General features: G+C 71.5%; 187 protein-coding genes (2 of these 187 cut by a window edge). 69 read left to right on the top strand and 118 right to left on the bottom strand.

All coding sequences use genetic code 11. The features are described from left to right. Positions 1–988: the 3' portion of an amino acid permease gene (locus BUE43_RS08460; RefSeq protein WP_073480798.1), read on the top strand. The gene continues 518 nt to the left of window position 1, outside the view; only the last 988 of its 1,506 coding nucleotides appear in the window; its start codon lies beyond the left edge, outside the window; its stop codon occupies positions 986–988. A 148-nt stretch (positions 989–1,136) separates the two neighbouring features. Here BUE43_RS08460 and BUE43_RS08455 read toward each other — a convergent pair whose 3' ends face one another. Both BUE43_RS08455 and pruA read right to left on the bottom strand, forming a co-directional pair. Further along, positions 1,137–2,057 (bottom strand): proline dehydrogenase family protein, encoded by a 921-nt coding sequence (locus BUE43_RS08455; RefSeq protein ID WP_073480797.1) that lies wholly within the window; start codon positions 2,055–2,057, stop codon positions 1,137–1,139. 10 nt (positions 2,058–2,067) lie between these two features. After that, positions 2,068–3,702, bottom strand: coding sequence for an L-glutamate gamma-semialdehyde dehydrogenase (gene pruA / locus BUE43_RS08450; RefSeq protein WP_073480796.1), 1,635 nt, complete (start codon positions 3,700–3,702; stop codon positions 2,068–2,070). Positions 3,703–3,876: 174 nt separating this feature from the next. On the opposite strand from pruA, the gene BUE43_RS08445 reads away from it, so the two are divergent. The 3 genes from BUE43_RS08445 (at position 3,877) to BUE43_RS08435 (ending at position 6,950) form a co-directional block, all read left to right on the top strand. Then, positions 3,877–4,224: a hypothetical protein gene (locus BUE43_RS08445; protein ID WP_073480795.1), complete on the top strand. Its 348-nt coding sequence runs from the start codon at positions 3,877–3,879 to the stop codon at positions 4,222–4,224. 487 nt (positions 4,225–4,711) lie between these two features. Then, complete coding sequence (locus BUE43_RS08440; protein WP_073480794.1) at positions 4,712–5,434, top strand: CHAP domain-containing protein; 723 nt, start codon at positions 4,712–4,714, stop codon at positions 5,432–5,434. Between the two features lie 613 nt (positions 5,435–6,047). Further along, a complete protein-coding gene (locus BUE43_RS08435; RefSeq protein ID WP_073480793.1) occupies positions 6,048–6,950 on the top strand; it encodes an NAD(P)-dependent oxidoreductase in 903 nt (300 codons plus the stop codon). 315 nt (positions 6,951–7,265) lie between these two features. Here the strand turns inward: BUE43_RS08435 and BUE43_RS08430 are convergent, their stop codons facing one another. Next, positions 7,266–10,532: an AfsR/SARP family transcriptional regulator gene (locus BUE43_RS08430; RefSeq protein ID WP_073480792.1), complete on the bottom strand. Its 3,267-nt coding sequence runs from the start codon at positions 10,530–10,532 to the stop codon at positions 7,266–7,268. Between the two features lie 292 nt (positions 10,533–10,824). On the opposite strand from BUE43_RS08430, the gene BUE43_RS08425 reads away from it, so the two are divergent. Beyond that, positions 10,825–11,562: a phosphotransferase gene (locus BUE43_RS08425; RefSeq protein ID WP_073480791.1), complete on the top strand. Its 738-nt coding sequence runs from the start codon at positions 10,825–10,827 to the stop codon at positions 11,560–11,562. A gap of 367 nt (positions 11,563–11,929) precedes the next feature. Then, on the top strand, positions 11,930–14,959 hold the full coding sequence (locus BUE43_RS08420; protein WP_143174027.1) for an AfsR/SARP family transcriptional regulator: 3,030 nt from the start codon (positions 11,930–11,932) through the stop codon (positions 14,957–14,959). A gap of 75 nt (positions 14,960–15,034) precedes the next feature. Here BUE43_RS08420 and BUE43_RS08415 read toward each other — a convergent pair whose 3' ends face one another. Continuing rightward, positions 15,035–15,526: an Lrp/AsnC family transcriptional regulator gene (locus BUE43_RS08415; RefSeq protein WP_073480789.1), complete on the bottom strand. Its 492-nt coding sequence runs from the start codon at positions 15,524–15,526 to the stop codon at positions 15,035–15,037. 257 nt (positions 15,527–15,783) lie between these two features. Between BUE43_RS08415 and BUE43_RS08410 the strand changes: the two genes are divergently transcribed. Further along, positions 15,784–16,401, top strand: a complete 618-nt coding sequence (locus BUE43_RS08410) for an AfsR/SARP family transcriptional regulator (RefSeq protein WP_159447712.1) — start codon at positions 15,784–15,786, stop codon at positions 16,399–16,401. Between the two features lie 121 nt (positions 16,402–16,522). Next, on the top strand, positions 16,523–17,170 hold the full coding sequence (locus BUE43_RS35925; RefSeq protein ID WP_407697104.1) for a transposase: 648 nt from the start codon (positions 16,523–16,525) through the stop codon (positions 17,168–17,170). Positions 17,171–17,655: 485 nt separating this feature from the next. Here the strand turns inward: BUE43_RS35925 and BUE43_RS08400 are convergent, their stop codons facing one another. From BUE43_RS08400 to BUE43_RS08295, 22 genes are all read right to left on the bottom strand, one after another. Then, on the bottom strand, positions 17,656–18,507 hold the full coding sequence (locus tag BUE43_RS08400; RefSeq protein ID WP_073480786.1) for an ESX secretion-associated protein EspG: 852 nt from the start codon (positions 18,505–18,507) through the stop codon (positions 17,656–17,658). After that, complete coding sequence (locus BUE43_RS08395; RefSeq protein WP_073480785.1) at positions 18,504–18,857, bottom strand: hypothetical protein; 354 nt, start codon at positions 18,855–18,857, stop codon at positions 18,504–18,506. Before BUE43_RS08395 ends, BUE43_RS08400 begins: the two co-directional genes overlap by 4 nt. Positions 18,858–18,870: 13 nt before the next feature. Further along, positions 18,871–20,064: a WXG100 family type VII secretion target gene (locus BUE43_RS08390; RefSeq protein ID WP_073480784.1), complete on the bottom strand. Its 1,194-nt coding sequence runs from the start codon at positions 20,062–20,064 to the stop codon at positions 18,871–18,873. A gap of 259 nt (positions 20,065–20,323) precedes the next feature. Then, entirely contained in the window at positions 20,324–21,583 is a 1,260-nt protein-coding gene (locus BUE43_RS08385) for a glycosyltransferase family 4 protein (protein WP_073480783.1), read from the bottom strand. A 127-nt stretch (positions 21,584–21,710) separates the two neighbouring features. Further along, positions 21,711–22,136, bottom strand: coding sequence for a hypothetical protein (locus BUE43_RS08380; RefSeq protein WP_073480782.1), 426 nt, complete (start codon positions 22,134–22,136; stop codon positions 21,711–21,713). Positions 22,137–22,156: 20 nt separating this feature from the next. Further along, on the bottom strand, positions 22,157–23,407 hold the full coding sequence (locus BUE43_RS08375; protein WP_073480781.1) for a DegT/DnrJ/EryC1/StrS family aminotransferase: 1,251 nt from the start codon (positions 23,405–23,407) through the stop codon (positions 22,157–22,159). Then, positions 23,404–24,183 carry a PIG-L deacetylase family protein gene (locus BUE43_RS08370; RefSeq protein WP_073480780.1) on the bottom strand — a complete coding sequence of 260 codons (780 nt, stop codon included), beginning with the start codon at positions 24,181–24,183 and terminating at the stop codon, positions 23,404–23,406. Before BUE43_RS08370 ends, BUE43_RS08375 begins: the two co-directional genes overlap by 4 nt. Next, positions 24,174–25,418, bottom strand: coding sequence for a glycosyltransferase family 4 protein (locus BUE43_RS08365; protein ID WP_073480779.1), 1,245 nt, complete (start codon positions 25,416–25,418; stop codon positions 24,174–24,176). Before BUE43_RS08365 ends, BUE43_RS08370 begins: the two co-directional genes overlap by 10 nt. Positions 25,419–25,458: 40 nt before the next feature. Next, positions 25,459–26,544 carry a Gfo/Idh/MocA family protein gene (locus BUE43_RS08360; protein WP_073480778.1) on the bottom strand — a complete coding sequence of 362 codons (1,086 nt, stop codon included), beginning with the start codon at positions 26,542–26,544 and terminating at the stop codon, positions 25,459–25,461. Next, the gene (locus tag BUE43_RS08355; protein WP_073480777.1) at positions 26,541–27,701 is read right to left on the bottom strand and encodes a 2-deoxy-scyllo-inosose synthase; all 1,161 of its coding nucleotides are present in this window, start codon (positions 27,699–27,701) and stop codon (positions 26,541–26,543) included. Before BUE43_RS08355 ends, BUE43_RS08360 begins: the two co-directional genes overlap by 4 nt. Positions 27,702–27,730: 29 nt before the next feature. Continuing rightward, positions 27,731–29,005, bottom strand: a complete 1,275-nt coding sequence (locus BUE43_RS08350) for a DegT/DnrJ/EryC1/StrS aminotransferase family protein (RefSeq protein WP_073480776.1) — start codon at positions 29,003–29,005, stop codon at positions 27,731–27,733. A gap of 110 nt (positions 29,006–29,115) precedes the next feature. Further along, complete coding sequence (locus BUE43_RS08345; RefSeq protein WP_073480775.1) at positions 29,116–30,828, bottom strand: carbamoyltransferase family protein; 1,713 nt, start codon at positions 30,826–30,828, stop codon at positions 29,116–29,118. 50 nt (positions 30,829–30,878) lie between these two features. After that, complete coding sequence (locus BUE43_RS08340) at positions 30,879–32,405, bottom strand: GMC oxidoreductase (protein ID WP_073480774.1); 1,527 nt, start codon at positions 32,403–32,405, stop codon at positions 30,879–30,881. 52 nt (positions 32,406–32,457) lie between these two features. Then, positions 32,458–33,645 (bottom strand): aminotransferase class III-fold pyridoxal phosphate-dependent enzyme, encoded by a 1,188-nt coding sequence (locus tag BUE43_RS08335; protein ID WP_073480773.1) that lies wholly within the window; start codon positions 33,643–33,645, stop codon positions 32,458–32,460. A 176-nt stretch (positions 33,646–33,821) separates the two neighbouring features. Beyond that, positions 33,822–35,120 (bottom strand): MFS transporter, encoded by a 1,299-nt coding sequence (locus tag BUE43_RS08330; protein WP_159447711.1) that lies wholly within the window; start codon positions 35,118–35,120, stop codon positions 33,822–33,824. 109 nt (positions 35,121–35,229) lie between these two features. Beyond that, a complete protein-coding gene (locus tag BUE43_RS08325; RefSeq protein ID WP_073480772.1) occupies positions 35,230–36,249 on the bottom strand; it encodes a zinc-dependent alcohol dehydrogenase in 1,020 nt (339 codons plus the stop codon). Positions 36,250–37,166: 917 nt separating this feature from the next. Beyond that, entirely contained in the window at positions 37,167–38,828 is a 1,662-nt protein-coding gene (locus BUE43_RS08320) for an outer membrane protein assembly factor BamB family protein (protein ID WP_234995602.1), read from the bottom strand. A 291-nt stretch (positions 38,829–39,119) separates the two neighbouring features. Further along, positions 39,120–40,322 (bottom strand): M20 metallopeptidase family protein, encoded by a 1,203-nt coding sequence (locus BUE43_RS08315; RefSeq protein WP_073480771.1) that lies wholly within the window; start codon positions 40,320–40,322, stop codon positions 39,120–39,122. 30 nt (positions 40,323–40,352) lie between these two features. Beyond that, positions 40,353–41,492, bottom strand: a complete 1,140-nt coding sequence (locus tag BUE43_RS08310) for an amidohydrolase family protein (RefSeq protein WP_073480770.1) — start codon at positions 41,490–41,492, stop codon at positions 40,353–40,355. Then, the gene (locus tag BUE43_RS08305; protein ID WP_073480769.1) at positions 41,479–42,819 is read right to left on the bottom strand and encodes an aspartate aminotransferase family protein; all 1,341 of its coding nucleotides are present in this window, start codon (positions 42,817–42,819) and stop codon (positions 41,479–41,481) included. The genes BUE43_RS08310 and BUE43_RS08305 overlap by 14 nt, the downstream gene beginning before the upstream one ends. Before the next feature lie 152 nt (positions 42,820–42,971). Beyond that, positions 42,972–44,312, bottom strand: a complete 1,341-nt coding sequence (locus BUE43_RS08300; RefSeq protein WP_073480768.1) for a type I glutamate--ammonia ligase — start codon at positions 44,310–44,312, stop codon at positions 42,972–42,974. A gap of 144 nt (positions 44,313–44,456) precedes the next feature. After that, positions 44,457–44,639 carry a hypothetical protein gene (locus BUE43_RS08295; RefSeq protein ID WP_073480767.1) on the bottom strand — a complete coding sequence of 61 codons (183 nt, stop codon included), beginning with the start codon at positions 44,637–44,639 and terminating at the stop codon, positions 44,457–44,459. A gap of 101 nt (positions 44,640–44,740) precedes the next feature. Here BUE43_RS08295 and BUE43_RS08290 point away from each other — a divergent pair, with 101 nt between their 5' ends. Continuing rightward, on the top strand, positions 44,741–45,493 hold the full coding sequence (locus tag BUE43_RS08290) for a MerR family transcriptional regulator (RefSeq protein ID WP_073480766.1): 753 nt from the start codon (positions 44,741–44,743) through the stop codon (positions 45,491–45,493). Positions 45,494–45,816: 323 nt separating this feature from the next. On the opposite strand, the gene BUE43_RS08285 is transcribed toward BUE43_RS08290, so the two are convergent. Continuing rightward, positions 45,817–46,716 (bottom strand): universal stress protein, encoded by a 900-nt coding sequence (locus BUE43_RS08285; RefSeq protein ID WP_159447710.1) that lies wholly within the window; start codon positions 46,714–46,716, stop codon positions 45,817–45,819. Positions 46,717–46,994: 278 nt separating this feature from the next. Between BUE43_RS08285 and BUE43_RS08280 the strand changes: the two genes are divergently transcribed. Further along, positions 46,995–48,056: a hypothetical protein gene (locus BUE43_RS08280; protein ID WP_073480765.1), complete on the top strand. Its 1,062-nt coding sequence runs from the start codon at positions 46,995–46,997 to the stop codon at positions 48,054–48,056. Between the two features lie 939 nt (positions 48,057–48,995). Here the strand turns inward: BUE43_RS08280 and BUE43_RS08275 are convergent. Both BUE43_RS08275 and BUE43_RS08270 read right to left on the bottom strand, forming a co-directional pair. After that, a complete protein-coding gene (locus tag BUE43_RS08275; RefSeq protein ID WP_073480764.1) occupies positions 48,996–49,613 on the bottom strand; it encodes a CBS domain-containing protein in 618 nt (205 codons plus the stop codon). Between the two features lie 143 nt (positions 49,614–49,756). Next, positions 49,757–50,758 carry an Acg family FMN-binding oxidoreductase gene (locus BUE43_RS08270; RefSeq protein ID WP_073480763.1) on the bottom strand — a complete coding sequence of 334 codons (1,002 nt, stop codon included), beginning with the start codon at positions 50,756–50,758 and terminating at the stop codon, positions 49,757–49,759. Between the two features lie 707 nt (positions 50,759–51,465). On the opposite strand from BUE43_RS08270, the gene BUE43_RS33325 reads away from it, so the two are divergent. The 9 genes from BUE43_RS33325 (at position 51,466) to BUE43_RS08225 (ending at position 64,062) form a co-directional block, all read left to right on the top strand. Continuing rightward, entirely contained in the window at positions 51,466–52,014 is a 549-nt protein-coding gene (locus tag BUE43_RS33325) for a hypothetical protein (RefSeq protein ID WP_073480762.1), read from the top strand. A gap of 824 nt (positions 52,015–52,838) precedes the next feature. Continuing rightward, entirely contained in the window at positions 52,839–53,291 is a 453-nt protein-coding gene (locus BUE43_RS08260) for a pyridoxamine 5'-phosphate oxidase family protein (RefSeq protein WP_073480761.1), read from the top strand. 54 nt (positions 53,292–53,345) lie between these two features. After that, positions 53,346–56,417, top strand: a complete 3,072-nt coding sequence (locus BUE43_RS08255; RefSeq protein WP_073480760.1) for an amino acid adenylation domain-containing protein — start codon at positions 53,346–53,348, stop codon at positions 56,415–56,417. A gap of 28 nt (positions 56,418–56,445) precedes the next feature. Continuing rightward, the gene (locus tag BUE43_RS08250; protein ID WP_073480759.1) at positions 56,446–57,366 is read left to right on the top strand and encodes a class I SAM-dependent methyltransferase; all 921 of its coding nucleotides are present in this window, start codon (positions 56,446–56,448) and stop codon (positions 57,364–57,366) included. Continuing rightward, positions 57,363–58,598 carry a cytochrome P450 gene (locus BUE43_RS08245; RefSeq protein ID WP_200797412.1) on the top strand — a complete coding sequence of 412 codons (1,236 nt, stop codon included), beginning with the start codon at positions 57,363–57,365 and terminating at the stop codon, positions 58,596–58,598. Before BUE43_RS08250 ends, BUE43_RS08245 begins: the two co-directional genes overlap by 4 nt. Before the next feature lie 5 nt (positions 58,599–58,603). Continuing rightward, on the top strand, positions 58,604–59,806 hold the full coding sequence (locus BUE43_RS08240) for a cytochrome P450 (protein ID WP_073480758.1): 1,203 nt from the start codon (positions 58,604–58,606) through the stop codon (positions 59,804–59,806). A 50-nt stretch (positions 59,807–59,856) separates the two neighbouring features. Then, on the top strand, positions 59,857–60,894 hold the full coding sequence (locus tag BUE43_RS08235) for a methyltransferase (RefSeq protein ID WP_073480757.1): 1,038 nt from the start codon (positions 59,857–59,859) through the stop codon (positions 60,892–60,894). 337 nt (positions 60,895–61,231) lie between these two features. Next, on the top strand, positions 61,232–63,520 hold the full coding sequence (locus BUE43_RS08230; RefSeq protein WP_073480756.1) for a glycoside hydrolase family 18 chitinase: 2,289 nt from the start codon (positions 61,232–61,234) through the stop codon (positions 63,518–63,520). 8 nt (positions 63,521–63,528) lie between these two features. Further along, entirely contained in the window at positions 63,529–64,062 is a 534-nt protein-coding gene (locus BUE43_RS08225) for an alpha/beta hydrolase family protein (RefSeq protein WP_268844417.1), read from the top strand. 84 nt (positions 64,063–64,146) lie between these two features. Here the strand turns inward: BUE43_RS08225 and BUE43_RS08220 are convergent, their stop codons facing one another. The 5 genes from BUE43_RS08220 to BUE43_RS08200 all read right to left on the bottom strand — a co-directional run bounded on the left by BUE43_RS08220 (position 64,147) and on the right by BUE43_RS08200 (position 72,368). Continuing rightward, positions 64,147–67,821, bottom strand: coding sequence for a DUF4132 domain-containing protein (locus BUE43_RS08220; RefSeq protein ID WP_073480754.1), 3,675 nt, complete (start codon positions 67,819–67,821; stop codon positions 64,147–64,149). A 138-nt stretch (positions 67,822–67,959) separates the two neighbouring features. Beyond that, the gene (locus BUE43_RS08215) at positions 67,960–68,373 is read right to left on the bottom strand and encodes a DoxX family protein (RefSeq protein ID WP_073480753.1); all 414 of its coding nucleotides are present in this window, start codon (positions 68,371–68,373) and stop codon (positions 67,960–67,962) included. Between the two features lie 71 nt (positions 68,374–68,444). After that, positions 68,445–69,509, bottom strand: coding sequence for a glycosyltransferase family 4 protein (locus BUE43_RS08210; RefSeq protein WP_327083429.1), 1,065 nt, complete (start codon positions 69,507–69,509; stop codon positions 68,445–68,447). A 59-nt stretch (positions 69,510–69,568) separates the two neighbouring features. Continuing rightward, positions 69,569–71,731 (bottom strand): amylo-alpha-1,6-glucosidase, encoded by a 2,163-nt coding sequence (locus BUE43_RS08205; RefSeq protein WP_073480751.1) that lies wholly within the window; start codon positions 71,729–71,731, stop codon positions 69,569–69,571. Between the two features lie 214 nt (positions 71,732–71,945). Further along, entirely contained in the window at positions 71,946–72,368 is a 423-nt protein-coding gene (locus BUE43_RS08200; RefSeq protein WP_073480750.1) for a low affinity iron permease family protein, read from the bottom strand. A gap of 327 nt (positions 72,369–72,695) precedes the next feature. On the opposite strand from BUE43_RS08200, the gene ctaD reads away from it, so the two are divergent. Both ctaD and BUE43_RS08190 read left to right on the top strand, forming a co-directional pair. Further along, positions 72,696–74,465: an aa3-type cytochrome oxidase subunit I gene (gene ctaD, locus BUE43_RS08195; protein ID WP_083959451.1), complete on the top strand. Its 1,770-nt coding sequence runs from the start codon at positions 72,696–72,698 to the stop codon at positions 74,463–74,465. A gap of 10 nt (positions 74,466–74,475) precedes the next feature. Beyond that, positions 74,476–75,084 (top strand): DUF4383 domain-containing protein, encoded by a 609-nt coding sequence (locus tag BUE43_RS08190; RefSeq protein ID WP_143174025.1) that lies wholly within the window; start codon positions 74,476–74,478, stop codon positions 75,082–75,084. Positions 75,085–75,651: 567 nt separating this feature from the next. Here the strand turns inward: BUE43_RS08190 and BUE43_RS33320 are convergent. Then, positions 75,652–76,122: a hypothetical protein gene (locus BUE43_RS33320; protein WP_143174024.1), complete on the bottom strand. Its 471-nt coding sequence runs from the start codon at positions 76,120–76,122 to the stop codon at positions 75,652–75,654. Between the two features lie 71 nt (positions 76,123–76,193). Further along, a complete protein-coding gene (locus BUE43_RS08185; RefSeq protein ID WP_159447709.1) occupies positions 76,194–79,688 on the bottom strand; it encodes an ALF repeat-containing protein in 3,495 nt (1,164 codons plus the stop codon). A 507-nt stretch (positions 79,689–80,195) separates the two neighbouring features. Between BUE43_RS08185 and BUE43_RS08180 the strand changes: the two genes are divergently transcribed. The 4 genes from BUE43_RS08180 to BUE43_RS08165 all read left to right on the top strand — a co-directional run bounded on the left by BUE43_RS08180 (position 80,196) and on the right by BUE43_RS08165 (position 86,576). Beyond that, a complete protein-coding gene (locus BUE43_RS08180; RefSeq protein ID WP_073480748.1) occupies positions 80,196–80,690 on the top strand; it encodes a hypothetical protein in 495 nt (164 codons plus the stop codon). A gap of 576 nt (positions 80,691–81,266) precedes the next feature. Continuing rightward, positions 81,267–82,778: a tachylectin-related carbohydrate-binding protein gene (locus tag BUE43_RS08175; RefSeq protein ID WP_234995601.1), complete on the top strand. Its 1,512-nt coding sequence runs from the start codon at positions 81,267–81,269 to the stop codon at positions 82,776–82,778. A gap of 967 nt (positions 82,779–83,745) precedes the next feature. Then, positions 83,746–85,215, top strand: coding sequence for a tachylectin-related carbohydrate-binding protein (locus BUE43_RS08170; RefSeq protein ID WP_234995600.1), 1,470 nt, complete (start codon positions 83,746–83,748; stop codon positions 85,213–85,215). Between the two features lie 287 nt (positions 85,216–85,502). Further along, the gene (locus BUE43_RS08165; protein WP_143174023.1) at positions 85,503–86,576 is read left to right on the top strand and encodes a glycoside hydrolase family protein; all 1,074 of its coding nucleotides are present in this window, start codon (positions 85,503–85,505) and stop codon (positions 86,574–86,576) included. Positions 86,577–86,905: 329 nt separating this feature from the next. Here the strand turns inward: BUE43_RS08165 and BUE43_RS08160 are convergent, their stop codons facing one another. The 3 genes from BUE43_RS08160 to BUE43_RS08150 form a co-directional block, all read right to left on the bottom strand. Further along, a complete protein-coding gene (locus BUE43_RS08160; RefSeq protein ID WP_073480746.1) occupies positions 86,906–87,229 on the bottom strand; it encodes a hypothetical protein in 324 nt (107 codons plus the stop codon). Positions 87,230–87,353: 124 nt separating this feature from the next. Further along, positions 87,354–87,851, bottom strand: a complete 498-nt coding sequence (locus BUE43_RS08155) for a hypothetical protein (RefSeq protein WP_073480745.1) — start codon at positions 87,849–87,851, stop codon at positions 87,354–87,356. A 200-nt stretch (positions 87,852–88,051) separates the two neighbouring features. Continuing rightward, the gene (locus BUE43_RS08150) at positions 88,052–88,588 is read right to left on the bottom strand and encodes a hypothetical protein (RefSeq protein WP_143174022.1); all 537 of its coding nucleotides are present in this window, start codon (positions 88,586–88,588) and stop codon (positions 88,052–88,054) included. A gap of 482 nt (positions 88,589–89,070) precedes the next feature. Here BUE43_RS08150 and BUE43_RS08140 point away from each other — a divergent pair, with 482 nt between their 5' ends. Continuing rightward, on the top strand, positions 89,071–89,580 hold the full coding sequence (locus tag BUE43_RS08140) for an ATP-binding protein (RefSeq protein ID WP_073480742.1): 510 nt from the start codon (positions 89,071–89,073) through the stop codon (positions 89,578–89,580). A 32-nt stretch (positions 89,581–89,612) separates the two neighbouring features. On the opposite strand, the gene BUE43_RS08135 is transcribed toward BUE43_RS08140, so the two are convergent. Together BUE43_RS08135 and BUE43_RS08130 are read right to left on the bottom strand one after the other, a co-directional pair. Beyond that, positions 89,613–92,099 carry an ATP-dependent Clp protease ATP-binding subunit gene (locus tag BUE43_RS08135; RefSeq protein WP_073480741.1) on the bottom strand — a complete coding sequence of 829 codons (2,487 nt, stop codon included), beginning with the start codon at positions 92,097–92,099 and terminating at the stop codon, positions 89,613–89,615. 41 nt (positions 92,100–92,140) lie between these two features. After that, entirely contained in the window at positions 92,141–92,359 is a 219-nt protein-coding gene (locus BUE43_RS08130; protein ID WP_073480740.1) for a hypothetical protein, read from the bottom strand. Between the two features lie 336 nt (positions 92,360–92,695). Between BUE43_RS08130 and BUE43_RS08125 the strand changes: the two genes are divergently transcribed. The 7 genes from BUE43_RS08125 to BUE43_RS08095 all read left to right on the top strand — a co-directional run bounded on the left by BUE43_RS08125 (position 92,696) and on the right by BUE43_RS08095 (position 99,334). After that, positions 92,696–93,571, top strand: coding sequence for an SDR family oxidoreductase (locus BUE43_RS08125; RefSeq protein WP_073480739.1), 876 nt, complete (start codon positions 92,696–92,698; stop codon positions 93,569–93,571). Positions 93,572–93,651: 80 nt separating this feature from the next. After that, positions 93,652–94,140: a MarR family winged helix-turn-helix transcriptional regulator gene (locus tag BUE43_RS08120; protein ID WP_073480738.1), complete on the top strand. Its 489-nt coding sequence runs from the start codon at positions 93,652–93,654 to the stop codon at positions 94,138–94,140. 122 nt (positions 94,141–94,262) lie between these two features. Next, positions 94,263–94,880 (top strand): DsbA family protein, encoded by a 618-nt coding sequence (locus BUE43_RS08115; protein WP_073480737.1) that lies wholly within the window; start codon positions 94,263–94,265, stop codon positions 94,878–94,880. A gap of 50 nt (positions 94,881–94,930) precedes the next feature. Next, the gene (locus tag BUE43_RS08110) at positions 94,931–95,362 is read left to right on the top strand and encodes a nuclear transport factor 2 family protein (protein ID WP_073480736.1); all 432 of its coding nucleotides are present in this window, start codon (positions 94,931–94,933) and stop codon (positions 95,360–95,362) included. Positions 95,363–95,494: 132 nt separating this feature from the next. Next, on the top strand, positions 95,495–98,374 hold the full coding sequence (locus tag BUE43_RS08105; RefSeq protein ID WP_073481005.1) for an FAD-binding and (Fe-S)-binding domain-containing protein: 2,880 nt from the start codon (positions 95,495–95,497) through the stop codon (positions 98,372–98,374). Between the two features lie 64 nt (positions 98,375–98,438). Continuing rightward, positions 98,439–98,723, top strand: a complete 285-nt coding sequence (locus BUE43_RS08100) for an acylphosphatase (protein ID WP_200797411.1) — start codon at positions 98,439–98,441, stop codon at positions 98,721–98,723. Positions 98,724–98,824: 101 nt separating this feature from the next. Then, positions 98,825–99,334 carry a hypothetical protein gene (locus BUE43_RS08095; protein ID WP_143174021.1) on the top strand — a complete coding sequence of 170 codons (510 nt, stop codon included), beginning with the start codon at positions 98,825–98,827 and terminating at the stop codon, positions 99,332–99,334. 95 nt (positions 99,335–99,429) lie between these two features. On the opposite strand, the gene BUE43_RS08090 is transcribed toward BUE43_RS08095, so the two are convergent. Next, positions 99,430–100,452 (bottom strand): hypothetical protein, encoded by a 1,023-nt coding sequence (locus BUE43_RS08090; protein ID WP_073480734.1) that lies wholly within the window; start codon positions 100,450–100,452, stop codon positions 99,430–99,432. Between the two features lie 456 nt (positions 100,453–100,908). Here BUE43_RS08090 and BUE43_RS08085 point away from each other — a divergent pair, with 456 nt between their 5' ends. After that, entirely contained in the window at positions 100,909–101,445 is a 537-nt protein-coding gene (locus BUE43_RS08085) for a hypothetical protein (RefSeq protein WP_143174020.1), read from the top strand. Between the two features lie 590 nt (positions 101,446–102,035). Here the strand turns inward: BUE43_RS08085 and BUE43_RS08080 are convergent. Beyond that, entirely contained in the window at positions 102,036–102,980 is a 945-nt protein-coding gene (locus BUE43_RS08080; protein WP_073481003.1) for a helix-turn-helix transcriptional regulator, read from the bottom strand. A 61-nt stretch (positions 102,981–103,041) separates the two neighbouring features. Here BUE43_RS08080 and BUE43_RS08075 point away from each other — a divergent pair, with 61 nt between their 5' ends. After that, on the top strand, positions 103,042–104,190 hold the full coding sequence (locus BUE43_RS08075; protein WP_200797410.1) for an epoxide hydrolase family protein: 1,149 nt from the start codon (positions 103,042–103,044) through the stop codon (positions 104,188–104,190). 742 nt (positions 104,191–104,932) lie between these two features. Here the strand turns inward: BUE43_RS08075 and BUE43_RS08070 are convergent. From BUE43_RS08070 to BUE43_RS07970, 21 genes are all read right to left on the bottom strand, one after another. After that, a complete protein-coding gene (locus BUE43_RS08070; RefSeq protein WP_073480732.1) occupies positions 104,933–106,354 on the bottom strand; it encodes a DUF6519 domain-containing protein in 1,422 nt (473 codons plus the stop codon). Between the two features lie 9 nt (positions 106,355–106,363). Then, positions 106,364–108,697, bottom strand: a complete 2,334-nt coding sequence (locus BUE43_RS08065) for a hypothetical protein (protein WP_073480731.1) — start codon at positions 108,695–108,697, stop codon at positions 106,364–106,366. Continuing rightward, entirely contained in the window at positions 108,694–112,497 is a 3,804-nt protein-coding gene (locus tag BUE43_RS08060; protein WP_073480730.1) for a putative baseplate assembly protein, read from the bottom strand. The genes BUE43_RS08065 and BUE43_RS08060 overlap by 4 nt, the downstream gene beginning before the upstream one ends. After that, positions 112,494–115,919: a putative baseplate assembly protein gene (locus BUE43_RS08055; protein WP_083959448.1), complete on the bottom strand. Its 3,426-nt coding sequence runs from the start codon at positions 115,917–115,919 to the stop codon at positions 112,494–112,496. The genes BUE43_RS08060 and BUE43_RS08055 overlap by 4 nt, the downstream gene beginning before the upstream one ends. After that, positions 115,919–116,305: a GPW/gp25 family protein gene (locus BUE43_RS08050; RefSeq protein ID WP_073481000.1), complete on the bottom strand. Its 387-nt coding sequence runs from the start codon at positions 116,303–116,305 to the stop codon at positions 115,919–115,921. The genes BUE43_RS08055 and BUE43_RS08050 overlap by 1 nt, the downstream gene beginning before the upstream one ends. Before the next feature lie 32 nt (positions 116,306–116,337). Beyond that, entirely contained in the window at positions 116,338–116,670 is a 333-nt protein-coding gene (locus BUE43_RS08045; protein WP_073480729.1) for a hypothetical protein, read from the bottom strand. 11 nt (positions 116,671–116,681) lie between these two features. Further along, a complete protein-coding gene (locus tag BUE43_RS08040; protein ID WP_073480728.1) occupies positions 116,682–117,197 on the bottom strand; it encodes a phage baseplate assembly protein V in 516 nt (171 codons plus the stop codon). Between the two features lie 19 nt (positions 117,198–117,216). Next, positions 117,217–118,347, bottom strand: a complete 1,131-nt coding sequence (locus tag BUE43_RS08035; protein WP_073480727.1) for a hypothetical protein — start codon at positions 118,345–118,347, stop codon at positions 117,217–117,219. Positions 118,348–118,350: 3 nt separating this feature from the next. Next, complete coding sequence (locus BUE43_RS08030) at positions 118,351–118,701, bottom strand: S24/S26 family peptidase (RefSeq protein WP_073480726.1); 351 nt, start codon at positions 118,699–118,701, stop codon at positions 118,351–118,353. Positions 118,702–118,727: 26 nt separating this feature from the next. Next, on the bottom strand, positions 118,728–119,366 hold the full coding sequence (locus BUE43_RS08025) for a CIS tube protein (RefSeq protein WP_073480725.1): 639 nt from the start codon (positions 119,364–119,366) through the stop codon (positions 118,728–118,730). Positions 119,367–119,412: 46 nt separating this feature from the next. After that, positions 119,413–119,955, bottom strand: coding sequence for a hypothetical protein (locus BUE43_RS08020; protein ID WP_073480724.1), 543 nt, complete (start codon positions 119,953–119,955; stop codon positions 119,413–119,415). A 54-nt stretch (positions 119,956–120,009) separates the two neighbouring features. Then, positions 120,010–126,318 (bottom strand): eCIS core domain-containing protein, encoded by a 6,309-nt coding sequence (locus BUE43_RS08015; RefSeq protein ID WP_083959447.1) that lies wholly within the window; start codon positions 126,316–126,318, stop codon positions 120,010–120,012. Continuing rightward, positions 126,315–126,614, bottom strand: a complete 300-nt coding sequence (locus tag BUE43_RS08010) for a hypothetical protein (RefSeq protein WP_073480722.1) — start codon at positions 126,612–126,614, stop codon at positions 126,315–126,317. The genes BUE43_RS08015 and BUE43_RS08010 overlap by 4 nt, the downstream gene beginning before the upstream one ends. Continuing rightward, positions 126,605–128,527 (bottom strand): ATP-binding protein, encoded by a 1,923-nt coding sequence (locus BUE43_RS08005; RefSeq protein WP_073480721.1) that lies wholly within the window; start codon positions 128,525–128,527, stop codon positions 126,605–126,607. Before BUE43_RS08005 ends, BUE43_RS08010 begins: the two co-directional genes overlap by 10 nt. 17 nt (positions 128,528–128,544) lie before the next feature. After that, a complete protein-coding gene (locus BUE43_RS08000; RefSeq protein WP_073480720.1) occupies positions 128,545–129,771 on the bottom strand; it encodes a Pvc16 family protein in 1,227 nt (408 codons plus the stop codon). Continuing rightward, on the bottom strand, positions 129,768–130,463 hold the full coding sequence (locus BUE43_RS34100) for a hypothetical protein (protein WP_073480719.1): 696 nt from the start codon (positions 130,461–130,463) through the stop codon (positions 129,768–129,770). Before BUE43_RS34100 ends, BUE43_RS08000 begins: the two co-directional genes overlap by 4 nt. Continuing rightward, positions 130,456–131,181, bottom strand: a complete 726-nt coding sequence (locus BUE43_RS07990; protein WP_073480718.1) for a T4 family baseplate hub assembly chaperone — start codon at positions 131,179–131,181, stop codon at positions 130,456–130,458. Before BUE43_RS07990 ends, BUE43_RS34100 begins: the two co-directional genes overlap by 8 nt. A gap of 2 nt (positions 131,182–131,183) precedes the next feature. Then, positions 131,184–131,720 carry a phage tail protein gene (locus BUE43_RS07985; RefSeq protein ID WP_234995598.1) on the bottom strand — a complete coding sequence of 179 codons (537 nt, stop codon included), beginning with the start codon at positions 131,718–131,720 and terminating at the stop codon, positions 131,184–131,186. Then, positions 131,717–133,600: a phage tail sheath C-terminal domain-containing protein gene (locus BUE43_RS07980; RefSeq protein ID WP_073480716.1), complete on the bottom strand. Its 1,884-nt coding sequence runs from the start codon at positions 133,598–133,600 to the stop codon at positions 131,717–131,719. Before BUE43_RS07980 ends, BUE43_RS07985 begins: the two co-directional genes overlap by 4 nt. 561 nt (positions 133,601–134,161) lie before the next feature. Further along, positions 134,162–134,974 carry an alpha/beta fold hydrolase gene (locus BUE43_RS07975; protein WP_234995597.1) on the bottom strand — a complete coding sequence of 271 codons (813 nt, stop codon included), beginning with the start codon at positions 134,972–134,974 and terminating at the stop codon, positions 134,162–134,164. A 115-nt stretch (positions 134,975–135,089) separates the two neighbouring features. Continuing rightward, a complete protein-coding gene (locus BUE43_RS07970; protein ID WP_073480714.1) occupies positions 135,090–136,001 on the bottom strand; it encodes a glutaminase in 912 nt (303 codons plus the stop codon). 100 nt (positions 136,002–136,101) lie between these two features. Here BUE43_RS07970 and BUE43_RS07965 point away from each other — a divergent pair, with 100 nt between their 5' ends. Further along, positions 136,102–136,743 carry a YigZ family protein gene (locus tag BUE43_RS07965; protein ID WP_073480713.1) on the top strand — a complete coding sequence of 214 codons (642 nt, stop codon included), beginning with the start codon at positions 136,102–136,104 and terminating at the stop codon, positions 136,741–136,743. 41 nt (positions 136,744–136,784) lie between these two features. Here BUE43_RS07965 and BUE43_RS07960 read toward each other — a convergent pair whose 3' ends face one another. Continuing rightward, on the bottom strand, positions 136,785–137,771 hold the full coding sequence (locus BUE43_RS07960; protein ID WP_073480712.1) for an aldo/keto reductase: 987 nt from the start codon (positions 137,769–137,771) through the stop codon (positions 136,785–136,787). Positions 137,772–137,845: 74 nt separating this feature from the next. Continuing rightward, positions 137,846–138,664, bottom strand: a complete 819-nt coding sequence (locus BUE43_RS07955) for an SAM-dependent methyltransferase (RefSeq protein WP_073480711.1) — start codon at positions 138,662–138,664, stop codon at positions 137,846–137,848. Positions 138,665–138,843: 179 nt separating this feature from the next. Between BUE43_RS07955 and BUE43_RS07950 the strand changes: the two genes are divergently transcribed. Beyond that, positions 138,844–139,539, top strand: a complete 696-nt coding sequence (locus BUE43_RS07950) for a biliverdin-producing heme oxygenase (protein ID WP_073480710.1) — start codon at positions 138,844–138,846, stop codon at positions 139,537–139,539. A 243-nt stretch (positions 139,540–139,782) separates the two neighbouring features. Here BUE43_RS07950 and BUE43_RS07945 read toward each other — a convergent pair whose 3' ends face one another. The 4 genes from BUE43_RS07945 to BUE43_RS07930 form a co-directional block, all read right to left on the bottom strand. Further along, positions 139,783–140,835: an aldo/keto reductase gene (locus tag BUE43_RS07945; RefSeq protein WP_073480709.1), complete on the bottom strand. Its 1,053-nt coding sequence runs from the start codon at positions 140,833–140,835 to the stop codon at positions 139,783–139,785. A 127-nt stretch (positions 140,836–140,962) separates the two neighbouring features. Continuing rightward, positions 140,963–142,255, bottom strand: a complete 1,293-nt coding sequence (locus BUE43_RS07940; protein ID WP_073480999.1) for a cytochrome P450 — start codon at positions 142,253–142,255, stop codon at positions 140,963–140,965. Positions 142,256–142,515: 260 nt separating this feature from the next. After that, the gene (locus BUE43_RS07935) at positions 142,516–143,484 is read right to left on the bottom strand and encodes an alpha/beta fold hydrolase (protein WP_200797408.1); all 969 of its coding nucleotides are present in this window, start codon (positions 143,482–143,484) and stop codon (positions 142,516–142,518) included. A gap of 81 nt (positions 143,485–143,565) precedes the next feature. Continuing rightward, entirely contained in the window at positions 143,566–144,144 is a 579-nt protein-coding gene (locus BUE43_RS07930; RefSeq protein WP_073480708.1) for a TetR/AcrR family transcriptional regulator, read from the bottom strand. 315 nt (positions 144,145–144,459) lie between these two features. Between BUE43_RS07930 and BUE43_RS07925 the strand changes: the two genes are divergently transcribed. Further along, the gene (locus BUE43_RS07925) at positions 144,460–144,660 is read left to right on the top strand and encodes a cold-shock protein (protein ID WP_073480707.1); all 201 of its coding nucleotides are present in this window, start codon (positions 144,460–144,462) and stop codon (positions 144,658–144,660) included. 260 nt (positions 144,661–144,920) lie between these two features. Continuing rightward, complete coding sequence (locus BUE43_RS07920) at positions 144,921–145,442, top strand: adenylyltransferase/cytidyltransferase family protein (protein WP_083959444.1); 522 nt, start codon at positions 144,921–144,923, stop codon at positions 145,440–145,442. Between the two features lie 64 nt (positions 145,443–145,506). Here the strand turns inward: BUE43_RS07920 and BUE43_RS07915 are convergent, their stop codons facing one another. After that, on the bottom strand, positions 145,507–146,382 hold the full coding sequence (locus BUE43_RS07915) for an alpha/beta fold hydrolase (RefSeq protein ID WP_073480706.1): 876 nt from the start codon (positions 146,380–146,382) through the stop codon (positions 145,507–145,509). Between the two features lie 154 nt (positions 146,383–146,536). Continuing rightward, positions 146,537–147,418 carry an alpha/beta fold hydrolase gene (locus tag BUE43_RS07910; protein ID WP_143174019.1) on the bottom strand — a complete coding sequence of 294 codons (882 nt, stop codon included), beginning with the start codon at positions 147,416–147,418 and terminating at the stop codon, positions 146,537–146,539. A 148-nt stretch (positions 147,419–147,566) separates the two neighbouring features. Between BUE43_RS07910 and BUE43_RS07905 the strand changes: the two genes are divergently transcribed. Continuing rightward, complete coding sequence (locus tag BUE43_RS07905; protein ID WP_073480704.1) at positions 147,567–148,055, top strand: DUF3995 domain-containing protein; 489 nt, start codon at positions 147,567–147,569, stop codon at positions 148,053–148,055. 37 nt (positions 148,056–148,092) lie between these two features. Here the strand turns inward: BUE43_RS07905 and BUE43_RS07900 are convergent, their stop codons facing one another. Continuing rightward, positions 148,093–148,662, bottom strand: coding sequence for a suppressor of fused domain protein (locus BUE43_RS07900; protein ID WP_073480703.1), 570 nt, complete (start codon positions 148,660–148,662; stop codon positions 148,093–148,095). Between the two features lie 282 nt (positions 148,663–148,944). On the opposite strand from BUE43_RS07900, the gene BUE43_RS07895 reads away from it, so the two are divergent. Further along, on the top strand, positions 148,945–149,610 hold the full coding sequence (locus BUE43_RS07895) for a LysE family translocator (protein WP_073480996.1): 666 nt from the start codon (positions 148,945–148,947) through the stop codon (positions 149,608–149,610). A 161-nt stretch (positions 149,611–149,771) separates the two neighbouring features. Further along, positions 149,772–150,236: a putative immunity protein gene (locus BUE43_RS07890; RefSeq protein WP_073480702.1), complete on the top strand. Its 465-nt coding sequence runs from the start codon at positions 149,772–149,774 to the stop codon at positions 150,234–150,236. Here BUE43_RS07890 and BUE43_RS07885 read toward each other — a convergent pair. The 7 genes from BUE43_RS07885 to BUE43_RS07855 form a co-directional block, all read right to left on the bottom strand. Further along, positions 150,209–150,673, bottom strand: a complete 465-nt coding sequence (locus BUE43_RS07885; RefSeq protein WP_073480701.1) for a GNAT family N-acetyltransferase — start codon at positions 150,671–150,673, stop codon at positions 150,209–150,211. The genes BUE43_RS07890 and BUE43_RS07885 overlap by 28 nt on opposite strands. A gap of 117 nt (positions 150,674–150,790) precedes the next feature. Further along, on the bottom strand, positions 150,791–153,310 hold the full coding sequence (locus tag BUE43_RS07880; RefSeq protein WP_407697103.1) for a Tex family protein: 2,520 nt from the start codon (positions 153,308–153,310) through the stop codon (positions 150,791–150,793). 383 nt (positions 153,311–153,693) lie between these two features. Continuing rightward, entirely contained in the window at positions 153,694–154,131 is a 438-nt protein-coding gene (locus BUE43_RS07875) for an NUDIX hydrolase (protein WP_073480700.1), read from the bottom strand. 289 nt (positions 154,132–154,420) lie between these two features. Then, positions 154,421–154,606: a DUF397 domain-containing protein gene (locus tag BUE43_RS07870; protein ID WP_083959510.1), complete on the bottom strand. Its 186-nt coding sequence runs from the start codon at positions 154,604–154,606 to the stop codon at positions 154,421–154,423. Between the two features lie 63 nt (positions 154,607–154,669). Further along, on the bottom strand, positions 154,670–154,864 hold the full coding sequence (locus BUE43_RS35920; protein WP_159447708.1) for a DUF397 domain-containing protein: 195 nt from the start codon (positions 154,862–154,864) through the stop codon (positions 154,670–154,672). Positions 154,865–154,895: 31 nt separating this feature from the next. Beyond that, complete coding sequence (locus tag BUE43_RS07860; protein ID WP_073480697.1) at positions 154,896–155,111, bottom strand: DUF397 domain-containing protein; 216 nt, start codon at positions 155,109–155,111, stop codon at positions 154,896–154,898. Beyond that, on the bottom strand, positions 155,108–155,953 hold the full coding sequence (locus tag BUE43_RS07855; RefSeq protein ID WP_073480696.1) for a helix-turn-helix domain-containing protein: 846 nt from the start codon (positions 155,951–155,953) through the stop codon (positions 155,108–155,110). The genes BUE43_RS07860 and BUE43_RS07855 overlap by 4 nt, the downstream gene beginning before the upstream one ends. Positions 155,954–156,266: 313 nt before the next feature. Between BUE43_RS07855 and BUE43_RS07850 the strand changes: the two genes are divergently transcribed. Beyond that, a complete protein-coding gene (locus BUE43_RS07850) occupies positions 156,267–156,557 on the top strand; it encodes a hypothetical protein (protein ID WP_073480695.1) in 291 nt (96 codons plus the stop codon). 76 nt (positions 156,558–156,633) lie between these two features. Here BUE43_RS07850 and mca read toward each other — a convergent pair whose 3' ends face one another. After that, the gene (mca, locus tag BUE43_RS07845) at positions 156,634–157,479 is read right to left on the bottom strand and encodes a mycothiol conjugate amidase Mca (RefSeq protein ID WP_073480994.1); all 846 of its coding nucleotides are present in this window, start codon (positions 157,477–157,479) and stop codon (positions 156,634–156,636) included. Positions 157,480–157,828: 349 nt separating this feature from the next. On the opposite strand from mca, the gene BUE43_RS07840 reads away from it, so the two are divergent. Then, complete coding sequence (locus BUE43_RS07840; protein ID WP_200797407.1) at positions 157,829–159,010, top strand: FAD-dependent monooxygenase; 1,182 nt, start codon at positions 157,829–157,831, stop codon at positions 159,008–159,010. Here the strand turns inward: BUE43_RS07840 and BUE43_RS07835 are convergent. The 3 genes from BUE43_RS07835 to BUE43_RS07825 form a co-directional block, all read right to left on the bottom strand. Then, positions 158,985–162,218 carry an ATP-binding protein gene (locus BUE43_RS07835; protein WP_073480694.1) on the bottom strand — a complete coding sequence of 1,078 codons (3,234 nt, stop codon included), beginning with the start codon at positions 162,216–162,218 and terminating at the stop codon, positions 158,985–158,987. The genes BUE43_RS07840 and BUE43_RS07835 overlap by 26 nt on opposite strands. Positions 162,219–162,326: 108 nt before the next feature. Continuing rightward, positions 162,327–162,758, bottom strand: coding sequence for an RICIN domain-containing protein (locus BUE43_RS07830; protein ID WP_159447707.1), 432 nt, complete (start codon positions 162,756–162,758; stop codon positions 162,327–162,329). A 249-nt stretch (positions 162,759–163,007) separates the two neighbouring features. After that, positions 163,008–163,571: a GNAT family N-acetyltransferase gene (locus BUE43_RS07825; protein WP_073480692.1), complete on the bottom strand. Its 564-nt coding sequence runs from the start codon at positions 163,569–163,571 to the stop codon at positions 163,008–163,010. A 728-nt stretch (positions 163,572–164,299) separates the two neighbouring features. Between BUE43_RS07825 and BUE43_RS35915 the strand changes: the two genes are divergently transcribed. Continuing rightward, entirely contained in the window at positions 164,300–164,482 is a 183-nt protein-coding gene (locus BUE43_RS35915) for a DddA-like double-stranded DNA deaminase toxin (protein ID WP_073480690.1), read from the top strand. Positions 164,483–164,537: 55 nt separating this feature from the next. Further along, positions 164,538–164,951, top strand: a complete 414-nt coding sequence (locus BUE43_RS07810) for an Imm1 family immunity protein (RefSeq protein ID WP_073480689.1) — start codon at positions 164,538–164,540, stop codon at positions 164,949–164,951. 83 nt (positions 164,952–165,034) lie between these two features. Here the strand turns inward: BUE43_RS07810 and BUE43_RS07805 are convergent, their stop codons facing one another. After that, positions 165,035–165,640, bottom strand: coding sequence for a TetR/AcrR family transcriptional regulator C-terminal domain-containing protein (locus BUE43_RS07805; RefSeq protein ID WP_073480688.1), 606 nt, complete (start codon positions 165,638–165,640; stop codon positions 165,035–165,037). A 54-nt stretch (positions 165,641–165,694) separates the two neighbouring features. Between BUE43_RS07805 and tet the strand changes: the two genes are divergently transcribed. Both tet and BUE43_RS34625 read left to right on the top strand, forming a co-directional pair. Continuing rightward, the gene (tet, locus tag BUE43_RS07800) at positions 165,695–166,936 is read left to right on the top strand and encodes a Tet(A)/Tet(B)/Tet(C) family tetracycline efflux MFS transporter (RefSeq protein WP_327083427.1); all 1,242 of its coding nucleotides are present in this window, start codon (positions 165,695–165,697) and stop codon (positions 166,934–166,936) included. 211 nt (positions 166,937–167,147) lie between these two features. Further along, a complete protein-coding gene (locus BUE43_RS34625; RefSeq protein WP_073480686.1) occupies positions 167,148–168,011 on the top strand; it encodes a pyridoxamine 5'-phosphate oxidase family protein in 864 nt (287 codons plus the stop codon). A gap of 102 nt (positions 168,012–168,113) precedes the next feature. On the opposite strand, the gene BUE43_RS07790 is transcribed toward BUE43_RS34625, so the two are convergent. Next, positions 168,114–168,602: an RICIN domain-containing protein gene (locus BUE43_RS07790; protein ID WP_073480685.1), complete on the bottom strand. Its 489-nt coding sequence runs from the start codon at positions 168,600–168,602 to the stop codon at positions 168,114–168,116. Between the two features lie 214 nt (positions 168,603–168,816). Between BUE43_RS07790 and BUE43_RS07785 the strand changes: the two genes are divergently transcribed. Next, the gene (locus BUE43_RS07785) at positions 168,817–169,245 is read left to right on the top strand and encodes a DUF3052 domain-containing protein (protein ID WP_268844416.1); all 429 of its coding nucleotides are present in this window, start codon (positions 168,817–168,819) and stop codon (positions 169,243–169,245) included. A gap of 69 nt (positions 169,246–169,314) precedes the next feature. On the opposite strand, the gene BUE43_RS07780 is transcribed toward BUE43_RS07785, so the two are convergent. Both BUE43_RS07780 and BUE43_RS07775 read right to left on the bottom strand, forming a co-directional pair. Beyond that, positions 169,315–171,189 (bottom strand): ABC transporter ATP-binding protein, encoded by a 1,875-nt coding sequence (locus tag BUE43_RS07780; RefSeq protein WP_073480991.1) that lies wholly within the window; start codon positions 171,187–171,189, stop codon positions 169,315–169,317. A gap of 352 nt (positions 171,190–171,541) precedes the next feature. Further along, the gene (locus BUE43_RS07775; RefSeq protein WP_073480684.1) at positions 171,542–172,726 is read right to left on the bottom strand and encodes a hypothetical protein; all 1,185 of its coding nucleotides are present in this window, start codon (positions 172,724–172,726) and stop codon (positions 171,542–171,544) included. 79 nt (positions 172,727–172,805) lie between these two features. On the opposite strand from BUE43_RS07775, the gene BUE43_RS07770 reads away from it, so the two are divergent. Beyond that, positions 172,806–173,078: a hypothetical protein gene (locus tag BUE43_RS07770; RefSeq protein ID WP_143174018.1), complete on the top strand. Its 273-nt coding sequence runs from the start codon at positions 172,806–172,808 to the stop codon at positions 173,076–173,078. Positions 173,079–173,596: 518 nt separating this feature from the next. Here BUE43_RS07770 and BUE43_RS07765 read toward each other — a convergent pair. The 11 genes from BUE43_RS07765 to BUE43_RS07715 form a co-directional block, all read right to left on the bottom strand. Continuing rightward, on the bottom strand, positions 173,597–174,574 hold the full coding sequence (locus BUE43_RS07765; protein WP_083959437.1) for an SDR family NAD(P)-dependent oxidoreductase: 978 nt from the start codon (positions 174,572–174,574) through the stop codon (positions 173,597–173,599). Further along, on the bottom strand, positions 174,562–175,665 hold the full coding sequence (locus BUE43_RS07760; RefSeq protein WP_073480682.1) for an NAD-dependent epimerase/dehydratase family protein: 1,104 nt from the start codon (positions 175,663–175,665) through the stop codon (positions 174,562–174,564). The genes BUE43_RS07765 and BUE43_RS07760 overlap by 13 nt, the downstream gene beginning before the upstream one ends. A 33-nt stretch (positions 175,666–175,698) precedes the next feature. Next, a complete protein-coding gene (locus tag BUE43_RS07755) occupies positions 175,699–176,724 on the bottom strand; it encodes a 3-oxoacyl-ACP synthase III family protein (protein WP_073480681.1) in 1,026 nt (341 codons plus the stop codon). Further along, positions 176,721–177,014, bottom strand: a complete 294-nt coding sequence (locus BUE43_RS07750; RefSeq protein ID WP_073480680.1) for an acyl carrier protein — start codon at positions 177,012–177,014, stop codon at positions 176,721–176,723. The genes BUE43_RS07755 and BUE43_RS07750 overlap by 4 nt, the downstream gene beginning before the upstream one ends. Positions 177,015–177,140: 126 nt before the next feature. Continuing rightward, on the bottom strand, positions 177,141–178,760 hold the full coding sequence (locus BUE43_RS07745) for a PfaD family polyunsaturated fatty acid/polyketide biosynthesis protein (protein ID WP_073480679.1): 1,620 nt from the start codon (positions 178,758–178,760) through the stop codon (positions 177,141–177,143). Further along, positions 178,751–184,087 carry a hypothetical protein gene (locus BUE43_RS32595; RefSeq protein ID WP_083959436.1) on the bottom strand — a complete coding sequence of 1,779 codons (5,337 nt, stop codon included), beginning with the start codon at positions 184,085–184,087 and terminating at the stop codon, positions 178,751–178,753. Before BUE43_RS32595 ends, BUE43_RS07745 begins: the two co-directional genes overlap by 10 nt. Positions 184,088–184,097: 10 nt before the next feature. Further along, a complete protein-coding gene (locus BUE43_RS07735; RefSeq protein ID WP_268844420.1) occupies positions 184,098–189,782 on the bottom strand; it encodes a type I polyketide synthase in 5,685 nt (1,894 codons plus the stop codon). Positions 189,783–190,482: 700 nt separating this feature from the next. Then, positions 190,483–193,041, bottom strand: coding sequence for an ABC transporter permease (locus tag BUE43_RS07730; RefSeq protein WP_073480677.1), 2,559 nt, complete (start codon positions 193,039–193,041; stop codon positions 190,483–190,485). Continuing rightward, the gene (locus BUE43_RS07725) at positions 193,038–193,718 is read right to left on the bottom strand and encodes an ABC transporter ATP-binding protein (protein WP_234995596.1); all 681 of its coding nucleotides are present in this window, start codon (positions 193,716–193,718) and stop codon (positions 193,038–193,040) included. Before BUE43_RS07725 ends, BUE43_RS07730 begins: the two co-directional genes overlap by 4 nt. A gap of 366 nt (positions 193,719–194,084) precedes the next feature. Continuing rightward, positions 194,085–194,384: a hypothetical protein gene (locus tag BUE43_RS07720; protein WP_073480676.1), complete on the bottom strand. Its 300-nt coding sequence runs from the start codon at positions 194,382–194,384 to the stop codon at positions 194,085–194,087. 1,115 nt (positions 194,385–195,499) lie between these two features. Continuing rightward, entirely contained in the window at positions 195,500–196,138 is a 639-nt protein-coding gene (locus tag BUE43_RS07715) for a DJ-1/PfpI family protein (protein WP_073480675.1), read from the bottom strand. A 259-nt stretch (positions 196,139–196,397) separates the two neighbouring features. On the opposite strand from BUE43_RS07715, the gene BUE43_RS07710 reads away from it, so the two are divergent. Then, complete coding sequence (locus BUE43_RS07710) at positions 196,398–196,970, top strand: DinB family protein (RefSeq protein WP_234995595.1); 573 nt, start codon at positions 196,398–196,400, stop codon at positions 196,968–196,970. Between the two features lie 122 nt (positions 196,971–197,092). Next, positions 197,093–197,956, top strand: a complete 864-nt coding sequence (locus BUE43_RS07705; RefSeq protein ID WP_073480986.1) for an RNA polymerase sigma-70 factor — start codon at positions 197,093–197,095, stop codon at positions 197,954–197,956. A gap of 54 nt (positions 197,957–198,010) precedes the next feature. On the opposite strand, the gene BUE43_RS07700 is transcribed toward BUE43_RS07705, so the two are convergent. From BUE43_RS07700 to BUE43_RS07690, 3 genes are all read right to left on the bottom strand, one after another. After that, positions 198,011–198,457: a hypothetical protein gene (locus BUE43_RS07700; protein ID WP_234995594.1), complete on the bottom strand. Its 447-nt coding sequence runs from the start codon at positions 198,455–198,457 to the stop codon at positions 198,011–198,013. Beyond that, positions 198,373–199,674 (bottom strand): helix-turn-helix domain-containing protein, encoded by a 1,302-nt coding sequence (locus BUE43_RS07695; RefSeq protein WP_073480674.1) that lies wholly within the window; start codon positions 199,672–199,674, stop codon positions 198,373–198,375. The genes BUE43_RS07700 and BUE43_RS07695 overlap by 85 nt, the downstream gene beginning before the upstream one ends. Positions 199,675–200,080: 406 nt before the next feature. Beyond that, positions 200,081–200,665, bottom strand: coding sequence for a helix-turn-helix domain-containing protein (locus BUE43_RS07690; protein WP_073480673.1), 585 nt, complete (start codon positions 200,663–200,665; stop codon positions 200,081–200,083). 91 nt (positions 200,666–200,756) lie between these two features. Here BUE43_RS07690 and BUE43_RS34095 point away from each other — a divergent pair, with 91 nt between their 5' ends. The 3 genes from BUE43_RS34095 to BUE43_RS07675 all read left to right on the top strand — a co-directional run bounded on the left by BUE43_RS34095 (position 200,757) and on the right by BUE43_RS07675 (position 202,898). Further along, the gene (locus tag BUE43_RS34095) at positions 200,757–200,930 is read left to right on the top strand and encodes a hypothetical protein (RefSeq protein WP_159447704.1); all 174 of its coding nucleotides are present in this window, start codon (positions 200,757–200,759) and stop codon (positions 200,928–200,930) included. 30 nt (positions 200,931–200,960) lie between these two features. Then, positions 200,961–201,617 carry a class I SAM-dependent methyltransferase gene (locus BUE43_RS07680; protein ID WP_073480671.1) on the top strand — a complete coding sequence of 219 codons (657 nt, stop codon included), beginning with the start codon at positions 200,961–200,963 and terminating at the stop codon, positions 201,615–201,617. A 123-nt stretch (positions 201,618–201,740) separates the two neighbouring features. Next, positions 201,741–202,898: an NAD(P)/FAD-dependent oxidoreductase gene (locus tag BUE43_RS07675; protein WP_073480670.1), complete on the top strand. Its 1,158-nt coding sequence runs from the start codon at positions 201,741–201,743 to the stop codon at positions 202,896–202,898. 77 nt (positions 202,899–202,975) lie between these two features. Here BUE43_RS07675 and BUE43_RS07670 read toward each other — a convergent pair whose 3' ends face one another. Beyond that, positions 202,976–204,535 (bottom strand): MFS transporter, encoded by a 1,560-nt coding sequence (locus tag BUE43_RS07670; RefSeq protein WP_073480669.1) that lies wholly within the window; start codon positions 204,533–204,535, stop codon positions 202,976–202,978. Positions 204,536–204,708: 173 nt separating this feature from the next. Between BUE43_RS07670 and BUE43_RS07665 the strand changes: the two genes are divergently transcribed. The 5 genes from BUE43_RS07665 to BUE43_RS07645 all read left to right on the top strand — a co-directional run bounded on the left by BUE43_RS07665 (position 204,709) and on the right by BUE43_RS07645 (position 210,041). Further along, on the top strand, positions 204,709–205,269 hold the full coding sequence (locus BUE43_RS07665; RefSeq protein ID WP_073480984.1) for a TetR/AcrR family transcriptional regulator: 561 nt from the start codon (positions 204,709–204,711) through the stop codon (positions 205,267–205,269). Between the two features lie 166 nt (positions 205,270–205,435). Beyond that, the gene (locus tag BUE43_RS07660; RefSeq protein ID WP_073480668.1) at positions 205,436–206,203 is read left to right on the top strand and encodes a 3-hydroxybutyrate dehydrogenase; all 768 of its coding nucleotides are present in this window, start codon (positions 205,436–205,438) and stop codon (positions 206,201–206,203) included. 70 nt (positions 206,204–206,273) lie between these two features. Beyond that, a complete protein-coding gene (locus BUE43_RS07655; protein WP_073480667.1) occupies positions 206,274–207,617 on the top strand; it encodes an MFS transporter in 1,344 nt (447 codons plus the stop codon). 14 nt (positions 207,618–207,631) lie between these two features. Next, complete coding sequence (locus BUE43_RS07650) at positions 207,632–209,512, top strand: helix-turn-helix domain-containing protein (RefSeq protein ID WP_200797436.1); 1,881 nt, start codon at positions 207,632–207,634, stop codon at positions 209,510–209,512. Between the two features lie 157 nt (positions 209,513–209,669). Beyond that, positions 209,670–210,041 (top strand): hypothetical protein, encoded by a 372-nt coding sequence (locus BUE43_RS07645; RefSeq protein WP_143174016.1) that lies wholly within the window; start codon positions 209,670–209,672, stop codon positions 210,039–210,041. Positions 210,042–210,183: 142 nt separating this feature from the next. Here the strand turns inward: BUE43_RS07645 and BUE43_RS07640 are convergent, their stop codons facing one another. From BUE43_RS07640 to BUE43_RS07630, 3 genes are all read right to left on the bottom strand, one after another. After that, positions 210,184–210,687, bottom strand: a complete 504-nt coding sequence (locus BUE43_RS07640) for an RICIN domain-containing protein (RefSeq protein ID WP_073480665.1) — start codon at positions 210,685–210,687, stop codon at positions 210,184–210,186. 549 nt (positions 210,688–211,236) lie between these two features. Then, entirely contained in the window at positions 211,237–211,743 is a 507-nt protein-coding gene (locus BUE43_RS07635) for an RICIN domain-containing protein (protein ID WP_073480664.1), read from the bottom strand. Between the two features lie 531 nt (positions 211,744–212,274). Beyond that, positions 212,275–212,610, bottom strand: coding sequence for an ArsR/SmtB family transcription factor (locus BUE43_RS07630; RefSeq protein ID WP_073480663.1), 336 nt, complete (start codon positions 212,608–212,610; stop codon positions 212,275–212,277). A gap of 215 nt (positions 212,611–212,825) precedes the next feature. Here BUE43_RS07630 and BUE43_RS07625 point away from each other — a divergent pair, with 215 nt between their 5' ends. Beyond that, positions 212,826–214,310: an MFS transporter gene (locus BUE43_RS07625; protein ID WP_073480662.1), complete on the top strand. Its 1,485-nt coding sequence runs from the start codon at positions 212,826–212,828 to the stop codon at positions 214,308–214,310. Between the two features lie 52 nt (positions 214,311–214,362). On the opposite strand, the gene BUE43_RS07620 is transcribed toward BUE43_RS07625, so the two are convergent. Further along, positions 214,363–214,887, bottom strand: coding sequence for a DUF421 domain-containing protein (locus BUE43_RS07620; RefSeq protein WP_073480661.1), 525 nt, complete (start codon positions 214,885–214,887; stop codon positions 214,363–214,365). Between the two features lie 145 nt (positions 214,888–215,032). Here BUE43_RS07620 and BUE43_RS07615 point away from each other — a divergent pair, with 145 nt between their 5' ends. Continuing rightward, positions 215,033–215,608 carry a GNAT family N-acetyltransferase gene (locus BUE43_RS07615; RefSeq protein ID WP_073480660.1) on the top strand — a complete coding sequence of 192 codons (576 nt, stop codon included), beginning with the start codon at positions 215,033–215,035 and terminating at the stop codon, positions 215,606–215,608. A gap of 221 nt (positions 215,609–215,829) precedes the next feature. Here BUE43_RS07615 and BUE43_RS07610 read toward each other — a convergent pair whose 3' ends face one another. From BUE43_RS07610 to BUE43_RS07595, 4 genes are all read right to left on the bottom strand, one after another. Further along, positions 215,830–218,334, bottom strand: a complete 2,505-nt coding sequence (locus tag BUE43_RS07610; protein WP_073480659.1) for a beta-glucosidase family protein — start codon at positions 218,332–218,334, stop codon at positions 215,830–215,832. A 50-nt stretch (positions 218,335–218,384) separates the two neighbouring features. Beyond that, entirely contained in the window at positions 218,385–218,732 is a 348-nt protein-coding gene (locus BUE43_RS07605; protein WP_073480658.1) for a VOC family protein, read from the bottom strand. 69 nt (positions 218,733–218,801) lie between these two features. Beyond that, a complete protein-coding gene (locus BUE43_RS07600) occupies positions 218,802–219,098 on the bottom strand; it encodes an HC3 family zinc finger protein (RefSeq protein ID WP_073480657.1) in 297 nt (98 codons plus the stop codon). Positions 219,099–219,266: 168 nt separating this feature from the next. Then, on the bottom strand, positions 219,267–219,626 hold the full coding sequence (locus BUE43_RS07595) for a hypothetical protein (protein ID WP_073480656.1): 360 nt from the start codon (positions 219,624–219,626) through the stop codon (positions 219,267–219,269). Between the two features lie 505 nt (positions 219,627–220,131). Here BUE43_RS07595 and BUE43_RS07590 point away from each other — a divergent pair. The 5 genes from BUE43_RS07590 to BUE43_RS07570 all read left to right on the top strand — a co-directional run bounded on the left by BUE43_RS07590 (position 220,132) and on the right by BUE43_RS07570 (position 222,757). Further along, positions 220,132–220,992, top strand: coding sequence for a helix-turn-helix domain-containing protein (locus BUE43_RS07590; RefSeq protein ID WP_073480655.1), 861 nt, complete (start codon positions 220,132–220,134; stop codon positions 220,990–220,992). Next, positions 220,989–221,186, top strand: a complete 198-nt coding sequence (locus tag BUE43_RS07585) for a DUF397 domain-containing protein (RefSeq protein ID WP_200797405.1) — start codon at positions 220,989–220,991, stop codon at positions 221,184–221,186. Before BUE43_RS07590 ends, BUE43_RS07585 begins: the two co-directional genes overlap by 4 nt. Positions 221,187–221,239: 53 nt before the next feature. After that, positions 221,240–221,473, top strand: coding sequence for a DUF397 domain-containing protein (locus BUE43_RS07580; protein WP_143174013.1), 234 nt, complete (start codon positions 221,240–221,242; stop codon positions 221,471–221,473). A gap of 343 nt (positions 221,474–221,816) precedes the next feature. After that, positions 221,817–222,149 (top strand): PadR family transcriptional regulator, encoded by a 333-nt coding sequence (locus BUE43_RS07575; protein ID WP_234995593.1) that lies wholly within the window; start codon positions 221,817–221,819, stop codon positions 222,147–222,149. After that, on the top strand, positions 222,146–222,757 hold the full coding sequence (locus tag BUE43_RS07570; RefSeq protein WP_143174012.1) for an HAAS signaling domain-containing protein: 612 nt from the start codon (positions 222,146–222,148) through the stop codon (positions 222,755–222,757). Before BUE43_RS07575 ends, BUE43_RS07570 begins: the two co-directional genes overlap by 4 nt. A 167-nt stretch (positions 222,758–222,924) precedes the next feature. On the opposite strand, the gene BUE43_RS07565 is transcribed toward BUE43_RS07570, so the two are convergent. Further along, positions 222,925–223,455: a DinB family protein gene (locus tag BUE43_RS07565; protein WP_073480980.1), complete on the bottom strand. Its 531-nt coding sequence runs from the start codon at positions 223,453–223,455 to the stop codon at positions 222,925–222,927. Positions 223,456–223,594: 139 nt separating this feature from the next. On the opposite strand from BUE43_RS07565, the gene BUE43_RS07560 reads away from it, so the two are divergent. Next, the gene (locus BUE43_RS07560) at positions 223,595–224,143 is read left to right on the top strand and encodes a DUF2165 domain-containing protein (protein ID WP_073480652.1); all 549 of its coding nucleotides are present in this window, start codon (positions 223,595–223,597) and stop codon (positions 224,141–224,143) included. On the opposite strand, the gene BUE43_RS07555 is transcribed toward BUE43_RS07560, so the two are convergent. After that, positions 224,129–224,392 carry a hypothetical protein gene (locus BUE43_RS07555; protein ID WP_143174011.1) on the bottom strand — a complete coding sequence of 88 codons (264 nt, stop codon included), beginning with the start codon at positions 224,390–224,392 and terminating at the stop codon, positions 224,129–224,131. The genes BUE43_RS07560 and BUE43_RS07555 overlap by 15 nt on opposite strands. A 193-nt stretch (positions 224,393–224,585) precedes the next feature. Between BUE43_RS07555 and BUE43_RS07550 the strand changes: the two genes are divergently transcribed. After that, the gene (locus BUE43_RS07550; RefSeq protein ID WP_073480650.1) at positions 224,586–225,464 is read left to right on the top strand and encodes a phenylalanine 4-monooxygenase; all 879 of its coding nucleotides are present in this window, start codon (positions 224,586–224,588) and stop codon (positions 225,462–225,464) included. A 93-nt stretch (positions 225,465–225,557) separates the two neighbouring features. Here BUE43_RS07550 and BUE43_RS07545 read toward each other — a convergent pair whose 3' ends face one another. The 5 genes in view from BUE43_RS07545 to BUE43_RS34980 are tightly spaced (at most 42 nt apart) and all read right to left on the bottom strand, a layout consistent with a single transcriptional unit that may run on beyond the window. Beyond that, positions 225,558–226,163 carry a GNAT family N-acetyltransferase gene (locus tag BUE43_RS07545; protein ID WP_234995592.1) on the bottom strand — a complete coding sequence of 202 codons (606 nt, stop codon included), beginning with the start codon at positions 226,161–226,163 and terminating at the stop codon, positions 225,558–225,560. A 42-nt stretch (positions 226,164–226,205) separates the two neighbouring features. After that, positions 226,206–227,816, bottom strand: coding sequence for an ABC transporter ATP-binding protein (locus tag BUE43_RS07540; RefSeq protein WP_073480649.1), 1,611 nt, complete (start codon positions 227,814–227,816; stop codon positions 226,206–226,208). Further along, positions 227,813–228,625, bottom strand: coding sequence for an ABC transporter permease (locus BUE43_RS07535; protein ID WP_073480648.1), 813 nt, complete (start codon positions 228,623–228,625; stop codon positions 227,813–227,815). Before BUE43_RS07535 ends, BUE43_RS07540 begins: the two co-directional genes overlap by 4 nt. Continuing rightward, entirely contained in the window at positions 228,622–229,581 is a 960-nt protein-coding gene (locus tag BUE43_RS34985) for an ABC transporter permease (protein ID WP_234995591.1), read from the bottom strand. The genes BUE43_RS07535 and BUE43_RS34985 overlap by 4 nt, the downstream gene beginning before the upstream one ends. Continuing rightward, on the bottom strand, positions 229,569–230,686 hold the 3' portion of the coding sequence (locus BUE43_RS34980) for an ABC transporter substrate-binding protein (protein ID WP_073480646.1). Its footprint extends 466 nt past the window's final position; only the last 1,118 of its 1,584 coding nucleotides appear in the window; its start codon lies off the right edge, out of view — the gene reads right to left on this strand; its stop codon occupies positions 229,569–229,571. Before BUE43_RS34980 ends, BUE43_RS34985 begins: the two co-directional genes overlap by 13 nt.

Here is a 230,686-nt window from a genome sequence, read left to right as displayed (position 1 = left end):
GTGCCTGCTGATCGCGTTCGTGCTCAACCAGGGCATGAAGAACGCCGCGCGGTTCGAGACGATCCTGGTCTGGGTCAAGGTCGGCCTGGTCGTGCTCGTGATCATCGTCGGCGCGGCCCACATCAACGCGGACAACTACACGCCGTTCCTCCCGTTCGGCTTCGGCGGAGCGGTCACCGGCGCGGCCACCGTGTTCTTCGCCGTCTTCGGCTACGACGCGATGAGCACCGCCGCCGAGGAGTCCAAGGACGCCCAGAAGCACATGCCCAAGGCGATCGTGCTGTCCCTGGCCGTCTCGATGGTCCTCTACGTGCTGGCCTGCCTGGTCCTCACCGGCATGGTCAACTACAAGGACGTGGACAGCGAGAGCGCCTTCGCCAGCGCGTTCGCCTCGGTCGGCCTGCCGGCCCTGGGCACCGTGATCGCCGTCGGCGCGATCGTCGGCATCCTGACGGTGATGTTCACGTTCATGCTCGGCGTGACCCGCGTGTGGTTCTCCATGAGCCGCGACGGCCTGCTGCCCAAGTGGTTCGCCAAGACCCACCCCGTGCGCAAGGTCCCGAGCCGGATCAACTGGATCGCCGGCGCCGCCTCCGCCCTGATCGCCGGCTTCCTGCCGATCGGCGAGGCCGCCGAGCTGACCAACATCGGCATCCTGCTGGCGTTCGTCGTCGTCTGCGTTGCGGTCATCGTGCTGCGCTACCGGCGGCCGGACCTGCCCCGCACCTTCCGCTGCCCCGGCATGCCGGTCGTCCCGCTGCTCGGCATCGGCTTCTCGCTGTGGCTGATCACCTTCCTCACGCCGACGACCTGGATCCGGTTCGCGATGTGGTTCGGCATCGGCCTGGTCGTCTACCTGGCCTACGGCTACCGCAAGTCCAACCTCAACCGGCCGGACGCCCCCGCCGAGGTGGCGGTGTCCGAGTCGAACAAGCCCGAGTCGAACAAGCCCGAGTCGGGCAAGGCCGAGCCCGAAGCGGCCAAGTAACCGCGGGGCCGTCGGCCGACGGAGTCCTCCGCCCCGGATGGGAGGGGTGCGGACGGCTTCGGTGTCGGCCCTCGCGGCAGCAACGCGGCAGCAACGCAGGAGGGGCGGGTCGCGTCGGCGACCCGCCCCTCCCCCGTTCAGCCGGTGATCACGACCGGGACAGCATCGCCCGGCCCAGCAACACCAGGTTGGCCGGCCGCTCGGCCAGCCGCCGGCAGGTGTAGCGGTACCAGTCGGGGCCGTAGGGCAGGTAGACCCGCACCCGGTGCCCCGCCTGGGCCAGCCGCCGCTGCTCGTCGGCGCGCACCCCGAACAGCATCTGGTACTCCCAGGCGTCGCGGCCCATGCCGTGCTTCCTGGCCAACGCGGCGGCGCCGGCGACCAGCCGGGGGTCGTGCGTGGCCACCATCGGATAGGCGCCACCCTCCATCAGCAGACCGAGGCAACGCAGGTAGGCGGCGTTGATGTCGGCGGCGGCGGTCACGGCCACCGCGGCCGGCTCGTGGTACGCGCCCTTGCAGAGCCGGATGCGGCTGCCGGGCTCGCCAAGGTCGCGGCAGTCGTCCGCGGTCCGGCGCAGCATCGCCTGGAGCACACCCCCGGTGCGCGGGTGGTCGCGCCGCAGGGCGCGCAGGACCCGCAAGGTGTCCTCGGTCGTCGAGCTGTCCTCCATGTCGACGGTGACCGTGGTGCCGGCCTCGTCGGCGGCGGCGCAGATCAGCCGGGTCTGCTCCTCGGCCAGCGCCCAGTCCAGCTCCGAGCCCAGCGCGGACAGCTTCACCGACACCTCGACGCGGTCGGCCAGACCCGCGTCCGCCACCCGGTGCAGCAGCGCGACGTACTCCCGGGCGGTCCGCTCGGCCGCGCGCGCGTCGCGGCACGCCTCACCGAGCTGGTCGATCGTGGCGTACAGGCCGTCGTCGGCCAGCCGCCGCGCCGAGCGGATCACGTCCTCGGCGGACGCGCCGGCGACGAACCGGTCCACGGCGGGGCGCAGCAGGCGGTTGCGCCCGACCATCCGCTCCAGGCGGTCGCTGCGCGCGGCCGCCTGCAACATCGTCCTCAGCATCCGGTCGTCCTCACTCGCCCGCGGCCATGTGCGGGTAGCGGTGGTCGTGCGGCGGGACGAACGTCTCCTTGATGCTGCGCGGCGAGACCCAGCGCTGGAGGTTCAGGACGCTGCCGGCCTTGTCGTTGGTGCCGCTGGCCCGGCCGCCGCCGAAGGGCTGCTGGCCGACGACCGCGCCGGTCGGCTTGTCGTTGACGTAGAAGTTGCCGGCCGCGAACCGCAGGGCGCGCATCGCCTCGACCACGGCGTGCCGGTCGCGGGAGAAGATCGCGCCGGTGAGGCCGTAGGGCGAGGTGTTGGCCGCCAGGTCGAGCACGCCGGAGTAGTCGGCGTCGTCGTAGACGTACACCGAGAGGAACGGCCCGAAGTACTCGGTGGCGAACACGTCGTGCCGGGGGTCGGCGCACTCGACGATCGTCGGCCGGACGAACCAGCCCTGGCTGTCGTCGGTCCGCCCGCCGGCGATCACGTTCACGGCGTCGTCGGCGTGGCTGCGGGAGATCACCGCGTCGAGCCGGCGGAAGGCCCGCTCGTCGATCACCGCGCCGCCGAAGGTCGTGAAGTCGGCGACGTCGCCGAAGCTCAGGCCCTCGGTCTCGGCGGCGAGCTCGTCGCGCAGCGCGGTCCACAGCGAGCGGGGCAGGTAGGCCCGCGAGGCGGCGGAGCACTTCTGGCCCTGGAACTCGAAGGCGCCGCGGACCAGCGCCGTGCGCAGCGCGGCCGGGTCGGCCGAGGGGTGCGCGACGACGAAGTCCTTGCCGCCGGTCTCGCCGATCAGGCGCGGGTAGGCGCGGTAGGTCTCCAGGTTGGCGGCGACGCCCTGCCACAGGCCGCGGAACACCGTGGTGGAACCGGTGAAGTGGATGCCGGCCAGCTCCGGCCGGGACAGCACGACGTCGGTCACCTCGACCGCGTCGCCGACCACGAGGTTGATCACGCCGTCCGGCAGGCCGGCCTCGCGCAGCAGCTCCATCGTCCAGTGCGCGGCCAGCAGCTGGGTGGCGGCCGGCTTCCAGACCACGGTGTTGCCCATCAGCGCGGGGGCCGTGGGCAGGTTGCCCGCGATCGCGGTGAAGTTGAACGGGGTGACCGCGTAGACGAAGCCCTCCAGCGGTCGGTGGTCGGTGCGGTTCCACACGCCGGGCGAGGACTCGGGCTGCTCGGTGAGGAGCTGGCGGGCGAAGGAGACGTTGTACCGCCAGAAGTCGATCAGCTCGCAGGCCGAGTCGATCTCCGCCTGCTGCACGGACTTGCTCTGGCCGAGCATGGTGGCGGCGTTGAGCCGGGCGCGCCACGGGCCGGCCAGCAGCTCGGCGGCCCTGAGGAAGATCGCCGCGCGCTCGTCGAACGGCAGCTCGCGCCACACCGGGGCGGCGGCGACCGCCGCGTCCACGGCCTCGTTCACCTGCTGGGCGCTGACCCCGTGGGCGACGCCGAGCAGCGCCGACCGGTCGTGCGGGGCCCGGACCTCGATCCGCCGGCCGCCGCCGTGCAGGGCCCGGCCGTTGACGAACGACGGGATCTCCACGGTCTGGCCGAGCTGGTGGGTCAGCTCGGCGCGCAGCGCCCGCGCGTCGGCACCGCCGGGGCGGTACTCCCGGACCGGCTCGTTGTAGGCCTCGGGGAGCGCCGTCACCCCGTCCACCGGATACGTCACCGTGCATGTCCCTTCGCTCAGCGGGCGCGGCCGGCCCGTACCTGAGGTGTTGTATATAACGCCTCTGCCAGCGTCAAGGGCCGGGGCTCGCCCTCCGGCATCGCCCGCACGCGCCGTGGCAGCGCGGTTGCGTTCCGCCAGCCCCACGGGGACCCTGTCCGGGTGGCTGACAAGCAGGAGGACGGGATCAAGCTCCACCTCGACGAGTCGGGTCTGGCCCTCGGCCTTCCCCATCCGGCGCACCCGCAGGACCAGGTCCACGAGGTCCCCTACCGGCCGGTGGTGTTCAGGGACGACGACCTGCCCACCGCCCTGGAGCGGAGCGCCGCCTGGCTCCGCGAGGCGCAGGGGTGGCTCGGCGAGCCCCTCGACGTCCTGGCGGTCCACCTCGACTACGACGACCGCGAGGGCGCTCCGTACTACGAGGTGAAGCTGCTCTGCAACGAGGAGGATCTCGCCGGCGCCCCGATCGCGGCGCGGTCACGCGCGAACGACGTCGCGCGGAGTTAGTCGCCGGTCCGGGGATCCTCCCCTGGCAATCCGTCAGAATCCGCTCCGGTGGACTGGGTGGCAGGCTCCAGCCAGCCCACCGGAGCTCGTGACGTCCCCGTGTCCGGCGCCGCCACGAGAGCCCCTCGGCCCGGCGCCGTTCTGGGACGACCCGGTGATCTGAGTCCACAATGGACACATCGGCAGATCTCCGACAGATTCCGGGAAAGAGTCACTGTCTACAGTGGACATTCCGGGTTCCGGTGGCCGCCGCGCGTTCGGCGCCGCCGAGGGCGAGGCCGGAGAGCGGCATCGCTCCCCCCTCGCACCGCCAAGCCATCACCAGGCCATCACCAGGCCATCACCCAACCTCGGAACCTCCGGCCTGACCTGCCCCTTTCCCGTTCCTTTGCCGAACCTTAGGCGGCCCCGGCCACCGTCGGCCCCAGCGGAGAACGCGACCGGCCCCGGACAGGAGCCGGTGGACGACAGCGGCTGAGGGGACGAGATGGACAAGAAGGACCTGGGCGTGGCCCGCCGCCTGGCCCGCGGCCTCACGATGCTCGGCGTCGGCGCGAGCCTGGTGCTCGGCTCGGTCGTCGCCACCGCGCCGGTGGCCGCCGCCGGGACCGACGCCGACCCGGACGCGGTCGCGCCGGCCGTGCTGGAGGTCGAGCACCTCGACGGCCAGCAGCTCACCGGCGCGGAGCTGGCGAAGTTCCTGGAGGAGGACAGGGCCCGGCTGGAGGCGGAGCCGGACGCGGCGCCGGACGACACCGCGACCGACGAGACCGTGGCCGCGAGCCGGCGGGACAAGATCGTGTCGATCGCGCGGAAGGAGATCGGCACCAAGGAGAAGCCGCCGGGCAGCAACTGCCAGAAGTACTCGAAGCGGTGCGTGTCCTGGTGCTCCCTGTTCTCGACCTGGGTCTGGCGCAAGGCCGGCGTGGACATCCCGCAGTACGCCTTCACCGGCGACGTCTACAAGTGGGGCCAGCGGCACAAGAAGGCCTACGGCAAGTCGAAGCTGCGCAAGCTGGCCAAGGGCGACTCGCTGCTGCTGGGCACCGGCCCGTCGAAGCCCAGCACCAGCAAGCACATCGGCATCGTGGAGAAGTTCGACCTCAAGAAGGGCAAGGTGACCCTGATCGAGGGCAACGCCTCGAACCAGGTCAAGCGGGTCACCCGCGCCCTGAGCAGCAAGACCTTCTACGGCGGCGTCCGGCCCTGACGCCGCGCCCCGGCTGGCGGCGCGACCGGGTGGGGACCCACGTCCCCGCCCGGTCGCACATCGTCGTCAGCAGCTATCTGTTGGACGAAGAAGGTGCTCGCAGGTCTTCGTGCGGTTCGACGATCTCACTGCCGCCGGCCCATCTCATTCCGCACACGGGACACCTGACTTACCAGTCGTCTCCATGTTCCTGAAACTGAAGGCGCCCATTTCGCCCTGTTCCAAGGCATTCACTCACGTGATCACGGTTGCGTGCCTTTCTTCTCGCCAGCTTCGCCGGCTCCGAGCCTGCCAACCGGGGGGTCGCCGAGCCGGTCGGCGTTCCTCCCCCGCCCGCGCCTGTGCGGAGGCTTCTCCGACCCCGCCTGTTCACCGACTGGGCAAGCAGCAGAGCGCGGGCCAGCAGACGGCTCCGCCTGGTCCACGGTGACGGAGCGCAATCCGTTCACCTGGCCTTTCGACGCGCTCACGACCCGGCGGGGGCGACCGAACGCCGGCCGAAAGCCGACCGAAAGAGAACCCGAAGGCCCTTCGGACACGCTGGAGGCGATCCCGAGTTCAGCGAGTTGCCCGCCGGGTCCGGGGGGATCCGGCCCAGAGAGGAACACCAACCATGGACGAGACCGCACGCGGCGACCTCGCGCCGGTGACCGTCGCCGGCCTGGGCCCGATGGGCGCCGCGCTGGCCGAGGCCTTCCTCGCCGCCGGCAACCCCACCACGGTGTGGAACCGGACGGCCGCCAAGGCCGAGCCGCTGGTCGCCAGGGGCGCCCGGCACGCCACGACGCTGACCGAGGCCGGCGAGGCGAGCCCGCTGCTGGTCATCTGCGTCACGGACTACCCATCGGCGAAGGCGATCATCGAGGGCGCCGGCTCCGCGCTGGCCGGCCGCACCGTGGTCAACCTGTCCTCCAGCACGCCGGACGAGGCGCGCGAGGCGGTCGGGCTGGCCGCCGGCTTCGGCGCCGCCTACCTGGACGGCACGATCATGGTGCCGACCAACCTGATCGGCACCGAGCACGCGGTGTTCTTCTACAGCGGCTCGCGGCCGGTCTACGACGCCCAGCTCGCGGCGCTGAAGTCGCTGGGCGGCGACCACAAGTTCCTCGGCGCGGACCCGGGGCTGGCGGTGCTGTACAACACCGCCCTGCTCGGCCTGATGTGGGCGATGGCGAACGGCTACCTGCACGCCGCCGCGCTGGTCGGCACCGCGAAGGCCACCGCGGCCGAGTTCGCGCCCGTCGCGCTGGACTGGCTCGTCCCGTCGGTGGTGACGCCGATCCTGCACTCGATGACCAAGGACCTGGACACCGGCGTGTACCCGGGCGACGCGGGCACCGTGCAGATGAACCTCAACGCGGCGGACCACCTCGTGGAGACCAGCCGCAGCCAGGGCATCAGCACCCTCGTGCCGAGCTTCCTGCGGCAGATGCTGGCCGCCACGGTCGAGGCCGGCCACGGCGAGGGCAACTACTCGGCCATGATCGAGGTGCTGCGTAAGCCCTCGGACAGCTGACGTCCGCGCGGCGGCCCGGCCGCCGCCGACGAGGTTCTCGACACCGCCGGAGCCCCCCAGTCCTGCGGCGGTGTTCGAGATCCGGGGTCGGTCGACCCAACCGGAACGTCGTTCTCCCCACCGGAAGCGGTCCTCCCGCACCCTGGCGACAGGGTGTGAGCCACCGGGAGGTCCGTGCGGGATCGGTCCATGGTCGCGATCCGAGGGGAGACGGCGGGAGGGCAGCCACCCGACCGACACCGATGCGGGGGCGCCACCCATCCCCACGGGTGGCGCCCCCGCGCCTTACCCGCGCACCGCGCCGACCGCGATCAGTCAGTCGTCAAGCTCGTCGAGCAGGGCCCGCACGGCGTCCACCACGTCGTCGACCGCCAGCTCCGCGCCCCGCGCGAACGCGGCCGAGAACGCGTCGGCCCCCAGGGCGTCGCGAATCCTCGCCGCGACGCGGTCGACGTCGTCGCGTTCGGCCGCCGGCAGCGGCGCTCCCACCGACACCCGGGCCGCGTCCGCCGCGCCGAGCAGCCGCGCGGCGCGGTCGTGCTCCCCCGCCGCCGACAGCGCCCCGGCCAGTCCCTCCACCGCCAACGCCACCGCCCGCGGGTCGCCCGTCGCCTTGGCGGCGCGCAGCCCCTCCAGGTGCAGCCGACGCGCCCGCTCCGCATCACCGCGTTGCTCGGCGACGAACCCCAGCTCGGCCAGGATCAACGCGACTCCCGCGTCCCCGTCGAGCCGGCGGTTCCAGTCCAGCCAGGCCAGCAGGTGCTCCTCGGCGGCGTCGAGGTCGCCCTGCCTGCGCGCGCCCAGCGCCAGCCCCACCTCGGCGAACTGCTCCATGAGCTGGTCGGACTGCTCCACGGCCAACCGCCGGCTCCGGCCGTGGAACTCCGCCGCCGCCGCGAAGTCCCGCTCCAGCAGGGCGATCCGACCGAAGATCGAGAGCCGGTGCGCGACCTCGGACCACAGCCCGAGCTCCTCGGCGGCGCGCAGCCCGTCGTGGTTGAGCTGGTGCGCGAGCCGGTAGTCGCCGCTGATCTCGGCGTGCGCGCAGAGCATCTCGGTGGCCCGCACCTGGCCCCACCGGTCGCCGAGCTCGCGGAACAGGGCGAGGCTCGCCTCGCCGTCCCGGCGCAGCGCGCGCAGGTCGCCCCGGCCCAGGGCGAGCCTGGCCCTGGCGGTCAGCGCCGCCGCCTCGCCCCACCGGTCGCCCAGCTCGCGGGAGCGGGCCAGGCTCGACTCGATCCACCGCTCCCCGATCGACAGCTCGCCGATGCCCCAGTGCGCGAACGCGAGGAACCACTCGGCGCGGGCGCGACCCCGCGGGTCGTCGACCCCGTCGTAGCCGCGGAACGCCGCTTCGGCCGCCGCCGCCAGCCGGGGTCCGTCGTCGAGCCCGGCGCGCATCGCGAACCCCGCCCGCCACGCGACCACGGCGGCGCGCACGGCGGGCAGCTCACCGCCCGGCACGGCCAGTGCCACGTCGAAGGCGCGCACCGCCTCACCGCGTCGGCCGCGCAGGAACCAGTACCAGGCCATCGCGTTGACCAGGCGCAACGCGTCGTCGGCCGCGCCGGAGCACACGGCGTCGTCCAGCGCGCGCCGCAGGTTCGGCACCTCGGCGTCGATCCGCTCCAGCCACTGCCGCTGGCCGTGGCCGCGCAGCCAGGTGTCGGCGTGCTCGGCGAAGCCGAGGTAGTACGCGCGGTGCCGGGCGCGCGCCGCGTCGGTCTCCCCGGCCTCGGCCAGCCGGTCCGCGCCGTACTCGGCGACCGACTCCAGCATCCGGTAGCGCGGCCCGTCGGCCCGCTCGACCAGCACCACGAGCGACCGGTCGACCAGGCGGGCGAGCAGGTCGAGCACGTCCTCACGGGCCACGCCGTCGCCGGAGCACACCGCCTCGACCGCCGGCAGGGCGCCGCCGTCGGCGTGCACGGACAGGCGCCGCAGCACCGCCCGCTCGGGCTCGGTGAGCAGGTCCCAGCTCCAGTCGATCACCCCGCGCAGGGTCTGCTGCCGGGGCGGCACCCCGCGCAAACCGTTGGCCAGCACGCGGAACCGGTCGTGCAGCCGGGACACCAGGCCCCGCAACCCCAGGGTGCGCACGCGGGTGGCGGCCAGCTCCAGCGCCAGCGGGATGCCGTCCAGCCGGGCGCACAGCGTGGCGACGTCGGCGGCGTTGTCGCTGGTCAGCTCGAAGGTCGGCACGGCGGCGCAGGCCCGGGCGACGAACAGGCGCACGGCGCTGGAGCGGGCCAGCTCGGTGGGGTCGTCGGCGTGCTCGGGGGCGGGCAGCTCCAGCGGCGGCACCGGCCAGACGACCTCGCCGGACAGGCCCAACGCCGACCGGCTGGTCGCGAGCACGCGCAGCTCGGGCGCGGCGCGCAGCAGCCGGCCGACCAGCTCGGCGACCGGCTCCACGACGTGCTCGCAGTTGTCCAGCACCAGCAGCATCCGCTTGCCGCGCAACGCCGTCACGAGCCGGTCGGCCAGCGGGGCGGGGACTCCCCGGTCGCCGGCGACGTCGTCCCGGATGTCGAGGGCGGCGGTGACCACCTCGGCCACGTCGCCGACCGTGCCGAGCGCCGGGGAGGTCGCCTGCCCCGCCAGCTCCACCAGCCAGGCGCTGTCCGGGAACGAGCCGGCCAGCCGGGCCGCGCTCTCCAGCGCGAGCCGGGTCTTGCCCACCCCGCCGGGGCCGACCAGGGTGACCAGTCGGGCCGCGCCGAGCGCCTTGGTCACCTCGACCACGGACTCGGCGCGGCCCACCAGCTCGGTGAGCGGCGTCGGCAGGTTCGAGCCCGGCCGGGCCGCGGATGTCACCGGGGTCCTCGGCGGCGCCTCGGTCGCCTGGTCCCGCAGGATGGCCTGGTGCAGGGCGGCCAGCTCGGGCCCGGGGTCCAGGCCCAGCTCGTCGGCCAGCCGGGCGCGCAGCTCGGCGTAGCTGGCCAGCGCCTCCGCGCGCCGGCCGGCCCGGTAGAGCGCGCGCATCTGCGCGGCGCGCAGCCGTTCCCGCAGGGGGTGCCGGGCGACCAGGTCGCCGAGTTCGCCCACCAGCAGGCTGTGCTCGCCGAGCAGCAACCGGGCCTCGGCCAGCTCCTCGACCGCGACGAGCCGTTCCTCCTCCAACCGGGCCGCGGCGGCGACCGCGAACGGGTGGTCGGCGAAGTCGGCGAAGGCGGACCCGCGCCACAGCGCGAGCGCGTCGGAGATCACGGTCGCGCGGCGGCGCGGGTCGCCGTCGTCCAACGCGCGCGTGGTGAGCGCCCGGAACTGGTGGGCGTCGAGGGCGTCGGCGTCGACGCGCAGCTGGTAGCCGGGCGGGCGCGACTGGACGAGGTCGCGACCGCCCTCCCCCGCCGAGGACAGCACGCGGCGGAGCTGGGACACCTTCGTCTGGAGCGCGGCCACCGGGTTCGCCGGCTGCTCGTCCCCCCAGAGGTCGTCGACCAGCCGGTCCACCGCGACGGGACGACCGGCGTTGACCAGCAGGTCGGCCAGCAGGGCGCGAACCTTCAGCTCGGGGATCTTGACCGGGGTCCCGTCCTCGGTCCACAGGGCCAGTGGACCCAGTACCCCGAAGCGCATACCCCCACGTTAACGCAATCGGGTGATCTCGCTGGACACGCGGCGACGCGGCGCGGTCGTGGTCCACGTTCTCGACCTGACCTCGACCGGGCGTCGGCGGCGAGGGCATCGGCCCCGGTGAGCGCCCCCAGCGCCACCGGCCACAGTGGAGCGACCGGTGACGGTGGCCGGTGACGGCGACCGGTGACGGTGGCCGTCAGCCGGAGCACGACTTCGCGGCAGGAAACAGAATTCGGCCACAAACCACGGAAATCCGCCGGAAGATTTCGATGCCGAACACGAAACTGGAGGGATGTCCGAACAACCCCTGCCCGGCGGCTTCGTCAACCACCCGGTCCGCGTCGGGGACACCGTGCGGCGTCGGGGAGGGCGGCGGCGCGAGTTCGTCCACCAGGTGCTCACCCACTTCGAGCGGCACGGCTGGTCCGGCGCCCCTCGGCTGCTGGGCGTCGACGAGCAGGGGCGCGAGATTTTGGCCTTCGTGGCCGGTCACGTCCCGTGGCGGTCCCCCACCGGCGACGGGGTGGACTCGGATGCGAGCCTGGCGGCGGTCGCCCGACTCGTCCGGCGGTTCCACGACCTCACGGAGGGAACACCGCTCGCCGGCGACCAGGAGGTGGTCTGCCACAACGACCTGTCGCCGAGGAACACCGTGTACCGGGACGACGGCGCGGGTCCGTGCCCGGTCGCGTTCCTCGACTGGGACCTCGCGGCGCCCGGCGCCCGACTGCACGACGTGGCGCACATGTGCTGGCAGTACCTGGACCTCGGCCCGACCGTGGTCGACCTGCCCGAGGCCGCGCGACGGCTCCGCCTGCTGTGCGACTCCTACGGTCTGGCCGACCGGACGCGTGTCCTGGACACGGTGCTGTGGTGGCAGGACCGGTGTTGGCGCGGGATCGAGGCCGGTGCGGACACCGGGGACGCGGCGATGGTCCGGCTGCGCGACGCCGGCGCCGTGAGCTCGGTGCGCGCGGCCCACGACTGGGTCGCCGCGCACCGCACCGAGCTGTCGGCCGCCCTGCTCTGACACAGTTGTCGCCGCTGATCGCGACGGCCACTGCTCCAGGCGGCGGCGCCTGAACAGCGGTGCGCGGCCCCGGGAAACAGGGGTTCGACGTGGGCGTCGGGAAGGTCTGGACCGCCGGCCCTGTCCGGACTGCTTGTCCAGTCAACTCGTTTCCTTGAAGCGGACCGCCACACCCGACTTCCGGGGGTTAGTCTGCGCGCCCGGGGATGCGTGTGGGATCAAGAGTCGTCGCCGTCACCGAGGACCGGCGCCTCTCCCGGGACGGGGGCGGCGCACGCGATGACCTCCTGTTTCCCTGCCGCGTCGCCGTCGGGCAGGCGTTCCTGACACTCGGAGGCAGGCTGTGGACTTCGGAATCCTGGGCCCCGTGGAAGTCCGACGGTCGGGCGCCCGACCCGACCCGCCACCGCCGCCCCGGGCGCGCCAGGTCCTGGCGGTGCTGCTGCTCGCCGCCGGCGACGTCGTGCCGACCGACCGCCTGATCGAGGCCGTGTGGTCCGACCAGCCGCCGCCCAACGCGCGCAAGTGCCTCCAGGTGCACGTGTCCCAGCTGCGCCGGTTCCTGCCGGACGGCACGCTGCGGCACTCCGCGCCCGGCTACCTGCTCGACGTTCCCGCCGAGCGGGTTGACCTGCACGTCTTCCGGGCGCGGGTGGCCGAGGCCCGCCGCGCCGAGTCGCCGGCGGCGGCCGCGGAGCTGCTGCGCGCCGCGCTGGGCCTGTGGCGGGGGCAGCCGCTGGCCGACGTGGCCTCGGACTGGCTGCGGCAGCGGGTGGTGCCGGGGTTGTTGGAGGAGCGGCTGACCGCCCTGGAGGAGCGGGTCGACGCCGACCTCGCGCTCGGCCGGCACCCCGCGCTGGTCGGGGAGCTGCGCCGGCTCGTCGGGGAGAACCCGCTGCGGGAGCGGCTTCGCGGCCAGTTGATGACGGCGCTGCGCCGGTGCGGCCGACGCGCCGAGGCGCTCCAGGCGTTCCAGGAGGCACGCGCGGTCACGGTGGAGCAGCTCGGGGTGGAGCCCGGCCCCGAGCTGCGCCGGCTGCACGAGGAGATCCTGCGGGACGAGGAGCCGGCGCGCCCCGCCGTGCCCGCCCCGCCCGTCCGGCGCGACGACCTGCCCCGGGACGTCCCCGACTTCACCGGACGCGAGCGGGAGCTGGCCCGGCTGGCGGCCGACGTCGAAGCGGCCGACGACGCGTTGCGGGTCTGGTGCGTCGACGGGCGGCCCGGCGTCGGCAAGACCGCGCTGGCCGTGCGCGCCGCCCGCCGACTGGCGGCCCGGTACCCGGACGGGCAGCTCTTCGTCGAGCTGCACGGCAGTTCGAGCGACCAGCGGCCCCTGCGGCCGGAGACCGCGCTCGACACGTTGTTGCGCGCGGTCGGCGTCGCCGCCGAGCGCGTCCCGGAGGCGCTGGCCGACCGCGCGGCGCTGTGGCGGGCCGAGTTGGCCGGCCGGCGGGCGCTGGTGGTGCTCGACGACGCGGCCGACGCCGCCCAGGTCCGCCCGCTGCTGCCGGGCGGCGGCGGCTGCCTGGTGCTGGTCACCAGCCGGCGGCCGCTGTCCGGGCTGGAGGGGGCCCGCCGGCTGCGGCTGGACGTCCTGCCCGCCGACGACGCGCTCGCCCTGTTCGCCCGGCTGCTCGACGACGGGCGGGCGGCCACCGAGCGGGGCGCGGCCGTCGAGGTGGTCCGGCTCTGCGAGCACCTGCCGCTGGCCATCCGGATCACCGGCGCCCGGCTGGCGGCCCGGCCGCACTGGCCGGTCGCCAAGCTGCTCGCCCGGCTGCGCTGCGAGCAGCGGCGGCTGGACGAGCTCGCCGTGGGCGACCTGGCCGTCCGCACCGGGCTGGGCCTGACCTACCTCGGACTGGACGAGCCGAGCCGCCGGGCGTACCGGCTGCTGGGCGCGCTCGGGCACGCCACCGTCGCCGGGTGGCTGGCCGGCCCGCTGCTCGACCTGCCGGACCCGGCCGCCGAGGAGATCCTCGAACGACTGCTCGACGCCCAGCTCGTGGAGGTCATCAGCACCCCCGTCGAGCCGGCCCGGTACCGCGTGCACGACCTGGTCCGCCTGCACGCCGGGGAGCGCGCCGAGCGCGAGGAGGCCGAGCCGGACCGGAGGGCCGCCGTCGGCCGGGTCGTCGGAGCGTGGCTCGACCGGGTGGAGCGGCTGGTCGAGCACCTGCCGCCGGCGCTGCCCCGGCTGTGCCAGGTCGAGCTGAACTCGGTGCCCGCGCAGGCCCGGCGGCGAAGACCGGAGGTCGACGCGTGGTTCGCGCAGGAGGAGGCGTCGCTGGTCGCGGCGGTGGAGCGCGCGGCGGAGCTCGACATGGCGGAGCCGGCGGCCCGGCTGGCCGAGGCCCTGGTCTTCGCCTGGTTCGGGGTGCGGAACCGGTACGACGCCTGGGAGCGCACCCACCGGGCGGCGCTGGCCGCGGTGCGGCGCGCCGGGGACCTGGACAGCGAGGCCGGTCTGTCCTGCGGGCTCGGCCAGTTGTCCTACAAGCGGGACCAGCTCCACCTGGCGCGCGACCACTTCCAGACCGCGCTGGACCTGTTCCGCCGCACGGGAAACCGCCGGGGCGAGGCGGTGGCGCTGAACGGGTTGGGAATGGTCGGCAGGGAGTTGGCCGACCACGCCGGCGCGCTGCCCGCGCTCACCAGGGCGCACCGGCTGTTGCGGGACCTGGGAGATATGGAGGGAACCGCGCACGCCCTCTACGGAATCGGGTACGTGCGCCGGGAACTGGGCGAGGACATGCCGGCGCTCCGCGCGCTGAACGCGGCGGTGACGGCCTACGAGCAGGCGGGCAACCAGCGAGGAAAAGCGTTGTCGCTGCGGGGAATCGGGCTGGTGTACCGGGCCAACGACCAGTGGGACCAGGCCGAGTACTACTTCCGGCGCGCCCACGAGATCGTCCGCGACCTCGGGGACGCGCTGCTCGGCTGCTACACCGCGCAGTCGCTGGCGAAGACCATGATTCGCCAGGGCCGGGGCGCCGAGGCCGTGGGCACCCTCCTGGGCTGCGTCGAGATCTGCCGCGACCTCAACGACCGGTTCGGGCTGGCGCTGGTCCGCCGCACCCTGGGCGAGCACCACCTGGCCGCCGGGGAGCACGATCCCGCCCGGGGGCAGCTCGGCATCGCCCTGGCGAGCTGGCACGCGCTGGAGCTCCCCCTGTGGCGGGCCCGCACGCTGCGCGACCTCGGCGCCAGCCACGCGCTGGAGGGCGACCACCGCACCGCCCACGCGCTGTGGGACGAGGCGGCCGAGGTGTTCGCCCGGCTGGGCACCAGGGAGGACGCCGAGGTCGCGACCTGGCACACCCGCTGGAACTGCCCCTGCCGGAGGGACGAGCCGGCGCGGACCCGACGACGCCCGGAGGCGGCGTCGGCCTGAGGACAGTCCACAATGGACATGTTGTTGGGGCAGTGGGCGGGCCGGCGGACGGAACGGGCCGACTCCGCCGCCGAGTCAGCACTCCTTCGCGTGCCGGGTCGGCAACACCGAGCCCGTCCGCACCGGGTCGAGCACGAACATCGTCGAGTAGCGCAGGACGTTCGGCGAGTCCTTGAGCAACCGGTCGGCCACCTCGCGGTGGTGCGCCATCCCGGTGGTCGCCAGAACCACGACGTAGTCGGTGTCGCCCGCCACGTTGTAGAGCTGCTGCACCTCGGGCGCCGCCAGCAGCCGGCTCCGGAACTCCTCGTGCGCGTGGCTGGACTCGCGCTCCAACGTCACCAGGCAGACCGCCAACAGGACGTCCAGCCCGTGCCTCGGCTCCAGCACCGCGACACATCGCGCGAGGATGCCGCTGGCCCGGTAGCGCTCCACGCGCCGCTGAACCGCACTCGCCGACAGGCCGACCGCCTCGCCGAGATCGCCCAGCGTCCGCCCCGAGTCCTCCTGGAGCAGGGCGAGCAGCCGGTGGTCGAGCTCGTCGAGGACCTTCCCGTCGCGCGGCACGCAACCATGTTGCGCGAACGCGGGAAAATTTTCAATCGCCACCACTGGCGATGCGGTTAGCGTGTCGGACAGAAAAAGAGATTCCCGACGGGCGGCCGCGTTTCCGATTCCGGAGTCGTTAAGGCCGAAGCCGTCCATGCCGTCGACACCAGTCCCCACCGGAAAGGAATGCCGTGCCCACACGCGCCCCGGAGCGAACAACCACGCCGACTGGATCGAGCCGACCAGCGCTGCAAATGCTCGGTTCGGTCGGCGTCGTGTTCGGACCGCGACGACACCTCGTCATCTCCTACCGCCAGCGGGCCGCGCTCGCCCATCTCGTGGTCGAGGCCGACAAGGTGGTTCCGACGGATTCCCTCATCCACTCCATCTGGGGAGAAACACCGCCGCCGACCGCCCGCGGCCAGGTCCGTGCCTGTGTGTCCGAATTGCGTCGTTCCCTCAACGACCTGGGCGTGCGAACAGAACTCATTGCCACGGAGCGGGACGGCTATCGCCTCCGGGCCGACCAGTGCTCGATCGACGCCCGGATGTTCGAGCGCGAGGTCGCGGAGGCGATGCGGTTCGCCCACCAGGAAGCCCTCGACCAGGCGCTGCACCGGATCGCGTCCGCACTGGAGCACTGGAAGGTGCCCGCCTACCCGGGAGTGGAGAGCGCGATCGTCCGAGCACACGCGGCGAAACTGGAGCGGACGCTGCTCAACGCCCTGGAGGCCCGGACCGAGTGGGAGATGAAGCTGGGCCTGCACCAGGAGCTGGTCGACGAACTGACCGAACAGGCGGAACAGCAGCCCTGGCACGACAACCCGCGACTACGCCTCCTGGCGACCCTCCGACGGGCCGGAACCCGACCGGAGACACCGCGCCGCACCTGACCACCACCCCACACCCAACTCCCGACCTCCCCCTTTCCCCGCGCCACAACGAACACAAAACGACAGCTCCGTCCATTCTGGACAGACCGGCCAGAAGCCGCGCCTTACCGACACACCCCCGATCGCCGCGACCGCCGCCCTCCCAAGGAACCCGCGAGCTGGCACGGCCGACCTGTCGTGGTTTTCGGGAGCGACACGCGGGCACGAGTCGAGCGATGAGCAGTGGCAGGCGATCGAGCCGCTGTTGCGTCCGCTCCGGGGCGCCAAGGGGCGCCCGTGGGCGGGCGCCCGTCGCGTGATCAACGGGACGCTGTCCAAGGCCAAGACCGGTGTGGCACGGCATGACCCGCCGGAACGTCACGGGCCGTGGAAGAGGTGTTTCCCACCGGTTCTGGCGGTGGTCACGCACCACACTCGCCCCACAACCCTGACCAAGCTGGTGACACGGGTACGGGTGATCGCGGGCAAGGCCTACTCCTGCCGCTCTGTTCGTACTCAGCCTCGTCGGCGTGGCATCCGGGCCACCGTCCGGCGAACCGGCGAACACCAGGACGAGCAAGCCAACCGTTCCCACGGCGGCCGGATCGGTGACCGCCCACCCACCTTCGATCCCGCGATCCACCACAGCCGCAACGTCGTCGAGCGCCGCTTCAACCGGCTCAGCAGTTCCGCGCCATCACCACCCCTACGACAGACTGCCACCTCCTGTCGAGGGGTGAACGGTCTGGTCACCCTGCTCATCTGGCCTTGCGGGGGGACAAAGAGGTAGGTGACTGTGGGCTCCGCAATCGTGCGTGCCATCAGCAGGCGGCCGGAGCTCGCCGGATCACCGGTGTCTACGCAGGAGGCCAGCGGCTCACGCAGCGGGCACGGCGAACCAGGTGTTCATGCTGCCGGGTGCCTTCTGGGGCGGGGTGATCATCGGGATCTACCTGGCCCGCGGTGGTCGGGGCAGCCGTTGTCGGTGGTGCTGGCCCGGGCAACGTCAACGACGGCAGCATGTTCGCGTGGGTCCTGGCCGTTGTGCGCATCCCCCGGGATCAGCCCAGGAGGCCCATGTAGTCGGGCGCGCAGAGCGGTCGATGCGGGAGTTGCCGTGGCGGCGGGAGCGGCCGGGCCGAGCCTTGCTCCTTCCTCACGCCTCAGCGAACACGAAGCGACGCGATCAGTCCATTGAGGACAAATTGGACAGAAGCCGCGTCGAGCGAACGCCGCCGACCGACGCGACCTCCGTCCTCTTAAGGGAACCTCTCGTCAGCGTCGGCGGAGCAGACCCACCAGATCTCGGACGCGCCGGCGCATGTCCTCTCCGGACAGTGGGTTGACGCTCGCCCAGCCGGCGCCGTCCTGACCGGGCTCCTCGCTGACGCGGTGGCGGCCGCGCGGGGTGTCGACCCAGCTCAGCTCCTGGCCGATCCGCACGTCGTCGACGTCGTCGACGTCGACCCCGTCCTGGTCGCCCGGCGCGCTGGCTCCGATCTGCCCCGTGCACTGCACCGGTTGCAGGGTGGCCACGACGCGGCGCAGGACGCGGTCGTCCACCCCGTTGTCCCGCAACAACGCGGACAACCGCTCGTCGTCGAGCGGTTGTCCGCCGGACTCCACCTGATCCTCGATCGCCTTCTCGGCGATCCGGAGGGCGCGCAGCGGCACCGTGAACGGGATGACGCTGGCCGCGTCCCTGGCCGGGACCAGGCGAAGCACGGCGTCCACCACGTGGTCGGTGGGCAGGCGGCGCAGCCGGACCAGTTCCTCGGGGTCGTCGGACCGCTGGACCGCGAGGAGCGCGTCGTCGCCCCGCGTCAGGGCGGCCACGCGCACAGCGAGGTTCTCCTGGTACAGCACCATGTCCAGCGCGCCGGTCCGGTCCCGCAGGAGGCCGACCAGGTCGGCCGCGAGTCCGGTCGGCCCGGTGTCGTCGGCCAGGTCCCGGGCCTCCAGCGTTCGACGCACCTCCCGGAACACCACCGCGCGCTCGGCGTCCGAGGTCCCGCTGGCGGGGATCTCCAGCGGGAACGGGGCTTCGACCTCGGCGTACGCGCACAGCAGGTCGACCTCGTACGGGTGCAGGTGGGCGCGGTCGCTGCCCAGTGCCGTGGTGCTCATGTCGTCCGCAGGGAGTCGGCGGCGGTGGTGTCCTCGTGGGTGTAGCGGGCGGCGCTGCTCTCGGCGCTCTCGATGAACTCGTTCATCCGGCCCAGTGCCACCGCGAGCTGTTCGAGCAGACCCTCGGTTCCGCCCAGCCGGTCGGTGAACTTGTCGGTCAGGGCGAGCCCGACCGGGCTGGTGCCCATCCTGGGTTGGTTGGCCGGGTTCATCAGTTCCTCGGCGTCGGCCCGCAGCGCCTCGAAGTCCGCCCGCACCTGCGCGACGGCCTGGGCGAACGCCCTGACCCGCTCGGGTTCCACCTGCCAGCCACCGGACAGCGGCATCGAGTTGGAGTTCTCCACGTCCATGTCCCAATCCCCCTCAGCCGCCGATGACCGGCGGGGCGGTCTTCTCGTCGACCTCGAACAGGTCGTCCTCGAACGGGAACCGCCGCCGGTGTTCCTTGTCCTCCTCGTCCCGGCGCTGCGCGCCGGTCGTCGCCCACGGCATCCCAGCGGCGCCGGCCCCGGGGCGCGCGGTGCGCAGGGCGTCGCGGCCGGCCGGGCCGAACCCGCCGAGGGGCAGGCCGCCGATCGGCAACGCTCCGGTGCCCAGGCCCGCGCCCGGCCGCGCACCGCCGCCACCACTACCCCCGAGGCCGAACTTCTGACCGTCGAGACCGAATCCGGAGCCGGAGCCGTAGCCGCTCGTCAGGGCGCTCCACCGACCGTCCGGACTGGACGCGAAGGAGGGGATCGTCGACACGGAGCCCGAATCGCCACGGGAACCGGTGCGGCTCGGCGTCGTTCCGCCGGGCGACCCGGGAACCCGGGGCAGCACCGGGATGGTCGGCAGCCGTCCCACGCCGTCGCCCGGCTGGCGCGGTCCCAGTCCGCCGCCGTCGCCGCCGGTCCCCTTCCCGGGTCCTCGGAAGGCCGGGGTGGAGTTGTCCACGCCGACGGCCGCGCTCTCGAACCGCTGCATGGTCTGCACGGCCCAGCGCTTGAGCTTGCGCTTCTTGCTCCGCCCGCCGAACACGCTGCCGATGCCGCCGAGGACCGCGCCGATCCCGGCCCCGATCGGTCCGCCGAAGGCCATGCCGGCGGCGGCACCGCCCGCCAGGGACGCCCAGTTGAAACCACCGGGTGGCGCGGGCATCTGCTGCTGGGCCGCCCGCAACGCGCCGGCGGCGTCGTCGATCGGCCTGGCCATCTGGGTGGTCGTCGCCCCGAGCTCGGACAGCCAGGACGCGTTGCGCAGCACCGTGTTCGTCGCCTCGTCCGCCGCACTACCCGACCAGTACCGCATCAGACCGGCCAGGGACTGCCGCAGCTCCTCGGCACGCCGCTCGATGTCGACGCCCTGCCGCCGCCAGGTGTCCGCGACGGACTCGACCTGCCCGGGTTCGGCGTTCTGCCACACCATCTTGAACAGGGCCTTGTGGCTGTAACCGTCCCAGTGCGTACCAGCGGTCACGTACTGGTCGTCGGCGCGTGCGTGTTTGCGCGCCTCGGCCACGTTGGCCGCGAACGCTTTGGCCGCGTCGGTGACGATCCTGAAGAGACCTCCGAACAATCCACCCAATGCTCCGCCAGTGCCCGTCTCCACGGCACTCCCCATCTACTCTCGTCCGCCCCGGGGCAGCCGGAGGGCGTCCGCTGAGTGCAAGTTAGGTGCTGCCGTTGCGTCCCACTACGCCCTTGTGTCGATTGGCGTCCGAATTGCGTCCGTTCGCCACAGTCCTGCTCCGTCCGGCGTAGCAACGGACCTCGATCCGGTACGCCGCTCGGACATGGCGAATGCCACGGCCCGGCCGTGCCCGCTGAGCTGATGACTATCCCTGACCACGGCTGGAGCGGAGTGTGGCCGTGCCGGCGAGAACGCGTTCGTAGTGCGCGATCACCCGGCGCGCGACAGCACCGCCGTCGAACTGGTCGGTCAGCCACGACCGGCCTGCCGCGACCTGCGCGCGGTAGATGTGCGGATCGTCGAGCACAGCCCGAACCGCCGTGGCGAGCGCCGACACGTCCGAGGGCGGCACGAGCAGTGACGGCGTCACGTGGCCGACGGTGTCCCGCAGCCCGCCCACGGCGTAGGCGACCACCGGGGTGCCGGCGAGCATCGCCTCCAGCGCACTCCCGCCGAGTTCCTCGTGGCGTGACGGCATGACCAGGGCGTCCAACCCGGCCATCACCGTCGGAATGTCGTGGTGGGGCAGGAAACCGGTGAACCGGAAGCGTTCCACCAGACCGGCGGCGGCGACCTCCTCGCGCATTCGTCCGCTCTGCGGCCCGTCCCCCACCACGAGGAAGGTCACGGGTCGGGCGGCCAGCTCCCTGGCCAGGCGCACGAAGTCCGGCCAGCCCTTCTCGTGCGCGACGCGGCCGACGTAGCCGACGACCCGGTGCCCGGCGGGCACACCGAGTCGTGCGAGGAGATCGCGCGCGGCCGAGCCGTCCACAGTGGATTCTGTGTCCACCGCGTCGGGAACCACCTCGATGTCGGCCCGGTCCACCGCGAGCGCGGAGGCGACCACGGCGGCCGTGCGGTCGGTGAGGGTCGACACACCGGACGCGCGGCGCAGCGCCCACTTCTCCGCGGCGACGACCAGTCGGTGCTGGAGCTGGTCGACCCGGGACATCGGCTGGTACACCGACAGACGCGAGCAGTGCAGGGTCACGCAGTAGGGCGCGCCGAGGACGCGGGACGCGGCCGGCCCAGCCAGCAACGCCCAGAGCTGCCCGTCGGCGTGCACGTGGATCAGGTCCGGCCGCCAGGTCGCGCGGAGCCGGACGCACTCGGCCAGCGCGGCGACCAGCCACGCCTGGTTGAGGCCGACCAGGCCGGTCAGCTCGGACCGCAACCGGGGCAGCGGCGCCCTGGTGATCCGCACGACCAGGTTCGGCGCGTCGACCCGAACCCGGGGCAGGCCGGGAAAACCGAGCGTGAGCACCTGCTGCCGCACGCCCCTTCCGGCCAGCTCGCGGGAGAGTCGCAGGATCTGCGACTGCATCCCGCCGACCGCGTCGAACTCGGCCGGCCACGAGGTGACGCAGTCGTGGTGGAAGAAGGGAGTGAGTCGGAGAACGCGCATCGGTCCACGTCCCATCTGGCGCCGGGCGTGTCGGCGCCGGTCCAGGAAGGAGTGGGCGGCGGGGTGCGGGCGTGGGCGACGCCCGCACCCCGGGGGCACGGCGGCCGGTCGTGCGGCGGACCGCGCGTCAGGCGCCGGGCGGAGCCGCCTGTCGTCGCCGACGTTCCTCGTCCGCCGCCTCGCGGAGGGCGAAGGTGGTCGCGACGACCGCGGCCCTGGCGCTGTCGACGGCCCGCTGGATCTCGTCGGTCCGTCGGCTCCGGGAACCGGTGGCCCCGGGCGCTGTGCCGTTCCCGCGGCCCGCCCCGGTGTGGACGGCCACCACCTGCGCGGCGGCCTCGACCGCCACCACGCTCGCCGCCCCCAGCGGGTCCCACTGGTCGGCGTGGGCGCGCACCAGGGCCAGCGCCCTGTGCAACAGGTCCACGGCGTCGTGGAGGTCGCCGCCAGCGGGACGGGCGCCGTGGTGATCGCCGTCGTGGTGATCGCCGTCGTGGTGATCGCCGTCGTGGTGCGCGGGTTCGGTCCGGAGATCCTGTCTGGTCGGGTTCACAGCGCCTCCGTGCGGTCGGATCAGCGCAGGGCGTCGACGTTGCGGCGGACCTTCGCCACGGCCTCCAGGATCTGGTCGACGTCCGAGGCCGGGCCGGTGAGCAGGGAGTGGTGCACCCACACCGACTCGTCGAAGGCGGCCCGTTCCGAGACCGGGAGGTGGAAGTCCTCCGGTCCGAGGTGGTCGCCGTAGCGGTCCCGGATCATCGGCCAGTCCTGGGCGCTGACGGTGAACAGCGAATCGCGGTGCAGCGGCGGGTAGAAGGTGATTCCCTCGAACTCGACGCCCTCGGCGAGCAGGGCCTCCAGCACCCGGTCGCGGTGCACGCCGCCCCACTGCTCGGCGTCGAACCGGTAGAGCACCTCGTAGTACTGGCGGCGGGTCACCCGCGGGTCGTCGTCGCCGACCGGCGTGAAGCCGCCGATCTCGGTCAGCCCCTTGGTCAGCAGCTCCACATTGGACTTGCGCCGGGCGTGCAGCTCGTCGTGCTGCTCGACCTGCCCGACGAGGAAGGCCGCCTGCAGGTCGGTGCCCCGGTTGTTCCAACCGAGCATGCGGCCCTCGAACGAGTCGTACCCCTCCTCCTTGCGCCCGCAGTTGACCAGCGACATGGCCCGGTGGTGGGTGGTTTCCTCCCGGCTGACCAGGAACCCGCCCTCCCCGGAGGTCATGATCTTGCTGCTCTCGAAGCTGAAGCTGCCCGCGTCGCCGTGGGTTCCGACGCACTGGCCGCGCCACTCGGCGAAGTGCGCGTGGGCGCAGTCCTCCAGCACGACCAGGTCGTGCTTCCTGGCGATGGCCAGCAACGCGTCGAGGTCGGCGATCTGGTTGCCCAGGTGTACCGGCACGATGGCCCTGGTGCGCGGGGTGATCGCGGCCTCCACCGCCGCCGGGTCGACGCACCAGGTGTTCGGGTCGATGTCCACGAGCACCGGCACGGCGTTGATGTGCACGATGGCGGCCGCCGTGCCCATCCAGGTGTAGCCGGTGGTGATCACCTCGTCACCGGCGTGCACGCCCAGGGCGCGCAGGGCCACGGACAGGCTCACCGTGCCGTTGGCGAGGAACACGCCGTGCCGGGCGCCGAGCCGGCCGCAGAACAGCTCGGCGAACTCCCGGTGGGCGCGGTTGGGGAAGGGGATGCCGCCGAGGTTGCCGGACTCCACCACCTCCCGGATGCGCTCCAGGTCCCGCTCGCGGAAGCGCGGGCCCTCCGGGAAGGGCTCCGTGCGCACCGGTGTGCCGCCGAACAACGCGAGTTCCGAGGTCACTTGTCCTCCAGGTCGACCGGGGTGGGATGGGAGGGGGCCGGTTCGCCCAGCCCGAGATCGTGGGCGAGGTGCGGGGCGAGGTCGGGCGACGACCACAGGCGTTCGGTCGCCGTGCCTCCGCCGTCGGGGCGGTAGCCGAGGATGTCCTCGATGTCGCCGTCGCTCATCTGCGAGCGGTAGCAGGTGAGGCCGGCGCGTTTGGCCGGGAGGTGGGGTGTGATGTCCACCAGCGACGGACACAGTGGACGATCGTCAGCGGGTGACCGTGGTGTCGGCACGGTTGTTTCGAGCGCGTACGGCAGATCCTCGTACCACAGGCAGGGAGTCGCGCCGAGCGCGTTGTCCACCGCGTGGCGCACCAACCGGTGGTCGACGTGCCCGCCGACGGCCAGTGGCGCCACGACCACGGTGCTGCCGGTGACCGCTTCGGCCACCCATCTGTCCACAGTGGATCGTCGTGGGTCGGTGTCCGTGGGGGCCACCAGTTCTCGTTCGTCGTCCATGCCCAGGCATGAGCAGTCGCGGAGCCCGAGCGCGGAGTACCGCAACTCCTGGTACCGGGCGAAGCGCAGGTCCTCGGCCAGCCGGAGCCGGCTCACCGCGTCCTCGCCCCGCACGTCCGCCTCCGCGAGGGGCGCGTAGACGCTGCGGGTGAACACGGTGACCAGGTCCAGCCACCAACCGGCGGCGCGCAGCCGCGGCCCGACCTGGTTCAGCCATCCCCCGACGGACAGCGCGATGTCGTCGGGGTGCGGGGCGATGAGGGTCAGACGCATACGCCCAACTCCCCGTAGATCTCGGTGAGCTGGTCCGCCGCCGTGGAAAGCGAGTACATCGCCGAGGGCAGTGGCGCGGCGGTCTCGGCGATGCGGTGGCGCATCGCCGGGTCGTCGAGCAGCAGTTCGATGGCGTCGGCCATCTTGGGGGTGTCGAACGGCGGGACCAGCAGCCCGGTGCTGCCGTGCTCGATGAGCTTGTGCACCCCGTTGACGTCGTGCGCGACGATCGGCCGGCGCATGCTCATGCACTCCAGGATCACGACGCCGAGCTCCTCGTACCGCGAGGGCAGGACCACCAGTTCGGACAGCGCCATCACCGACGGGATCAGCTCGTGCGGCAGGAAACCGGTGACCGTGAAGCGATCGGCGATGCCCCGGTCGGCCGCCAGTTTCTCGATGTCCTGACGGGTCGGGCCGTCCCCGGCGACCAGGAACTGGCAGTCCCGGCCCCGGCGGCGCAGCTCGGCGGCGGCCTCGACGAAGAACTCCACGCCCTTCTCGGACGAGATCCGCCCCACGTAGAGCACGACGGGCCGGTCGAGGTCCAGGCCGAACCGCCGCACGATCTCGGCCCGGCGTTCCTCGGTGTCGTCCTCGGCGAACCGGTCGGTGGCGAGGTAGGCGAGGCGGTGGACGCGCCGGGGGTCGATCACGGCGGCCTCGCGCATCTCGGCGCGGGCCTTCTCGGTCAGCATCAGCACCGCGGCCGACCGCTGGACGGCGAACCGCTCCGCCCACTTGGCGAACGGGTCGGTGAGCCGCTCGTACAGCGTGGTCGGGTGCTGGCTGAGGAACCGGCTGGAGTGGATCTGCGCCACCAGCGGGACGCCGAGCGCCCGCGCGGCCAGCCACCCGTAGAACGGCGCGGAGCCGGAGCCGTCGCAGTGCGCGTGCAGGACGGCGATCTCCCGCCGCAGCCGCTCGCGGTGCCGCAGCACCCACAGCAGGCTTCCCTTGGCCCACGCGCCGACCAGCCCGAAGTAACCCTCCAACTGGGACGGGATGGGCAGCACGGGTAATCGTCGCGCGTGGACGGTGACGTTCCGGGCGATGGTCAGGTCGCGGGGAACGCCGGGCGGCGCCATGGTGAGCACGCGGTGCGGCAGGCCCCGCCCCGCCATCTCCTCCACGAGAGCCCGCACCAGCAGGTGCATTCCGCCCATGGAGTCGTAGCGCGGCTCCCAGCACTCCTGGAACTCGGAGTAGAGGAAGAACGGGGTGAGCGTGAGCACGCCTCTGGGTCGCTGGCCCGTCCCGGCTCTCGGACCGTCCTCAGTGGACACGGTCGCCTCCCGGCACGGCGTCGGGTAACGGCAGCCCGTTCGGCGTCGAGGTCAGCTCGACCGTGCGACCGGTGGCCGCGCTCTCCTCGGCCGCCGCCAGAATCCGCGACGAGACCCACGCCTCGGCCGGGGAGTGGGGCAGCGGCACGCTGTCGAGGACCGCCTCGACGACGGCGTGGTCCTGGTGCACGTAGCCGCTGGCGCGCACCCACTCCCACTCGGGCCGGACCCACCCCTTGTTCGGCTCCCACACACTGGCGAAACCCCGCTCGGAGAAGGCGTCCACGCCCATCCCCGTCCACAGGTCGGCCCCGGCCCTGCCGGTGGTGCCGAGCACCTCGGTCGTGATCTCCTCACCACCGGGGCAGGCCCAGGAGATGTCGCACTGGCCCAGCGCGCCGTCGGCGAACTCCAGCAACAGCACGGCCTGGTCCTCGACGGGGCCGTCAGGACGCCGCACGCGTTGGCTCCGGGCCGTGACGGCGCGAACCTCGGCGCCACCCAGCAGCCAGCGGCAGATCTCCACGGCGTGGCAACCGAGATCGAGCAGCACTCCCCCACCGGCGAGCGCCGGGTCCAGGCACCACCCGGAGTCCGGTCCCGCGTTGCGCACGACGACCCGGGCCAGGTGGGGCGTGCCGAACGCCTCCGCGTCGGCGACCAGTTCCCGAACCCGGCGGAACTTGGGGCTCTGCACGAAGTTGCTGCCGTGCGCCAGCACCAGGCCGCGCTCGGTGGCCAGCCGCAGCAGCCCGTGGATCTCGTCCGGGGTGAGGGCGAGGGGTTTCTCGACCAACACGTGTCGGCCGGCCCGCAACGCCCGGGCCGCCTGGTCGGCGTGCAGCGCGTTCGGGGTCGTCACCACCACCAGGCCGACCCGGTCGTCGGCCAGGACGCGGTCGAGGTCGTCGGTGACCGTCGGAACGGCGAACCGCCCGGCCAACTCCTGGGCGGCCCGTTGGTCGAGGTCGCAGACCGCGACGAGCTGGGCACGCGGGTGCGCGGCGAGCACTTCGGCGTGGACACCGCCCATGAACCCGGCGCCCACCACGGCGACTCCCAGCGGCGCGCTCACGACGCACCCCCCGCGGTGGCGACGGACGCGCCGACGCGCGACGGGACACCGGCCAGTTCCCGCACGACCTCGTCGACCAGGGCTCTGGGCACCGGTGTCAGTGGCAGGCCGTCGCGGCGCAGCGGTTGGCCAGCGCCCTCCAGCAGGACCATCGCGTACTGGTCGGCGGCGAGGGACTGGTACCCCCGCTTGTTGTCGAAGCCGAGCCGGTAGGTGATCTCCTGGTGCGGAACGCTGGTCGGCACGGTCGTCGCGACGCCGACCTTGCTCACCAACTCCCGGTGCAGCTCCGCGAAACCGGCGTCGACGTGCCCGAGGCGGTGCGAAACCCGGGCGGCGGCGACCATTCCCAGCCCGACGCCGGCGCCGTGCGACACCGCGCCGTGCGAGGCGTGTTCCAGGGCGTGGCCGACGGTGTGGCCGTACTCCAGGACCAGGCCCTCCCGCCGCTCGTACTTGTCGTGCTCGGTGACCTGGGCCTTCGCCGCGATGCTCTCGTCGATCATCCAGCGCAGGACGTCGTCGGCGTAGCGGCCGTCGGGTCGCAGCTCGGCGGCCAGGAAGGAGATCATGCTGGGCCGGATCGCCAACGCGTTCTTCACGACCTCGCACAGCCCCGACCGGATCTCCCTGACCGGCAGGGTGTTCAGCACCGCGGTGTCGGCGAGCACCTCGACCGGCGGGTAGAAGGTGCCGACGAGGTTCTTGCCCACCTGGGCGTTGACGGCCTGTTTCAACGACAGCACCGAGTCGAGCATCGCCACGACCGTGGTCGGCACGTGCACCAGGCGAATCCCGCGGAACAGCAGGGCGGCGAGCAGACCGGCGATGTTCCCGGTGACACCGCCGCCCAGCGCGACGACCAGTCCCCGCCGGTCGACTCCGGCGTGGAGAGCGGCGTCGGCGAGGGTGTTCAGCGTGCCGAGCCCCTTGTGCTCCTCCCCCGCCGGGTGCACCAGGACGGTGGCCGGCCCGGCCGCGCGGTTCAGGCGTGCGACGAGGTCATTCCCGTACAGCTCGGCGACGGTCGCGTCGCACAGCACGAGGTAGTGGCTGGCGCCCAGCTCGCCCAGCCGGTCGACGACCGCGTCGACGCAGCCGGTGCCGAGCCGGTACGGGTAGTGGACGTCTCCCATGGTGATGGTGGTGGTCTGCATCTGCACTCCCCAAGGTCCGGTGCGGGCGCTCAAGCCCGCAGCTCCCCGCGGTGCCGCAGCACCTTGGCGACGGCGGTGGCGATGTCGCGCACGTCGGACTCGTCGCCGAGCAACGCGGCGTGGTGGAAGGTGATCAGGCGGCGGGTGAGCCGCTCGCACACCGGCAGGTGGAACCGGCCGGGGTCGATCCGCTTCTCGTGCTCGTCGCCGAGCGCGAACCGGCGGCGGGAGGCCGGCGCGTAGAGCCGGTTGGTGTGCAGTGGCGCGTAGGCCGGTGAGATCGGGAAGCCCAGCTCGGCGGTGAGCGCCCCGGTCACGGCGGCGATCGGGACGTCGGTCAGCGCGTCGTCGGGCAGGGCGGCGGCGTAGACGTAGTACGTGCGGCTGGTGGTGCCTGGCGAGCTGTCCTGCGGCCGCAGCCCCTGCTCTGCGAGAAGCTCGTTGAGCAGCAGGGCGTTGCGACGGCGCAGGGCGTTCTGCTCGTCGAGTTCCCTGAGCTGCTCGACGAGCACGGCGGCCTGGAACTCCGACAGGCACCGGTTGCTGCCCATCAGCTCCCCGGTCTCGACCAGTTCCATGTGTCCGGGCGCGGGCGCGGCGGCGGGATAGCAGCGGCCGTCGGCGCGCAGGTGTTCCATCCTGCGGGCCAGCGCGGCGGAGTCGGTGATCGCGGCTCCGCCCTCCCCGCTGGTGAGCACCTTGCTGTGCTGCATGCTGAACGTCCCGATGTCGCCGACCGAGCCGACCTTACGGCCGCGGTGTTCGGCGCCGTGGGCCTGGGCGCAGTCCTCGATCAGCGGCAGGCCGTGCCGGTCGGCGACCGCGCGCAGCGCGTCCAGGTCGGCCACCGCGGAGTACAGGTGCACGACGACGATCGCCCTGGTGGCAGGCGTGATCGCCGCCTCGACCGCGGCCGGGTCCAGGCACAGGGTCGCGGGGTCGATGTCGACGAGGACCGGGACGGCGTTGACGCCGACGATGGTGGAGGCCGAGGCCACCCAGGACAGTCCGGGGGCGATGACCTCGTCGCCGACGCCAACGCCGCAGGCTTCCAGCGCGAGCATGAGGCTGGCGGTGCCGCTGGCCGCGGGGACGCAGTGCGCGACCCCGTTGTAGGCGGCGAAGGTCCTGGCGAAGCGGCGCTCGGCCGACTCGGCGCCCCGGTAGGGGCCGCTGATCGCCCAGCGTCCGGAGTGGAGCACGCGTTCCAGCGCGCCGAGCGCGCCCCGGGCCGGCTGGGGCCAGACCGGCCAGGGCCGGGTGCGCACCGGGGTTCCGTTGTTGATCGCGAGGTGGACGGGCATGGTCGACGATCCCTTCCTCTGCGGGCGTGCGGGGGCGGCCGCGGTGGTCGACCGGAGGGGCACTTCGGTGACCGGCGTCGGGATGTCCACTGTGGACGGACGGGCCCTGGCTAGTGGCGGAGGTCCCTGGTCACCAGGTACGGGCCGACGGCCAGGGCGTCGATCGGCAGGCGGGCGAAGGTGAGCAGGGCGTCGGCCGGCGACGAGACGATGGGTTCGCCCCGGTCGTTGAAGGAGGTGTTGAGGCAGACCGGGTCGCCGACCAGGTCGCCGAGCTCGGTGAGCATCCGGTGGTAGCGCGGGTTCCCGGCCTCGGTCACGGTCTGCGGGCGGGTCGACCAGTCCTCGTGCACCACCGACGGCAGGCGCTCGGCGTAGGCCGCGCGCACCTTCGTCGTCATGATCATGTAGGGGAAGTCGGCGTCGACCTCCAGCACCTGGTCGCTGACCGAGCGCAGCATGCTGGGGGCGAACGGACGCCACCACTCCCGGTCCTTGACCCGCAGGTTGATGTGGTCGCGCATGGTCGGGGAGTGCGCGGAGCCCAGCAGGCTGCGCTGGCCCAACGCCCTCGGGCCGACCTCGGCCCTGCCCTGCGCCCAGCCCACCACCTTGCCGTCGGCGACGAGCGTGGCGACCTCCCGCTCCAGGTTGGCCGGCTCCCGGTAGGACAGGCCGGTGCGGTCGAGCGCGGCCCGCACGTGGTCCGGGGAGAACTCCGGTCCCCAGGCGGCGGTGTCGCCCATGGGCGCGATGCGGTCGCCGAGCTCGACGGCGACCACCGCCGCCGCGCCGAGGCTCACGCCGATGTCGCTGGCCACCGGGGGAACGAACACGTGGTCCACAGTGGACCGCGTCAGCAGCTTGCCGTTCAGGGTCGCGTTGAGACCGACACCGCCTGCGACGAACAGACTGCGCTCTCCCGTGCGGGAGAGCACCGAGTCGGCCAGCCCGAACACCGCGCGCTCCAACGCCGCCTGGGCGGTGGCCGCCAGATCCCGGTACTCGTAGGGGTCCCGTCGCGTGTCCCGCACGACCCGCCCCTTGGCGGGGTCGTAGCGGTGGACGAACTCGTTGGGGGGCAAGCGATACGTCCGCTCCAGGTGCGCGAACCACGCCCGCTGCGTCAGGTAGTACTCGTCCCAGTCCTCCGGGTCCCGCGCGTCCGGGTCGAGCAGGCCGAGCCGGTAACCGTCCGGCTCGAAGGCGAAGGTGGACATCGTCTCGTCCGCCGCGGTCCCGTGCGCGGCCAGTCCCATGAGCTTGCCGGGGTTCTCGCCGCCCAGGCCGGTGTACTCGCTGACCGACTCGTAGAAGAAGCCCAGGGACCACGCACCGGGGACGGTGTCCAGCACGGTGATCTTCCCGCCCTCGGCCCGGGCCAGGGTGACGCACTCCTCCTCGCCCTCGCCGTCCACGATCAGCACCGCGCCGTGGTCGACGCCGGAGAAGTGGTAGGCGCTGGCCGCGTGCGCCACGTGGTGCTGGACGAAGTGCAGCGGCGGGTCGGTGCGCCGGGGGAAGAGGTGCCGGGGCAACAGGATGTCCAGCGCCTCGCTGTCCGAGTGCGGCCAGCCGCCCAGCCGCTCGCGGTACATCCTGGGCAGGTCCCAGCCGAAGGCCACGGCGTCCAGGTCGTCCACGGTCAGGCCCGCCTGGGCCAGGCAGAACGCCGCCGCCTGCGCGGGAGCCGTGTCGTACCCGTGCTTCTTCCTGGTGAACCGCTCCTCCTCGGCGAACGCCGTGATCCGGCCGTCGACGAGCAGGGCCGCCGACGCGTCGTGGAAGTCGCGGGGCCAGCCGTTCAGTCCGAGGACACGCATGTCTCCACCTCCGGTGGCACAGGGGGATCTTGGGTGCGGCCCTCGCCCGGTCAGTCGATCGCGAGCGCGATCCGGTGGGCGTTGGCCTGGATGGTGAGGGTGGGATTGGGGTTGCCGGCGAACGGGAACGTGGCGCCGTCGACCGACCAGACGTTGTCGTGGTCGTGCAGGCGGCCGAACGGGTCGGTCACCGACGTGCGGGGGTCTCGGCCGGCGCGCAGGGTTCCGTGCAGGTGCGCGCTGCCCAACTCGTAGGCGGTGTCCACCTCGCGCACGTCGACGGCGCCGGCCTTGGTGAGGATGTCGTGGGCGCGCTCGGACAACACGGCCAAGCGCCGGAGGTCGGCGGGGTGCGGCCGGTAGTCCATGACGATGCGGGGAAGGCCGTCCCGGTCCCGGGTCCGGGACAGCCGAACCCGGTTCTCGGCCTGGGGCCGGTCGCCCACCAGGCACTCGACCTGCAACAGGGTGCCGCGGGCCGCCTCCCGCTCGGCGGCGGGCTCCCACGGGTTGGCCTCGTGGATCAGTCCGCCGATTCCGTCGGGAAACGCTTCTCCGGTGAGGAAGTCCAACACGCAGACGCTGGAGTACCGGTGTCGCAACGGGGTGTACCCGGGCAGTCTGCGCGGGATGGTCCCGCGCACGTACACGCTGTTCTTCATCGCGAGGTGCCGCCCGACGAGCCCGTGCCGGTTGCCGATCCCGTCCGGCTCGGTGCGGGTTGTCGACCGGAGCAGCAGCGCGGCGGACTGGATCGCGTTGGCGGCCAACAGGAATCGACGGGCGCGCAGGGTCAGGCGCGTGCCGTTCTCGCGGTCGAGCACCTCGACCGCGTCAACCCGGTGCGGACTCGACGCCACGAGCCGGACGACTCTGGTGTGGACGACCACCGAGACGTCTCCCTCGGCGGGAGCGAGAACCCGGCTGACGACGTCGGCCTTGGCCTTCGTGGGACAGGAGAACGAGGTGCACGGGGTGGTCTGGGCGCAGCCGGGGCCGAACCGGTCCCGCACCCCGCTGATCGCCACCGGGGTGGGCAGGGGCGTGAGGTGGAGCGAGCGAGCGCCCTCGGCCAGCGCCGCGCCGGGCGGCGTGAGCGGCAGGCTCGGCCGGTGGTAGACGGGGAAGACGTAGTCGCCCACCTGTTTCCTGGAGGGGCCGGCGATCGCGAGCTGGTACTCGATCCACTCGTAGTGCGGTTCGAGGTCGGCGAGGCCGACCTGCCAGTGGTCGTAGTCGGCGGCGCCGAGGAACGACGAGGGCGGGGCCAGGTCGGTCTGCTGGTAGCGGTAGGACATCCCGGCGTAGAACAGGGTTCCCCCGCCGAGCGCCATGGCCGTCCACGGGTAGCCGTCCCGGGTCCAGCGCCCGTCGCGGCGCGCGAACGCCCACCCGTCGGGGTCCTCGTGGTCCTCCCCGTCGGCGCCCGGCGGGATCGGGCCGCCCTGTTCCACCACGAGCACCGACAGACCGCGCTCGGCGAGCACGGCCGCGGCCACGGAGCCGGAGGCGCCGCTGCCGATGACACAGGCGTCGTAGGTCCGACGCGCGGCCTCGTCCGGTGAGATCAGCAGCATGCGCGCTCCCTTCTGGCCCGGGTTCTGGTCCGGGCGCCGTCCCGGTGGCGGCTCAGACCGACCTGATCGCCGCGGTCACCCGCCCGGTCAGCTCGTCGAGGTGGTCGGCGGTGCGGTACATGACGTTGAAGTCGTCGCCGATGTCGCAGAAGACGCCGTGGCGGAGGAAGGCGAGTTGCAGGCGGTCGGCCAGTCCCTCCTCGGCAGCGGAGAAGTCGAGGTCGAACATCGGGCCCCAGCCGCGCACCTCCACCGGGAGGCCCCGTTCGGCGAACGCGCTCCGGAACGCCTGCTCCACCACGCGTCCCGTGCGTCCGACGACCGCGGCCACGTCCTGGCTCTCCAGGAAGTCCACAGTGGCCAGTGCGGCGGCGAAGCCCACCTGCTCGTTCTGGTACGTGGACCACACGTGGGCCTCGTCGAGGCCGTCGGTGATCCGGCGGCTGCCCACCACGGCGGAGATGCTGTGCCCGTTGGCCAGTCCCTTGGAGACGGTCACCGCGTCCGGTTCCAGCCCGGCGAGGGCGCTGAGCCCGCCCTTCCCCGCGCGCATGCCCGTCTTCACCTCGTCCACCACGAACAGACAGCCGTGCTCGGCGGCCAGCTCGCGCAGAACGCGGTAGTGGCCCACCGGTTTCCGCGTGGGCTCCGGCGTGACGACCACGGCGGCGATCTCGTCCGCGTGCCGCTCCAGGTAGGCGCGGTAGACGTCGAGGTCCTCGTGGAACTCGGTGGCGTAGGACGGGAACAGCTTGGCCTCCGGCACCGCCTCCAGGTGCCAGTCATGCCAGCCGTGGTAGCCCGAGGTGAGCACGGTCGTCCGGCCGGTGACGTGCTGGGTGAGCCGGGCGACCGCGGAGACCGCGCAGGACCCGGTCCGGTAGAACAACGCCTGGTCGGCCCAGGGGAACCAGTCGAGCAGGCGTTCGGCCAGCGCGAGCCGGCGCGGGCTCGGCCCGGTGTAGAACAGGTTCCCGTCGTCCAGGCTCGCCCGGATCGCGTCGGTGACGGCCGGCTCGGCGTGTCCGATGAGGACGGTGCCGAACGAGCAGGTGAGGTCGAAGTAGGCGTTGTCGTCCAGGTCGTACACGCGCGCCCCCGCGCCCCTGGAGAGCACGCAGGGGAACTGGCCGTCCTGGTCGGGACGGGGGTTGGTGGTGACCTCGTGGGACCGGCGCAGGTGCTCGGCGGACCGGCTCCAGTCCCCCGTCGTCGCGCTGATCTCGTTGGTCTGGGTCATCGACGTGCTCCTCACGCGTCAGGAACGGTCACGTGCACTGGACTTCCGGCAGGAGGTCGCGCCGGTGGCGGCGCGCCTCGCGATCAGCGGACTCTCCACAGAGGACAGAAGGGGTTGGTCGCGGACTCGGCCGGCGGCGCCGAGCCAGGCGTGGACCCGCTCGCGCCGCTCGGTGCTCAGGCAGGCCGCGGTGGTTCCGCTCCCGGCGCCCGGGGAACCTCGCCGGGCGGCTGCGGTTCCCGTCTCAACCAGCGCGGGGCGGCCACCGCGATGAGGACGAGCGGCACCGCGAACCAGGCCAACAGCTCGGACGTGGAGGTGACGGTGGAGAGAGCGCCGGCGCCCAGGTAGAAGCCGACCGAGGCCACCTCGGCGCCGAACCCGACGACCGAGGTGACGGTCGCGCGCGCCGGACCGGTGATCGCGTCCTGCAACCGCGTGTCGGCCAGCACCAGCGCCCACTGCACCAGGCCGAAGCTCACCCCGACGGCGAGCATGCCCGCCTGGAGCCCGCTCAGCGCGCCCGCCACCATCAGCCCGGCCGAGGCCAGCAGGGCGAGGCCCAGCACGGCGGGCGGGGCGTGCGCGGTCCTGCCGACCAGACCGCTGCCGGCCGCCGCGCAGACGACCGTCACGGCCACCAGCACCGGAACCATCGTCGTCGACGCGCCGTTCGCCCTTGCCAGCATGGGGAAGTACTCGTCGATGGCCGTCATGCTGTGCAGCGACGCGGCGATGAGCACCGCGCGCAGCACCACCCGGTCCCGCCGCACCTCCGACACCCCGGCCCGGAAGGTCGCGACGTACCAACGCAACCCGCCGTCCTCCCGCCCGACCTGGTCCCGGGGCGGCTCGGAGAACCGCAGCGCGGCGACGGCGCAGGCCAGCCCGCTGCCCAGGCTGATCATCCCGACGAGCGGGTAGCCGCCGAGCGCGAAGACCGGCCCGGCCAACGTCATCGCGGTGAGCGTGGAGAGCAGGGACACCGCCCGGCCGCTGCCCATCACCGCCGCGTACCGGTGGGACGCGCCGGCCGCGCGCAGCTCGTCGTAGATCAGCGACTCCAGCGTTCCCGAGGTCAGCGCGTCGCACAGGCCCCAGCACAGGAACCCGGCGGCGAAGGCCCACGGCGACGGGAAAGCCACCCACAGGCCGAAACCGCAGGCCCGCACGGCGGTGCCGACGGCGAGCAGCCAACGGCGGGAGAACATGTCGCCCAGGACCCCGGAGGGCACCTCCAGGACGAAGGCCGTGACCGACCAGAGGGCCAGCAACCCGGAGATCCCCGCGGTGGACAGCCCGTGGTCGGCGAACAGCAGCGGGTAGAGCGGGAAGAGCGGGACCAGCTCGTGCAGCCCGAAGAACAGGCGCAGTCGCCGGCCCGTCGCCCTGGCCCGCGCCCGGGATTCGGGGCTCGGGTCGGCGGCGGGCGCCCCGGCCGATGTTTCGTCTGCGGACGCGGCATGCTGAGACACGGGTCGCTCCCTGAGATGACGCCCAGTGCGGCGGGTGCGGGTGGAGCGCCGTCGACGGCGCGGGGACGCTCCACCGCGGACGCGGGGGGTTGCCGACCGGCGAACGCCCTCAGGCGCGGAGGTTGAAGAACGAGCGGATGTTGCCCTCGGTGCGGCGCAACGCGAGCTCCAGCGCGCGGGCGTGGTCGGCCAGCGCGAACTCGTGGCTGAGCAGCGGATCGACGTTGATCTCGCGCCGAGCGAGCAGGTCGATGGCGTCGGGGAACCGGTTGCCGGGCCCCAGCGAGCCCCGGATCGTCAACGCCTTCACGGCGACGTGGTGGGTCGCCATCGGGCTGATCTCCTCGACCCGGTAGCCCACCACGCCGATCCGGCCGCCGGGGCGCACGACCTCGATCGCCTCCTGCAGGGCGACCGGGTAGCCGGAGGCCTCCAGCACGACGTCGGGGGTCAGCTCCGGGCGTTTGGCCACCAGGTCCGCCAGCTCGCCGGGGCGGCCGGTCGTCACCGTCGCCGCCCCGAGCTGGGCGGCGACCGCCCTGCGCTCGGGGACGGGCTCGCCGACGGTGGTGATCACCGCGCCCCGGTGTCGCGCCACCTGTGACAACAGCAGGCCGATCCCGCCGGCGCCGAGGACGGCCACCTTCTCCCCGGGCGAGACGTCCACAGTGGACAGAGCGTGCAGGGCAACGGCGACCGGCTCCACCTGGCAGGCGACCCGCAACGACAGTTCCGCCGGCAGCCGGTGCAGGTTGCGCGTCGGGATGGTCATGTACTCCGCGCACGCGCCGTCCCGGGTGAACCCGAGTTCCTGGAGGTTCTCGCAGAGCACCGGAGTCCCGCGCTGACAGGCGGCACACGCGCCGCACGGGCACGTGAGGTCGCCGACCACGTCCCGGCCGACCAACTCGTCGCCGGGCCCGTTGACCTCGACGACCGTCCCGCTCCACTCGTGACCCGGCACGACCGGGTAGCCGAATCCGTGCCAGACGCCCCGGTACAGCGACAGGTCGCTGCCGCAGATCGAGTTGTACCCGAGGCGGACCAGCGCCTCACCGGGGGCGGGGACGGGCACCGCGCGGGTGCCGAAGACCGCCTCGCCGGGCGCTACGAACGTCAGTGCCTTCACGCGACGACCCCCAAGTCCTGGCGTGCACACCAAAGGACGCGTGGCGACGGGAGCGAGGGGCAGGGTCGCGTCGCCAAACATCCGCTTTTTCCACCGTATTTCCGACCAGCGCAGACGCTACCGGCGCGGGAGTTCGAGTCACCAGAGCCGTCCGAGTGATCGCCATCGGGACCACGGCGACAGAACTGGGTGACGGGTGTTTACCAGCGGGTTCACCGAACGGGGGCGCGGCCTTCACCAGCTCTCCGCACGAACCCGCTGACCCGAACGCACCCACCCCCGTTGGGCCGCGACAACCGTTCGCTTCCGTGAAAACGGCAGCGCAGAGCACTCGCAGACCCTGTTTTCCCTGTGTGCGGCGGGAGTAGCCACGCCACGGCCACCCGGGCCAGCCCGCCAACGCGAAGCGGCCCTCCCGGTCCCCGGCGACACGCGGGACAGCTTGCTCCGGACGGCGTCGCCGGGCACGGCCGAGCGGAATTCCCAAGCCCCGACGAATTTCGGGGGATGAAAGAAAGCCGACCCACTTCTTTCCTCCGACCCGCGACCGGGCGAACACCGCAGGAAACACATTCGCCCGCGAGGCAATTCGGGCTGGCCGGGAAGAGCTGACAGATTTTCCACCCGCCCCGCCGGCCGTCGGCGGTGGAGCTCGCACGGGCCGGAACCGCCGGCAGACGGCCGGGACGACCGCGCCGACAGCGCATCCGCCTCCTCCCGCACCTCCGTGAACATGGTGATCAACGAGCGAACCAGCTCCGAACGGCTCCGGCCGCGGTCCGGACACCGTCCCGCCCACCCTCATGAGTGTCCTTTTCGGATAGTGCGATGTGGTCGGTCCGATGCGCCGCGCCTCGCCCGGGAACGCGAAAAGGCTCCCCGTCCCTGGGGACGGGGAGCCCTCTCACGAGTGGAGATCAGCGCAGGCTGAACGCCAGGAGCACGCTTCCCTTGTCGGTCGGGTAGAACCTGCCGTACTGTCCGAAGTAGCCGGAGTTGACGTAGAGCACGCCGTCAGCGATCACGGCGCCGCCGGCGCCGGAGATGCCCTGGCCGTGGCCGGTGAGGCCGTTCACGCCCTGGAACTCCCGGATGGTGTCGAACTCCCACAGCACCTTGCCGTTCTCCGCCGAGTAGGCGCGCATCTTGCCGTCGGCGCTGCCCTCGTAGACCAGGCCCGGGCTGGTCGACACGGCCGGGGTGTTGGCCAACGCGCAGACCTCGGGGTGCTTGGCCGCGCCGCCGGTGCTGCACCCGTTGGCCGGGTGCTTGGTCTCCCACAACGTCCTGCCGGTGGCCGGGTCCAGTGCGAACAGCGAACCCGGGTCGGCGAACCAGGTCGCCACGTAGAGCCGCTTCCCGTCGTAGCTGGCGCCCCACTGGATTCCGCCGACACCGCCGTTGGGCCACGGCTTGCCGAGCTGGCGCTGCCAGACGACCTCGCCGGTGTGGGCGTCGAACACGTGGTACATCCCGTTCTTCTGGCCGATGCCGACGAGCTTGCGGCCGTTGGCGGAGAAGATGTTCGGCATGGCCCCGAAGTCGTAGTCCAGCGCCGCGCCCTCCTTCGCCCCCGGGCAGTACCCGGGCGGCGCGCTCGGGTCGGCGCACACCTGCCGCCAGACGTCGGGGAACGTCATCTGGCGCTTCCACCGCACCTCGCCGTTCGCGATGTCCAACGCCAGGACCGTGTCCGTCTCACCCTCCTTGCCGGTGTAGTTCTGGCCGGTTCCGACGTAGAGCGTCCTCGTGCTCGGGTCGATCACCGGCGAGCTCCACACGCCACCGCCGGAGGGCTCGTACCGGGTCGCGCCGTTGGGCCAGGTGCCCACGGCCTTGGCCTCGGGCACGGTGTAGTGCCGCCACACCAGTGCGCCGGTGTTCGCGTCCAACGCGTCGACGTGCCCGCGGAACGTGCAGCAGGCCGTCTCGATCCCGCCGGTGTTCTCCGCGCTGGACACCCCGACGTAGACCCGTCCACCGTGGACGATCGGCGAGCTGGTGGTGAGGCCCTGCGGGTGGTTGTCGATCTTCGTGGACCACACCAGCTCGCCGGACTTCTGGTCCACCGCGTACAGGTGGCCGGCGTAGTCGCCGAAGAAGATCTTCCCGCCGGAGACCGCGGGACTGTTGCGCACCGCGGTGAACCCGGAGCCGGAGTTCACCTCGTTCAGGTCGAGCTCCCACTTCGTCTTCCCGGTCCGGGCGTTGACCGCGTAGAACTTCCCGTCGGTCGAGCCGAAGTAGGCGACCCCGTTCACGACCGCCGGCTGGCTCCTGGCCGTCAGCCGCACCCCGTCGGGCAGGCCCTTCGGCTGGGGGTGGGTGAACGCCCACTTCAGTCGCAGGTTCTCCACGTTGTCCGGGGTGATCCGGCGTTCCGCCCGGTTGGAGCGGGAGCCGGACAGGTCCTTCTGCCAGGTGGGCCAGTCCGCGGCCCAGCTGGCGCCCGAGAACGCCTCGGGCGCGTCCGCGGCCGGGTCGGCCGCCGGGCTCACGCCGCTGGTCAGCAGCAGCGCGGCCAGCGGCGCGACGAGACACGCGAGGAGTCGAGTACGCCTTCGTCCGATGACATGCACGAAAATCCCCCTGATCCCGATGTCGCCGGATCGGATGCGGCTGCGGTTACGATCCGTAGCCGCATCCACGGTGGCAGAGCGTGCCGGACGCGTCGACCCGCCATCTGGCGCGACTCGTCGGTCCGAGGTCGTCCTTGTGGTCAGTTCTCGGTGGGTTCTCGGTGATTTCTTGCCGGGTTCTGTCCGTTCCACCGGGGACATTCGGCCACACCCTCCGAGGAGCAGTGTGCGGCCGCTCCAGATACGCGCGCCGGCCTCGCCACCCGGAAGTGCGGGTGCGACGCCGAGTTGTCACCCTGTGTAAGAGCTGGGGACTTGTTGTCCCCACTGGGCGGCGGCCGCGAGGTATCCGGCCAACAGGCTGTCCGCCACCTGCCCGACGGCGGTGTCGGCGGGCAGGAAAGTGGGCGCGTGCAGGCCGTCCCCGGTGTTCCCGTCCACTCCGACGAACATCATCAGCAGCGGCGCGACAGCCTGGTAGAAGGCGAAGTCGTCGGCTCCGCAGGACCGCACGGGCGTGCCCAGTGGCACGGACATCGCGGTCAACAGCTCCGCGGTGGCCTTCGCCAGGCCGAAGTCGTTGTGCAGCACGGGTTCGCCGCGCGTGATCTCGACGTCGGCCCGGCAGCCGTGGGTCATCGCGACTCCCCCGGCGATCTCCCGCAACCGCTCGTGGAGCAGATCCCGCTGGGACTCCGACATCGCGCGGACCGTGCCGCGCGCGACCGCCTCGGCCGGGACGGCGTTCGCCGCCGCGCCAGCGGTCAACGCGCAGACGGCCACCACCGCCGGTTCCATCGGATCGGTGTCCCTGCTGACGAGTTGCTGCGCGGCGGTCACGAAGTGGGCCAGGGCGAGGACTGGATCCCTGGTGAGGTGCGGATAGGCGGCGTGGCCGGCCTTTCCCCGCACGGTGACCTCGAACTCGTCGGCGGAGGCGTTCACCGCCCCGCCCGCCACGGCGACCTCGCCCGGCGCGACCTGGGGATGCACGTGCGCGGCGACCAGCGCCTCGACCCGGTGCCGCCGGAGCAGTGCCGAGGCCACGATGTCGTTGGCGCCAGAGGGAGAAGTCTCCTCCCTCGGCTGGCAGACCGCGACCAGCGGGGCGGGTCCGCCGACCCGGTGGACCGCGCGGACCAGGGCGACGAGCGCGGCCATGTGCACGTCGTGGCCGCAGGCGTGCATCATCCCGCTCGCGGCGGCCCAGGGCACACCGGTCGACTCGACGATGGGCAGGGCGTCCAGCTCGGCGCGCACGCCGACCGCCGGACCGGCCGGGCCGACCCGGACCACCGCCCCGGTGTCCGCGACCTGTTCGACCGCGAGGTCGGCGGGCAGCGCGTCCACCAGCAGCTTGCGCGTCGGCCCCTCCTGCCCCGACAGGTTGGGCTGCGCGTGCAGTTCCCTGCGCAGCTCCACCGCGGCCGGCAGCTCCTCGCGGAGCGCGGCGCGCAACGCCGCCAGGTGCGCGGCCGTCCCGTCGACCGACATCTCAACCCCCTGGTGTGGACGGGAAAGTCGTCACCGCAGCCGGTAGACCCGCTTCGGGTTGTCCTGCGCGATCATCGTGATCACGCGCTCGGCGTCGGCAGCTGACCAGTCACCGTCCTCGATCCACCGCCCCACGGTGCTGATCACCCCGCGACGCCACAACACCGCGCCGAGGTGGTGAAGTTCCGGCAGTCCCCAGGCGTCCGAGGAGTAGAGCAGTTTGGCGAACGGCGCCAGTTCCAGGGATTCCGCCACCAGGGCGGAACTGCGCGCGCCGAGGAAGTTCACCGCCAGACCGACGTCCAGGTAGACGTTGTGGAAGGCCTGGGCCAGATATCCGGCCTCCCGGTGGTACGGGTAGCAGTGCAGCAACAGCACGGGAATCTCAGCGAGCCGCGGATCGCGCAGGAAGTCCAGCAGCAGAATGGGATTCGACCGGTGCAGGTCCAGGTCGCGGTCGCCGAACCCGGTGTGGAACTGGATCGGCAGACCCAACTCGACCGCGGCGTCGATGCCGAACCGCAGCAGCACCGGGTCGGTCAGCCGACGCTGGCCGGAGTCGACCCACCGGCCGGCGGCGGCGCGCACCTCCGCCGGGTCCGGCCGACGCCAGTCCAGGTCGAACCCGCACCGGTAGGCCAGCACGGTCTTCACGCCCACCGCGTCCCGGGTGGCGGCGGCGAGTTCGGCCAGGAACGTGTCCGCGTAGTCCACTGAGGACACACCCGACGCGGCCAGCCGCTCGGCCACCGACTCCAACCGCACGATCTCGTGCGCCCTTCCCCCGGTCACCTCGGCCATCGCCGGAACGTCCAACAAGGACTCCGCGCCGAAGCCGGTGTCGACGACCCAGTCGGACACTCCCGCCGCCCGCAACAGCCGCGCGGTCACCTCGACGTGCCCGAGTTCGGCGCGCCGCGCGCAGTACGCGTCGGCGGAGGCGTGCGGCGGCAGGTCCAGCACCGGCGCGCACCACCGGCGCACGGCGAACCCCACCTGGGAGTCGAACTGCGTCATCCACTCCGGCACGGGGTCGGGCGACGCCTCGTTCAGCGCCAGCTCCACCCCGGCCCGGTCCAGCTCGCCGGCGAACGCGCCGTGGACGTGGTGGTCCACCAGCGGCAGGGCCGACACCCGCGCCTCGAACCCGGCTCGCTCACCAGCCGACATAGGCCGCCACCTCCTCGTCCCGCACGACGCCGCGCGCCGCGTCGCCGATGGCCGTGCCCAGGATCTCCACCGCCTGGTCGATCTCCGCGTCGCCGATCACCAGCGGCGGGGTGACCTCCAGGACGTTGCCGCCGACGTAGTGGACGACCGCGCCGAGCTGCCACGCCCGGTAGACCGCCCGACGCGCCAACGCCGGGTCCCGGCGCAGGCCGGAGTCGACCAGGTCCACGCCGATGGCCAGGCCCCGGCCGCGAACGTCGCCGACGCGCTCGCCCGCCGCCGCGCCGCCGGGCCCGGTGCCGGCGGCGATCTCCCGCAGTCCAGCCGTCAGCCGGGCGCCGGCCCGCGCAGCGGCCTCGGGGAGTCGCTCCTCGGTGACCGTGCGCAGCACCGCCCGCCCGGCCGCCGCGCAGACCGGGTTGCCGGCCGTGGTGAGCAGCGCAGCCGCCGGCGGCCCGTCCAGGATCTCGGCCGGGCCGACCGCCGCGGACAGCGGCAGCCCGCCGCCGAGCGCCTTGCCGAAGGTCACGATCTCCGGCCGCACGTCGTCGTGCTGGAACGCGTGCAGCAGACCGGGCCGGCCGAGCCCCATCTTGACCTCGTCGCAGATCATCGGGACGTCGTGCCGGCGGCACGCCGCGTGCAGCGCGGCCAGGAAACCGGCCGGCGGCACCACCAACCCGCCGTCGGACAGGATCGGCTCCACGATCAGGCAGGCCACGTCGCCGGCCGCCATCGCCTCCTCGGCCGCGGCCACCGACGCGGCGACCGCGGTGGCCGGGTCCCCGGTGTGCGGGCGCAGCGGGTCGGGGTAGGGCACGAAGACCGCGCCGGGGTCGGCCGGCATCCCGGCGTCCACGTGGACCCCGGAGACGCCCATGGCCAGGCCGCCGCCCCCGTGGTAGCCGTGCTCGAAGGCCACCACCCGGTGTCGTCCGGTGGCCATCCGGCACGCCCGCAACGCGACGTCGTTGGCGTCCGAGCCGGCGTGCCCGAGGTAGACCCGCCGGTCACCGGACCCGGGCACCGCCGCCAACAGCTCCTCGGCCAGGCCCACGGCCTCCGGGTGGGCGGCGGAGAGCGCGCCGGCCCCCGGTGGCCGCTGGACCGCCCGGACCACCGCCTCGGTCACGGCGGGGTGGCCGTGCCCGAGCCCGCTGGCCGTCCAGGTGGCCGACAGGTCCAGCAGCCGCCGGCCGCCCGCCTCGGTCAGCCAGCAGCCCTCGCCGGCGACCACGGACAGCGGGAAGAACCGCAGTTTCTCGATGCCGGCGACGGCGGCGAGGTCCCGCCGGTACAGCTCGTCGACCTCCGGCGTCCGGGTCATCCGGCACCGCCTCCGGTCGCCGTTCCCGAGCCGAACTGGCTCTTGTCGTCAGCGGTCGCGCCCCTGACCTTCACTGTCCATAATGGACAGTCGCGTCCCGGGGCGTCGGAACCGGTGGGCGGCATGGCGTGATCTCCTGCGGGGTGAGGGAATCAGACCGACCAGGTGAGCCGGAACCTGTCGGCGCGCGTCGCCAGGTCCTCGTCACCGTAAGTGTCCCGCTCGTACCGGCGCACCGTCAGCACCGCGTCCAGGATGTCCGGTCCGAGGAGACGGCGGGCCAGTGCGGAGTCGGCCATCGCGTCCAGCACCGCGCCCTGGTCCGCGGGCAACGCCACGAGGTCGCCGCGCCGCGCGGGATCGTCGGTGACCTCGGCCGGCAGCTCCAGCGAGCGGGTCACGCCGTCCAGCGCCAGGCCGAGCAGCGCGGCGACCGCCAGGTAGGGGTTGGCCGACGGGTCGACGCACTTGAGCTCGACGTGCGCGCCGTGCGGGTTTCCTGCCGTGGCGGCACAGAACCGCACGGCCGCCTCGCGGTTCTCCAAACCCCAACACGCGAACGCGCCGGCCCAGCGGCCGGGGCGCAGGCGGTGGCCGGACAGCAGCGATCCGGCGAACACGCCGAGGAGTTCGGGCAGACCGGACACGATCCCGGCGACCGCCGACGTTCCGTCCGCCGTCAGGCCGTACGGTCCGGGTCCACCCGAGAACAGCGGGACTTCGTTGTGCCGCAAGGACATGTGCAGGTGCGCTCCGTTGCCCACCCCGTCGGCGAAGGGTTGGGGCGAGAACGACACGCCCAGTCCGTGCCGACGGGCGAGACGGCCGATCACCAGCTTCGCGAGCACCACCGCGTCGGCGGCGGTGAGCGGGTCGGCCGGCGCCAGGGACAACTCGTACTGCCCCGGCCCGAACTCGGCGTGGACCTGCTCCAGCGGCAGGGACACGGCGTCCGCGGCGGCGACCAGATCGGCGAGGAACCGCTCCCGGTCCAGCACCGGGCCCAGCCCGTAGGAGACCCAGCTCCCCGCGGGTAGGGGCGACCCGTCCGGCTGGGTCAGCACCATCTCCAGCTCGGCGCCGATCCTCGCGGACAGGCCGTGCGCGGCGAGCGCCTCCTGACCGCGCCGGAGGAGCGCCCTCGGACAGAGGGTCGACGGGGAACCGTCCTGTTCACACAGGTCGGCGGGCGCCCACGCCAGTCCGTCGCCGAGCACGCGGAGGGCGGCCAGGTCGGCCCGCAGCCGGAGGTCCCCGACCACGCCGAGGCGGGACGTGAACGCGATGTGGTTGTCGACGCAGAACACGCTCCAGGTCGGCGAGGCACCCATGCCGGCCAGGTGGAAGGCCCTGGCCCTGGCCGCCGGCACCGTCTTGGCCCGCGTCACGCCGACCAGGTCCACCGTGGAGCCGACCAGCAGCCGGACGCCGGACGCGGCGAAGCGTTCGTCGATCCGGTCGAGCGCGGCCTCGTCCAGTGCCGGCAGGGTCAAGGCCAGGCTCCCGTCGGGTCGTGGGCATCCCAGGAGACGCTTCTGCCGAGGTTTGTACCAGTCGAGCCGAACAGAGGAGAAGTGTTGCCGACAGAAGACTGAATGCCGCACCGCCCACCGCACGCCGACCGCCTGCTCCCTCCCCTAACCCAGCGCCGTGGACTGCCAACCCGCCGCGCTCCGGACGACTTCCACCACTCGGAAGGTCTTCTCGTACCTCTCCGCACGAGCACTGTCCTCGTTGACGCCACCCTCGTTGACGCCGCTGACGATCTCGTCGGAGTCGCTCGCCGCGTCGGCGGTGGTTGGTGCGGTGGTGGCCGTCACTGTTCGGGGGGCTCGGCGAGGGTTGAACCTGACGTAACGTCAGGACTTAGCGTCGTTCGTGCCGCCGGGGAGCCGGTGGTGGAAGACAAGGTGACGAGGGAATGCGGGACCGGGCCGACGAGGGCTGGAAGATCGGGCAGTTGGCTGAGCGGACCGGCCTGACGGTGCGCACGCTGCACCACTACGACCATCTGGGGCTCGTACGGCCGTCGCGGCGCACGTCCGCCGGACACCGGCGCTACGACGAGGCCGACGTCCGGCGGCTCTACCAGGTGCTGGCCCTGCGGCAGCTCGGGTTGCCGTTGGAGTCGATCGGCGACGTCCTGGCCGGGACGTCCTCGGTCGAGGCGTTGCTCGCGCGGCACCGGTCCTATCTGGACCAGCAGTTGGTCGCGGTTCGGACGCTGCGGGCGCAGGTGGCGACGACACTCGCCGCGCTGCGCGACGCGGAGGGCGCCTCCGTCACCGACTTCCTGGAACTGATCCGAAAGGTGACCACAGTGGACGACGCCGTGAAGAAGCACTTCAGCGACGAGCAGCTGGCCACGTTGGCGGAGCGCAGGGAGCAGCTCGGCGAGCAGGCGATCAAGGAGGTGGAGGCGAGCTGGCCCCGGCTCATCGCCCGCGTCCAGGCCGCCGTCGACGCCGGAACCGACCCCGCGAGCGCGGAGGGCCGCGAGCTGGGCCGCGAGTGGATGGGGCTGCTTGAGCGGTTCCACGGCGGGGACCAGGGTCTCAAGGACTCGCTCTACCAGATGCAGGCCGTCAACGCCGAGCAGATCGAGGCGACCTACGGCGGTCCGACCCGGGCGCAGATCGAGTTCATCTCGCGGGCGACCGCGGCGAACTCCTGACTTCGCCGTCCGAGCGACGGACGCGACGGGACGCTGACCCTGGTGCGGATCGGGGGCGTGCGGCGGTAGCCGCACGCCCCCGATCATCCACTGTGGTCAGTCAGCCCGCGAAACGCTTCTCGGCGTCCCACCACCGGGCGTTGTCTACTCCATAGTCAGGTAGGGGTGGGTCCCCCCATTTCCAACATCTCACGAGGCACCGACAAAAACGGGCTGGCTGAGGTCCCGCGGACGGGTGGAAACGCAATCAGATCACCCATCCGCCCGGACGCGCGCCCAGGGGTGCCGCTCGACCCCACGCACCCAGATAAGTCCACTGTGGACTACTTGCTGTGGTGCCGCGCAGGAGTTTGGGGCTCCGGCGAATCGGTCTGCGGTCGCACCACTGCCACCGGGCACCGCGCGGTGCGCACCAGGTCGCGGCTGACCGAGCCGAGCAGAGCACTCACGAGCCGTCCGCGCCCGTGCGTTCCGAGCACCAGCAGACAGGCTTCCGCCGACTCCGCGCGCAGTTCCCGCACCGGGTCGGCGGCGCGGGCGACGAAGCTGACCGACACGTCCGGGTGGCGCTCCCGGAAACCGGCCAGGGACTCGGCCAGCAGCACGTGGTGGTCCTCCCGCGCCTCGGCCCGCTCGACGTCGGTGAGCTCGCCGTACCAGTAGTGCGCCACCCGCAGGGGGAGACCGCGGCGTGACGCGGCGTCGAACGCGAACGCCAGGGCGGCCTGGGAGGCGGGGCTGCCGTCCACACCGGCCACCACCGGGCCGATCCGCTCCGGCCCGGCGGAGCCACGCGGCACGGCCACGATCGGGCAGGGGGCGTCCCTGACCAGCGCGCCGGCCGTGGAGCCGAACACCGTCTCGGTGAGGGCCGAGTGCGGGTGGGTGCCGACCACGACCAGCGCGGCGTTCACCGACTCCTGCGCCAGCACGAGATCCGGTGTTCCGTAGGTCAGGCTCATGCTCACCTCCAGACCGGGGCACGCGCTCCGCGCCGTCGCCGTCGCGGCGTCCAACACGGCTTCGCCGGCGCGGCGCGCCATCGTGTCCGAGTCCGGCACGTACTGGTCCATCGTGTACGGCAGCACCACGTAGCCGTGCACCAGGCGCAGGCCGACGCCCCTGCGGGCCGCTTCCTCGGCCGCCCACCGCACGACCTCCTGGTCGGCCGGGTCGTCACCGACGCCCACCGCCACGGGGTGGCCGACGTTCTCGCTGGTCATCTCGCCCTCCTGGTTGTCGGCCCGGCCGTCACGACGGCCCCTCGGCGGCCACCGCCGACCCGCTCCGGCGGCCACCGACACCCACGCTAAGCGCGGCCACCCACGCTCAGCAGCGGCGAAGGGCCGCACGAGTCCGGCCGAAAGCCTCTGCTCCCCGCACCCGGCGGACGGCGGGCAGTTCGCCCAGAACCCCACCATCGGGTGGAAGTCCCCCACCCGGCCGGAAGACGCCTGGTCAGTCCGGCTCGGGAGCGTGGGACCACGTTTAGTCTGCGCTCATGTCCGACCGCTCCGACGACCGCGACGAGCACGACTCCCGACCGCGCGGCGGAGCTGCGGCCAGGCGCTGGCAGGCGTTCCGCGACTCGCCGTTCCTCCCGGCGACCGTGCTGGTCCTCATCCTGGCCACGGTCGCCGGCCTGTTCGCCGGCTCGTACACCTACGTCATGGCCAACCCGACTCCGCACCGCATCCCCACCGCCGTGGTCGGCGTCGAGGACGACCCGCGGGGCACGACGTTCGTGGCGGCCATGGAACGGGCGCTGAACGCCTCGCTCGACCTGCGCGCCTACCCGACGGAGGGGCAGGCCCGGGACGCGGTCGACGAGCAGGAGGTCTACGCGGTCATCGCCATGCGGCCCGAGGGCGTGGGGCTCGACGTCTCGGGCGCGTCGGGGGCGACGGTGGCGCAGCTCCTCGCCGACGCCGGGCCGAAGGTGGGACAGGCCGTCGGGGTCCCGGTCCGGGTCACCGACGTCAAACCGCTCCAGAAGGGCGATCCGCGCGGGCTCGCCCTGTTCTACATCTCGCTCGCCGCGGTGATTATCGGCTTCGTCGGCGCGATCCAGCTCAGCGTGCACGCGCGGGGGTTGAACCCGGCCGAGCGGATCGCGTTCACGCTGGCGTACGCGCTGCTCGGCGGTTTCGCCATCGCCGCGGTGGTGGACTGGGCGCTGGGCGCGCTCGACCTGCCGTTCGTGGAGTCCTGGTTGATCCTCGCGGCGACGATGTTCTGCTCCGGCATGGTCTTCACCATGTTCAACACGCTCCTGGGGCGGTGGGGCATGCTGCCGACCTGGGGGCTGATGGTGTTGGTCGGCAACCCGTCCTCCGGCGGCGCGGTCTCCTGGCCGCTGCTGCCGTCGCTGCTCAGCCACATCGGACGCTGGCTACCACCCGGCGCGTCGGTCAACGCGCAGCACAACGCCGTCTACTTCCGCGGCCACCAGCAGCTCTTCCCGTTCCTGGTGCTGGCCGGCTGGGCGGTGCTGTCGTGTGCGGTGTTCTGGATCTGGCGCCACCGACACCCCGGTGGGCGGGCGGCCGACGGCGCGGCATAGCCATCGCGGTACATCCGGTTGGCGGAACGCATCATCATCCCTGTCCCTGATAGTCCTCTGTAGACAGATCGCGCGGTGGCTGCGGCCCTTCTGACACGGACTTCCCGGTCACGTCAGCACACGTGACCGTCGAAATGCGAGTCCACCGGGTCCAGCGTCAGAACGACGTGCACGCGGCCGCCCTCCCGACGCGGCGCCAGCGGGAGACCGGCCGGCCGCGTGTGAAGAACCGGAGGGACTGGTCCCGTTCCGGCCTTACCCTGCGCGCGTGCCTGCCCGAGGAAGTGCCGTCCCACTTCGGGTGATCTACCGGCCCCCAGCCCCTGGCGCCGGCGTTTTTGTCAGACCCGCGTGAGATGTTCGAAGTGGGGGTCCCCCTTACTACAGGCCGGTAGTCACGCGCGCGCGTGCGTACCTGTGGAGGTGCGGTCCCACTTCGGGTGATCTATTGGTCTCCGACCCCTGACAGCGGCGTTTTTGTCAGACCTGCGTGGGATGTTTGAAGTGGGGGTTCCCCCATACTTCAGAGCAGTAGTCGCGCGCGTACGCGTTCAGCCCAGCTCAGAGCGCCGCAACTCGAAGCTTGGCGTACAGCCGCACCAAGGCGTCGCGATCGGGCGGGCTGAGCCCCCGCACCGTCGCCACCCGCCCGTCCACGAGCGCCGCGAACCGCTGGGGCCGTGGTCGTGGTGAACGCCGTCACGGGACTCCCTTCCGTGGTCGTCCTGTCTCGGACGGTGGGCGCGGCCGACGGGTCCGCTCCACCCGCTTCGATCCCGTTCCACCGGGGCCAACGGCCCGACAGCACGAGGTGGGTCCCGCACGGCGCAAGGGGGAACGAGGGCGAGGAACCAGAGACCCACCACTGTGGACGGACAGCCCGCGAGTCCACAGTGGTCACCACGCCGGCCCTGACCGGGAAGCGGTGGGCACTCCACCTCAACCCGCCCCCTGGAGCTCGGCCGTCCGCATCCGCACGTCGCGCACGCCGGGCACGGCCAGCGCCAGCACGGTCACCACGTGCCGGTCGGCGGGGTCGTCGAACTCGTCCTCGACGCTGACGACGCCGTTGTCGACCCGCACCGTCCACCGGTCGAAGCCGCCGTAGATCACCAGGCGGTGCCGCACGTCGGCCGCGATCGCGGCGTCGTCCCTGGCCAGGACCCGCACCAGGTCCCGCCGGGTGACGATGCCGACCACCCGCGAGCCCTCGACGATCGGGATGCTGCGCACGTGCTCCTCCAGCATCGCCCTGGCGAGGTCGACGATGTCGGTCCCCGGAGGCATGGCGCACACCGGCGTGGTCATCACCTCGCCCACCGTGTCCGGTGGCGTGCCCACCTGGAGCGGCTGGCCGAAGACCAGGCCGCGCGGGTCGAAGGGGAACTGGTCCCGCACCACGTCGGCCTCGGTGACGATCCCGACGAGCCGGTCGTCCTCCGCCACCACCGGCAGCGCGCTGAAACCGTGGGCGGCGAGCATGGCGGCCGCCACCTTGACCGGAGCGGCCGGATCGACGGTGACCACCGTACGGGTCATGATGTCCTTGGCACGCACAGCTTTCTCTCTCAATCGTCCTTAATGGACAGTCAATGGGTCGGATGGGTGTCCAGCACGCCGCGCATCACGGCGCGCGTCCCCGAAGAAGAAGGGGTGGGGCGGGAGCGGCCGGGGGACCACCGCTCCCGCCCGGGTCCGGCTCAGCCGACCTCGCTGCCCTGCACCAGCAGGTCGGTCACCGGACGTCGGGGCGCCGCCGGAACCGGGGACCCGAACCCGATCCGCAGCACCATCTGCGGAGCCAGGCCCCCGCCCAACAGCCGACGCAGCTCCTCCCGCACGGGCTTCACCTCCACCACCTGTGACAGGAACGACGCCGACAACCCCAACGAGGTCGCGGTGAGCAGCACGTGCTCCATCGCCTGGCCGGCCTGCACCTCCGCCGACCGGCCCTCGTAGAACGAGCTGAGCACCACCACCAGGGGCTCGCTCTCGAAGTCCCGGCCCGGCGGCCGAGGGCGGCCGCGGCCGCCGGTGAAGTCCCGCAACGCCCACTCGTCCTGTGGTTCGCGTCGCGGTCCACCGGCCGACGCCGGCACGCCCTCGGCCGCACCCGGCTCCCGGCCGGTCCAGTGGGCGAACTCCGCGCGGTAGTCCGGATCGGCCCACAGGGTCTGGTTCGCCCGCGCGAGCATGGTCCGCAGACGCGCCCGCTGGGTCCGATCCTCCACCACGTGCAGCCAGGCCCGCTCCGCCTGCGCCGCCCGCACCAACGCCTGGCGGTGCCCGGCCGGCACGGGTTGGTCGAGGAACGGGAAGCGGTTGGTGCGTCGCTCGCGCACCGCCCGGACGAGCCGGTCCAGTTCGCCGCTCGCGCGGGCGAGGCCGCCGCGGCGCACCACGGCCACCAGCTCCGGCCGGTCGCGGTCCGGAACGACGCTGACCAACGGCCGGATGTCGAACGACTGCAACGCGATCCTCAGGTTGAACAACGCCGCGCCGCAGGAGAGCAACAGCTCCCGGTCCTCGGGGTCCACCACGGGTAGCCGGCGCGTCGGGTCGGCGTGCAGCTCGATGCCCTCGGGCGTCAGCCGGAACCGCCAGGGTTGGGTGTTGTGCGTGGACGGAGCGGCGCACGCCGCCTCCAGCACCGCCTCGACCTGGTCGGGTCGCAGCCCCAGGGCCTCCGGAACCGCGCTCATGGCGCACCCCCCTTCGGGTCGTGGTCGTGACCGGACCCGTCGTCCGGTCGCTGACTCCACAGTCGGCCACGGCGGGGGTCGCGGCCCACGGGCGAAGGTCCCGACTTCACCGGGCCCTGCCGCACCACGTCACCGACCCGACGAAGAGTTGCCATCCCGGCACTTCGCCCGCCGTCAACCGCCGCGTGCGTGAAGAAATGGTCAAGAACGGCAGTCACGCGCCGACCGGGCCCAGTCAACATCCTTTTGGCCCCTTTGCCCGAACATCCGGTCCCGAACGTCGGAATCCAATCACCGGGACCTGACGCCGGCGGTGCCCGTCCGTACCACGCGCCCCACCTCCGGCCCGCATTCCTGATGGACCGTCGACAGGACCATTCCGGACTTCTTTCACCGATCAATGACCGATCGGGCCGGCGCTCGCGCGTCGACTCTCCCGAAGCGGCGCCGGATGAGCCCGCGCCGCTCCACCGCGCTCGATGACGTCGGCGCTGCTGAGGAGGGCGCGGGGTGCGGCGAGCCGGGTGTCGGACCGCGAGTTCGGCCCTTTCGGCGGTGTGCCAACAGATTGTGTGTCCGTGACAACACATGGCCGTCCGCCCGCGTTTATCAGTGCGAGCTGTCAGCGTTCTTTGGGATGATCATGGTGTCGTGCGCCCCGACGACGGGGGTCGTCGGGTTCGGTCCTCGACCTTTTGGGGGAAATCGTGAACACCACGAGTCGGCTGGCCGCCATCGGCGTGGTCGGCCTTGCCGCCGCGGCACTGGTCGCGTCGTCCAATCCGACCCTGACCGTGCGGCACGAGTTCTCCGGCCGGGTGGAGGCGAGTCCGAGCGTCCGCATCGACGCGCCCCCGCTGAAGCTGCCCAAGCCCACCCTGCGGATCGAGGGCGATCCCACGGTGAACGCCAACATCGACGGCCGGCCCCAGGCCGCGATCACCATCACCGGCTCCCCCGGCGCGCGCGTCGACGCCGACCTCCAGGCGCGGATGGACGCCGACGCGCGGGCCCGGATGGACGCCGACGCCCGGGCGCGAGCCGAGGCGCAGCTCCGCGCGGGCGTGGACCGCGGCACCGTCACCGTCGTCGTCTCGACCGTGACGGTCACCCCGGCGCCGCAGACCGTCACCGTCACGGTCACCGTTCCGCCGTCGAGCTCCTCCGTGCCGCCCAGCGAGCGCCCGCAGCCGGGCCCTGGCGGGTCCTCGCCCAGCATGACCACCACGCCGTCCCCCGCGCCGCCGGCCCGGTAGGAGGCCCCACCGCCCGCTCCGGACGTCAGCGGTGGTCGTGGGCCGGCACCGCGCGCACCGCCGCCCACGACCACCGCGTGGTTCCACGCCGCATTTCGCTCCAGCGCCGTTGACGCCGTTGACGCCGTTGGCACGGCCAGCCGAGAAACAAGCGAGAACGCCACTGGGGGCCATAGCGAGAAACCCGATCGGGAGCGAGGAAAGCCCGGGAAGCCCGGATCTGACACGGGTTGCTGGAAGCTTTTCCGGGCGACGATCCTCCGCGAAAAGGCCGGATTCCGAACAGGGGCGGTGATTCCGACGAGAATCACCGGACCAGGCTATCCAAGCCGACCGGACCGACCACAAGTCAAGTCACCTTCACGAGTGATCTTCGAGGGCGCTCCCCACCCCTGACCACCACCGGCGACAGGCCCGTCCCATCCCCTGCCCACCAGGGACAACGGCGTTCTCCCTGGCTGTCGACGCCACCGGGGCCGGGAACCTCGCTCAGGTGACATGCCGGCCCACTGATCACGGTCTCGCGAGACGCGAGTATGGTGTCCCGTTTCCCCGCCCCACTGTTTTCCGCGAACACCGTTCTTTCGGCCCAGCGACCAACACGCGCGCCCCTGGCCCGTTCGCCGGAGATGCGCTCACCCCGGCGCGGCACAACGTTTTCCGAACAACCGGTTTCACGATCGGGTGAAATCGCGCCGGCGCTTCCCCACCGACCCCGGGAGATCGGTAGGGAAGAAACCGGAGACGGTGTCGGGTGCCGCTCCACCGCTCGTGGAGGTAGCGATCGTGCGCAGGACGTGGGACGTGGTCGGGGGGCGCCGGCCATGAGTTTCGCGATGTCGAGGGCCGACCGGGAGAAGTTCCTCGCGGAGGTCCGGGTGGGTGTGCTCGGGGTGGTCGACCCGCGGGGCGACCTGGCGCCGCTGCAGGTGCCGGTCTGGTACGGGTACGAGCCCGGCGGCGAGGTCGTGGTCGAGACCAACCGCGACTCGCTGAAGGCGCGGCTCGTCCGGCGGGCCGGGCGGTTCGGCCTGTGCGTCCAGGACGAGTCGGCCCCGTACCGCTACGTCAGCGTCGAGGGGCCCGTGGTGGCCGTCGACGACCCGGTCGACCCCGCCGTGCGCGCGGCGCTCGCCCACCGGTACCTGGACCCGGTCACGGCCCCGGCCTACCTGGAGGCCAACCGGCGGCAGCTCGCCGACGACGTCGTCCTCCGCATGCGCCCCGAGCGCTGGCGGACCGCCGACTTCGCGGTGTTCGCCGAGGAGTTCAGCTAGCGGCGGCGGTTCGGCCCGAGCGGACACCGGAAGACCAGGAGAACCGAAGCGCTGATGTTGTCCACCCGACTCGACCCGACGCCGCGGCCGGCGACGCGGTGGGACCCCTCCACCGCCCCGCCCCGCGACCGCACCCTGCACGACCTCTTCGACGCGCAGGCGGCACTCCGGCCACGGGCGACCGCCGCGATCCACCACGACCACCACCTGACCTACGGCGAGTTGCGGTCGCGCAGCGACGCCCTCGCCGCCCGGCTGCGGGACGTCGGCGTCCGGCCCGGCGAACGGGTCGGGGTCTGCGGGACGCGCTCGCTGGACGCTCTGGTGGCTTTCCTCGGCATCCTCCGGACAGGCGCGGCCTACGTCCCCCTCGACGACACCGTCCCACTCACCCGGGTGCGCGCGATGGCCGAGTACGCCGACGTCCAGGTCGTGGTGACGTTGCCCGGAAGCGCCTGCCGGGTGCGCCGGCTCCGCACGCGCGTCGACCTCGCCGCCGTGCCGCCGGCGCGCGGGCCCCTCGTCCCCCCGGCCGTCGACGGGGCGGACTGCGCGTACGTCATGTTCACCTCGGGCTCGACCGGACGCCCCAAACCGGTGGCCATCCCGCACCGGGGGGTCGTCCGGCTCGCGCTCTCGGACCTGGTCGACCAGCGGCCCCGGCCGGGAGACCGGGTGTTGCACGCCTACGACCTGTCCTCGGACGCCTCCACCATCGAGATCTGGTCCGGTCTGCTCGGCGGCGCCTGCCTGGTCCTCATCGACCGCGAGGAACTGGTGTCCCCGGCCGCGCTGGAGGCCGCGGTGCGCGGTGCCCGCGTCACGATCGCCTACCTGACCACCGGCGTCTTCCACCACGTGGCGCGGACCCGGCCCGAGGCCCTGCGGACGTTGCGGTTCGTCTCGGCCGGCGGCGAGACGATGGACCCGGCGCTGGCCCGCGCGGTGCTCACCGCCTGCCCGGACACGACCGTCGTCAACTTCTACGGCCCCACCGAGAACACGGTGGTCTCGACCGCCCACGTGCTGCGGGACCTGCCGCCCGACGGCCAGCCGATCCCGATCGGCCGCCCGCTCGAACGCTCCGCGTGCTACGTGCTCCGCCCCGACGGCGGGCTGGCCGGCGTGGGCGAGGAGGGCGAGCTGGCCGTCGGCGGGGACGGGCTGGCGCTGGGGTACCTGGGCGACCCGGCGCTGACCGCGGAGCGGTTCGTCCACCACCCCGCCGAACCCGGAGTGCGCCTCTACCGGACCGGCGACCGGGCCGTGCTGCGCCCGGACGGCGAGTTGGAGTACCGGGGTCGGACGGACCGGCAGGTCAAGCTGCGCGGCCACCGGATCGAGCTCGACGGGGTCGAGGCCAGGCTGCGCGCGCACGAGTCCGTGGGCGAGGCGGTGGTGGACGTCGACGGGGACCGGTTGGTCGCCTACCTGACGCCGGCCCACGCGAACTCGGTCGTGCCGGTCGACCGCGTCCTCCAGTACCTCGCCGGGTGGCTGCCGGCCCCCGCCGTCCCCTCCCGTCTGGTGCCGGTGCCCGAGTTCCCGGTCAACGGCGCGGGAAAGGTCGACCGGACGCGGCTGCGGGCGCTGACCTCGCCCGAGCGGGAGGATCCCCGGCCCAGCGCCCCCGCGGCGAGCGGAGCGCGGGACCTACGGTCCACTCTGGCCGAGATCTGGCAGGTGGTGTTGCGGGTGACCCCCTCCGTGGCGGACAACTTCTTCGATCTGGGCGGCGATTCCCTGTTGGCCGCCGAGGTGGTCACGCGCACCCTCGCCGTGCTCGGCCTCGACGCGCGGCACGGCAGCGAACTCGTCCGAGGTCTGCTCCTGGCCCCCACCCTGGCCGGTTTCACCAACACCGTCCGGGTCGCCCTCAGGTCCGACGGGCGCGGCGCCGGTTCCCCGCTGGTGGACTTCGTCCGGGAGGGCCGGCTCGGTTTCGCGGTGCCGGAGCCGGACGGCCCCGAGCCCCGGTGGGCGGAGCCGAGGGAGGTGCTGCTGACCGGGGCGAGCGGCTTCGTCGGCGCGTTCCTGCTCGCCCGGCTGCTGCGGGCCACCGAGGCCCGGGTGCACTGCCCGGTCCGGGCGCGCGACCGGGCGCAGGCCCGGCGACGGGTGCTGGCGAACCTGACCCGCTACGGGCTGGACGTGGCCGACGTCGAGCACCGGATCGTCTGTTTCCCCGCCGATCTCGCCGAGCCCGGTCTCGGGTTGGACCACGAGCACCGGGCCGAGCTGGCGGCCGGCGTGGACCTCGTTCTCCACTCCGCGGCGCAGGTCAACTTCCTTTACCCGTACTCCGCCTTACGTCCGTCCAATGTGGACGGGACGCGGGAGGTCGTCCGGTTGGCGGCGGCGCGGCGGGTGCCGGTTCACTTCCTCTCCACCGTCGCCGTGCTGGCGGGGTTCGGCACGGCCGGGGTGCGGCACGTCGACGAGGACCTGCCGTTGGCGCACGCCGACCGGTTGAGCATGGGGTACGCCGAGAGCAAGTGGGTCGCCGAGCTCGTGCTGCGCGAGGCCGCCGACCGGGGTGTGCCGGTCGCGGTCCACCGTCCCTACGAGGTCACCGGGGCCCGCGGGACCGGCGCGTGCAACACCGAGACCGCGATCTGCTCACTGTTCCGGACCATCGCGGAAACCGGGCTGGCGCCGGACATCCCGCTGCCGATGGACTTCGTCCCCGTCGACTACCTCGCCGAGGCGGTCGTCCACATCGCCACCCGGCACCGCACCACCCGGCGGACCTACCACCTGACCAACCCGAACCCGGCGAGCCTCGGGGACGTGATCGACCGGATGTGCCGGGCAGGACACGAGATCCGTCGTCTGTCCTATCCGGACTGGGTCGGCGAGCTGGTGCGCCACGTGGCCGCCAACCCCACCAGCGCCACGGCCCCGTTCGTCTCCCTGTGCGTGGACCGGGGCAACCGCGCGGACATCTCGGTGAAGGAGATGTACTTCGAGGGCGTTTTTCCCTCGCTGGGACGGGACAACGTCGATCGGGACCTCGCCGGCAGCGGGCTGTCCTGCCCACCGGTCGACGCCGCGTTGCTCGACCGGTACCTGGATTACTTCTACGCCACCGGCTACATCGACCGTCCCACGCCGCCACGGCGGTGACCAGTCCCGGAAGGCAGGAGACAACCGGATGCCCGCGGAACACGGCGAGGGGTCACCGCCCACCCGGAGATCGCTGGTCGACATGTACGGACACGCGTACCTGAAGGCCGAGGAGGTGGGCGGACGCCCCGGGTTGGCGCACCTCGTCTACCAGCTCGCCGACGGGACCGCGTTCAGCGAGGACGTCGCGCACTACTACGCGCCGCCCGACCACTGGTGGCCCACGGACGTGATGGCCTGCGAGCGCGCCGTGGGGCGAGTGCTCGACATCGGCTGCGGCGCGGGAAGGCACGCGCTGGCCGTGGCCGCGGCCGGGCACGAGACCGTCGCGGTGGACCCCGCCCGTGGTGCCGTCGCGGTGGCCCGGCGGCGGGGCGTGGACGCACGGGTGGGCGGGCTCGGCTCCCTGCCGCCGGGCATCGGCCGCTTCGACACCTTTCTGCTGGCTGGCGGGGGAATCCACCTGCTCGGTGTGCTGGACAACGCGCGGAAGGCGTTGACGGAGCTCGCGGCCGTAGCCCGACCGGGAGCCAGAATCCTCGGCACGTGCCTGCGGCTGCGCGAGGGCGAGGGCGACGGCACCTGCGTGGGCGTGGGCGTGCGCACTGTCGGCGCGCGGGAACTGGCCTCCGGCCGGGCGCGGTACCGGCTGCGGGTCGAGCACGGCGCGGAGGTCGGCGAGTGGAGCGAGTGGGGTTACACCGCCGACGTTCCTCCGGAGCGGTTGGCGAACATCGTGGCCGGCACGGGGTGGGTCGTGGCGGAGGTCACGGAGACGGAGTCCGTCGCCCTGCCCGTGTTCGAGCTCGGCCACGGGGTGGAGGAGTGCCGTCCGTCGGCGGTCGTGGCGACGGACGGGGACGCGCACCTGCCGATGGCCACGTACTTCGCCGTGCTCCGACTGGACCTCCGGTGGCGGCTCGCTCTCCCCTGGGACGCCCCGGCATGACCAGCGAGGAGACGATCTCCGACGAGCGGTCCCGTGGCGCGTCGCCGGCCGGGGCCCGGGACCTCCCGATCCCGCCGCCGGGAACCATGGGGCCGCCCGTGGAGTACGAGAGCCTGCGCAGGGAGTGCCCGGTCGCGCGCGTCCGAACTCTCGTCGGAGCCACCGCGTGGTACCTGACCCGGTACCAGGACGTCGGCTCCGTCCTCGGCGATCCCCGGTTCGTCCGGCCCAACGTCGACGACTGGCCCCCGCCAGAGGGGAATCCGGTGTCGGGCTGCCATCGCCTGGTGATGATGATGGAGCTGGAGGGCCCCGGGCACCGGGCGCTCCGCCGGAGTCTGGCGGACGCGTTCAGCCCGGCGGCAATGCGCGAGCGCGAGCCGCGCGTGCGCGCCCTGGCGGAGGGTCTGCTCGACGAGTTCGAGCGACACAGCGGTCCGGCGGATCTGCTCGGCGGGTTCGTGGAGCCGTTCCCCCTCCTCGTGATGTGCGACCTCGTCGGAATTCCCTATGCACAGCAAGACTATTTCGTGCCTTTGGTCGACTCGGCGTTGACCGCGATGGTCGACGTGGTGGAGGGGCGCCGGGTCAGCGCTCCGCTGTACGAGTACGTCGACGGGCTGATCGCGCGGAAGCGACGCGAGCCGGGCGACGACGTGCTCTCCGACCTCCTGCGCCGGCAGGACGCGGGCGAGCTGTCCGCCGACGACGTGACCAGCTTCGGGTTGACGATGCTGCTCGCCGGGTTCCGTACCACGACGATGTTCCTCGCCAACAGCGTGGTGACCCTGCTGACCAGTCCCGAACATCTCGCCCAGCTGCGCGGGAATCCGGGGCTCCTCGCCGACGCGGTGGAGGAGCTCCTGCGGTTCCTGCCGGTGCTGAACGGGGTCGTCGTGCTCCAGGCCACCGAGGAGATCTCGTTGCTCGACCAGACGATTCGGGCCGGCGACGCGGTCCTGCCGACCATCCCGGCGGCCAACCGGGACGGGAGCGTCTTCCCCGACGCCGACACCCTCGACTTCGCCCGGACGCGGAACCCCCACCTGACCTTCGGCCGGGGGCGCCACTTCTGCCTGGGCGCGCACCTGGCCCGGTTGACCCTCCGGGTCGCGCTCGCGGCGTTGCTGACCCGTTTTCCCGACCTACGTCTCACGGTGGCGCCGCACGAGCTGCCGTGGGAGGACGAGTCACCCGCCAAGTCCCCGCTCGCTCTTCCCGTCAGATGGTGAGGCCGATGTCCACGAGCACCGAGCACGAGCCGAGGGACTTCCCCCTCGCACCACCGGGAACGATGGGTCCGCCCGCCAACTACGCGGCGCTCCAACGGGAATGTCCGGTCACCAGGGTGCGGATGCTGATCGACGCCACCGCCTGGTACGTCACCCGGTACGAGGACGTGCGGGCGGTGCTGGCCGATCCCCGCTTCGTCCGGCCGACCATCAACGCCTGGCCGGTCCCGGCGGTCGACCAGCCGTCGTCCGGTCCTGAACTCGTGACCATGATGGAGATGGACGGGCCGCGCCACCGCGCGCTCCGGCAGGCGGTGGCCCAGTCGTTCAGCGCCCGCGCCGCACGGGCGCGGGAGAGCCGGGTTCGGGCGCGGGCCGAGGAGTTGTTGGCCGACGTCGAACGCCTCGGCCCACCAGCGGATCTGGTCGCCGCGTTCGCGGAACCCTTCCCCCTGCTCGTGATGTGCGACCTGGTGGGCATTCCCGCCGACGACCGCGAGTTCTTCCTGCCGCTCGCGGACGCCGCGCTCGGCGCCATGGTCACCCTGGAGGAGGGGCGCCGGGCCACCGAACGACTTCGCGACTACCTGACGGACCTGCTCGCGTACAAGGAGCGGGAACCCGCCGACGACGTGCTCACCGACCTCGTCCGGCGGCGCGACAGCGGAGCGCTGACCCAGGAGGAGCTGATCGCCTTCGGGCTCTCGATGCTGGTGGCCGGTTACCGCACCAGCACGATGTTCCTCGCGAACGCCGTGCTGACCCTGGTGTCCCACCCCGAGCGGTTCGACGCGCTCCGGAACGACCCGACCCTCGTGCCCGGCGCGGTGGAGGAGCTGCTGCGGTTCCTGCCCGTCATGAACGGCGTCGTCGTCCTGCTCGCCACCGAGGACGTCGAGCTGCGGGGCCGGCGGATCCGCGCCGGCGAGGCCGTGCTGCCGATCATCCCGGCCGCCAACCGGGACCACAGCGTGTTCTCCGACCCGGACCGCTTCGACCCGCGTCGTCGGCCGAACCCCCACCTCTCCTTCGGCCGGGGCACGCACAACTGCGTCGGCGTCCACCTGGCCCGGTTGGAGCTGACCGCCGCCCTCCAAAGCCTGACATCCCGGTTTCCCGCGCTGCGCCTCGCCGTGCCGGAGCACAGGATTCCCTGGGACGACGACTCGCCGGCCAAGTCACCGCTCAGGCTCCCGGTCAGCTGGTGATCCCAACGGGGAGCGACATCCCCGAACCACGTCACACGGGGAGGAACCGCATGTCCGAGAAGACACCCGAAGCGACCGCCACCGGCGCGCACGGGGACAGCGATGTTTTCGGTCAGATCATGACGCACCTGTTCGCCGGCCCCCTGTTGCGGGCGGCCCTGACGTTGCGGCTGCCCGATCACCTGGGTGACGAGCCGGTGACGCCCGACGAGCTGGCCAGGAGGGTCGGCGCCGACACCTCCGCCCTCAACCGGCTTCTGCGAACCCTGGCCAGTATCGGGTTTCTGCGGCATGTGGAGGACGGCCGCTACACGCACAGCGCGGTTTCCGAGCTGATGCGCGCATCCGAAGCCGGATCTCTCCTGGGCCACGGGGTGACGATCGACGCGTTGTGGCAGGCGTGGAGCCAGGTCGGGCCGGCCGTGCGGACCGGCGAGGCCCCGTTCCGCGCGGTGCACGGCACCGACTTCTACACCTATCTCAGCGAGCACGATCCCGAGCAATCCGCCGCGTTCCACGCCGCGATGAACCACGCCACGACTCAGAACAACGACGACGTGGTCAACGCGGTCGACCTCGGCTCGGCGACGCTGGTGGTGGACGTCGGCGGCGGACGCGGCGGGCTGCTGCGCGACTTCCTGCGGCGCCACAACCATCTGCGGGGAATCCTGTTCGACACCGAAACCGTGGTCGGTGAGGTGTTCGCCGAGCTCCGCACCGGGGACCTGGCGAGCCGCTGCGAGATCGTCGTCGGCGACGCGCGCGAATCCGTCCCGGCCGGGGACGTCTACCTGCTCCGGTTCGTCCTCCACAACTGGGACGACGAGAGCTGTGTCCGCATCCTGTCCCGGTGCGCGGAGGCCGCACGACCGGGCGCACGGGTGTTCGTCGTGGAGTCGCTGTTGTCCGAGGACGAGGTCCCACCCGCCGCCACGGCGCTCATGGACATGGGCATGTACGTGACCTTCGGCAGCGGGGAGCGCAGCGCGGCGGAGTTCCGGAAGTTGTTCGACCAGGCGGGACTCACCTACGTCGGAGCCACGCCCACGTCGTGGTTGCACGTCCTGGAAGCCCGCCTCGACGCCTGACCCGAGGCGCCTTGTCCCACCTGGTGCGCCTACCCCTGCGCCCGCCCGTGCTCCTGCGCGGGCGGGCGCACCGCCGTCTCGGCTCCGACCGGGCGACCGGACCGCGGGGCGCGGTGGTACGGCGCTGAACGGGTTGTTCGGTGGTCCGCACCTTGACCCCTTGTGGTCTGAACCACAGGCTCGTGATGTCCCCGATCCGGAGGAGTCCCGTGGGTGGTCGTCTCACACCCGGTCGGTCGCCGCCCCTCGGCCGCGCCCGTTCGCTGCGCCGCCGCGTTCCCCTGCGCGGGCCCCGCCCGCACCCGGTCACAGCCAACGGATCACCGGAGGAACGAGGATGTTCCGACGTCGATGGCACACCTGTTTCCTGTTCGTCGCCGCGGTCGCCCTGGTGTTCGGGGGCGTCACGGCTCCCGCCCACGGGGCCGCCGGTCCCACCGCCACCTTCACCAAGGCGTCCGACTGGGGCTCCGGTTACACGGGCGCGATCACCATCACCAACGGCGGGTCCACCGCGCTCAACGGCTGGAACGTCGAGTTCGACCTCCCCTCGGGCACGTCGGTCGCCTCCTACTGGGACGCGCTCATGACGCGCACCGGCGACCACTACAAGTTCGCCAACCGCGAGTACAACGGCAACGTCGCACCGGGCGCGTCGGTGTCCTTCGGCTTCATCGGCAACGGTTCGGGCGTCCCGGTGAAATGCCGGCTCAACGGCGCGCCCTGTGAGGGCGGCACTCCGGACGACACCGAGCCGCCGACCGTTCCCACCAACCTCGCGGTCACCGGAACGACGTCCACCAGCGTTTCCCTGTCCTGGTCCCCGTCCACCGACAACGTCGGCGTCACCGTCTACGAGGTGGTGCGCAACGGCACCGTCACCGGGGCCAGCAAGAGCACCCAGTACTCCGAGACCGGCCTCACGCCCAACACCGAGTACAGCTACCAGGTGCGAGCGCTCGACGCCAAGGGAAACCGGTCCGAACTCTCCACCGCCGTCACCGCCCGCACGCGCCCGGGCGACGGCCCCGGTGACACGGAACCGCCAAGCGTGCCGACCAACCTGAAGGTCACGGCGGCCACGTCCGACAGCGTTTCCCTGTCCTGGACGGCATCCACCGACAACGTGGGTGTCACTCTCTACGAAATCGTTCGCAACGGCGCCAAAACCGGTGTCAGCAAGGGAACCGAGTACCGGGAATCCGGTCTCACGCCGGACACCGAGTACAGCTACCAGGTGCGGGCACTGGACGCCAGGGGCAACCAGTCCGCGCTCTCCACCGCCGTCACGGCGAGAACGCAGCCGAGCGACGACCCCGGGCCGGGTCCCGGCTCCTACCAGAAGGTCGGCTACTTCCCCCAGTGGGGCATCTACGGCCGCAAGTTCTTCATCAAGGACCTGGACACCAACGGCGCGGCGAAGAAGCTGACGCACCTCAACTACTCCTTCGAGAACCTCCACCCCACCACCTACACCTGCTTCGCCACCACGAAGAGCGTCGGGAGCAACCCGTCCGACCCCAACCAGGGCGACGGCGCCGGCGACTCCACCGCCGACTACGTGTGGCCGATCGACGCCGCGCAGAGCGTCGACGGGGTCGGCGACGGCGGTTGGGCGGGAGCGGGACCGCTCAAGGGGAACTTCAACCAGCTCAGGAAGCTCAAGGCGAAGCACCCGCACCTGAAGGTGCTGGTGTCCCTGGGCGGCTGGACGTTTTCGAAGTTCTTCTCCGACGCGGCGGCCACCCAGGAGAACCGGGAGCGAATGGTCAGCTCCTGCATCGACATGTACATCAAGGGAAACCTGCCCAAGCACTACGACATGGGCGGTCCGGGGACGGCGGCGAACATCTTCGACGGGATCGACGTCGACTGGGAGTGGCCGGGCGCGGAGGGCCACCCCGGCAACCACTTCGGCCCCGCGGACAAGCAGAACTTCGTGCTGCTGCTGCAGGAGTTCCGCAAGCAGCTCGACGCCTACGGCAGCCAGGTGGGGCGGAAGTTCCTGCTGACCGCGTTCACCCCCGCCGACCCGGCGAAGATCTCGGCGGGCTGGGACCTGCCGCAGGTCGCCAAGTACCTCGACCTGTTCAACGTGCAGGGCTACGACTTCCACGGATCCGGCAGCGACAACTCGTGGGAGCCCAAGCGCACCGGCCACCAGGCGAACCTGTACGTCGACAAGGACGACCCGTACAGCACCCACTTCAGCGTCGAGACAGCACTCCAGCCCTACCTGGACGCCAAGGTGGACAGACGCAAGCTGCTCGTCGGCATCCCCTTCTACGGGCGGGGATGGCAACAGGTCGCGGCCGGCGGGAAGCAGGGCGAGTGGCAGGACGCCAACGGCGCCGCCCCTGGCGACTTCCCCGAGGAGGCCGGTGTCCGGGGGTACAAGAACCTGGCCACAGCGGTGCCCGGGTGCACGGTCCACCACGACGAACAGGCGGTCGCGACGTTCTGCCACACGGGCCAGGGCGGCCAGTGGTGGTCGTTCGACGACGCCTGGTCCATCGGGAAGAAGACCGAGTACATCAAGGCGAAGCGCTACGGCGGCGCGATGATCTGGGACCTGTCGGGTGACACCGGCACGCTCATGACAGCGCTCGACAACGGACTGCGCTGACAGTCCTCGTGCTCCACCGAGCGGGGGCGCCAGCCTGGTGCCCCCGCTCTCGCGTCAGGACACCAGCCGTCGGCCCCACCCTGGCACGCGGCGGCTTCGCCACGGTCCGCGCCATGTTCGACTTCCCGGACTTCCACAAGATCGGAGTCGCGGAGTTCGGCAACCACGAGAACCGGTGCCACCACCTGGACTGCACCGAGACCTACGACGGCCTCGACCCCACCGTGTGGGACCAGTCGTCCAATGTGGAGGCCGCCGGTCGCCTGAAGGGGAAGTTGCCGCTCGTGCACGGCGGCCTCGACGACAACGTCTCCCCGCACCAGACGCTGCGGCTGGTCGACCGCATCATCGCCCACGACAAGGACTTCGACCTGCTCATCATCCCCGGCGCGGAACACGCGTACCTCGGCTTCGAGCACTACGTGGCCCGCCGCCGGTGGGACTACCTGGTCCGCGGCCTCATGGGGATCGAGCCGCCGGAGGGCCGCCTGACTCCGGCTCCGACCGGCACGGAGATGATCGCGGAGTTCATGATGACCTGACCCGGTGGCCGGAGGGTGCGCCGGCCGCGTCCACACCCCCGCACACCCTTCGGCTCTCCTTCTCGCACGAACCGACCTGCGGGGTCAGGTGGTGGCGGAGACCAGCTCGGTCAGGTTGGTCAGGTTGGTCAGGTCGGTCAGCTCGGCGAGCACCTCGGAGGCCGTCACCGGGTCCAGCTCGGCGAAGCGCAGACCGGGTCGGTTCCCGTTCCCCGTCGGCTCGTCGTTGAGCCACACGCGGGCAATCCGCTGCTCGGGGAAGAATTCCAGCTCGCCGGCGGTGATCCCGGGGTCGAGGTCGATCACCACGCACCGGCCGCCGGGGACGGGCCGGGAGATCCAGAACTCCACGCCGTTGTCCAGCGGCGTCCCCCGTTCCCAACCCCGCCGTCGCAGGCCCACGACCCGACCCACCGGCACCGCGACGTCGTGGAACCGCCGAAGCTCAACGCTCTCCCGCTCCTCGTCGGTCAGCGCGTGCACCGGCCGCCCCAACTGCGGAAACGGTTGCTGGATCTCGTAGTTCGCGAAGACCTCGGACCAGGCGGAGAGGGATTCGGCGATGTGCAGCGGATGTGCGATGCCCACCTGGGCCGAGTCGGGCAACGCCAACTCCTCGCCAGCGACGTTCGCGAAGCCACGGTTCTCGGTGACGCGCAACAGGGTCGCGGGCCGCCCGTCCTCCTCACTCCGCCACACCAACCGCCGCGTGATGTGCCACAGCAACGGGTGTTCCACGAAAAGCCGCCGGAAGTCGGCCACGCTCCACCGCCGCTGGGCCACCATCGCCCGCTCCAACCGCACGAACTGGTCGCGCGCGACTGTGCGCACGTCCTTCTTCAACGCGGCGAACCGCTTGTGCGCCGCCGGGGCCAGCTCCTGGTCGTCCCGAGCACCCGGCCTGGGCAGATCCTTGCGCCGCTTGCCATCCCCGTCCACCACGTACGGCTTGAGCTGCTCGTCGAAACCGACGACGAACTGGCGCGGGCCGTAGTCGAGGGCGAGGGTTCCGTCCGCGTCGAGGCCGAAGTCCGGCACCAGGCGGTCGGCCAACTGCTCGGCGCTCAGGCCCAGCCCCTCCGCCACCTCGGCGACCTTCTGGCGCGCCCGCTCGCGCAACCCTCTGGACCGCGCCTTCTGCGAGATCGAGTACAGGTGGGTCAGGGCGAGGTCGCTGCCGATCCCGGCGAGCACGCCCAGGCCCGCGACGGCCTTGCTGTGCCCGTCCTGACCCGGCCAGGCCCGGATCACCGGCACGAGCCGAAGCACGGTCCGGTCGTCGCCGATCCAGCCGAGCGCGGTGAGCGCCCAGTTGTCGCGGGTCGGGGCTCCCACCGCCCGCCACTGCTGGAAGAGCCCCCACCCGAACTCGGCGAGCGAGTCGGGGTCGCAGACCTCCCTGACCACGTCGAGGCCCGCGTACACCTCATCGGTCCGGGACATCGCGAGCATGGTGACCACATGCCCAGCCGCCGACCGGGGCAGAGCGCTTTCCCGATCGCGCAACAGAATCGGCGGCAGGAGCGCGAGATCCACCCAGGTGCCCACGACCGGTCGCCTGGCGGGAAGGACCTCCACCGGGTCGAGGTCGAGCAGCGCCTCGACCGCGGCGCCAGCCCGCTCCCCGTACTCCCGCGCGACGGCCAGGACCTCGTCCCGCCGTCCGGCCGAGGCGATGGCCCGCAGCGCGCCCTCCGCGTTCCGCCGCCGCACGCCCGGTTTCGACAACGCGGCCGGGACCAGCAGGCGCGCGGCCCCGACGGGATGCCGGAGGAGCCAGGTCAGCGCCACCGACCGCGTCGTGCGGAGCCGAGCCAGCCAGTCGGCCATCAGCGTCGCGACCTCGGCGGTGACGAAGGGCAGCAGCACCGGGGCGTTGCTCACCACCTTCTCCATGGCGACGCGCAGGGCGATCGGCAGCGCGGCCAGCTCGAAGCGGGCGACCAGCGCCTTCACCCACCCCTCGACGGACCACAGGTCCCTCGGGGTCCAGTCGGCCAACAGGGGCCGAACCAGGTGCTCCGGACCCCGCAGGAACAGCCGGCCCTCGTCGTACCAGTCCAACCCGCCGGCCCGGAACGTCTCGACGGCCTCGTCCCAGTCTCCGCCGAACGGTTCCCGGGAGGTGTGCTCCAGGTGGTTCGCCCACTCCTCCCGCTCACCGTCGGCCCACTCGATGGCCTTTGGGTCAACGGGCGCCAGTCCTTCGATGACGACAGGTTTGGCGGCTGCTTTCCGGCGGGTCCACGGCGGCTCCACGAGCAGGCGCGGCAATGTGTCGGCCGGCGCCTCCCTGACCTTCTCGGTGGTGTGGCCGGCTCGCTGGACAACCTCGGCGAGCTCTTCCGGCAGGCTGGGCAACACGGCGGCGGTGAGGCCGGGATGCGCGGCGACATGGCCGCGCAACAACATCGCGATGGTCGCGGTGTCGCCGCTGTACCCCTCGGCCGCCCGCGCGAGCCGCCGCAGCGCCCGCACCGGATACCTCCGCATCGCCGCTCTGAGCGCGGCCTGGACGTGTTTCTGGTCGACCCGGGCGACCAGGAGGTCGAACGCCTCGTCGGTGGGCAGTTGGGCGAGGGTCGCGAGCAGTCGCCTGCGCGCGGCTCCTCCGTCGGGGTCCCCGTCGGCGGCTCTGGCCAGGACCGGCGCCACGGCGACACCGACTCCCTCCACCAGCGTGTGGACGACGGAGGCCGCGTCGAGACACCACCCGAGTTCGACGTGTGCCTCCAGCTCCTCCACCTGCCGCGGGGAGCCCAGAGATCGCACCAACATCTGCAGTTGGATGCGCTCGTGGCGTGTGGCGGCGACCGCGTCGGCACAGCACTCGTCCACCCAGTCCTGTCGGGTGGGCACCAGGTAGGTGGTGATCACGCGCTGGAGCTCGTCCTGCCGGTGACTCGCCAGCGCCGCGACCGCGTCCTGGTAGTCCTGGTCGTCGGCGGACGCGAGGAGGGCGCGGGTCCGGAGGGCGACCGGCTCGCCGTACCACCCCCGCGCGCCGATGTCCCGCGGACGCGGGAAGAACACATGACGCGGGACCTCCGGGTCCCATCGCCTGGGGCTCCGCCAGTGCACGGCGATCCCGGCGAGCTCGGCGGCACTCCTGGCAGCGAAGGCGAAACCGTGCCGCGACACCCAGAAGTCGGCGAAGAACTGGAGGTCCGCGCGTTCCTCCCACTCGGTCATCGAGGCGACGACCGCGGCCTCCACCGCGGCCCCGAGCGGGTTCGGCGTCCCGTCGACCCACTCCCGTGCCGCCCCGACCAACCGCGGGTCGCTGTTCGCCCTGGACAGCACCCCGGTCAACGTGGTTCTGACTCGGACCGCGCGCTGCTCGACCGTGGCGGCGGCCACCGGGTCGAGCTCAGTCGACGTACGGGCCACGCCGCCGCGCCGGGGGTGGATGTGGGCACGCCACCCCGCCGGGATCTCGAAGGTGTCCTCGTCCGGGAGCTCGGCGGTCCCCCCGGACTCGGCTCCCGTCGGCTCCGCTCCGGGGCCGAACTCGGCAGCACCGTCCACTGTGGATGGTGGGAGTAGGGAGATCCTCTCGACCAGGCGGTACCCCCTGCTCGACTTCTCGGCGACCAACTTGTCCACATAGGACTGTGCTGCGGCCTCCGACGCCAGCTCCCGCACCTTGGTCTGCCCGGACGCCGCCAGTCGGCCGAACCGCACGGTCACGACCGCGCCGTCCCGCTCGACCTCCCAGAACTTCGCGGACCCCCCGCCCACGTACTCCCAGCGCTGCACCCTGCCCCCCAGATCATCTCCGGGGGCGAAAGATAGGAGCGCGGTCCGACAAAAACGCACGCCGCGCGGTGGACCGGGGTCAACGACCTCCCGAGACCAGCCAGAACACCCGGTCCCGGGCAGCCGGCGAGGCCCGGGTCAGCCGGTGCCGAAGAGGGGATCGGTGACGGTCAGCCCCATCCGTCCGGTGCGGAACAACACGAAGACCAGGAGTGCCGCCCCGGCGAGCGCGAGGTCCTTGAGGAACTGGATCTGCTCCGCGGAGCGCGTCTGGCCGTCCTTCTCCCGCCAGAAGGCGTGCATCAGGAACGCGCTCACGACCAGGAAGACGAACAGCATCAGGGCGCCCAGGTCACCCCAGAGACCGAGCACCACCAGCAACGCGGCCACACCCATCCACACACCGCTGCCCAGCACGCTCGCCCGCGCCGGCCGGATCCCCTTGGACTCGGTGTACGCGGTCATTCCCGCCGTGTGGGTCAGGTGGTTGAGGGCGGAGGCGAGAAACAGCAGCACGTAGAGTATTCGACCGATCAGCGCCACCACATCCATCGGGGCCTCCCGGAGATGAGTCGTTCGCGCCAGGGACGACGCCTGGTCCTCCGCCCGCGAGCGGAGCGTTCTCAGTGGGCTTCGCGCGTGGCCTCGGCTTCCCCGGACAGGACGCGCCGGTAGAGATCCTCGTAGCGGTGCGCCATGCCCACCGAGTCGAAGCGGAGACGCGCGTCCTCGCGGCACCGCGCCGGGCTGATCCGCCGCACCTCGTGCAGCGCGTTCGGCAGCTCCTCGGGCGTGTCGCAGACCAGCCCGGTCTCGCCGGACCGGACGATCTCGGCGACGGAGGCGCGGCGCAGCGCGACCACCGGTGTCCCGCAGGCCAGCGCCTCCACCATCACCAGGCCGAACGCCTCGTCCCCCAGGATCGGGAACACCAGGCAGCGGGCGTGCTGGAGCAGCTTGCGCTTGCCGACCGCGTCGACCTGGCCGATCCACTCGACGCCGGGCCCCAGCCGGGGCTTGACCTCCTCATCGAAGTAGATCTTCTCGCTCTCCTCGATGCACTTGGCCGCGACGACCAGCGGCACGTCGGCCTCCCGCGCGGCGTCGACCGCCACGTGCAGCCCCTTCTGCCAGCTCGCCCGGCCCAGGAAGAGCGCGTAGTCCTCCTTGTCGTCGCTGTACGGGTAGGTGTCGACGCGCACGGCGTTGTGCACCATCCCGATCCAGTTCAGCTCGGGGCGGGATTCTCGCTGCGCCTCGGAGATCGCGACCAGGCGCACCGAGTCGCCCAACGCCGCGTAGAGGTCGCCCAGCTCCCCGTTCACCGGCAGGTGCACGGTCACCGCGGTGGGGATCTCCCGTCCGGCCGCGGTCAACGGGCCGGCGAGGGAGTGGTCGTGCACCAGGTCCACCCGCAGTTCCGCGAGCAGGCGCGCCGCCTGTCCCGCGTGCACGACCTCCGGGATCGCGGCGCCCAGCCGGTCGCACTCCGGTTGCCCGTAGGTGGTGAGGAAGTGCTGGGCGTTGGTCCCGTTGTCGCCCACGCCGATCAGGGTCAGCTCGTGGCCGTCCGCGACGAGCACCTCGACGAGGTTCGCCACCATCTGCTCGATGCCGCCGTAGGCGTGTGGCGGCAACGTGAACCAGGGTGTCGCCACCATGGCGATGTGAAGGGGTTGTCCGCTCACGACCCCACCTCCCGGGAGACGACGCCGGACGAAGGGCTCCGGCGTTCACCGCGACCGGGTCACCCCGCGGCCCGCCCGGCGAGCAGCGGGTCGACCAGGTCGGACGGCGCCTTCACCAACTCGAACCCCTCCGGCAGACCGGTGACCTCGAACCCGTCCCTGCGGATGCGGATGTCGACGGTTCCCCCTGCCACGCGGAGTTGGTGCACGGTCAGGTAAGTCAGTCGGGGCGGCAGCACCGGGTCGATCCACACTCGACGGTTGAGGACGTCCGGCGCGAACCGCAGCAGCAGCCGCATGAGGTGGATCGGGGCCGCGGCGGACCACGCCTGCGGGGAGCACGAGGTCGGGTAGGGCACCGGGCCGGGGAACTCGTCGCGGTCGAAGCCGCAGAACAGCTCGGGAAGGTGGCCGTCGAGCGCGGCGGCCGCGTCCAGGATCCCGCAGATGATCTTCAGGGCCTCGTCGACCATGCCGTAGCGCATGAGTCCCGCCGCGGCGAGCGCGTTGTCGTGCGGCCAGACGGACCCGTTGTGGTAGCTCATCGGGTTGTAGGCGCTCATCTTCGCCGAGAGGGTGCGGATTCCCCAGCCGGAGAACATGTCCGGCTCCAGCAGTCGCCGCGCCGCGCGCCTGGCCTTGTCCGGATCGGCGATGCCGGTCCACAGGCAGTGCCCCATGTTCGACGCGAGACCGTCCACCGGCCGTTTGTCGGCGTCCAGGGCCACGGCGAAGTAGTCCCTGTCCTCCAACCAGAACCGGCGGTTGAACTCCTCGCGCAGCCGGCTCGCCTTGTCCAGGAACCGTTCCGCCGTGGGCTCGTCGTCGCGCTGGCGGGCCAGGTAGGCGCGGGCGAGGTAGGCGGCGTAGACGTAGCCCTGCACCTCGACCAACGCGATCGGCGGCTCGGCGGTCGTGCCGTCCTCGAAGTTGAGGCCGGCCGAGGAGTCCTTCCACCCCTGGTTGACCAGTCCGCGGTCGGTGGCGCGCTGGTACTCCACGAACCCGTCGCCGTCCTTGTCGCCGTACCGCTCGACCCACTCCAGCGCCCGGTCGACGTGCGGCAGCAACGTCTCCACCTCGTCGGTGGCCAGGCCCCACCGGGCGAGTTCCCCCACCAGCATCACGAACAGCGGGGTGGCGTCGACGCTGCCGTAGTAGACGCCGGCGCCGCCCAGGGTCATCTCCGCGTCCACACCGGACCGGACCTCGTGCAGGATGCGCCCCGGCTCCTCCTCGCTCACCGGTTCCACCTTCGTGCCCTGGTGCTGGGCCAACGTCAGCAGCGTGCCCACGGCCAACGAGGGGTCCATCGGCAGCGCCTGGTACGCGGTGAGCAGCGAGTCGCGGCCGAACAACGTCATGAACCACGGGCTCCCGGCGGCGATCACCGCGGAGTCGAGCTCGGGGTTGTAGATCCGCAGCATCGCCAGGTCCGACCGCGACCGGGAGAGGACCCTGGCCAGCTCGGGGCTGTTCGTGGTGATCTGGGTGGTGCCGCTCACCCACCGGGCCAGGCGGGTCGCCGGCGTCTCCCGCTCCTCGGTGTCGTCGGGCGGGAAGTCGAGGGCGAGTTCCTCCTCGCCCACGCGGACGGTGACCGTCACGCTGCCCCGCCAACTGGCGCGCCCCGGCACCTGGACCGGGATGCGCAGCTCCACCGGCGGGGTCCGCTCCCCGTCCGCTCCGTCCAGGGCGAAGTCGCTGGAGGACACCCGGCAGGCCAGGCGGTGCTCGCCACGGGAGGCGTACTCGACCGCGCCGCTCTCCCAGCTGATGGCCGGCTCACCCCGGCTCTGCACCCGCCCCTCCTTGACCTCGAACAGGTCGGCGAAGTCGCAGTCCATCGTGAACCGCAGTTCGCAGCGGACCTCCTCGGTGCCGAGGTTGATCAGTTCGAGGTCCTCCCGCAGGCCGTTGCCCACGTAGCGGTCGCGGCGGAGCAGGAGCGCCCGCCCCTCGGGCCCCGGCGGCATCCGGCTGAGGAACGTCGCCCCGTAGGGCGCGTGGCTCAACACGGTCACCGGTTGGAGGGCCTGCGAGTCGATCCGCGCCTGCCAGCGGGACAGCACCCGGGTGTCGCGCACGAACAGGCCGAGGACGCCGCCGGGGTCGACGTCCCCGGACTGGGCGGACAGGCAGAAGGTGGAGCCCTCGACGAGCGTGAGCGCGCCGGGGCCGACGGCCGCCGGCTCGCCGGCAAAGGTCCAACCCGTGTTCACCGCACGTCACCTCCGAACTCCGGGTGCCCGCCGCATGGTGGCCAGGGCTCCCGAGCGCGGAGTACCCACATCTCGGCCGAGCGGCGTACTACCACCCGGGAGTGTGACCGCAGCGGGTCCACATTCTTCTGTCCGTGGTGGAGCTACCGCTTCGTGTGACGCACGAACGAGGGGTGCGGGCAGCGGACGCTTGCAGCGCGCCGAGGGGTGCGCGCTACGCGCCCTCCCGGTCCTCCAGGCCGACCGCCTCCCGCAGCTCCTGGCAGTCCCGGCGCAGGGAGGGCCGGTCCTCGGCCAGCTCGCCCATGAGGTCGGCCAGGGCGTCGGCGATGGCGTTGAGCTTCTGCTGGGCCGCGTCCTCGCCGCGCTTCTGCGTGTTCTGCAACAGCGCGACGAGCAGGAACGTGACGATCGTCGTCACCGTGTTGATGATGAGCTGCCAGGTGTCGACGTCGCGGATCAGCAGGATCGACGGCGCCCACAGCAGCACCATGAGCAGGCAGAGGGCGAAGAACCACGCGCGGGAGACGAAGCTGTTCGCAGACGTGGCGAACCGGTCGAACAGCGACAGCCGCGAGCCGACGTCGGAGGGCATCCGGGCGCCGTTGAGTCCGTGTCCCCGCTCGTGCTCGCTCATCGGTTCCTCCTGTCGCCGACAGCCGGGCGTCCCCTGTGCCACGGCTGGAGGAGAAAAGTTCCCCCTTCCGAGAGCGACAAAACCCCCGACCCGGGAACCACGCCGGTCGTCCTCCGGCCCGCCACCCCGGCTCCGTCGCCCTCGGTCACTCCACGGAGGACACCCGTTGCGCCAATCCGTCACATGGGGTGTTGCCCGAGGACACGCGACCACGCCCCGCACCTCCCTCCTCGCTCACCGGAAGCGGTGAAGGCAGCCGTTCGGGATGCGGCCATGAGGTAGTCAGGGTGCGCTGACCAGCAGGTGTGATGACCTGGGAGGTGCTCGGTGACGACGGTGACGCGCACGCCCGTCTCGGTGGGGTACGGCAGCGGGTCCTGGGGCAAGGGGTCCCGGCTGGCGTCGTTCCTCAGGACGACGGACCACAAGGCCATCGGCATCCTCTACATCATCACCGCGTTCGCGTTCTTCCTCCTCGGCGGCGTGATGGCGCTGCTGATCCGCGCCGAGGTCGCCCGTCCCGGGCTCCAGTTCCTGTCCAACGAGCAGTTCAACCAGCTCTTCACCATGCACGGCACGGTGATGCTGCTGCTCTACGCGACACCGATCGTCTTCGGCTTCGCCAACTACGTGCTGCCGCTGCAGATCGGCTCACCGGACGTGGCCTTCCCGCGGCTGAACGCGCTGTCCTACTGGCTCTTCCTCTTCGGCGGACTGATCACGCTGAGCGGGTTTCTCGCTCCCGGCGGGGCGGCGGACTTCGGCTGGTTCGCCTACACGCCGCTGTCCAACGCCACGCACTCGCCGGGAGCCGGCGGCAACCTGTGGAACGCCGGGCTCGTGGTCGGCGGCCTGGGCACGATCCTCGGCGCCGTCAACATGATCACGACGGTGATCTGCCTGCGGGCGCCCGGCATGACGATGTTCCGGATGCCGTTGTTCACCTGGAACATCCTCGTCACCAGCATCCTGGTGATCATCGCCTTCCCGATCTTCACCGCCGGGCTGCTCGGCCTGCTGGCCGACCGGCACCTGGGCGCGCACGCGCTGTCCCCCGAGATCGGCGGCTCCATCCTGTGGCAGCACGTGTTCTGGTTCTTCGGGCACCCCGAGGTCTACATCGTCGCGCTGCCGTTCTTCGGGATCATCACCGAGATCATCCCCGTCTTCAGCCGCAAACCGATCTTCGGCTACAAGGGCCTGGTGCTGGCCACCATCACGATCGCGGCGCTCTCGGTCGTGGTGTGGGCGCACCACATGTACGCCACCGGCGCGGTGCTGCTGCCCTTCTTCGCGCTCACCACGTTCCTGATCGCGGTGCCGACGGGCGTGAAGTTCTTCAACTGGATCGGCACCATGTGGAAGGGCTCCATCACCATGGAGTCCCCGATGCTGTGGGCGCTCGGGTTCCTCCTGACCTTCCTGCTCGGCGGGCTGTCCGGCATCCTCCTGGCCTCACCGCCGGTCGACTTCCACGTCACCGACACGTACTTCGTGGTCGCCCACTTCCACTACGTGCTGTTCGGGACCATCGTCTTCGCGACCTTCGCCGGAATCTACTTCTGGTTCCCCAAGATGACCGGCCGGCTGCTCGACGAACCCCTGGGCAAGCTGCACTTCTGGCTCACGTTCCTCGGCTTCCACGGAACGTTCCTGATCCAGCACTGGCTGGGCAACGCGGGAATGCCGCGCCGCTACGCCGACTACCTGCCCACCGACGGCTTCACCCTGTGGCACACCATCTCCACCATCGGCTCGTTCCTCCTGGGCCTGTCGGTGCTCCCCTTCCTGTGGAACGTCTTCAAGAGCTACCGCTACGGCACCCCGGTGGACGTGGACGACCCGTGGGGCTTCGGGAACTCCCTGGAGTGGGCCACCTCGTGCCCGCCGCCCCGGCACAACTTCCTGGCACTGCCCCGAATTCGCTCCGAGCGCCCGGCGTTCGAGCTGCACTACCCGCACATGTCCGAGCGAATGCGTCTGGAAGCGCACGTCGGGTTGACCGGCAAGCCGGTGCACGCCCCCGCCCCCTCCGAGCAGATCGCGCACGCCGCCGAACCCGAGGACGAGGCCGGCCCCGACCCGATGCACCGGTAGGCCCACCGAGATGCGCATGGACCCCTACCTCCCGCCGGAGCACCCCCTCAGCAAGGTCTACCGGCTCGGCGGCTGGCTCTTCGGCTCAGAACTCGTCGGCTTCGGCGGCACCGGCCTGGTCCTCACCCACCACGACGGGGTGTTCCACCACTCCCCCAACCCCCTCGTGGCCGCCGCGCTCGTGCTCCTCGGCGTCGTGCTCCTCGTCGCCAGCACCCTGGGCGGCGCCAGCGCCTCCACCGCCGAAGCCGCCGTCGGCGCCCTGCTCGTCGCGTCCTGCCTGTTCACCCTGCTCGTCCTCGGCGTCTGGCACCGCGCCGCGCTCTCCCTCCCCCGGCTGTGCCTCTGCCTCGCCACGGGCCTCGCGCTCCTCACCCTGGGGTGTTACGGCCGCCTCTCCGGCGGCCTCTGGCAGGGCAACCCCTACGCCCGCGCCCGCCGCGGAGAACACCCCGACCACACCCCCGACCTGACCGCCATCCACCACCGCATCACCGAACTCGACGACCTCGTCCGCGCCGAGATCGCCCAGGCCGAAGGCCACCCCACCCCCGACCAACAACGCCTCCTCCTCACCCACAACCCAGCCGCCACCCGAGCCCGCCGCCACCACCGCTGACCCAACCCGACCACTCATCGGAAACGATTCCCCGGGTAGCCAAACGCTCCGGCCCGGAGAAGCGGACCAATTCACCACAGCAGATCAATCAGCCCATGCCCGCCCAGAGACCCAAGGAACAAATCACACGCCGATTCACAAGCAGGGCACAAGACGCCGCGGGTGGAGTGCACTCCTTTATGGCACCCATTTTTCCTGACCTTCACTCAACTATCAGTTCGCGGGCTTAAGCTAGCCGAGCTGGTGGTTCACCCGACGGGCCAACCACAGGCTTGACCGCTCCGCACACTACAGCTCCATCGAACTGAAGCCGACATCCGCTACCGGATCAACAACTGGAACACTAAATGCAATTCTTTCACCTGGAACACACCGTTTCAATCCCCAACCTCACATCACCCTCTACGCAAATCGCACAATATCATTACATCAACCGCTCACAAGAAACGCAAGAATAGTCCCATAAAGGCCAGCCCGCTCCGGTCCGGACATCAGACCGAGCCAGAGCGGACTGACCAGTTCCACCCTTGTCTCCATCACAAGCGAGTGACGACATAAAGGATAAGGCTACACTCGAAACCCATACAGGTAAACTATAGGGCGCGGCCCACTTGGGTCTACTGCGATCTCAAAATTGGTTCGAGGAGCAGTGGAGCCCCAGTAGACGAGGTAATCCTTCGCGGGATCGGTAGGCCATCCGAATTCGCGCGCCCTGGTCCACATCGTGAGCTCATTGATGAGATTCCTGCGGTACTCCGGCCGGTCGAACTCCTCCACCTTCCGCCCCGTGGGCCCAGCCAGGAACTCCCTCACACATGACTCCGACGCCTCGAAGCGGAGATACATCGTTCCGCCCATATCAGGATCGTAGAAGTAACGAAGTCCGTCGGTTTCACAAGGCGGAGGCTTCAGCGAGAACCGCTCGAACATCTTCTCCAACGAATGGTTCGAACTCCCGGCATACGCGCGTGGATCCGTGGGCTTGCGCAACCAGGCCACCCCGAGCGCGGCAAGACCGACAGCGATGATGACGGACAAGGACCATCCCACGAACCGGACAGACCGAGACCGGGTGCCACGCGAGCGGGTGCTGGCACCGGGAACTTCACTCACCTCCGAACCCTCCCGGAGAAGCTCCGATCCGTACTACCGCGAAGAGCGAACTCTCGAGCAAGGTCATAGTACGGTGCCAGCGCGTAGGGCTCAAATGGGAGCAGACCGTAAAAAAGTGACTCGTCACGGTCGAAGTTCCAATCCTTGTACACGTCCAAGCGGTACGAACCAGTCACGTGCACTCCGCCGAGACGAACCTCCGCTCGAACATCTCCGGTCATACGAAACTGCATACCGCGAATTCCGTAGCGGAGAGTGGAGTTCTGATTGAACTTGACACCCCGCCACATACTGTCTACAGGATAGGTGCAGACAGTTCCAACTGGCCCCTGACAGCTGTTCGCCGCCTGACCCACAAACCAAGCCTCTTCCGTTCGGACATCTCTGGCAAACTCGTCGACGAAGATCTTGTTGGGGTCGACAAGAAAATCTTGCCCGCTCCTACCTCGATAATGCTTAAAGAGCTCGCAAGCAATACCGTCAAACTCTGATCCGTACAGCCCACACACGCCTATGACTGTCTCATCGAGCGTCGAACCAATACCCATTCTCTTGTCGAAATCGAGCATTCGTTCCCAAATACCGAGCTCGCGATATGGTGGGTTATCGTTCGGGGTGTAAGGACTGGTGCCCCCGTTCTCCTGGTGGACAAGCTTCGACTGTTTCGGGTCGCTTGTTCCCCCACCGAGATAGCTCTCCTCAATTTTCTTCACCGCACTGTTCAGGGCGTCCTTAGCCGCTTTCAGCGCCGCTCCGGCATCCTTACCTGCCTGAAGAGCGGCGGCGAGGGCCCGGTCTCGCGAGGCATACGCGGCCGCCGCGTTAATAGCAGCTCGGGCGGCCGACGCTCGGGCGCGGCGAGCCGAGTTGTCGGCGTCGGCGGCTGCCTGGCTGGCAGAGTTTGCGGCGTCGCGGGCCTGCTTCGCGGACTGCGCGGCGCGTCTGGCCGCCTGGTCAGCTTGCTGGGCGGAAATTCGCGCCTGGTTGACGTACTCCTCCGCCTTCTCAGCAGATTTACGCGCGTTGTCGGCATACCGACCCGCGTCCTCGGCGGCACCGCGGGCGACGGCGGCGGCTTCTGCCGCCCTGGCCGCGTCTTCACCTGCCCGCGCGGCAGACCGCGCCGCGTCTGCGACCAAGCGCTGCACGTTGGCGACGTGAACAGAGGCATCGTGGTCGCGCTTGGCGGCTCGGTACTGGACGACCCGCACAAACTCTCGCATAGCGATCGGCGGGCCGCTGAGGGCAATCTCGGCCGCGACCTGCACCTCAGGACCGCCGGCTCCCTTAATACGAAGAGTATCGAAGCGGTCGTCATCGATACGGGCCCGATGCTGACCAACGTTCAGGAACTCCAGCATCGCCTCCACGGTCTTCGCGTCCAATGCGGCGCTGCCGGCCTTCTGCATCCCAGAGCCACCGTCGTGCATGATGCGAAGAACCTCAGACCGATAGTCGTCCATCCGCGCCTCGTGTTGGCCCTTGCTCAGAAACTTCTGAACCTGCTCGTACGAGCCAGCCAGGGCAGCTTTCGCTGCGGCCTTGAGCTGCTTGTTCTCAGTGTCAGTCAGGTGGGCCACGCGAGCGCGGTCGTCCTGCTCTGCGGCGAGTTGCCGACCGCTTCCAAGCCATTCAACGATATCGGCGTCGCTACCGGAGAGCGCGCCCTCGGCAGCCTTCTTGGTCCAAGGGCCGCCAGTGGCGATCAGGCGGAAGGCAGCCTTCCGTCCCTTAGCAGCCGCTGCAGCGGTGTCAATCCCCTCAGCCGAGGCTTCAGCGAGGAGACGGTTGGTTTCGGCATCGAGACGGGCTCCCTCGTCCTTCTCCCAGGCGACGCGCTGCTGTTCGGCCTCGTACTCATAACGGAGCTTCTCAGCTCTCTGGACACCTTGTTCCTGCTCTACGGCCAGACGCTCGGAATCGGCCTTGCGTGCCTCTTCCTCGATTCGACGAGCTTGCTCGGCCGCCTTGACCGCGGTCTCGGCCGCCTTGAGGGCCTCATTAGCGTGCACGGTAGCCTGGGTCGCCGCGTCCTGAGCCTGTCCGGCGTGCGCAGCAGCCTCATTCGCTGCTCGCGAGGCCGCCTCGGCATGCGTGGCGGCCTCGTCCGCAGCCTTTTGTGCCTCCTCAGCCGCAGCAGCGGCCTGGTTGGCGAAGCCCTCCGCAGCATTTGCAGCGCGGTTGGCGGTGGCGGCAGCGCGACGAGCCTCGGCAGCAGCAGCGGTAGCGCGTTGGGCCTGCGCACCGGCGGCATGGGAGTAGCTACCAGCCCTTGCCGCTGACGCGGCCGCGTCAGCGGCGTGTGCACCTGCGCTCGCTGCGGCGCGTGCCGCAGCGACGGTCTCCCGCACCGCAGTCAGGGTCTTACGAACCGCCTCGGCGGCGCTGCGGGCGTTCACAGCGGCGGCACTGGCGTCTTCGGCGGCCTTCCGAGCGGCCTCGGCGTTCTTGCCGTCCGCGATAGCGGCGTTGGCCGACCGGAAAGCACGATTGGCGGCTTGGCCAGCCGAGGCGGCAGCGGCAGAAGCGGCGGCAGCGGCGGCAGCGGCTGTCCGAGCGGCGGAGTGCGCGGCGTTAGCCGCATTAATTGCGGTGCGGGCAGCATCGGCAGCGCGGTTGGCGGCATCCGCAGCCCGGCCTGCAGCACCGGCGGCGCGGTCAGCGGAGTCTTTGGCCGCTTCCGTCTCCTTGGCAGCTCGCTCCGCCGCCTCCTTAGCCGTTCGCGCCGCCTCGACGGCACGTCCAGCAGCCTCCTTGGCCAGTTCAGTCTCGGCGGAGGCCCGCTGCTGTGATTCCTTGGCGAGATCCGCGAGCTGTGCGACCGTCATGGTTTCCTGGTCACGAGCCCGGGCGACGTGCTGCCCGTTACGCAGAAACTCGCGAATGTCGTCAACGGACCCGTCGAGTGCCTGCTGTGCGGCCTGCTGCACCTGCGGGCCACCTGTAGCCAGGATCTGGAGGACCTGGAAACGCTCGTCGTCCGCTCGAGCCTTGTGTTGGCCCTCCACGAGAAACTTCCAAAGCGCCTCGCTCGTACCCGCATCGAGAGCAGCTTGAGCCGCCTTCTGCACCCCACGGTCGCCTCCGTGCAGGATGCGCAGGACATCCGAACGCAGATCGTCCTGCCACGGACTCCTCCAGCCCGACTCCAGAAAGGCCCGCCGCTCCTGCGGCGAGCCGTCCAGTGCCCGTTGCGCAGCGGCCTGAACCCCTTTACCACCGGACGCGACGAGTTGGAGCACGGCCATGAAGTCGTCCTCCTCAGTCGCGGCGATCCGGCCGCGATCGAGGAAAGCACGCACATCCTGCTCGGACCCCAGCAGTGCCCGTTCAGCAGCCGCTCGCATTCCTCGGCCACCGAACTTCCACAGCTCCAGCACACGACCCCGATCAGTGGTGGGTACTTCCACGACCGGAGGTTGCTCTTCGGTGGGCGTTGCGGCCGCGACGGGTGCAGCGAACACACCTGACACGAGCGCGACGATCGCCACCAGGGCTCCACCACGGACTCTCACCCTAGGTGACAACCTCGTTCGCCGTCTATGCATTTCCCCTCACAAAATTAGTAGCACAGGTTCCGCTCAGGACCCGGCAGGGCGGCCTTCCTGCCGGAGGAGCATGTTGCCACGGGGGCGACGAGAAACGGGAATCATTCCGTCACGTACGGACGGTTGGAGACCAGCAAGGGCCCGGGGATCGGCTCCGAACGCGAGAAGCTGTATCTCCACATCTTGTCACATCGGCGCACTTATCTCAGCAAGCACCTCTTTCGCAACGTGACCTTTGACATACTCAATATGTTGCTCCGTTTGGAGTAGTGCGTGATCCAGTGCACAACGACACGCTTTCCACCTACCCGGGTCGGGGTGATATCTATGGCCAGCACACCAGGGAACAAGGAGAGGCGGCGTGTCAACGCGGGAAAGACCGCCTAGCCCGCGCTCGTCCGAAAGTTCCCAAGCACCAGGATGAATCGACCAGAGTTAGGATGGCAATCGATGAAGTCGTTTGGTCGGCTGTTGGCCGTAAGCTGCGTGGCCGGCGCCGTGGCGGTCGGGTGTATCACCGGAGCCTGGGCATCTGGTGCGGCCGACACACCTGCAGACGTTCCGACGTCCACAGTCGAGGACTACTCCTATCCAGGCGCGGACAAGATTTACGCGGAGCAGGGAATCCGGCTCAAGCGGGGCGACGGAAACATCATGCTCGCCAAGTGCGGCAGCGAGCCCAATCTGATCGAGGTGTCCGCCCGCGAGATGAATAATCAGTCAGTATGCTTCCGGGTGCAAGGAAAGAGCGGGTACCTCAGCTTGGAGATGCCAATGGTCGGCGGCATCAGAGGAAACAACTATTCGAACATCCAGGTCGACATGACCGTAGACGGAAAGCAGGTAACGTTCCCAGTCAAGCAGAATTCGTGGACGGCCGTCGGCGAAAACGCCGACCCGCAACGACGCGACCACACCTTGATCGAGATCCGGGCCGCAAAATAATAAAACCGACCCACAACTTCGACGCTACCGAGCGATAGTGCGGACATCAAAACGCCTCTTTTAGGCACTTCCGGCTCGTGGGCGCCAGCAAGGTAGTCGCAGTCACCGCCACCTGTCACTTGCCGACAGACCGCCATTGGTGACTGAAACGATATGGAACCACAGCGTTTCGCACGTATCCATATGCATCGAACCCAATCGCCCCGAACCTAACGGCCATGACGGCACTAGAACGCAATACGAAGTTTCAGTGCCATCTCCGCACTGTTTACCGAAGGAACAGGCAAGCGGCCACCGCCCCTCCTTTTCTTCACCAGAAGAATGGTGCGCCATTTGGCAGATAATGTAAGTGGTGACGCCAGATTCTACCTCACCTGCTCCAGACCCCAGCTCCACACGCCCCCAACTACACCATAACCGCTGTAGGCGGGGTACGTTGAGTTCCCACCCTTATCTTTTTAAAGGGATGAAGATCCGGGCGGCCTAATCAACAATCGGGGCACGGCATCCCGGAGTCGAGGTGGATTCCATCTTCTCAACCCCTACACGTCCCATCTCGAACTAAAGGAAACAATGATGTCACAAGCACGCCTTGGCGCGCCCAGAGCCGTTGGCCTTGCGGCCGCGGTCCTGGGGACGGGTCTTCTGGTCGCCGCGCCGGCGCACGCGATCAGTGGTGGTGCGCCGGCCAAGGACGGCACTCACCAGTACGCGGCCAAGATCGAGCTGCCTGGACGCGCCTGCAGCGGCGCTCTGATCGAGGCCCAGTGGGTGATCACCGCCAAGAGCTGCGTCACCGGCGTTCAGACGGACGCCGGCACGGTCACCGTGGGCCGGACCAACCTCAGCGGGAACACTGGCCAGGTGGTGAAGATCGCTGGTGTCGTGCCGCGCGAGGACCGCAACGTGGCGCTGGTCAAACTCTCCACACCGATCTCCGGGGTCGCCCCGGTGAAGATCGGCAGGACCGCGCCGCAGAACGGCGAGGGACTGCGTATCGCGGGTTACGGTCGCACCGCCACGGAATGGGTGCCCAACCAGCTCAACACCGCGACGTTCCAGGCCAAGAACCTCGGCAAGACCACCTTCGAAGTCACCGGCGCTTCGGGCAACGCCAGCACGTGCAAGGGTGACGCCGGTGCTCCTGTGGTCCGGGAGACCAACGGAACTTCCGAGCTCGTCGCGATCGATCACGCCTCGTGGCAGAACGGCTGCTTGGGCGAGACGCAGACCCGCCAGGGCGGTACCGAAACCCGGGTCGACGACCTCAACGACTGGATCAAGCAGCAGATCCCGAACCTGAGCATTGAGTGCAAGCCCGCGGTCCCCTTCTACATCGTGCGTAATGACGGCGAGGTCCGCGAGTACCAGCACACCGACCCGAAGAACGGCTCCTTCAACTGGGCCGACAACAACGGACGGGTCATCGGGGCCGGGTGGCTCGGCGCTCGCACGGTCGCCGCTCCGAACGGCGTCATGTACCTGGCGGTGCAGAACGGCGAGTTCCGCCGCTACCGCTGGAACGGCAACGGCTGGGACACCAACCAGGCCGGCTCCCAGTACGACGTGCTCGAGAACGGCAACGGCTGGGACCGCTACGTCACGCCGGACTACCGCAACCGGATCACGGTCGACACGAACGGCGACATTTACACCATCGAGCCCGACGGCAAGCTGCACTGGCGCTCGTACGACCCCGCCAGGAAGAAGCTGGACCACCGGGTTCTGAGTGGGGACTGGGGTCAGTACGACCTCATCGTCGCCGCGGGCCAGGGCGTTCTCTACAGCCGAAAGCCCAACGGTGACCTGTTCCGCCACGTCTACGACGCCAAGAACGGGCAGTGGACCCAGCAGGCCAAGCCCAACGGCGCCGGCTGGGGAATGTTCAGCTCCATCATCTCCGTCGGCGGCGACATCCTCTACGGCGCGCGCCTCGTCGAGGGTGGCGGCGAACTTCTCTGGTACCGCTACCAGGTGCTCAACGGAACCTGGGCCGACACCGGCAGGGACATCGGCAAGCTCGTCGGCACCGGATGGGCCAACGAGTTCAACATCACCGCGGCACCGGACGGCTGCAGGGCCGTCTGACGAAGGAGGCGAGGGGAAGACCTCCCTCCACTCTCCCGATCTGCTGCGTCAACCGCCGCCGTCGCCTCCCTCTCTGGGGAGGCGACGGCGGCGTTCTTCTTGAACCCTGCGCTGGAAGCGGTTCGGGAGAACGCACCAACAAGAGGTGACGCGTGAGGCAGCGGCTCAGGTGAACAGCGTGGGACGGCGAGTGTGACTTCGGGCCGCGTTCCTCAACGCGGGAAGAATAGATACGTTTTCGACAGCCTTTTACGCCGATCGACCCAACAGGATCAGCCAAGCGGGCGCACACAACACGTTACAGGATGTGATCATCTACACGACACGCCGAGGACGTGAGGTCACGCTGGGTATTCTCATGACCGCGCAGAGCGGCAGAAATGGTCGACGAAACCACGCCAACGCCGCACTCCGACTCGTTTCTGTCGTGATGAGCAAGGAGAAAACGTGGTCTCGTCTCTCGGCTCCTGGTCGTTGCAGCCCTGGCCGGCCCGACCGCGCTCCGTTCTCATGCTCGACGCTTCCCGCCCTGAGTGGCGAGGCCGCATGCGTTGAACAGGCATCCGTCGCGGGGAAGCGCTAGTCGTCCCGACACCGGGCAGTCCCGCGCGCAGGGCGAGGTGCGCCCGCGCGGCAGCTCTGCTCCCGTTGTGCCGACAACGCCGCCAGATTCTCTCGTCTCGTCGACTTCCATGTCGTGAACTCTCCTGGCAGCAGCGGTACCTGCGCGGACAGAACCGGGCAAATCCCCCATCTGACGATGCGATGCAGAAATGCTGTCATCAGCATGTCAGCAGCGTCATCCCTTCGCCTTGACACGGGCGACCAGAACAGGATCACGGCCGCCGAGAGCCGGTAACACGTCGGACAGCGAGCGTTCGGGCCGGAAACACCGGCTCTCATTCCCACCAAGAAGGGGAGATCACGCATGGCACGTACGGGGACGAGAACGGGAGGGACCGCGGCTGTGGCCGTCGCGGTTCTGGGAGCGGGGCTTCTGGTCACCTCGCCGGCGCACGCGGTCAGCGGTGGCGCGCCCGCCAAGGACGGCACCTACCAGTACGCCGCGAAGATCGAGTTTCCCGGCCGTGCCTGCAGCGGCGCCCTGATCGAGGCCCAGTGGGTGATCACCGCCAAGAGCTGTGTCACCGGGGTTCAGCTCGACGCCGGAACGGTCACCGTGGGCCGCACCAACCTGACCAGCAACACCGGCCAGGTGGTGAAGGCCGCGACCGTGTTGTCACGTGAGGACCGCAACGTCGCTCTGGTGAAACTCGGCGCGCCCGTCTCCGGCGTCGCACCGCTGAAGGTCAGCAAAGCAACCCCGCAGAACGGCGATGTCCTCGGCATCGCCGGTTTCGGCCGAACCGCCACCGAGTGGGTCCCCAACCAGCTCCACACCGCGACGTTCCAGGTCAAGAACGTCGGCAAGACCACCTTCGAGGTCATCGGCCACACCCCCGCCAACGCCAGCACCTGCAAGGGCGACGCTGGTGGCCCGGTCGTTCGAGAGACCAACGGCAAGCCCGAGCTCGTTGGCCTGAACGACGCCTCCTGGCAGAGCGGATGTCTGGGCGAGACCGAGACCCGCCAGGGAGGCACCGCCGCCCGCGTCGACGACCTCAACGACTGGATCAAGCAGCAGATCCCGAACCTGAGCGTCGAGTGCAAGCCCGCCGCGCCGATGTACGTGGTCCGGAACGACGGCGAGGTCCGACTGTACGCGCACACCGACCCGAAGAACGGCGCCTTCACCTGGGCCGACAACACCGGGCAGATCATCGGAGCCGGCTGGCTGGGCGCCCGCACCATTGCCGGCCCCGACGGGGTCATCTACCTCGCGGTCGACAACGGCGAGTTCCGCCGCTACCGCTGGAACGGCCAGGACTGGGATCGCAACCAGTCCGGCGCCCAGTACGACGTGCTCGACGCAGGTTGGGGACGCTATGTCACGCCGGAGTACCGCAACCGGATCACCGTCGACACGAACGGCCACATCTACACCATCGAGCCCGACGGCAAGCTGCACTGGCGCTCGTACGACCCCGCCAGCAAGAAGCTTGACCACCGCGTCCTGACGGGCGACTGGGGTCAGTACAACCTCATCGTCGGCGCCGGCCAAGGCGTCATCTACGCGCGAAACACCAAGGGCGAGATCTTCCGCCACGTCTACGACGCCGTGAGTGGGCAGTGGACCCAGTGGGCCAAGCCCGGTGGCTTCGGCTGGCAGGACTTCAACGCCGTGATGTCGGTCGGCGGCGACATCCTCTACGGCGCGCGCCTCGTCCAGGGCGGCGGCGAGCTCCTCTGGTACCGCTACCAGCCCGTCACGGACAGCTGGGCCGACACGGGCAGGGACATCGGCAAGCTCGTCGGCACCGGCTGGGCCAACGAGTTCAGCATCACCGCGGCCCCCGACAGCTGTCGAGCCATCTGAGCACGCGGGGGCGGAGTGCACCCATCTCTCCGCCCCCTCCTTCGCTGTGTCAACGAGCGACGTCAACCGCATCGGTGTCCTTCAGTACGGGAAGCTCTCGGTGAAGGACGGCGGCCGGTCGGGATCTCTGAGGCAGGCGTGGTGGAGGTCGAGCGGTTTCCCCGCTCGACCTCTGCTTTCGCTGTTCGGCTCTTCCTCCTACGCCCCAACGTGATCAGGTTTCCGCAACCGCCCAGGAGTCCGAAACAGTGTTCCTTCGTGGCCTTGTGTCCTCGTCCGTAGCCGCAGTGGCTCTCACCGCAGCACTGGCACTGTCGGGGGCAGCCGCTCCGGCAGCCCGCTCCGCCCTTCCGGAAGGAGATTGGAAACCCGTTGGCGGAGCGCAGCGGGTCTATTCGCCCGGCGGGCCTGAGCAGTACTCGTACGCCCCGTCGGCGATTACCGACTCGGGGCACACCTACTATTTCACCTGTCACAACGCGACCTCCGCGGTGATCCGAGATCACGTGTTCTTCAGCCAGGTCGACAGCGCCGGTGCGACGCCGCAACGCGACCACTTTGTTCTCGCGCCAGGGGCGCAGGGAAGCTGGGACGCGACGCACATCTGCGATCCAACAGTCGTCGCAGCGGATGTCCGGTACCGCCAGAACACGTACCACTACGTGATGTTCTATCTGGGCACAGACCGAGACAACACGCGGAACCGGATCGGACTCGCGGTCGCGAACGACCTCGCCGGGCCGTGGGTGAAGTATCCGGAGCCCATTGTGGACACCCCGTTCGACGACGAGCGGGCGTGGGGTGTGGGTCAGCCGAGCGCGACCACCATCGACCCTCGACGGGGCGAGGTGCTGCTGTTCTACTCGCAGGGCGGCCCGTCCGAAACGTCGGCCTGGCGTCGCCATCTCAAGCTCAGTGACCTCGACCGCCCCACCGTTGGTCCGGCTGTCCGAGTGTCCAACGAGGGAATCCGGGGCTTTGACGGCACACCGGATGTCCTCCACAACTTCGACATCGCCTACGACCCGCCGCTGGACAGGTTCTACACCATCAGGGAGCAGGGGCCCTATCCCCCGGATGCGCCCAACTACATCTCCTCCCAGCTGGAGATCGTCAGCATCGACGGGGCCAGCATCTGGAACGGTGGCGGGACCTGGAAGGTGGAAGGCCGGATCACCCCTGCGAGCACCGGTTTCCCGCGGAACCACAACCCAGGGATTCTGCGCAACATCTACGGGATGTTGCCCGAGTCGGGCCTCCTGACGGCGGTCTTCACGAAGAGCAGAGCGGGAGACTTTCCCGACTCCCTGTGGAGCTACGACCTGTGGCAGGTTACTGGGACGCTCCAACAACGGGATTGACGAGAACTGCCCTCACCAGGCCGAATGTTCGCCGGCAGGGCCCGACCTGGTCTCGGAAGCCGTACAGATAGACGACCGGGTGCGTCCCGCTCGCGTCCACGGTGATCTCGAACTCGGTGCGGGCCGAGGTTTTTCCGTCGTAGCTGACGTACTTCTGACCAGACCAAGGCAGCGGTGCCGAGGCCGACGGCGACCACATCGAGCCCAATCCACCCTGCGATCCGGACGCCCGGGCGACTGCCGCGAGGACCGGGGTCACCAACCGAGAGGACTTTCATCGCTGACCCTTTCTCGAGAACGTCCAACCAGCACCTGAGAACTCACCGCACTCATGGCTCCGGCAGCAGCTTCCCGAGGTATGGAGGCAGCTCCGCCAGCGCCTCCTCCCTGCTCCGGTCGCTCTCGTCCAGATCCGGCTGCCGCAGCAAATCGTCTCGATAGTCTCGGGCGGCAATGATCAGAGCTCTGGCCAGGCTCGTACGCTGAGAAGGTTCCATGGGTTCGAAGTACAGGGCGCCCAGCGCGGCCGCCTCTTCGAGCAGATAACGCTCCCCTTCGTCATAGACCCACGGGCGAGCCCTCTCGCACAACTCTCGCAGAGTCTGGTTGCGGAACTTCTGCGGCTCCTGCCCAGGAACGGAGATGACAGCCACCCCGGAAACCTTTTCTCGTAATTTTGGCCAGGTCCTTCGAATTGATGAAGCCGTCTGACATTTCCCCCTACCTGACGCGGGCGTTCCCAACAGCGAGACCACGGGGGCCGGTCACGTCGGTTCGTCACCAGCGGAAATCGCACATGATGAAGACCTGGAAGAGGACGAGCTTGCCCGACCGGACCTGCTCCCACTCGGAGCCCGAGAGCCCGGGGTCTGATCCGGGCTTGCGGTTCGGGGCGTACTTGGTGGCCGTGACAAGGCATTCCTCGATGCGACTGATCGCGTCGTGGAGGTTGCCGTCAGCGTCCTTCTCCGCTGAGTGAGAAAAACCAGGCACCGGGTAGTCCTTCGGCGGAATCATCCCCTCCGCCGACACCATCTCGTCCAGGGGAGTGTCCGACGGCAGGCCAACGTAGTACCCCTCGATGCTCCTGATTCCGTGCTCGTCGTCACCCAGGTGCTTTCCGGTCTGGCGGTACCCGGCCACGGTGACCTTGCCCAGCAACCTCTCGAGCTTGTGCTCCTGAGACTCGGGAAGGGGAAGCCACTGTAGGGTGCCGAACACCGCGCCGACGACGATGGCCACCCCGAGCGCGGTTCCGGCGACGATCCCGGCCACCCCCGCCCAGACTCTTCGACTCAGTCTTCTGTCGGCACTGTCATCAGTGATCACGGCAACCGCTTCCATCGCCGTCCGATCCTGGTTCAACTTCTCCCCCGTTCGTGAGCTTGATGACCCGTCTGACATTTCACGCTACCTGGCGAGGATATGGGGATCTCAACAGCCAGAACCGTTGGGCAGCCGGCGACCCCCGCATCTCATGACGCACGGAAATCGCACATGATGAAGACCTGGAAGAGGACGAGCCTGCCCGACCGGACCTGCTCCCACTCGGAGTCCGAGAGGCGCGGGTCCAACTCGGGTTTGCGGTTGGGGCCGTAGCGGGTGGCCGAGACAGAGCATTCCTCGATGCGGCCGACGCCGTTGTCGACGGTGCCGTCAGGATCTTTCTTGTCGAGGGAAGAATAACCAGGCGCCGGGAAATCGGAGGAGATCAGCCCCTCTGCCGACACCATCTCGTCCAGGGGAGTGTCCGACGGCAGGCCAACGTAGTAGCCCTCGATGCTCTTGATTCCGCCTTTGTCCTCGCTCAGGTGCTTTCCGGCTTGGCGGCACCCGGCCACGGTGACCTTGCCCAGCAGCCTTTCGAGCTTGCCTTCCTGGGACTCGGACAACAGCCAGACGGTGGCAAACGGAGCAAAGAGCAGGAAAACCCCGAGAACGGTGCCGCCGGCAACTCCGGCCAGCGTCGCCAGGGCTCTCTTTGTCGGACCTTCGTCGTCGTCAGCGGACACCGTCACCACTCCCCCGCGAAGTTCGCCTTCGTGCGCGCCTTTCCTGCTCCCCCGATGGCGGCAACCATAACTCAGCTCGGGCGCGAGGTGATCAACAGGCCGGTCGGCGCCGTCTGGGGGTGTGTTGAGGGGGAGCTGGGGGGAATTCCTGGGGGATGGCGGGGAGCAGCGCTTTCGTGGCAGCGTCGAGCGAGTGGGTGGACGAGGACGGCGTGCGGCAGCCGGCGGGGGACGTGCACGCCTGGCACCCGGGCACGAACCAGACGGTGTGCGGGCTCGCGCTGAGTCGCAGTCGGCTTCGGGGTTTCCAGCACGTGTCGTGGGCCGACGCGGTGTGGATGGCGCGGACGAACACCACGGGAGGCCACCCAGCGCTTCTCTGTCGTCGGTGCGCGGCGGCGCAGGAGCCGCGCCAGACGGGTCACCGGCGGCGTGAGCGTTTCCGTCGCCCGTGAGTCCGTCGCGGGAGCGAGGATGAGGCCATGAGCCAGGAGGAAGGGCACTCGGCAGGGGATCATCCCGAGGTGGCTGTCCTCATCGGACTCCAGGCGTCCGGCAAGACGACGTTCTACCGCAGGCGGTTGGCGGCCACGCATGTGCACGTGAGCAAGGACCTGATGCGCAACGTGCGACGCAAGGAAGTCCGGCAGAACGCGCTGATCGACGCCGCGCTGGCGCGGGGCGAGTCGGTGGCCGTGGACAACACGAACCCGTCGGTCGAGGAGCGGCGGCAGATCATCGCGGTGGCGCGGGTCTTCCACGCGCGCGTGGTGGGCTACTGGTTCCCGCCCGACGTGCCCACCGCGCTGACGAGGAACGCCGCCCGGGAGGGGCGGGAGCGGGTGCCCGAGGTCGGGCTCTTCGCCACGCTCAAGCGGCTGGTTCCCCCGCGGCCCGAGGAGGGGTTCGACCAGCTCTTCGTTGTCCGCTCGCACTCAGGCGACTTCGACGTGCGGCCGTGGCGGCCGGAGCCTGACGAGCCGCCGTCCTAAGAGGATCACGACTGTCAACAAAGGACTGTGAGTCAGCGGTCGGTGACGTCGAAGGCGAGTTGCTCCTCCCGCTGGTCCACGGTGACGTGCTGGCCCCGGTTGAGGCGTCCGTCGAGCAGCATTCGGGAGAGCTCGTTGTCGACCGCGCGCTGGATGGTGCGGCGCATCGGGCGGGCGCCGAACTCGGGCTGGTAGCCGTGCTCGGCGAGCCAGTCGACGGCGCGCGGGGTGAAGTCGACGGTGATGTCCTGGGCGTGGACGCGGCGGCGGGTCTCCTCCAGCAGCAGTTCGGTGATCTGGCGGAGCTGCTCGCGGTCGAGGCGGCGGAAGACGATGATCTCGTCGATGCGGTTGAGGAACTCGGGGCGGAAGGAGTCCTTGAGCCGGGACATCACGCGGTCCCGGAGGTTGGTGTCCTCGCCGCGGGCGCTGCCGAAGCCGATCGGGCCGCCGCCGGTGATCGCCTCGGCGCCGACGTTGCTCGTCATGATCAGGACGGTGTTCTTGAAGTCGACGGTGCGGCCCTGCCCGTCGGTCAGGCGGCCGTCGTCGAGGACCTGCAACAGGATGTTGAAGACGTCCGGGTGCGCCTTCTCGATCTCGTCGAGCAGGACCACGGAGTACGGGTGCCGGCGCACGGACTCGGTGAGCTGCCCGGCTTCCTCGTAGCCCACGTAGCCGGGCGGCGCGCCGACGAGCCGGCTGACGGTGTGCCGCTCGCCGAACTCGCTCATGTCCACCCGGAGCATCCGGTCGGAGTCGCCGAACAACGCCTCGGCCAGCGCTCGCGCCAGCTCGGTCTTGCCGACGCCGGTGGGGCCGAGGAACAGGAAGCTGCCCACCGGTCGGTTGGGGTCGCCCAGCCCGGCGCGGGAGCGGCGCACCGCCTCGGCGACGGCCTCGACCGCCTCGTCCTGCCCGATCACCCGCTGCCGCAGGTGCTCGTCCAGCCGCAGCAGCCGGTCCTTCTCCTCCTCGGTGAGCTGGCTGATCGGGATGCCGGTGGCCCGGGCCACCACCTGGGCGATCTCGTTCTCGGTCACCTGGGAGACGCCGGTGGGCCGGCCCTCGCCGCGCAGTTCCTCGACGCGGTCGCACAGCTCGGTGATCTGGTCGCGCAGGGTGGTGGCCCGCTCGTACTGCTCGTCGGCGACGGCCTGGTCCTTGTCGCGGCGGAGCTGCTCGATGCGCTGCTCCATGTTCCGCAGGTCGGTGCCGGGCCGGCGGGCGCGCAGCCGGACCCGCGCCCCCGCCTGGTCGATCAGGTCGATGGCCTTGTCCGGCAGGAAGCGGTCGGCGATGTAGCGGTCGGACAGCTCGGCGGCGGCCACCAGCGCCTCGTCGGTGAAGCGCACCTGGTGGTGCGCCTCGTACCGGTCCCGGAGGCCGCGCAGGATCGCGATCGTGTCGGCCACGGACGGCTCGGGCACCAGGATCGGCTGGAACCGGCGCTCGAAGGCGGGGTCCTTCTCGATGTGCTTGCGGTACTCGTCCAGCGTCGTGGCGCCGATGATGTGCAGCTCGCCGCGCGCCAGCGCCGGCTTGAGGATGTCGCCGGCGCCCATCGCGCCCTCGCCGCTGCCGGCGCCCACCACGGTGTGCAGCTCGTCGAGGAAGGCGATCACCTCGTCGCCGTGCTCCCTGAGCTCGTCGATCACCTTCTTGATGCGCTCCTCGAACTCGCCCCGGTACCGGGTGCCCGCGACCATGCCGGTGAGGTCGAGCTGCACCACGCGGCGGTTGTGCAGCACGTCGGGCACCTCGCCGTCGACGATGCGCTGGGCGATGCCCTCGACGATCGCGGTCTTGCCCACCCCGGCCTCGCCGACCAGCACCGGGTTGTTCTTGGTGCGCCGGGACAGCACCTCGATGGTCTGCTCGATCTCCTCGTCCCGGCCGACGACCGGGTCGACCTTCCCGGCGTGGGCCATCGCGGTGAGGTCCCTGCCGTACTGGTCCAGGGTGGGCGTCTCGGCACGGCGGGGTTCCTCCGGCGGGGCGGCCCGGCCGGCGGCGGCGCGCCGCAGGGTCTCCGGCGTGAGCCGCAGTTCGCCGAGCACCCGACCGGCCCCCGACTCCGGGTTGGCGGCCAACGCGAGCAGCAGGTGCTCGGGCCCGATGTAGGAGTGGCCGAGGGCCAGTGAGATCTGGTGGGAGTCCAGCAGCGCCCGCTTGGCGGCCGGCGTCAGCACCGGCGGCTCCTCCCGGCGCTCGCCGCGTGACACCTTCTTGTCGATGTCGCGGGCGAGGACGTCCGGGTCGGCGCCGGCCCGGGCCAGCATCTGCCGGGTGGGGTCGAGCTGGGTGGCCGCCCACAGCAGGTGCTCGGTGTCCAGGTCGGACCCGCCCCACTCGACCGCCTGCCGGACGGCGGCGGACACCAGCTCACGCGCCTGGTCGCTCATCAGTCGGACGATGTCGACGCGCTGCGCGGGCCGGCGCGCCCCCGCGCCGAAGAAGCGCGCGAGCAGGTCGTCGAACGGGCTCTGGCCGAACCCGGGCCCGAAGAAACTGGTCATCACTTCCCGCCTTCCCCCTGTCCGCTCGATCCCCGCCCAGCTCAGCGCGAGTGCGGACCGGGCTTGGGCGACTCGTCCTGCTGCTTGCCGCGGTGGATGGCCTCCAACCGCTCGTCGTGCGTGCCGCCGGTCATGTGGTGCCGTTGCTTCGACGCCCCCTTGGTCACCTGCTCCTCGCTCGGGGTCGCCCCGTGCTCGCGAGCCGCACGGGCCTTCTGCCGGCGTTGCTCGTCGTCGCCTTCCATCTTCTTGCTCACCATGGCTCTCACCTGCGGTTTCTCTGCTCCCGTCGCGTGGGCTCGTGGCCAGGGTTGCCGTGGCGGCTGGCGACGAAACGGGACCTCCGGCCCGCGGCGGGTGCGAGAGAGGTCACCCCGCGACGAAGGCCCGGCGCACGGCGTGGCCACGTCGCCGCGATTTTGTTCGCACAAGGGAAGAGAGCACTTCACGCCACGTGCGCCGGCACGCGCCGTTTTCTCACGAAATCACGTTTCCGCAGGTCAGCACAAAACGTGAACAGCGTGTTCGCGTTTGCCGAATTCGCGCCGGGCCGCTCAGATGGAGGAGAACGAACTCCGACGAAACATGGGGGAAAGATGACGATTCTGGTGACGGGCGCGACCGGAAATGTCGGCCGAATCGTGGTGGACCGTCTCGTGGCCGCGGGCGTGCCGGTGCGTGCGTTAACCCGCGAGCCGGGGAGAGCGTCGTTTCCGCAGGCTGTGACGGTGGTCGGCGGCGACCTCCGCGAGCCGGCGTCGCTGTCGGACGCGTTCGCGGGCGTCGAGCGCCTGTATCTGTTCCCCGTCCCGGAAACGGCGCGCGAGGTGGTCGCGCTGGCCAGGAGCGCGGGCGTCCGCCGAGTCGTGGTGCTGTCCTCCGGCGCGGTGACCAGCGGAGACGACACGAATTTCCACCTGCCGGTGGAGCGGGCGGTCGAGGAGTCCGGACTGGAGTGGACGCACGTCCGGCCCGGGGAGTTCGCGCTCAACAAGCTGTCGCTGTGGGGCCCGTCGATCCGGGCGGAGAACGTGGTCAGGGACCCGTTCCCCGACGCCGCCTGGTACCCCGTCCACGAGCGGGACATCGCCGACGTCGCGACGGCGGCGTTGCTCGACGACGGCCACGCCGGCGCCGCCTACACCCTCAACGGCCCCGAGCTGCTGAGCCACCGCGACCAGGTGCGGGCCATCGGGGCCGCACTCGGCCGGGAGATCCGGTTCGAGGTGGTCTCGGTGGCCCGGACCAGGGAGCTCTACCGCCAACAGGGCGGGTTCGCCGCCGCGGCCGCCGACTTCCTGCTCGGCTACGAGACCTACTCGGGCGATGCGGCGGACCCCGAGGCCAAGCAGGAGTGGGCCCCGACCGAGCCGGCCCCGATGCCGACCGCCGAGCAGGTCACCGGCCGGCCCGCGCGCACCTTCGCCGAGTGGGCCAGGGACCACGCCGACGACTTCCGCGCCCCCGCCTGACCAGGAGGACCGCCGAGGCGGCGCGGCCGGTCGACGGGGCGTGTGCCAGTCTCGGACACCGCGCGGCGGGAGGGGGAGGCGTGACCGAGGAGATCACGACGGCGGAGCAGGCGGCCGGCGACGCCCGCGTGCTGGCGTTCGGCCGGTTGCAGGGCGCGGCGAACCGGCTGGAGTACCTCCTCGGCCGCGCGATCGAGGAGCAGTGCGGGATCAGCCACCTGGTGTTCGAGGTGTTGTTGATCCTGGGCAGGGCGGGTGAGCCGGGGCTGCCCATGCGGGCGATCGCGCAGGAGCAGGTGCTCACCACCGGCGGCGCGACGCGGCTGGTCGACCGGATGGCGGCGGTCGGGCTGGTGGAGCGGCGGCCGGACCCGGGCGACCGCCGGGTGCAGTTGGTGCGGCTGACCGAGCTCGGCGCGGAGACGACCGTGCGGGCCGCCCGCATCCACGTGGAGAACGTCCAGCGGCACCTGCTCGACCCGCTGCCGGCGGAGCACCGCGAGCGGTTCGCCGCCGACCTGCGGATACTCAGTCATGCCGCCAGGGACGCCCTGCCCCGGCTGCGGTGAACCGGGCGCGTGGCATGAGCTGACCCACACCGGGCCATCTCCCCGAAATATCTGACTCGTCAGATACTGTTCGCTCAGGCGAGCTGCCCGCGGGATGCGGGCGCCGTGCGGAGGGACGCTCCATGAAGCTCGTCTACGTTTTCGACGCGTACTGCGGCTGGTCGTACGGGTTCGCCGGGACGATGTCCGCGATCGCCCGGCGCCACCCGGAGCTCCCGGTCGACGTGGTCTCCGGCGGGTTGTTCACCGGGCCGCGCCGGCGCCCGATCCGCGACTTCGGCTATGTCCAGGGCGCCAACGCGAAGATCAGCGACGTGACCGGGGTGGTCTTCGGGCGCGCCTACGACGAGCTGATCGCGGACGGCTCGTTCGTCATGGACTCCGAGGCCGCCGCGCGCGGGATGGCCGCGTTGCGCGAGCTCGCCCCCGACCGGGCCGTCGCGCTCGCGGAGGCGCTCCAGGTCGCGTTCTACCGGGACGGCCTGAGCCTGTCGGACGACGCCGCCTACCGGGCCGTCGCCGAGGAGGCCGGCCTGGACGCGGAGGCCGTCGTCCGCGCCTTCCACTCCCCCGCCGCCTCGGCCGCGGCCGAGGCGGACTTCCGCCGGACCCGCGACCTGGGCGTCGAGGGCTTCCCCACGCTGGTGGCGGAGGTCGACGGCCGGACCGCGGTCCTCGCGGTCGGCCACGCCACCGTCGAGCAGGTGGAGCGTCGACTGGCCGCCCTCGCCCCCGCCTGAGCCGGACCGGGCCCGCCTTCGCGAGCGAAGGACACCTCGACCGAGAGGACATGGGGTTGATCGACATGAGCCGCCACGACTTCACGACGCCGGACGCGCCCGCCACCGTGGTGCGGCGGCAGTACCTCGCCTCGGCCAGCGGCGACCTGGCCGCCCTGCGCGCCACGCTCGCCGACGACGTCGAGTGGACGGAGATGGCCGGCTTCCCGCTGGCCGGCACCTACCGCACGCCCGAGGGCGTCACGGCCAACGTCATGGAGCGGCTGGCCGAGGAGTGGGCCGACTGGCTGGTCCACGACGACACCTACGTCGTCGACGGCGAGAACGTCGTCGTGCTGGCCCGCTACACCGCGACGAACCGGGCCACCCGCAAGCCGCTCGACGTCCGCGTCGCGCACCACTTCGTCGTGCGCGGCGGCCTGATCGTCCGGTTCGAGCAGTTCGTGGACACGGCCAAGGTCCGGGAGGCCATGCTCGACTGACCGGGGCGCTCGGCTGGCAACGGCGCTCTGCTGACCAGGGCGTGGGGCCGAGCCCGTCACCGGTTCGCGGGCGTTTTCCCGGCGCGCGCCGAGGGCATCCCTGCGGGGAAGCCGACGGCGGTGGAGGCGCGCATGCGGTCGCTACAGGCCGACCTGGCCGAGCGGGTGCGCGGGGAGGTGCGGTTCGACGCGGGCACGCGGGCCGCCTACTCCACCGACGCGTCGAACTACCGGCAGGTCCCGGTCGGGGTCGTCATTCCATCCACTGTGGACGATGCGGAGAGGGCGGTTGCCGTGTGCCGGGAGCACGGCGCGCCCGTGCTCGCCAGGGGCGGCGGAACCAGCCTGGCCGGCCAGTGCTGCAACACCGCCGTGGTCCTCGACTTCACGAAGTACTGCCACCGCCTGGTCTCCGTGGACCCCGACCGGCGCACGGCGCTGGTGGAACCGGGCATCGCCCTCGACGAGCTGAACCGACTCGTGGCCGGACACGGGCTGATGGTCGGCCCCAAACCCGCCACGCACGTCTCGTGCACGGTGGGCGGGATGATCGGCAACAACTCGTGTGGATCGACCGCGCAGGCCTACGGCAAGATGTCGGACTCCGTGCTGCGCCTGGAAATCCTCACTTACGACGGGCTGCGCACATGGGTCGGCCCGACCGTGGAGGAGGACTACCAACGCGTTCTGACCGAAGGTGGCCGGAAGGCGGATCTGTACCGGGGTTTGCGGGCGCTGCGGGATCGGCACCTGGCCGAGATACGCACTCGCTATCCGGACATCCCACGCCGTGTCTCCGGCTACAACCTGGATTCCCTGCTGCCCGAGAACGGCTTCGACGTGGCTCGCGCGCTCGTGGGCAGCGAGTCCACATTGGTCACAGTGCTGCACGCGGAGATCACACTGTTCCCCGTCCCGCGCGAGCGGGTGTTGGTCGTGTTGGGATATCCGACCATTTTCGCCGCCGCCGACGCGGTTCCCGCCGTGCTGCCCCACCGCCCCGTCGCGTTGGAGGGGCTGGACCGCCAGCTCGTGGAGCTGGAACACACGCAGCGGATCGCCAGTGACGCCATCAGGCAGCTACCGCCGGGCGAAGGCTGGTTGATGGTGCAGTTCGCGGGCGACGATCACGACGAGGTCGCCGAGCGGGCCCACCGGCTCGTCGACGACGTGAAACGGCACAGCGACAAGGTGACCGTGGCGTTTCTGGACGACCCTCGGCACGAGGACCAGCTCTGGCAGGCCCGCGAGGCCAGTCTGGGCGCGACCGCCTTTCCCCGTGGTGGCACCGAGACGCACGAGGGATGGGAGGACGCGGCGGTGCCGCCGGGGCGGTTGGGCGCGTACCTGCGGGACTTCCGGGAGCTGCTGCGGGAGTTCGGCTACCAGGACGCCTCGCTGTACGGCCACTTCGGCCAGGGCTGCGTGCACACCCGGATTCCCTTCGACCTCAGAACCGCCGACGGCGTCGCCGCCTACCGGAGGTTCGTCGAGCGAGCCGCCGACCTGGTGGTCTCCTACGGCGGATCGCTGTCCGGCGAGCACGGCGACGGGCAGTCCAGGGGCGAGCTGCTGACGCGGATGTTCGGCGAGCAGATCGTGGCCGCCTTCGGTGAGATGAAGGCCCTCTTCGACCCGGACGACCGGATGAACCCCGGCAAGGTCGTGCGCCCCAATCCGTTGGACGGCCAGCTCCGCGAAGGCGTCGACTACCGGCCGGCCCAGCTCCCCGTGCACTTCGCCTATCCCCGCGACGGACACCGGTTCAGCCATGCAGCGGCGCGGTGCGTTGGCGTGGGCAGGTGCCGGGGCCTCGACGGCGACGACGTGATGTGTCCGAGTTTCCGCGCCACACGAGAGGAAGAGCACTCGACCCGTGGCCGAGCCCGTCTGCTGTTCGAGATGGTCCGGGGCGAGGTGGTGTCGGGCTGGCGCTCGACGGAGGTCCGCGACGCGCTGGACCTCTGCCTGGCCTGCAAGGGATGTCGCAGCGACTGCCCGGTGGGCGTGGACATGGCCACCTACAAGGCGGAGTTCCTGTCCCACCACTACGCGCGCCGGCTCCGCCCCCGCGCGCACTACTCGATGGGTTGGCTCCCGCTGTGGGCGCGCATCGCCAGCCTCGCGCCCGGCGCGGTGAATTCCCTGACTCACGCGCCGGTGCTGGACCGCTTGGCCAAGTGGGCGGCCGGAATCTCCGCCGAACGCGCTCTCCCCTGGTTCGCCGAACAGAGCTTCAGCGCGTGGCACCGCCGCCACTCCCCGCCACGGTCCGATCACCGGCGGGCCGTCGTGCTGTGGCCGGACACCTTCACCAACTACTTCCACCCCTCGGTGGGCCGTGCCTCCGTGGAAGTGCTGGAAGACGCGGGATTCCGGCTCGCCATCCCGCGTTCGACTGTCTGCTGTGGACTGCCGTGGATCTCCACGGGGCAACTCGGCGTGGCCAAGCGGGTCCTGCGCCGGACCCTGGCGGTGCTCCGACCCGCGCTCCGGTCGGGCACGCCGGTCGTGGTCGTCGAACCCAGTTGTGCGGCCGTGTTCCGCTCCGATCTACCGGAGTTGCTGTACGGGGACGAGGATGCGGCCCGCCTGTCCGGACAGGTCAGGACGCTGGCTCAGCTCCTGGTGGAGCGGACGCCGGACTGGCGGGTTCCCGTGGGGCGCAAGGCGCTTGTCCAGGTGCACTGCCACCAACACGCGGTGCTCGGGTTCGACGCCGAGCGAAACTTGATGAACCGCTGCGAGGTTGACGCGACAGTGTTGAAGTCAGGTTGCTGTGGCCTTGCGGGAAACTTCGGGTTCGAGCGGGGACACCACGCCGTGTCAATGGCGTGCGCGGAACACGCCCTGCTTCCCGCCGTACGCGACGCCGACCGGGACACACTCGTGCTGGCCGACGGTTTCTCCTGCCGAACGCAGGTGGCGCAGGCCGACACGGGACACGTGCCGCTGCATCTCGCGGAGATTCTCGCCGCTGGGGTGCGTCTCCAGAACTCCGCAGGGGCCTGACCAGGGAGTACCGGATCACCCGCTCCGCCAGGTGGCGGACGGACAGGTGTCGTACCGTCGGACCATGGTGCGTGAACACCTGGTGATCTCCGGCCGCGTGCAGGGCGTCTTCTTCCGCGACTCCTGTCTCCGGGCCGCGACCAGACACGGAGTCGCCGGCTGGGTCCGCAACCTGCCCGACGGCCGGGTGGAAGCGGTGTTCGAGGGCGACGCGGACGCCGTGTCCCGCATGGTGACGTGGGCGCACGAAGGCCCGAGGGACGCCCACGTCCGACACGTCGAGGTGCGCGAGGAACCACCCGAGGGCCTGACCGGCTTCCGCATCCGCTCCACGCCTCGGTTCGGTTGACGGCGTCCCGGCTGACAAATCCCTTCGCACCAAGACTCCGGTGGACCGACAATTCCGGCTTCGACCGACAGCAGCCAGAATCCCGGGAAGCGGTGCCGACGATGACCCTCAGGTTCGCGCTTCTGCGTCCGCCAGCTCTCCCCGCCGGCCCCTACCCGAGCGAACTCCCCGAGAACGAGGAGGATTACGACCACTACTTCTGTCTGATCGCGTGCACCAGCGTGGAACTGGGGGACACCGGCTACCGCTTCGTCGCCGGCGGCTTCGGGCCGTCCGAATGGGCTGTGGACACGTACGACCTGTCCACACTGGTGGAGGAGCTGCCCGAACTGCTCCAGGCCCTCCGGCGCGGGGCGGAGTGGTCGGTGGACATGTACGCGCCAGGCCTGGAGCGGACTCTCCGCTTCCGGCCACGCGGCACAACCGTCTGGGTCTCCTGCGAATCCCGCACCTCCTGGCGGCCCAACCCTCCGGACGAGCTGATAGGCCACGCGGCGCTGGAAGACATGCTCACAACGCTGGCTACCGATTACGGCAGAGCGCTGAAGGACATCGGCTCCGGTTTCGCCGAGCTGGAACCTTTTCCTTCCTGGCGATCCGGCCGGGTCTGAGCACCGGATCAGTCCTCGGCCCGGCCGAGCGGTCCTTCTCCTGCCCACCAAAAGACAGGAGAAGGACCGCTCGGATCAGTATGGAGCGCGCCGGTTCAGCGGGCCTGTTCGGTCAGCTCGGACCACCGGCGCCAGGGCCGGAAGAAGTCGTCCGGCCACTCGTGCGCGGGCACCTCCGGGGTTGCCGCGGGCTGGTTCACGGTGCGCACCATCAGCCGGCCCGCGCTCTCCTGGCTGACGAGGGAACCGGAGTCCGGTCCCGTCTCCTCGTGCCGGAACGAGCCAGGCAGACCGAAGAGCGGGTGCAGCAACGCGTCGACGATCTCCCGCTGGGCCGGACCGGCCGGCCACTCCACCAGCCAGAGGTCCTGCGCCGCCCACTGCGTGAGCCAGGACGCCGAGTTCCACAGTGGACTGCGGCGAAGCACCGCGCTGCCGAGGTCGGCCGGGCCGGCGACCCGCTCCCCACTGTCCACATGAGACCGTTCGGCCGAGGTCAGGCGCTCCGGGGACTGCTGCCACAGCCACTGGGGCGTGATTCCCCGCAGTGCCAACCACTCCTCCACGAAGACGACGCCGGCATGCCACGTGCGGGCGGACACTCCCGCGAGCACGACCTTGGCGTCGGCGCCGAGCAGGAACAGCTCGACGCAGCGCGGGTGCTGGCGGTGCCGCAGACCGGCGAGCCCACTGAGCTCCCCGTCCTGAGCGCTGGGCAGCAGCCCGAGCAACAGCGGGCCGAGCGCGTGCTCGTGGAGATGCAGGGTGAGCGTGTGGTGTGGGGCCTTCTCCAGCTCCACGGAGCGGATCGCGTGCGCGGGCCGTGCCACACTCACCGGCGGCCGCAACGCCAGTGGTCCGCCCGCGTTCGCGGCCGCCAAGGCCAGGCCGGCCTCCAGCTCGCGCTGGGCGGCACCCGCCTCGGGGAACAACGCGCGCCGCAGGTCGACGGGAACGGCCACGGGGTTGCCCCGGAGCAGATTGACGAGCAGGTCGCGCCGCTCGACGTCCAGCGTCTCGGTCACGGCGCGCACCGCGGGAACGACCTGGCTCGACGTCTCGCCGGTGTACCGGCGACGCAGGTCGACAAGCTGCTGGGTCAGGGATGTTCGTGACATGACTGTCCTCGCTACCGCCGCCCGGCTCGGCAGGACAAGGACGCCGTGTCGCGTCGGAGGTGGCCAGCAGTTCGTGGACGAGGGTGCCTCAACCCTTCGGCGGATGTGCCACTCGACTGCCGGGGAGTGGCTCCTGCCCTGCGTTCGTCCGCACGCACCGGTCACGGTATCACCAGCCGACGACCGGGCCACACTGCCGCGATCGTCCACCTCGGCCGTCCCAGCCCGCGGGCGCGGGAGGGCTGAACGGGTGGACTTCGCGCCACCACCAGCGTTTCCCATTACCGTCTGAAACTTGTGCGGCACACAGCGTTATGCATCACGGCATCGGCCCTGCTGACGACGGCCTGCGGCCCCGAGACGAGGCCACCCGCGCCGTCCGGAGCCGACGGTGTGTGCGTTACCCCCAGCCCACCCCCTCCCGCCCGCACGGGACCACGGCGAGGAGTGCGCGGGGTGCCCGCCGAGGGTGCGGCCGAACATGCGTCCCTGAACCATGATCGGGCCGGAACCACCGGGAAGCGAGACGCGATGGGCGAGCCGAAACTCGACAGTTGGGGCGCGGCCCGGGTCATGGCGCGGATCGGCCGATTGGTCGCGGACCGGGCCGGCCACCAGGACAGCGACGGCCGCACGTGGTGGTTCCACCCACCCACCGCCGATCTGCCGGAGATCGTCGTGACATTCGGGCGAACCGTACTGGTGACAGTGGGCGACCTCGCCCACGACGAGGACTACGCGACCGCGTTCGAGTTCCACGAGACCGCCGAGGTGACCTGGCTGGAAGCCATGGTGATCGCCGCGCTGAACGGCGGCTGGACCCGGATCACCGCCTACACGGCCAATGGCGACCTCGTGGAACGCCACGCGGAAATCGACGCCCCCGGCTGGAAGATCGGCGCACGACCGGTGTTCCGCCACCCGGACCGCCGACTGGCACTCCTGGTGACACACCGAAAGTCCGAACCACTCCCAGCCTGGCCACGGATGTGATCACCGCGTTTGCCTCCAGCACACCGGTTTCGACCGCATCGCAGTGCGGTCGGCCGACGGCACTGGGGTTTCGCGGCCCCCTCGGGAGCAGTCGCGACCCTCACCGACCCCGAAGGCCCGGTGCTGCCCTGCCTCACCAGCAGGGATCGGTTCTCCACAGGAAGAGCACCGGGGCTGAGCGGACCGGCGAGGGGTGACACGCCGGCGGGGAGCTTCGGGACCTACCGGGGTGACGGCCAGCGCTAGAGGTTCCAAAGCCGGCGCTACCTCCGTGCGGGGCTGGCTGGCAGGGTCTCGGTCGGGCTGGTGGCGAACACGGCCGTGGCCAGTGTGGCCAGCGGTAGCAGGGATGTCTAGTGCGACAGCGGGCACCAGGGAAGGCGGCCGGAAGGCCGGGAGATCAGGGGCAGCGTCGGCAAGGCATGCTCGTCACGCGCATGTAGTCCATGTGCCTGGCGTCGGACGAGCAGACAGATGCGGCCGAGGCTAAACCGCCACTCGCACCAGTCAGCACAGGGCCGGATGCGGCACGGTTCGCGTCCGATCGGGCACAGCCCGTAGTCAGGATTCGGGGTGTCGCTTGTGGAGGGTCAGGTGGCGGCGGTGAAGCGGTGGGACAGCTTCCGGAGGTGCTCGGCGAGTTCTGGGGGCGACTCGACCTCGAAGTCGACGTCGAGCATGGCGACGGTGAAGGCGACCATGTCGTAGGAGTCCGTGGGGAGTTCCAGGAGGCAGTTGTGGTCGTCGATCGGGGTCACGATGCCGTCGACGCGGCCGGTGATCTCCGACGCCGGGGTGTGCACTCGCAACAGGCAGCGGTGGGGCCACATCTCGAAGCCCATTGTCCGGCGCAGGTAGGCCACCACGTCGCCGTCCGGTGGTTCTCTGCGGGCGAAGCGGGGGCCGTTGGGGGTGCGGAGTCGCATGCGGTCGACCCGGAACGTGCGCCAGTCGCCTCGGTCGACGTCCCAGCCGACCAGGTACCAGCGTCGGCCCCAGGAGGCCACGCGGTGGGGTTCGACCTGGCGGGTGGACGTGGTGCCGTCGTGGCTGACGTAGTCGAAGCGGAGCGTTTCGGAAGTGCGGATCGTGGCGGAGATCGCTGTGAGGGTGGCGGTGTCCACAGTGGGGGTGCTGCTGGCGGGCATCGCCACCATCGCACGCTCCAGGGTGCTCACCCGCTGCCGCAATCGACCGGGGAGGACCTGTTCCACTTTGGACAGTGCGCGCAGTGACGCTTCCTCGATGCCCGCCACGCTTCCGCCGGCGGCGCCCTGCAGGCCGATCACCACCGCCACGGCCTCGTCGTCGTCCAGCAGCAACGGGGGGAGCGCGGCGTCGTCGCCGAGCCGGTACCCGCCGGCGGCCCCCATGGTGGAGTGGACGGGGTAGCCCAGCTCACGCAGGCGATCGACGTCGCGCCGCACAGTCCTGGTCGTCACCCCGAGCCGGTCGGCCAGTTCCCGGCTGGGCCAGTCCCGGCGCATCTGGAGTAGCGACAGCAGCCGCAGCAGCCGGGCGGAGGTCTCCAACATGGACACACGATGACACGGATTGAGGACCGCCGTTGTCCTACTCGGACCGCAGGCTGGGGTCATGCAGGCAGTGACACCCTTCCGGATCGATGTTCCCCAGGCCGACCTCGACGAGCTCAACCAGCGGTTGGCGCGTACGCGGTGGCCCGACGAACTCCCCGGCGTCGGCTGGGACTACGGCGTCAACAAGGACTACCTCGTGGAGCTCGTGCGGTACTGGAACACGGACTACGACTGGCGTCGGCACGAGGCGCGGCTCAACTCCTTCCCGCAGTTCACCACCACCATCGACGGGCAGAACATCCACTTCCTGCACGTCAGGTCGCCGGAGCCGGACGCCACTCCGCTGATCATCACGCACGGGTGGCCGAGCACGGTGTACGACTTCCTGGACGTCATCGGTCCGCTGACCGACCCCCGCGCGCACGGCGGGGACCCGGCCGACGCCTTCCACGTCGTCGCCCCGTCGGTGCCCGGCTTCGCCTTCTCCGGCCCGACCCGGGAGGTCGGGTGGGGGTCGAACCGGACCGCCCGCGCCTGGGTCGAGCTCATGAGCCGGCTCGGCTACGAGCGCTTCGGCGCGCAGGGCGGCGACTTCGGCAGCATCGTCTCGCCCGAGCTCGGCAGGGTCGCCCCGGACAAGGTCATCGGCATTCACGTCAACGCGTTGGCCAACGCCTCCACGCCGACCAACGACACCGACATGGACTGGCTCGACGAGGCCGAACGGGAACAGGCGCGGGCGCAGGAGCTGTGGTGGTACGAGCACTCCGGCTACGCCACGCAGATGGGCAGCCGGCCGCAGACGTTGGCCTACGCGCTCAACGACTCGCCGGCCGGGCAGCTCGCGTGGAACCTGGAGTGGTTCGTGGACTGGGATCCCACGCGCACCGACCAGACCCCGGTCGACAGGGACGCGCTCCTGACCAACGTCACGATCCTGTGGCTGACGCAGACGGCGGGGTCGGCGGCCCGGATCTACCGGGAGGCCGGGGCGGAGGGCTGGGGCGAGCGCCCCGCGCCGTCGCCGGTGCCGACCGGGGTGGCGAACTTCCTGGGCGACAAGGCCATCCTTGGTCTCGCGGAGCTGTCGAACACCATCACGCACTGGTCGGAGTTCTCGCGCGGGGGCCACTTCGCCTCGCTCCAGGCCCCGGACCTCCTGGTCTCCGACATCCAGGCGTTCTTCCGGTCCCTCCGGAGCCGGTAGCCGACCACTGCGGCGCGCGCGGAAAGCCCGTCCGCGTGCGCCGTGCACGGCTGGCACGATCTGGCTAATGGGCAGCTTTCCCGCACAGGCGCGACGCGTTCGCGACCCCGAACTCCCCGCCGCACAGCGGTTGTGGGCGTTGCGGGGATGCGTGCTGTGCTTCGCTCCGTACGGGTTCCGCGCCACCTGGCACCATCTGGTGGTCTCGGCCGGAATTCCACCGCGACTCGCGGACGACCTCGGTTCTTTGGTCCGCGCCGCCGACGAGTTGGAGCAGGCGCGTCGTCTGGTGTTGCCGCACGCGCGACGGTACGAGGCGCTCCGCCGACAGGAGAAGGCCGCCGGGCGACGCGTTCCGGACCGGCCAGCGCCGGGAACCTCCTGGGGTTGGAGCCACCTGGCCTACTGCCCTGACCCGGAGAAGCACCCGAGCGACCCGCTTCCCGTGGTCGTCCGCCGTGTCCTCGAAGCTCGGTCGGGCGCACACGTCGCCCCTGATCGCTGCGTGGCCTGCTGGAGTCCCACCCGCCCCAACCGCACCTGTGTTCACTGTGGAGTGTGTTCCGGTGGGCCTGGTCGGGTACCCACCCCCGACGCGCACACCCGAGAGCGGCTCCAGCGGCGTTGGCAGCTGATCTGGAAGCGAGACTTGGCCGAGCTCGCCAGGACAGCGAAGAACATGGAGAAGCCGCGCTGACGGTCCGTCCACTCTGGACTTACCGTCAGCGCGGCTCGGGGCACATCAGGTCGCCAGCGGCGGGAACTGGCGTCGGAGGTCGACCACCTGGGTCGGTCCCTGCACCCAGGCCAGGGGCGCGTAGTGGACGTGGACGCCGTGCGGCTCCTGGAGCAGCGGCCTGCCCCGCGAGTCGCGGGGCCACTCCACCTCGCCGGTCAGCGTCCTGGCGGGGATCAACCAGTAGTCCCCGGTGCGGTAGACGCCGTCCTTGGCGAACCAGACCTGGACGCCGTCCTCCAGGTCGATCCACCCGCCCTCCTGGACGCGCAACGCGCCCTCGTCCGCCTGCGGAGCACCGCGGAGCCCGGTCGCCCGGTGGTCCCACCGGCGCAGGAACGGGTGGCGAGCGGCGTCCCGCGCCACTCCGGCCGGCGGCTCGCCGGAGAGCTTCACCCGGCCCGCCTCGGTGTCGACGTCCTCCACCCGCAGCAACGGCGACGCCAGGTCCCGCGCGACCGCGGCGTCGTCCAGGACCTCGACCCAGTCCCCCACGTCCAGGCCGAGCTTGCCGTCCCGCCCGAGCGCGGTCAGCGTGACCCACACGCCGGCGACCGCCCTGATCCCGAACACGACGCTGCCGTTCTCCCGCGACCACGTGAAGGTGGCCGGCTTCGGCCCGCCCACCCGGCCCCCTCGGTGCACCTCGACCCGGTAGAGCTGGTTCTCCGGGCCCCGGTAGCGGGAGTCGGGCGCGACCAGACAGGCGTCCTCTGTGGACGGTGGCTCGTCGGTGCGCGCGGCGAGCCTGCCCGTGGAGCGCGCGGCGCCGACCCACCGCTCGAACGCGGCCCGCACCTGGTCGGGTCCGGCGTCCCCTCCCGGGTCGAAACCGTCCTTCTTGGACAGTGGCAGCACCTGCCACGCGACCTTGGTCCGCACCGTGGTGTCGGGCAGGGTCACACCGAGCGCGGACTCCCGGATCGCCGGGTCCTGCACCGCCGTGACCAGCGCCTCCCACACCCGGACGTAGGCAAGGAAGGGCGGGTCGGGCAGGTGGTCGATGTCGTTCTCCCGCCCCCGGTAGGCGTCCGGCTGGTCCCAGTAGGTCCAGCCGGCGGGCGCCGGGGCGGCGGCCGGGTTTCCGGTGTCGGCCGGCGCGTCCTGGGGCGTGGGGTCGGCCACGGCCTGGCCGGGGACCGGGCGGGACGAGTCGACCAGGATGCCGTCCACGTAGTACCGGCCGGGCGAGATCTCCAGGTTCGCCGGGTCCTTGCCCTTGGGCTGGTAGCTCAGCCCGAAGCCGGCAGCGCCCCGGGGACCGCCGTGCGGCCCGACGAGGTCACGGGTCAGGGTGCGGGCCAGGTGCAGGTTCAGCAGCGCCTGTTCGTTGGCGTCGGAGTCGAGCTGGACCCTGCCCTGCTGGGCGAGCACCGCGGAGTAGCGCTTGTCCGGCCGGAACACCAGGCGCGAGAAATCGCCGTGCATGCATCCTCCTCACGAGACGTGGACGATCCCGGCATCCATGCCGGCGGGTAGGTACTCCTCAAGCCGCGCACGGAGGTTGTCCTCGCGCTGGGGCTGGAACAGGTCGTGGAAGGCGCCCATTTCGGCGCCGTCCTCGGCACCGCGGGCGATCTCGGGCGCGACCCCCTCGGCGAGCTGGCCGTAGCCGGGGGTGCCGTACCGGGTGCTGGTGAACCGGGGCCGCACGCGTTGTTCGGCCACCACGAGCAACCCGGGCAGCTCGGCCGGGTCCAGTTCGCCCGAGGCCGCTCGTTCCCGCAGTGCCGCGAACACTTCGTCGGGCTGACAGCGATAACGACGGGGAGTCCGGGAGTTGGTGGGGACAGAGCAGAAACGGAGGCAGCCGACGCCCCTGCGGGCCACGTGCAGGAGACCGGTGAACAGGCTGTTCTCCCCGATGCGCACGGCGTGCGTGTGCACCTCGCCCAGCACTGTGCTGCGGTGGATGAAGAGTTCCGCGTGGGCGTGCCGGCAGTCCGGCCCGGACAGCGCCTCGCGGCGGGGTCCGGTGGCGTCCAGGATGCTGTCGGCGATGTGGATCGGCAGCGGATCGGCCGTGACCTCGTCGGCGATCACCAGGATGGTGCCGAGCACGCTGTGCTCGATCTGCACGCACGCGGTGGTGTTCTCCAGCACCAGGCTCGGCTCCTCCGGGTGCAGCGGCGCGCACTCCGGCTCCAGCGACCAGCCGGGCACCAGGGTGCAGTGCCGCAGGACGACCTTGCCGAGCGGTCCGCAGACGTTGACCCCGCGCCCGGCGACCAGCAGCCCGTCGAGCACCACCTGGCTCACCCGGGACCGGCAGTCCGCCTCCGGGTCGTTGCCCTGGCCCTGACCCTGGCCCTGGCCCTGGATCTGACTCTGGGCCTGTTCCTGCCCCTGTTCCTGGCCCTGCTCTGTCTCCTGTGGACGGTCGACGCCCCGGACGTTCAGCGCGTCCGGCCGGTTGCTGTACCAGTCGAGCAGCCGGATCACCGGCCGGGCGCCCTCGGCGGCCCGCACCTCCAGGTACTCGCCCCTGGCGAGCACGAAGTCGATCTGCTCCTGGTACGCCCCGCTGTGCGTGATCTCGATGACCGCGGTCGCACCGGCGCGGCCGGCCTTCTGGTCGGCGCGCCAGCGTTGGTACGCCTGCGTGATCCGGTCGTTCGCCTCGCCCGGCCCGACCCGGTACCGCACGGCGTCGCGGGGTGTGGCGCGCTCCCTGGCGTACTCCCCTCCGCCCATGTCCGCACTGAAGGCGTGGTGGTAGGTCACCCACACCCCGTGTTTGGGCGCGGAGCGGGAGCTGAAGGCGATCCGGCCCAGCACCGGGTCGACGGCGACCTGGTTCCCGCGCGGCCGGTAGCGCCAGCCCGAGAGGTCGGCCACCACCACGTCCCGCAGCGGCACGGGGTGGTGCTCGCCGTCGCGCCAGATCTCCACACTCTTGCCGGGGCCGTAGTAGTCGGCCAGCCGATCCGCCATGGCCCGGCGGCGGATGAAGGCCGGGACGTTCTCGACGTCGGCGATGTGGCTGGCGGTGGGCTCGGGAACGGGTTTGGTGACCAGGGGAACGTCGTTGCCCAGGATGGAGAAGGTGAAGAGGTTGCGGGCGCGGTCGATGCAGTAGGCCGGCGACCGGGTGAGCGAGTGGGGCAGCAGCCGCCACACGAACACGCCGACCGCGGGCGGCGAGTGCCGGCCGACCCGGCGTCGGCCGTCGATCCTGGCCGCCGTGGGCAGGTGCGCCGCCTCGTCGAAGGGCGAGCCGAGCAGGTCGAGGTCCGCTCCCCGGCGCAGGTCCACGTACCGGGCCCGGTCGGCGGCCAGCCGGCGGGCGACGGCCGTCCCCTCGGCCGGCAGCAACCGCACCGGCTGCGTCGCGGCGAGCAGCCGGTGGAACTCCACCGCCCTGGCCGGCCAGTCCGCGACCGTGCGGGCCACGTTCTCCAACAGCGGCAGCGTTCCCTTGCGGCGGCGGTTGGTCACGGTGTCGGCCACGTCGCGGCGGGGCGCGAGCCGCGCGGCCAACCGGCGCGACGCCTCGCCGCCGTGGGCGACCGCCTCCTCGTAGCCCCGCAACGTCCGGTAGCCCACGAGGTCGCCGACGTAGGGCACCGCCCAGTCCTGGCAGGTCTCGACGAACCAGTTGTCGTAGAGCCGCGCGATGTCGTCCTCGACCAGGTTGAGCTGTTCGGCGAGCACGGCGAGCAGTGCCCGCAGCGCGCCGCCGGTCTCGGCGTCGCGTTGCCGGTGGTACTGCGGCAACAGCGAGAACAACAGGTCCGGGTCGGCGCCAACCAGGTTCCGTTCCTCGCTCACCTGGCCTCCTTGAGGATCAACGTGTCCGGCACGGTCGGGGACAGCAGGACGAGCTGGGCGGGCCGGACACCGCGGAACACCACGACGGACCGGCCACGGGGCAGCGGGGTGGCGTCGGTGATGTCGGGGTTGAGCCGCACCAGCTCCGCGACGGTGATCCCGTGTTTGGCGGCGACGGCCGTGAGGGTCTCGGTCGCCGAGCCCGGCGGTGGGTCCACTGTGTACCGCTCCTCCGCGAAGTCGGCCAGCCGGGCGGGAACAACGGTCTCCGGTGTGGTGAGCCGGCCGGCCAGGTGGAGCAGGCCGAGCGGGGTGAGGTTCCCGGGAACCCCGGTGAACACGTCGACGTCGACAGCATCCACACCGGACACCGCCTGCGCCGCCGCCAGCACCTCGGAGAGGTACGCCGGTTGTCCGAGCTCGCGCCGGCGGAACCCGAGCCGGTCGAGCAGGGCGGCCCGCACCGCCGGCTCCACGATCTTCCAGGAGTGGTCGGGGTGCACCCGGACGCTGGCCACGACCACCAGCATCACGATCTCCCGCACGGCGACGGTCACCGGGAGCTGGGCGTCCCCGTGCGCCACCAACGCGCGGCGCAGGGTCGTGACGACCTCGGAGTCCGGGAACAGCGGGACGTCGTCCACACCGGACACCGTGACGTGCACGATCTCCCGTTCCCCGTCGAAGAGCCGCCGGGCGTCGGCCCGACCGATTCCGGCGCGGGCTCGGGCGAAGTCGGCGTAGTCGGGCACTGACACCAGCCGGTCCAACGCGCTGACCCGCAACGGGATGTTCCGGCGGAGCAGTCCGGCGTCATCGCGGTCGGTGCCCCCGGTCGCCGGCAACGGGTTGGTGACACCGGAGACGCCGAGCGGCCGCGTGGTGATCTGGGTGATCTGGCCGGCGGCCACGTTTCCGGCGCGGCCGAGCCCGACCCGGTAGCGGGCGCGGACGTTCTCCACCCCGGTGGGCAGGCGGGCGCCGTGCGCGCCGTCGCCGAAGCTGACCTTGGTGGTGTCCTTCTCTCCGGGGCCGGTGACGTAGACGTGCTCGTCGGGGCGCCGACCGGCCAGGCCGTCGACCTCGTGCCAGCGCACGCCGTCGACCCGCACCTCCAGCGTGCTGGCCGCGCCGAGCGGGGTGTCGGCGGCCAGCCAGGTCAGCGGCCCCTGGCGGAGGGCGAAGCTCTGGTTCGGTTTTCCGGCGTCGCCGCTGCCGATCGGCTCCTCCCTGGTCGCGCCGTTGGTCGCGCGCACCACGTTCCCGTGGATGGTCACGGTCTCGCGGCGGTAGCGGTAGGCGAGCTCGTTGGCGAGGACGATCGTGGTGTGGACCGCGTCGCCGGGGCGCTCCGGGTCGACGGTCTGCCGGACGCCGGCGATCATCGCCAACTCCGTTCCCCGTACTCCGGCGGGCTTTCCCGGGATGTCGGCGCGTTCGCCGCTGACGATCAACCACCGCCCGGGGGCGAGGCCGTCGTACAGCTCGGCCAGCTCGACCTCGTCGCCGCCCACGTCCTCGGTCACCGGTTCCGTGGCCAGCGCGAGGTCGTCGCCGCGCAGGTAGATCGTGGTGTCCCTGATCTGCGACAGGCGCGTGTCGCGGCGGTCCAGCCACGGCCGGTCCAGCACCAGCTCGGTGACCTTGCCGCTCATGCCGAACGCCTGCTTCGCCACCGTCCGCACGTCGGTGACCCTGGCCATCACCAGGGCCAACGTCCGGTCGCCCGGGAGCTGGTCCAGCTTGCGCGGCCGCTCGATGACGACCCAGCTCCCGACGCCGACCCCCTCGTAGACCGCGTCCAGGGTGAGCACCGTGCTCGGCACCAGGGAACGGGTCTCGAAGGACAGCTCGACGAAGGCGGGTGCCTTGTCGGTGGCCTTGACGCGCCGCACGACAATCTTGATCCAGCGTTCCTCCTTCGGTTCGTGGTGCCAGAAGGTGCGCTGGAACTCCTCGGTCAGGTCCTCCTGCCACTGGCCGTCGTCGGGCAACCGGACCCGGACCTTCTTGTCTGCGGCGGGTTTCCCGAAGCCGATCCGCCGCTCCGGGAGGTGCTTCAGGAAGGTCAGCGTCAGCTCGCCGGTGTCGGCGGCGACCGCGTACCGGACGCTGCCGGGTCCGAAGTCGACGTCGCCCGGCTGCTTCAGGTCGTCGATGACCTCGCGCCAGGCGTTGGCCCCCAACTGGAAGGTCAGCTCGACGCCGGTCGGGCCCGCCGCGCCGTAGGGCACCTTCACCGAGAGGTTCAGGTCGGCGTCCAGCGCCCATTCCTCGTGATCGACGCCGCCGCCCTGTCTCGGCACGGCCTTCAACGGCGCGGTGGCGCCGAAGGGAGTGGCCACGGCGCGCATCGCGATGAGGCTCTGGAGGGCCAACGGCCGGGTGAGGTCTACCCGGCGCCACGCGCGGTAGAGCCCGTCGCGCAACCTCGGATCCAGGGCGGCGAGGAGTTGGGCGCCCAGGTCCGACCCGGGCGCGAAGATCTTCGCCGGGTCCCTGGTGAGATCCCGCGCGGAGCCGGGCGGTTTGCCGGGGGCCGCCCGCAGCGCCCCGAGCAACGCGCCCAGTCCGAGCACCGCCGGGCTCGTGGGCGGGGCCGGCGAGGGAGCCCCGTTTCCGCCGCCCTGGTCGGTTTCCCCGTCGACCGCCTCGGCCGAGGAGCCCAGGTCGAGCGCGGCGTGCAGCGAGCCGTTCGGGACCAGGGCGGGCTTCGCTTCCGGCGGTTGCGGCGGTTCGAGCTGCCGGGCCAGCCTCCGGAGCTCCGACAGCTCGGCCTCCCGCTTCTTCAGCCACTCCCCGACGTGCCGGTAGTGCTGCGCCAGGGTGATCGTCTCCGCCAGCCGCTCCATGGCCTCGGCGAGGGCGTCGGCGTACTTCGTCGGCGTGTCCAGGGTCTTCCGCCGGTTCCACAGTGGAACGATCACGTCGTCCACGAACCGGTTCAGGATGGCGCTGCGCCGGACCTCGTCCGGCCGCCGGTCCGGCTCGACCAGTGGTTCGAGCAGGGTCTCCAGCCGGGTGGCGAGCAGTTCGAGGGTGGCCAGCGCCGGGCGGGGCAGGCCGATCACGGTGATGTCGTTGTCCCGGTCCAGCTCGACACCGGGCACCACGACCAGTTCCTGGCGGCCCACCTCGCTGCCGAAGACGAACAACAGCCGGTCGCCGGGCCCGAGGTTGGTCGCCACTCCGGCGACGTGGATGGATTCCCGTCCCCGCAACCGCTTGGGCGTGATCTGGTAGGGCCGGCGGCGCCGGACCTTGAGCTCGTTCCACGCGGCGCGGGCCACCAGGTCGTCGCCGGTCTCGAAGACCTGCGGCTCCTGGCCGGGCCCGGGAACGCTCTGGGTCCGCGACCCCAGGGGGATGCGCACCTCGAAGTCGTTGCCCTGCCGGGGGTCCGCGTCGACGGTGTACGCGAGGTAGGTTCCCGCCGCGACGCCCGGACGCGGGTGGTGGCCGACCAACCGTCCTAACAGGACCAGCGAGCGCTCCTCCACCGCGGTGCGGAGGTACCCCTCGTTGGCGATCCGCTCGGTGACGAAGGTGAGCAGGTCGGCCAGGACGGCGCCCGCGTCGAGCAGGCCGATCGCCGGATCGTCCGGCGTGCGCACCGTGAGGTCGCGCAGGGCCGGGTGGGCGGGGCTGGACAGCCGTGCCCGCATGGAGTCGAGGAAGTCCGGGTGCGTGCCGGTGCGGTAGGCGACCGCCGACAGCGCCGGCGGGTTGACCACCTCCACCGGCGTGCGCAGGTCCGTTCCCTGGCAGCACTGGCAGCACTGGCAGCCACAGCCGGTCATCTGCCGCCTCCGATCACAAGGGACAGCCGGCCGTTCTCCGGCCGGTCGGGGTCGTTGTCCAACTGGGCGATCTCCAGCGGCCCCAGGCGGAGCAGGCCGTCGGCGAGCTCTCCGGTGTCCCGGCCGAACCTGCGGCGCAACCGGGTCACCCGCGCGGAGACGATTCCCGGGACGGCGGCGGTGACGGCGACCAGGCGGCTGACGCGCACCGGCTCGCCGAAGCCGAGCAGGTCCGGGTGGAACAGGCCGAGCCGGCCGTCGGGCAGCACGCCGGTGCCCAGGGCCGCCCGCACCGCGGTCAGCACGTGGCCGCGCTGGTAGCCGGGCGCGACGCAGAGCGTCAGCTCGACGTCCAGGGGCACGAGCCGGGCCGGCCCGACGGCCACGGCGTGGCCGATCCGGCGCACGGTCTCCAGCTCCCGGGCCACCGCCTCCAGGAGCGCGGGCCTGGGCGTGTTGGCCGGATGACGGTCCACTGTGGAGCGAAGTGGGGTGGCGGGAACGACCGCCACCCGCACCTCGCGGCCGGAGCCGGTCCAGCGGATCTCGGCGGCGGCGCGCCGGACGCCGGGAACCCGGGCGGCCAGTTCGGCGTAGTCGGCCGGGGTGACCGCGCGCAGCAGCGTGCGGCGGGGAGCCAGCGGGGCGAGCTGTCGGACCTCGTCCATCGGCTCCGGCTCGATCCCGCCGACGGCGGCGAGTGGATTCCGCACCCGGGTCACGCCCTCGCTCCTGACGTCCCCGCCGCTGCCCTCGCTCCCGTTCTCGTCCTCGTCCGGTGCCGAGAGCGTTGCCGCGCAACAGAGAACGAGGTGGTTGATCGCTTCCGGGCCGACGTTGCCGGCGACGCCGTTGCCCACCCGGTAGGCCACCTCGAAGGTCGCGCCCGCCGGTGGGCGCGCGCCGTGCCGGCCGTCACCGAACCGCAGCGCGAGACGGCCGACGCCGTCCGGCCCCTCCTCCAGCTCACCCACGAAGTGCCGGTCCCGGGGACCGCTGGCCAACAGGTCACGCCGTGGGGTCCACTCCAGCCACCGCTCCACGTCCGCCGAGGATTCGCCGGCCTCGTCGGCCTCTTCGGCCTTGTCTGCCTTGTCTGCCTCAACGGCGAACCGCGCCTCGCGGGTTCTCGCCACGACCGCGGGCAACGCGGCACGCGGATCGGTCGACACCGCCGACCGGGCGGAACCGGCCAGCACCGTCGACTCCGGGTGGAGGCCGCCGGCGTAGCCGACGCCCCAGCTCTGCGTGATCTCCCAGACGATTCCCTCGTCCAGCACGGTTCCGGCCCTGGCCCGCGCGACCAGCACCGCGAGCCGCTGGACCTTGGCCCACAACAGTTCCGCGCGGCGGGCCAGCAACTCCCGCAACGCCTCCACCGGGCGTTCCCCGATGTTCAGGTCGGCCAGGACCTTCTCGCCGAACAGGATCGTCAGCTCGCCGAGCTGACCCGGGGTCGGGGGCCGGCCGCCCCGCACCTGCCGCCACAGCTCCTCCAGCCGCGCCCGCACCCGGTCCGGGATGGCGACCAGGATTTCGGCCTGGCCGGCGGCGACGAGAGTGGGCAACGGGAACGGAACGCGTTGGGTCACCGGCGCGTAGCGCAACACCGGGCGGAAACGCGGCCGCAGCGGCGGATACGTGACCTGCGCCAGCAGAGAACGTAACGCGGCGTTCTGCTCCGGGGTCGTGCCGGGCAGCACCACTTCCCGGTTCTGCTGCCCGGGTTCCAACCGGATCACGATGCCGGCTCGGGACACCGCCGGCTCGCCCAGCACGCTGTTGAGCTCCCGCACGACGTCCGGGGTCAGCGCGGTGCGCTCGTCGGTCTGCCGGATGAGCGACTGGACCAACGCGACGGCCGGGTCGTCCTCGCGCCGGTCCGGACAGCCGAAGGCGGGCGGCGCGCAGTCCGGAGGGGACACCGGAGCCGGGGGCGTGGTGATCTCCTCCGGCGCGCCGCCGCAGGCGGTGAGGCCGCGGCCGTGGTCGACGAGCACCACGTTGCCGCGCGCGACGCTGACGTCCTCGATGAGGCAGCAGTTGGGGCCGCCCCTGGCGGACAGGCAGAGGTCGAAGGCGAGCGCGTCGTCGACGGCCCAGGTGACCTCCAGGACCGGCTGGTCGTAGAGCTCGTCGACGGCCGGCGTGACCGAGATGAGCCGGACCGCCTGCCGGTGCCGGGGATCAGCGTCGGCGACGGCTCCGGTCCGGGGGCCTCGCACCTCCTCGAACACGAGGAGATCGCCGGGGGCGAGCCGCAACACCCGATCGCGTCCGGTGGGCGCGCCGGAGCTGTCGTCTCCTTCTCCTTCTCCTTCTCCTTGGCCGGCTTGGCTTCCCCGCGAGCCGCTCTGCGGGACCCACTCGTCGCGCAGGGTGGCGGAGGTCGATCCCCGGGGAAGGCAGCACTCCGCGTCGCCCCACGTCCACAGGCGGATCGTGTTGTGCGACCGGCGAACGGTGAGCGGCGCCCGCACCAGGGGCTCGAAGATCTCCAGAGCTGTTCCGGGCGGGAGGCGTTCCAACTCCTCGTCGGAGAGCACCGGTCCCAGTTTCGGCCGCTGCACGGGGTCGAGGTGGCTGACGTCGATCGCGGCGAAGCGGAAGTCGTCGGCCGACAGCGTCAGGTTCCTGGTCGTCTCCAGGACCACGAAGGTCCGCGCGTTGCAGCCGTCGTGCATCGCGTAGTCGACCAGCCGCGTGTGCCGGCGGACCGAAACCCGGCTGCGCGCGGTGTCCAGGTACGCCTCGGTGGCCACCGCGTCCTGGTAGTAGCTGAGCTGGTCGCCGACGTAGGCGAGCACCTCGACGAGGGTGACGCCGAGGTCGGGCGCGTGCCGCTCGACCCACTCGGGGACGGTGAGCACGAGCCGGTCCAGCAGCAGGCGGCGCAGGCTCTCGTAGTCCCGGGCGGTGTAGTTCACCGCCGGGCTCGGTCGAACCGGCACCGGGCGCGGCGCGACGGCCGCGCAGTCCACATCGGACGGACAGGGGCCCTGGAAGTCGAACCGGGCCCGGTGGTACCGGACGTCGAACCCGGGATAGGGCTCGGTGCCGGGCCGGCCGTAGGCGTCCGGCACGACCACGCTGAGCTCGTAGGTCGACGTGTCACCGCGCTTGTTGACCGCGATGTGCACGCGATCGTCGACGCCGGGCTCGTCGTGGCTCTCCACGCGCACGTCGAGCGCGACGATCCCGCGCACCCGCCGTCCGCCGTCGATGCGGATGTTGGCCGGCTGGAGCTGTTTGGGCGCCTTGCCGAGGAACGTGACGGTGAGCGTCAGGCCGTCGTCGCTGACCTCCACGCTGTCGACGCCGTTGCGGCGTCGGGCGCGGACTCTGTCCCGCCGCCGGTCCACGCCGCAGTCCACCCCGCCGCGATCGACCCCGCCGCGGTCAAGCGAGTCGTTGGTCGTCATCACACTCCCCTCCGCTCGAACACGTCGTCGCGGCGAGTCCCGGTCGGCAGGACGACGTAGCCGAGGTGGACCCGGACCACGGTGTCCTCGCTGACGACCTCCAGGGTCGTGACCTCGATGACGTCGCCGAGCCAGCGCTGGAGGCTGGCCTGGACCGAGAGCTGGAGCGCGGAGGCGAACTCCGGGCTGGTGGGCGCGAACACCAGGTCCAGCAGCCCGCAGCCGAAGTCCGGTCGCATGACCCGCTCGCCGGGGCTGGTGAACAGGAGTTGCTCGATCATGTCGCGGACGTGGTCGTCGTAGCCGACGTCGGCGGTGCGTCCCCTGCTGTCGACCCGGAACGGGAAGGCCACGTCGGTGCGTCCCGGTCGCGTCCTGGCTGGCACGGGTTCCACCGCGCGCCGGGTTCCCCGTGCGCTCACAGGCCCACCGCCCTCTGTTGGACCACAACGACGTGCGGCGCGCCCTGCGGAATTTGCTCGGCGCTCTGGCACAACCCCACGGAGCTGTTGAGGATCGCGGGTGAGCCGTTGACCCTGATCCGGCCGGAGGGCGTCACCCACCGCACGGTGACGCAGGGCTGCGGCTTGGAGCCGACGGTGAACCCGCAACCGGCGATCGTGTCGACGTCGGCGAGCGTCGCCACCGGCTGCCCGCCGACCAGCACCCGCGTCTGCGCCGGCGAGATCGTGGCCTGACCGCCGTGGGGACAGGTGATGGTGGCGTTGACGTGCAACAGATTTCCCGACACTGCTCTCCCCCTCAGGTCACGACGAGCGCGCCCTGGTTGACGGTGACGGTGCCGCCCACCAGCGAGATGGACGCGCCCTGACCGGTGGTGATGACGATCCCCTTGTCGCTGATGGACAACATGGCCCCCGCGGCGGTCTTCAGGGTGATGCCCATGCCGCCCGGTTGGTCGGACAGCACGACGGTGTGCTGCCCCTGGGTCTGGAGCAGGATGTTCGGCGAGTTCGGCGGCCCGGCGTGCGCCAGCGGCGGCACCTCGGCGGCCGAGCCGTACCAGCACCCGCTCCAGATCGGGTAGTTCACGTCGCCCTGCTCGAACTCGACCCACACGCCCGCGCCGACCGGGGGGACGACGTACTGGCCCATCCCCGGCCCGGCGACGGGCAGGCACGGCATCGCCCATGACGACGGGGTGTTGCCGAGCACGTCGGGCACCTGGGCCTGGATGCGGGCCATCCGCATCGGGTCCACGTTGGTCACGACCGTCCCCCGGTACTTGCCGAGGTACCGGTTGGGTTCTGGACTCATCGGCTTCCTCCCGGGTCGGTCACGGCCGGACGATCGGGTGCAGCGGGATCAGGCCCTCGCGGGCGAGGGTGAAGTTCTGGGTGTAGGAGCCGCGTTGGAGGTTGTGCGTGACGCTCTTGACGTAGTAGAGGCCGTCGTAGGCGATGCCGGCGCCCCGGACGCCGACCAGTTCGCGGGGGCGGAGCACGTGGCCGTAGCGCACCACGTCGAGCTGTCCGGAGCCGGAGACCGCGTCGGCGGACTGCGCCGCCTGGGCCAGGGTCTGCGCCAGCGCCTGCGGGGCGTCCTTCTTGGCGGTGTCGGCCACGACCTTCTTCTTCAGCGCCGGGGCCGGCCGCACCGTCAGCGGTGGGCGCAGCACGCTCACCTCGGGCACCGGCAGCACCGCCGCGACCTTGGTCACCGGGATCTGCACCCGGGCCACGGGTTGCTCCCGCGCCGACCCGTCGAGACCGAACGTCATCTGATCCACTGTGGACAGACCGTCGGCGTTGACGGTGAGCGCCGGCTGCGGGACGCCCAGCCGGACCTCGGGCCCCCAGTAGCCCCGGCTGACGCCCGGAGCCGGCCCCGGGTCCAGGTAGAAGACGTAACCGTTGGCCTTGGCCAACTCGGTCAGGTACCCCAGGTCCGTGCCCTTCTGGAACTCGATGCGCTGGGTGGGCATCGGCGCCTGCGGGAACAGCTCGGGGATGACCAGTGGGGTGATCCCGTACCCCGCGTACCGCGCGATGATCGCGGCGACGCGGGCGGCCGGCGGCATCGCGGGGAACGGCACGCCCTCCCGCTCCTCCAGGTCCATCAACACGGTCAGGTCCTCGCCGGTGACGGTGAGGGTCGACTGCCCGGGCTGGTTGCTGACGCCGACCTCCTGGCGGATGCAGATCCCGTCCATGAGCACCGTGGGCGTGCCGCGCACGGTCGCCACCAGGATCACCCGCGTCGGCGGGTCGAAGAAACCGGCCGGCAGCAACGTGGTCCGGATCAGGCCCCTGGTGGACAGGTCGAAGGAGAGCTGGAACCCGCTGCGCTGCCCCGCCGTGACCGTCACCTGCGCGGACAACAGGGCGTCGGTGACCTGCCTCGGCACCGGGGCCGGGATGCGCGGCCCCATGAGCAGCGTGAGGTGGATCGGCGCCAGGTCAGCCATGCGCTATCCCTCCGCCGGCGCCGGAACGCCGGCCGGCAACGTGACCCGCACGCGCCGCCCGGGAACCGCCGTCAGGTCACGGGGGTGCAGCACCCCGTTGGCGTCGGCGACCCGCCACCACTGCCCCGGATCGCCGAAGTGCCGGTCCGCCACCAACTCCGGCCGCTCCCCCTCGCTCACGACGTGCTCGGCGATCGCGGTGAACGCGGCGGGGGCGGGTAACAGACGCCGCCCCAGGTAGGGAATCCGACGACCGTCCGGCGCGACGTGCACCGAGGTCTCCACGTCGTGGTACCGACTCGTGCGCGGGTACGGCGACGGCGTGGGCAACGCGTCCAACGGGTTCACGGTCATCGGCTTCTCCCTCTCCCGGCCCTCTCCTAGACGCCGCGCAGTCCCAACGACTCCAACCGACCCCCGCCGGCAGCCCCGACGAACCGCTCCTTCTGCGACAGGTGCGCGAGGTACAGCTCGGAGCCCCGGTGCCCGGCCGGCAGGTCGTTGACGGACAACACCCGCATCCCGACCCCCACCGAAGCGCGGATCGGGTTGAGGTCGGCGTCGAACGCCTCCTCGGTGATGGTCAGCTCGGTCAGCCGCACCGGAATCACCCGCTGCGTGCCCCAGACGAACAACGTCAACGGACTCTCGATCGGCGTGATCTCCAGGGTTCCCGCCGCCGCCAACGCCTGATTGGCCCGCAACCGCCCACTGGGCGGATGAACAAGCGTCTCCAGATCCGCGAGCTGCGGGTGAATCCCGCTCGGCGCGGGGACATCGAGCTGGTCGGTCGCGTCGATCTCGGCGGTGAACTTCCACGTCTCCACCGCCGGCCCCTTGAGCCGCAACGCCTCCGTCCGGTCCCCCTGGTCCGCCCCGGCGGCCTGCGGCGCCAACGACCGCTCCAGGCTGTCCGGGTTGAACTGCAACACGATGACCCGCTGCGGCGTCCCCCGTTCCGGATCAACGATCACAATCCCAGCCCGCAACGGCTTCCGCAGATCCGCGTACCTCGTCACGGCTCCCCCACCCCCACCTCATGTGTCGCCAGGCGCTCCCTGCTCATCACGAGGCACCCACCTGGTTCTCGATCGCGGTCGCGATCGCCCGTGCCTCAGCCCGGAGGTCGGGGTCCGCGTCGTGCTCAGCGACTTCGCGGAGAAGTGGAACGAACTCCGGCCAGAACGGGTAAGAGGTCGCCCACACCCCTGCGGTCCGCAGCCAGCCCTCGGGAGAACGAGCGGCGTTCGCCACGTGGTCGAAGAAACTCTGATCGAAGTGGTCAGGCGCGCCGATCCCCGCTCTCAGGAGGGCACGCGCCCGCTCCTCCTGCCCGCCACCTCGCCGTACCTCCGCCAGCAGCTCCGGCCACGTCCAGGGACCGAGGTAACTCGCGACAAGAGGCGCGAATTCCTCCACCCTCTCCTGGCTGGGACCGGTCACGACCACGAAGGAACAACCGGAACGGTGGTCCTCGAGGTAGTGCAGCTGCACGTCCAGGGTGAGCGCCCACACGCACTCGTGGACGATGCCTTGCTCAGGCTCCGCCCGCGACTCGCGAATCCGTCGGAGAGACAGCTGCCGAACCAACTCCTCGGCCTCTGCCAACGGATCACATCCTCGAAGGACCATTCGGGGGCTGGAGAAGCTGCTGGAGGTCACCTAGTTCCCTCCGGTCGTTGGCTGCCGCACTCTCGTTCCTTCCTTCAGGAACCGGTCGATCCGTTTCGCGAGTTCCTGTCGTAATCGTTCCCGGTCGCCTGGGCCACCGACCAGACCGGACAACAATCCCACGGCGCGGAGCGCGACGATGATCCGGTTGGCCAACTGCTCCGGCGTCTCCAGCTGCCCACGCAGCCGGGCGATCCCTTCATCGCGATCCCTGGCCGACGCATCCCTGGGGCGTCGCCCTCTCGCGTACATCTCCTGTTCCCACGCCTTCGTCGCTCTCTCGTCACTGACCTGCGTGAGAGATGGAGCGCCCGTGCCCAAACGACGTCCTGTCTCCCGAAACGTACGGACGTGCTCCTCGAGCTCACCCACCGCATCGATCGAGCCCCGCTGGGAGAACGCCATGTTCGCCACGATCTGCCCGGGCGGAACCTGAGAAGAGTTCTCCGTGAGCTGGTGCAAGGTCGCGAGACTCGACACGTAAGCGAATCTGCTTCGCATTGGCTCGGCGATCAGCGGAACAGCAGCCAGCTGTGTTCCGCTGGACTGTGGGATTCCCTGTCCGCTCTGGTTGTAGTCGCCCGCCCCTCGGGCCCGCAGCGCCGCGAGTGCGGCCTCCTTGTCCTGCCCGCCCAACGTCCTCGAGAACTGCTTGTAGGTCTGGTGCGCCATGCTTTCCGGAACGTAGAGCTTTCTCTGCGGGTCGTACACCATGGGCGTGAGACGACCCGGGATGTTGGCCGATGGGCGGCTCCGTTTCTGCTCGGAGGCGATGACCGAACGCGGGCGGTCCCCGAAGGTGAGCAACCGTCGCCGGGGAAGCTGGGCTCCGGCCTCGGACAGCCAGGTCGCCGCTGCGAGCGGATGCACCCCCTGCGGAATGTTGATCCTGGCGACGGGCTCGGAAACCACCTGTTTGCGAACACGCTCCCAGAAGTTCGGGTCCACGAGGCCCCGCACGTCTCCTGGGACGTGCTCCACGAGGCCGACCTGCCTGCGGTGCTCCGGATCGTTCTCGCGGAAGTGCCGCACGCGCTCCAGCACGGTCTCCAGAATCTCCTCGTCAAGCAGCTCCGTGGTGTCCGTGACCGGCTCGTCGGGATTGAGACGGGCGAGTACCTCGCGCGCTGGCGTACCCAGCAGATCCAGGCCGGTCAGCCGATACCAGACACGCATTCCCGCCAGGACCACCGCGAGGATGCGGCGAGGCACACCCCTGCGGAGGAGGCGTTGGAGGCGGGGGCGGATGCGGGCGACGATGAGGTCGAGGCGGCGTTGCTTGGCCGCTGGGGAGTTGCGCTGCTCTTGGTCGCGGCGGCGTTGGGCCTGGCGGCGGCGGAGTCGGTCGCGGAGGCGGTCGCGGGTGCGGCGGTAGCCATCGCGGAGGCGGCGGGCGCCGTTGGTGAGGGCGCGACCGATGCGGGTGTTGGCGAGGCGGCGGCCGAGGGCTCGGCCGGCGGCGCGGACCCGGTTCAGTCCACTTCGGACAGCGCCGCGCGCCTGGTTCCAGCGCTGGCGGATCGGGCCCGCTGGGCGGGTGGGGCGGGGAGCTGGGCGTTGGCGGCGCTGTCCGGCGACCGGGCGCGGCGCGGAGCCGCGCGCTGGGTCGGTTCGCCTTGGCGCGCCACGGCGTCCGGCTGGTCGGCCCCGGGTGCCGGCTGTGGGAGTGCCGGGACGACGTCGGGCTCCGACCCCGGTTCGGGCGCGTGGGGGGCGTAATGCCTGGCTGGCCGCGCGCAGTCCCTGGCGGGCGCGGTTGACCGTCTGGCCGGCCGCGCGCCGGGCGCCGCGTCCGGCGCGCGTCAGTCCACGCATGATCTTCTGGGCGATGCCGCGAAGTGAGCGGCCGACGCCCTTCGCCGCCGAGGCCAGGCGGGCCATCAGGAAGTTGCTGACGAACTCCAGCAGTGCCACCACACCGGTGGCGATGGCCTGCGCGAACAGGGGGGCCGCGCCGCCGGAGCGGACCGCCTTGAGGAAGGAGAAGAACGCGCCGATCGCGGCGATGATCCGGCTGATCGTTCCCCAGGCCGCGACGAGGGCCTGCACGATGGCCAGCACCGCGCCGGCCGCCGGGATGATCAGGGAGATCAGCCGCTCGATGACGATCGCGACCAGGATGCCGGGCAGCGCGGAGACCAGGGCGTCCCAGACCATCCGGCCCATGCGGGCCAGGGAGAAGCAGCCGCGCACGAGGACGTCCATCACCGTGCGGCCGAGCCCGAGGATCTGCTCGACCTTGTCGTCGAACCACTGCCGGACGGCGGTCTTGACGGCTTCCCAGAGGTGGTTCTGGATTCCGTCGCGGGCGGCGGCGCCCAGCTTGCCCAGCCAGCCGCCGGGGTCGGGGGCGATGTCGGCGACGAGGGCGGCGAACTCGCCCAGGAGCTGGATCGCGGCCTTCGCGAACTCGATCGCCGAGTTCACGGCCGTGCGCACGACCTCGACGGCGGCCTTCAGGCCCGCCTCCAGCACGTTGAGCAGTGCGTTCAGGCCGTCGGCCAGCAGGTTGAGCAGCGCCGTCACGCCGGCCTTGAGGTCCTCGGCCAGGCGGTTGACGGTGGCGATCGCGGCGTCGCGGACCTCCTCGATGCCGCGCCGGATCCGGGCGGCCAGCTCGGGGAAGAAGATCGCGAGACCGTCGCAGAGCTTGATCAGGATGTCGGCGAGGGTGTTGATCAGGCCGACGATGAGGTCGCGCGCGAGGTTGATGATCCCGGTGACGAACTCGGTGAAGCCCTTGATGATCCCGGAGACCACGCGGCGCGCCGCGTCGAAGATGTCGGTGATCGCCTGGACGAGCGCGTCGAAGAACTGCTCCACTTTGGACGAGATCCAGCCGAGGATGCCCTCGGACTCGCGCTTCTTGCGCTCGCGTTCCTTGCGCGCCTTCTCCTCGGCCTGCTCCCGCTCGCGGTGGATGCGGTCGTTGTCCTCCTGCTGCCTGCGGTCGCTCTCCCGGTCGGTCTCGGTGCGCTTGCGGTCGATGTTCCCCCGGGTCTGCTCGTGCTCGGTTCCGGCCTGGTTGTTGGCGTCGCCGATGGCCCGGTCCTGCTCGGCCCGCCACTCCTCGCGCCGGGCCCGGGACTCGTCGGCCACGCGGCCGCGCTCGGCCGCCTGCGCCTCGGCGTTCGCCGAGACGGTCCTGGTCACCTCGGCCTCGTGCTGGGCCCGCGCCTGGGCCTCGCCCTGCCGTCGCGTGTCGTGCTCGGTGGCCATCCGCGCCTGGCCCTGGCCCACCGCGGCCTGGATCTGCGGTCCACGCTCCTGTTGCGCGACAACGGCAACACCCGCGTCCGCGGGTCCGCCGGCCGCACCTCCGCCAACCGGGCCGGCAGCGGCCGGGCCGGCAGCTCCCCCGCCTCCCCCGGCTCCACCGCCTCCGGCCGCGGGGACCTGCGCGGTGAGGGTTTCGCCCGGAACATTGGGGTAGATCTGGTCCTCGCCGAGCGGCTGGGACGCCGCCTCGCGTCCTGAGGAGAGGATTCCCTGCGCGGACTCGCGCATCTTGGCGGCCTGCTCGTCGCCACGCGCGGGATCGCTCTCGCCGGTCAGCTCCAGTCTTGGGGGCGCGCCGACAGTGGTGTGCAGGGCGGGATCAGTGGTGGGAACGTGGTTGACCGCGTTCTGCACGTTGCGCACGTCGCGGTCGGTCACCCGGCCCTGGGGATCACCGGCGACGTGCGGGTTTCCTGTTCGTTGGGCCGGGTTGGCGCCCGGCGGTGGCGGAGTCTTGGCCTGTTGCTGTTGCCGGCCGCCCTCGGCACGCACCCGCTCCAGCCGCGCGTCGGGCGCGTTCTCCGGTGCCGGGACCTGCGGCGCACCGGACAGGGTTTGCGGCGCACCGGAGGGACGCTCCATTGTGGGCGGTGCGCTCTGCAGGGCGCTGCGATCCTCGCCGACGCTGCGACCCACCGCACTGTCCACACTGGCCAGTGCGGGTTGCATCTGGTCGGGAGGTAACTGGCCGACGGCGGCGAGTCCGGCCTGAGGGTCCTGACCGGACAGATCGGGCGCGGGCGGTCGTTGCTCGGCGGGTGGCGGTGCGCCGCCACCACCTCCGCCAACGACAGCGCCGCCTTCTCCACCACCGCCCTGGGCGGCCTCGGTCGTCGGTTCCGGCGGGCCGCCGCACCCGCCGCCGCCCGCCTCCAGGGAGGCGTCCGGGGCGGGAGATCCCATGGCGTCCGGGGTGTCGCCGACCGGGCCGGCATCCGCCGGCTCGGGGTCGACATCCGCTCCAGGTCCACCGGGAAGGGCTCCACCGCCGGGCATCGGTGCTCCGCCGGGTGCTGGCCCACCAACGCCCGGGTCCATCCCACCGGCCGCGGGGGCGTCGAGGCCGACTGGTTCGGCCTCGGGTGTCTCGTCGGGCTGGACTGGCTCCGCCGCCGGTGGCGGAGCGACGGGGCCGCCACGGTCTCGCGGGTCGGGCTCCGGCCCGACCTCGGCGTCCAGCGGACGTTCGGCGGGAGCGTCCTCCTCCGGCTCGGGTTCCGCCTGCGGCTCCGGCGTTTCCGGCGCGGGCTCCGAGGCGGGCTCGGGCTCCTCGGTCGCGGGCTCCGCCGCTTCCTGCTGTTCAGCCCGGGTCGGGGGTGGGGCGGGGAACGCGGGCGCGTCGGCGGGACGTGGCGGGGTTCCGCTGGCGGGCAAGGTGATCTGGTCGGCGGTGGGAATCCGGGAGACGTCGAGATCACCGGCCGGCAGGTGGTCCTCGGGTCGGAGCTCGGCCGCAGGCCGCTCCTCCTCGCGTTCCTCGTCGGCGGATTCCTCGTCCGGCGGAGCGCTCACCTCGCTCTCGGCTCCGGACTCCAGTCCGAGAGGTCGCTCCTCCTCGCCGGGCTGCTCCTCCGCGCCCGGTCGGTCGAGCAGACCGTGGTGCGCCAGCGGGCTTTCCGGTTCCTGGGCGACCGCCTCCGCCTGCTCGGGCTGCGCCGCTCCCGCCCCGGCTTCCGGTGCTGCCGCACCCACCTCGGGACCGGCTCCGGCGGGCGGCCCCTGGCCTGGCGGCGGTTCGGCTCCGGGCGCGCCGGGAACCTGGCCCACCGGCTGAGCGGCGACCTCGTCCTCGGCCCGCTGGGCCTCCTCCTTTTCCTTGCCCTCCTTGCCCTCCTTGTCCTTCTCGCCGTCCTCCTTGTCGTCCTTCTTGTCCTTGTCCTCCTCCCCCTCCTTCTTGTCCTTCCCCTCGTCCTCGCCGGGCTCCTTGTCCTTCTCCTTGTCCTTCTCCGTCCCGGGTTCCTCGCCAGGCTCCTGGTCGGTGTCCTTGCCCGGTTCCTCGCCGGGTTCCTTCCCCGGCTCCTCGCCGGGCGCGGGGTCCTCGGTGTCGCCCGGCTCCTGCCCGGGTTCCTGTCCTGGCTCCGGGCGCGGAGCGGGGTGGTCATCGTCGGTTTCCCGGTCGGCGTCCTGTTGGTCCTGCCGTTCCCGGTCGTCCTGCTCCGCGTCGTCGCGCCGCTCCTCCTCGGCCTGCCGCCGCAGGTTCTCGATCCACTCGATCGCCGTGGTGACCGGCTCCGGAACGAGAACGGACGCCTCACTCGGCCCCGCCCCGGTCTCCGCCTCGGCGACCAGCTCGCGGAGCCGCGCCAGATCTCCGGACGGCAACCGGGTTTCCAGTCGCTCCAGCACAGAACTGCGCAGATCCGGGGTGAACCGGGCGAGCTGTGCCCGCACCCGGCCCGAAACGTCGGTGGGGTCGCCCCGCAGACTGCGCAGCACACCCGCCACCAGGCGCTCGACCAGCGTGGCCGGGTCCAGGTGCTCGGTGCGCATGCGGTCCGCGTCGACCGTGGCGTACCGCAGCCAGGTGGCCGTGCCGGCGTGTTCCTGGAGCTCGGCGCGCTGCCCGTCCTCGGCCCGCGCGATCCGCTCGGCCTCCCGTTCCACGGCCTCGTGCGGCAGGCTGACCGCGCCCGCCTCCCGGCCCGCCCACAGCGCGCCGGCGACGTCCGGCTCCTGGACGGTGTGCAGGAGCTCGTGGGCCAGCAACCGCCGTCCGGCGAGCGTGCCGGGCTCGTAGGCGCCCTCGGCGAAGAAGATGTCCTGTCCGACGGTCACGGCGTCCGCGCCGAGCAGGTCGGCCACCGCCGCCGCGTCGCGGTCGGTGTGCACCCGGACCCGGCCGAAGTCGTGGCCCAGTGCGCTTTCCAGGTCCCGACGCAGCCCGAGGTCCATCGGCTGCCCTGGCGAGGCGAGCACCTCGCGCAGGTCTCGCGGCGTGCGCGACGACCGCTTCCCGTTCTGTCGCCGGGTGTCCTTGTCGCGACCCGGTTCTTCAGCGCGCCGGGGCAGGGCTCGGGTCATGTCCGCCCCCTTCCGCGCCGCGTCAGTCCTTTGTGGACGGATTGGGCCAGTGCCGCGCCGAGCCGACGCGGTGAGGCCGTGCGGGGCAGCGGCGGCAGACCGGAGAGCACGTCGACCGCCCAGTCGCCGTTTCCGGCCGAGCCCACCCCGCGCTCGCGGAGCAGCCGGTTCAGCTCGCGCTCGAACGCGCCGGCCACCAGGTCCGGGTCGACGCCGGGAAACCCGTCGAGGACCAGCTCGCCGATCTCGACGTGCACGCTCGGCTCGGCGCGCCGGTCATCCGGACTCACACCCATCCCGCCACCTCCCCCGGTGTCAGGGAGCGCTCCAGCTTGAGGTACTCGGTGCGGGCGGCGGCCAGGAAGTGCCGCATGGCCAACGGGGTTCCCTCGTCGGCCGCCAGGAAGGCCGCCGACAGGGCGACGTTGCGGATGCTGCCACCAGCAACGGTGAGCTGGGCCAGGCGGTCCAGGTCGAGGCCGTCGACCGGCGTGGCGGCCGGGATCACCCGACGCCAGATCTCCGCCCGCTCGCCGGGGCCGGGGAACGGGAAGTCGACCACGAACCGGATGCGCCGCAGGAAGGCGGGGTCGAGCGCCTTCTTCATGTTGGTGGTGAGGATGGCCAGTCCCCGGTAGGACTCCATCCGCATCAGCAGGTAGCTGACCTCGATGTTGGCGTACCGGTCGTGGCTGTCCCTGATCTCGCTGCGGCGGCCGAACAACGCGTCGGCCTCGTCGAACAGCAGCAGCGCACCGCCGCGCTCGGCCGCGTCGAAGACACGGCGCAGGTTCTTCTCGGTCTCCCCGATGTACTTGCTCACCACCTGGGAGAGGTCCACGACGAACAGGTCGACGCCCAGCTCCCCGGCGAGCACCTCGGCGGCCAGGGTCTTGCCGGTTCCGCTGTTGCCGGCGAACAACGCGGTGACGCCGAGCCCGCGCCGCAGGACCGCCTCGAACCCCCAGTCCCGGTAGACCGTCGCCCGCTGCCGCACCTGGGCGACGACCTCGGTGAGGATCGCCCGCTGCGCCTCGGGCAGCACGAGGTCGTCCCACTGGGCGCGGGGCTCCACCCGCCGGCCGAGCTCGTCGAGCGCGACCCTGGCCTGGTGCAGGCCCGCCCGCCAGGCGAGGCCGGCGACGTCCTGCCGTCCGTCCGCCGCCCGCCGGGCGACCGCCCCCGCCGCGCGGATCACGTGCGCGGGCAGGGAGAACTGGGCGACCAGACGGCCGAGCTCGTCAGCGTCCGCGGCGTGGTCGGCGCCCGCGAGGGCGCTCGCCCACAACGCGCGCTGCTCGTCCTCGGTGGGGGTGTCGACCACCACGCGCTCGCGGTGCTGGTGTCCGGTCCTCAGTGGATCGTCACTGGAGATGACCATCGGCACGGCGAGGGCGTGGGCGAACAGCTCCAGCGCGGCCAACCGGTCGGTGGTCGCGTCGGTGACCTCCACGAGCAGGACGGCGGGGAGCAGCAGCGACTCCCGCTCCCACAACCGCGCGGTGGCCTCCCGCTCGGCCGGGTCGGTCGGCAGGTCCGCCGCGCGCAGCACGTAGAGCGACGCGCCCGAGTTCCTGGCGGCGGTGGCGGCCACCTCCCACCGGCTCCGCTGGTCGCTGCCGACGAGCTCCACGTGGGGTCGCCCGTCGACCTCGTGCCACGCGGTGCTGATCGCCTCGGCGGACCGCGCGTGCGAGCCCGGCAGGTCCGGCACCGGGTCGACCCGGCTGACCACCCCGTGCAGCCGACTGTCCACATAGGGCACTCCGGCGAGGAAGTGCAGCACGCGCTCGTCGACCCGGAGCCGGCTCGTGGTGAGCGGTCCGTCGTCGGCGAGTTCCACGAGCCGCCACCGCCGCAACGGCGCGACGGGGGTCAGCGCGCTCCAGTGCGCTTCGGGAAACGCCGCCAGCGCCAGGGAGAACGTGGGGTAGTCGCGACGCGGGTCGCCGCTGGCGGCGGCGCACCTCGGCCCGGTGCTCGGGTCCAGCTCGGCCGCCGTCGCCAGCAACAGGACGTCCCGCTCGAAGGACGTGAGCCCGAAGCACGAGCACAAAGTGGCCAGCGTGCTCGACTCGGGCGCGGGCGACGGCTTCGCGTCCGGCTCCCGGCGGTCGGCGTGCGCGTCCACCCGGGCCAGGACAGCCCGGATGGCGCGGACGAGGGCTCGCTGGTGCGCCTCGCCGCCGGACCCGCCGCCCCTGCCCACCTGGCCCCCTCTCCGCCTCAGCTCACGTCGACCAGCGGGCCGGTGAACGCTCCGTCGGCGAACTCCAACGGGCTCTGCGCCCCGTCCACCTGAACCCGCACGAGATACCGACCGGCGGCGACTCCGGTGACCGGAACCGTGAACTCCCGCACCGGGTCCGACCCCGGCGCCAGCGGGAACCGCGCGTCGAACTGGTAGCTGCGCGGGCGATCCCGCGGTCCGTACTCGTCCAACAGCAACACCGCACGTTGGTCCAGCGACACGGGGATGTCGGTGCGGACGACGATTCCCCCTTGCTGCCACCGCGCGCGCACCACGCGCGGACGTCGGACATAGGGCACCAGGTTGGATTCCAGCCAGGGACGGGTGACCGGCGGCTCGCCCAGCGTCACCTCGTACCGGAACTGCACGCCGTGCGTTCCCGGCGGCAACGTGTCCGGCTGCCGGAGAACCACGCGGTCGTCGGCCAGTCGCACGACGTTCGCGCGCTTCCCGCCCACCATCGCGGTCAGCCCGGGGCGGCGGAGGTTGACCCCGAACACCACCAGGTCGCGGTCCGCGGTGATCGGCCCCTCGTCCGGCGCGACATCCGGGCCGGAGCCGGACGGAACCGAGAGCACGCGGTCGAGCCCCGGACGCACGAAGGGTTCCACCCTGATCGCCCGTCGCAGCACGGGTTTCCCGGCGGTGGGAGTGGCCCTGCCGTCCAGCAGCACCGCTGTCGCCTGGTACGCGACCGACAGCGCGTACGGCGTCTGCAACATCGTCGACCACAGCTTGGACAGGTCGTCCAGGTCCATCTGCGCCGGGGTGAACCGCACGCGTTGCGGCGAGGCGGCGAGGTCGGTGCCGGCCAGGTGCGCCCGCTGCGCCGCCGCCTCGATGTCGGTCCGGGACAGCACCGGTTCCTCGTGCAGGGAACGCACGACCGCGCCGAGCAACTGCTGCGGGACGAGTTTCGTCTCGTCGCCGTAGAAGCTGATCAGGTAGTGCAGGTCGATCGCGGCCTGCGGGCGGCGCAGGACCGCGCCGTCCGGACCGCGCGTGGGCGCGTCCCGGTTGCGCATCGCCGCGTTCGGCGTGACCTGGTACAGGAACACGCTGATCGTGGGGTCCTGCGGGGGCTCGGCCGGCGGCTTGCCCGGCACCACGTTCACCCCGAACCCGATGTCCGGCGGCAGGGACCGGGCCAGGAACAACATGAGGGCTTCCGTGGCGGTGGCCACGGCGAGGACGTTGCTCATCGGCGTCCGCCCTCCCGGTCCAGGAACCGCTCCAGCGAGACCGCGGGCTCCGGTCGGCCCGGACGCGCCCGCTCCGGCTCGCGCCGCGCGGCGGAGGCGGTCACCTCCAGTCGCCCGATGGACACGCGCACCGTCTGCTCCGGCTGGCGCGCCGGGGCGCGTCGGCCGAACGACGGACCGGCCCGACGACCGTCTGTCCACTGTGGAGGAACAACACCGGGCGGCGGTGCGGTGGGCGGCACGAGCTCGCCAACCGCGTCGGGCGTGCGCACCGTCCACACAGGAGGGACGACCTCCTGGGCGGCAGGACGAGAGGGCGGAGGAACGACCGGCGTTCGCACGACCGGCCGCACCACGGCGGCCGGGGTGGTGACACCGGGGTCACCTCGCCCACCAGGGTCCGCTTTCCTCGACACGGGAACGGAAGCGTCGTCCTGGGCACGACGTACGACGTGCTCCTCGTGCTCCACCCGCTGGCGCTCCACCGGACGCGACGCCGCCACCGGAGCAACCGTCACCTCGCCCGGCGAACCGACGCGCGTGGGCCAGGTCAGCGGTTCCGCCGCGCTCATGTCGGCCACCTCGCCGCGCTCGAAGAGATGCGGAAGCCGCGGACGCACCAGAGCCTCCCCCTCGGGCATGGCGACGCCGGGGACGGTCCGGGCCACGAGACGGTCGAAGAAGTCAGCCATGGCCGACCAACTCCAAGTAGTACCGCCGGCGCAACGGGCTCAGCGCGAGGACCTCGGGCTCGCTCCAGCCGTAGGCCGAGGCGAGCAGGTGCACGTCCACCAACGTTGACCTGGCCCAGTTGTCCAGTTCGGACCACAGGTACGAGGCGATGTCCACCGCGGCCTTCGTGCGGTGCCCGCACTCGGCGCACGGCAGGTCCAGCCGGACGTCCGCGCCGGGATCGGCCTCGGCGGCGGCTTGGGCGACCGGCTCCCGCAGATCGTCGGACAGCTCGCGCACGAGCTCCGCGTCCGACTGACCGTCCACAGTGAGCACACACCGCTCCAGCAACACCGCCTTCGCCTCCTCCGCCGACCCGGCCGCCACCGCGGCGAGCAGGTCGCCCGAGGTCGGCAGCCGGAACCGCACCACGCGGCCGCCGACCTTCACGACGAGCGGTTCCGCCGGCGGCGGCGACAACGACAGGACCTGGCCGACGTCGAAGTCGAACTCCAGCTCCTCCCCGCAGCCGGCGCAGGTGATCCGACCGTTCAGCCGCTCGCCGAACAACCGCCGCCGCAGGCCGAACAGGTCCAGGTCGCGTTCGCCCAAAGGGACGGCGAGGTGGTCACCGGGCTCGCCGCCCCGCGCCAGCGCGTGCAGCAACAACGCGCGCTGGACCGCGCCCGCGCTCACGCCGGCCTCCCAGGTGGCCAGCAGGTCGCTTGCGGACCGCACGGCTAGGCCGGGTGTTGGATCGACGGCTCTTCCGGCTCGGCGACCTCGTAGTCGCGCTCCCAGCCCTCGCACTCCAGCTTCAGGCTCTGGATGGCCACCGCGTTGGCGTTCGCGTCGAGCTCGCCGAGCACCTGGTACTCGCTCGGCCACGCGCGGTAGACCTTGTACGCCAACGCGACCTGGCCGGCCTCGTTGAGTACCTGGATCACGATGTCCTTGCGGAAGTCCCTGACGGAGGACTCCGCGCCCCTGCCCTGCCCGACGAGCCAGACCTTGTTGGCCCAGCGGTCGAAGTCGGCGTCGTGGGTCACGCCGCGCTCCAGCGTGATCGCCTCGAACTCGGTGCGCCCCGCCGACTTCCTCGGCGAGCTGGGGTCGCCGCCGTGCCGGTGCTTGACGACCTCGGTGGTCCGCTTCAGCGGGCTGATCTTGCTGACGCCGGCCACCACGTGGCCGTCCCAGACCACCAGGAACTTGAAGTTCTTGTACGGGTCGAACCGCTGCGGGTTCACGGTGAACTCGGCCATGGGAATCCTCACGCCTCGATCCGACCGGCCATCTGCTCGATCTTGATGATCACGAACTCCGCCGGCCGCAGCGGGGCGAAGCCGACCACGACGTTGACCACGCCGCTGTTGACGTCGTTCTGGGTCGTGGTCTCCCCGTCGCACTTGACGAAGTAGGCGTCCCGCGCCGAGGAGCCCTGGAAGGCGCCCCGCTGGAACAGCCCGTGCAGGAACGCGCCGATGTTGAGCCTGATCTGCGCCCAGAGGCGCTCGTCGTTGGGCTCGAACACCACCCACTTCGTGCCCCGGTAGAGGCTTTCCTCCAGCATGAGCGCCGTCCGCCGCACGGGCAGGTACTTCCACTGCGAGGTCAGCACGTCCGCGCCGGCCGAGGTGCGCGCACCCCAGACCACCGGCCCCACCACGGGGAACGACCGCAGGCAGTTGACGCCCAACGGGTTCAGCAACCCGTTCTCCAGGTCGGTCAACGGAACCGTCAGCGCGCGCACTCCGGCCAACCGCGCCTCCGTGCCCGCGGGCGCCTTCCACACACCGCGTTCGCTGTCGGTCCTGGCCAGGATTCCGGCGACCGTGCCGGAGGGCGGGAAGCTGCGCAGCCGCCCGGTGAGCGGGTCGACCAGTTGCAGGTGCGGGAAGTACAGGGCGGCGTGGTCGCTGCGCGCCACGTCCAGCGCCGGCAGGCCGGCCCGCGCCGCGTCCAGCGTGCGCCACCGGGACGGGCTGTCCACCAGCAACACCATCCGCTTGTCCCGGCACAACCGGTCGGCGGCGGCGAGCACGGCGATCATGTGATCGTCGGACAGCTCGCAGACTTCCGGCAGGGACAACAGGTTGAGGTCCTCGACGTCACGCAGCGCGTGGATGCCGGTCTTGGCGCTCTCGGTGCCGATGAGGTCGGTGTGCTTGGGCGCGGTGCCGTCCTCGCCCTTCTTCCCCCTGCCCTGCCCCTCGATGTCCCGCTCGTCACCGAGCGCGTAGGCGGTGACGTTGGGCGTGCCCTCCAACCCCAGCGCGCTGCCGGCGCTGCCGCCGAAGTGCAGCACCGTCGAGGCGTCGGCGGCTCCGGCCACCACCTGGAGCCGGCGACCGACCACGACGACGCGCGCGGCGCCGAAGGTGCGGGAGCCGACGTCGTCGGGCAGCGCGCGGAGCTTGCGTTCCAGCAGCAGCGCCACCGCGACCGGGGTGGTCGGGGCCGGGCCGTCCGCCGTGTTGTCGTAGAGCTTGTCGATCTGCCACTTGCGCTCGCCGATCGAGATCTCCACCGCGCCGGCCAGGTCCGGGATCGTCGCGGGGAGCGGGCGCGAGAGCGTGCCGACCGGGTCGGGCCGGTTGCGCTGGTTGGCGACGGCGGACACGGTCACCAGGCTGGAGCCGGCGTTGACGACGTCCACGGCGTACCGGGGGTGCGTCGGGTCCATCGACAGGTCGGCGAAGGTCTCCGTTGTGCCGCCGCCGGAGTGCTGGACCTGGAGGTTGAACGTGCTGTCGGGGGTGGGCGTCGCGTAGTCGACGGCGACCCGCAACCCGTTGCCCCATGCGCCGGGTTCCCGCGCGGTGACCGTCAACGCGGTCCCCGGCTGGTCCCCGAGCCGACTCTTCGTGACCACGTTGGCGGGCTCCGCGCCGGCGGCGACCCGCACGACGACGGCGATGCTCCCGCCGTTGAGGAAGAACTGGTGCACGGCGTAGCTGACCGGGCTGTTGGCGGCCAGACCGCCGAACCGCCGCTCGAAGTCGGCGAAACTGGTCAGCGTGACCGGCCGGCTGACCGGTCCCCGCGCGGTGTAACCGACGAACGCGGTGACCGATGTGGACACCGCGGTGATGGTGCGGACTCGACTGGGCAGTTCCTCGATGTAGACGCCGGGATAGGTTGGCGTGACGGGCATGCCACCTCCACTCCTCGAAGCAGTGCGCTCAAGGAAAAGCGGGCATGCGCTGTCGAGTTTCCCTTGCGGGAAACGAACTCGAAGACGGATCACCCCCGGGGGAAGACGCTTCCCCCCATTTCCCCTCACGGCACGCCGCTGAGACCCGGAGCACAGTCTTGGAGCGGGACTGGGGCCTGTCAACAAGTTCCGGGGAGTTGACGGGGTGCTCTCCGGTTTTTGACTCGAAAGGCCTAGTGCGGCGCGCGCTTCCCGCTCGCGACCGGATGGCCCCGGGGACGCGTCCGGTCGTCCGGTCGGTTCGACGCGTCACCGGACCGGACCTCCCGGCCCGGACCGGGACGGCGCGCCGGGCGGGCCGTCCGAGCAGAAGGGAGCAAGCCCCGCGCACGGGTGGCCCAGCACCGAAGATCACGTGGTCACGCCACCGTAGAGGCGGCGTCACAACGACGTGACCGGATCACATGACCGGTCGTCATCCGGTGGTCCACCGGCTTGCCACCGCGACGGCTCCTTGGACGTCCACATAGGACAGTTCCCACGCGCGCAGGAGCGCGCTGGTCACCGGGACCGACTTCCCATGAGGACGACCCGCGCGACGAGCTCCGGATCATCGCTCATCGGAACGTGACCGCAGCCCGGCAGCGGAACGAGCCGGGCGCCGGGAATCGCCCGCGCGGCGCGGTGCGCCTGCGTCGGCAGGAGCAGCCGGTCACGGGTTCCCCACGCGATCGTGACCGGAACCTCGGGCGGCAGCCCGGAGAACTCGGTGTGGCGCGCCACCGCCATGACCGTCTCGAACGCGGTCGCCGTGCGGAGCGCCGCGATCTCGGCGGCCACCATGGACGCGGTCCGCAACTCCGGCCGCGCGTAGACCAGACCGGTCAGCAGGCAACGGCCGGCCTGCGACCCGACCAACCACCGCACGACGCGCTCCGGCACGCGCGTCGCGCCGAACCGGAACGCCGCCAGCAGGGCGAGCGCGTACGAGCGCTCGGCCGGTGACCAGAACCCGGCGGGTGACAGGGCCGTCACGCTGCGCGCCAGCCCGCGCTGGGCGAGCACGAGCCCGGTGAACCCGCCCAGCGAGTTGCCGGCCAGGTGCGGGCGGTCCAGCCCGAGCTCGGCGAAGAACCCGGCGAAGATCTCGGCCATCGAGTCGGGCGTGGCCGGGAGGTCGGCGGGGAACGCGGGCGACCGCCCGAAGCCCGGGAGGTCCACCGCGATCACGTCGCGGTGCGCGGCCACCGCGTCGAGCACCGGCTCCCACGCCTGCCAGTGGTGCCCGATGCCGTGCAGCAGGACCAGCGGCTCGCCCCGCCCCCGCCGCTCGTACACCAGCTCCAGCGCCGTGCCGGCCGTCCGGGTCGTCACGCCGACCACCTCCCGACCCGTGCCACCGCCTCCCCGCTGGTGGCTCTTCCCGCCGCGCGCCCGCGCCACACCAGCGAACGCGCCGCACGTTCGGGGGGTACCCGCGCGCGAGGGGTCAGAAGACGGACCAGCCGGTGAGCGTGCTGAACCGGTCCAGAGCGGCCACGCCGGCCACCGAGTTGCCCCGGGAGTCCAGGCCGGGGCTCCACACGCTCAGCGTGCCGCGCCCCGGCATGACGGCCAGGATGCCGCCGCCCACACCGCTCTTGCCCGGCAGCCCGACCCGGTAGGCGAACTCGCCGGCCGCGTCGTAGGTCCCGCAGGTCAACATGATCGCGTTGATGCGCTTGGCGTCGCTGCTCGACAACACGCGGGAGCCGTCCGCGCGCAGTCCGTGACAGGCCAGGAACAACCCGGCCAGGGCCAGGTCCCGGCAGCTCATCGTCAACGAGCTCTGCCAGAAGTAGTGCTCCAGCACCGTCTGGACCGGGTTGTCCATGTTGTCGTGGCTGGCCATGAAGTAGGCCAGGGCCGCGTTGCGCGCGCCGTGCTCGGCCTCCGAGGAGGCCACCACGGCGTCGAAGTCGACCTCGTCGTTGCCGCTCTCCTCGCGCAGGAACGTCCGCAGCGCGCCCCTGGCGTCGCCGGTGAGCGTCAGCAGCCGGTCGGTCACCACGAGCGCGCCCGCGTTGATGAACGGGTTGCGCGGGATGCCGTGCTCGTGTTCGAGCTGCACCAGCGAGTTGAACGGGTTGCCCGAGGGCTCCCGCCCGACCCGCTCCCAGATGCGCTCGCCGTCCCTGGCCACCACGAGGGCGAGCCCGAAGACCTTCGCCACGCTCTGCAGCGAGAACGGCTCCTCCCAGTCGCCGACGCCGACGACCCGGCCGTCGAGGTCGGCCACCGCGAAGCCGAACTTGCGCGGGTCGACCTGCGCCAGCGCCGGGATGTAGTCCGCGAGCCGGCCCCGGCCGATCTCCGGCCCGACCTCGGACATGATCCGTTCCAACAGGGCGAGGTGGTCCACGTTGGACAGTCTGACTCGCGGGCCGCCGGACGTGCTCCGGGGGGCCGGGCGAGCGACCGGTTAGGGTGGGTGGACCCGTCCCCGAGCAGGTTGGCCGACCATGTCCCGCCCACGTCCCGTGTCCCGCACGATCAAGACCTCGGGCGAGCACGAGATCGAGATCAGGAAGTCGCGGTTCGTCTGCGCGGTGGCCAGGGCGCGGACCGAGGAGGAGGCCCGCGCCTTCGTGCAGGCGCGCCGCAAGCTCCACTTCGACGCCCGGCACAACTGCTCGGCCTACGTCGTCGGCGAGGACGGCCAGACGCAGAAGTCCAACGACGACGGCGAACCCGCCGGCACCGCGGGCATCCCGATGTTGGAGGTCCTGCGGCACCGGGGGCTCACCAACGTCGTCGCGGTGGTCACGCGGTACTTCGGCGGTGTCCTGCTCGGCGCCGGCGGGTTGATCCGCGCCTACGGCGGCGCGACCTCCGAGGCGATCGACGCGGTGGGGGTCGTGGAGCTGCGGCCGGTCCGCGTGGTGTCCACTGTGGTCGATCACGGGCGTGCCGGCCGGTTCGAGAACGACGTGCGCGGCGCGGGCTACGCCGTGCGGGACGTGCACTACGGCGCCGACGTGCGGTTCGACCTGCTCGTCGCCGAGCCCGAGATCGACTCCTTCCGCACCTGGCTGGCGGAGACCACCGCCGGCCAGGCCACCGTGACACTGGGTGAGACGACCTACACCGAGGTCGACGTCTGACCCAGGGGCGCGGCGGAGCCGATCCCGGGCGCGGCCTCGGCTCAGCCGTTGACGAACGTGAGGCTGGTCTCGTCGTAGCGGGTGCCCGCGACCAGCTCGGGCGGCGCGGCGGCCTCGATGGCGGCGAGGTCCTCGGCCGAGAGCTCCACGGTCAGCGCCGCGAGGTTCTCCTCCAGGTACCGCTGGCGCCGGGTGCCCGGGATCGGCACGACGTCCTCGCCCCGGTGCTGCACCCAGGCCAGGGCGAGCTGCCCGGCGGTGATCCCCTTCGCCGCGGCCAGCTCCTCCAGCTTCGCGACGATCGCCAGGTTCCGTTCGAGGTTGCCATCGGCGAACCGCGGTTGGGTGCGCCGCATGTCGCTCTCCGCCAGCCCGTCCAACGAGCTGTACCGGCCGGTGAGGAAGCCGCGCCCGAGCGGGGAGAACGGGACCAGGCCGACGCCCAGCTCACGGCACACCGGGGCGATCTCCGCCTCCAGGTCGCGGGTCCACAGCGACCACTCGCTCTGCAACGCGGCGATCGGGTGCACCGCGTGCGCCCGCCGGATGGTGCCCGCGCTGGCCTCGGACAGCCCGAGGTGGCGGACCTTCCCGGCGCGCACCAGCTCGGCCATGGCGCCGACGGTCTCCTCGATCGGCACCCGCGGGTCGACCCGGTGCTGGTAGTAGAGGTCGATGTGGTCGACCCCGAGGCGGCGCAGCGACGCCTCGCACGCCTGCCGCACGTAGGCGGCGTCGCCGCGGATCAGGGTCGGCTCGCCCAGGCGGTTGGCGAAGCCGAACTTGGTGGCCAGCACCACCTCGTCGCGGCGCCCGGCGACGGCCCGCCCGACCAGCTCCTCGTTGTGCCCGGCCCCGTAGTAGTCGGAGGTGTCCAGGAGGGTCACCCCGAGGTCGAGGGCGTGGCGCAGCGTCGCGATCGACTGCGCGTCGTCCGCGGCCCCGTAGGCGTGGCTCATGCCCATGCACCCCAGGCCCTGCGCGGAGACCGCGAGTTCGCCGAGGTGTCGGGTGGGGGTGGTGGACATGCTGCTGCCTCCTGGAGCCGGGAACTGTCTGCGGAGACGCTAGGTGTTGGAGCGCGCTCCAGGTCAACACGAATTCAGCGCATGCGGCCGACGCCGCAGAAGCCGGGCAGCCGGCGCACCTCGGCGCAGGGCTCGGCGTCCGGCCGCCACTCGGCCACCGACACCAGCCCGGGCGGGACCAGCTCGAACCCGGCGAACAGGTCGAGCAGCTCCGCGCGCGAGCGCAGGACCACCGGGAACCGCGCGTTCGCGTAGACGGCCTGGAACCGCTCCAGCACCTCGGGCGGCTGACCGGTCAGGCTCATGTGCGACAGGGCGAGGTGGGACCCCGGCGCGAGCGCGTCGCGGTAGCGCGCCACGATCCCGGCGGCGTCGTCCGAGCGCGGGACGAAGTGCAGCACCGCCACCATCAACAACCCGATCGGCTGACCGAAGTCGAGCAGACGGCGGACCTCCGGATGGCCCAGGATCGCGTCGACGTCCCGCAGGTCGCCCCGCACGGCGGTCGCGTACGGGTTGTCGGCGAGCAGGCCGTCGCTGTGCGCCACGGCCACCGGGTCGACGTCGACGTACACCGTGCGCGCCTCGGGGTCGACCCGCTGGGCCACCTCGTGGACGTTGCCCACGGTGGGGATGCCCGACCCCAGGTCGAGGAACTGCCGCACCCCCGCCGCGGCCAGGAACTGGACCGCGCGCCGCAGGAAGGCCCGGTTGGCCCTGGCCCCCGCCACCGTGGCCGGCATCGCCGCGATCGCCCGCTCCGCCGCCGCCCGGTCCGCGGCGAAGTTGTGGGTCCCCCCGAGGTAGTAGTCGTACATCCTGGCCGCGCTGGGCCGCTCCTTGTCGACCCGCCCGGCGGCGTCGTTGTCCGGCGACTGGTCCGGCTGTTCCACAGGTCCCCCCTCCCCGAAGTCCACCGCGACCGCGCCGCGCGTCGGCGTCAGCGGTGTCGGCGGCGGCAGCGGTGCCTTCGGCGTCAACCTTGGGTAGCCGAACCTACTCCCGTTCAGCCCATTGATCACCCGGTAGTGCTGCGGGAGTCTGGCCCGAGGGCCGGGCTGGGGAGGGCGCCATGGTGCGGGACGACCGCCGGGACGACCATCGAGAAGACCACCGACGGTCGGGGTTCGCCGCGCGGTTGCGCGCGGCCGGACGCGAGCGGCACGACCACGCCCGCGGCCGGGGCTTCGTCGACGCGCTCGTGCGCGGGCGACTGCGGCTGGAGGGCTACGTCACCCTGTTGGCGCAGCACTTCCACATCTACGCGGCGCTGGAGGAGGCCGCCGAGCGGATGCGCGCCGACCCGGTGGCCGGCCGGTTCGTCTTCGACGAGTTGGCCAGGGTTCCCGCGCTCCGGGCCGATCTCCGGTTCCTCCTCGGCGACCGGTGGCCGGAGCGGATCCCGGCGTCCCGCGCGACGGCGGACTACTGCGCCCACCTCCGCGAGGTGTGCTTCGACTGGCCCGGCGGTTTCGTGGCGCACCACTACATCCGCTATCTGGGCGACCTGTCCGGCGGGCAGGTGGTCCGGGCGGCCGTGCGGCGCGCGTACGACCTGCCGGACGACCTCGGCGCGGGTTTCTACGCCTTCCCCGGCGTCCCCAACCCCCAGCGGTTCAAGGACGCCTACCGGGAACTGCTCGACACGGCGCCCTGGGACGAGGCCGAGCGGCGGCGCATCACCGAGGAGACCCTCGTCGCCTACGACCACAACACCCGGGTCCTCGACGAGCTGGGCGCGGACCTGGAGCGGTACCTCGCCGCGTGACCGCCCCCGCCCGCACCGGCGTCGGCGTCGGCGTCGGCAGACCACAGGGGACACTCCCCGTGTCCCACGTGGAGTGATCATTTACGGCCGAACACCCGGCGCCGCAAGGAAAGCCGCCGGTGGCGCCGCGCGGCCACGCCGGCGGACCCGAGGTCCCGGCATGGCCGACGCGGCCCCCGCGTGACGGCACTGACGGCGCTGGTGGCGCTGACGGCGCTGGTGGTTCTGACCGCACGGCGGACCTCACCCGGTGAGCGGGGTCCTGCGGTCCGTGCCGCGCCGGTCGTCCACCTCCCGCCATCTTCTGCCGTAGACGACCTCCACGATCTCGGGTCGTCCGAGGAAGTCCTGCGGGAAACCCAGATCCGTGCCGCTGACCGCGTCCAGCCGCGCGAGCTGGTCCTCGTCCAGCCGCACGTCCAGCGCGGCGAGGTTGTCCCGGAGCTGGTCCTCGGTGGTGACGCCCAGGATCGGCACCACCGTGCCGGACCTGGCGCGCAGCCAGGCCAACGCCACCCTCGCCGGCGACCACCCGCCCTCCTCGGCGATCCGGACCACCTCCCGGACGATCACCTCGTCCCGGTCGCGGTCCCCCGCCCAGTTGGCCACGTCGAGCCGGCCGCCCTCACCGCGCAGGTACTTCCCGGTGAGCCGGCCCTCGGCCAGCGACCCCCAGGTCAGCACGGCGAGGTCGAACGCCCGCGCCATCGGCAACAACTCGCGCTCCGGCGTGCGTTCCAGGAGGCTGTACCGGAGTTGGACGCCGGAGAACGGGGTCCAGCCCCGCAACTCCGCCACCGTGTTGGCGCGGGAGATCTCCCACGCCGACCAGTCGGACACCGCGACGTAGCGGACCTTGCCCGCCCGCACCTGGTCGTCCAGCGCCCGCATGACCTCCTCGACGGGCGTCCAGACGTCCCTGGCGTGCACCCAGTACACGTCCACGTAGTCGGTGCGCAGCCGGCGCAGGCTCGCTTCCAGTGACGTGACGAGGTTCTTGCGGTGGTTGCCGCTGGCGTTGACGTCCGCGTCGTCGGTCGCGTTGGTGTACTTGGTGGCGAGGACGAACTCGTCCCGCCGGCCGGCGAGTAACTCCCCCAGCATGCTCTCGGACGTGCCCGCCGTGTAGATGTCCGCGGTGTCGAGGAAGTTCCCGCCCGCCGCCGCGTAGGAGCTGAGGATCCTCGCCGCGGTTTCCTTCGGCGCTCCCCAGCCCCAGTCCTCACCGAAGGTCATCGTGCCCAGGCAGAGTTCCGAGACACGCAGACCGGTCCTGCCGAACAGTGTGTAGCGCACGGACGCTCCCCATCCCGATTGCCGTGCGGACAGTTGCACCAAAACGCTAGGAGCTGAACGGTGTTCCGTACCAAGGCCATTCGGGTGCATTCTGCGCCGCGGCGAAACTGTTGCGGCGCCGCGACTGTCACCGAGCCGTGACCGTCATCCTGATGTCGTCCTCGGCGCACAACACGAACCGCTCCACCGGGGTCACGACATGCCCTTGCACCAACCGGAACCGGAAGCGGCGCGCGAGCACCGCCAGCATCAGCCGGATCTGCACCGACGCGAAGCCGGCTCCGCTGCAGTGCCGGGGACCGATGCCGAAGGGCAGGAACGCCAAGCGGTGTCGGGAGGCCGCGGCCGCCGGGGCGAACCGCTCCGGGTCGAACCGGTCCGGTTCCGGCCACACCCGCGGATTCCTGTGCACGGCCCAGATCGGATGCAGGATCGTGGTTCCGGTTGGGAGGCGGTAGCCGCCGACGGAGATCTCGGTTGTGGTCTCGCGGGCGGCGTACGGGGCCGGCGGGTAGAGGCGCATCGACTCGTTGAGCGCCATCTCCAGGTACCGCAGGCGACGCAGGTCCGCGTGGTCCGGTGTCGTTCGTCCACGGAGGACGTCGTCGAGTTCGGCGTGCAGCCGCCGTTCGACCTCGGGGTGGAGGGAGACCAGGTGCAGCGTCCACGAGGTCGCGACGCCGGAGGTGTGGTGGCCGCCCATCATCTCGCCGAGCAGGGTGTCCCGCACGCGTCCCATCGGCCATCCCGCGTCGAGCAGGACACCGACGAGGTCGGCCGAGTCCGAGCGCCCCCGCCCCGCGGCGCGCCGCTCGACCACCTCCGTGATCGCCTCGCGCAACGTCCACTGTGCTTGCTCGACGGCCTGCTCGACGCGCCGCCGCCGTTCCCCTGGCGGGATCGGCGGTTCCCCGCCACGCATCTCGTGGATGAAGTGGTCGAGCAGGAACTGGAACGCGGACACGATCCGCTCGGCGAGATCGCCCGCCGCGTCGAAGGCGTCGCCCATCGCGTAGGAGCAGACCATCCGCAGCGCGAGGTTGTTCAGCTCGTGCTGCAACGCGACGGGCTCGCGCCGGGCCGCCCAGCGGTCGGCGACCCGCTCGACCTCGGCGGCCAGTCGGGGAAAGCTCGCGGCGTGGGCCGCGTGGTCGCTCATCGCGGGCAGCACCACGCGACGCCACGGGACGTACTCCCGCTCCGGCAGCACCTGGAGGTTGCCGGACTCGAAGAAGGGGTCCAGGAAGCGGAACAGCTCGGCGGGCCGCTCGTTGAGCCGGACCGTGGCCTCCAGCAGCACGGGGTCGGCGACGGAGACCACGGTGGAGTGCGGCAGCCGGAACCGGGCCACGTCGCCGTAGCGGCGGTGGAGGTCGAGCTGGAAGGTGTGCAGGCCCCCGGCGGCCGCGATGGCCCCCATGTGGTGACCGTCACCCGACGGTGGTGGCCCCGGGATGTCGGTGAGTTCGCTGAGCACGTGTCCCACCCCCTCGATGCGAGGCTCCCTCGCATACTCGTTCGGGGCAATGCCCGATCCGGCTGACCCGGTGACGCGCGCCTCGTCTCACCGGAACGCACCAGCCGGTTGGGCCGACCGTCGGCGCCCGAAAGCGGGACGGGCCGGTTCTGGTGGCGGGGGTGCTCCGCCCCACCCGAACCGGCCGCGCCCCGCCTCGCGCGTCAGGCGGACTGGGCGCCGAGGAAGGCCAGCACCTCCCTGACCAGCGTCTCCGGCTGCTCCTCCGGCACGTAGTGCCCGCTGCCCTTCACCTCGACGACCCGGATGTCGGTGCCCATCCGCGGCCCCATCTCCTCGCGCAACTGGGCGTAGCCGAGCTCACCGGCCAGCGTCAGGATGGGCACCGCCACGGGCTCGTGGTTGGCGAGGTCGAGGATGTCCTGCCGCATCGTCTGGTACCAGCCGTTGCCCGCGCGGATCGCCTCCGCGTTGTCGTAGGCGTGGGCGTAGATCCGACGCGCGTCCTCCTCGACGGAGGCCTGGTCCAGCAGCATGTGCCCGTACAGCCAGTCGATCACGTGCCGGAACCGGCCGACGAGCAGCCGCTCGGGGAGCTCGCGGAGCTGGTTGAACGCGAACCACCACGGGTAGCTGCCCCGGCCGTGCTCCAGCGCGGCCACCTGCTCGTCCGAGCCGGGCAGCATGCCGATGTTGAGCCAGGAGTCGATGGGGACCCCCAGGTCGACGGTGACCAGGGCGCGCACCGCCCCGGGGTCGTTCGCCGCGAGGTGGTAGCCGACCGAGGCGCCGATGTCGTGGCCGAGCACGTAGGCGGACTCGTGCCCCAGGTGCCGGATCAGCTCCCCGATGTCCTGGCCCATCGTCCGCTTGTCGTAGCCGGACTCGGGCTTGGCCGAGGAGCCCATGCCCCGCAGGTCGACGGCGGTCACGCGGTAGTGCCTGGCCAGCTCCGGCATCACCTTGCGGAACTGCCACCAGGTCTGCGGCCAGCCGCCGAGCAGCACCAGGGGCTCGCCCTGCCCGCCGGTGACGTGGTGCAGGCGCGTGCCGTTGACGTCGGCGTGCGCGCTCGTGAAGTCCCCCTCCAGGGAGGCGGCGAGTTCGGCGTCGGTGGGCACGCCGTCGTCGGTGCGGGTGGCGCCGTTCGGCGCGGCCTGCGGGGTGGTCACAGCGTCCTCCATTTTTTAACGAACGATCCAGTAAACGGGCGCGACAGTGCACGCGGAGCCCCCGGGCACGCGCCCGTCAGGTCAGGCCAGCACGGCGAGGGCCTGTTCCACGGAGTCCTCGACGAAACGCCGGCGCAGCGGGGTCTTGGCCATCACGCGGATGCCCTGGAACAGGGTCACCAGGAACCGGGCCAGCGCGACGGGGTCCCTGTCCGCCGGGAGCTCGCCGGCCGCCCGCGCCCGCGTCAACGTGGCCGCGATCAGGACCTCCATGGCCTCCATCCCGGACTCCACGTGCCGACCGGCGCCCTCGTCGGCGGGCAGCTCGACCGCCGTGTTGGTCAACAGGCACCCGCGGCGCTCGGCGTCCGACAGGGCGGTCTCGGCGTAGTACCGCACCAGGCCGCGAACCGCCTCCAGCGGCGAGCCGGGCGTCGAGAGACGCGTCACCAGCGACTCCCTGGCGTCCTCGACGTACCGCTCGACGGCCTTCAGGTACAGCTCGCGCTTGCCGCCGAAGGCGCCGTAGATGCTGCCCTGGCCCAGGCCGAGGCACTCGACGAGATCCCGCATCGAGGTCGCCTCGTATCCCTTGCGCCAGAACAACTCCATCGCCGCCCGCAGCGCAACGTCGGGATCGAACTGCTTGGTCCTGCCCACGCCGGGAACGCTACCCGATCTTGATCGTGCGTTCCACAAAAGAGCGATCCTCGTCACGGTGGCGGCCGGTGTCAGGCGGACACGCGCTGGCCCGTCCGGGCGATCACGACGCGAACCGGCGCGGGGCGTGGTTGGATGGCACCGTCGTTGTTCCCGACGACGTGGTCCGATGGGTGGGCCGCGGCGTGGGGAACGTTGTTGCGGGCGGTTTGCTGATCTTCTCCCCTGGGGAGCTGGTGAGGTCGTCGTCTGGAACCGACCAGGGATGCCGTGCGGTACGGCGTCCCGACGGGACTGACTCCCGGAGGAGAAGGTATGGAACAGGGCACCGTGAAGTGGTTCAACGCGGAGAAGGGCTTCGGCTTCATCTCGCGGGACAACGGCGCTGACGTGTTCGTGCACTACTCGGAGATCCAGGGCAACGGCTTCCGCAGCCTGGAGGAGAACCAGCGCGTGGAGTTCGAGGTCACCCAGGGCGCCAAGGGCCTGCAGGCCAGCGGCGTCCGCGTGCTCTGAGCTGACCGCGAGCCGACGCGCCCACCGCGTCGACCCACGGTCCCACCGGAGCCCCGCACCCCTCGGGTGCGGGGCTCCGGCCTGTTCTGGGGCCGCTGTTCCGGAGCGCCTGTTCCGGGGGCCTGTTCCGGCTCGTCCCGGGCCGCCAGTCCGACCGCCCGTCACCCGACCGGACGAGCCTGACCGGGTGGGCGTAGACAATGGACCCGGTGTGTCCGACGCCGCGGCCGGACGTGGAAGCGAGAAGTGGTGAGCGTTCGATGAGCACGACCGACCCGCGCCGGGTGCGACCGGCCTCCCTTGAGCTGGCCTGGCGACCGGCGCGACCGGCGCTGACCGCTCCGGTCGTGGTCACCGGGGTGTTCGACGTCCTGCACGTCGGGCACGTGCGGTTCCTCACGGCCGCGCGCGAGCACGGCGGCTCACTGGTGGTCGGGGTGGAGGACGACCGGCGGGTGCGCGCGTGGAAGGGGCCGGGCCGCCCGGTCCACCCGGCGGACGAGCGGGCCGAGGTGCTGGCCGCCCTGCGCTGCGTGGACGGCACGTTCGTCGTGTCGGGTGACCCCACCGTCACCGGGTGGGAGCAGTACGTGGAGCTCCTGCGCCCGCTGGCCCCGGCCGCCCTGGCCTTCACCGAGGGCGACCCGCACGCGCTCCCGAAGCGGCGCGCCGCCACGGCCCTGGGCGCGGCCGCGATCGAGCTCCCCCTCACCCAGGGGCGCTCCACCACCGCCACGCTCCTCCGCCTCGGCGACGAGAACGAACCGCTCTCGTCGGCCTGACCGGGAGGTGGTGCCCGCGACGGGCGGGACACCACCGGGATTTCCGGTGCGGGCGCGGGTTTTCTCAGGCCGCCGAGCGGGCCTCGACCTCGTCGAGGAACGACACGACCCTGGTGCCGATCACGTCGGCCGGGATGAAGTGCCGGGCGCCGGGCACGAGATCCGCCTCGACCGAGGGCATCAGGGCCCGCGCCCTGGCCACGCCCCTGGCGGGGTCGTGCACCTTGCTCTCCGCGCCGAAGAGCGCCAGGGTCGGTGCGGTGATCGCGCGCAGCTCGTCGTCGCCGAGGTACCGGGGCGGCAGGAGCCGGATGCGGTACCCGTAGAGGCTGGCCACGGTGAGGTCCATCTGCGGGCCGTCCTCCCGCTCCCCCGTCAGCCCGGCCAGGAACCGGCGGCGGGCCGCGTCCGAGCCGGCCAGCGACATCCACACGCCGCCGAACACGAAGCCGGCGTTCAGCCCGGCCACCGCGCGGGCCGGGTCGAGCACCGAGAGGCTGACGACCCGCTCCGACTGGCGCAACGCCTGGTTGAGCGCGATCCACCCGCCGTAGGACGCGCCGACGAGGTGTGCGCGGTCCACCTCCAGCCCGGTCAGGACCTCGTCCAGCCAGGCCGCCGTGTCCTCCGGCCGCCGGATCGGGGCGGTCTGCGTGCTCCGGCCCGCCTCGCCCAGCGTGTCGACGGCGAACACCGGACGCCGCGCGGCGAGCGAACCGACGCTGTCCACCCACATCCCGGAGGTCGCGCCCTGCCCGTGCAACAACACCACGGGCGTTCCGGTCTCCTGGCCGCTGCGGTGGACGCGGGTCCGACCGAAGCCGGTCTCCACGTCCAGTTCGGACCGTTCCACCGGCCAAGCTGACATCACCCTGTCGTACGCGGCCAGGAACCTCTCCCTGGACGCGGCGTCGACGAATCCCCCAATGCCATCACCCATGCCCTACTTCCTAGCCCTCCCAGGGAGAAAAATTCAGACATCGCGGAACAAAGTGACTGACAGAACACATGACCGTCCCACCCGGACACACGGCGAAACGTCTGTCCACTCTGGACAGCGAGTCTGGGTGCTTCCGACTTCCCGCGAGGTCACCTCAACGCGGCCACCGCGCCTCCACCCCGTCGATGAACGACGGAACCCGCGCGTTGACGACCTCTGCCGACACCACCTTGCTGTGCTCGGCCACGACATCGGCCTCGACCGAAGGCACCAACGCCCGAACCCGGTCGACCGCCCTGGCGCCGTACTTCCCATTGCCCCCACTGCACAGCACCAGGGTCGGCGCGGCCATCGCGCGCAGTTCCCCGTCCGTCGGGTAGGCGGTCGGCAGGATTTCGGCTCGGTACCGGTAGACAGCGAGCACGCTGGCTTCCACCAGCGGACTGTTCGGCTCGTCGTCGACCCCCTCGGCCAGCAGGCGGCGCCGTGCCGCGTCGGACCTGGCCGCCCACAGCATCCGCGAGATCCCCGCCAGGCCGAGGAAGAAGGAACGTCTCAGGCGCAGCAGGTGGACCGGGTTGAGCAGGGACAGGCTGGCCACCCGGTCAGGACGGCGCAGGGCGTGGTTGAGCGCGACCCACCCGCCGTACGTGGTGCCGACCAGGTGGACACGCCCCAGCCCGGTCCGCGCCAGCACCTCGTCCAGCCACCGCGCGGTGTCCTCGGCTCCCCGGATCGGCGCCGTCTGCACGCCGCGCCCCGCTCCACCCAGGATCTCGACGGCGAACACCGGACGACGTTCGGCGAACACCGCGACGTTCTTCGCCCAGACTGCCGGAGAAACCACCTGCGTGGACAGCAGCACGACGGGAGTTCCGCTCGCCCGCCCGCACCGGTGGACGTGGCTGCGCCCGAACGCCGTGTCGACGTCGAAGGAGTACCGCTCCACCGGCCAGGCCGCCATCGCCCTGTCATAGGCCACCAGAAAGCGTTGCTCCACCTGAGCGTTGGCGAATCTTCCCAGTTGTCCGGTCACGGTCTCTTCCTAGTACGCGCGCGAGACACGGCACGAGATGATCCACAACACCTGCCCGACGATCCGCCGCACCCGCACTGCCCATACGCTACGGTATGGCCGTCTCCATACTGTCCGGTATGGAGGGTGGTTGCGAAGGGGGCGTGCCATGCCTGCTCTCACCCGCGTCGCCGTGGTCACCACGGCCGCGTGCCTGGTCGTCATCGCCGGCCTGCATCTGGCCTGGGCGTTCGGTTTCCCGTGGCCGGCCGGCGATTCCACCGCGCTCGCCAGGGCCGTGCTCGGCGCGACCGACGGCGGCGGGCTCCCGCCCGCACCGCTCACGGCCGCTGTCGCGGTCGCGTTGACCGGCGCGGCGTTGCTGCTCCTCGCCCGGATCGACGCGCTCGGCGGCAGCGTGCGAACCCTGCTCACCAAGGACGTTCCACGCCGGCTCGTGACGCTGGGGTGCGCGCTGCTCTGCGCCGGGCTGTTCCTGCGCGGACTCGGCGGCTTCGCGAAACACGCGCTGGGCGCGCTCGACGACCGGGCGCACGAGTACGTCGTGCTCGACCTGCGGGTCTACTCCCCGCTCTGCGTCCTGTTGGCGCTCGGGGCGCTGCTGGCCCTGCGAAACCAACCGACTCGCGCCACGTGACGCGGCAGCCGGCGAAAGCCTTGCCCAGGAACGGAAATCAGACCGTGGACGCCCGGTGGACGTCGAGCAGGTCGGTCTCCTGCGTGGCCCAGACCTCCCGCAGCGCGTCCGCGCCGTTCCGCTCCGCGTACTCGCACTCGGCGAGGGTGATCGGGACGAGGGTGACGATCTGCAGCATCGGCTCGGCCGCGCCCGCCGGGTAGAGGTTGAACTCCTCGTCGCAGAACGGGTGCGTGGTCGCCAGCAGCCCCTGGATCAGCGTGTCCGGGATCAGCGGCTGGTCGTTCTGCACCACGGTGCCGTACTCCAGGCCCTCGCCGCTGTCGACGACGATCCTGGCCAACGAGTCCACCAGGAACTGGGCCACCGGCTCCTGGTCGGCCTGGAGCGAGCAGACCAGCTCCTCCACGTGCCGGACGTCGACGCGCCACAGCCGCAGACCGCTGGTCACCACCGAGACCATGTCGTACTCGGGGTGTTCGTAGACGGCGAGCGCGTACGCGTGGTCGTCGGCGGTGGCGCCCGGGGCGCCCGCCTCCTCGACACCGCGAACCCGACCGAGGTGGCGTTCGATGTGCTCGACGAGCGCGTCGTCGTTGTCCGACACGGCGTTCCTCTCCTGCTCGCGACCAGTTCCGGGACGCCGCGCGTCCGGTCAAGGGCGTTCCACCCTACCGTTCTGGCCGGACAGAGCCCGCACCTGATCGTCTGTTCGCCGGAGGTGTCGCTACTCCGAACGGGGGTGCCACCAGGTGGGCGCCGGCCGACCGTGGTCTACTCCACTTCGACCCACCGGCTCCGGCAAGTGGCGTTTTCCCTTTTGTACCAAGGAAAATCCGGCGGATCGGAGCAACGCCACCGCACCCGTCGGCGTGCGATGCTGCCCGTCATGACCCTGTCGTCGCTGGCCGGTTTCGTCGTCGCCGTCGCCCTCGCGGCGATGGTGCCGGGGCCCACCACCGCCCTGGTGATCCGGCGCGGCGCGCTCGGCGGGGCCAGGGCCGCCGCCCCGGTGATCGCGGGGATGCAGGCCGGCCTCTCCGCGTGGGCGCTGGCCTCGGCGTGGGGGCTGGCCGCGCTGGTGGCCGCGAGCGAGGTCGCCTTCCTGGTCCTGCGGGTGGTCGGCGCGGTGGTGCTGGTGTACCTGGGAGTTCAGGCGTGGCGGGCCGCCCGCGCCGTGACCGAGGACAACGGAGTCAGTGGGGCCGACGGGAACGGCGGGAACGGCGCAGGGGACGAGGCGGCCGCGCGCGCCGGCTGGTGGCGGGCCGCCGGCGCCGGTCTGCTGACGAACCTGACGAACCCGAAGATCGCCGTGTTCGCGTTCGCCTTCTACCCCCAGTTCATCTCGCCCGGCGCGGACGTGCTGACGACGACGATGGCGTTGGCGCTGCTGCACATCGTCGTCGACAGCACGTGGTTCCTGGTCGTCGCGGCGTTCGTCGGGCGGGTGCGCGCGTTCTTCGGCAGGGCGAACGTCCGCCGCCACCTGGAGCGGATCACCGGCACCGTCCTCATCGCACTCGGGCTGCGCCTGGCGGTCCACCAGCCCTAGGGCGTCCGTCCGATTCGGGCACATCGCCCCCGCATGTCCCTCCCCTGTGGACAGGTTCTGGCCGTCTGCCGTTTCCTGATGTTCACTGATGATCTTGCCGTCCCGCGTGCTCCGGCGCGCGGGCGCGGACCACGGTGAGCGGAGCGGGAAGGGGACCGGACATGACGCTCGACGGACAGGACCACGAGGCCGTGGTGCTCTGGGCCGCGGACTGCGCCGAGCACGTGCTACCCCACTTCGAGGAGCGGTACCCCGAGGACGACCGGCCGCGCCGGGCCGTCGAGGCCGGCCGCGCCTGGGCGCGGGGCGAGATCACGCCGGGCGCGGCGCGGGCCGCCGCGTTCGCCGCGCGCGCGGCGGCCAGGGACGCCGTCGAGCCGGCCGCGCGGGCCGCGGCCAGGGCCGCCGGGCACGCCGCGGCCTCGGCCCACGTCGCCGGGCACGCCCCGCACGCCGCCCACTACGCCGCCTCGGCCGCCACCCACGCCGCCGTCACCACGAACGCCACCGCCAGGGAGCAGGCGTGGCAGTACGGGCGGCTCCCGGAACACCTGCGCCCAGCGGTGTTCCCCACGCCGTCGGCGACGGCCGAGCCGGGTCAGAGGCTCAGCTTGTACCCGAGGTGAGTGGCCTCGAAGCCGAGGCGCTCGTAGAACCGGTGCGCGTCGACCCGGGTGCGGTCCGAGGTCAGTTGGACGAGCTGGCAGCCGGCCGCCCGCGCCTCCTCCACCGCCCAGGTGATCAGCTCCTCGCCGAGGCCGCTGCCCCGCTGGTCGGCGCGCACCCGCACGCCCTCGACCTGGGCCCGGGTGGCGCCCCGCCGCGCCAGGCCGACGAGGAAGGAGAGCTGGAGCGTGCCGACGACCTCCCCGTCGCGCTCCGCGACCACGAGGAGCTGGTGCGGGTCGGTGTCCAGCGCGACGAAGGCGTTCTGGTACGGGGCGAGGTCGTCGGGCGTCTCCCTGGTCGCGCCCAGGACGTCGTCGGCGAGCAGGGCGACGATCGCGGGGACGTCCTCGGCGAGCGCCGGCCGGATCGTCACGCCCCGCGTGGCGCTGTCCATACCAACCCCTTTCCCGCCCCGTGGGCGGCACACCTCGTGATCACGTCTCGGGCCGGGCGAGGCGCCGGCCGGGTCCCGACCTGAGGGATCGGGCCCCGACCGGCGGGTCACCGGCGGTCAGCGGGGGTCGCGCCGCCGGCCGTTCGAGTCGAACCCGGCGCGGCGCAGGGCGTCGGCGAGCGCGCCGCCGCCACCCGATCCCCCGCGGTCCGACCGCTGCTGTCGGTTCTGCCTGCGCTGCTGGTCGCCGCGCTGCCCCTGGTCCCGCTGCCCCTGGTCCCGCTGCCCCTGGTCGCGCTTCCCTTGGTCGCGCTGTCCCTGGTCACGCTGTCCCTGGCCGCGCCGCCCGCCGCCGTCGCGGTCCCGCCGGCCGGACTCCGCGCCGCCGCGCTGGCCGCCCGGCTCCACGTCGTCGTCCAGCCGCAGCGTGAGCGCGATCCGCTTGCGCGCGACGTCGACGTCGAGCACCTTCACCTTCACGATGTCGCCCGGCTTGGCGACGTCCCTCGGGTCCTTGACGAAGGTCCTGGACATCGCCGAGACGTGGACCAGACCGTCCTGGTGCACGCCGATGTCGACGAACGCGCCGAAGGCCGCGACGTTGGTGACCACGCCCTCCAGCACCATGCCCTGCCGCAGGTCCTGGATCTTGTCCACGCCCTCGGCGAAGGTCGCGGTGCGGAAGGCCGGGCGCGGGTCGCGGCCCGGCTTCTCCAGCTCGCGCAGGATGTCGGTGACGGTCGGCAGGCCGAACGTGTCGTCCACGAACTGCTTCGGCTCCAGCCGGCGGAGCTTTCCCGAGTCGCCGATCAACGACCTGATGTCGCCGCCGGTCGTGGTGAGGATGCGCCGCACCACCGGGTAGGCCTCGGGGTGCACGCTGGAGGCGTCGAGCGGGTCGTCGCCGCCGGGGATGCGGAGGAAGCCGGCGCACTGCTCGAACGCCTTCGGGCCGAGCCGGGGCACGTCGCGCAGCGCGCGCCGCGAGCGGAACGGGCCGTGCGTGTCGCGGTGCTGCACGATGTTCTCCGCCAGCCCCTCGCTGATGCCCGACACGCGGGTCAGCAGCGGCACGGAGGCGGTGTTGACGTCCACGCCGACGCCGTTCACGCAGTCCTCGACCACGGCGTCGAGCGAGCGGGAGAGCTTCAGCTCCGCGATGTCGTGCTGGTACTGGCCGACGCCGATCGACTTCGGGTCGATCTTCACCAGCTCCGCGAGCGGGTCCTGCAACCGGCGCGCGATCGACACCGCGCCGCGCAGCGACACGTCGAGGTCGGGCAGCTCGCGCGCGGCGTAGGCCGACGCCGAGTAGACCGACGCGCCGGCCTCGGAGACCACGGCCTTGGTGAGGTTCAGCTCGGGGTGCAGCTTGATCAGCTCGGCGGCGAGCTTGTCGGTCTCCCGCGACGCGGTGCCGTTGCCGATCGCGACCAGCTCGACCTTGTGCGCCCTGGCCAGCCGCGCGAGGACCGCGACGGCCTCGTCCCAGCGCCGCTGCGGCTGGTGCGGGTAGATCGTCTCGGTGGCCACGACCTTGCCGGTGGCGTCGACCACGGCGACCTTCACGCCCGTCCGGTAGCCGGGGTCCAGGCCCATGGTCGCGCGGGTGCCGGCCGGCGCGGCGAGCAGCAGGTCGCGGAGGTTGGCGGCGAACACCCGGGCCGCCTCGTCCTCGGCCGCCTGCCGCAGGCGCATCCGCAGGTCGATGCCGAGCCGGACCAGCACGCGGGTGCGCCACGCCCAGCGCACGGTGTCCGTCAGCCAGCGGTCGGCGGGCCGGCCCCGGTCGGCGATGCCGAAGCGCTGCGCGATCTCGATCTCGTAGTCGCTCGGGCCGGTCCGCGCCTCGGTCTCCTCGGCGGTCGGCTCCGGGTCCAGGGTGAGGTCGAGGACCTCCTCCTTCTCACCCCGGAACAGCGCGAGGACGCGGTGCGACGGCAGCTTGGTGAAGGGCTCGTCGAACTCGAAGTAGTCCGCGAACTTCGCGCCCTCCTCCTCCTTGCCGGCGCGCACGCGGGAGGAGACCCGGCCCCGGGTCCACATCTTCTCCCGCAGCCCGCCGACGAGGTCGGCGTCCTCGGCGAACCGCTCGACCAGGATGGCGCGGGCGCCCTCCAGCGCGGCGGCGGCGTCGGGCACGCCCTTCTCGGCGTCCACATAGGACGCCGCGCTCGCCTGCGGGTCGTGGCTCGGGTCGCCGAGGAGCAGGTCTGCCAGCGGCTCCAGCCCCGCCTCCCTGGCGATCTGCGCCTTGGTGCGCCGCTTGGGCTTGTAGGGGAGGTAGATGTCCTCCAGGCGCGCCTTGGAGTCGGCGGCCATGATCCGGGCCTCCAGCTCCGCGTCGAGCTTGCCCTGGGCGCGGATCGAGTCGAGGATCGCGGTCCGCCGCTCCTCCATCTCGCGCAGGTACCGCAGGCGCTCCTCCAGGGCGCGCAACTGCGTGTCGTCGAGCGCACCGGTCGCCTCCTTGCGGTACCGGGCGACGAACGGCACGGTCGCGCCGCCGTCGAGCAGCTCGACGGCCGCCCGCACCTGGCGTTCGCGCACGCCGAGCTCGTCGGCGATCCGCTGGTGCAGGGCGGCCTCCTGGCCGGACCCGGCCGCCGGGTTCGCCGGAGCCGCCGGGGGCGTCACGTCGTCGGGGGTGACGTCGGATGCCGGGGGTGTCGTGGTCACGATCCTGATCCGCCTTCTCGCTTCAGCTTCGAGAGGCATTCTGCCGCGACCCGATCGTGGCGCTCACGCCGCCCCGCCGCCCCCAGACCCGCACCCGACCGGGTAAGCCCCGACCACCACCCCCGCTGACCAGCGACAACGCCCTCCAACAGCCGGAAGAGCCCCGGGCGACCACCCGCCCGGGGCCGCCCTACCGCAGGTCCCGCCGCCCGGCCTTCACCCACCCCACGAACGCGGCGAACCACGTGCTGACACAGTGCTGACACAGTGCTGGCCGCACACGTGCTCGCTGACGAACCGGTTCAGCCGAGGCACCGCATGACTCGCACTGGCGGCCCGCCCTACCCAGCCAGCTCGGGGGCACCTTCCCGGAGATGGGCGAACCACGTCGCGATGGACCGCTTGTAGCCGGCAGGCATGGTCAGCGCGGGCACCTCGTGCTCTGCGAACAGCCCGACTTCCCTGTGCTCGTGGGAAAGGACCGGCTCGGCCACGGTGTTCGGGTAGCAGCCGTAGGTCACGATGAAGACGTCTTTCCCCACGGTGGCGATGTGGTACATCCACGAGTCCAGAATCGGCCCCGTGCGGACCGCCCACTGTGCCTCTTCGGTGATCTCCCGTGCCACGCACTCCTCAGGAGTCTCACCCGGTTCGATCCTGCCCCCAGGCAGTTCCCACTCGTCGCGTTCGTTCTTCAGCAGCAGCACCTTGCCGTCACGGACGACCACGCCCTTGATGGAGACGGGGAAGGCACGCGGCACGTAGTCGGGCTGGGCCACCGATATCTCCTTCGGACACTGGGCGCTGCCGGCGAACGTAGCAGCGTGGAAAGCGGCCCCACGATCACGTTCAGCCCTGTGGTGTTGACAGTTCGTCACTGGACGAGGCGGGCAGTCCGGCGCTCTGCTGATCACACCGACCGTTCAAGCGTGAGAACGCCGCCCTCTCTGACCGAGGTTGGGCGTTGCGGTGGCGGGGGGAGCCCCGGGCGACCACCCGCCCGGGGCCGGCCTACCGCAACTCCCGCCGCCCGGCCTTCACCCACCCCACGAACGCGCTCGCAGCGAACTACCTCAGGTCGAACTCACCGGCCCGCACACGGCCCACGAAGGCAGACCACGCATCCCGGCTGGTAGTGAGGAAGCCACCGGCACGGTGCTTGGTGTCCCGCACCGCAACCTCGCTGCGAAGTACACCAACCTCGACACAGGCAGCGTTACCAGAGGTGTACTTGGACTTCCGCCACGTCGTCACGGCATCGACGTAGACCCTGTCGTCGCTCACATCGCCACCTCCGCCTGCGCACCGATGAACTGCCTACCTGAGGTCGGAGGCATCAGCCTCGACACTCTCGATGAACATGCTGGACAAGGACCGACTCGCCACAGGGTGACCGCCGCATCGGTTCTTGCCGTCGCGGAGCGGGAAGCGACCAGGTAGAGACGTGATCTCGGCGCAGCCACCGCCGTTGCCAGCACTGCGGCTGCTGGACTTCCACCAGATACGGATCACTGTGACCGCCTTCCCCACTGGGAAGAGCCCGCTAACACAGGTCGAGTCTGCCAACCTTCACCTGCGCGACAAAGGCACTCCACACCGCCGGACTAGCGGCGATGAACCCGCCGGCACGGTGCTTGGTGTCCCGGACCGCGACCCCACCGTCCATCACACCCACCTCAACACAGGAAGCGTTGCCCGCACTACGGGAAGACTTCCGCCACCCCCAAGGCGCATCGCGGAGGTTCCCTCTACCGATCATGTCGATAGCTCCTTCTTCATCTGGTGGATGAACAGCCGCGATTTTTCCTGATCAAGCGCTGTGATCTGAAGACGGCTCATGGTCTCGACGTAGTCGGCCACGTCGCTCGGGTCGGTCTGGTAGTGCGCCGCCCTCCTGGTGTCGTAGTAGGCCATGCGGTTGCCGTCGTCGAACTCCAGCAACATGAACGAACCGAACAGCCCGGCATGCGGCCCCGTGCTGAGAGGAACGACCTGGATCTCGATGTTGCTGCGCTCCGACTCCTCCAGGAGGAAGTCGAGCTGTTCAGCCATGACCTTCGGCGGGCCGACCGGGCGTCGCAGGGCCGGTTCGTCCATCACCACCCACAGGCGAATGGGATCGTCCGCGCGATGGATGATCTCCTTGCGCTGCATCCGCAGCTCGACGCTCGCCCGCACATCGACACCCCTGGTCGTCTCCGCGTGATTGCGGATGATCTCGAAGGCGTAGGCCGGAGTCTGGAGCAAGCCGGTGATCACTGTGGCCTCGAACGCGTGCATCCGCGTGGCGAAGTACTCCAGTGCCACGAACAGCTCGAAGTCGTGGGTGCTGGAGATCGGGCCGTTGGTCTTGCGCTTCGCGGCGCTCAGGGTCTCGGTCATGCGGGGCAACAGGTCCGGGCGGCCGTAGAAGCCGAGCAGGACCTCCAGCGTCGGGAGGCTGGGCAGGCTGGTGCCGCTCTCCAGGTGGGCCAGCGCGGGTTGGGTGATGCCGATGCGCGCCGCCGCCTCGGTCTGCTTCTTGCCCGTCGCCTCCCGCAGGCGTCGGAGCTCGTGGGACAGCCATCGCCGCGCGACGGCGGGGCTGAGGATGTTCTGCATGGGCTCACCCTTCCCGGGTGAGTCCCCGCTCCGTCAAAGCAGATCACCTGATCGAGTAGCTACCCGCATATAGATGCGAGCTCTAATGTATGCGTATCAGGCAGTGATCAGCGACACACCGTCTGACACCAAGTGATCGGACCACCAGGCGAGGTTCCGCGACCCGGAGTGTGTTTGCCGCCTGGCTCCTCGACTGCGGCGGGTCCGGGGCGCTCCCCCTTCCCCCGACCGGCCCCGGGCCCGCCGCGCCTCGTCGTTCCTCTCCCCCGTGTCCAGTCAGTGAAGGTCCCGTCAGCGAAGACGGAGGTTCGCCATGTCCACGACCATCTCCCCCGACTGTCCGGACGGTCACCCGCACCAGCTTTCCCACACCTGGCTGCCGTTCCAGGGTCTGCGGCACGCCTATGCCGGGAACAAGCAGGACAGCGGCGTCGCCGTCACCCTGTTCTGCGACGTCACGGCGGTGAGCACCAGCTACCCGCCCGACCACGAGGAATGGCTCCACTGGCCGGAGTGCGGCACGTGCCGCGACGTCGCCAAAGCCCGAGTGGCGCGGCTGGCCGAGATGCGCTCGAACTGGCTTCCCGCCTACGGTTCCCGCTGACACTCCGTCCACAGAGGACAAGTCCACAAAGGAGAGAAAGGCTCACCTCCGGTCGGGGCGGCCACCCGCCCCCTGATCAACCCCGATCGGGCGTGACGCCCGCGAACAGGTCGTCCTCGGGCAGCGAGGTCGGCACGTGGGAGCGGGCGAGGTGGTAGTCCTCGGTGGGCCACACCCGCTGCTCCATTTCCACCGGGCAGGCCATCTCGGGGCCGTCCGGGTCGATCTGGGTACGGTGCGCGAGCAGCGCCTCCCGGCGGGTCGGGAAGTACTCGGCGCACTCGACCCGCGTGGTGACCTCCCAGACCGGATGGGAGTCGTCCCACATCGCCAGGATGTCGCCCTCCCACGACGGCAGGCCGGCCTCCGTCATGGCCTTGTAGATGGCCTCGAAGTAGGGCTTGGTGAAGGTACAGTCGTAGTAGAGCTTCAGGGGCTGCCACGGCTGCCCGGCGTCGGGGTAGCGGGTGGGATCGCCGGCGGCCTCGAACGCCTCCACCGACACCTGGTGGGTCTTGATGTGGTCCGGGTGCGGGTAACCGCCGTTCTCGTCGTAGGTCAGGATCACGTGCGGCCGGAACTCGCGCACGGCCTGGACGAGCGGAGCGGCGGCGATCTCCAGCGGCTGCACGGCGAAACAGCCCTCCGGCAGCTCCTCGCCCTCCTTGGGCAGGCCGGAGTCGACGAACCCGAGGAAGCGCTGGTCGACGCCCAGGATCTTCTTGGCGGCGGCCATCTCCTCCTGGCGCAGCCGGGGCAGGTCCGCCCAGACCTCGGGCCGGTCCAGCGCCGGGTTGAGGACGTCGCCGCGTTCTCCCCCGGTCATGGTGCAGACCAGGACCTCCGCGCCTTCCACGGCGTAGCGGGCCATGGTGGCCGCGCCCTTGCTCGACTCGTCGTCGGGGTGGGCGTGCACCGCCATCAGGCGCAGGCCGGCGCGGGGTTGGACAGGGGTGGTCACGTCAGGTTCTCCTGTGCGACTCGGGGTACGGGACGGGTTGCCGCTGACCGGTCGGCCAGGCGGACGCTGATGAGCACGGCCGAGCGGCCCAGCGGCGCGCCGGGCAGCCGAGCTCACAGGTAGATGTAACCCATAGGGGTGACAGTAGATCACGCGTGAAAAGCCGGGAACCCCGTTTCCAGCCAAGTCGTGCGGCGCTGACCAGGCCGAACAAGTTCTGTCAGCGACGGTCAGCGGTTGGTAGGCGTCCGGTCAGCGCGTCCGTCGAACCTCTGTCCCGACGGTTCGACGAGACACGAGGAAGACCACCGTGCACAACAAGAACATCCTCATCTCCGGCGCGGGCATCGCCGGTCCGGCCCTGGCCTACTGGCTCAACCGGTACGGGTTCACCACCACCGTGGTGGAGCGGGCGCGGGCCCTGCGTGAGGGCGGCCAGGCCGTCGACTTCCGGGGCGAGGCGCACCTGACCGTGCTGCGGCGGATGGGCATCCTGGAGGAGGTCCACGCGATGCGGACCGCCATGGGCGACCAGGTCGTCGTGAACGCCGAGGGCAGGAAGGTCGCGAGCCTGCCGTCCGGGTTCATGAGCGGTGACGTGGAGATCCACCGCGGCGACCTGAGCCGCATCATCCACGACCGGACCAAGGACGGCACCGAGTACGTGTTCGGCGACTGGATCACGTCGATCACCGAGAGCGCCGACGGGGTCCACGTCACCTTCGCCCACGGCGAGCCCCGGGACTTCGACCTGGTGCTGGGGGCCGACGGCCTGCACTCCGGCGTCCGCGCCCTGGTCTTCGGCGACGAGTCGCGGTTCCTCCACGAGCTGGGCTACTACGTGGCCGGCATCTCCGTGCCCAACCACCTGGACCTCGACCGCACGGGCCTGATCTACAACGAGCCCAACCGAGGAGTGCTGCTGGCGAGTGACCGGGACCGGTCCGTGGCCAGCGCCGCGTTCTTCTTCGCCTCACCGCGACTGTCCTACGACCGGCACGACGTCGACCAGCAGAAGAAGTTGGTGTCCGACGCGTTCGCCCACGTCGGGTGGGAGACCCGACGCCTGCTCTCGCACCTCCCCGACGCGACCGACTTCTACTTCGACTCGATCGCGCAGATCCGCATGGACCGCTTCACCAAGGGGCGGGTCGCGCTGGTCGGGGACGCCGGCTACGGCGCCACTCTCGGCGGGCTCGGCACCGGCCTGGCGATCGTGTCGGCCCACGTGTTCGCCGGTGAGCTGGCCCTCGCGAACGGCGACCACCGCGTGGCTTTCCCCCGCTACGTGGAGGCGATCACGGACTACGCGCGGGGCTGCCAGAAGGTCGCCGGGAACGCCGGGCCGTTCCTGGCCCCGGCGACCCGGGCGAAGATCTGGCAGCGCAACCAGACCTACCGGATGTTGTCCTCGCGCCCGCTGGCCGGCTTCTTCAACAAGCTGTCGACGAAGGCGGCCAACGGGATCACGCTCCGGAACTACCCGGGCTGACGCGCCTCCCGTTGAGTCCACTGTGGATGATCTCGTGGAGCAGGGCGAAGGCGTCGCCCCGCGACATCCGCCCACCCCGGTCGAACGCCGAGGCGTAGGCGTCGTCACCGATCAGCTCGCGGGCTCCCGCGACGATCCTGGCGACGTCGGAGCCGGCGTCGGCCGTGCCCCGCAGGGCCACGGCGACCCCGAGCAACGTCGCGGCCAGCGCGCCGTCGCCGGACGCCAGGACCACGCCGGCCACGCCCTCGGTCGCGCTGGCCAGATCCGGCAGGAACCGCTGGCCGAGGGTGATGGACAGCGCCTCCCGGTGCCGGTCGGCGGCTTCCGCCGGTCTCCCCTCGGCCTCGGCGAGCCGGCCGAGGGCGGTGAGCACGTGCGCCCGCGCGCCGCTGCTCGCCCAGTCCGTCACGGGCACGGCCATGGCCTGGTCGTACCAGCGCCGGGCCGTGGTGAGGTCGCCCCGCAGCCGGGCGACCTCACCACGGCCCCGGCACGCGTAGGCCACGGTCACCGGGACGCCCACCCGCCGGGCCAGTTCGGCGGCCCGGTCGTAGTCGGCCAGCGCGGCGGTCAGGTCCCCGGCCCCGAGGAACCGGTCCCCGCGCCGGCACCACATCTCGGCCAGCTCCTCCCGGGCGCCGAGCTGGCCGACCTGGGTGATGGCGTCGTCGGTGAGCGCGAGCGCGCGCGTCCACTCGCCGCGCATGGCGGCCAGGGTGGCCAGCCCGTCGAGCACCTGCGCCACGCCCCAGCGGTCCCCGACCTCGCGGAAGGCGGACAGGGCGGCCTCGAACTCCTGCTCCGCCGCGCTCACGTCGCTGCCGAACAAGCTCAGGTAGCTGAGCGAGAAGTGGGACAGCGCCTCGAACCACGGGTCGTCGTTGGTGAGGAACTGGTCGTACACCGGCGAGTCGTTGTGCGGCCCGTCCGGCGGTCCGACGAACAACGCCCACAGGACCATGAGATAGGGCTGTCGCAGGGGCCAGCTCATCGTCCGCATGAGGTCGGTGGCCCTGGCCAGGTGGGCGTCCATGGACCTGACCGGGGCGCCGGCGGCGGTCAGCACGCACAGGACGTACTCCTCCGCCATGCCGGCCGGGGGCTCGTCGCCGAGCGCGTCGAGCAGCGCCCAGGCCAGCGGGGCGATCTCGCTGCGCACGCCGCGCAGCCGCCAGTAGGCGGTCAACGCGCTGACCAGGTGGAGAGCGGTGGTCGGCTCGTGGTGCACGGCCCAGCGCAGCGCCGCCTTGAAGTTGGCGTGCTCGGCCGTCAGCCGGGCCATCCAGTCGAGTTGTTCGGCGCGCCGCAGGTGGGGGTCGGCGATCCGGGCCAGGGTGAGGAAGTGCTCGGCGTGCCGGGCGCGCAGCCGTTGCTCCTCCCCCGACTCGGCGAGCCGGGCGGCGCAGAACGCGCGGATGGTGTCCAGCATGCGGTAACGCCCGCCGCTGACCTCCACGAGGGACTTGTCCACCAGCCCGGCGAGGAGGTCGTCCGTGTCCTCTGTGGACATCTCACAGACCCGGGCCGCCGCGTCCAGGGCGGCGCCGCCGTCGAAGACGGTGAGCCGCCGGGCGAGCGCCTGTTCCTCGGGGGCGAGCAGGTTCCAGCTCCACTCGACCACGGCGTGCAGGGTCTGGTGGCGGGGCGCGGCGGTGCGGCTGCCCCGGGACAGCAGGCGGAAGCGGTCGCCGGCGGGCGCGGGCTCGTCCCGCCCGCCGGCGCCCACCAGGCGGGACTCGATCTCGGCGAGCGGGAGCGTCCGCAGCCGCGCGGCGGCCAGCTCGATGGCCAGCGGTAGTCCGTCGAGCGCCGCGCAGATCCGGAGGACACTGTGGACGGTCTGATCGTCCACAGTGAACCCGGGTGACACGGCACTCGCGCGGTCCGCGAACAACCGCACCGCCGGGTACTCCAGCGCCTCGGCCGGCGCGGCCCCGGCCGGCGGGAGCCCCAGCGGCGGCAGCGGGCACAGGGCCTCGCCGGTGATGCCCAACGCCTCCCGGCTGGTGGTGAGAACGCGCAGGCCGGGGCAGGCGCCGAGCAGCCGGTGCACGAGCTGGGCGACGTCGGCGACGACGTGTTCGCAGTTGTCCAGCACCAGCAACGTCCGCCGGCTGACCAGGGCGGAGACGAGCCGGCCGACCGGGTCCACCGGCGCGCCGGGGGCGGGCATGAGCCCGGCCTCCCGCAGGCCGAGCGCGTCGAGGACGGCCTGCGGCAGCTCCGCCCCGCCGGCGACCGGCACGAGGTCGACGAAGCACGCCTCGCCCCGGGTCCGGTCGGCCGCCGCCACCGCCAGTCGGGTCTTGCCCGCGCCGCCGGGACCGATCAGGGTGATCAGGCGGGCGGTCTCCAGCAGCTCGCCGATCCGGTCCAGTTCGGACTCCCGGCCGACGAAACTGGTGAGCTGCGCGGGAATTCCCCGGTGCGGTGGCTCCTCGGCGGAGGTCGCCGCCGGCGGTTCGGCCCGCAGCACCGCGAGGTGCGCCTCGGCCAGCTCCGGCGAGGGGTCGGCGCCCAGTTCCTCGGCCAGCGTCCGCCGCGCGTCCTCGAACACGGCGAGGGCGTCGGCCGACCGGCCGCAGCCGTGGAGCGCGCGCATGAGCTGCGCGCGGAGCCGCTCGCGCAGCGGGTGTTCGGCGATCTCCGCCTGGAGCGTCGGCACGAGCGCGCGGTACTCGCCCAGCGCCAGCCCCGCCGCCGCGTGATCCTCCACTGTGGACAGTCGTAGCTCCGCAAGCCGGGTCGCCTCGACCTCGGCGAACGGCGCGTCCCGCACGTCGGCCAGCGCCGGCCCCCGCCACAACTCCAGCGCCTGCCGGGAGAGCGCGCCGGCGCGAACGTGATCTCCGCTGGTCAGCGTGGCGCGGGTCGCCTCGGCCAAGCGCGTGAACCGGTGCAGGTCGACGTCCTCGGGGTCGACCGCCAGCCGGTAGCCGGCGGGGTGGAACTCGACGAGCTCGGCGGGCGCGCCACCCTCCCGCAGCCGGCGGCGGAGCCGGGAGACCTGCGCCTGGAGCGCGTTGGCGGCGTCACCGGGCGGTTGCTCGCCGTAGAGGCCGTCGACCAGGCGCTCGACGGTGACCACCCGGCCGGCCGCCAGGCACAGCAGGGCGAGCAACGACCGCGCCCTCGGTCCGCCGACCGGGAGCGCGACCCCCTCGGCGGAGCGGACCTCCACCGGCCCCAGGATGCCGAACCACACCGCGTGATTGTCGCTCACGCACGTCGGGCGGCACGCGCCACTCCGCGAGGACCCCGGGCTGCCCGGCCCGAATCCTCCCCCTCCGCCCACTTCGCCCGGGCAGGCGCCTCAGCCTGGTGGAAGGCGCTCCCAGAGTTGGTTCCGCGCCCCAGAAAGCGCGCTCGTGACGAGTCCCCGCCGACCCTGGTCGGTGAGCGCTCGGTGGTTCGCGGCACTGCGGACCGCCGTCTCCGCATCCGGGCCGTACGTCCAGAGCTGCATGTCGCCCCCGAGACCACACCTGTTCAGCACGACCTGCCCGGAGGGCGTGGCCGTCAGACACGCTTCGGCCTCCTCGTTGCGCAGCCACGTCATGTTGGCCCCGCTCGGCGCGGTCCAGATCTGACCGGGAAGACCACTGCACCGGCCGACAAGGGTGCGGGAGCGGGCGTCCAGGCAGTGGCCGGTGTCCTGGTTGCGGAGCAGGAACTCCTCAACCGGGGCGGCGAACGCGGCACCCGGGCCGGACAGCGAAGCGAGCACCGCGGCCACGAAGGCCATCACCAGCGTGGAGCACCGACGCCGACGGGAGACGCGGACAGAACCGAGAGCTGACCGAGGACTTCGACGCATGCGTACCTCCCGCCGCAGGACACGAACCCTGACGACGGCCATCGCGCCACAGCGCGTCCCGTGTCGAGAAGAGCTCGGTCCCGGGGTCCACCCGTCGGTCGCAGCGGCCGCGCCACGATCACCCGCCTGCCGAGCACCGTTGTGACGGCGCCCTCGGGCGTCGGCCGGCGGCGCCAGCTACAGCGCGTGGAAGGGGTACCGGTCGGCGAACTCGTCGACGGTCATGCCCATCAACACCATGTCGCGGTGTCGCCCGGCGTAGAACTCGTGGTCGCGCAACCGCCCCTCGACCTGGAAGCCGAGGCTGCGGTGCAGCGCGATCGACGCCTCGTTGAAGGCGAGGATGCCCACCTCGCACTTGTGGTAGCGGCGCTCCCCGAACATGTAGGTCAGGAGCACGACGGCTGCGTCCTTGGCGTAGCCCCTGCCCTGGTGGTCGCGGCAGATCCCGACGCCGTAGCTGAAGCGGCCCGCCCGGCGATCAGTGTCCAAAGTGGACATAGCGCCGACGAGCACCCCGTCCGCCAGCGACTCGACGGCGAGCTGGAAGTCGTCGCCGGTCGGCTCGTGGGTGGACTGGTCGGCGGCCCACTTGCGGTAGCCGGCGGCGGAGCGGGGCGGGTACAGCATGTCGACGCTGCGCAGGTCGGCGGAGTGCTCGTCCATGCGCTGGAAGGTGGCCCAGTCCTCGGGCTCGATCCCGCGCAGGCGGACCTTGGACCCGGTCCAGATCGAGGTCATGCGGTGATCCAACCAGCCCCGTCGACGGGTTTCCCGCAGCCTGTCCGACGGGTGACGGTGTTGTGACCCCTTGAGCCCCGGACGCGCGCCTCCGAAGGGGCGATCGCCTCGGCGGCCGAGCGCAGCACTCGACGCGCGTCCGGCTCCTTCGGCACGATGGTGATCAGGAGCGCCCCAGGAAAAGGCCCGAGACTGACCGTCTGTCCTGTCGTGCGGGGGGTGCCCTCCATGTCGGTCAGCGAAGTGAGTGCCGCGTTATCCCGACTCGCCCACCAGCTGCCGCTCGAACCTCTCGTGCAGGCCGCAGAGGGAAGCTTCGACCCGGATCTCCAACACGCCGTCGCCCCTCTGGCCGCGCGGCGAGAACGCCTGGCCGACCTCCACTCCCTCGTACGAGGCCTCCGGAACCGCATCCAGAGCTTCGCCGCAAACCTCGTCTCTGATGCTGACACCGTCTCCCACCCGGCCCCGCCACACCCTCGGGCAGAACGGACGAGGCCGGATGACGCGGCCTCCCCACCAGCCGCCGCAACGCCGCTCGCAGCACGAGCCGAGGCAAACGCTCCCACGTTCACACCTGACCAGATCGACCGTGTCCTCGACAGACTGCCGCCGCCGGTGCCCAACCCGAACACCACTGGCGCCAAAACTCACGGACGGTGGTTCGACTCTGATGGTCACTCCGACGAGATCGTCAGCGGCGTCGACGAGGACACCCGGCGAGTTCTGTGCCGACTGCGGGAGTTGGGGGCTTGACCGCAGAGGTGACAACCGCAGCGGATGTAGAGCTGAAGCTGGCCGCCCGCATGATCGCCACGGGCACGACGCGCGCGTCATTAGTCATCAACAACCGGCCATGCCCAGGACCGTTCGGCTGCTGCCGGTCGTGCTACCAGAAGGCTACGAGGTGACGGTCTATGGTCCTGAAGGCTATGTCAGGACGTTTCGGGGAGGCCGTCGGCCACCGTGGCGCACCAGCTAGAGGTCTACTACGAGTTCGAGCACGACGACGAGCCGGTCGTCGTGGCGACCCCTGAGCAGGCTGGCGAGGTGCTGGAGCGGATGCGCGCGGCCTACGCCGGGAGGCGGCCGGTCATGGCGCAGGTCGTGATCGCCGGCTCCACCGGCTTCGAACACCTGCACGTGGGCGTCGACGGCGAGGTCGGTGTGGTCTCTTTCACCGGTCCTGCTGGCGGTTTCCACAGCCTCGGCGACCCCGCGCCGGGAGAGGTGACCTTCTACTACGGCGGCCACAACCGGGAGCTGCCCGCCAACGCTCGGGTCCCGCTGGCCGATGTCAAACACGCCATGGCGGAGTTCCTTACCAGTGGCGGGAAACGTCCGAGCTGCCTGCGGTGGCAGCCGATGGCGATGATGTAGAACCGCCGTCTCCACCGGTTCGCCCGCAACACTTTTCCGGTCACCAGGTCCGATCAGTCCAGAGTGGACAGACAGAGGTCGCGCTAGGCGTGGCGGCGTTGGGCGAGGCCGTCGAGAAGTGCCTGGAGGCCGTACTCGAACTCCCGGTCCGGCCCTTCGGCCGCCACTCGGTCGATCAACTCGGCGATGCGCCCGCCCGCGCGTGAGGTCTCAGCCTCGGCGGAGGGGTCGGCGGCGGCCTCCGCCTGTTCCTCCAGCACGACGCCGACGGTGTAGCGGCTGATCGCGATGAGCGCGTAGACGGCCTCGACGTCGCTGAAGCCCTGGTCGCAGAGGAACGCGATCTGCTTCTCGGCCGTCTCGTGGCCCTCGGCGCGGGGGCGCGTGCCGGCGTGGATGCGGGCGCCGTCGCGGACGGACAGCAGCGCCCCGCGGAAGCTGCGGGCGTTCTCCAGGAGGAAGGAGCGCCAGTCGTCGCCGGGCGCGGGCAGGGAGCGGGTGTGGCCGCGCGTGAGGATGGCGTCGGCGACCGCTTCGAGGAGCGCGGTCTTGCCGGCGAAGTGGTAGTAGAGCGCGGGTTGTTTCACCGCCAGGCGGTCGGCGAGCCGCCGGGTCGTGAACTCGTCCAGCCCCACCTCGTCGACGAGGTCGACGGCGGCGTTGACGATCGTTTCCCGGTCGAGCGGCACGGTGGCTCCCTTCTGCCGTTGACAGCTTATCACCGATAAATTTATCGTTGATAAGTGCTCCCCCGAACCTCATCGACCACCCCCACCGTCCTCGTCGTCATGGCGACCGCCACGCTCGACGCGATCGGGCTCGGCGTGGTCATGCCCGTGCTCCCGACCCTGCTCGGCACCCACGTCGACGCTGGTCAGGTGCCCTTCCACGTGGGGCTGCTGACCACCGTGTACGCCATGGCGCAGTTCCTCCTCGCGCCCACCCTCGGCGCGCTGTCCGACCGGTTCGGCCGGCGCCCGGTGCTCCTGGCCTCCCTGGCCGGCGCCACGGTCGACTACCTGGTCATGGCGATGAGCCCCACGATCTGGGTGCTCTACATCGGGCGGGCGATCGCGGGGGTGACCGGGGCCACGACCGCCGTCGTGGGCTCGTGCATCGCCGACATCTCGTCCGAACAGGAGCGGGCGCGGCGCTTCGGCGTCATGGGCGCCTGCTACGGCGGCGGGATGATCGCCGGCCCGGTCCTGGGCGGCCTGCTCGGCGGCCTCTCCCCGCACGCCCCGTTCGTCGCGGCGGCCGTCCTCAACGGCCTCAACCTGCTCGTCGGGCTCGTGCTGCTGCGCGAGACCCACGCCGGCGGGAGCGAGCCGCTCACCGTGAAGCAGGTCAGCCCGCTCACGTCGTTCCGCTGGGTGCGGGGCGTGCCCGTCCTCGGCGCGTTGCTGTTCGTGTTCTTCGTCATGCAGCTCGTCGGCCAGGTCCCCGGGACGATGTGGGTGCTCTTCACCGAGCACCGCTTCGAGTGGAACCCGCTGGCGGTCGGGCTCTCCCTCGCCGCGTTCGGAGCGGTGCACTCCCTGGTCCAGGCCGTCCTCACCGGGCCGCTGGTGAACCGGATCGGCGAGCGGCGCGCGCTGGTGCTCGGCATGTGCGCCGACGGGCTGGGGTTCGTGGCGCTGGCCGCCGCCGGCCTGGGCTGGCTCGTCGGGCCGATCATCCTGCTGCTCGCGGCGGGCGGGATCGGCCTGCCCGCCCTCCAGGGCCTGCTCACCGGCACCGTGGACGACCAGCACCAGGGTCGCCTCCAGGGCGTCATGGCGAGCCTGAACAGCCTGACGGGCATCGTGGGGCCGCTGCTCTTCACCGCCGTCTACGGAGCGACGGTGGCTCGGTGGGACGGCTGGGTCTGGATCTGCGGAGCCGCGCTCTACCTGCTCTGCGTCCCCGCGCTCCGGCGCGCGGGAACCCAAGCGGCGCAAGGGAAGAACATCCCCGAGACCACCACACCGGTCGCCGGTCACTAGCGATTGCCCTGCGTCACAACCCAAAACGGGCGAGTGACGCGGTCCCTCCGCGACCGGGGGCGGCGCGCTCCCGGCGATCCCCCACAGGGCGGGTTCGGCGGTCGCTCGATCCGGGGTCTTCCCCGATCCGGACATGTGGTCATCCACCAGGGGAACGACGGTGGTCGGGTGCCCGTGAGGCACAGGCACCCGACCACCACGAGGAGGACCCGTGACGACGTCCGACCACCTGCACGACATCGCCGAGTACTCGGGCGAGGCGGGCTGTTCCTGCGCGTACGAGAAGAACTGCTACACCACGCCGTCGGAGAACAACTCGTGGCACATGATCCGGTATGAGCGGGCGCTGGTGCACGCGATCCTGGACGACGGCTACTTCTGCCACGTCGGGTTCATCGCCCCCAGGGACATTCCCGACAAGTGCCCCGGCGACCACCCGGTCGTCCTCCCCATGTCCTACGGCCGCATGGGCGAGCGCCTGTACCTGCACGGCTCGCCCAAGTCCCGGCTGATGAGGGCGGTGAAGAACGCGGGGGACGACGGTCTGCCGGTCTGCGTGACGGTCACCCACGTCGACGCCCTGGCCCTGGGCCGCTCCGCGTTCAACCACTCCGTCGCCTACCGCACGGCCGTGGTGCACGGGGAGGCGTTCCTGGTGACCGACCCCGAGGAGAGGAAGAAGGGCCTCACCGCCCTCGTCGAGCAGTTCGTGCCCGGGCGTTCCAGGACCACGCGCCCGCCCAACGACCAGGAGCTGAGCTGGACCGCGCTCCTCGGGATCCAGATCAGGACCGCCACCGCGAAGGTGCGCAGGGTCGGACCCAACGCGATGCAGGACGACCTCGTGGAGAACCGGTTCTGGGCCGGGATCGTGCCCGTCCGGCAGGTCTACGGACCGCCGATCTCCGATCCTGATCTCCGCCCCGGCGTGCCGGTCCCCGACCACGTCCGGTACCTCACCGAGATCAGGGACGGTCGTCTCGGGGTGCTCCGCCCGACGAGGCCGCCGTCGAAGCCGGGGGACCAGTCCGGGTTCTCGGACGAGGACGGGGAGCTGGCGGGCTTCCCGGTCTGAGCCCCAGTTCCCACGCCACCGCCGCTCCGCTCAGCCGGACCGGGCCGGGCCGGGCCGGGCTGGGCTGGGCCGGGCGGGCCGAGTCCGGCTCCCGACCGCCGGTCACTTGGTCCGCACGATCACCATCGGCGCCTGGGTGCCGTCCCTGACCAGGCACAGTGGACGGACGAGCTGCTCGGCCGGCCCATCGCACCCGACGGGCCGGCCGTCGAGCAGTGACCGCATGACGTACACCCCGGCCGGGCCGTGCGTCAGCGCCTCGGGCGGCACGTGGGCCTCCGCGTCGGCGAGCAGCGCCGCCTGCCACAGCTCGTCCGGCGGCGGGTTCGTCGACAGCTCGCCGACGTGGACGTCGCTGTAGCGGACCTTCAGCCCGCTGCCGTCCTCGGCGGTGAGCGTGAAGCAGTCCTCGATGTTCAACGGGTCCCGCAGCCAGGTGAGGACCCAACGGGTCACCTGGGCGTCCGGCTCTCTGGTCACCAGCACCTCGTGGTCCCGCACGGCCACCGGGCAGCCGTCGATCCACATCGTGACCGTGCCCCGCAGGACGTTCCTGGTGGCCGGGTGGGCGCCGTCCGGGAGAACAGGCATCGCGTCGCCTCCTCGTCAACCCGCGCGTGCCCCGCCGACACGTCAACGCCGGTGGGGTCGAGCATCGCGCATCCTGTCGCCCGCGGCCCGCCGCCCGCGCTCGGCACGCGTGACACGGACGTGTGAACAAGGTCGGTCGGCCGCCCCCGTCCCCACCCCCATGGGGCAACGTCGGACGAGCACGGGGTGGCACCGAGCAGAACGGAGACACGCGGTGGGCGCAGAGCCGGACGCGCGGAACGACCCGGCGGTCAGGATGGGCTTCGAGCCGGGACAGACCGTGCAGGAGATCGGTTTCGACGAGGACACGGATGGCGCACTGCGCGAGGCGATCGAGAACCGCATCGGCCAGTCGCTCGCCGACCAGGACTTCGACGACGAGGTCGACGCCGTCGTCCTGTGGTTCCGCGAGGAGGACGGCGACCTGGTGGACGCGTTGGTGGACGCGCGCACGCTGCTCGTGGACACCGGCGTCGTCTGGCTGCTGACGCCGGCCAGCGGACGCGCCGGGTACGTCGAGGCCTCCGACATCAGCGATTCCGCGGTCACGGCGGGACTCCAGATCGCCGGCTCCGCCAAGGCCGCCCCGGACTGGAGCGGCACCCGGCTGGTCGCCCCGAAGACGTCCCGGGCCCGCCGTTAGCCGGCGGGCGACCGGAACCACCAGTCCCACCCCCACTGTCCACTGAGGACGGACGCGGGGGCCGCCCCGCTACGGGCTGACCCGGGCGCCCACCGCCGGCTCGTCGTCCGCGTAGGCGCTGGCCTGGAGCGCGTACAGCTCGGCGTACCGGCCGCCGGCGGCGAGGAGGCTCTCGTGCGTGCCCTCCTCCACGAGCCGGCCCTCGTGCAGCACGTAGATGTGGTCGGCGATCTTCACGCTGGCCATCCGGTGGGTGATCAGCACGCAGGTCCTGCCGGCGGCCAGCTCGGCGAGCGAGGCGTAGACCTGGGCCTCCGCCCTGGCGTCCAGGGCGGCCGTCGGCTCGTCGGCGACCAGGACCGGGGCGTCGCGGTAGAGCGCCCGCGCCACGCTGATCCGCTGCCACTGCCCGCCGGAGGCCTGCGCCCCGTGCACGTAGTGCCGCGACAGCGGCGTGTCCAGGCCGTGCGGCATCTGGGCCACGACCTGGTCCGTGCCCGACGCCGCGACGGCGTAGCGGAGCCGGTCGGCGTCCAGCGGGCCGTCGGCGCCGAGCGTGATGTTGTCGCGGATGGTGAGCGGCCAGTGCAGGGTGTCCTGGGGGACCATCGCCACCGCGCGGCTGACGCTGTCCGGGTCGACCCCGGCCAGGTCCACGCCGTCCCAGGTGATCCGGCCGCCCGTGGGCAGGTAGAGGCCGGCCAGGAGCTTGGCGAGCGTGGACTTGCCGGAGCCGTTCTCCCCGACCAGGGCGATGATCTGCCCCCGGCGGATCTCCAGCGACACCTCGCGCAACGCCGGCCGCGCGCTGCCGTGGTAGCCGAACGACACGTTCTCGACCCTGATCACCTCGGGGTCGACGGGCACGCGCCGGTCGGTGCGCGGCCGGGTCCGCGCCGCCGCGTCGTCCAGAACCCGTTGGTAGTCGAGCACGTACATGCCGGTCTCGTAGGCGCGCATCCCGTACCGCACCACCTCGGCGAGCCGGCGGCGGCCGACCTGCACCGCGATCAACGCGGCGCCGGCCACCGCCAGCGGGGTGCGCCCGGTGGCGAGGAAGACGCCCAGCAGCACGTAGGCCGCGCCCAGCCCGACGCCGCCGAGGGCGCGCGCCACGCTGCCGAGCCGGGCGTGCTTGGCGGCCAGCCGCAGCTCCTCGGCCTCCAGCAGACCGCCGATGCGGTCGACCTCGGTCATCACGAAGCGCTGCGCGGTGTGGGCGCGGATCTCGGCGGCGGCCCTCGGCTCGCCGCGGACGAGCCGGGTCAGCAGCCACAGCCGGCGGCGCAGCAGGCCGCAACGGTGGAAGGACTCGTAGTCCAGGCGCGCCGCCCGCAGCGCGGACCACCCCTCGGGCAGGACCGAGACGACCAACGCCACCAGCAGCACCGGGTCCAGCACGCCGAGCGTTCCGGCCGCGGCCACCACGAGCATCAGCGAGTGCAGCGTGGCCATGATCCAGCCGTGGGTGGCGTCGAAGTTGGGCGCGCCCGCCGTCTCGGCCCGCTCCAGCGCCTCGTGCCACGCGGGGTCGTCGAAGGCGGACAGCTCGACGTGGCACGCCGCGTCGAGCAGGCGGCCCCTGGCGTCCCGCTTCATCCGCGCGGCGAGCCGTTTGCCGAGGTAGGCGCCGCACGTCTCGGCGCTGGCCTGCACGGCGAGCGCCACCACGATCATCATCAGGGTGGGCAGCGCGGCGGCCACCCGGTCGGCGCTCGCCCCGGCGGTCAGCAGCTGCCGCAGCACCCCGGCCGCGGAGTAGAGGCCGAAGCCCGCGCCCAGCGCCGCGACCACCTGGGTGGCCAGGGTGACCAGGTGGGCCGCGCGCCCGGCCCGCCACGCCGCCTGGAAGGTGATCCGGGTGATCCGCGGGAACTGGGCGGCGATCCGCCAGACCGAGGTGCGGTAGGTCTGCGCGTCGAACAGCCCGGATGGCCGCGCCACCACCTCGTCCCGCACCCCGTCCAGCGGTGTCGACGCGGGAGGTGTCGACGCGGGAGGTGTCGACGCGGGAGGTGTCGACGCGGGAGGGGCCGGGTCCTCCCTGCCCTTCCCCCGGGCGGACGTGACCATGGACCGACCCCTCCCACCGCGAACCGACACCGGAAGGTCTGATCCTGGCCTGCCGTGCCCCCTTCGGGGACCGCTCACGGCCCAAGATCGCCCGATCGGTGAGCACGCTCCGTCGATCGGCCGGGACCTCGATCGCGCCGGGCACACCGGTCCCGCGACGCGCTCGCCCGTCCGGAGTGGAGGTTGCCCGAGCGACGCTCACTGTCCACAGAGGACAGATGGGTCACCAACTGGCGCCGACGAAGAAGGCCGCGTCGGTCGGGAGGTGCGACATGGCCGAGAAGCAGCGGACGTCCGACACGAGGTCGTCGCCGTCGGGAACCCAGTTCTCCACGTGGCAGTACGCGTCGGACTCGCCGACGGCGTGGACGGCCGTGTGCCCGCTCGGACTGCCCAGCCCCCGCACCCGAACCCGGTAGTACCCGGTCTCGACGCGCATGACGTCGGCGCCCGCCGCGCTGGAGGCGTTGGCGTAGCGCCGATCCGTGCGCCCGATGACGCTCGACCCCGCGGAGAAGCTGAGCAGGAACGCGTGGTCGACCGGCTCGCCGCCGACGCCCCGGCAGGTCACCTGCTGCACTCCCGCCGGCGACGGCTTCGCCGCGAGCTTGCAGTGCACGGGCGCGTCGCCCTGCGCCGTGACCTGGTAGAACTGCTCCCCCGCCGGAACGCCCTCGGAGGCGGGCACCCACACGAGGTACTGACCCGTTCCCCGCCGCTGCACCCACGCCTGGGCGCCGGTGGAGTCGAACCGGGTCTCCGGCGCTCCCGGCTGGTGCCGCTCGTTCCTCGGCTCGGCCCGCAGGTAGGAGAACCGGCCGTCCCCCACCGACCGGTGGGCGAAGCTGGCCACGAACCGCACGTCCACGGGCCGCCCGTCGGCGTCGAAGCAGCGGACCCGCACCACTTCGGTCATCCCGTCCTCGGCCAGCCCCGCGACCACGCAGAAGTCGCTCGTGGGACCGTAGGCCGAGGCGTGCGCGACGCCGCCGGCGACGCCGAGCCCGCCGAAGCGGACGGCGTACTCGCCCTCGCCCTCCCTGACGACCTCCACGTCGGCCGCGTCGGCGGAGTTGTAGACGTACATGCTCTTCTGCGCCACCGGGCGGTAGCTGGGCGCGGTGGCGTCGTGCGCCCACACGAAACCGCCCCTGCCGTCGGTGAGCGCCGGGCCGGTCGTCCCGGTCCAGGCGCGCTGGACCTGGAGGGCCACGACGAGCCCGGTCGCCAGGAGCGTCCCGACGACCACGGACGTCGCCTTCCGCAACCAGTCCGGAGGCCGGCGCGGGCCGCGCCGGCCTCCCTCCACGTGCACGTGGATGCTGCCGTGGTTGTCGCGCAACTGGATCGAGGACGACGCCCCGGACGTCGTCCCGGGGGTGACGGTGTTGGTGGTGTCTCCCGTCATCGGCTCCTGCTCACCCGTGGGCTTGTTCGGGACGCGGTCGGGATCTCGTCAGCACGGCCCCATCACCGGGCTCGGCCCCATGCTCACGCCGCCGTTCATGCACGGCCGCGCCGACGAGGAGGACGAGCGAGCGCTGGTCCGGCTCGGAGGACGGGAGGAGCTGACGACCCTGGCCGCGCTGGAGGGCCGCGACGAGCTGGCGGACCTCGCCGAGGCCGAGTTCCCCGGTGCGGAGTTGCCCTGCGTTGGGTTTCCCTGGCCCGAACTCCCCTGGGCGGAGGGTCGCTGGCCCGAACCGGACACAGTGGACAGTGATTCCGACTGCTCTCCCCCGGCGCCCTCGGATTCCTGAGCCTCGGACTGCGGCGTCTGCCCCGAGCTGCTGCCCGGAGCCGAGGAACGGGTGGTGAGACGCGCTCCTCCGGTCGTGGTCGTCGAACCGGGGCCCTGCTCGGCCTCGACGCCGCCCCGCCCCGGCGGGACCTTCCCCCCGTCCTCGCCCGAGGTGACCGAGTGGACGAGGACGAGGACGGAGGCCGAGAGCGCCAACGTCAGCACGGGCAGGCCCCACCGGCGGCTCCGACGCCGGGAAGCTGGTTGGGGGAGACGGGATGTCACGGCGGCACCTCAATCACCAGACGGGGACGATCGGGCGGAACGCTCGGACTCGGCTGTACGGCGGGGGCAGCGCCACCGCAGTCGTTCGCGGCGCACACTGTGAGCCAACGCACAGCACCGAGCTTCCCATTCCCCACGCCGTCCCGGGACCACGTTTCGTGTGTCTCCCGAAACCAGGCCGTGACCCACTGCTCCGAACGTGGCCGCCCGGGTTGCGCCGTTCGTGGCGGTGCTCCCGGCCGGCCGGCCCGCTCACCCCCTCCTGACCGCCACGGCGGAGGACCACCCGAAGTCGTCGCGCGGACCGCGCGCGACGGTGAACAGGAAACTGCCCAGCCGCGCCCACCACGGGCTCATCAGCCGAGGTCGCCGCACGATCGCCCGGCACACCGCGTCCGCCGCCTCGGCCGGCGCCATGCCCGGCAGCCAGCGGAGGAACCGGGTCCGCGCGCTCATCGCCGTGCGCACGAGCGGGAACCGGATCGTCGTGGTGGTCACGCCGTCGGCCCGCGCCTCCGCCGACACGGCGCGGAGCCAGCTCTCGAACGCCGCCTTCGCGGCGAGGTACGCCGACCAGTACGGCATGGGGAGGTCGACCCCCACCGTGCCGACGTTGACGACCTGGCCCCGGCCCCGGGCCCGCATCGCCGGCAGCAGACCGAGGAGCAGCCGGACCGGGCCGAGGTAGTTGACGTTCATGGTGCGCGCGAGGTCGGGCTGGCGGTCGGCGCGCGCCTCGCGGGGCCGGCGGGCGGACTTCCCCGCGTTGCTCACCACGACGTCCACGTGGCCGTGGTCGACCAGCACCCGCCGGACGAGCAGCTCCACGGCCGACGCGTCGGCCAGGTCCGCCTGGTAGACGTGCGCCGCGCCGCCGGCGCGCAGGATCTCGGCCCGGACCGCGTCGAGGCGGTCCCGCCGGCGGGCCACCAACAACACGGTGGCCCCGGCCGCAGCCAGCCGGCACGCGGTCGCCCTGCCGATCCCCGACGACGCGCCGGTCACGAGCACGACCCGGCCGTCGACCGCGGCCCGCAGCCGCCGCTCGTCCGGCGGCAGCCAGACGACGCCGATCGCGGCGCGCAGCAACGTGGTCAGCTCGTCCCGGTGGGCCAGCCGATCGTCTGTCCACTGTAGACTGTCGCGCGCGCGGTCCAGCCACGCGACCACGCGCGGCAGCCGGACGTGACGGCGCAGCGCGAGGAGCAACGGCGCCCTCAACGGGAACATGACGCCTCCCCCGCTGACTCGGGCACGACCAGCGCCTGCCGCAGCGAGGCGAGTTCGTGCTCCACGGCCAGGCCGATCAGGCTGGCGAACCGCGTCAGGCGCTCGTGGGCGAGGTGGTGGGACAGCCGCAGCAACCCCTCCACCGCGCTCACCCGGGGCTCGTAGCCGAGATCCCGCCGCGCGGCGGAGATGTCGAACCAGTGCGCCGTGCTCAGTTCGTTCACCAGGAACCGCGTCAGGAGGGGCTCCGAGCGCACCCTGGCCAGCCGGTAGGTGAACTCCAGGGCCGCGCCGAGGACGCGGGCGAGGCCGACCGGGAGCCGGCGCTTCTCCGGCTCCAGCCCGGCCGCGACCAGCAGCGCGTTGAGCGTGACGTCGGTGGGGAAGGGCTCGCCCTGGGTGATGAAGTAGGACTTGCCCGCGACCAGCTTCCGGTCGACCTGCAGTCTGTCCAGCGCGAGGACGTGCGCCTCCGCCGCGTTGTCCACGTAGACGGAGTCGATCTTCTTCGGCGACCGGCCGAGCACGCGCAGCCGGCCGCGCCGCGCCAGGGCGAGGATGCGGGGCGCGAAGTGCGGGTCGCCGGGACCCCAGATCACGTGCGGGCGCAGCGCGATGGTGGCCAGCCGCGGCGAGTTGGCCGCCAGCACCCGCTGTTCGGCCACCGTCTTGCTGTGCTGGTAGGCGGCCAGGAACCGCTGGGTGTACGGGACCGACTCGTCCACACCCTCCAGGTCTCCGCCGTCCTGCACCACGCAGAAGCTCGACGTGTGGACGAGCCAACGGATCCCGTGCCGCGCGCAGGCGGACAGCACGTTCTCCGTGCCGCCCACGTTGATGTCGTGGTACTCGGCGGGCGGCCCCCAGAACCCGGCCTTGGCGGCGCAGTGGATGACGGCGTCGCAGCCGTCGACCGCGCGGTCGGTGGCGTCCCCGCTCCGCACGTCGCCCAGGTGTTGCTCCACGCGCCACTCGTCGAGGTGGGGATAGTGGTTGCGGTGCAACGCCCGCACGGTGTGACCCCGTTCGGTCAGCTGACGGCAGACGACGCTTCCCAGGAAGCCACCGCCGCCGGTGACCAGCACCTTCATTCGCATGTACTCCTGTTCTGGTCCGACATGAGGTCACCAGCGCAGGACGACGGCTCCGAGGCTCAGGCCGCTGGCCAGGCCGACCAGCGCGACCGGGTCGCCGCGGCGGACCCGGCCCGACTCGACCGCGAGCGCCAGTTGCAGCGGCAGGCTGGCCGCGCCGACGTTGCCGTGGTCCGCGATCGTGACCACCGTTCTCTCCAGGGGGATGCCCACCCGCTCGCAGAAGGTGGGCAGGTAGGGCAGAGCGGCCTGGTGCACGCACACCGCCGCGAAGTCGGCCATGGCGAAGCCGAGGTCGGCCACCAGCCCGGTGATGGCGCCGAGGTCCGCGGCGTCGAGCGCGGCGAGCAGTTCCAGGGCCCTGACCCGGAACCGCGGCCCCTCCGGCGGGGTGTTGGGCAGCTCCGTTCCCCGCATCGGCAACGGCACCGCCATCGTGCGCCACGCCGACGACTCCGCCGAGAACCGGTGGCCGAGGATTCCCGGCTCGTCGCTCTCCTCGACCAGCAGCGCGGCGCCCGCGTCGGAGAGCGTGTGGGAGGCGCAGGCGTGGACGTACTCCTCGGCCGACCCGACCGTCCACTGTGCCGCGCAGCTCAGCCACTCACCGCAGGCCACGAGGACGCGCCGGTGGCTTCCGCTCCGGATCAGCCCGTCGGCCACTTCCACGGCGTTCAGGACGCTGTTGCAGGCGTTGCGCAGGTCGAAGACCGGGCACCGCGCGCCGAGCTTGGCGGCGACGGGGTGCGCGGTCGCGGGCTCCACCACGTCGCCGCTGGTCGCGGCGAAGATGATCAGGTCGAGGTCGGCGACCGCCCGCCCGGTGGCGGCGAGCAGCTTCTCGGCGGCCGCCACCGCGAGGTCCGAGGCCCGCCAGTCCTCGGGAGCGACGTGCCGGCGGCGCACCCCGGTGAACCGCTGGATGAGGCCGCGGGGGAGGTCGAGCCCCGGGTTCAGCTCGGCGAGGCGGTCCTCGACCTCCGAGGTGGTGGGTCCACGGCCCGGCAGGTGCACGGCCACGTCGACCAGACGGCTGTGCCGGCCCGACGGGCTCACGACCGCCGCCCGGCCACGGCGTCCACGAGGAGGTCGGCCAGGTCCGCCGGTGATCGCACCGCCAACAGCCGACCCTCGTCGAGCGCGACGCCGTGCTGCCGCTCCAGCGCGGCCAGCCAGCGCACCACCTTGGCCGAGTCCACGCCCGGCAGGTCGAGCACGCGCTCGTCGGCCGGCACCCGCTCGACGTCGAGCCCGAGGTGGTCGGCCAACGTCGTGCGCACGAGACGCAGGGCCTCGTCCCGGCTCAGGGGGCCGCCCGCCGCGCCCGCGTCACGGGAGAGCTCCATTCCTCCTCCTGTTCTCGGGCTTCTCTGGCTTCTCTGGCTTCTCGGGCGCGGCGCCCGCGCCCGGGAGGTCGCCAGCAGTGGGAACCGCCGTTCTCCCCAGGCCGTCGCCCCACTGGCGGCTCGGCCTCATCCCCGGCCCCGCCCGTTGGTCAGCGCGACCCGCGCCGCGCTGGGCGGGCGGCGCACGGGCCGGTAGTCGACGGCCGCGCCGACGAACTCCGCGCCGGCCGCCCTGAGCTGCGCCACCCGCAGGTGGAACGCGGCCCCGGTCAACAACTCCACGGCCACGTCGACCACCGACCGGTTCTCCGGCGCGGCCAGGTGGCTGTCCCGCACCCAGTCGTTGAAGGCGCCCATCGCCGGGCCGCACCACACCTGGTAGTCGGCGACCCGGTCCGGCGCGCCGGTGTTGGCCCACTCCGAGGACATTCCCAGGTACCACCGGAAAACCAGCGCCATCCGGCACCGGGGGTCGTTCTCGGCCCTGGCGACCAGCGCCGGGTCCCGTCGGGCGTGGAACTCCGCGGTGTCGGCCCAGATCTCGCTGATCGGACGCCGGAAGAGCTGTCTCTCCAGGCGGTCCCGCTCCTGGGCCGGCAACGCCTCCAGGCTGTCGTACTCGCGGTAGAGCTCGTAGAGCCGCCGGGCGCGCATCGGGAACAACGTCCCCCGGCGCAGCACCTGGAGCCGGACGCCCAGTTCGAACAGGTCGGCGGCCGGAGCCATGGCGCAGTCCGCCATCCCGACGCGCGACAGCATGTCCTTGGTGATCGACGCGGTGCCGGCCTCCACACAGGACTGGTTCACCGAGCCGGTGACGACGTAGTCCGCGCCCATCGTGAACGCGGCGGCGACCGCCTCCGGCGTGCCGATCCCCCCGGCGGCCCCGACCCTCGGCGCGGTGTCCCACCCGTGCCGGCGGGACACGGTTTCCCGCAGCCGCAACAGGGTTGGCAGCACCACGGACAGCGGGCGGCGGTCGGTGTGCCCGGCCGAGTCGGCCTCGGCGGTCAGGTCGTCGGCCATCGGAACCCGACGCGCGAGCTCCGCCTGCTCGGCGGAGACCAGTCCCGCCGCGAGCAGGTCGGCGACCACCGGAGCCGGTGGCGGGCCGAGGAACCGTTCGGCCACCTCGGGCCGGGACAGCTTGGCGATGATCCGGTTCTCCGCGACGACCCGGCCCGCCCCGTCCCGGCGCAACCCGGCGACGCGGTACCGCACGACGTGCGGGGTGAGGTTCAGGTACGCCGACGCCTCCACCAGGCGCACCCCACGCGCCAGGTACAGCTCCGCGACGGCGCGCTCCACCGCCGGCTCGTTCGGGCTGTGGATCAGGTTGCAGGCGAAGGGAAGTCGGGGGATCTCGGCGGTGAACCGGTCCATGGCGGCCGAGACGCGCTCCGGGGACAGGCCCGCCGCGCCGAAGGAGCCCAGCATCCCCGCGCGGGCCATGGCGACGACCAGGTCCTCGGACGCGACGCCGTTCGCCATGGCGCCGGCCATGTAGGCGTAGCGCACCCCGTGGTCGTTCCGGAAACTCGGCGCGCCGAGCCGGTCGGGCGGCAGCGCCGGCGCGGAGGCGAGCAGCTCGTGCTCCCCGCCCGAGCCGACCTCGCCGCCGGAGGCCACGCCCACGCCGTCCGGGCCGCGGACGACGTGGCACGGAACGTCCACTTCGGACAGTGCCGCCCTGACCCCGTCGGGGTCGAAGCGGGGCGGCTCCGGTCCGCTCCAGGTCAGGCGCACGACGCCTCCTCCCCCGGGCGCACCTCGACGGCGATGCCGTCGACGCGGTAGACGCGTTGTCCCGGCTTCCAGACGTTGGCCTCCGCCGTCACCACCAGCCGCCCACCCGCGCGGCGCACCTCGCCGAGGTGCACGTCGAAGGTCATCTCCTCGTCGGAGGGCAGGATCTGGCCGCGGTACTTCCAGCGCGTCGCGACGCCCGGCGCGACCGTGAAGGCGGGATCGGGGATGTCGTCGACCAGCCCCGAGTCGAGCAGGTGGGCGCGCAGGCCCGTCAGCACCGCCTCCAGCCCCAGCGATCCCGGCATGACCGGGTCGTCGCGGAAGTGACAGGCGAAGAACCAGTCGTCCGGCCGGATTCGCCGCCAGCCGCACAGGTATCCGCCGCCGTGGTCGCCGCCGCCGGGAACGACGTCCAGCGCGTCGACGAGGTCGAGCCGGCCGCCGGGCAGCAGCGGCCCGGCGGACCGCGCCCGCAGGGCGGCGAGATCGACCGAGCGGACCTCCGCCGGGGACGGCCGGTGCCGCTCCCACCACGGCGGCGCCGGATCTCCGGGGTCGAGCCCCGCGCCCCGGGCCAGCACCGGGTCGGTGAGGAATCCGAGGACCGACTCTCCACTGTGGAACGTCTCGCCGTCGACCGCCAGCTCGAACCGGAACCGCTGGAGCACCGCCCCGTTGACGGCGTCGTGGGACAGCAGGACGACCCGCTGCCGCACCGTCCGGTCCCGGAGGTCCACCGGGCGCAGCAGTGTCGCGGTGCCGTCGAGGTTGCGGACCCGGAAGTCCTGGTCGGGGTACGAGAGGGTCGCGCCGAGGTGGTGGCCCAGGACGATGGCCGGCTGGAGCGCGAGTTCCAGCAGCAACAGGTTCGGCGGCCAGGGGCCGCCGTGGTCGGCCAGGCACCACAGGTCCGCCGGGAGATCGCACTCGCTGACCATCTCGACGCCCGGCGCGCACTCGCCCCGGCGGCCCGTGCAGGACAGGACCCGGTCGACGAACCGGAGGTCGCCGTGGGGCAACCGGGGAACGCCGCGACCGGCGTAGATCCCGAACTCCGGCCCCAGTGCGGTGGCGTGGTCGCCCAACGCCAGGTGCTCGACGTGGAACTCGGCCAGCAGCGGGTCGGGGTTGTCTCCTGTCGCGCTTTCCTGGTCCGGGGCATCGGTTCTCGGGTCCCGGGTCACGAGACGCAGTGCGAGGTCGCGGAAGACGGCGACCGCCGTGTCGCCCGCGTAGACCAGGACGTCGGCGACCACGCGCGGATCGGGCAGCAGCCCGATGTCGGTGATCTCCGCCTCGTACCGGAGCTCCCGGCACTCCGGCGTGACCTGGCGGCGCATCGACGCGGAACACGCCACGTCGGGGACGGGCGCGAACTCCGCGTTCGGCAGGCACAGGTGCATTCCCAGGGAGAACGCGCACACCTGGAGGAGCTCCATCGCGCCTTCGGCGAGCAGGGACCCGGGAAGCAGGGGGTCGTCCGGGAGGTGACCGGCGAAGTACCAGCCGTCGGGGCGCAGGCGGGTGATCCCGCTCGCCGTGCCGAGCCCGCTCCGGCCGCCGGTGGGCGACAGGTCGGTGACCTCGTCGAGCATGCGCAGCCGGCCGGCCACCAGCCGTGGCCCCGGACAGGCGGCGCGTTGGCCGTAGGCCGGTCCGAAGACCTCGGCGACCCGGCCGGCGGCGAGCTCGTCGATCTCCGCGGTCCCGAGCCGGGTCCGGACCGGCCGGAGCAGACGCCGGAACGACCGCCGCCCGGCGGCGGTGCGACGTGATCGGCGCGGTCGACGCGGACGGCGCACGGGGAGGACACCCGGCGCGGCGGCCAGTTCCGCGTCGGAGAAGAACCCGGCGCAGGCGTTCGTGATCTCTCCGATCGGCCTCTCGTCGGCGAAGCAGCGGGCGCGGAAGAAGAACACCGTAGGACCGCCGGCGGTGTGGACGAACCGCTCGATGTCGATGTCGTAGCGCAGTCGCTGCCCGACCCGGGCCGTGCCGGTGAAGGCGCCCGTGTGGTCGAGCATCCGGTAGACCCGCTCGCCCCGGTTCTCGAAGTCCACGCCGAGCCGGCTCACCAGCACCATGTTCGCCTGGACGCCCTCGACCACCACGGACAGCGGGACCGCGCCGTCGACCGCGAACCACGCGTCGTCCGGCACGTCGTACTCGCTGCGGACGAACGCGGGGCCGAGATGCCCGGTCTCCCCCTCGATCGCGGTGATCCGGCTGACGAAGAGGTACGGCGGCGCGGGCAGCCGGACCCGCCTCGGGTACTCGTCCACCGGGGCGAAGGCCGCGCCGAAGACGTTGGCCAGCCTGCCGGTCGCGAACTCCAGCACCGCGGCCTCGTCGAGCACGACGGGGGCGTGGTCGGGCCGGGCCGGCGCTTCGGTCAACGAGCCGGCCGGGCGAGCACGGTCGTGCGGAGCTCGGCGGAGAAGCGTGAGCACCCGCTCCTGAAGATCCTGCTGCGCTGACATGACCGCGCGGTGCGCCGACAGGGTCTGGTCGTGCAGCAACCTGAGCAGTTCGGCGGGAGAGCGAGCCCCGGGAATCGCCGACGACCCGACCGATGTCGGCTCCGGCCTCGGTGCTGACACCCTCGACGCCGTGTCCCCGATCGGTTTCCCAGCGGCCTGGTACGGAACCAGGCCGGCCGGCTCCCCGCTGAACGTGACAGCGGTCCGCTCGCCGGGCGTCCGCTCGGCATGCGGCGGACACACAGCCGATCCCGGTCCGTCCTCTGTGGATTGTGATACGTCCTTTGTGGACTGTCCGACCTCGACACGCGTTCGCCCTGACACCAGGGACGACGAGCGCGGCGGGGTCAGCGCGTCGAGGTCGACCGGCAGCCCGTGGCCCACCAACCTCGCGACGAGCCGAGCCACGGTGGCCGACGTGCTGGCGCCGCGCCGGTCCACCGACTCGGCCACGTGCGGCTCGTCGCCCAGGATCTCCCGGATCCACCTGGTGACGCTCGTGCCCGGCCCGGCCTCCAGGAAGTAGCGGTACCCCCGGTCGTACACCGCGCGCACCAGGCGGGGGAAGTCCAGGGTGTTCCGGAGGACGTCGGTGAGGCCGGCCGCGACGCGCTCCGGGTCGAAGTCGGTCACCACGCCGTAGTCCCGCGCGCTGAACAGCTCCGCTCCGCCGGGCGGCCGGCACGGGCGGCGACACAGGTCGAGCAACTCGCTCCGGGGAACCAGGGGGCAGTGCAGGACCGGGCTCTGGGCGGAGCGGATGCTGGGACAGTCCAGCGCCCGCGCGAGCGCCTCGCACTGCGCGGGATCTCCGGCGACGACCACCTCGCGCGGGGTGTTGACGTGGGTGAGGAAAACCCGGTCGTACTCGGGCAGCCGGGCTCGGACGGCGTCCGCGTCGACGAAGAGCGAACGCATGCCCCACACCGATTCGGTCGGCACGTCGTCGCCGAGGCCCCACGCCTCCCGCACGACGCGCCTCGGCCCGAACAGCCCGTCGCGGAACAGGCCCGCCGCGCCGAGGCGGACAGCGTCCCGAGTGGACAGATGCCACGCCTCCGTCGCGTGCAGCATGGTGAGTTCGCCGAGGCTGTAACCGAAAGCGCCGTGCGGGCGGTCGCCAAGCAGCATCCGCAGCAGGCGGGCGTGCAGCCCGGCGAAGGCCGTTCCCGTGACCAGGAGGGCGGGCGCGTCCGCCAGCAGCTCGTCCTCCATCCGCGCCAGATCCGCCGTTCCCGGCGGGTGGACGGTCCTCGGGTGCAGCCGCTCGCCGCCCAGGACCTCGGACTGCTGGTCCATCCCCGCCTCCGGGCACCGGGCCAGGCCGGGGAAGGCGCGGAAGAGGTCGCCCCCGAGCCCGAGGTGGGCGCCGAGCATGCCGGGGAAGACGAACGCGACCCCGGCCGCCGGTCCGAGCGGACGGGCCGGCGAGCAACTGCCGGCCGGCGTGGTCCACTCCCGCCCCTCGGCGTGGCTGACCCGCAGGTTCCGCCGGGCGAGGTCCAACTCGCGCACGAGGCCGGCGACGTCCGGGGCGCAGAACACCGCCCGGCAGTCCTGCCCGTCGAGCTGACCGATCCCGGCGCGGACCAGGTCGTCGACGGACCCACCGGCGGCCAGGGCCGCCCGGGCGTCGGCGACGCGCTCCAGGAGGGCGTCCGGGTTCGCGGCGGCCACCGGCACCACCAGGTGTCCCCCGGCCCGCGCCCAGTCCACCGACGTGACCGCGCCGCGGGTCGTGGCCCCGGACATGACGAGGAGGACGAGGGACGCGGTGTGGCTCGTTCCGACGACGGCGGCGCGACGGCGGGCGTGGGGGGACGACCGGTACCAGGGGCGGCTGGTCGTGGGGACGTAGAACGCCGACCTGTCCCAAGTGGACAGTGCTTCGGGGTTCGGCCCACTCCACTCCGGTGTCGCCGGGATGTGGGCGGTGTGGAGGCACAACGCGGCCTTGACCACGCCCAGGAGACCGGCCGTCGCGCCGGACACGGCGACCGTGGAGCCCAGCGCGCCGAGGGCGGTCCGGAAGGAGCCGACGGCCGCCGCCGACCAGACGTCGGCCAGCCCGGCCAGCCTCGCCAACTCGGCCTGACCGGCATCCGGAGCGGCGACCGAGAACAACTCGACGTAGTCGACGCCGTCAGGTCCGGTGCCGGCGGCGGTCAGGACCTCGCGAGCCGACCGTCGCACAGTCCTCGGCCCGGCCACCGCGGCAACTGTGTCCACTGTGGACTGATCAGCCCGTACCGCCGGATCTCCGGGAGGCCGGGACACCACTGCGTCGATCGTGGCGTAGATCCGGCGTCCGCCGCTGCCATCCGCTGCCGCCAGGACGAGCGCGACCGCGCCAGCGCCGTCCGCGACACCGACGAGCACCGTCGAGGCCGACGTCGTGTCAAGCTGGTGCCGCGCGCGCCGCAGCAGCGACGCGACGTCCTCCTCCGCATTGGCGAGGCAGACCGCCGGATGCTCCGGCCCACCCCACGCGGAGATCCGCTCCGCCACCGCCACGGGCGGCGTGTCCGCCGCGAGGACGATCGCCGTGTCCCGCCCCGCGTCGGCGTCGGCCTCCGGCTGGCAGCGCACGGTGTCGCGCAGGGCTTCTTCAGCCACCGCCAGCAAAAGATCTTCCTGGCCGACGCCGGGTGTCACCTCGCCGTCGGACGGTTCCGGCCCCGGCACGGCGGTCCCGGTGTCGGCGAGGACCGCCCGTTCCAGCTCGTCGAGATCGCGGAACCGCCCCGCCCGGCAGGCCATCCCGAGGATCGCCAGTCCCACCGGGCCACCGGCGCTCGGCGGACCGGGCCACCCGTCGGGGTGCGGACGCGGCGTCGCGATCACCTGGCGGTCCTCACTTCTCGCCGGCGGGGGTCAGGGCGGTCGTGCCGCGCTCGTCCGGCGGGCGGCCGTCCGGCCAGGCGTCCGGGGCGTCCGCCCCGATGACGACGATCCCGTCGCCGGCCCGGCGCGGGCCGAACTGCCGGACGAACATCGCGGCCCCGCTGTCCGCGGGCAGCAGCGCCACCCCGCGCGCCGACAGCGCCTCGCCCAGTCGCGGGGTCACCATGCCGCCCGCCCACGGCCCCCAGTTCACGGACGTGACGCGGGCGGCGGGCAGGCAGGCGCGCAGCGCGGCGGCGTAGCGGTTCAACCCGTCGTTGGCCATCGCGTAGTCGGCCTGGCCCCGGTTGCCCAGCAGCGCGACGACCGAGGAGAACACCACGACGTGGCGAAGGCGTTCGACGTCCAGGACGGAGAGCACGTTGTCCAGGCCGACGAGCTTCGTCGCGAGCACGCGGTGGACGTCCTCGGCCTTCTTGTCCACGACCAGGCAGTCGGCCAGCACCCCGGCCCCGTGCACGACCCCGGTGACCCGGTCCGCGTACGGCGCGAGAACCTCGTGCAGCCGCGCCGAGTCCAGGACGTCCACCGCCAGGTACTCGACGCCGGGGCCGCACCCGGCCAACGTCTCGCGCACCTCGCGGCTCGCGCACAGCGCCCGGTGCCACCGCTCGACGTCGACCGGGGTCGGGACGCCGCCGTGCTCCCGGAGGTGGGCGGTGATCGCGGCGCGGAGCTCCTGGCCCGCGAGCCCGACCGCCCACCCGGGTTCCTCGGCCACCGGGGTCCGCCCCAGGATCAGCAGCCGGCAGGGAAAGGCCCTGGCCAACGCCGTCACGCAGTGCGCGGTGACCCCACGCGCACCGCCGGTGACGACCAGGAGGTCGTCCGGCCCCAGGCAGGTTCCCGTCGCGTCCTCGGCCGCGCCGTGCGGTTCCACGCCGGTCGGGTCCCAGCCGTCCGACTCCGCGCCGTCCGACTCCGCGCCGACCGGCTCCACGAGATCCGTGATGTCCACAGTGGAGCGTCGGTGTCCCTCGTGGACGACCGCGCGCACGGTGGTGTCCGCGTCCATGAGCTCCGCGCGGACGAGCTGCCGGACGGTCAGGTCGTCCGAGTCGGCGTCGATCTCGACCGCGCGGCAGAACAACCCGGGCGCCTCGACCGCGAGGGTGCGCACGAGTCCGGACACCGCGCCCAGCAGGCTCCGGGGCACGTCCACCTCGGCCGTCCCGGACGCGGCGGCGGCGCGGGTGACCACCAGGAAGCCCGACCGGCCCTCGGCCAGGCTCGCCTCCAGGTGCCGCTGGGTGTGCTTCGCGACGAGCAGCGCGTGGGTGAGGCGGCGCACGCTGTCGGCCACCGAACCCGACGAGGACGCTGCCGCCGCCGCGACCTGCACGCAGAGATCCAGCCGCCCGGTCGTGGCCACCACCTCGGCCACCACCCTGGCCAGTTCGGCCTCGTCCCAGTCGTCGAGGCGGCAGGTCCCGTCGGCGGGCTCGGCCCGGGGCGCGTCGGGCAGGACCAGCACGTACACCCGCATTCCCAGGGCGCACAGGTCCGAGACGACCAGTTCGGCGGTCGTCGACCCGTCGTCGACGACCAGCGCCACCGCGCCGGGAACGTAGGCGTGGACGTCGACCTGCGCCTCGGGCAGGTCCCGACTGACCAGCCCTCGCCGACGAACCCGCGGAGCCACAACGGTTTCCCGGAAAACCTTTGTTTCCTCCGAAGTCCCGTTCCCCTCCGGGCGGGCGGATTCCGGGTCGGGAGCGAGGATCTCGGTGATCGTCGGCTTCCCATGGCCCGCCGCCCGCACGAGCAGCGCCTCGACGTCGGCGAGGGTGCGGGACTCGCTCAACCGCCGCTCGTCGAGCGGGCCGACCGTCGGGAACCGGTCCCGGAGCGCCGCGAGGATCTCCACCCGGCTGATCGAGTCGATCCCCAGGTCGGTCGCGATGTCCATGCCCGGTTCGAGCATGTCGAGGTCGTACCCGGTCCGCTCGGCCACGATCTCCAGCAGCGCGGCCCGCACCTGGGACGCGGTCGGTGGAACACCCGCGCCCGACCGGCGATCCGGGCCGGAGCGATCCGCCTGGTCCGGGACGCCGCCTCCGGGCGCGCACTGCGCGTCGCCGCCCTGGGGCGGAACTTCCGGGGCGTCCTCCGGCGGGGACGAGAGAACGGCGCTCAGGACCGAGGTCTCGTGGGTGATCTCCGGCGGCGGCGTCGGCCGCTGGACGGGAACGACCGCGTCGTCCGCGCACTGCGGGGCCATCGCGCGGGGGTCGTAGGAGCGCAGGAAGTCCAGCAGCGTTCGACTGGCTCGCACGTGCGCGTCGGCCAGGGTTTCCCCGTAGGCCCGCACGCTGTCCAACGCGGCTCTGACCTCGGCGAGCCGGTCGCTGTTCGCGTGGTCGGCGAGGACGGCCACGGCCTGTCGCGCGACCCGCAACTGTCCACTGAGGAACTCGCCGTGGAGCGCGAGCTGTCGGGTGACGAAGTGGCTCAGTTCCGCGTACATCCCAGGACCGAGCTGGGAGACCGGAACCGGCGCCCCGGGTTCCGCCGCGACCGCTGGCACGCGTTCTTCCCGTGCTACCACCGAATCCCGCTGTGCCGCGACGGTTGGCTCCTCGGTTGGCGGGGAGGGAACCACGTCGGGCTGACCGACGTCGGGGACCGGTTGGGGCCGTTTGCTCTCCGGGGGCGGGTTCGCGCCGTTGAGCATGATCGCCGCGCCCCGACCGGGCGGGTTCTCCCACGGCGCGGCCACGTGCCGGTTGATGTCCCGGAGCGGGAGCCCGGCCACCACCAGGGTCAGCGCCGCCTTCTTCAGGGCGAGGTCGGAGTCGCCGGACGGACCGCCGTCGGTCGGGACGCACAGCACGTCGGGCTCGGTGAGCGTCCGCCGCGCGAACCCGGTGAGGACGGCGTTCGGGCCGAACTCCACGAAGATGCGGAATCCCTGGTCGTACATCGCGCGGAGCTGGTCCGCGAACGCCACCGGGTGGCGCAGTTGCTCGGCGAGCACCCGCCGGTTGGCGGCGATGTCGTGGCCGTAGCTGGCTCCCGGCGTGTTGGCGAACACCGGAATCCTGGGCGCTGTCATCTCCCTGGAGCGCACCGCCACGGCGAAGGCGTCCACCGCGTGCGCGACGAAGGTGGTGTGGAAGGCGGCGGAGACCGGCAGCGGACGCGCCCGGATTCCCCGCGCCGCACAGGTTTCCACCAGTTGCTCGACCTGCCGGGTCGCCCCGCCGACGACGATTTCCCTGGGGGCGTTCACGTTGCAGATGACGAGATAGGGAAAGGGGCTGATCAGGTTCCGCACCGTCGACTCGTCCGCCGCCAGGGCCACCATCGACCCGGGGTCGAAGTCCGGCGGCGCGTCCCTCGGTGGCGCCAGCACCACTCCCCTGGCCCTGGCCAGCGCGCAGAACGCCGCGTCGTCCAGCGCGCCGGCGGCCCACAACGCCGTCAGCTCGCCGAAGCTGTGCCCCAGACAACCGGCGGGGGTGAAGCCCAGCTCGCTGAGCCACCGGAACTGACCGGCCGAGAGCGCGCCGATCGCCGGCTGGGCGTACTCCGTGCGCCGCAACGCCTCCCGTTGCCGGGCGAGGACTTCCTCGTCGCCGAAGGCCGGGGGTGGGAAGACCACCCTGGACATCGGCTCGGCGTCGACGAACACCGCGTTCATGGCGTCGAAGGCGGCGCGGACCGGGGGCACCGCCATGGCCGCGCTCCGCCCCATGTTCAGGTACTGGCTGCCCTGCCCGGAGAACAACGCGGCGACCCTGGCGTCGGTCGGCATCGCCTCCGCCCGGTACGCGATCCCCGCCGGGTGCGTCCACACCGGAACGTCCGGCGCCTCGTGCAGGCGCGCGATCGCCTGTTCCCTGAGCCGGTTCCGCTCCCGCTCGTCCCGGTAGACGACGCCGATCCGCGGGTGGGAGGGGGAGATCTCGTTCGGCTCGGCCGGGAGGTCGGTCATCAGGCGGTCGAGCAGCGCGTCGACGTCGGGCGCCGACCAGAGCGCGACCCGCGCCGCCGGTCCCACCACCTCCGCCTCGCCCTCGTGTTCCTCCAGGACGCAGTGGTAGTTCGCGCCGCCGAAGCCGAAGGAGGTCACCGCCGCGCGCCGGCGGGGCCGGGCCGGGTCCCTGATCCACGGCCGGCTGACCGTGTTCAGGTACAGGCCGGTGTCCGCGAGCGGCACGGCCGGGTTCGGCCGGTCGACGTTGATCGTCGGGGGCAGGACCTTCTGGTGCAGCGCCAGCGCGGCCTTGATGAGACCGGCCGCCCCCGCTGCGGCCTTGGTGTGCCCGATCTGCGACTTGACACTGCCCAGGGCGGCGAACCGCCGGTCCGACGTGCTCTCGTTGACCACCGTGACCACAGTGGACAGTTCGGTGGCGTCCCCGACCACCGTGCCGGTTCCGTGCGCCTCGAACAGCCCGACCGACGACGGTGCGACGCCGGCGTCGGCGTAGGCCCGCCGCAGCGCGGCGGCCTGCCCCTCCGCGCGGGGCGCGTAGACGCCGCTGGACCGGCCGTCGCTGGCGGCGCCGAGGCCGCGGATCACGGCGTAGATCCGGTTGCCGTCCCGCCGCGCGTCGGCCAGCCGGCGCAGGGCGAGCATGCCGATGCCCTCGCCGAGGAGGGTGCCGTCGGCGGCCGCGTCGAAGGGCCGGACCCGCTCCGAGGGAGACAGCACCGGGGTGCTGGAGAAGCAGACGTAGGCCAGGGCCGTGGTGGAGACGTCGCACCCGCCGGTGATCATCATGTCCGCCCTGCCCTCGGTCAGCTCGGACACGGCGAGCCGGAGCGCGCCGAGCGAGCTGGCGCAGGCGGCGTCGACGACGCAGTTCAGGCCGCCCAGGTCGAACCGGTTGGCGATGCGGCCGGCGACGACGTTGGGCAGCGACCCGGGGAAGGAGTTCTCGGTCCAGGGGACGAACGTCCCCAGGAACCGCTCGACGATCTCCGCGACGACCGGCGCGTCGACCCCGGCGGCCCTGGCCGCCTCGGCGACCACCGGAGCGGCGAGGCGCGCCCGCAGGGGCTCGCCCAACGTCAGCGCGCCGCTGACCCCGAGCACCACGCCGGTGCGACTCCGGTCGTACCAGCCGGCCCCACCTTCGGTGCCGCCTCCGTCGATGCCGCCTCTTTCGACACCCACGTCCCGCAGCAGGTCGCGGGCGACGGCGAGGCTGAGGAGCTGGAGCACGTCGGTCGCCCGCGCCACGCGCGGCGGGAGGCCGAAGTCCAGGGGGTGGAACGGCACCGCGGGCAGGAACGCGCCTCGGCGGCAGTAGGTCCGGTCGGGGGTCGCGGGATCGGGGTCGTAGTAGTCCTCAACCGACCAGTGGGTCTCCGGGACGTCGTCGGTGCAGTCGCGCCCGGTCACCACGTTGTGCCAGAACTCCCTGGGGTTCCGCGCGTGAGGGAACAGGGAGCTCAGACCCACGACTGCGATCGGGTGATCACCGAGCCGCGGCGGGGCTTCCGACGAATGCCATTCCGGCGACGAATTCCCCCGGGTCCCGCCACGGGCACTGTCCACGGAATCCTCCCACCGTTTCTCCCCGCTCTCCGCCGAGCGCCGGACCACGACCGGCGCGCCGCCCACCGCCTCCCGGCCGTTTCCGCGGACCGCGCGAGCACCCGGGGCCCGGAGAACCCCGCACATCCTGACCAAGGCCATGGGGCCGATCAAGCGAGGTCATCCTGTCGAGTCATCCCGGATGCCAGGCCCGGTCCCGCGCCCGGGCGGCGTGGTTCACCCGGTCGACAGACCCGCCATCCCGCGCCCGCCCGGTCCGCCACCAACCCGCGCAAGATCGACTTCTCACCGCTTTTCCACCGCAGCGATAATCAACTCAAGATCGAATTCGACGAGACGACGGGCTCCAGTCGGGCATGAAACACCAACCGAAATCGGAAAGAATCAACGTGACCGTCAACTGTGGTCGTACGGCTCACCCATGGCTCGACTCCCCGCTACGCGTGTTCTGAACCGCGCGACGGCTCAGTCGGACACGGGTACTTCCAGCGCACAAAGCCCAAGCACGGTTAGGTTCGTCAGGACGTCGTACACCCCTTCGAGTGCCACGAGCCATCGGAGGATGCGGTGGACCGGCACCAGGCGAGCTTGTCCAGCCTTGACAAGTCGAGAGGATGCCCGGCCGATCGACGCGGGGAAGCCTGAAGCCCGAGAGGGCGCAGTACCAGCACCTGCGATCACGACGGTCACCAGCTCGCGGGCCGTCGCACTGGAGGGCATCGAAACGAGACCACGCAACCCATCCTGTCGATGGATGTGGTTCCCCGCACTGCGCAGTTTGGCTCTTCGATCCCGTGTCTCCGCAGACTCGTTCTGATCTCCTCTTTCAGCTGGCTCGGCCAGCTCTCGGGGCTGCGGTTGGCGCGAGTAGCCAACCCGCGGCGGTGGACGCGCCGATCGCGACGAGACACCCAGCCATCAAAGTCAACCAAGGCCCGGAAACGAGGGATACCTGCATGGCCTGTGCTTGGGCGGGAGCGATAAGTCCCACCGCCGCCAAACCCACCGCCGAACCCATGGTGGATGTGACGGCAGCCAGGCTAGCGGAGAGGTTCCGCCGGAACCTCGGGGCGGCGCCCACTGCGGCGAGTGTCGTCCACTCCGGACGCAGCTCCCCGTTCCCTAGAGCGGTGGCGATGACAGCGATCAACAGAATGAGCCCGAGCACGACGAGAGCGGCTACGAGGTAGATGGTCCCGATGGCCTCAACCGCCGGCGGGCCTCGGTCGACGTAGACGTAGCCGCCATCGGCGACGGACGACTTCACCAGAGCTGTTGCCTTGTCCTGAGCCTCCTTCGAGGGGATCACTGGCTGACTGTCACGCTCGTGGGGAGGGAAATACCACATGACCTGGTCGCTGGAAGCCAACCCCACAGCTTTGGCCCCGTCCGGGGAGAAGTAGGCGTTGGGCATCTCCGAGCCGGTGAAGAAGCCAATGCTCGCGGCCACGATCCCTGGGAACTTCCTGGAGGTCGTTGCCCCACGCGCGAACTCACGTACCATGCCGTCGACCAGAAGGTCGTCGCTCAGCACGATGGCAGCACCGCTGTCCCAGGCGCTCTGTTCCGACTCGGACAGCGGACGCCCCAGGATCGCCCGCATTCCTTCACTCGAGACGATGCCGGCCTTGTGGGGCATGGCTGGGAAGTCGCTCCCGTGCACACACCTGTCGCCCCGCCCGGGACGTGGCCCGTACTGACGTAGACATCGGAAACTTCGTGAATCAAGGTCGATGGGGCCGGCCTGCGGGAGGGTCGCGTACCTGATCTGAAATCCGGGCTGCGAGCCGAGGGTTGCGGACACCTGGTCCACCAGCTTCTCAGGAAGAGCCGAATAGGCGTTGAGCATCGCCCCACCCATGGGCAGCACTGGACGGGCGTCCTCGGCCATCTTCGCCGTCAGTCCACCCAGTCCTGTCAGCACGATCCCGGCCACCAGGACCACACTGCCCAGGGTGGCCGTGAGCGCGGCGCTGCGACCTGGGGTGAGGATGGCCGATCGCACTGCCAGCCGAACCGCCAAGCCAGCAGTGCTCGCCTTTCGCGCCAGCCAAGGTGTGATGGTCATGCAACCGGCAGCCATGGCCGCGACGGCGCTGAGGCCAGCCACCACGACGAGCACCTCGGTTCGGGCAAGGAACAGCAGGAGGACGCTCGCGGTCATCGCGATTGCGCAACCCACCGCCCAACGAACCGCTCGATAACCAGCACGCGGGTCTGTGGCTGGTGGTCGTGGACGCAGAGCTGCCAACACCGACAGACCAGCTGTCCTTCGCCCAGCGACCCGGGCGGACAGAACAGCCGACAGCACCCCCATGCCGGCGATCGACAACAGCAGGACGAAGCTCGGCCGGGCTGGCCCCCACAGCTGGTAGAACCAGCCGGACACCGGCGACGTGAGCACTGCAGCGACGCCAAGCCCGAGCGTGGTCCCCACAGCAGCGGCGGCCAAGCCAACGAGCATACCGTGCCAGGTCAACACACGCCTGCCGTGGTGTGGTTCCGCACCAACCGCGCCGAGCAGACCCAGGTCACGACGAGCGTCAGCGGCAATCACCGCGAACCCTGCCCCGGCCAGCAGGGCTACGAACCCCAGGGCGAGAGCGAGTAGACCGAACAACATGCCCTTGATCTCGGTCTGCACGATGTCGTCGGACTCACCCGCTGCCTGCCGCGAGGTGACACGCCACCCCTGATCCACAGGCCAGCGGGCCTCGACTCTGGCTCCCGGAGGCAACAGCCAGGACATCCAGGGCTGCGTAGTCCTCGACACCTCCGCAGCGCGAACAACGTCGTCGAGCGGCGACACGGCCCAGAGACGTTGCGTGTTGGTCGGGTCCACAATGGTTCCCACCACGGTGACTTCGTCCGACGGGCCTAGGCGGACCCGCCGCCCCACCTCTGCCCGCAACCGCTCCGCCGCGCTCACCGACAACGCGATCTGATCAGACTGGACCGGAAGATGCCCGTCCACCACGGGAAAGCGTCCAGTGTGCAGTGGCGAGGCAGGTGCTTCCAGACCGTACGTGGTGGCCGTGATGAGTCGATCGTTGCTCGCTACATCCAACGTGGCCCGCAGTTCCGTGTGTGGCTGAACATCGGGGCCGATGTGCTGCCGGACGAGGTCCGCGCCGCGTAAAGCCGACTCCTTCGTGGCGGTCTCGGACACACCGGGAATCGCGATACGTGCCGCGGCCGTGCCCATGGCGAGCTGCCGTCGCTCCTCAGGGGCGATGCTGGATGTGGAGACCAGAACGCTGACCGTGCTGGACAAGGTCAGCGGAAGCGCGAGCAACAGGACCAGTAACAGTGAGCGCCTTCGGTTGGCCACCAAGCTCCGCCATGCCAACCGCGCGGCGAGTGAGATGTTCCGCAGCCTGATCATTGGAGCGCCTCACCAACAACAGCCGGTCGCGCGTCTTCGGTCAGCGCACCATCCAGCATCTGGACGACTCTGTGCGCGGCCGCGGCGACCTCAGGATCGTGAGTCGCCACCACGCATGCCCCACCTGCCGCCACAATCTCGGCCAGGAGCCCCAACACACTCCGAGTGTTGGTTGAGTCCAGGGCGCCAGTGGGTTCGTCAGCCAACACGAGCCGAGGACAGCCTGTCAGCGCGCGAGCGATGGCCACGCGCTGTTGCTGTCCTCCAGACAGCTCACTGGGATAGCGGTCCGCCACACCGTCCAGGCCCACAGATCGCAGAGCCGCCAAGGCCCGTTGCCTGGCCTGCTTCCGGGACATCCCATCCAGTTCGTCCACCAGCATCACGTTCTCGACTGCGGTGAGCGTGCGCATGAGGTTGAAATCCTGGAAAACGAACCCCACCGAGCGTCGCCGATGTTCGTGGAACCGTGCTCCCACAAGGTCGTAGAGCGACAGTCCACCCACGGTGACAGTACCCGAGTCTGGCCGGAGCAGACCGCCGGAGATGCTCAACAGCGTGGATTTGCCGCACCCACTCGGGCCCATGAGCGCCACAAGTTCGCCAGGCATGACGGACAACGAGACATGGTGGACGGCGTGCACCTCGACGGAGCCCGAGGTGTAGGTCTTTCTCACGGAGTCGAGCTTGAGCAGTGGTGACCCGGAACCAGAAATCATCGACTCTCTCACTGAGAAGTGGAACCAACATGTGACATCGGTCGCGAGACGGCCATCATGCTTCACTCGGCAGAGTGGTCTGCCCCAGAAGCGAGACGTCGTCCGGCGGGAAGCCTAGAACAACGACGCTAGTTGATCAAGAAGCCAGACGAGGGACATAACCGCGTTATCCCGACGGCGCTCTGACCTCCGCCACCGCAGCTTTCCCTCTCAGACGGGCCACTCGAACAGCCAACGAGGGTCGGGCAGGGAACCCTGCCCGACCCCGTGTCTGGAGACGAGCGAAAGCCGGTCGCCGTCTCAGAAGCTACGCCCGACGACAACTCACCCGCTGGTCTCGGACCAGTAGCTCTCCACTCCGTACCAACAGGCCCCCTCAGTCTTGAGGTACTTGTGACTCACATTGTTGACCTCGTCCGTCCAAATCCAGAAACCGTTGGAGCAGCTCCCCTTGAGAAAGATTCTGGTTCCGCCGTCGGCGGACACCTCGCCATGGACTCGGGAGTTGTTGTCGGTAGTGCCGATCCAGTGCGTCTGCCCACCGGCGTTGGCAACCCCCTCCAATAACCCACCACCCAGGGCAGCAGCAATTCCCACCACCCCAACAATGGCCCTCTTACGCATGTCAACCACCCTCCTGACTGGATTTATCTACCCCAGGAAGCGAAGGCAACAATATTCACCTTCACCACACAGTAACGGACGAAGAGGCATACCCTGACCGGGTCAGCCCGCGTCGAGAGGCCCTGGAACAACCCATCTCGGGAACACGCCAACGACCGACGCCCGCAGAGAGCGAAAATGCGTGACCGCGACCAGCCCCCACCCTGATTACGCAGAGATACAGCGTGCAGACGCGCCCTTCACCTGCTCACGGCAAAGCTTCACCTCCCACCGGGAGGCGAAGCCAACCTTCGTTAAGATATCCCCAAAACAAGAACAGACAGAGTTCGGTGAGCGTCAGGCGCGCCTGCCGGAGTACCTACTTCAAAGCATTTATGACAGGACATCGACAGTTGCCGCCACGTACAGAAACAAGTTCAGCGGCAGCTGGTCGCCGAACGACGCACATTTTCATCCCCCTACAACCGGATGTCCTCACCCCAGAGAACTCGCCAGCCGCCACGCAAGAGGAGTAGACTATTAGTGTAATCGAGATACTCCGTTTGCCGCGCTTTTTGGGACAGGATGCGCCAGCCTGCTCAACCCGGCGGAGTACACGTGTTCAGCGCCAGGCGCCCTCGGGCGAGCTCGGGTCGGCGAACCCCTCGGAACAACCCCGCAGACGCACGGCTTCTCCTCACGTTCTGACGCAGACAGAGCTTCCTGCCGCCTGAACTCAGGCGGACACACCCGTTGAGCCTTCGCCATTAGCCATGTGGTTCGAGTGGCATCGGCTACGTCACACTCGTTCAGATCATTGACAACCACGGCGCATAACGCTTGTGGACCAGCATGGAAACGGTCCCAAGTGGACAGTCTCGCTGAGTCCGGTTGGCCCTTCGATCGTCTTTCGATGGGCGCGCTGGTCGCAGGACAGCGCGGAAGGTATAGAGGATGACTCAGCGGCGACATGCTGGACGTCGGTGCTGGGTCATCCTCTCTAGGCGTGCAGTGGCGTGCGCGCACGGACAACACGCACCGACGTTGGTGGGCGGAAAGGTTCAAGACCATGGGGGGGCACCGTGCCCCTGCGGGCGTGTCGACCGCCCTCGGCGCGTCCCGCCGGGAGGCGGCCGCTACTCGTTCGACGCGTCGCGCAGGATCTCCAGGGCGCGGTCCCGCACCGGCTGGGACGCCTTGGCCGGCGCGCCCCGGTCGAACGGCGGCTGGGGGTCGTACTCGACCACGAGTTGGACCGCCTCCGCGGTGACCTGGTCGGTCAGCCTGGCCGCCAGCGCCAACGCCATGTCGATGCCGGAGGACACCCCGGCCGCCGTGACCACCCGGTGGGCGTCCTGGAAGACCACCCGGTCCGGCAGGTACCGCGCGCCGAACGCCTCCAGTTGCTCGACCGCGCCCCAGTGGGTGGTCGCGTCCAGCCCGTCGAGGATCTTGGCCGCGCCGAGGAGCAGCGCGCCGGTGCACACCGAGGTCGTCCACCGGGTGGTCTCGTGGATCTTCGCCAGCCACGGCGCCAGCGCCGCCGGCGGCCTGCGCGAACCGGGACCGCCGGGGACGACGAGGACGTCGCAGGCGTCGACCTCGTCCAGCGCGGCGTCGGCGGTGATCGCCAGCGCGCCGCTGTCCGCGCGGACCGGCCCCGCCTCCGCCGCGACGAAGAGGACCTCGGCGCCGGGGACGAGCCGGAGGACCTCGTACGGACCCACGGCGTCGAGCGCGGTGAAGTGCGGGTACAGCGGAATCACGATGCGCATGCTGTGTCCTCGTTCCTGAGACGACCTGGCCTCCGCAGCAGATCAGACCGCGCGGCGTCGGCGACATCACCCACAGGGCCGATATGCCAGCCGCCGTCGTCCTCGCTCCGGTTCGACGCCGCAGCCCCCGAAGAGTGGCCCGCGTGCCCTGTTTCGCCGAGCGCGTAAGGGAATTGCGGCACGACGGGCCGTCGTGGTCGGCTTCGGACGAACGCGCTCGCGAGGGGATGTGGTTGCGGTGCCGACGATGGTGCGCGAGGTGACCGACGAACGGGACGCCCTGCTGGCGTTCCTGGCCGAGCAGCGGGCGGCGGTGCGACGAGCCGCGCACGGCCTGACCGACGTCCAGGCGGCGGCCACGCCGAGCGCGAGCGACCTGAGCGTCGGCGCGCTGGTCAAGCATCTCGTGCTGGTCGAGGACACCTGGATGCGCCTGCTGCGCGGCGAGGTCCACGAGCTTCTCGACGAGCCCACCTTCGGGATGGAGCCGGGCGACACCCTGGACGGGCTGCTGGCCGACTACGACGCCGCCGCGCGGCGCACCGAGGAGACCGTCAGCGGGCTCTCCGACCTCGGGCGGCCGGTCGACATCACCGCCATGAGCCCCCTGCTGCCGGCCGGAACGAGCCGGAGCGCGCGGTGGGTCCTGTTCCACCTCGTCGAGGAGACGGCCCGGCACGCCGGCCACGCGGACGTCATCCGCGAGTCGCTGGACGGCTCCTCCGCCCTCGACCTGGTCTCGGCCACGGGCGCGCCGCTCATGCCGGAGTACCCGGAGCTGACCGTGGACAGCGTTCGGAGCGGCACCGTCGACCGCTCCCGAGGGGAGTGAGTGGCCGGAAGCACGTCCCCGGGTCGGTCGGCGCTGGCCCGGCCGCGCATAGCATCACCAGCGTGGACCAGCCAGCGCCCGACCCGACGCGTGAGCCCCGGCCCGCCGGGACCTCGGTAGAGCTGTTCGAGGAACAGCGGCCCCGCCTCGTCGGCCTGGCCTACCGCCTGCTCGGCTCGGCCAGCGAGGCCGAGGACGTCGTCCAGGACGCCTTCCTGCGGTGGAACGCCGTCGATCCCGCCCGGATCGAGGTGCCGGCCGCCTGGCTGACCAAGGTCGTCACCAACCTCTGCCTCAACCAGCTCACCTCGGCGCGGGTGCGCCGGGAGCGCTACGTCGGCCCGTGGCTGCCCGAACCGGTGCTCACCGAGGCCGACGCGCTCGGTCCACTGGAGACGGTGGAGCGCCGCGACTCGGTGTCGGTCGGGATGTTGGTCCTGCTGGAGCGGCTGACCCCGCCGGAGCGGGCCGTCTTCGTGCTCCGCGAGGCGTTCGGGCACAGCCACCGGGAGATCGCCCAGATCCTCGACATCGAGGAGGCGCACTCCCGCCAACTGCACCGCAGGGCGCGGCAGCACGTCGGCGAGTCCCGCCCGCGCTTCACCGCCGACAGCGGGCAGCACCGCCGGATCGTCGAGCGCTTCCTGTCCGCGACCCTCCACGGAGACGTGGCCGAACTGGAACGGCTGCTGGCCGCCGACGTCGTGTCCTGGGCCGACGGCGGCGGCGTGGTCACGGCGGCCCGCCGTCCGGTCCTGGGCCGCGACAACGTTTCGCGCTACCTGCTCGGCCTGGGCCGACGCCCGGAGGCCGCCCAGGTCGCGGTCGACTTCGCGGAGGTCAACGGCCAGCCGGCCGCGCTGCTCCGCTTCGCGGGCCACCTCGCCGCGGTCATCACCGTGGAGACCGCAGAGGACCGGATCATCGCGGTCCGCAGCGTCTTCAACCCGGAGAAGCTGGGCTTCCTGGCGCGTCAGCTCGCCTGACCTCCACCGGCGTCCCGGCCGGACTGTCCACAGAGGACACCTCTGTCAGTCGCGTCAGTCCCGCCGGGCGCCCGCCGGCCACACCACGGTCACGGGAATCCCGCGCTCCTGTGCCGCGCGCACGACATCGGCCGTCCCGCCGTATCCCCGCGCGGGCAGCCCGTCCCACACGGCCACCAAGTGGTCGGCGAGATCGAGCATGCGCAGACTCGCCGCCATGTACGCCTCGTCGTCCACCTCGACGCAATCGAGCCGCACCACCTCGGAAGCACGGGCGAGCAGCACGTCATAGGTGTCGTGGTGGGACACCGGAAGCGCTGCCCGGTACTGCTGCGCCGCGACAATGCCGACGAGCGACCCGCCCAGATCGAGCACGGCCTGGGCGAACAGGGTGTCGGCACCATCGGCGAGACAGCTCAGGCCGACCAGGTCCGCGCCCGCATGGCCGCGCAACTCGGCGCGGAGCGCCGCGTCGACCAGGCGTGCCGTCTCTCCCGGCAACAGCCGGTGCCCACTGATCGCCAACCTGGCCACGGCACTCCCCCTCGTCCAGATCTCCCGGTCCGCCAACAACTCTCGCACAGCGGCGAACCGACACGAGCTGGACAGCGCTGGCCCGGCGGCTGGCCCGTCGACTGCGCCACCTGGCGTAGACGTTCCTCAAGCCGAACGGAGGCCACACCGAGCGCGGCTTGCCGCGCCCTCACCAGTGTTTCCCGCGCCGCATCGTGATTCCCGGACTGGACGTACCCCTCCGCGAGCCACGTGAGGTACAGCGCCATCTCGCGCGCGTGCCCGCTGTCGTCAGTGGCCAGCGCCCGGCTGAGCAACGGTTCCGCCCGCTGGGGTTGCCCGAGAGCGATCCAGCACCGCCCGGCCATCACGTCGATCTCGCGCCGGTCCAGCCAGTAAACCCACTCGGGTTCGTCGCCGTCCTCGCTCCGCTCCTCGTACACGTCGTCCACCACGTCGAGGGTCTGTTCGGTCAGGGCGCGGTCCGCCATGCGCGCGGCTGCCCACGCCACGCGTTCCAGCAGGAGTGCCCGGACGAGGGGCGTCGCGCCGCTGGCTCCGCGGGCGGCGGAGCGGGCCACCAACAACGCGTCCCTCCGGTTCCCCACGTTCGACATCTGGTACGCCAGCGTGGAAAGGAGCTGTGCGGCCAGCACCGGGTCCTCCGCGTCCCGTGCGACGGAAAGGCCCGACAGGTAGAGGCGCTGAGCCTCGTCGCACCGCCCGGCATCCGCCGTGACCCACCCCGCGAGCTGCGACAGCTCCCCCAACACCACAAGAAGACGACGGCCCACCGGGTCGCGGTAGCTCGCCGTGCGGCACAAGTCCCGCACATCCGCCAGCTCGTTGAGCACGAGGGGAGCGAGGTCCGCGCCTCCCGTGACGTCATCGAGTCGCCGCAGCCACGCCACCCGCGTCTCCAACTCGACCGCCAGGCCTTTCCTGACGCGCCGCCCGGCTCGGGTGTGCGTTGTCGCCGGCGAATCGACGAGAAGCCATTCATGCGCCACGCGCACCGGGTTCGCGACTTCGAGGGCGATCCCCAACACGTCCTCGTACGCGCGGTGGACGGCGGGCAAGACCGTCCGACGACCCGTTTCCACCTGGCAAAGAAAAGGTTTCGTGAAGTGGGTGCGCCTGGCCATCTCGACCAGCGACAGACCGGCCCGCGACCTCGCCGCGCGCAGCTCCGCACCGAGTTCCACTGATCCCTCACAGTTTGCTCGCCCAGAGCTAACCCAGCGTCTCTGGAGCGGGAAGCCCGAGCCGGGAAGAATCCGAGACCAGAGGCACCCGGAGGAACACGAGGTTCCCGCCGCGGCCCCGCCTCGGCCAGATCCTGACGACCCCGGCGGTAGTTTTCCGTGAGCGATGTTCAGATTGTCCTGCTGATCGTGTGTGCCGTCGTGTGGATCGGCGTGTTATGGCCGTTCATCTCCCGGCTGGCAGTCAAAGCGCGTTTCGTGCGGCGACTTCGTCTGCGCTGGGCGCGGTGGCGCCTCAACCGGATGGCGAGCCGGAGAAGGTGAACACCACCCAGGCGGGTTCACCCGGGTGTCCGAAGAGGACAGTGCGTCGCGGTGCCGGGCACTCGCCCGGACGCGGTGGAGGTCAGACGCGTCGGTAGCGGGCCCTGATGTGGGAGCGCCCGCCCTGGGGACCCAGGATGCTCAGGAACTCGACCGGACGCGCGTCGGCGTTGCCGAACCAGTGCGGGACGTGGGTGTCGAACTCGGCGACCTCGCCAGCGGTGAGGACGAGGTCCTGGTCACCGAGCACGGCGCGGAGCCGTCCGCTGAGGACGTACAGCCAGTGGTACCCCTCGTGCGAGCGGGGATCGGGTTCGAGATCGTTCGGGCCGGCCGGAAGGATCTGCTTGAACACCTGCAACCCGCCGGGGTGGGGGGTCAGCGGGATCACCGACATGCCGTTCCGGGCGAACGGCCGGGGATACACCCGGGGATCGCCGGTGGCCGGTGCTCCGACGAGTTCGTCGAGCGGCATCCGGTAGGCCTTGGCCAGGGGGAGCAGCAGTTCCAGGCCTGGCCTGCGGTGCCCGGACTCCAGGCGGGACAGGGTGCTGACGGGGATGCCGGTGGTCTCCGACAGGGCGCTGAGGGTGGCGCCGCTGCGGTGACGCAGCGCGCGCAGCCGGGGACCGACCGCGTTGATCACGGCCTCGAACTCCTCTCCCATGCCGTCCACTGTGCCCACGCTTTGCGCTTTTCGCAAAGAGCTTTGTCATCTCTTCCCCGCTGGGGGCAGGTTGGTGGCGGAGGTGGTCGCGATGAGCGAAGAGTCGAACAACCCCGCCGATCCCCCGGCGATCGAGGTCACGGTCAACGTGCTGGTCGTCGGGGGGAGCCGCCGCGCCGCGCGGACCCGACCGGACCCCTTCTCGCCGGAGTCGGAGGCCCGTCTCTGCGCACTCGTCGTCGGTGACCGACGACACGGTCTCTGACCACCAGCCACACCAACCGAGGTGAGCACGATGGACGCCCAGTCCTGGGACGAGATGTACCGCGGTCGCGACCAGATCTTCAGCGGCGACCCCAACGGGGTGCTCGTCAGCGAGGTCTCGGGTCTGCCGCCGGGGCAGGCGCTCGACGTCGGGTGCGGTGAGGGCGCCGACGCGCTCTGGCTGGCGCGGCAGGGGTGGCAGGTCACCGCCGTCGACATCTCCTGGGTCGCCCTCCAGCGCGCCGCCGCGGCGGGCGCGGACGTCGCCGGGCGCGTGGCGTGGGCACGGGCCGACCTGACCACCGCGACGGGACTCCCGGCCGACGCGTTCGACCTGGTGTCCGTGCAGTACTTCCCGCTCAGGCGCCAGCCGGACCACGCCGCGCTGCGCGCTCTGCTGTCGGCTGTCGCTCCCGGCGGCACCCTGCTCGTCGTCAGCCACGACCCCGCCGACCTGTCGCCACGCGAGGGCTTCAACCCGGCCGACTACTACCAGCCCGACGACGTCGCCCGGCTCCTCGACGACGACTGGACCGTCCTGGTCAACGAAACCCGCCGCCGCACCGCTCCCCCGCCCCCGGGCACGCACCACACCCACGACACCGTCCTGCGAGCACAACGCCTGCGAACACAGCGCCAGCGAGCACAGCGCCCGCGAGCACAGCGCCTGCGGCCACCGGCCCGCTGACGCCACGACGACGGCCGAGATCAAACGCCGCGTCGGCGCATGTGACCGCCCTCACCCGAAGTCCCTGTCACGAACACACCGGCTGTCCGGTTCAGGGACCACGACGGAGATGGGGAGGACGTCATGACGCACCGACTCGTGGTTCTCGGCGCCGGCTACGCGGGGCTGGCGGCGGCGCACCGCGCGGCCCGGCGACTGCGGGGCGCCGACGTGCGGATCACCCTGGTCAACGCGACGGACCGGTTCGTGGAGCGGGTGCGGCTGCACCAGCTCGCCGCCGGGCAGACCCTGCGGGACCTGCCGCTGCGGAAGTGGGTCGCCGGGGCCGGGATCGACCTCGTCGTCGCCAGGGTGACCGCGGTCGACGCCGAGGCCAGGACCGTGCGGCTCGACGCCGCGCCGCACAGCCTCAGCTACGACACGCTGGTCTACGCGCTGGGCAGCGGGGCCGACGACAACCGGGTTCCCGGCGTCGCGGAGCACGCCTTCACCGCGGCCGACGCGGACGGCGCGACGCGCCTGCGGGCGCACCTGGCCACGGTGCGGTCCGGCGGGGTCGTGGCCGTGGCCGGGGGCGGGCTGACCGGCATCGAGGTCGCCGCCGAGGTCGCCGAGTCCCGCCCGGGCCTGCGGGTCGAGCTGTACACGGACGGCCGGGTCGGCGGTTGGCTGTCCGACCGCGCCCAACAGCACATCCGCCGGGCGTTCGACCGGTTGGACGTCAGGGTGCACGAAGGGGTGCGGATCACCGAGGTCGGCGACCGGGCCCTGTTGCTGGACGACGGCCGGGACCGGGAGGTCGACGCCCTCGTGTGGTCGGCCGGTTTCCGGGTGCCGGACCTGGCCGGCGCGGCGGGCCTGGCGGTCGACGGGCGAGGCCGGATGGTCGTGGACGGCACGCTGCGGTCGGTGTCGCACCCGGAGGTGTACGGGGTCGGCGACGCGGCGGCGGCCCTGACGCCCGCCGGCGCGGAGTCGCGGATGTCGTGTCAGGTCGGGCTTCCCGCCGGGCTGTACGTCGCCGACGCCATCGCCTCCGTCCTCAGTGGACAGCAGCCGAAGCCGATCCGGGTCCGCTACTTCTGGCAGAACGTCAGCCTGGGGCGCCGGGACGGGGTCACCCAGTTCACGCGCGCCGACGACAGCCCGGTGGACCGGGTGGTCACGGGACGGACCTCCGCGCGGTTCAAGGAACTCATCACCCGGGGGACCGTCATGACGATGGGCAACCCCGGCCCCTACCTGCCCCAACGGCGCCAGCCCACGCTCGTCGGCGCCTGACCCCGGCCGTGGCCGCTCCGCTCCGGAGCGGCCACGGGGCCGTCCTGTCCACTATGGACATCAGGGAGCTCGGCGGATCACCGTTGCGCCCTCGTGGTGTCCGGTCGGGAGGGACGGAGGAGGACCCAGGCCTGCACGGCCGCGTACAACATGAGTGCCGCGCCGATGGCGCTGGTCACGTTGATGCTGTCGGTGAAGGCCGCGCGGGCGGTGGCCGTCAACGCCTCCCCGGCGGCCCCGCCCACCTCCCGCGCGGTCGTCAACGCGCCGCCCAGGGTCTCCCTGGCCGCCTCCATCCGCCCCTCGTCGACACCGGGCACGACCGGCAACTCGGTCTGGTAGACGGCGGTGGCGAGGCTGCCCAGCACCGCGACCCCGAGCGCCGCGCCCAGTTCGATCGCGGTCTCGGAGATCGCGGACGCCGCGCCGGCCCGCTCCGGCGGCACCGTGCTCAGCATCGTGTTGTTGGTCAACGTCATGACCGATCCCTCGGCGAAGCTGATGAGGACGAAGGAGACAGCGGCCACCACGAGGCCGCCGGCGGGCGGCAGCCACACCAGGACCACGTAGCCCAGCGCCGACAGCGTCAGGCCGAGGGAGAGCAGCACGGGCGTCCCGACGTGCCTGGCCGCCGCGGCCACGACGAATCCCGCCGCGATGGACAGGATCGCGCCCGGGAGCAGCAGGAGTCCCGCCCGCAGCGGACTGAGGCCCTCGACGAGCTGGAGGTACTGCGGGATCAGGAACAGCGCGGCGGTGATGGCGAAGACCACCATCAGTCCGGTGCCGATCGCGACGGTGAACCGGCGGATCCGGAACAGCGACACGTCGATCACGGGGTGCTCCAGCTTCCGCTGGCGGCGCACGAAGAAGTACCCGAGGACCAGGCCCACCACGATCGCGGCGACCGGCACGACGCCGAGACCGCGCTTGGCCACGGTCTTGATCCCGTAGACGACCGGGAGGATCGCCAGCATCGACAGGAGCACGCTGGGGATGTCGAAGGGGCCGGGGGCGGGGTCGCGGTACTCCGGCACCAGCAGCGGCGCGGCGACGAGCGTGACCACCACGACCGGCAGGTTGATCAGGAACACCGATCCCCACCAGAAGTGCTCCAGCAGCCAGCCGCCGATGACCGGGCCGAGCGCGGTGCCGGCGCTGAAGGCCGAGCCCCAGACGGCGATCGCGAACAGGCGCTGCCGCTCGTTGTGGAACATGTTGCGCAGCAACGACAACGTGGAGGGCATCAGGGTGGCGCCGGCGACGCCCAGCAGCGCCCGGCCACCGATCAGCGTCGCCGCGTCGGGCGCGTAGGCGGCCAGCAACGACGCGAGGCCGAACCCGGCCGTGCCCATCAGCAGCAGCCGGCGTCGGCCGATGCGGTCGCCGAGCGTGCCCATGGTCACCAGCAGGCCGGCGAGCAGGAACGAGTAGATGTCGACGATCCACAGGAGCTGCGGCCCCGAGGGGCGCAGCTCCTCGCTCAGGTAGGGCACGGCGAAGCCCAGCACCGTCGCGTCCACGGAGATGAGCAGCACGGGCAGCATCAGCACGACCAGACCGACCCACTCGCGGGCCCCCGCCCTGGCGTGGTCGCCCCCGTCGGGCGTCGCCGACCCGTTGGTCTCTCGTGTCATGGAAGCTCCGTTCCACGGCCCTCGGGTCCGCGTTCGCGGGACCGGCGACGGCCGCGACTCATCTGTGTACATGTGTACATTTATTGGCACCGTAGTACACGAACCCGGAGGCGCCGCATGAGTTTCCGCCGTCCCCGACCCGACACCCCGACCGAGCATGGCGGGCGGTGCTGATGGCCGCTCGCCGAGGACCGGCCGACCCGCACCGGCGGGAGCGGATCGTCGCCGCGACCGAGCGGGTGTTGCGCGCCCACGGCATCGCGGGGCTGACCCACCGCGCGGTCGCGCGCGAGGCCGACGTCCCGCTCGGCTCGACCACCTACTACTTCGCCACGCTGGACGACCTGCTCAGGGCCGCGCTCCACCGCCTCGTGGAGCGCCACCGCGAGTGGATGCGCCGGTGGAGCGAGCGGGTCGGCGACGTCTCGGCGGCGCAGCTCGTGGAGGCGCTGACCGACCTGGTCGCCGAGTGCGTCGGCCCCCGCCGGGCCGACCTCGTCGTCGACTACGAGCTGAGCACGGCCGCGATGCGCCGACCCGAGTTGCGCGAGCTGGCCGCGACCTACCCGGAGACCGTCTTCGCCGTGCTGTCCACCAAGACCACGGCGCGGAAGGCGCGCGCCCTGGCCGCGGCGATCGACGGCCTGCTCATCGACGGGCTCACCGCGCCGACCCCGCCCCCGCGCGACCAGGTCAGCGCCGTCCTCGCCGCGATCCTCACCCCCACCGCCTGAACGGGCGACCCCGGACGGGGGAACGCACCCGGCGACCTGGGGCAATGCTGACCCGATCACTCCCACTCGGGTGACAACAGGTGGGGCTGACCACCACAGGAGCGGGCCGGACTGTGGTGGTCGACCCCGTGGTCGGCGACTGCCGCGCCACCTACCGTGATCGCCCATGACACGTGGCTCAGCTCACACCGCGGACCTGTCCGGCCGGGTCGCCCTGGTGACCGGGGCGGGCAGCGGCATCGGACGCGCGTGCGCCGTCGCCCTGGCCGAAGCCGGGGCGACGGTGCACGTCGTGGACCGGGACGGCGACCGCGCGGCGGAGGTGGCCGGCGCGGTCGCCGGCTGGGCGCACGTGGTCGACCTGGCCGACCCGGGCGCCGTCGACGCGCTGCCCGCCGAGGTCGACGTGCTGGTGAACAACGCCGGCCTCCAGCACGTCGCGCCGCTGCACGAGTTCCCGCCGGAGCGGTTCGCCCACCTGCACCAGGTCATGGTCACCGCCCCGTTCCTGCTGATGCGCCGCTGCCTGCCGCACATGTACGCGCGGCGGTGGGGCCGGCTGGTCAACATCTCCAGCGTCCACGGCCTGCGGGCCAGCCCGTTCAAGGCCGCCTACGTCTCGGCCAAGCACGCCCTGGAGGGGCTGAGCAAGGTGGCCGCGCTGGAGGGGGCGGCGCACGGGGTGACGAGCAACTGCGTCAACCCCGGCTACGTCCGCACCCCGCTGGTGGAGGGCCAGGTCGCGGCGCAGGCCGAGGCGCACGGCATCGCCCCCGAGGGCGTGCTCGACGCGGTGTTCCTCCAGCGCACGGCGGTCAAACGGCTCGTCGAGCCGGAGGAGGTCGCCACGATCGTCCGCTGGCTGTGCGGCGACGCCGCCAGCAGCGTCACCGGCGCCTCGCTGCCGGTCGACGGCGGGTGGACCGCCGCCTAGCGGCTCCCGCACGACATCCCGACACCACGCCGCGCGGGCGCGGTGTGTTCCCGCATCCCCAGAACGAAGTGTGGTGACCGCCTTGAGCAACTCCCCCGCACCCCGGTCCCTGCCCAGAATCGTCGCCGCGAGCCTGATCGGCACGACCATCGAGTGGTACGACTTCTTCCTGTACGGCTCGGCGGCGGCCCTGGTCTTCAACAAGTTGTTCTTCCCGTACAGCGATCCGCTGACCGGAACCCTGTTGGCCTTCGGCACCTACGCGATCGGCTTCGGCGCGCGCCCGTTGGGCGGACTCGTCTTCGGCCACTTCGGCGATCGCGTGGGGCGCAAGAAGTTGCTCGTGCTGAGCCTGCTGCTCATGGGCGGGGCGACGTTCCTCATCGGACTGCTGCCCACCTACGCCTCCGTGGGCGTGGCCGCGCCGGTGCTGCTCACGGTTCTCCGGCTGGTGCAGGGATTCGCGCTCGGCGGCGAGTGGGGTGGGGCGGTGCTCATCGTCTCCGAGCACGGTGATCCCGCCCGGCGCGGGTTCTGGGCGTCCTGGCCGCAGGCCGGCGCGCCCGGCGGGAACCTGTTGGCCACGGCGGTGCTCGCGGCGCTGGCCGCCGTCCAGTCCGATGTGGACTTCCTGGCCTGGGGCTGGCGCGTCCCGTTCCTGCTCTCCGGTCTGCTGGTGCTGCTCGGGCTGTGGATTCGCCTGGCTGTGGCCGAATCCCCGCTGTTCCTCGCGGCGCGGCGCGCGGCGGAGGAGCGGCCCGAGGCGGCCAAGCCGCCGATCCTGCGCGTGCTGCGCGAACACCGGCGCGAGGTGCTGGTCGCGATGGGCGCGCGGATGGCCGAGAACGTCTCCTACTACGTCATCACCGCGTTCATCCTGGTCTACCTCACCGGACCGCTGGGACTGCCCAAGTCCACCGGGCTCAACGCCGTGCTGATCGCCTCCGTGGTGCACTTCGCCGCGATCCCGTTCTGGGGCGCGGTGTCCGACCGCCTCGGCCGGCGCCCGGTGTACCTGGCCGGCGCGGTCGGCGTCGGGGTGTGGAGCTTCGTGTTCTTCCCCATGCTGGACACGAAGTCCTTCACGTTGATCACCATCGCCACCACGGTGGGTTTGGTGCTGCACGGCATGATGTACGGGCCGCAGGCGGCGTTCTTCTCCGAGCTGTTCGGCACCCGGGTCCGCTACTCCGGAGCCTCGGTCGGCTACCAGCTCGCCTCCCTGGCCGCCGGCGCGGTCGCGCCGCTGATCGCCACGGCGTTGTTGGACCGGTTCGGCTCGGCCACCGTCGTCGCCGGCTACGTCACGGTCAACGCCGTGCTCACCGTCGTCGCGGTGCTCGCCGCCAGGGAGACCAGGGGCAGCACGATGGACGAGCGGGACGCGGAACCCGCCCCCGCCGTGCCAGCATGATCCCGGTGACCGCGATGTCGCCGCTGACCACCGCCCTGAGCCGGATGTTCGAGCTGCTCGCCGAGGGCGCGCCCGCCGAGTCCTTCGCCGAGGTGACCGCGGCGGCCGTGGCCGCCGGCCTGGGCGGGGCGGAGCTGACCGAGGTGCGGCGGGCCGCCGAGACCGCCTCCCGGGTCCGGCGGGCGCTGCGCCAGCACCGCCGCCGCGAGGCAGAGTTGTCCGCCCTGTTCGAGACGGCCAGCGACCTCGCGGCGCTGCGCGACACCGACGCGGTGCTCCGGTCGATCGTGCACCGCGCGCGCACGTTGCTGGGCACGGACGTCGCCTACCTGAGCCTGAACGACGAAGCCGAGGGCGACACGTACATGCGGGTCACCGACGGCTCGGTTTCCGCGCTGTTTCAACAACTCCGACTCGGCATGGGCGAGGGGCTCGGCGGTCTGGTGGCCCAGACCTGCCGGCCCTACGCCACCGCCGAGTACCCCACCGACGCCCGGTTCCACCACACCCAGCCCATCGACCGGGCGGTGCTGGACGAGGGGCTGGTGGCGATCCTCGGCGTGCCGCTGACGGTCGGCGACCGGGTGCTCGGCGTGCTCTTCGCGGCGGACCGCGCGCCCCGCGCGTTCTCCCCCGACGAGGTCGCCCTGTTGTCGTCGTTGGCCGACCACGCGGCGATCGCGCTGGACACCGCGCGGCTGCTGGAGGACACCCGCGCCGCGCTGGACGAGCTGAACGCCGCCCACGGGACGATCCGCGCGCACAACGCCGCGATGCGCCGCGCCGAACAGTCGCACGACCAGCTCACCGACCTCGTGCTCCGGGGCGCGGACGTGCCGGAGGTGGCCGCCGCGGTCGCCACCGTGCTCGGCGGCGGCATCGTGGTGCACGACGCCGAAGGCGCGGAGCTGGCCCGGGTGGCGGCAGATCCGCTGCCCGCCCCCACGTCGGCGGTCCGCGCCTCCCGGGCCTCGGGGCACGCGGTGCCGACCGACGACGGGTGGGTGTGCGCGGTCTCGGCGGGGGCCGAACTCCTGGGCAGCGTGGTGTTGTCCGGTCGTCCCGATCTCGGCGACGCCGACCGGCGGCTGTTCGAGCGCGCCGGCGTGGTGACCGCGTTGTTGTTGCTGTTGCGGCGATCCGTGGCCGAGGCGGAGAACCGGGTGCGGGGCGAGCTGGTGAACGACCTGGTGAGCGCGCCCGGCAGGGACCCGGCCGGCCTGGTGGCCCGCGCCCGCCGGCTCGGCGTGGATCTGCGGGCCGGGCACGTCGTGCTCGTCGGGCACGCCGACGACGACGCGCGGGACCGGCTGGCCACCGCCGCCGTGCGGCACGCGCGAGCGGTGGGCGGGCTCGCCGGCGCCTACGGGGCGCACGCCGTCCTCGTGTTGCCCGGCATGGACGCGGGGAACGCCGCCCGGGTCGCGGCCAGCGAGTTGGGCACCGCCGTCGGCGGTCCGGTCACCGTCGGGGCCGCCGGTCCCGCGTCCGGCCCCGAGGCGTTGTCCGCCGCCCACGGCGAGGCCGCCCGCTGCCTGCGCGCGATGCTCGCGACCGGCCACAGTGGACACGGCGCCTCCCTCGCCGAACTGGGCTTCCTGGGCGTGCTCCTCGGAGACCGGGCCGACGTCAACGGTTTCGTCGCCGCGACCCTCGGACCGGTGCTCGACTACGACGCCCGCCGGGGCACCGAACTGGTCCACACCCTGGCCGCCTACTTCGCCAACGGCGCGAACCTCACCAGGACGCGAACCGCCCTGCACGTGCACGTCAACACCGTGGTGCAACGCCTGGAACGAGTTCGCTCCCTCCTCGGCCCCGACTGGCAGCAGCCGGACCGCGCGCTGGAAATCCAGATCGCACTGCGCCTGCACCAACTCGCCACCGCCGACTGACGGGAAACCCAAGCGGTAGCGTTGTCTGGAACTTCACAAGAAGCAGGCCAGAACCTGAGCGAGAACCAACACGTGGGCGGCGTTGTCGGCCGTCCGACGGCGGCCGAGCGGCCCCCCGCGTGGCGCACGCGCCGCTCGTGAGCGACCGAGAGCACTGGTGACCCCACAGAACCCGACACGCCAGAAAAGCACCCACCGGAGCGCCTTCAGATTCATGGCGTGGCCCCTGGCCGTCCTGCTCAACCTGGTACTCGGCTACTTCGCGGTGCTCCCACTGGCGACGACGCTTTTTCTGCTGTCGAGCCCCCTGGGCGCCCGACTGGCCCTCACGAAGGCCGAACCCACGTTTCGCGAGGACTCCGAGTGGGTCGCCGTCAACATCGGACTGTCGTTCCTGGCGGTGGTCCTGGCGGTTCTCTTCGTCGTCAACCTCCTGACAGCGCGAAGCGCTGGGGCGCCGAAGCTCCGATACTGGCTGCTGAACGCGACTTTCCTGGCCCTCCCTTACGCAGTGGCCTCCTGGAAATGACGCCCACAGAGTTCCTGGGAACAGCCGGGCGCCACGCGGGGAAGAAAGATCACAGGTTGCCCGCCGCGTGCCGGCCGGCTCCCGCCCCGCCGAGTCGGACCGGCGGGGCGGGAGCCGGCGTCAGGTCGCACTCACAGCCTGATCAGTGCCAGCGCTGGTTGTTCGCCAGGTCGCAGTCCGCCTGGACGATGGCCGCGCCGTCGCTCCCGCCGCCCCGCACGGTCAGACACTTCTGGCTGTTCTTGTTCTGGAAGCTGTAGACGCCCGACCCGTGGTGGATCGAGAACCAGCGCTGGCTGTCCCGCCCGTTGCAGGTCTGCTGGACCACGCGGGCCTCGTTGGCCTTGCTCTCCCCGAGGACGTCCAGACACTTCCCGCTGTTCAGGTTGGTGAACACAATCGAGTTGTCGTCGAGCTTGTCGTTGAACCACCCCTGGTTGGTGCCCCCGTGGCAGGTCCACTGGATCACCGGAGCACCGTTGTCCTTGCTGCCGTGCTCGACGTCCAGACACTTCCCGCTGTGCTCCGCCGCATAGGTGTACGGACCACCGGGCAGCGGGGCCGCGGAGGCGGCGGGAGCCGCGACGAGCAGCGGAGCCGCCACAAGAGTGGCTCCCGCGATCAGGGTACGAAGCCGGCGCGACATGCTATCTCCTTCATTCGGGAAATGACTTTTCCACGAGGGGAGCACACAAGCTCTACCGCACACGAAACAGACCGGTCGGAACAGCGGGGAAAAACATGTGGTTCCCCGCGCGTCCCCCGGTCACACACACCCCCTCGCTCGCACTCACCGTCCTCGGTGAGCACGCCCGACCATCATTGGTCCGAGCAAAAGCGGGTGTCAAGAGCCCGGCCAGGTCACCCACTCGGACTTTCCGGAATTCCGCTTCTGCGGACAAAGAAGTTGCCCCTTACAGCGGCAGGCGCCGCGCCTTCTGGTGGCCCGTTCCGACGTCCGTTCGGCGGACGGACGAACAGTCCGCGCCAGGCTCGATCCTCTGGCGGTGACCGACAGCGGTTCGACGGAGACGGCGCGACGACAGCGCCGCGCGCGGACCCGGACGGGACCGGGGACAACCGAGCGAACACGGACGTCCACAGTGGACAAAACATTCTGATCCGTCCCCTGTGGACGATCAGCGCGCAACCGGTGGGACGGGGCGCCGGTGTCAGACCACGCGCACCCGCGTGATCAGTACCAACGCTGGTTGTTGGCCAGGTCGCACTCGGCCTGAACGACGGCGGCGCCGTCACTCCCGCTCGCCGAGCGGACAGACAGGCACTTCTGGCTCTTCTTGTTCTGGAAGCTGTAGACGCCGTACCCGTGGTTGATCAGGAACCACCGCTGGCTGTCCCGCCCCTGGCAGGACTGCTGGACGACCTGGGCGCCGGCGGCCGTGCTGTCCCCGAGAACACCCAGGCACTGTCCGCTGTTCTGGTTCCGGAAAAGGATGCCGCCGTCGTCGAGCTTCTCGTTGAACCAGCCCTGCGCGGTGTTCCCGTCACAGGTCCGCTGGATCGCCGGCGCACCGTCCGCCAGGCTGCCCTTCTCGATCTCCAGGCACTTTCCGCTGTGCGCGGCCGCGTAGGTGTACGGACCGCCGGGCAGCGGGGCCGCCGAGGCGGCGGGAGCGGCGACGAACAGGGGAGCCGCGACCAGGGAGGCTCCCGCGACCAGGGTGCGAAGTCGGCGCGCCATGCTGTCTCCTTCATCCAGGAAATGACCGTTCCACGAGGGGAGCACACACGCTCTACCGCATGCGGAAAAGACCGGCCGGAACACCGAGGAAAAACAAATGATTCCCCGTTCGCCTCCGCCGGTCACACACCCCCTCGCCGGTGCTCACCGCCCTTGATCAGCAAGCTCGACCATCATTGGTCCGGACAAAAGCGGGTGTCAAGAGCCGGGCAACCCCTCCATCCCGGAATTGGCAAACTCCTCTCCAACACGGGGAGAAGAAGTTGCCCCGAACAGCCGGAGCCACGACTCCCTCCAGCGGTCAGACCTCTCGCCCGCACGGCGGGCGGACAGACGGACCGCACCACCGCTCGCCTTCCGGCGGTACGCGAAAGCGGTTCGACAGACCTCGCGTGACGACAGCACGGCCCGGCGACCCGGCGCGACCACAACCACGAGTAGGTCCACAGTGGACAAAAGCTCCTGATCTGTCCGCAGTGGACGATCAACGAGCTGCGACGCCGCGGGGGAACGAGGAGCGACGCGCGCCGTTCAGGACGCCGAGTCGGACTTCTCCGTCGCGGCGTTGGCCTCCGCCGCCGCGAGCAGGGCGTCGAGCAGACCGGGGAAGCGCGCGTCAAGATCCTCACGGCGCAGGGAGAGCAGGTTCTCACGCCCGGAGGGGCGTTGCCAGATCACCCCGCTGTCGCGCAGCACACGCCAGTGGTGGGTCAGCGTGGAGCGGGACATTTCGGGCAGCAGCCCCCCGCAGGCCCGCTCCCCCTCGGCGGCCAGGACGCGCACGACCTGGAGGCGCATCGGGTTGCCGAGCGCGGAGAGGACGTTCTCCAGCCGGATCTGGTCGCGGTCGGGGTGCTGGGTGATCACCAGCCCAGGGTAGCGCGACCCTACGAGTACGGTCGAACAATCCAGGCCGGCCGAGCACCCCGGGACCGCCCGTCGACAACCGTACGACTTTTCTAGTACGGTCCGACTGTTCGTGATCACTAGTACGGTCGCAGCCTTCGGCCACAGCCCTCGGACACAGCCGTCGGCGCGGCGCCGTGCTCTCCCCCGTCCCGAAGGACCGAAGGACGTCACCCATGTCCGCATCACTCCCCGGCGCCGGCCGCCGTCGGCTGGGCTGGAGCCTGGCCCTGCTGGCCCTCGCCCAGTTGATCACCGCGTTGGACCTCAACATCGTGTTCGTGGCGCTGCCGGAGATCGGCGCCGGCCTCGGCTTCTCCGAGCAGTCGTTGCAGTGGGTGGTCAGCGCCTACACGGTGTTCTGCGGCGGCTTCCTGCTCCTCGGCGGCCGGGCCGCCGACCTGCTCGGCCGACGCAGGATGTTCGTGTTCGCCCTCCTGCTCTACGCCGTCTCCTCGCTGGTCGGCGGCCTGGCGTGGACCCCGATGCTGATCGTGGTCGCGCGGGCGGTGCAGGGGATCGGCGGCGCGCTGCTGTTCCCCGCCACCCTGTCGCTGGTCAACACGCTGTTCGAGGAGGGCCCGCGCCGCAACCGCGCCCTGGCCGTGTGGGGCGGCGCCGGGGCCAGCGGGCTCACCCTCGGCTCGCTGCTCGGCGGCCTGCTGACCGCCTCCTTCGGCTGGGCGGCCGTGTTCTACGTGAACGTGCCGCTGGCCGGGATCGTCGCCCTCGCCGCCCTCGCGGTCATCCCCCGCGACGAGCGCCGCGAGCAGCGGCGCGGCTTCGACCTGCCCGGCGCGATCACGGTCAGCGGCGGCGTCACCCTGCTCGTCTACGTGCTCGTGCAGGGGCCGGAGTCGGGCTGGACCGCCACCGACGTGGTCGTCAGCGCCGTGCTCTCCGTGGTCCTGCTCGTCGCGTTCGCCGTCATCGAGGCGCGCAGCAAGGACCCGCTGATGCCGTTGCGCCTGTTCCGCAACCGCAGCCTCGTCGCCGCCATGACGATCACGTTCCTCTACATGGGAACCTTCGGCGCGCTCCCCTACTTCCTCACCGTGCTGTTCCAGAACGTGCACCACTACAGCGCGCTGACGACCGGGCTCGCCTTCCTCGTGCCCTCGCTGTCCATCGCGGCGGGCACCCAGATCGGCGAGCGCATGGCCACCCGGATGACGACCCGCACGACGCTGCTCGTCGGCCACGCGGTGGGCGTCGTCGGCACCGTGGTGATGGTGTTCGGCTTCGCCGTCGGCAGCTCCTACCTCGCGATCGTGCCCGGGCTGGTCGTCTCCGGGGTCGGCCAGGGCGTCACCTGGACCGGCATGTGGATCGCGGCGGCGGCCGGTGTCGCTCCCGAGGAGCAGGGCGTGGCCTCCGGGATGGCCTCCACCACGCAGAACGTCGGCAACGCCATCGGCATCGCGGTGCTGGTCGCCATCGCCAACTCCGGTCTGGCCGACCTCGCCCCCGGCGCGGCCGGCGAGCAGGTCGCCGGCGTGATGACCGACGGCATGCGCGTGGCCGTCCTGCTCGCCGCGGCCGGCATGGTGCTCGGCCTGCTCGTCACCCTGGCCCTGCCCAGGGCCGCGGCGTCCGCCCCGCGGCCCGCCCCGGAGCCCGGCCAGCCGGCGGACGCGCCTCCGGTCGAGGTCACGGCCTGACCCGGCGGGGTCCGGAGGGCCGCCCCTCCGGACCCCGCGCCGCCGCGGCCGGTCAGGTCAGGCGCTTGTCCGGCGCGGAGTTCCGCCGGCCGCCGCGCTCGTCCTTCCGGATGACCGAGAGGCGCCCGTCCGGTTCGATCTGCGCCCGCCACACGTCGGCCAACCGCGTGACACCCTGCTCCCGGAGCTGGCTGAACAGTTCGAGCTCGGTCAGCAGCTCCCTGGCCATGTTCTCCCGCACCAGCCGACCGTTGCGCACCAGCGGCAACGGACGCGGCTTGACGATCTTCTCCACGCGCGGGAACTTCCACGCGACCGCGTCGAGCAGCACCGCCCAGAACACGATCACCGACACGAGCAGCAGCCCGTCCGGCACCGCCTTGTAGTCGCCGGCCATGCCGTTCTGGGCCGCGTCGGCGAGCAGGACGATCACGAGCAGGTCGGTGATGGCCGTCGTGCCGGCCTGCCGCTTGAACACCAGCCGGAGCAGGAAGTAGATCACCAGGTACATCACGGTGCCCCGGATGACGATCTCCAGCAGTGGCGTGTCCGGGACGAACACACTCGACCAGTCCATGGCCAAGCGATTCCCCGCGCCGGGACCGTTGAAGCGGCTCCCCCGACGGGGGACACCCGACCAGGGATCGAACTCTGGGCGAACAGCTCGCAGTCGTGCGGTAAATCCTATTTCGCCCAAAGTTCGCCAACCATACGGTCGGGGGATGCTACGGCCCGACTACCCCATCGTCACGCCCCGCCTGTTACTCCGCCCGTTCGGCCTCGCCGACGTCGACGCGGTCCACGACATCTACTCCCGGCCGGAGGTAGTCCGCTACCTCCACGAGGACGTGCTGTCCGTGGACGACGCCCGCCGGGAGGTGACCAGGCGGGCCCGAATGAGCCGGATCGACCGCACCAGCCACCACCTGCGGCTCGCCGTGGTGCGCGACGACACCATGGAACTCATCGGTGACGTCCTGCTGGCGCGGATCAGCGTGCGGCACAGCCAGGGCGAGATCGGGTTCGTGCTCCACCCCGACCACCAGGGGCAGGGCTTCGCGTACGAGGCGGCCAGGGAGATGATGCGGCTCGGCTTCACCGAGCTGGGCCTGCGCCGGATCATCGGCCGCTGCGACGCCCGCAACACCGCCTCCGCCCGGGTGCTGGAGCGGCTGGGGATGCGCCAGGAGGCGTTGTTCCGGGAGAACGAGTTCGTCAAGGGCGAGTGGACCGACGAACTGCTGCTGGCCATCCTCGTCAACGAGTGGGCCGCGCGGGAGCCCGAGCCCGCCGTCTGAGGTGGCGCGTCGGGTGCCGACCCGAACGCCAGTGCGGTGAACGCGCTTCGGCCCGGCCGAGGTGGTCCCGGCCGGGCCGAAGTGCCCCTATCCCCTTGTCCCCCTCGTCGTGCGGCTTGGATCTGTCGTTCCCGGTCGCCGCATTCGCCCTCCCCCCGAAGGCCGACCGGTCTTTTATAGCACAGCCGTGTTAGAACGGCCACCAGGGGGTGACGTGACAATCAGTCGGACGGGTGAACGCGCACCTCGGTCGCGAGCCGGAGGTCCCTGGCCGACCGGCCGACCTCGACCCGGAACAGCCCGGGCTCGACGACCCACGCGCCCCGGGCCTCATCCCAGTGCTCGAAAGCGCGCGCGGGCACAGTGACCTCGACGGTGGACGCCTCGCCCGGCGGCAGGTCCACCGTCGCGAAACCGGCCAGCCAGCGGACCGGCCGCTCGACCGCGCTGCCGGGCCGGCTGAGGTGGACCTGCACGACCTCCCGGCCGGCCCGGTCACCGGTGTTGGCCACCTTCACCCGAACGGGGAGCCCCTGACCGGCGGGCATCGTGCTCGCCGACGACAGCGCCGAGTACTCCCACGTCGTGTAGCCGAGGCCGTGCCCGAAGCAGAACGCCGGGTCGACGCCCGCCCGGTCCCAGGCGCGGTAGCCGACGTGCAGCCCCTCCGCGTAGTCGAGTACCCCGTTGACCGGGCGCGAGGCCGGGATCGGCCCGCCGGGCACCGGCCAGGTGGTGGGCAGCCGCCCGCCCGGCTCGGCCGCGCCGAGCAACGCGTCCGCCAGCGCGTTGCCGAACTCCTGCCCCGGCAACCAGCTCACCAGGATCGCCGGCACCTCCTCGGCCCACGGCATCAGCACGGGACCACCGGAGTTGACCACGACGACGGTGCGGGGGTTCGCCGCGACGACCCGGCGGACGAGGTCGTCCTGGCGGCCCGGCAACGCGAGGCTGTCCCGGTCGACGCCCTCGATCTCGCTCTCGTCGGTGGTGCCCACGACCAGCACGACCGCGTCGGCCTCCCCGGCGACCGCGACGGCGTGCGCGATGGCGTCCTCGTCGGGCGCTGGCACCGGCTCGACGCCGAGCCGCAGGGTCACCAGACCGCCGAGCCACGCCGCGACCTCGTGCCGGGCCACGAGATCGACCTCGCCGGCTGGCAACGCGACCGCGACCTGCTTCTGCGGCGGCCGGGTCAGGCCCTCCAGGATGTCGGCTCCCGGCGGGAGAACGAGCCTCTCGTCAAACACGACCTCCCCGGCCACGGACAGCGAGTACCGGCCGAGACCCGCCAGACCCACGAGGTGCTCGCCGGCCCGCGCGACCCGCAGCCGGGAGCGCACCTCGATCACGTGGATGCGGGGAACCAGCTCGTCGGGCACGGTCGGAACGAACGTCCCGGCCCAGATGAGGTTGCCCTGCGTGCGGTGTTCCCTGGCCAGCTCGGCCCCTTGGGCGTCGAGGAACCGCACCAGGAGGCCCGGCTGGCCGGTCTCCGGGTTCGCCGACGTAGCAGACGAAACCGGCGTGAGGAGGTTGTTCGTCCGCACGCCCTGCGCGTGGTCCACCCGCACGCCATCGCCGAGCGCGGCTCGGAGACCGTCCAGTGGGGACACCGCGTACGCGGGGACGACGTTGGCGCTGCCGCCGCCCTGGATTCGGGCGATGCCCGCGTTCGGGCCGATCACGGCGACCCGCCGCAGCGCGTCCGCCCGCAGCGGAAGCATCTCGTTCTCGTTGCGCACCAGGACGAAGCTCGCCACCGCGGCGGACCGCAGCTCCTTCGCGATCTCCTCGGCGGTGACCACCGGGGCGGTGGCGTCGGGCTCATCCGGCGCGGCGACACCGTCCAGGCGGCCGACCCGGGCGGCGAGCAGGAGCAGGCGCAGCACCTTGTCGTCCACAGTGGACTCAGGTACCCGCCCCTCCCGGACCGCGGCGACCAGTCCGTCGACCCAGGGGCTCGCCGGGCCGGGCATCGCCAGGTCCAGCCCGCCCCGACCGGTGCCGTCGACGGACCGGGTGGCGAACCAGTCGGACATCACCAGGCCGTCGAAGCCCCACTCGCCCTTCAGCACCTCCCGCAACAACGGGTGCTCGGTCATGGTGGTGCCGTTGACCCGGTTGTAGGCGGCCATGACCGCCCACGGCCGTCCCTCCCGCACGATGGCCTCGAAGGGCGCGAGGTAGACCTCACGCAGGACGCGCTGGTCGACGCGCGCGTCGAGCGTCAACCGCTCGGTCTCGCTGTCGTTGGCCACGAAGTGCTTCACGGTGGCCGCGACACCGACGGACTGCACACCTCGGACGAAGGCCGCGCCGATCCGTCCACTGAGGAACGGATCTTCGCTGAGGCACTCGAAGTGCCGGCCGCCGTACGGGGTGCGGTGCAGGTTGACCGTGGGCGCGAGCAGGACGTCGACCCTCTTGCGCCGGGCCTCGGCGGCCAGCAGCCGGCCGAGCCGGTGGACGCGCCCCTCGTCCCACGTCGCGGCCAGGGCGGTCGGCGACGGCAGGCTGGCCGACGGGTCGCGCTCGTCGAACTTCGTGCCCCGCACCCCGGCCGGGCCGTCGGACAGGAGCAGGGACCGCAGCCCCACCGCCGGCTCCGGGTGCAGCGTCCAGGTGCTGGCCCCGGTGAGCAGCCGGACCTTCTGCTCCAGCGTCAGTTGGGCGAGCCGGTCCCGGAGGGACGACTCCGGAATGTTCTCCCGTGGTTCGGTCATGCGGTGCTGTTCTTCTTCAGGCACTGCTCTTCTTCAAGCACTGTTCTCCTTCAGCGGTGGCCCAGCACGTTGACCACCCGGCCGTTCGGGTCCCGGACGAAGAACCGCCGCACGCCCCACTCCTCGTCCCGCAAGGGGTGGACGATCTCGGCACCGCTGCGCCGCACGGCCTCGTAGGCCGCGTCGACGTCGTCCACCTCGATGCTCAGATCAGGGACGACCGGCGCGGTCTGGTCGTTGGCCATGAAGCTGACCTGCGCCGCCGGGCTGGACGGGGAGCCGAGCGTCATGATCCAGCCGTGGTTCATGACCTCCTCGAACCCCAGGAGGCCGTAGAACTCCCGGTTCTCCCGCACGGCCTCGGTCCGGATGTTGGGAACAACGCGACGAACAGCCATCGGCGACTCCAAACGAGAGCGAACGACACTTCCGCACTCACGGAAGTACCACCACGCGCCAGCCGCCCGCTAGTCGCAGCGGCATCCCAGCCGGCAGTGGGCGGGATCGGCGTAGGCGGCCAGAGTGCTCAACCGCCGCCGCTCGGCCGCGGCACGGCGGTCGACGCACTCCACGGCCTTCTCACGGCAGACGTCGCACTCCGGCCACAGCCGCTCCGGCGCGTCCACGTGGTAGGTCCTGGCCTCCGCCATCTGTCCACAGAAGACAGTCACGGGATCGCCGTCGGCGAGTTTGTCGCCGAGGTAGGCGTGTCGCTCGCCGGCGTGGGGCAACCAGGTGTGGCTGGGGAAGTCGAAGGCGGACATGCAACAACCTCGCATCACGGCGGGGAGACATCAGCGGGAGAACAGAGGCACCGGGAGAGGACGGCGGGGCCGGGGTTGCGGGGGCCGCGACGGAAGCCCCCGGCCCCGCCGTCCCGGAACCCGGCGCGCCCGGAGGGGACGCTCCTGGTCGCACCGGGGGTCTGGGGATCAGTCGGCGGATTGCCCAGCCGATTGCCCAGCCGATTGCCCAGCCGATTGCCCAGCGGGTTGCTCGGACGACACGCGCTTGCCCTTGGCGTGGGTTCTGACCTCCACCGCGCACAGCCGCCGAACCGGCTTGCCGCGTTCGTCGGGCAGCACGTACACGGTCACCAGCCACCGCGCGTTCGTGGTGAGCAGATCAGGGCGCCGGCGGAAGAATTCGTGGGCGAGGGCTTCCGCGTACGCCGGCGGACCGTCCCGGCAGAAGTAGAACCAGTCGTCATCGAGCCGCTCCTCGGAGTGAAGAACACGACGGCCGCGTTCGATTCGAACGTACCGAACCAGGTGCCAGTTCGGGGCGATCACGAGACACGTCCGAGACGCGCCGGAGACATGGGCCCCGTCGTGCCCAGGGTCGCGCCCAGGTCGGGCAGCGCCACGTTGATCCGGCGAAGGCGTACCAGTGCGTCCTCAACCCGCCGTCTGACCTGTCGGGACCGACGCGGCCGACGCACGTCGCCCCGCTTCAGCAGATCCGCCAAGGACAATCCACTTCTCTGCCCCCGCAACACATGTCGCGGCAGCGAAGCGCCCACCAACTGCTCAGGCCCCGGTCGCGCCATCACGAGAAGGAAGCCGCCCAGGCCACCAAGTGGAATCAGAGAACCGCCAGCAACGACACAGCTCACGGGAACGCCTCCTTGCGCACCGTCAGAAGTGGCCAGGCATCCGCAGTGGTTCCTTCGCTCTGAATCCGGACTGGGCATCTGCCGGCGGCCACCTAGGTGCACAGTAACTAGTGCACGTGCACCATTCCATGACTAGATCCGGTGAACGTGCACCGCCAACCGGGGGGTCTACAGTCGCCGCCATGCCTGCTACGCAGACACGGCGGAAGCGGCGAGTCGGCCGCGCCCTGAGCGAGCTGAGAGAGCGCTCGGGCCGCACAGCCGAAGAGGCCGCCGAGTTCCTCGGCTGCAGCCGCTCCACGATCACGCGCATCGAGAGCGGGCACGTGCTCTGTCGGCGGACCGAGCTGCTGGCACTGGCCGCCTTCTACGGCGCGACCGACGCTCGTCGCGCGGAGATCCTCGCTCGGTGGGAGGACGCCAAGGGTGACGCCACCCGCGTCATGGCCACAGGACGAGCTCCCCGGCAGCTCCGCGCTTTCCTCCATGCCGAAGCCGAGGCGAGCAGGAGCCAGGTCATCTCACCCCTCGTCGTGGACGGACTCCTCCAGACCGAGGAATACGCGCGAGCGGTCAACAGCGCGCCCAGCGGGTTTCGCGGCAGCGACGCCGACATCGAGCGAGCCGTGAAGTCTCGGCTGAACCGGCAACAGTTGCTGGTTGGACCGCATCCCCTTCAGCTGCACGTACTTCTGGACGAGGCTGCCATTCACCGCCAAGTAGGCGGCCCCGATGTCATGCTCGGTCAGCTGCAACGTCTACTCACCTTGCTTGAGCGCTCTCACATCACGCTTCAGGTGATCCCGATGAGGGCAGGCGCCTACGGCACCATGTCCGGTGGCGTGGTCATCCTGCATTTCGATGACCAGGAAGACCCTTCGGCCGCGTACGTCGAGTACCCCGGCGGAGGTGCCTGGGTGGAGGAGACCGAAGACGTGAGCCGCTTCGTCGCCACCTTCGACTCTGTTCGGGGCAGTGCCCTGTCACCAGCCGAGACGGCAGACCTCATCCGGGTTGCGATCAAGGAACTAGAGGGACGATGAGCAACGACCTCCATATGTGGCGAAAGTCCAGCCGGAGTGGGCAGGAGAATGCCTGCGTCGAAGTGGCCATGACGGAGTCGACCGTCGCCGTGCGCGACTCGAAGAACGCCGCCGGCCCGGCACTGGCGTTCACTCCAGCCGCCTTCTCCACGTTCGTCGCCACTGTGAAGGCCGGACAGCTCGACCTGAGCTGAGCGAACAGCAGAGCCTTGGAGGCCGAGAGCCTGCGACAATCATCGTCGATCGCATGACGCCCTCGGAGGAGGCCGCTATGACGTCAGGCTTCGCGTGGAGAAAATCCAGCCGGTCCGGTACGCAGACGTCCTGCGTCGAGGTCGCCGGTGCCGTGCCTGGTGTCGTGCCTGGGGCCACTGCCGTGCGTGACTCCAAGAACCCGGCCGGACCCGTGCTGATGTTCCCGCCGGCCGCCTTCGCCGCGTTCGTGAGTAGGGTGAAGTCCGGGCAGCTCGACCTGAGCTGAGCTCTGGGACAGCCGCCGGCGGGGATCTCCGGACCCCGCCGGTGCGCTCGGCCCTGGCTGCCGGTGATCACGCGGCAGCGCGCCGCTGTGGCACTTTTCCTTGTAGCAGCACAAAAATGTGGCGGACAAGGCAGCCCGGCCTTCAGTGCCCCGAGATCGAGGCGCTGCGCCCGGCGTCCTGAGATCTGCCCGTTTTGGACCCCCGACTGGACACGCGCCTCGCCCTCCGAGGACTCCGTTTCAGCGCAACGAGATCAGTTCTGCGTAGCGGCTGAACCCAGCTCGCGGACCGCACCTCCTGTAAACAGCGCACTACCTTGACGGTGCGGGTACCATGCATGACATGGAAGCCCTGGCGGACCTACGTCGCTCGGTGCTCGACTACTGCGTTCTGATCCTGCTGAGGGAGCAGGAACGCTACGGCTACGAGCTGGTTTCCCTACTCACCCAGCACGGGATGGTCACCAGCGAGGGCACGATCTACCCGCTGCTGGCGCGGCTGCGCCGGCAGGGCCTGATCGACTCGACATGGCGAGAGTCCGTTGCTGGCCCCCCTCGTCGCTATCACCGCCTGACCGATGACGGAATCGCCGCCGCAATACGCTTCCTCGCTGACTGGCGCACCTTCCGCGCTGCCCTGGACGCCTTCATCGACACTCCCGGGAGCCCCTCGTGAGCCATCTCGATCATCCACTGGTGATGGACTACCTGGACCGGTTGACGGCGGCGGCGCGGGTCCTGCCCTCCTCACGTCGCTCGGAACTCATCGTGGAGATCCGCAGTCACCTCACCGACACGATGGCGAACATCACCAGTCCCAGCGAGGCAAAAATCCGTCAAGCCTTGGATCGCATCGGCGACCCCGAGGAGATCGTGAGCGCAGAGCGCCACACTATGACCGAGACGCGTCCTGGCATGCTCTCCGATGCGCTCAGGTCCACCGACTACATAGGACTCGCGTTGATCATCGCGGGCGGGGCAGCGCTCCCCCCATTGGGCTATCTGGCTGGATGTGCTCTCGTGGGTGTCTCCCGCCGGTTCCCGTTGTTCGCACGGATCCTGCTGGCCTGGGTGCCGGCGCTGGTGTCCATCGCGCTGTCCGCTCGCTGGGTGAGCGAGCAGGGCTGGCCCGGTCTCACTAGCCTGGGCCAACACGGCGGAACCCTGCTGGGCGGAGTGAAGGACCTGCTGTCGCTCGGGGTCGCCTTTGCCCCCTTCACCCTGGTCCAGGCTGGTCTTCTGGTACTCGTCCGCCAGTGGTGGGCACACCGTTCGCACGGCTGACCGGAAGACCAAAAAGTGCGGGCCGGACACCCGCGATGTGCCCGCCCCCCACGGCTGTTGTCCCTCGTGTATCAGCAGGGCTGCTGCTGGCATGCGGAGTTCGGGCCTTCGGCTGTTGAGGCTCGCCCGAGGCCGCCCTCGGCGAACACCGCGTCAGCGCAACGAGATCAGGCCCGCGTCGCGTCGACGAGGTCGGAGGCGGACGCGCCGTCCAGCGTCTCCCGGATGATGTCGGCGTGGCCCGCGTGCCGCGCGACCTCCTGGATGACGTGCAGGAGAATCCAGCGCGCCGACCGCGCCTCGTTCTGGAAGGCGGGCCTCGCCGGCAGCGGCACGACCCGGTCGAGGTCGGGGAGGGCATTGACGATTTCCTCGGTCTCCCGGGCCCGCTGCTCGTAGGCGGCGAGCAGCCCGGCCAGGGTCTCGCCCTCCTCCATCCGGAACTGCCGGGGCCAGGTCTCCGGTGTCTGCGGGTCGGTGTTCGGCTGGCCGTCCAGGACCACCTGGATCCAGAACCACTCCATCCTGGTGAGGTGCTTGACCAGACCACCGATCGACAGGGAGCTGGCGCTGGGCGCGGACGCGGCCTGCTCGTCGGTGAGCCCGTGCGCGGCGCGGCGCACAGCGTCCCGTTGCTCCGCCAGGAACGTCAGAAGGCCGTCCCGCTCGTCGCTGACCGCGCGAACCACAGTCGACATGATGCCCACCCTCTCGTCGTCCTCGATGGCGGACGTCATCCTGCGCGAGGGGTGCGGCGGTTTCCAAAGGCCGTGGTCCGCCGCGGTTTTCCGGGCTGCGGTCCCGACACGGGTTGACGGGGAGGCGTAGATTCGAGGTGTGCGCCTCCTCGTCGCGCTCGGCGGTCTCCGTGTCGCGCTCGCGGTGCTGACCGCGATCACCGCGCTGTACATGGGTTTGGTGGCCCTGAACAACATCACCGATTACGGGACGAACCGGGCGTTCGTGGAGCACGTGTTCGCGATGGACACGACGTTCCGCTCGCCCAACACGATGTGGCGGGCCATCACCGACCAGGGCGTGGTGACCGCCGCGTACGTCGCGATCATCGCGTGGGAGGCGCTGACCGCGCTCGTCCTCGTCGGCGCGCTCGTCGCGTGGGTGCGCGCGCTCGCCGGCCGGGGTGGGACCGAGGTCGCCCGGCGGTTGTCGAGCTGCGGTTGGGCCATGCAGGCGCTGCTGTTCGGCGGCGGGTTCATCGCCGTCGGCGGTGAGTGGTTCCTGATGTGGCAGTCGTCGAAGTGGAACGGGTTGCAGCCGGCCCTGCAGAACTTCCTCATCGCCTCGGTCGGGCTCGTGCTGGTCCACCTGCATCGGTCGGCGGACCAGCGAGCGCTGTCGTCGGGGCGGTCGTCAGGGGCGTCGTAGCTCCTGGTAGAGCTGGCGCGGGTCGTGGGAGAACGCGGCTCCGCGCGCGCAGGCGCGCTCGGCGTCCTGCCGCAGGCGACCGAAGACGTCCGGGGACAGCTCCGGGTCGTTGATCCCCTCGGCCCGCAACCACTCCAGGAACTCCTCCCAGCCCTCCCAGCGGCGCACCGCCAGGACGTGCTCGACGTCGCGGTGGTCGTAGTCGCGAGGCGGGACGTACGGGCGTCCCGCGCCGGGCTGCTCGGCCATCTCCACGTCTCCCGGCTACCCGTGGGCTGCGCCGAGAAACAACACCTTGTGACAACCAACGGGTTGGTTGGTCACCCCAGGTCGCTGTGGAGCGGCGGTGTCGGCCGGGAGCCACCCGAAAGTGGGGCACGGGCGGGGTACCCCAGCTCCGAGCCGTGCGGAACGGGGGCGGTCAGAGTCCGGGGGCCACACCATGCGCCAGCAGCGGATCAGGACACCGGTGACGCTCGACGGGCGACTGGGGCCGGCGAGCCGGCACCCCAGCATGGCCGACCCGGCCTACCTCGCCCGGCGGCGGGCGCTGGGCGAGCTGGCACGCGACCACCAGGTCGGCGCGCCCTCCCCGCTCGTGGCGTACAGCGACCTCGAACACCGGACCTGGGGTGTCGTCCACCGGGCGCTGGTCCACGAGCAGCGGAAGCACGCCTGCCGCGAGGTGGTGGACGTGGTCGACGCGCTCGACCTGCCCGACGACCACGTGCCCCAGCACGGCGAGGTGAGCGCGCGGCTCGGCCGGCTGACCGGCTTCCGCCTGACCCTGGCCGGCGGCGTGGTCGACACCCGCCGCTTCCTCGGCTCCATGCTGGACGGCTACTTCCACGCCGTGCAGTACCTGCGCCACCCGGCCGTCCCGTTCTACACCCCCGAGCCCGACGTGCTCCACGACCTGGTCGGGCACGGCACCCAGCTCGCCACGCCCCGCCTCGCCGAGCTGTACCGGGTGATCGGGCGGACGGCGCGGCGGTTGCGCACGACGGAGGCGGTCGAGCTGATCAGCCGGATCTTCTGGTTCACGCTGGAGTACGGCGTGGTGCGGGAGAACGGGGACCTCCGGGCGTACGGCGCGGCGCTGCTGTCCTCCTCCGGGGAGATCGAGTGCTTCCGGGGCGCGGAGATCCGACCGCTCGACATCCGGATGATGGCCAACACCCACTACGAGATCAACGGCTACCAGCCGGTCCTGTACCGGGCGGAGTCGATGGACCACCTCACCGACACGCTGACCGCCTTCTTCGACGGCATGGACGACGAGACTCCCGCCCGCCTCGCGCGGTGGCCCGGCCGCCCGTGAGGCGTGGTGGGGTCGACGCGCGGTCGACCCCACCACGCCCCGGTCCGACCCAATTCCTCCATTGTGGACGAAGTTGGGTCTACTGTGGACTGATCAGGCCATCGGGACGGCCTGGAGGACCGGCCGCTGCGCGGTCAGGTCTCCGTCGCCGGCCGGGATGGGAATCTCGAAGTGGACGGTCTGGTACCGGGTCGGGTCGTCGTTGCGGGCGTCGTGCACCTCCGTGGCCACCGACCGCCAGAACGGCTCCGCGCCGTCGATCCTGGTGTCGGTGTGCAGGTAGATGGCCCGGTAGCCGGGGGTCGCGGCGACGAACCGCCGGGCCATCTCGACCATCGCGCGCGCGAGCCCGTGCCGTCGGTGCTCCCGGCGCACGTACACGCGGAACAGTTGGGCGGTGGTGTCCGCCGGGTAGCGCTCGACCAACTCCCGTGGGTGCGGGGGGCTCTTCGGCGCGGCGGCGCGCACCGCCGTCGTGCCCACCACCTCGTCGCCCCTGGTGGCGACGAACAGGGCGTGGCGGGGAGAGCGCAGGTAGACGCCGTCCAGATCCACGACGTCCCAGTGCCAGCCCGGCTGGTAGCCGTAGCCGAACTCGCGGTAGAAGGTGTCGAGCATGACGCTGCGCGCGCCCTCGACGTGCTGGGGACCGGCCATCTGGACGTCGTAGTCCCCGATGGCGCGGAAGTACTCGGTCAACGTTCTCCTCGGGTGCGGATTTCCTTGTGCGAGGCGGTGATCTCACCGCGCGATCAGCTCGTCGGGCTCCCGTTCGGGCGCCCCGAGCAGGGCGCGGGTCACCGGGTGGGTGGGCGTGGCCAACACCTCGGCCACCGGACCACGTTCCACGACGTGGCCGGCGTCGAGGACGACCACCTGGTCGGCCAACCGCGCGACCACGCCCATGTCGTGGCTGATCAACACCAGTGTCCCGGCGGTGGTCGCCCTCAGCTCCGCGAGCAGGTCCAGAATCCCCTGTTGGGTGAGGGTGTCCAGACCCGAGGTGATCTCGTCGCAGAGCAGAACCCCCGGCCGGGCGAGCAGGGCCCTGGCCAGCGCGGCGCGTTGGAGCTCCCCACCGGACAACCGGTGCGGGCCCCGCCGGGCGTGTTCCTCGCCCAGTCCGACGCGCCGCAACACCGCCATCGCCGCCTCGGCCGCGTCGGCCGGCCGCGATCCGTGCAGGCGCACGGCGGTCCGGCTGATCTGGTCGAGGACGGAGCGGTGCTGGTCGAAGGACCCCCGCGCGTCCTGGAAAACGTACTGGACGGACGCGAGGTCGGTGCGGCTGCGGCGGCGGAGTGAGGGCGCGAGCGCCCGGTTGTCCACGCTGACAACGCCACTGGTCGCGGTGTGCAGACCGGCGATGCAGCGGGCCAGAGTGGTTTTCCCACTGCCCGAACGACCGACGACGGCGACGCACTCCCCCGCCGCGACGGTCAGATCCACGTGGTGCAGTGCGATCCTGCGCCTCCGCCCGGAACCGTGGTGCGCCACCAGGGATTCCACGCGAAGACGTCCGGTGTCCTGTGAGGTCCCGTCCTCCCGGTCGTCCGTCGGGTCGGTCGGTTCGACGGCCACGCGCGGCTGGGCTGCCACGAGCGCGCGCGTGTACTCGTTGTCCGGCTGGGAAAGCACGCGGTCGGTCGGCCCGCTCTCGACGGGAACCCCCGAGCGCAACACGACGACGTGGTCGGCCAGGGCCCGCACGACGTCGAGGTCGTGGCTCAGCAACAGGATCGCGATCCCGTCGGCGGCCAGCGCGCGGAGCTCGTCGACGACCTCGGCCCGGGTGACGGCGTCCTGCCCGGTGGTGGGCTCGTCGGCCACGAGTACGGCGGGGTTCGCGACGAGCGCTTGGGCGAGGACCACGCGTTGTTGCTGCCCGCCGGAGAGCTGGTGGGGGTAGCGGCGGAGCAGGTCGCGGTCGGCGGGCAGTTGGGCCCGGCGCAGCGCGTCCGCGACGAGCGCGTTCACCATGTCCCGCCTGGCTTTCCGCGACCGGGGTGGGTCCGGCAGGTGCCGCTCGGCGATCTCCCGCAGGACACCGCCGACCCGGCGCACCGGGTTGAGCACCGACGCCGGGTGCTGGGGCACGTACGCGACCGCGCCCGGCCTCGGCGGCCGGTCCGGGCCGACCTCCCGGCCGGCGACCGTGATCTCTCCCGAAACCGTGACGCCGGGCGGTGTCTCACCGAGCACGGCGAGGCCGGTGGTCGTCTTCCCGCTGCCCGACGCGCCGACCAGGGCGAGCACCCGACCCGCCCGCAGCTCCAGCGACAGGCCGTCGACCAGCCGACGGCGGCCCACCTCGGCCACGAGGTCCCGCACCCGCACGACAACCTCGGTCACGACGCGGCTCCCCGGAGGTCGGATCGGGACCGCGCCGCCAGAACGCGGTCGAACAACAGGTTCACGCCGACGGACAGGGCGACGATCAGCAGCGCCGGCGCGATGACCGCCCACGGCTGGACGAACAGCCCCGGTCGGTTCCGGTCGACCATGACCGCCCAGTCGCTGGCGTCGGGTGGCACGCCCACGCCGAGGAAACTCGCCGAGGCCACCAGGTAGAGCGCGCCGGTGAACCGGGTTCCCAGGTCGGCGGCCAGCGTGCGGAGCATGCTCCTGGCCACGTAGCCGACGGTGATCCGCCACCATCCCTCGCCCTGCAACCGCATCGCCTCGACCGCCGGCCGGCTGCCGATCTCCAGGGCGGCGGCGCGCACGATCCGCGTGAGCCCCGGCAGGTTCAGCAACGCGACGATCCCGACGAGGGTCAGCGACCCCGAGGGCGCGATGGTGGCCAGCAACAGGAGCAACAACAGGGACGGCAACGCCAGCACCACGTCCAGTGGGCGCATCAGCAGCTCGTCGACGAAGCGCCGTCGGCCCAGCGCGGCGGCGATGCCCCACGGCACGGCCACCACGTAGGCCAGCGCCGTGGCCAGCAACGCGACCAGGAGAACCGTGCGGCCACCCAACAGAACCTGCTGCCAGACGTCCCTGCCGACGAAGTCCGTCCCCAGTGGATGGTCGGCGCCCGAGCTGAAGGCGCGCTTCCTCGTGGGCGAACCGTCGACCAGCCAGGGGCCGGCGATGGCCAGCAGCAACGGCACCCCGGTCAACACGATCCCGGCGGTCCACCGCAACCAGCGGGTCATCGCACCACCTCCGTGCGCGGCGAGAGCCGGAAGCTCACGATGTCGGCCACGAGGTTCACGAGCACGGTGGTGACCGCGAAGAACACCACCAACCCCTGCACCACCGGCAGGTCCCTGGCGGCGACGGCGTCCACCAACGTCGTGCCCAGCCCGGGGATGACGAACACCGCCTCCACCACGATCACGCCGCCCAGCAACCAGTCCGTGGTGTGGGCGAGCTGGGGCACCGCGGCGGCCACGGCGTTGGGCAGGGCGTGCCGGAGGCGGACCCGGCCCGGCGACAGGCCGAGCCGACGCGCGTGCCGCACGTAGTCCGCGTGCAACGCCTCGATCATCCCGGCCCGCACCAGCCGGCTGATGGAGCAGATGGGCCGGGCCAACAACACGACCAGCGGCAGCACGAGCACCGCGGGCTGGCGCAACAGGTTGTCGCCCACGCCCACCGCCGTCGGCGGCAACCACCGCAGCTGCACGCCGAACACCGCCACGAGCACGATCGCCAGGGCGAACTCCGGAATGGCGTGCAGGCCAACGCTCACCGTCGTCACCGCGCGGTCCAGCGGGCTGCCCTCCCTGACCGCCGCGACCACCCCGAGCAGCACCGCGACCGGGACCAGCACCAGCAACGTGAGCGCCGCCAGCAACATCGTCGGCGCGAGCCCGTCGGTCAGGAACGCCGTCACCGGGCGCTGCGAGACCAGCGACACCCCGAGGTCGAACCGGAACAGGCCGCCCAGCCAGTCCGCGAACCGCTCGGCCAGCGGCTGGTCGAGCCGCATGACGCGGCGGATCTGCTCGATCCGGGCCGGGTCGGGGTTGTCGCCGGCCAGCGCGACCGCCGCGTCGCCGGGCAACGCCTCGGTGAGCAGGAAGACCGCGGTGGCCACGGCGAACACCTGGAGCACGCCGACGAGCAGCCGCCGCAGGGCGTAGCGTCCCGGGCTCAACCCAGCCACACCTTGTCGAAGCGGGCCCAGTCCAGCGTGTTGGCCGGGGCCTTGGCCACCCCGCCGACGCGCGGCGCCACCGCGACGAGCCAGTCGGCGAAGCCCCAGATCAGGAAACCTCCCTCGGCGTGCTGCATGCGCTGCATGTCCAGGTAGACCTGCCGTCGCGCTGCTTCGTCCTTTGTGGACACCGCCTTGTCGTAGAGCGCGTCGAACTCCGGCCGCGCCCACTTGGTGACATTGGTGGTCGACGTGCTGAGCAGCCGCTGCGAGATGTGCGTCTCGATGGGCATCGCGCCCGAGCGGTAGCTGGACAGCGAGCCGTTGTTGAGGGTGTCCGCCCAGAAGCTGTCCTTGTTGCCGACGGCGACGTCGATCTGGAGCCCGATCTGCCGGGCCTGGTCGGCGAACACGCTGGCCGACTCGATGAAGCCGGCGGCGGCGCCCGAGGTGTCCAGCTTGACCCGCAGCCCCTCCGCGCCGGCCTTGCGCACCAACGCCCGCGCCCGGTCCAGGTCCCGGTTCCGCTGCGGGATCTGGTCGGCGTAGTACTGGTATCCCTTGCCGAACAGGTCGTTGCCGACCTGGCCCGCACCGGAGAGGGTCGTCTCGACGAGTTGTTGGCGGTCGGCGAGCAGGAACATGGCCTCCCGCAGGTCCCGGTTGTCGAACGGCGGGCGGTCCAGCTTCATCGTGAACGCCTGCATGCCGCTGTTGGGCGAGCGGACGATCGTCAGCCGGTCGCTGTGCTCGTAGCTGCGGGCGGTGGTGGGCGTCAGGTCGTGCGCGTACTCGACCTGTCCGCCCAGCAACGCGTTGACACGCGCCGACTCGTCGTTGCTGATCAGGAACTCCAGCTCGTCCAGGTGCGGCGCGCCCTCCCAGTAGTTCGGGTTGCGGCGCAACAACAACGACCGGCCGGGCTCGAACGAGACGAAGGTGAACGGACCCGATCCCACGGGCTTGGCGAAGTCCTCGGCGCCCTCGGGGACGATGTACGCGCCGAAGGCGGCCAGCACGTTGGGGAACTCGACGAACGGCCGGTGGAGCGCGAACTCCACCGTCCGGTCGTCGACGACCCGGCTCTTGGCCAGGTCGATGACGGCCAGGCTCG

The sequence above is a fragment of the Streptoalloteichus hindustanus genome, assembly GCF_900129375.1.
GTDB lineage: Bacteria > Actinomycetota > Actinomycetes > Mycobacteriales > Pseudonocardiaceae > Streptoalloteichus > Streptoalloteichus hindustanus.
The sequence above is the reverse complement of the archived record's forward strand: the minus strand, read 5'-3'. Positions and strand labels throughout refer to the sequence as shown.

Coding starts and splice junctions, on each gene's coding strand:
- BUE43_RS08455 (WP_073480797.1), bottom strand. CDS start 2,057: ATGCTGAGGACGATGTTGCAGGCGGCCGCGCGCAGCGACCGCCTGGAG.
- BUE43_RS08440 (WP_073480794.1), top strand. CDS start 4,712: ATGGACAAGAAGGACCTGGGCGTGGCCCGCCGCCTGGCCCGCGGCCTC.
- BUE43_RS08435 (WP_073480793.1), top strand. CDS start 6,048: ATGGACGAGACCGCACGCGGCGACCTCGCGCCGGTGACCGTCGCCGGC.
- BUE43_RS08430 (WP_073480792.1), bottom strand. CDS start 10,532: ATGCGCTTCGGGGTACTGGGTCCACTGGCCCTGTGGACCGAGGACGGG.
- BUE43_RS08425 (WP_073480791.1), top strand. CDS start 10,825: ATGTCCGAACAACCCCTGCCCGGCGGCTTCGTCAACCACCCGGTCCGC.
- BUE43_RS08400 (WP_073480786.1), bottom strand. CDS start 18,507: ATGAGCACCACGGCACTGGGCAGCGACCGCGCCCACCTGCACCCGTAC.
- BUE43_RS08395 (WP_073480785.1), bottom strand. CDS start 18,857: ATGGACGTGGAGAACTCCAACTCGATGCCGCTGTCCGGTGGCTGGCAG.
- BUE43_RS08385 (WP_073480783.1), bottom strand. CDS start 21,583: ATGCGCGTTCTCCGACTCACTCCCTTCTTCCACCACGACTGCGTCACC.
- BUE43_RS08370 (WP_073480780.1), bottom strand. CDS start 24,183: ATGCGTCTGACCCTCATCGCCCCGCACCCCGACGACATCGCGCTGTCC.
- BUE43_RS08355 (WP_073480777.1), bottom strand. CDS start 27,701: ATGCAGACCACCACCATCACCATGGGAGACGTCCACTACCCGTACCGG.
- BUE43_RS08350 (WP_073480776.1), bottom strand. CDS start 29,005: ATGCCCGTCCACCTCGCGATCAACAACGGAACCCCGGTGCGCACCCGG.
- BUE43_RS08345 (WP_073480775.1), bottom strand. CDS start 30,828: ATGCGTGTCCTCGGACTGAACGGCTGGCCCCGCGACTTCCACGACGCG.
- BUE43_RS08340 (WP_073480774.1), bottom strand. CDS start 32,405: ATGCTGCTGATCTCACCGGACGAGGCCGCGCGTCGGACCTACGACGCC.
- BUE43_RS08335 (WP_073480773.1), bottom strand. CDS start 33,645: ATGACCCAGACCAACGAGATCAGCGCGACGACGGGGGACTGGAGCCGG.
- BUE43_RS08315 (WP_073480771.1), bottom strand. CDS start 40,322: ATGTCGGTCGACGGGACGGCCGCGCACCTGGCGGCGTTGCGCGCCGCG.
- BUE43_RS08310 (WP_073480770.1), bottom strand. CDS start 41,492: ATGTCGGCTGGTGAGCGAGCCGGGTTCGAGGCGCGGGTGTCGGCCCTG.
- BUE43_RS08305 (WP_073480769.1), bottom strand. CDS start 42,819: ATGACCCGGACGCCGGAGGTCGACGAGCTGTACCGGCGGGACCTCGCC.
- BUE43_RS08290 (WP_073480766.1), top strand. CDS start 44,741: ATGCGGGACCGGGCCGACGAGGGCTGGAAGATCGGGCAGTTGGCTGAG.
- BUE43_RS08285 (WP_159447710.1), bottom strand. CDS start 46,716: ATGACCAGCGAGAACGTCGGCCACCCCGTGGCGGTGGGCGTCGGTGAC.
- BUE43_RS08280 (WP_073480765.1), top strand. CDS start 46,995: ATGTCCGACCGCTCCGACGACCGCGACGAGCACGACTCCCGACCGCGC.
- BUE43_RS08270 (WP_073480763.1), bottom strand. CDS start 50,758: ATGAGCGCGGTTCCGGAGGCCCTGGGGCTGCGACCCGACCAGGTCGAG.
- BUE43_RS08260 (WP_073480761.1), top strand. CDS start 52,839: ATGAGTTTCGCGATGTCGAGGGCCGACCGGGAGAAGTTCCTCGCGGAG.
- BUE43_RS08255 (WP_073480760.1), top strand. CDS start 53,346: ATGTTGTCCACCCGACTCGACCCGACGCCGCGGCCGGCGACGCGGTGG.
- BUE43_RS08250 (WP_073480759.1), top strand. CDS start 56,446: ATGCCCGCGGAACACGGCGAGGGGTCACCGCCCACCCGGAGATCGCTG.
- BUE43_RS08245 (WP_200797412.1), top strand. CDS start 57,363: ATGACCAGCGAGGAGACGATCTCCGACGAGCGGTCCCGTGGCGCGTCG.
- BUE43_RS08240 (WP_073480758.1), top strand. CDS start 58,604: ATGTCCACGAGCACCGAGCACGAGCCGAGGGACTTCCCCCTCGCACCA.
- BUE43_RS08235 (WP_073480757.1), top strand. CDS start 59,857: ATGTCCGAGAAGACACCCGAAGCGACCGCCACCGGCGCGCACGGGGAC.
- BUE43_RS08230 (WP_073480756.1), top strand. CDS start 61,232: ATGTTCCGACGTCGATGGCACACCTGTTTCCTGTTCGTCGCCGCGGTC.
- BUE43_RS08215 (WP_073480753.1), bottom strand. CDS start 68,373: ATGGATGTGGTGGCGCTGATCGGTCGAATACTCTACGTGCTGCTGTTT.
- BUE43_RS08200 (WP_073480750.1), bottom strand. CDS start 72,368: ATGAGCGAGCACGAGCGGGGACACGGACTCAACGGCGCCCGGATGCCC.
- BUE43_RS08190 (WP_143174025.1), top strand. CDS start 74,476: ATGCGCATGGACCCCTACCTCCCGCCGGAGCACCCCCTCAGCAAGGTC.
- BUE43_RS08180 (WP_073480748.1), top strand. CDS start 80,196: ATGAAGTCGTTTGGTCGGCTGTTGGCCGTAAGCTGCGTGGCCGGCGCC.
- BUE43_RS08175 (WP_234995601.1), top strand. CDS start 81,267: ATGTCACAAGCACGCCTTGGCGCGCCCAGAGCCGTTGGCCTTGCGGCC.
- BUE43_RS08140 (WP_073480742.1), top strand. CDS start 89,071: ATGAGCCAGGAGGAAGGGCACTCGGCAGGGGATCATCCCGAGGTGGCT.
- BUE43_RS08135 (WP_073480741.1), bottom strand. CDS start 92,099: ATGACCAGTTTCTTCGGGCCCGGGTTCGGCCAGAGCCCGTTCGACGAC.
- BUE43_RS08130 (WP_073480740.1), bottom strand. CDS start 92,359: ATGGTGAGCAAGAAGATGGAAGGCGACGACGAGCAACGCCGGCAGAAG.
- BUE43_RS08125 (WP_073480739.1), top strand. CDS start 92,696: ATGACGATTCTGGTGACGGGCGCGACCGGAAATGTCGGCCGAATCGTG.
- BUE43_RS08115 (WP_073480737.1), top strand. CDS start 94,263: ATGAAGCTCGTCTACGTTTTCGACGCGTACTGCGGCTGGTCGTACGGG.
- BUE43_RS08110 (WP_073480736.1), top strand. CDS start 94,931: ATGGGGTTGATCGACATGAGCCGCCACGACTTCACGACGCCGGACGCG.
- BUE43_RS08105 (WP_073481005.1), top strand. CDS start 95,495: ATGCGGTCGCTACAGGCCGACCTGGCCGAGCGGGTGCGCGGGGAGGTG.
- BUE43_RS08100 (WP_200797411.1), top strand. CDS start 98,439: ATGGTGCGTGAACACCTGGTGATCTCCGGCCGCGTGCAGGGCGTCTTC.
- BUE43_RS08095 (WP_143174021.1), top strand. CDS start 98,825: ATGACCCTCAGGTTCGCGCTTCTGCGTCCGCCAGCTCTCCCCGCCGGC.
- BUE43_RS08090 (WP_073480734.1), bottom strand. CDS start 100,452: ATGTCACGAACATCCCTGACCCAGCAGCTTGTCGACCTGCGTCGCCGG.
- BUE43_RS08080 (WP_073481003.1), bottom strand. CDS start 102,980: ATGTTGGAGACCTCCGCCCGGCTGCTGCGGCTGCTGTCGCTACTCCAG.
- BUE43_RS08075 (WP_200797410.1), top strand. CDS start 103,042: ATGCAGGCAGTGACACCCTTCCGGATCGATGTTCCCCAGGCCGACCTC.
- BUE43_RS08070 (WP_073480732.1), bottom strand. CDS start 106,354: ATGCACGGCGATTTCTCGCGCCTGGTGTTCCGGCCGGACAAGCGCTAC.
- BUE43_RS08060 (WP_073480730.1), bottom strand. CDS start 112,497: ATGACCGGCTGTGGCTGCCAGTGCTGCCAGTGCTGCCAGGGAACGGAC.
- BUE43_RS08055 (WP_083959448.1), bottom strand. CDS start 115,919: ATGACGACCAACGACTCGCTTGACCGCGGCGGGGTCGATCGCGGCGGG.
- BUE43_RS08040 (WP_073480728.1), bottom strand. CDS start 117,197: ATGAGTCCAGAACCCAACCGGTACCTCGGCAAGTACCGGGGGACGGTC.
- BUE43_RS08035 (WP_073480727.1), bottom strand. CDS start 118,347: ATGGCTGACCTGGCGCCGATCCACCTCACGCTGCTCATGGGGCCGCGC.
- BUE43_RS08030 (WP_073480726.1), bottom strand. CDS start 118,701: ATGACCGTGAACCCGTTGGACGCGTTGCCCACGCCGTCGCCGTACCCG.
- BUE43_RS08015 (WP_083959447.1), bottom strand. CDS start 126,318: ATGACCCGAGCCCTGCCCCGGCGCGCTGAAGAACCGGGTCGCGACAAG.
- BUE43_RS08010 (WP_073480722.1), bottom strand. CDS start 126,614: ATGGGTGTGAGTCCGGATGACCGGCGCGCCGAGCCGAGCGTGCACGTC.
- BUE43_RS08000 (WP_073480720.1), bottom strand. CDS start 129,771: ATGAGCAACGTCCTCGCCGTGGCCACCGCCACGGAAGCCCTCATGTTG.
- BUE43_RS34100 (WP_073480719.1), bottom strand. CDS start 130,463: ATGGCTGACTTCTTCGACCGTCTCGTGGCCCGGACCGTCCCCGGCGTC.
- BUE43_RS07980 (WP_073480716.1), bottom strand. CDS start 133,600: ATGCCCGTCACGCCAACCTATCCCGGCGTCTACATCGAGGAACTGCCC.
- BUE43_RS07965 (WP_073480713.1), top strand. CDS start 136,102: ATGTCCCGCCCACGTCCCGTGTCCCGCACGATCAAGACCTCGGGCGAG.
- BUE43_RS07960 (WP_073480712.1), bottom strand. CDS start 137,771: ATGTCCACCACCCCCACCCGACACCTCGGCGAACTCGCGGTCTCCGCG.
- BUE43_RS07950 (WP_073480710.1), top strand. CDS start 138,844: ATGGTGCGGGACGACCGCCGGGACGACCATCGAGAAGACCACCGACGG.
- BUE43_RS07940 (WP_073480999.1), bottom strand. CDS start 142,255: ATGGGGGCCATCGCGGCCGCCGGGGGCCTGCACACCTTCCAGCTCGAC.
- BUE43_RS07925 (WP_073480707.1), top strand. CDS start 144,460: ATGGAACAGGGCACCGTGAAGTGGTTCAACGCGGAGAAGGGCTTCGGC.
- BUE43_RS07920 (WP_083959444.1), top strand. CDS start 144,921: ATGAGCACGACCGACCCGCGCCGGGTGCGACCGGCCTCCCTTGAGCTG.
- BUE43_RS07915 (WP_073480706.1), bottom strand. CDS start 146,382: ATGGGTGATGGCATTGGGGGATTCGTCGACGCCGCGTCCAGGGAGAGG.
- BUE43_RS07905 (WP_073480704.1), top strand. CDS start 147,567: ATGCCTGCTCTCACCCGCGTCGCCGTGGTCACCACGGCCGCGTGCCTG.
- BUE43_RS07895 (WP_073480996.1), top strand. CDS start 148,945: ATGACCCTGTCGTCGCTGGCCGGTTTCGTCGTCGCCGTCGCCCTCGCG.
- BUE43_RS07890 (WP_073480702.1), top strand. CDS start 149,772: ATGACGCTCGACGGACAGGACCACGAGGCCGTGGTGCTCTGGGCCGCG.
- BUE43_RS07885 (WP_073480701.1), bottom strand. CDS start 150,673: ATGGACAGCGCCACGCGGGGCGTGACGATCCGGCCGGCGCTCGCCGAG.
- BUE43_RS07860 (WP_073480697.1), bottom strand. CDS start 155,111: ATGATCGGTAGAGGGAACCTCCGCGATGCGCCTTGGGGGTGGCGGAAG.
- BUE43_RS07855 (WP_073480696.1), bottom strand. CDS start 155,953: ATGCAGAACATCCTCAGCCCCGCCGTCGCGCGGCGATGGCTGTCCCAC.
- BUE43_RS07850 (WP_073480695.1), top strand. CDS start 156,267: ATGTCCACGACCATCTCCCCCGACTGTCCGGACGGTCACCCGCACCAG.
- mca (WP_073480994.1), bottom strand. CDS start 157,479: ATGGCGGTGCACGCCCACCCCGACGACGAGTCGAGCAAGGGCGCGGCC.
- BUE43_RS07830 (WP_159447707.1), bottom strand. CDS start 162,758: ATGGCCTTCGTGGCCGCGGTGCTCGCTTCGCTGTCCGGCCCGGGTGCC.
- BUE43_RS07825 (WP_073480692.1), bottom strand. CDS start 163,571: ATGACCTCGATCTGGACCGGGTCCAAGGTCCGCCTGCGCGGGATCGAG.
- BUE43_RS07790 (WP_073480685.1), bottom strand. CDS start 168,602: ATGCCTGTTCTCCCGGACGGCGCCCACCCGGCCACCAGGAACGTCCTG.
- BUE43_RS07775 (WP_073480684.1), bottom strand. CDS start 172,726: ATGACGGGAGACACCACCAACACCGTCACCCCCGGGACGACGTCCGGG.
- BUE43_RS07770 (WP_143174018.1), top strand. CDS start 172,806: ATGCTCACGCCGCCGTTCATGCACGGCCGCGCCGACGAGGAGGACGAG.
- BUE43_RS07765 (WP_083959437.1), bottom strand. CDS start 174,574: ATGTTCCCGTTGAGGGCGCCGTTGCTCCTCGCGCTGCGCCGTCACGTC.
- BUE43_RS07760 (WP_073480682.1), bottom strand. CDS start 175,665: ATGAAGGTGCTGGTCACCGGCGGCGGTGGCTTCCTGGGAAGCGTCGTC.
- BUE43_RS07750 (WP_073480680.1), bottom strand. CDS start 177,014: ATGGAGCTCTCCCGTGACGCGGGCGCGGCGGGCGGCCCCCTGAGCCGG.
- BUE43_RS07735 (WP_268844420.1), bottom strand. CDS start 189,782: ATGTGCGGGGTTCTCCGGGCCCCGGGTGCTCGCGCGGTCCGCGGAAAC.
- BUE43_RS07730 (WP_073480677.1), bottom strand. CDS start 193,041: ATGATCAGGCTGCGGAACATCTCACTCGCCGCGCGGTTGGCATGGCGG.
- BUE43_RS07720 (WP_073480676.1), bottom strand. CDS start 194,384: ATGCGTAAGAGGGCCATTGTTGGGGTGGTGGGAATTGCTGCTGCCCTG.
- BUE43_RS07715 (WP_073480675.1), bottom strand. CDS start 196,138: ATGCGCATCGTGATTCCGCTGTACCCGCACTTCACCGCGCTCGACGCC.
- BUE43_RS07690 (WP_073480673.1), bottom strand. CDS start 200,665: ATGGGAGAGGAGTTCGAGGCCGTGATCAACGCGGTCGGTCCCCGGCTG.
- BUE43_RS34095 (WP_159447704.1), top strand. CDS start 200,757: ATGAGCGAAGAGTCGAACAACCCCGCCGATCCCCCGGCGATCGAGGTC.
- BUE43_RS07680 (WP_073480671.1), top strand. CDS start 200,961: ATGGACGCCCAGTCCTGGGACGAGATGTACCGCGGTCGCGACCAGATC.
- BUE43_RS07675 (WP_073480670.1), top strand. CDS start 201,741: ATGACGCACCGACTCGTGGTTCTCGGCGCCGGCTACGCGGGGCTGGCG.
- BUE43_RS07670 (WP_073480669.1), bottom strand. CDS start 204,535: ATGACACGAGAGACCAACGGGTCGGCGACGCCCGACGGGGGCGACCAC.
- BUE43_RS07665 (WP_073480984.1), top strand. CDS start 204,709: ATGGCCGCTCGCCGAGGACCGGCCGACCCGCACCGGCGGGAGCGGATC.
- BUE43_RS07660 (WP_073480668.1), top strand. CDS start 205,436: ATGACACGTGGCTCAGCTCACACCGCGGACCTGTCCGGCCGGGTCGCC.
- BUE43_RS07650 (WP_200797436.1), top strand. CDS start 207,632: ATGTCGCCGCTGACCACCGCCCTGAGCCGGATGTTCGAGCTGCTCGCC.
- BUE43_RS07640 (WP_073480665.1), bottom strand. CDS start 210,687: ATGTCGCGCCGGCTTCGTACCCTGATCGCGGGAGCCACTCTTGTGGCG.
- BUE43_RS07635 (WP_073480664.1), bottom strand. CDS start 211,743: ATGGCGCGCCGACTTCGCACCCTGGTCGCGGGAGCCTCCCTGGTCGCG.
- BUE43_RS07625 (WP_073480662.1), top strand. CDS start 212,826: ATGTCCGCATCACTCCCCGGCGCCGGCCGCCGTCGGCTGGGCTGGAGC.
- BUE43_RS07620 (WP_073480661.1), bottom strand. CDS start 214,887: ATGGACTGGTCGAGTGTGTTCGTCCCGGACACGCCACTGCTGGAGATC.
- BUE43_RS07615 (WP_073480660.1), top strand. CDS start 215,033: ATGCTACGGCCCGACTACCCCATCGTCACGCCCCGCCTGTTACTCCGC.
- BUE43_RS07610 (WP_073480659.1), bottom strand. CDS start 218,334: ATGACCGAACCACGGGAGAACATTCCGGAGTCGTCCCTCCGGGACCGG.
- BUE43_RS07605 (WP_073480658.1), bottom strand. CDS start 218,732: ATGGCTGTTCGTCGCGTTGTTCCCAACATCCGGACCGAGGCCGTGCGG.
- BUE43_RS07600 (WP_073480657.1), bottom strand. CDS start 219,098: ATGTCCGCCTTCGACTTCCCCAGCCACACCTGGTTGCCCCACGCCGGC.
- BUE43_RS07590 (WP_073480655.1), top strand. CDS start 220,132: ATGCCTGCTACGCAGACACGGCGGAAGCGGCGAGTCGGCCGCGCCCTG.
- BUE43_RS07585 (WP_200797405.1), top strand. CDS start 220,989: ATGAGCAACGACCTCCATATGTGGCGAAAGTCCAGCCGGAGTGGGCAG.
- BUE43_RS07580 (WP_143174013.1), top strand. CDS start 221,240: ATGACGCCCTCGGAGGAGGCCGCTATGACGTCAGGCTTCGCGTGGAGA.
- BUE43_RS07575 (WP_234995593.1), top strand. CDS start 221,817: ATGGAAGCCCTGGCGGACCTACGTCGCTCGGTGCTCGACTACTGCGTT.
- BUE43_RS07565 (WP_073480980.1), bottom strand. CDS start 223,455: ATGTCGACTGTGGTTCGCGCGGTCAGCGACGAGCGGGACGGCCTTCTG.
- BUE43_RS07555 (WP_143174011.1), bottom strand. CDS start 224,392: ATGGCCGAGCAGCCCGGCGCGGGACGCCCGTACGTCCCGCCTCGCGAC.
- BUE43_RS07550 (WP_073480650.1), top strand. CDS start 224,586: ATGCGCCAGCAGCGGATCAGGACACCGGTGACGCTCGACGGGCGACTG.
- BUE43_RS07535 (WP_073480648.1), bottom strand. CDS start 228,625: ATGACCCGCTGGTTGCGGTGGACCGCCGGGATCGTGTTGACCGGGGTG.